Source organism: Undibacterium sp. TJN25, assembly GCF_049339885.1.
In the GTDB taxonomy this organism is placed as follows: domain Bacteria; phylum Pseudomonadota; class Gammaproteobacteria; order Burkholderiales; family Burkholderiaceae_D; genus Undibacterium.
Genome location: NZ_JBMPPM010000003.1, coordinates 1 through 226,975, shown reverse-complemented (window position 1 = coordinate 226,975; position 226,975 = coordinate 1). Strand labels below are relative to the sequence as shown.

General features: G+C 58.3%; 206 protein-coding genes and 2 pseudogenes. 93 read left to right on the top strand and 115 right to left on the bottom strand.

From position 1 onward, the window contains the following. Nucleotides 1-27 precede the first annotated feature (27 nt). Nucleotides 28-732: a substrate-binding periplasmic protein gene (locus ACO0LO_RS08035; protein WP_422963688.1), complete on the top strand. Its 705-nt coding sequence runs from the start codon at nt 28-30 to the stop codon at nt 730-732. A gap of 32 nt (nt 733-764) precedes the next feature. On the opposite strand, the gene ACO0LO_RS08030 is transcribed toward ACO0LO_RS08035, so the two are convergent. Beyond that, nucleotides 765-1,016, bottom strand: coding sequence for a hypothetical protein (locus ACO0LO_RS08030; RefSeq protein ID WP_422963687.1), 252 nt, complete (start codon nt 1,014-1,016; stop codon nt 765-767). Between the two features lie 192 nt (nt 1,017-1,208). Between ACO0LO_RS08030 and ACO0LO_RS08025 the strand changes: the two genes are divergently transcribed. From ACO0LO_RS08025 to ACO0LO_RS08015, 3 genes are all read left to right on the top strand, one after another. Further along, nucleotides 1,209-1,838, top strand: coding sequence for a LysE family translocator (locus tag ACO0LO_RS08025; RefSeq protein ID WP_422963686.1), 630 nt, complete (start codon nt 1,209-1,211; stop codon nt 1,836-1,838). Between the two features lie 81 nt (nt 1,839-1,919). After that, nucleotides 1,920-2,390, top strand: a complete 471-nt coding sequence (locus ACO0LO_RS08020; RefSeq protein WP_422963685.1) for a thioredoxin family protein — start codon at nt 1,920-1,922, stop codon at nt 2,388-2,390. A 51-nt stretch (nt 2,391-2,441) separates the two neighbouring features. Next, on the top strand, nt 2,442-5,177 hold the full coding sequence (locus tag ACO0LO_RS08015) for a PAS domain-containing sensor histidine kinase (protein ID WP_422963684.1): 2,736 nt from the start codon (nt 2,442-2,444) through the stop codon (nt 5,175-5,177). A gap of 12 nt (nt 5,178-5,189) precedes the next feature. On the opposite strand, the gene ACO0LO_RS08010 is transcribed toward ACO0LO_RS08015, so the two are convergent. After that, nucleotides 5,190-6,284: an AraC family transcriptional regulator ligand-binding domain-containing protein gene (locus ACO0LO_RS08010; RefSeq protein ID WP_422963683.1), complete on the bottom strand. Its 1,095-nt coding sequence runs from the start codon at nt 6,282-6,284 to the stop codon at nt 5,190-5,192. A 146-nt stretch (nt 6,285-6,430) separates the two neighbouring features. Between ACO0LO_RS08010 and ACO0LO_RS08005 the strand changes: the two genes are divergently transcribed. Both ACO0LO_RS08005 and ACO0LO_RS08000 read left to right on the top strand, forming a co-directional pair. Then, a complete protein-coding gene (locus ACO0LO_RS08005; RefSeq protein ID WP_422963682.1) occupies nt 6,431-8,029 on the top strand; it encodes a GMC family oxidoreductase in 1,599 nt (532 codons plus the stop codon). Nucleotides 8,030-8,085: 56 nt separating this feature from the next. Further along, the gene (locus ACO0LO_RS08000) at nt 8,086-10,104 is read left to right on the top strand and encodes an alkyl/aryl-sulfatase (protein WP_422963681.1); all 2,019 of its coding nucleotides are present in this window, start codon (nt 8,086-8,088) and stop codon (nt 10,102-10,104) included. A gap of 108 nt (nt 10,105-10,212) precedes the next feature. Here ACO0LO_RS08000 and ACO0LO_RS07995 read toward each other — a convergent pair whose 3' ends face one another. Next, nucleotides 10,213-11,448 (bottom strand): GIN domain-containing protein, encoded by a 1,236-nt coding sequence (locus ACO0LO_RS07995; protein ID WP_422963680.1) that lies wholly within the window; start codon nt 11,446-11,448, stop codon nt 10,213-10,215. A 264-nt stretch (nt 11,449-11,712) separates the two neighbouring features. Here ACO0LO_RS07995 and ACO0LO_RS07990 point away from each other — a divergent pair, with 264 nt between their 5' ends. Together ACO0LO_RS07990 and ACO0LO_RS07985 are read left to right on the top strand one after the other, a co-directional pair. Further along, the gene (locus ACO0LO_RS07990) at nt 11,713-12,534 is read left to right on the top strand and encodes a D-hexose-6-phosphate mutarotase (protein WP_422963679.1); all 822 of its coding nucleotides are present in this window, start codon (nt 11,713-11,715) and stop codon (nt 12,532-12,534) included. 144 nt (nt 12,535-12,678) lie between these two features. After that, nucleotides 12,679-15,534, top strand: a complete 2,856-nt coding sequence (locus ACO0LO_RS07985) for a M16 family metallopeptidase (protein WP_422963678.1) — start codon at nt 12,679-12,681, stop codon at nt 15,532-15,534. A gap of 17 nt (nt 15,535-15,551) precedes the next feature. Here the strand turns inward: ACO0LO_RS07985 and ACO0LO_RS07980 are convergent, their stop codons facing one another. After that, nucleotides 15,552-16,175 (bottom strand): DJ-1/PfpI family protein, encoded by a 624-nt coding sequence (locus ACO0LO_RS07980; protein ID WP_422963677.1) that lies wholly within the window; start codon nt 16,173-16,175, stop codon nt 15,552-15,554. A gap of 96 nt (nt 16,176-16,271) precedes the next feature. Here ACO0LO_RS07980 and ACO0LO_RS07975 point away from each other — a divergent pair, with 96 nt between their 5' ends. Beyond that, nucleotides 16,272-17,606 carry a PLP-dependent aminotransferase family protein gene (locus tag ACO0LO_RS07975; RefSeq protein WP_422963676.1) on the top strand — a complete coding sequence of 445 codons (1,335 nt, stop codon included), beginning with the start codon at nt 16,272-16,274 and terminating at the stop codon, nt 17,604-17,606. A gap of 150 nt (nt 17,607-17,756) precedes the next feature. Continuing rightward, nucleotides 17,757-18,770 carry a transporter gene (locus ACO0LO_RS07970; protein ID WP_422963675.1) on the top strand — a complete coding sequence of 338 codons (1,014 nt, stop codon included), beginning with the start codon at nt 17,757-17,759 and terminating at the stop codon, nt 18,768-18,770. Between the two features lie 11 nt (nt 18,771-18,781). Here ACO0LO_RS07970 and ACO0LO_RS07965 read toward each other — a convergent pair whose 3' ends face one another. From ACO0LO_RS07965 to ACO0LO_RS07955, 3 genes are all read right to left on the bottom strand, one after another. Further along, entirely contained in the window at nt 18,782-19,198 is a 417-nt protein-coding gene (locus ACO0LO_RS07965; protein ID WP_422963674.1) for a flagellar basal body-associated FliL family protein, read from the bottom strand. Between the two features lie 142 nt (nt 19,199-19,340). Continuing rightward, on the bottom strand, nt 19,341-19,976 hold the full coding sequence (locus ACO0LO_RS07960; protein WP_422963673.1) for a glutathione S-transferase: 636 nt from the start codon (nt 19,974-19,976) through the stop codon (nt 19,341-19,343). Continuing rightward, nucleotides 19,973-21,046: a hypothetical protein gene (locus ACO0LO_RS07955; protein ID WP_422963672.1), complete on the bottom strand. Its 1,074-nt coding sequence runs from the start codon at nt 21,044-21,046 to the stop codon at nt 19,973-19,975. Before ACO0LO_RS07955 ends, ACO0LO_RS07960 begins: the two co-directional genes overlap by 4 nt. A 131-nt stretch (nt 21,047-21,177) precedes the next feature. On the opposite strand from ACO0LO_RS07955, the gene ACO0LO_RS07950 reads away from it, so the two are divergent. After that, nucleotides 21,178-22,398, top strand: a complete 1,221-nt coding sequence (locus ACO0LO_RS07950; RefSeq protein ID WP_422963671.1) for a low temperature requirement protein A — start codon at nt 21,178-21,180, stop codon at nt 22,396-22,398. On the opposite strand, the gene ACO0LO_RS07945 is transcribed toward ACO0LO_RS07950, so the two are convergent. After that, nucleotides 22,399-23,241, bottom strand: a complete 843-nt coding sequence (locus ACO0LO_RS07945) for a DUF817 domain-containing protein (protein WP_422963670.1) — start codon at nt 23,239-23,241, stop codon at nt 22,399-22,401. Between the two features lie 210 nt (nt 23,242-23,451). On the opposite strand from ACO0LO_RS07945, the gene ACO0LO_RS07940 reads away from it, so the two are divergent. From ACO0LO_RS07940 to ACO0LO_RS07925, 4 genes are all read left to right on the top strand, one after another. Further along, nucleotides 23,452-24,258 (top strand): DUF72 domain-containing protein, encoded by an 807-nt coding sequence (locus ACO0LO_RS07940; RefSeq protein WP_422963669.1) that lies wholly within the window; start codon nt 23,452-23,454, stop codon nt 24,256-24,258. Further along, entirely contained in the window at nt 24,255-24,728 is a 474-nt protein-coding gene (locus ACO0LO_RS07935; protein WP_422963668.1) for a hypothetical protein, read from the top strand. The genes ACO0LO_RS07940 and ACO0LO_RS07935 overlap by 4 nt, the downstream gene beginning before the upstream one ends. 166 nt (nt 24,729-24,894) lie before the next feature. After that, nucleotides 24,895-25,602: a hypothetical protein gene (locus ACO0LO_RS07930; RefSeq protein ID WP_422963667.1), complete on the top strand. Its 708-nt coding sequence runs from the start codon at nt 24,895-24,897 to the stop codon at nt 25,600-25,602. 283 nt (nt 25,603-25,885) lie between these two features. After that, the gene (locus ACO0LO_RS07925; protein ID WP_422963666.1) at nt 25,886-27,136 is read left to right on the top strand and encodes a hypothetical protein; all 1,251 of its coding nucleotides are present in this window, start codon (nt 25,886-25,888) and stop codon (nt 27,134-27,136) included. Here ACO0LO_RS07925 and ACO0LO_RS07920 read toward each other — a convergent pair. After that, nucleotides 27,123-29,156, bottom strand: coding sequence for a UvrD-helicase domain-containing protein (locus ACO0LO_RS07920; RefSeq protein ID WP_422963665.1), 2,034 nt, complete (start codon nt 29,154-29,156; stop codon nt 27,123-27,125). The two genes, ACO0LO_RS07925 and ACO0LO_RS07920, sit on opposite strands and share 14 nt — an antisense overlap. A gap of 246 nt (nt 29,157-29,402) precedes the next feature. On the opposite strand from ACO0LO_RS07920, the gene ACO0LO_RS07915 reads away from it, so the two are divergent. Further along, nucleotides 29,403-29,888 carry an SRPBCC family protein gene (locus ACO0LO_RS07915; protein ID WP_422963664.1) on the top strand — a complete coding sequence of 162 codons (486 nt, stop codon included), beginning with the start codon at nt 29,403-29,405 and terminating at the stop codon, nt 29,886-29,888. A 12-nt stretch (nt 29,889-29,900) separates the two neighbouring features. On the opposite strand, the gene ACO0LO_RS07910 is transcribed toward ACO0LO_RS07915, so the two are convergent. Together ACO0LO_RS07910 and hemE are read right to left on the bottom strand one after the other, a co-directional pair. Next, nucleotides 29,901-31,928: a primosomal protein N' gene (locus ACO0LO_RS07910; protein ID WP_422963663.1), complete on the bottom strand. Its 2,028-nt coding sequence runs from the start codon at nt 31,926-31,928 to the stop codon at nt 29,901-29,903. Nucleotides 31,929-32,400: 472 nt separating this feature from the next. Continuing rightward, nucleotides 32,401-33,492 (bottom strand): uroporphyrinogen decarboxylase, encoded by a 1,092-nt coding sequence (hemE, locus tag ACO0LO_RS07905; RefSeq protein WP_422963662.1) that lies wholly within the window; start codon nt 33,490-33,492, stop codon nt 32,401-32,403. A 74-nt stretch (nt 33,493-33,566) separates the two neighbouring features. Between hemE and ACO0LO_RS07900 the strand changes: the two genes are divergently transcribed. Then, entirely contained in the window at nt 33,567-33,788 is a 222-nt protein-coding gene (locus ACO0LO_RS07900; protein ID WP_422963661.1) for a hypothetical protein, read from the top strand. Between the two features lie 141 nt (nt 33,789-33,929). Here the strand turns inward: ACO0LO_RS07900 and ACO0LO_RS07895 are convergent, their stop codons facing one another. The 19 genes and pseudogenes from ACO0LO_RS07895 to ACO0LO_RS07805 all read right to left on the bottom strand — a co-directional run bounded on the left by ACO0LO_RS07895 (nt 33,930) and on the right by ACO0LO_RS07805 (nt 50,207). Further along, nucleotides 33,930-34,709: an SGNH/GDSL hydrolase family protein gene (locus tag ACO0LO_RS07895; RefSeq protein ID WP_422963660.1), complete on the bottom strand. Its 780-nt coding sequence runs from the start codon at nt 34,707-34,709 to the stop codon at nt 33,930-33,932. Between the two features lie 9 nt (nt 34,710-34,718). Further along, a pseudogene (locus ACO0LO_RS07890) lies at nt 34,719-35,558 on the bottom strand (PPK2 family polyphosphate kinase). Nucleotides 35,559-35,566: 8 nt separating this feature from the next. Then, on the bottom strand, nt 35,567-36,034 hold the full coding sequence (locus ACO0LO_RS07885) for a CoA-binding protein (RefSeq protein ID WP_422963659.1): 468 nt from the start codon (nt 36,032-36,034) through the stop codon (nt 35,567-35,569). Nucleotides 36,035-36,127: 93 nt separating this feature from the next. Beyond that, nucleotides 36,128-36,550 carry a F0F1 ATP synthase subunit epsilon gene (locus tag ACO0LO_RS07880; protein WP_422963658.1) on the bottom strand — a complete coding sequence of 141 codons (423 nt, stop codon included), beginning with the start codon at nt 36,548-36,550 and terminating at the stop codon, nt 36,128-36,130. A gap of 81 nt (nt 36,551-36,631) precedes the next feature. Continuing rightward, nucleotides 36,632-38,032 (bottom strand): F0F1 ATP synthase subunit beta, encoded by a 1,401-nt coding sequence (gene atpD, locus ACO0LO_RS07875; protein ID WP_422963657.1) that lies wholly within the window; start codon nt 38,030-38,032, stop codon nt 36,632-36,634. Between the two features lie 42 nt (nt 38,033-38,074). Then, on the bottom strand, nt 38,075-38,947 hold the full coding sequence (gene atpG, locus ACO0LO_RS07870) for a F0F1 ATP synthase subunit gamma (protein WP_422963656.1): 873 nt from the start codon (nt 38,945-38,947) through the stop codon (nt 38,075-38,077). 39 nt (nt 38,948-38,986) lie between these two features. Beyond that, nucleotides 38,987-40,528, bottom strand: a complete 1,542-nt coding sequence (gene atpA / locus ACO0LO_RS07865; RefSeq protein ID WP_394780678.1) for a F0F1 ATP synthase subunit alpha — start codon at nt 40,526-40,528, stop codon at nt 38,987-38,989. Nucleotides 40,529-40,714: 186 nt separating this feature from the next. After that, entirely contained in the window at nt 40,715-41,248 is a 534-nt protein-coding gene (locus tag ACO0LO_RS07860) for a F0F1 ATP synthase subunit delta (RefSeq protein ID WP_422963655.1), read from the bottom strand. A gap of 2 nt (nt 41,249-41,250) precedes the next feature. Beyond that, nucleotides 41,251-41,721: a F0F1 ATP synthase subunit B gene (locus ACO0LO_RS07855; RefSeq protein WP_422963654.1), complete on the bottom strand. Its 471-nt coding sequence runs from the start codon at nt 41,719-41,721 to the stop codon at nt 41,251-41,253. A gap of 69 nt (nt 41,722-41,790) precedes the next feature. After that, nucleotides 41,791-42,033, bottom strand: coding sequence for a F0F1 ATP synthase subunit C (atpE, locus tag ACO0LO_RS07850; RefSeq protein ID WP_188568659.1), 243 nt, complete (start codon nt 42,031-42,033; stop codon nt 41,791-41,793). A 95-nt stretch (nt 42,034-42,128) separates the two neighbouring features. Further along, nucleotides 42,129-42,956, bottom strand: a complete 828-nt coding sequence (atpB, locus tag ACO0LO_RS07845; RefSeq protein WP_422963653.1) for a F0F1 ATP synthase subunit A — start codon at nt 42,954-42,956, stop codon at nt 42,129-42,131. Continuing rightward, the gene (locus ACO0LO_RS07840; protein ID WP_422963652.1) at nt 42,953-43,297 is read right to left on the bottom strand and encodes an ATP synthase subunit I; all 345 of its coding nucleotides are present in this window, start codon (nt 43,295-43,297) and stop codon (nt 42,953-42,955) included. Before ACO0LO_RS07840 ends, atpB begins: the two co-directional genes overlap by 4 nt. Before the next feature lie 227 nt (nt 43,298-43,524). Beyond that, on the bottom strand, nt 43,525-44,082 hold the full coding sequence (locus ACO0LO_RS07835; RefSeq protein WP_422963651.1) for an RBBP9/YdeN family alpha/beta hydrolase: 558 nt from the start codon (nt 44,080-44,082) through the stop codon (nt 43,525-43,527). A gap of 7 nt (nt 44,083-44,089) precedes the next feature. Next, the gene (locus tag ACO0LO_RS07830) at nt 44,090-44,983 is read right to left on the bottom strand and encodes a ParB/RepB/Spo0J family partition protein (protein ID WP_422963650.1); all 894 of its coding nucleotides are present in this window, start codon (nt 44,981-44,983) and stop codon (nt 44,090-44,092) included. Between the two features lie 3 nt (nt 44,984-44,986). After that, the gene (locus ACO0LO_RS07825; RefSeq protein ID WP_422963649.1) at nt 44,987-45,766 is read right to left on the bottom strand and encodes a ParA family protein; all 780 of its coding nucleotides are present in this window, start codon (nt 45,764-45,766) and stop codon (nt 44,987-44,989) included. A gap of 36 nt (nt 45,767-45,802) precedes the next feature. Further along, the gene (gene rsmG / locus ACO0LO_RS07820; protein ID WP_422963648.1) at nt 45,803-46,453 is read right to left on the bottom strand and encodes a 16S rRNA (guanine(527)-N(7))-methyltransferase RsmG; all 651 of its coding nucleotides are present in this window, start codon (nt 46,451-46,453) and stop codon (nt 45,803-45,805) included. Further along, entirely contained in the window at nt 46,450-48,396 is a 1,947-nt protein-coding gene (gene mnmG / locus ACO0LO_RS07815; RefSeq protein ID WP_422964110.1) for a tRNA uridine-5-carboxymethylaminomethyl(34) synthesis enzyme MnmG, read from the bottom strand. The genes rsmG and mnmG overlap by 4 nt, the downstream gene beginning before the upstream one ends. Nucleotides 48,397-48,562: 166 nt before the next feature. Beyond that, entirely contained in the window at nt 48,563-49,390 is an 828-nt protein-coding gene (locus ACO0LO_RS07810; RefSeq protein ID WP_422963647.1) for a hypothetical protein, read from the bottom strand. A gap of 58 nt (nt 49,391-49,448) precedes the next feature. Then, nucleotides 49,449-50,207 (bottom strand): sulfite exporter TauE/SafE family protein, encoded by a 759-nt coding sequence (locus ACO0LO_RS07805; protein WP_422963646.1) that lies wholly within the window; start codon nt 50,205-50,207, stop codon nt 49,449-49,451. Nucleotides 50,208-50,346: 139 nt separating this feature from the next. Here ACO0LO_RS07805 and ACO0LO_RS07800 point away from each other — a divergent pair, with 139 nt between their 5' ends. Then, nucleotides 50,347-51,504 (top strand): iron-containing alcohol dehydrogenase, encoded by a 1,158-nt coding sequence (locus tag ACO0LO_RS07800; protein ID WP_422963645.1) that lies wholly within the window; start codon nt 50,347-50,349, stop codon nt 51,502-51,504. A 63-nt stretch (nt 51,505-51,567) separates the two neighbouring features. Here ACO0LO_RS07800 and ACO0LO_RS07795 read toward each other — a convergent pair whose 3' ends face one another. The 8 genes from ACO0LO_RS07795 to ACO0LO_RS07760 all read right to left on the bottom strand — a co-directional run bounded on the left by ACO0LO_RS07795 (nt 51,568) and on the right by ACO0LO_RS07760 (nt 61,831). Then, nucleotides 51,568-52,983 carry a C13 family peptidase gene (locus ACO0LO_RS07795; protein WP_422963644.1) on the bottom strand — a complete coding sequence of 472 codons (1,416 nt, stop codon included), beginning with the start codon at nt 52,981-52,983 and terminating at the stop codon, nt 51,568-51,570. A gap of 148 nt (nt 52,984-53,131) precedes the next feature. Beyond that, a complete protein-coding gene (locus ACO0LO_RS07790) occupies nt 53,132-54,097 on the bottom strand; it encodes a branched-chain amino acid ABC transporter permease (RefSeq protein ID WP_422963643.1) in 966 nt (321 codons plus the stop codon). Nucleotides 54,098-54,114: 17 nt separating this feature from the next. Beyond that, nucleotides 54,115-54,999, bottom strand: a complete 885-nt coding sequence (locus ACO0LO_RS07785) for a branched-chain amino acid ABC transporter permease (RefSeq protein ID WP_422963642.1) — start codon at nt 54,997-54,999, stop codon at nt 54,115-54,117. Nucleotides 55,000-55,122: 123 nt separating this feature from the next. Continuing rightward, nucleotides 55,123-56,334: an ABC transporter substrate-binding protein gene (locus ACO0LO_RS07780; protein WP_422963641.1), complete on the bottom strand. Its 1,212-nt coding sequence runs from the start codon at nt 56,332-56,334 to the stop codon at nt 55,123-55,125. A gap of 103 nt (nt 56,335-56,437) precedes the next feature. Further along, nucleotides 56,438-57,163, bottom strand: coding sequence for an ABC transporter ATP-binding protein (locus ACO0LO_RS07775; RefSeq protein ID WP_422963640.1), 726 nt, complete (start codon nt 57,161-57,163; stop codon nt 56,438-56,440). Continuing rightward, the gene (locus tag ACO0LO_RS07770) at nt 57,160-57,933 is read right to left on the bottom strand and encodes an ABC transporter ATP-binding protein (protein WP_422963639.1); all 774 of its coding nucleotides are present in this window, start codon (nt 57,931-57,933) and stop codon (nt 57,160-57,162) included. The genes ACO0LO_RS07775 and ACO0LO_RS07770 overlap by 4 nt, the downstream gene beginning before the upstream one ends. A gap of 289 nt (nt 57,934-58,222) precedes the next feature. After that, nucleotides 58,223-59,848, bottom strand: a complete 1,626-nt coding sequence (locus ACO0LO_RS07765) for a GMC family oxidoreductase (protein WP_422963638.1) — start codon at nt 59,846-59,848, stop codon at nt 58,223-58,225. 471 nt (nt 59,849-60,319) lie between these two features. Then, complete coding sequence (locus tag ACO0LO_RS07760) at nt 60,320-61,831, bottom strand: CoA-acylating methylmalonate-semialdehyde dehydrogenase (protein WP_422963637.1); 1,512 nt, start codon at nt 61,829-61,831, stop codon at nt 60,320-60,322. A gap of 183 nt (nt 61,832-62,014) precedes the next feature. On the opposite strand from ACO0LO_RS07760, the gene ACO0LO_RS07755 reads away from it, so the two are divergent. After that, complete coding sequence (locus ACO0LO_RS07755; protein ID WP_422964109.1) at nt 62,015-63,001, top strand: glycosyltransferase; 987 nt, start codon at nt 62,015-62,017, stop codon at nt 62,999-63,001. 23 nt (nt 63,002-63,024) lie between these two features. Further along, the gene (locus ACO0LO_RS07750; RefSeq protein WP_422963636.1) at nt 63,025-63,432 is read left to right on the top strand and encodes a GtrA family protein; all 408 of its coding nucleotides are present in this window, start codon (nt 63,025-63,027) and stop codon (nt 63,430-63,432) included. Between the two features lie 10 nt (nt 63,433-63,442). Here ACO0LO_RS07750 and ACO0LO_RS07745 read toward each other — a convergent pair whose 3' ends face one another. Further along, nucleotides 63,443-65,122, bottom strand: coding sequence for a hypothetical protein (locus tag ACO0LO_RS07745; RefSeq protein ID WP_422963635.1), 1,680 nt, complete (start codon nt 65,120-65,122; stop codon nt 63,443-63,445). Between the two features lie 218 nt (nt 65,123-65,340). Between ACO0LO_RS07745 and ACO0LO_RS07740 the strand changes: the two genes are divergently transcribed. The 6 genes from ACO0LO_RS07740 to glpK all read left to right on the top strand — a co-directional run bounded on the left by ACO0LO_RS07740 (nt 65,341) and on the right by glpK (nt 70,050). Beyond that, a complete protein-coding gene (locus tag ACO0LO_RS07740) occupies nt 65,341-66,237 on the top strand; it encodes a LysR family transcriptional regulator (RefSeq protein WP_422963634.1) in 897 nt (298 codons plus the stop codon). Between the two features lie 120 nt (nt 66,238-66,357). Further along, nucleotides 66,358-67,089, top strand: coding sequence for a substrate-binding periplasmic protein (locus ACO0LO_RS07735; RefSeq protein ID WP_422963633.1), 732 nt, complete (start codon nt 66,358-66,360; stop codon nt 67,087-67,089). 95 nt (nt 67,090-67,184) lie between these two features. Next, nucleotides 67,185-67,445, top strand: a complete 261-nt coding sequence (locus ACO0LO_RS07730; RefSeq protein ID WP_422963632.1) for a hypothetical protein — start codon at nt 67,185-67,187, stop codon at nt 67,443-67,445. Between the two features lie 31 nt (nt 67,446-67,476). Then, nucleotides 67,477-67,941 carry an FKBP-type peptidyl-prolyl cis-trans isomerase gene (locus ACO0LO_RS07725; protein WP_422963631.1) on the top strand — a complete coding sequence of 155 codons (465 nt, stop codon included), beginning with the start codon at nt 67,477-67,479 and terminating at the stop codon, nt 67,939-67,941. Between the two features lie 3 nt (nt 67,942-67,944). Next, nucleotides 67,945-68,475 carry a M48 family metallopeptidase gene (locus tag ACO0LO_RS07720; protein WP_422963630.1) on the top strand — a complete coding sequence of 177 codons (531 nt, stop codon included), beginning with the start codon at nt 67,945-67,947 and terminating at the stop codon, nt 68,473-68,475. A gap of 105 nt (nt 68,476-68,580) precedes the next feature. Next, on the top strand, nt 68,581-70,050 hold the full coding sequence (glpK, locus tag ACO0LO_RS07715) for a glycerol kinase GlpK (protein ID WP_422963629.1): 1,470 nt from the start codon (nt 68,581-68,583) through the stop codon (nt 70,048-70,050). 95 nt (nt 70,051-70,145) lie between these two features. Here glpK and ACO0LO_RS07710 read toward each other — a convergent pair whose 3' ends face one another. Beyond that, nucleotides 70,146-70,844 carry a glycine zipper 2TM domain-containing protein gene (locus ACO0LO_RS07710; RefSeq protein ID WP_422963628.1) on the bottom strand — a complete coding sequence of 233 codons (699 nt, stop codon included), beginning with the start codon at nt 70,842-70,844 and terminating at the stop codon, nt 70,146-70,148. A gap of 337 nt (nt 70,845-71,181) precedes the next feature. Here ACO0LO_RS07710 and ACO0LO_RS07705 point away from each other — a divergent pair, with 337 nt between their 5' ends. The 4 genes from ACO0LO_RS07705 (at nt 71,182) to ACO0LO_RS07690 (ending at nt 75,575) form a co-directional block, all read left to right on the top strand. Continuing rightward, nucleotides 71,182-71,712, top strand: a complete 531-nt coding sequence (locus ACO0LO_RS07705; RefSeq protein WP_422963627.1) for an SRPBCC family protein — start codon at nt 71,182-71,184, stop codon at nt 71,710-71,712. A 336-nt stretch (nt 71,713-72,048) separates the two neighbouring features. Continuing rightward, nucleotides 72,049-73,278: a DUF3419 family protein gene (locus ACO0LO_RS07700; protein WP_422963626.1), complete on the top strand. Its 1,230-nt coding sequence runs from the start codon at nt 72,049-72,051 to the stop codon at nt 73,276-73,278. 67 nt (nt 73,279-73,345) lie between these two features. Beyond that, nucleotides 73,346-74,488, top strand: a complete 1,143-nt coding sequence (locus ACO0LO_RS07695) for a hypothetical protein (RefSeq protein ID WP_422963625.1) — start codon at nt 73,346-73,348, stop codon at nt 74,486-74,488. Nucleotides 74,489-74,792: 304 nt separating this feature from the next. Next, nucleotides 74,793-75,575: a 5'-methylthioadenosine/adenosylhomocysteine nucleosidase gene (locus ACO0LO_RS07690; RefSeq protein WP_422963624.1), complete on the top strand. Its 783-nt coding sequence runs from the start codon at nt 74,793-74,795 to the stop codon at nt 75,573-75,575. Nucleotides 75,576-77,130: 1,555 nt separating this feature from the next. Here ACO0LO_RS07690 and putA read toward each other — a convergent pair. Next, nucleotides 77,131-80,805, bottom strand: a complete 3,675-nt coding sequence (putA, locus tag ACO0LO_RS07685; protein WP_422963623.1) for a trifunctional transcriptional regulator/proline dehydrogenase/L-glutamate gamma-semialdehyde dehydrogenase — start codon at nt 80,803-80,805, stop codon at nt 77,131-77,133. A gap of 139 nt (nt 80,806-80,944) precedes the next feature. Between putA and ACO0LO_RS07680 the strand changes: the two genes are divergently transcribed. From ACO0LO_RS07680 to ACO0LO_RS07665, 4 genes are all read left to right on the top strand, one after another. Further along, nucleotides 80,945-81,403 carry an Lrp/AsnC ligand binding domain-containing protein gene (locus ACO0LO_RS07680; RefSeq protein WP_188568690.1) on the top strand — a complete coding sequence of 153 codons (459 nt, stop codon included), beginning with the start codon at nt 80,945-80,947 and terminating at the stop codon, nt 81,401-81,403. A gap of 205 nt (nt 81,404-81,608) precedes the next feature. Beyond that, nucleotides 81,609-83,021, top strand: coding sequence for an alkaline phosphatase (locus ACO0LO_RS07675; RefSeq protein WP_422964108.1), 1,413 nt, complete (start codon nt 81,609-81,611; stop codon nt 83,019-83,021). Between the two features lie 22 nt (nt 83,022-83,043). After that, nucleotides 83,044-84,474: an alkaline phosphatase gene (locus ACO0LO_RS07670; RefSeq protein ID WP_422963622.1), complete on the top strand. Its 1,431-nt coding sequence runs from the start codon at nt 83,044-83,046 to the stop codon at nt 84,472-84,474. Nucleotides 84,475-84,495: 21 nt separating this feature from the next. Continuing rightward, the gene (locus ACO0LO_RS07665; RefSeq protein WP_422963621.1) at nt 84,496-85,185 is read left to right on the top strand and encodes a hypothetical protein; all 690 of its coding nucleotides are present in this window, start codon (nt 84,496-84,498) and stop codon (nt 85,183-85,185) included. A 42-nt stretch (nt 85,186-85,227) separates the two neighbouring features. Here ACO0LO_RS07665 and ACO0LO_RS07660 read toward each other — a convergent pair whose 3' ends face one another. The 3 genes from ACO0LO_RS07660 to ACO0LO_RS07650 are packed head-to-tail and all read right to left on the bottom strand — an operon-like array spanning nt 85,228 to nt 87,692. Continuing rightward, nucleotides 85,228-86,151: a lysozyme inhibitor LprI family protein gene (locus ACO0LO_RS07660; RefSeq protein ID WP_422963620.1), complete on the bottom strand. Its 924-nt coding sequence runs from the start codon at nt 86,149-86,151 to the stop codon at nt 85,228-85,230. Nucleotides 86,152-86,194: 43 nt separating this feature from the next. Beyond that, nucleotides 86,195-86,680 carry a hypothetical protein gene (locus ACO0LO_RS07655; protein WP_422963619.1) on the bottom strand — a complete coding sequence of 162 codons (486 nt, stop codon included), beginning with the start codon at nt 86,678-86,680 and terminating at the stop codon, nt 86,195-86,197. Nucleotides 86,681-86,717: 37 nt separating this feature from the next. Next, nucleotides 86,718-87,692 carry a LysR family transcriptional regulator gene (locus ACO0LO_RS07650; RefSeq protein WP_422963618.1) on the bottom strand — a complete coding sequence of 325 codons (975 nt, stop codon included), beginning with the start codon at nt 87,690-87,692 and terminating at the stop codon, nt 86,718-86,720. A 146-nt stretch (nt 87,693-87,838) separates the two neighbouring features. Here ACO0LO_RS07650 and ACO0LO_RS07645 point away from each other — a divergent pair, with 146 nt between their 5' ends. Both ACO0LO_RS07645 and ACO0LO_RS07640 read left to right on the top strand, forming a co-directional pair. Next, nucleotides 87,839-88,156: a hypothetical protein gene (locus ACO0LO_RS07645; RefSeq protein WP_422963617.1), complete on the top strand. Its 318-nt coding sequence runs from the start codon at nt 87,839-87,841 to the stop codon at nt 88,154-88,156. Nucleotides 88,157-88,208: 52 nt separating this feature from the next. Next, nucleotides 88,209-88,706, top strand: coding sequence for a DUF2798 domain-containing protein (locus tag ACO0LO_RS07640; RefSeq protein ID WP_422963616.1), 498 nt, complete (start codon nt 88,209-88,211; stop codon nt 88,704-88,706). Between the two features lie 357 nt (nt 88,707-89,063). Here ACO0LO_RS07640 and ACO0LO_RS07635 read toward each other — a convergent pair whose 3' ends face one another. Beyond that, nucleotides 89,064-90,920, bottom strand: coding sequence for a phosphoenolpyruvate carboxykinase (GTP) (locus ACO0LO_RS07635; RefSeq protein ID WP_422963615.1), 1,857 nt, complete (start codon nt 90,918-90,920; stop codon nt 89,064-89,066). Between the two features lie 480 nt (nt 90,921-91,400). On the opposite strand from ACO0LO_RS07635, the gene ACO0LO_RS07630 reads away from it, so the two are divergent. Then, nucleotides 91,401-92,381, top strand: a complete 981-nt coding sequence (locus ACO0LO_RS07630; RefSeq protein WP_422963614.1) for a D-2-hydroxyacid dehydrogenase family protein — start codon at nt 91,401-91,403, stop codon at nt 92,379-92,381. 137 nt (nt 92,382-92,518) lie between these two features. Here ACO0LO_RS07630 and ACO0LO_RS07625 read toward each other — a convergent pair whose 3' ends face one another. Beyond that, complete coding sequence (locus ACO0LO_RS07625) at nt 92,519-93,889, bottom strand: M20/M25/M40 family metallo-hydrolase (protein ID WP_422963613.1); 1,371 nt, start codon at nt 93,887-93,889, stop codon at nt 92,519-92,521. A gap of 137 nt (nt 93,890-94,026) precedes the next feature. Continuing rightward, on the bottom strand, nt 94,027-94,809 hold the full coding sequence (locus tag ACO0LO_RS07620; protein WP_422963612.1) for an L-asparaginase: 783 nt from the start codon (nt 94,807-94,809) through the stop codon (nt 94,027-94,029). A 208-nt stretch (nt 94,810-95,017) separates the two neighbouring features. Here ACO0LO_RS07620 and ACO0LO_RS07615 point away from each other — a divergent pair, with 208 nt between their 5' ends. The 4 genes from ACO0LO_RS07615 (at nt 95,018) to ACO0LO_RS07600 (ending at nt 97,467) form a co-directional block, all read left to right on the top strand. After that, nucleotides 95,018-95,503 (top strand): asparaginase domain-containing protein, encoded by a 486-nt coding sequence (locus ACO0LO_RS07615; RefSeq protein WP_422963611.1) that lies wholly within the window; start codon nt 95,018-95,020, stop codon nt 95,501-95,503. A gap of 15 nt (nt 95,504-95,518) precedes the next feature. After that, on the top strand, nt 95,519-96,022 hold the full coding sequence (locus ACO0LO_RS07610) for a hypothetical protein (RefSeq protein ID WP_422963610.1): 504 nt from the start codon (nt 95,519-95,521) through the stop codon (nt 96,020-96,022). 80 nt (nt 96,023-96,102) lie between these two features. After that, nucleotides 96,103-96,516 carry a GNAT family N-acetyltransferase gene (locus ACO0LO_RS07605; protein ID WP_422964107.1) on the top strand — a complete coding sequence of 138 codons (414 nt, stop codon included), beginning with the start codon at nt 96,103-96,105 and terminating at the stop codon, nt 96,514-96,516. Between the two features lie 24 nt (nt 96,517-96,540). Beyond that, the gene (locus tag ACO0LO_RS07600; protein WP_422963609.1) at nt 96,541-97,467 is read left to right on the top strand and encodes a Dyp-type peroxidase; all 927 of its coding nucleotides are present in this window, start codon (nt 96,541-96,543) and stop codon (nt 97,465-97,467) included. 35 nt (nt 97,468-97,502) lie between these two features. Here the strand turns inward: ACO0LO_RS07600 and ACO0LO_RS07595 are convergent, their stop codons facing one another. The 6 genes from ACO0LO_RS07595 to ACO0LO_RS07570 all read right to left on the bottom strand — a co-directional run bounded on the left by ACO0LO_RS07595 (nt 97,503) and on the right by ACO0LO_RS07570 (nt 106,322). Continuing rightward, nucleotides 97,503-100,490 carry a bifunctional diguanylate cyclase/phosphodiesterase gene (locus ACO0LO_RS07595; RefSeq protein WP_422963608.1) on the bottom strand — a complete coding sequence of 996 codons (2,988 nt, stop codon included), beginning with the start codon at nt 100,488-100,490 and terminating at the stop codon, nt 97,503-97,505. Between the two features lie 63 nt (nt 100,491-100,553). Next, nucleotides 100,554-100,874, bottom strand: a complete 321-nt coding sequence (locus ACO0LO_RS07590; protein WP_422963607.1) for a hypothetical protein — start codon at nt 100,872-100,874, stop codon at nt 100,554-100,556. Between the two features lie 210 nt (nt 100,875-101,084). Then, a complete protein-coding gene (locus ACO0LO_RS07585; RefSeq protein WP_422963606.1) occupies nt 101,085-102,164 on the bottom strand; it encodes an ABC transporter ATP-binding protein in 1,080 nt (359 codons plus the stop codon). A gap of 54 nt (nt 102,165-102,218) precedes the next feature. After that, nucleotides 102,219-103,997 carry an ABC transporter permease gene (locus ACO0LO_RS07580; protein ID WP_422963605.1) on the bottom strand — a complete coding sequence of 593 codons (1,779 nt, stop codon included), beginning with the start codon at nt 103,995-103,997 and terminating at the stop codon, nt 102,219-102,221. Nucleotides 103,998-104,120: 123 nt separating this feature from the next. After that, nucleotides 104,121-105,233 carry an ABC transporter substrate-binding protein gene (locus tag ACO0LO_RS07575; RefSeq protein WP_422963604.1) on the bottom strand — a complete coding sequence of 371 codons (1,113 nt, stop codon included), beginning with the start codon at nt 105,231-105,233 and terminating at the stop codon, nt 104,121-104,123. Between the two features lie 69 nt (nt 105,234-105,302). Next, the gene (locus tag ACO0LO_RS07570) at nt 105,303-106,322 is read right to left on the bottom strand and encodes a Bug family tripartite tricarboxylate transporter substrate binding protein (RefSeq protein ID WP_422963603.1); all 1,020 of its coding nucleotides are present in this window, start codon (nt 106,320-106,322) and stop codon (nt 105,303-105,305) included. A 241-nt stretch (nt 106,323-106,563) separates the two neighbouring features. Here ACO0LO_RS07570 and ACO0LO_RS07565 point away from each other — a divergent pair, with 241 nt between their 5' ends. The 5 genes from ACO0LO_RS07565 (at nt 106,564) to ACO0LO_RS07545 (ending at nt 110,324) form a co-directional block, all read left to right on the top strand. Beyond that, nucleotides 106,564-107,247 (top strand): response regulator, encoded by a 684-nt coding sequence (locus ACO0LO_RS07565; protein ID WP_422963602.1) that lies wholly within the window; start codon nt 106,564-106,566, stop codon nt 107,245-107,247. Nucleotides 107,248-107,311: 64 nt separating this feature from the next. After that, nucleotides 107,312-108,745 carry a sensor histidine kinase gene (locus ACO0LO_RS07560; RefSeq protein ID WP_422964106.1) on the top strand — a complete coding sequence of 478 codons (1,434 nt, stop codon included), beginning with the start codon at nt 107,312-107,314 and terminating at the stop codon, nt 108,743-108,745. Nucleotides 108,746-108,813: 68 nt separating this feature from the next. Then, nucleotides 108,814-109,686: a substrate-binding periplasmic protein gene (locus ACO0LO_RS07555; RefSeq protein ID WP_422963601.1), complete on the top strand. Its 873-nt coding sequence runs from the start codon at nt 108,814-108,816 to the stop codon at nt 109,684-109,686. Next, the gene (locus ACO0LO_RS07550; RefSeq protein WP_422963600.1) at nt 109,683-110,030 is read left to right on the top strand and encodes a metal-sensitive transcriptional regulator; all 348 of its coding nucleotides are present in this window, start codon (nt 109,683-109,685) and stop codon (nt 110,028-110,030) included. Before ACO0LO_RS07555 ends, ACO0LO_RS07550 begins: the two co-directional genes overlap by 4 nt. A gap of 75 nt (nt 110,031-110,105) precedes the next feature. Beyond that, the gene (locus ACO0LO_RS07545) at nt 110,106-110,324 is read left to right on the top strand and encodes a DUF3717 domain-containing protein (RefSeq protein WP_422963599.1); all 219 of its coding nucleotides are present in this window, start codon (nt 110,106-110,108) and stop codon (nt 110,322-110,324) included. 18 nt (nt 110,325-110,342) lie between these two features. Here ACO0LO_RS07545 and ACO0LO_RS07540 read toward each other — a convergent pair whose 3' ends face one another. After that, nucleotides 110,343-111,890, bottom strand: a complete 1,548-nt coding sequence (locus ACO0LO_RS07540) for a DUF4080 domain-containing protein (RefSeq protein ID WP_422963598.1) — start codon at nt 111,888-111,890, stop codon at nt 110,343-110,345. A gap of 296 nt (nt 111,891-112,186) precedes the next feature. On the opposite strand from ACO0LO_RS07540, the gene ACO0LO_RS07535 reads away from it, so the two are divergent. From ACO0LO_RS07535 to ACO0LO_RS07525, 3 genes are all read left to right on the top strand, one after another. After that, nucleotides 112,187-112,495 (top strand): hypothetical protein, encoded by a 309-nt coding sequence (locus ACO0LO_RS07535; protein ID WP_422963597.1) that lies wholly within the window; start codon nt 112,187-112,189, stop codon nt 112,493-112,495. A gap of 393 nt (nt 112,496-112,888) precedes the next feature. Then, nucleotides 112,889-113,302: a VOC family protein gene (locus ACO0LO_RS07530; RefSeq protein WP_422963596.1), complete on the top strand. Its 414-nt coding sequence runs from the start codon at nt 112,889-112,891 to the stop codon at nt 113,300-113,302. 224 nt (nt 113,303-113,526) lie between these two features. Continuing rightward, nucleotides 113,527-113,844, top strand: a complete 318-nt coding sequence (locus tag ACO0LO_RS07525) for a hypothetical protein (protein WP_422963595.1) — start codon at nt 113,527-113,529, stop codon at nt 113,842-113,844. A 184-nt stretch (nt 113,845-114,028) separates the two neighbouring features. Here the strand turns inward: ACO0LO_RS07525 and ACO0LO_RS07520 are convergent, their stop codons facing one another. The 4 genes from ACO0LO_RS07520 to ACO0LO_RS07505 all read right to left on the bottom strand — a co-directional run bounded on the left by ACO0LO_RS07520 (nt 114,029) and on the right by ACO0LO_RS07505 (nt 117,929). Then, nucleotides 114,029-114,883 carry a hypothetical protein gene (locus ACO0LO_RS07520; RefSeq protein WP_422963594.1) on the bottom strand — a complete coding sequence of 285 codons (855 nt, stop codon included), beginning with the start codon at nt 114,881-114,883 and terminating at the stop codon, nt 114,029-114,031. 184 nt (nt 114,884-115,067) lie between these two features. Continuing rightward, nucleotides 115,068-116,201: an HDOD domain-containing protein gene (locus tag ACO0LO_RS07515; RefSeq protein ID WP_422963593.1), complete on the bottom strand. Its 1,134-nt coding sequence runs from the start codon at nt 116,199-116,201 to the stop codon at nt 115,068-115,070. Between the two features lie 126 nt (nt 116,202-116,327). After that, the gene (locus ACO0LO_RS07510) at nt 116,328-117,317 is read right to left on the bottom strand and encodes a type II secretion system F family protein (protein WP_422963592.1); all 990 of its coding nucleotides are present in this window, start codon (nt 117,315-117,317) and stop codon (nt 116,328-116,330) included. Between the two features lie 21 nt (nt 117,318-117,338). Next, entirely contained in the window at nt 117,339-117,929 is a 591-nt protein-coding gene (locus ACO0LO_RS07505; RefSeq protein ID WP_422963591.1) for a gamma carbonic anhydrase family protein, read from the bottom strand. A gap of 101 nt (nt 117,930-118,030) precedes the next feature. On the opposite strand from ACO0LO_RS07505, the gene ACO0LO_RS07500 reads away from it, so the two are divergent. Further along, the gene (locus tag ACO0LO_RS07500; protein WP_422963590.1) at nt 118,031-118,162 is read left to right on the top strand and encodes a hypothetical protein; all 132 of its coding nucleotides are present in this window, start codon (nt 118,031-118,033) and stop codon (nt 118,160-118,162) included. 69 nt (nt 118,163-118,231) lie between these two features. Here the strand turns inward: ACO0LO_RS07500 and ACO0LO_RS07495 are convergent. Together ACO0LO_RS07495 and ACO0LO_RS07490 are read right to left on the bottom strand one after the other, a co-directional pair. Next, nucleotides 118,232-118,846 (bottom strand): annotated as a pseudogene (locus ACO0LO_RS07495) (GNAT family N-acetyltransferase). Continuing rightward, nucleotides 118,843-119,571, bottom strand: coding sequence for a GNAT family N-acetyltransferase (locus ACO0LO_RS07490; RefSeq protein WP_422963589.1), 729 nt, complete (start codon nt 119,569-119,571; stop codon nt 118,843-118,845). Before ACO0LO_RS07490 ends, ACO0LO_RS07495 begins: the two are co-directional and overlap by 4 nt. Before the next feature lie 243 nt (nt 119,572-119,814). Here ACO0LO_RS07490 and ACO0LO_RS07485 point away from each other — a divergent pair, with 243 nt between their 5' ends. The 5 genes from ACO0LO_RS07485 (at nt 119,815) to ACO0LO_RS07465 (ending at nt 124,582) form a co-directional block, all read left to right on the top strand. After that, the gene (locus tag ACO0LO_RS07485; RefSeq protein WP_422963588.1) at nt 119,815-120,381 is read left to right on the top strand and encodes a putative metalloprotease CJM1_0395 family protein; all 567 of its coding nucleotides are present in this window, start codon (nt 119,815-119,817) and stop codon (nt 120,379-120,381) included. Between the two features lie 475 nt (nt 120,382-120,856). Continuing rightward, nucleotides 120,857-121,186 (top strand): hypothetical protein, encoded by a 330-nt coding sequence (locus ACO0LO_RS07480; RefSeq protein WP_422963587.1) that lies wholly within the window; start codon nt 120,857-120,859, stop codon nt 121,184-121,186. A 306-nt stretch (nt 121,187-121,492) separates the two neighbouring features. Next, complete coding sequence (locus ACO0LO_RS07475) at nt 121,493-122,014, top strand: hypothetical protein (protein WP_422963586.1); 522 nt, start codon at nt 121,493-121,495, stop codon at nt 122,012-122,014. Further along, nucleotides 122,011-122,235: a SlyX family protein gene (locus tag ACO0LO_RS07470; protein WP_422963585.1), complete on the top strand. Its 225-nt coding sequence runs from the start codon at nt 122,011-122,013 to the stop codon at nt 122,233-122,235. The genes ACO0LO_RS07475 and ACO0LO_RS07470 overlap by 4 nt, the downstream gene beginning before the upstream one ends. A 166-nt stretch (nt 122,236-122,401) precedes the next feature. Then, nucleotides 122,402-124,582: an ATP-binding protein gene (locus tag ACO0LO_RS07465; RefSeq protein ID WP_422963584.1), complete on the top strand. Its 2,181-nt coding sequence runs from the start codon at nt 122,402-122,404 to the stop codon at nt 124,580-124,582. Between the two features lie 32 nt (nt 124,583-124,614). Here the strand turns inward: ACO0LO_RS07465 and ACO0LO_RS07460 are convergent, their stop codons facing one another. Next, the gene (locus ACO0LO_RS07460) at nt 124,615-125,451 is read right to left on the bottom strand and encodes an HDOD domain-containing protein (RefSeq protein WP_422963583.1); all 837 of its coding nucleotides are present in this window, start codon (nt 125,449-125,451) and stop codon (nt 124,615-124,617) included. Nucleotides 125,452-125,582: 131 nt separating this feature from the next. Next, a complete protein-coding gene (locus tag ACO0LO_RS07455; RefSeq protein ID WP_422963582.1) occupies nt 125,583-126,038 on the bottom strand; it encodes a hypothetical protein in 456 nt (151 codons plus the stop codon). Nucleotides 126,039-126,173: 135 nt separating this feature from the next. On the opposite strand from ACO0LO_RS07455, the gene ACO0LO_RS07450 reads away from it, so the two are divergent. Both ACO0LO_RS07450 and ACO0LO_RS07445 read left to right on the top strand, forming a co-directional pair. Further along, the gene (locus ACO0LO_RS07450; protein ID WP_422963581.1) at nt 126,174-126,644 is read left to right on the top strand and encodes an SgcJ/EcaC family oxidoreductase; all 471 of its coding nucleotides are present in this window, start codon (nt 126,174-126,176) and stop codon (nt 126,642-126,644) included. Between the two features lie 36 nt (nt 126,645-126,680). Beyond that, the gene (locus tag ACO0LO_RS07445; protein ID WP_422963580.1) at nt 126,681-127,418 is read left to right on the top strand and encodes a metallophosphoesterase family protein; all 738 of its coding nucleotides are present in this window, start codon (nt 126,681-126,683) and stop codon (nt 127,416-127,418) included. Between the two features lie 9 nt (nt 127,419-127,427). On the opposite strand, the gene ACO0LO_RS07440 is transcribed toward ACO0LO_RS07445, so the two are convergent. The 5 genes from ACO0LO_RS07440 to ACO0LO_RS07420 all read right to left on the bottom strand — a co-directional run bounded on the left by ACO0LO_RS07440 (nt 127,428) and on the right by ACO0LO_RS07420 (nt 132,945). Next, nucleotides 127,428-128,573: a HupE/UreJ family protein gene (locus tag ACO0LO_RS07440; protein WP_422963579.1), complete on the bottom strand. Its 1,146-nt coding sequence runs from the start codon at nt 128,571-128,573 to the stop codon at nt 127,428-127,430. After that, nucleotides 128,570-129,748 carry a hypothetical protein gene (locus ACO0LO_RS07435; protein ID WP_422963578.1) on the bottom strand — a complete coding sequence of 393 codons (1,179 nt, stop codon included), beginning with the start codon at nt 129,746-129,748 and terminating at the stop codon, nt 128,570-128,572. The genes ACO0LO_RS07440 and ACO0LO_RS07435 overlap by 4 nt, the downstream gene beginning before the upstream one ends. Nucleotides 129,749-129,875: 127 nt before the next feature. Next, nucleotides 129,876-130,136, bottom strand: coding sequence for a hypothetical protein (locus ACO0LO_RS07430; protein WP_422963577.1), 261 nt, complete (start codon nt 130,134-130,136; stop codon nt 129,876-129,878). A 10-nt stretch (nt 130,137-130,146) separates the two neighbouring features. Next, nucleotides 130,147-131,646 carry a DUF4331 domain-containing protein gene (locus ACO0LO_RS07425; protein WP_422963576.1) on the bottom strand — a complete coding sequence of 500 codons (1,500 nt, stop codon included), beginning with the start codon at nt 131,644-131,646 and terminating at the stop codon, nt 130,147-130,149. Between the two features lie 186 nt (nt 131,647-131,832). Continuing rightward, a complete protein-coding gene (locus ACO0LO_RS07420) occupies nt 131,833-132,945 on the bottom strand; it encodes a DUF2855 family protein (RefSeq protein WP_422963575.1) in 1,113 nt (370 codons plus the stop codon). Between the two features lie 127 nt (nt 132,946-133,072). Here ACO0LO_RS07420 and ACO0LO_RS07415 point away from each other — a divergent pair, with 127 nt between their 5' ends. After that, complete coding sequence (locus ACO0LO_RS07415) at nt 133,073-133,747, top strand: TetR/AcrR family transcriptional regulator (protein ID WP_422963574.1); 675 nt, start codon at nt 133,073-133,075, stop codon at nt 133,745-133,747. Nucleotides 133,748-133,801: 54 nt separating this feature from the next. Here ACO0LO_RS07415 and ACO0LO_RS07410 read toward each other — a convergent pair whose 3' ends face one another. From ACO0LO_RS07410 to ACO0LO_RS07385, 6 genes are all read right to left on the bottom strand, one after another. Then, complete coding sequence (locus tag ACO0LO_RS07410) at nt 133,802-135,475, bottom strand: methyl-accepting chemotaxis protein (RefSeq protein WP_422963573.1); 1,674 nt, start codon at nt 135,473-135,475, stop codon at nt 133,802-133,804. A gap of 516 nt (nt 135,476-135,991) precedes the next feature. Next, nucleotides 135,992-137,101 carry an ABC transporter ATP-binding protein gene (locus tag ACO0LO_RS07405; RefSeq protein ID WP_422963572.1) on the bottom strand — a complete coding sequence of 370 codons (1,110 nt, stop codon included), beginning with the start codon at nt 137,099-137,101 and terminating at the stop codon, nt 135,992-135,994. 9 nt (nt 137,102-137,110) lie between these two features. Next, entirely contained in the window at nt 137,111-137,974 is an 864-nt protein-coding gene (locus ACO0LO_RS07400; protein ID WP_422963571.1) for a carbohydrate ABC transporter permease, read from the bottom strand. Further along, nucleotides 137,974-138,858, bottom strand: coding sequence for a carbohydrate ABC transporter permease (locus ACO0LO_RS07395; protein ID WP_422963570.1), 885 nt, complete (start codon nt 138,856-138,858; stop codon nt 137,974-137,976). The genes ACO0LO_RS07400 and ACO0LO_RS07395 overlap by 1 nt, the downstream gene beginning before the upstream one ends. 147 nt (nt 138,859-139,005) lie before the next feature. Then, nucleotides 139,006-140,247, bottom strand: coding sequence for an ABC transporter substrate-binding protein (locus ACO0LO_RS07390; protein WP_422963569.1), 1,242 nt, complete (start codon nt 140,245-140,247; stop codon nt 139,006-139,008). Nucleotides 140,248-140,510: 263 nt separating this feature from the next. After that, nucleotides 140,511-141,767, bottom strand: a complete 1,257-nt coding sequence (locus ACO0LO_RS07385; protein WP_422963568.1) for a maltoporin — start codon at nt 141,765-141,767, stop codon at nt 140,511-140,513. 194 nt (nt 141,768-141,961) lie between these two features. Here ACO0LO_RS07385 and ACO0LO_RS07380 point away from each other — a divergent pair, with 194 nt between their 5' ends. After that, entirely contained in the window at nt 141,962-143,026 is a 1,065-nt protein-coding gene (locus ACO0LO_RS07380) for a glucokinase (protein WP_422963567.1), read from the top strand. Between the two features lie 175 nt (nt 143,027-143,201). After that, nucleotides 143,202-145,118 (top strand): glucokinase, encoded by a 1,917-nt coding sequence (locus ACO0LO_RS07375; protein WP_422963566.1) that lies wholly within the window; start codon nt 143,202-143,204, stop codon nt 145,116-145,118. 32 nt (nt 145,119-145,150) lie between these two features. On the opposite strand, the gene ACO0LO_RS07370 is transcribed toward ACO0LO_RS07375, so the two are convergent. Then, entirely contained in the window at nt 145,151-146,071 is a 921-nt protein-coding gene (locus ACO0LO_RS07370; RefSeq protein WP_422963565.1) for a carbohydrate kinase family protein, read from the bottom strand. Continuing rightward, complete coding sequence (locus ACO0LO_RS07365) at nt 146,068-147,309, bottom strand: AGE family epimerase/isomerase (RefSeq protein ID WP_422963564.1); 1,242 nt, start codon at nt 147,307-147,309, stop codon at nt 146,068-146,070. Before ACO0LO_RS07365 ends, ACO0LO_RS07370 begins: the two co-directional genes overlap by 4 nt. A gap of 207 nt (nt 147,310-147,516) precedes the next feature. Here ACO0LO_RS07365 and ACO0LO_RS07360 point away from each other — a divergent pair, with 207 nt between their 5' ends. Beyond that, the gene (locus tag ACO0LO_RS07360) at nt 147,517-148,191 is read left to right on the top strand and encodes an HAD-IA family hydrolase (RefSeq protein WP_422963563.1); all 675 of its coding nucleotides are present in this window, start codon (nt 147,517-147,519) and stop codon (nt 148,189-148,191) included. Nucleotides 148,192-148,235: 44 nt separating this feature from the next. On the opposite strand, the gene ACO0LO_RS07355 is transcribed toward ACO0LO_RS07360, so the two are convergent. Continuing rightward, nucleotides 148,236-149,267, bottom strand: a complete 1,032-nt coding sequence (locus tag ACO0LO_RS07355; RefSeq protein WP_422963562.1) for a GlxA family transcriptional regulator — start codon at nt 149,265-149,267, stop codon at nt 148,236-148,238. Nucleotides 149,268-149,382: 115 nt separating this feature from the next. On the opposite strand from ACO0LO_RS07355, the gene ACO0LO_RS07350 reads away from it, so the two are divergent. Continuing rightward, entirely contained in the window at nt 149,383-149,802 is a 420-nt protein-coding gene (locus ACO0LO_RS07350) for a PaaI family thioesterase (protein WP_422963561.1), read from the top strand. Between the two features lie 8 nt (nt 149,803-149,810). Beyond that, nucleotides 149,811-150,356 carry a PaaI family thioesterase gene (locus tag ACO0LO_RS07345; RefSeq protein ID WP_422963560.1) on the top strand — a complete coding sequence of 182 codons (546 nt, stop codon included), beginning with the start codon at nt 149,811-149,813 and terminating at the stop codon, nt 150,354-150,356. 69 nt (nt 150,357-150,425) lie between these two features. Here the strand turns inward: ACO0LO_RS07345 and ACO0LO_RS07340 are convergent, their stop codons facing one another. The 4 genes from ACO0LO_RS07340 to ACO0LO_RS07325 form a co-directional block, all read right to left on the bottom strand. After that, nucleotides 150,426-151,148 (bottom strand): M48 family metalloprotease, encoded by a 723-nt coding sequence (locus ACO0LO_RS07340; RefSeq protein ID WP_422963559.1) that lies wholly within the window; start codon nt 151,146-151,148, stop codon nt 150,426-150,428. A 179-nt stretch (nt 151,149-151,327) separates the two neighbouring features. After that, nucleotides 151,328-152,992, bottom strand: a complete 1,665-nt coding sequence (locus ACO0LO_RS07335) for a long-chain fatty acid--CoA ligase (RefSeq protein WP_422963558.1) — start codon at nt 152,990-152,992, stop codon at nt 151,328-151,330. A gap of 131 nt (nt 152,993-153,123) precedes the next feature. Further along, nucleotides 153,124-154,332, bottom strand: a complete 1,209-nt coding sequence (locus ACO0LO_RS07330; protein WP_422963557.1) for a lipid A deacylase LpxR family protein — start codon at nt 154,330-154,332, stop codon at nt 153,124-153,126. Next, on the bottom strand, nt 154,333-155,334 hold the full coding sequence (locus ACO0LO_RS07325; RefSeq protein WP_422963556.1) for a LysR family transcriptional regulator: 1,002 nt from the start codon (nt 155,332-155,334) through the stop codon (nt 154,333-154,335). It abuts the gene before it with no gap. 152 nt (nt 155,335-155,486) lie between these two features. Here ACO0LO_RS07325 and ACO0LO_RS07320 point away from each other — a divergent pair, with 152 nt between their 5' ends. Further along, complete coding sequence (locus ACO0LO_RS07320; protein ID WP_422963555.1) at nt 155,487-155,915, top strand: DoxX family protein; 429 nt, start codon at nt 155,487-155,489, stop codon at nt 155,913-155,915. 162 nt (nt 155,916-156,077) lie between these two features. Continuing rightward, a complete protein-coding gene (gene ygiD, locus ACO0LO_RS07315) occupies nt 156,078-156,860 on the top strand; it encodes a 4,5-DOPA dioxygenase extradiol (protein WP_422963554.1) in 783 nt (260 codons plus the stop codon). Between the two features lie 62 nt (nt 156,861-156,922). On the opposite strand, the gene ACO0LO_RS07310 is transcribed toward ygiD, so the two are convergent. Next, the gene (locus tag ACO0LO_RS07310) at nt 156,923-157,780 is read right to left on the bottom strand and encodes a LysR family transcriptional regulator (RefSeq protein WP_422963553.1); all 858 of its coding nucleotides are present in this window, start codon (nt 157,778-157,780) and stop codon (nt 156,923-156,925) included. A 107-nt stretch (nt 157,781-157,887) separates the two neighbouring features. Between ACO0LO_RS07310 and ACO0LO_RS07305 the strand changes: the two genes are divergently transcribed. Together ACO0LO_RS07305 and ACO0LO_RS07300 are read left to right on the top strand one after the other, a co-directional pair. Next, entirely contained in the window at nt 157,888-159,123 is a 1,236-nt protein-coding gene (locus ACO0LO_RS07305; RefSeq protein WP_422963552.1) for an MFS transporter, read from the top strand. Between the two features lie 47 nt (nt 159,124-159,170). Continuing rightward, entirely contained in the window at nt 159,171-159,584 is a 414-nt protein-coding gene (locus tag ACO0LO_RS07300) for an ester cyclase (RefSeq protein ID WP_422963551.1), read from the top strand. 9 nt (nt 159,585-159,593) lie between these two features. Here ACO0LO_RS07300 and ACO0LO_RS07295 read toward each other — a convergent pair whose 3' ends face one another. After that, nucleotides 159,594-160,943, bottom strand: coding sequence for an ATP-binding protein (locus tag ACO0LO_RS07295; protein ID WP_422963550.1), 1,350 nt, complete (start codon nt 160,941-160,943; stop codon nt 159,594-159,596). Nucleotides 160,944-160,946: 3 nt separating this feature from the next. Then, nucleotides 160,947-161,669: a response regulator gene (locus tag ACO0LO_RS07290; protein WP_422963549.1), complete on the bottom strand. Its 723-nt coding sequence runs from the start codon at nt 161,667-161,669 to the stop codon at nt 160,947-160,949. Between the two features lie 355 nt (nt 161,670-162,024). Here ACO0LO_RS07290 and ACO0LO_RS07285 point away from each other — a divergent pair, with 355 nt between their 5' ends. Then, complete coding sequence (locus ACO0LO_RS07285; protein WP_422963548.1) at nt 162,025-162,546, top strand: Spy/CpxP family protein refolding chaperone; 522 nt, start codon at nt 162,025-162,027, stop codon at nt 162,544-162,546. A gap of 368 nt (nt 162,547-162,914) precedes the next feature. After that, entirely contained in the window at nt 162,915-163,142 is a 228-nt protein-coding gene (locus ACO0LO_RS07280) for a hypothetical protein (protein ID WP_422963547.1), read from the top strand. An 81-nt stretch (nt 163,143-163,223) separates the two neighbouring features. On the opposite strand, the gene ACO0LO_RS07275 is transcribed toward ACO0LO_RS07280, so the two are convergent. From ACO0LO_RS07275 to ACO0LO_RS07260, 4 genes are all read right to left on the bottom strand, one after another. Continuing rightward, nucleotides 163,224-164,495 (bottom strand): Hsp70 family protein, encoded by a 1,272-nt coding sequence (locus ACO0LO_RS07275; RefSeq protein WP_422963546.1) that lies wholly within the window; start codon nt 164,493-164,495, stop codon nt 163,224-163,226. Nucleotides 164,496-164,609: 114 nt separating this feature from the next. Continuing rightward, complete coding sequence (locus ACO0LO_RS07270; protein ID WP_422963545.1) at nt 164,610-165,941, bottom strand: hemolysin family protein; 1,332 nt, start codon at nt 165,939-165,941, stop codon at nt 164,610-164,612. A 228-nt stretch (nt 165,942-166,169) separates the two neighbouring features. Beyond that, nucleotides 166,170-167,486: a dicarboxylate/amino acid:cation symporter gene (locus ACO0LO_RS07265; RefSeq protein ID WP_422963544.1), complete on the bottom strand. Its 1,317-nt coding sequence runs from the start codon at nt 167,484-167,486 to the stop codon at nt 166,170-166,172. 254 nt (nt 167,487-167,740) lie between these two features. Next, nucleotides 167,741-169,210: a PLP-dependent aminotransferase family protein gene (locus tag ACO0LO_RS07260; protein WP_422963543.1), complete on the bottom strand. Its 1,470-nt coding sequence runs from the start codon at nt 169,208-169,210 to the stop codon at nt 167,741-167,743. Between the two features lie 171 nt (nt 169,211-169,381). Between ACO0LO_RS07260 and ACO0LO_RS07255 the strand changes: the two genes are divergently transcribed. Continuing rightward, complete coding sequence (locus ACO0LO_RS07255; protein ID WP_422963542.1) at nt 169,382-169,720, top strand: hypothetical protein; 339 nt, start codon at nt 169,382-169,384, stop codon at nt 169,718-169,720. Here ACO0LO_RS07255 and ACO0LO_RS07250 read toward each other — a convergent pair. The 4 genes from ACO0LO_RS07250 to ACO0LO_RS07235 form a co-directional block, all read right to left on the bottom strand. After that, nucleotides 169,713-170,564: a hypothetical protein gene (locus tag ACO0LO_RS07250; RefSeq protein WP_422963541.1), complete on the bottom strand. Its 852-nt coding sequence runs from the start codon at nt 170,562-170,564 to the stop codon at nt 169,713-169,715. The genes ACO0LO_RS07255 and ACO0LO_RS07250 overlap by 8 nt on opposite strands. Before the next feature lie 128 nt (nt 170,565-170,692). Next, entirely contained in the window at nt 170,693-171,277 is a 585-nt protein-coding gene (locus ACO0LO_RS07245) for a chromate transporter (protein WP_422963540.1), read from the bottom strand. Continuing rightward, nucleotides 171,274-171,861, bottom strand: a complete 588-nt coding sequence (locus tag ACO0LO_RS07240) for a chromate transporter (RefSeq protein ID WP_422963539.1) — start codon at nt 171,859-171,861, stop codon at nt 171,274-171,276. Before ACO0LO_RS07240 ends, ACO0LO_RS07245 begins: the two co-directional genes overlap by 4 nt. Nucleotides 171,862-172,021: 160 nt before the next feature. Further along, a complete protein-coding gene (locus tag ACO0LO_RS07235) occupies nt 172,022-172,516 on the bottom strand; it encodes a phage regulatory CII family protein (RefSeq protein WP_422963538.1) in 495 nt (164 codons plus the stop codon). Nucleotides 172,517-172,782: 266 nt separating this feature from the next. Between ACO0LO_RS07235 and ACO0LO_RS07230 the strand changes: the two genes are divergently transcribed. From ACO0LO_RS07230 to ACO0LO_RS07220, 3 genes are all read left to right on the top strand, one after another. Continuing rightward, nucleotides 172,783-173,676, top strand: coding sequence for a hypothetical protein (locus ACO0LO_RS07230; RefSeq protein WP_422963537.1), 894 nt, complete (start codon nt 172,783-172,785; stop codon nt 173,674-173,676). Nucleotide 173,677: 1 nt separating this feature from the next. Further along, entirely contained in the window at nt 173,678-174,463 is a 786-nt protein-coding gene (locus ACO0LO_RS07225) for a hypothetical protein (RefSeq protein WP_422963536.1), read from the top strand. An 88-nt stretch (nt 174,464-174,551) separates the two neighbouring features. Beyond that, complete coding sequence (locus ACO0LO_RS07220; RefSeq protein WP_422963535.1) at nt 174,552-175,322, top strand: hypothetical protein; 771 nt, start codon at nt 174,552-174,554, stop codon at nt 175,320-175,322. Between the two features lie 109 nt (nt 175,323-175,431). Here the strand turns inward: ACO0LO_RS07220 and ACO0LO_RS07215 are convergent, their stop codons facing one another. The 3 genes from ACO0LO_RS07215 to ACO0LO_RS07205 all read right to left on the bottom strand — a co-directional run bounded on the left by ACO0LO_RS07215 (nt 175,432) and on the right by ACO0LO_RS07205 (nt 178,608). Next, nucleotides 175,432-175,839, bottom strand: a complete 408-nt coding sequence (locus tag ACO0LO_RS07215) for an EF-hand domain-containing protein (protein ID WP_422963534.1) — start codon at nt 175,837-175,839, stop codon at nt 175,432-175,434. 9 nt (nt 175,840-175,848) lie between these two features. Beyond that, complete coding sequence (locus tag ACO0LO_RS07210; protein WP_422963533.1) at nt 175,849-177,453, bottom strand: S10 family peptidase; 1,605 nt, start codon at nt 177,451-177,453, stop codon at nt 175,849-175,851. A 231-nt stretch (nt 177,454-177,684) separates the two neighbouring features. Continuing rightward, the gene (locus ACO0LO_RS07205; protein ID WP_422963532.1) at nt 177,685-178,608 is read right to left on the bottom strand and encodes a Tim44 domain-containing protein; all 924 of its coding nucleotides are present in this window, start codon (nt 178,606-178,608) and stop codon (nt 177,685-177,687) included. A 355-nt stretch (nt 178,609-178,963) separates the two neighbouring features. Between ACO0LO_RS07205 and ACO0LO_RS07200 the strand changes: the two genes are divergently transcribed. Further along, a complete protein-coding gene (locus ACO0LO_RS07200; RefSeq protein ID WP_422963531.1) occupies nt 178,964-179,704 on the top strand; it encodes an AAA family ATPase in 741 nt (246 codons plus the stop codon). A gap of 164 nt (nt 179,705-179,868) precedes the next feature. On the opposite strand, the gene ACO0LO_RS07195 is transcribed toward ACO0LO_RS07200, so the two are convergent. The 3 genes from ACO0LO_RS07195 to ACO0LO_RS07185 are packed head-to-tail and all read right to left on the bottom strand — an operon-like array spanning nt 179,869 to nt 182,924. Then, on the bottom strand, nt 179,869-181,038 hold the full coding sequence (locus tag ACO0LO_RS07195; RefSeq protein WP_422963530.1) for a DUF1624 domain-containing protein: 1,170 nt from the start codon (nt 181,036-181,038) through the stop codon (nt 179,869-179,871). A gap of 31 nt (nt 181,039-181,069) precedes the next feature. Further along, nucleotides 181,070-181,993, bottom strand: a complete 924-nt coding sequence (gene nhaR / locus ACO0LO_RS07190) for a transcriptional activator NhaR (protein WP_422963529.1) — start codon at nt 181,991-181,993, stop codon at nt 181,070-181,072. Nucleotides 181,994-182,027: 34 nt separating this feature from the next. Next, the gene (locus tag ACO0LO_RS07185; protein ID WP_422963528.1) at nt 182,028-182,924 is read right to left on the bottom strand and encodes a methylglyoxal synthase; all 897 of its coding nucleotides are present in this window, start codon (nt 182,922-182,924) and stop codon (nt 182,028-182,030) included. 209 nt (nt 182,925-183,133) lie between these two features. Between ACO0LO_RS07185 and ACO0LO_RS07180 the strand changes: the two genes are divergently transcribed. Both ACO0LO_RS07180 and ACO0LO_RS07175 read left to right on the top strand, forming a co-directional pair. Next, entirely contained in the window at nt 183,134-184,048 is a 915-nt protein-coding gene (locus ACO0LO_RS07180; protein ID WP_422963527.1) for a 1-aminocyclopropane-1-carboxylate deaminase/D-cysteine desulfhydrase, read from the top strand. Further along, the gene (locus tag ACO0LO_RS07175) at nt 184,045-185,379 is read left to right on the top strand and encodes a glycosyltransferase family 4 protein (protein ID WP_422963526.1); all 1,335 of its coding nucleotides are present in this window, start codon (nt 184,045-184,047) and stop codon (nt 185,377-185,379) included. Before ACO0LO_RS07180 ends, ACO0LO_RS07175 begins: the two co-directional genes overlap by 4 nt. 49 nt (nt 185,380-185,428) lie before the next feature. Here ACO0LO_RS07175 and ACO0LO_RS07170 read toward each other — a convergent pair whose 3' ends face one another. The 4 genes from ACO0LO_RS07170 to ACO0LO_RS07155 form a co-directional block, all read right to left on the bottom strand. Beyond that, entirely contained in the window at nt 185,429-187,594 is a 2,166-nt protein-coding gene (locus ACO0LO_RS07170) for a S46 family peptidase (protein ID WP_422963525.1), read from the bottom strand. Between the two features lie 237 nt (nt 187,595-187,831). Continuing rightward, nucleotides 187,832-188,665, bottom strand: coding sequence for a substrate-binding periplasmic protein (locus tag ACO0LO_RS07165; protein WP_422963524.1), 834 nt, complete (start codon nt 188,663-188,665; stop codon nt 187,832-187,834). A gap of 82 nt (nt 188,666-188,747) precedes the next feature. Beyond that, nucleotides 188,748-189,113, bottom strand: a complete 366-nt coding sequence (locus tag ACO0LO_RS07160) for a hypothetical protein (protein ID WP_422963523.1) — start codon at nt 189,111-189,113, stop codon at nt 188,748-188,750. Nucleotides 189,114-189,222: 109 nt separating this feature from the next. Then, complete coding sequence (locus tag ACO0LO_RS07155; protein WP_422963522.1) at nt 189,223-190,254, bottom strand: beta/gamma crystallin-related protein; 1,032 nt, start codon at nt 190,252-190,254, stop codon at nt 189,223-189,225. Nucleotides 190,255-190,606: 352 nt separating this feature from the next. On the opposite strand from ACO0LO_RS07155, the gene ACO0LO_RS07150 reads away from it, so the two are divergent. The 4 genes from ACO0LO_RS07150 (at nt 190,607) to ACO0LO_RS07135 (ending at nt 194,670) form a co-directional block, all read left to right on the top strand. Beyond that, nucleotides 190,607-192,061 carry a sensor histidine kinase gene (locus ACO0LO_RS07150; protein WP_422963521.1) on the top strand — a complete coding sequence of 485 codons (1,455 nt, stop codon included), beginning with the start codon at nt 190,607-190,609 and terminating at the stop codon, nt 192,059-192,061. Further along, nucleotides 192,051-192,656, top strand: coding sequence for a hypothetical protein (locus tag ACO0LO_RS07145; protein WP_422963520.1), 606 nt, complete (start codon nt 192,051-192,053; stop codon nt 192,654-192,656). The genes ACO0LO_RS07150 and ACO0LO_RS07145 overlap by 11 nt, the downstream gene beginning before the upstream one ends. A gap of 26 nt (nt 192,657-192,682) precedes the next feature. Then, nucleotides 192,683-194,071 (top strand): sigma 54-interacting transcriptional regulator, encoded by a 1,389-nt coding sequence (locus ACO0LO_RS07140; RefSeq protein WP_422963519.1) that lies wholly within the window; start codon nt 192,683-192,685, stop codon nt 194,069-194,071. Nucleotides 194,072-194,319: 248 nt separating this feature from the next. Next, nucleotides 194,320-194,670: a BON domain-containing protein gene (locus ACO0LO_RS07135; protein WP_422963518.1), complete on the top strand. Its 351-nt coding sequence runs from the start codon at nt 194,320-194,322 to the stop codon at nt 194,668-194,670. A gap of 218 nt (nt 194,671-194,888) precedes the next feature. On the opposite strand, the gene mrdA is transcribed toward ACO0LO_RS07135, so the two are convergent. Together mrdA and ACO0LO_RS07125 are read right to left on the bottom strand one after the other, a co-directional pair. After that, nucleotides 194,889-196,811: a penicillin-binding protein 2 gene (gene mrdA / locus ACO0LO_RS07130; protein WP_422963517.1), complete on the bottom strand. Its 1,923-nt coding sequence runs from the start codon at nt 196,809-196,811 to the stop codon at nt 194,889-194,891. Nucleotides 196,812-197,043: 232 nt separating this feature from the next. After that, nucleotides 197,044-197,685 carry a glutathione S-transferase gene (locus tag ACO0LO_RS07125; protein ID WP_422963516.1) on the bottom strand — a complete coding sequence of 214 codons (642 nt, stop codon included), beginning with the start codon at nt 197,683-197,685 and terminating at the stop codon, nt 197,044-197,046. Nucleotides 197,686-197,791: 106 nt separating this feature from the next. Here ACO0LO_RS07125 and ACO0LO_RS07120 point away from each other — a divergent pair, with 106 nt between their 5' ends. After that, nucleotides 197,792-198,697, top strand: a complete 906-nt coding sequence (locus tag ACO0LO_RS07120) for a LysR substrate-binding domain-containing protein (RefSeq protein ID WP_422963515.1) — start codon at nt 197,792-197,794, stop codon at nt 198,695-198,697. 54 nt (nt 198,698-198,751) lie between these two features. On the opposite strand, the gene ACO0LO_RS07115 is transcribed toward ACO0LO_RS07120, so the two are convergent. Continuing rightward, on the bottom strand, nt 198,752-199,378 hold the full coding sequence (locus ACO0LO_RS07115) for a PulJ/GspJ family protein (protein WP_422963514.1): 627 nt from the start codon (nt 199,376-199,378) through the stop codon (nt 198,752-198,754). A 91-nt stretch (nt 199,379-199,469) separates the two neighbouring features. Continuing rightward, nucleotides 199,470-201,224, bottom strand: coding sequence for a PHB depolymerase family esterase (locus ACO0LO_RS07110; protein ID WP_422963513.1), 1,755 nt, complete (start codon nt 201,222-201,224; stop codon nt 199,470-199,472). Nucleotides 201,225-201,881: 657 nt separating this feature from the next. On the opposite strand from ACO0LO_RS07110, the gene ACO0LO_RS07105 reads away from it, so the two are divergent. Continuing rightward, nucleotides 201,882-203,501 (top strand): inorganic phosphate transporter, encoded by a 1,620-nt coding sequence (locus tag ACO0LO_RS07105; protein WP_422964105.1) that lies wholly within the window; start codon nt 201,882-201,884, stop codon nt 203,499-203,501. A gap of 129 nt (nt 203,502-203,630) precedes the next feature. On the opposite strand, the gene ACO0LO_RS07100 is transcribed toward ACO0LO_RS07105, so the two are convergent. The 6 genes from ACO0LO_RS07100 to ACO0LO_RS07075 form a co-directional block, all read right to left on the bottom strand. After that, complete coding sequence (locus ACO0LO_RS07100) at nt 203,631-204,446, bottom strand: MipA/OmpV family protein (RefSeq protein WP_422963512.1); 816 nt, start codon at nt 204,444-204,446, stop codon at nt 203,631-203,633. Nucleotides 204,447-204,889: 443 nt separating this feature from the next. Next, nucleotides 204,890-205,621: a LytR/AlgR family response regulator transcription factor gene (locus ACO0LO_RS07095; protein WP_422963511.1), complete on the bottom strand. Its 732-nt coding sequence runs from the start codon at nt 205,619-205,621 to the stop codon at nt 204,890-204,892. A 21-nt stretch (nt 205,622-205,642) separates the two neighbouring features. Continuing rightward, nucleotides 205,643-206,707: a sensor histidine kinase gene (locus ACO0LO_RS07090; protein WP_422963510.1), complete on the bottom strand. Its 1,065-nt coding sequence runs from the start codon at nt 206,705-206,707 to the stop codon at nt 205,643-205,645. Nucleotides 206,708-206,738: 31 nt separating this feature from the next. Further along, nucleotides 206,739-207,437: a LiaI-LiaF-like domain-containing protein gene (locus ACO0LO_RS07085; RefSeq protein ID WP_422963509.1), complete on the bottom strand. Its 699-nt coding sequence runs from the start codon at nt 207,435-207,437 to the stop codon at nt 206,739-206,741. Further along, the gene (locus ACO0LO_RS07080; protein WP_422963508.1) at nt 207,434-207,871 is read right to left on the bottom strand and encodes a LiaI-LiaF-like domain-containing protein; all 438 of its coding nucleotides are present in this window, start codon (nt 207,869-207,871) and stop codon (nt 207,434-207,436) included. Before ACO0LO_RS07080 ends, ACO0LO_RS07085 begins: the two co-directional genes overlap by 4 nt. A 247-nt stretch (nt 207,872-208,118) precedes the next feature. After that, a complete protein-coding gene (locus ACO0LO_RS07075) occupies nt 208,119-209,048 on the bottom strand; it encodes a peptidylprolyl isomerase (protein WP_422963507.1) in 930 nt (309 codons plus the stop codon). A gap of 338 nt (nt 209,049-209,386) precedes the next feature. Here ACO0LO_RS07075 and ACO0LO_RS07070 point away from each other — a divergent pair, with 338 nt between their 5' ends. The 5 genes from ACO0LO_RS07070 to ACO0LO_RS07050 all read left to right on the top strand — a co-directional run bounded on the left by ACO0LO_RS07070 (nt 209,387) and on the right by ACO0LO_RS07050 (nt 213,832). Continuing rightward, the gene (locus ACO0LO_RS07070; protein WP_422963506.1) at nt 209,387-210,289 is read left to right on the top strand and encodes a hypothetical protein; all 903 of its coding nucleotides are present in this window, start codon (nt 209,387-209,389) and stop codon (nt 210,287-210,289) included. Nucleotides 210,290-210,404: 115 nt separating this feature from the next. After that, nucleotides 210,405-211,073 (top strand): HAD family hydrolase, encoded by a 669-nt coding sequence (locus ACO0LO_RS07065; RefSeq protein WP_422963505.1) that lies wholly within the window; start codon nt 210,405-210,407, stop codon nt 211,071-211,073. A gap of 50 nt (nt 211,074-211,123) precedes the next feature. Continuing rightward, complete coding sequence (locus tag ACO0LO_RS07060) at nt 211,124-212,503, top strand: hypothetical protein (RefSeq protein WP_422963504.1); 1,380 nt, start codon at nt 211,124-211,126, stop codon at nt 212,501-212,503. Between the two features lie 127 nt (nt 212,504-212,630). Beyond that, nucleotides 212,631-213,626 (top strand): restriction endonuclease, encoded by a 996-nt coding sequence (locus tag ACO0LO_RS07055; RefSeq protein ID WP_422963503.1) that lies wholly within the window; start codon nt 212,631-212,633, stop codon nt 213,624-213,626. 44 nt (nt 213,627-213,670) lie between these two features. Continuing rightward, on the top strand, nt 213,671-213,832 hold the full coding sequence (locus tag ACO0LO_RS07050) for a hypothetical protein (RefSeq protein WP_422963502.1): 162 nt from the start codon (nt 213,671-213,673) through the stop codon (nt 213,830-213,832). 60 nt (nt 213,833-213,892) lie between these two features. Here ACO0LO_RS07050 and ACO0LO_RS07045 read toward each other — a convergent pair whose 3' ends face one another. Next, entirely contained in the window at nt 213,893-216,175 is a 2,283-nt protein-coding gene (locus tag ACO0LO_RS07045; RefSeq protein ID WP_422963501.1) for a TonB C-terminal domain-containing protein, read from the bottom strand. A gap of 195 nt (nt 216,176-216,370) precedes the next feature. Here ACO0LO_RS07045 and ACO0LO_RS07040 point away from each other — a divergent pair, with 195 nt between their 5' ends. Both ACO0LO_RS07040 and ACO0LO_RS07035 read left to right on the top strand, forming a co-directional pair. Further along, nucleotides 216,371-217,159 carry an alpha/beta fold hydrolase gene (locus ACO0LO_RS07040; protein WP_422963500.1) on the top strand — a complete coding sequence of 263 codons (789 nt, stop codon included), beginning with the start codon at nt 216,371-216,373 and terminating at the stop codon, nt 217,157-217,159. A 91-nt stretch (nt 217,160-217,250) separates the two neighbouring features. After that, nucleotides 217,251-217,787 carry a carboxymuconolactone decarboxylase family protein gene (locus tag ACO0LO_RS07035; protein ID WP_422963499.1) on the top strand — a complete coding sequence of 179 codons (537 nt, stop codon included), beginning with the start codon at nt 217,251-217,253 and terminating at the stop codon, nt 217,785-217,787. A gap of 238 nt (nt 217,788-218,025) precedes the next feature. Here ACO0LO_RS07035 and gyrB read toward each other — a convergent pair whose 3' ends face one another. The 3 genes from gyrB to dnaA all read right to left on the bottom strand — a co-directional run bounded on the left by gyrB (nt 218,026) and on the right by dnaA (nt 223,549). After that, nucleotides 218,026-220,521 (bottom strand): DNA topoisomerase (ATP-hydrolyzing) subunit B, encoded by a 2,496-nt coding sequence (gene gyrB, locus ACO0LO_RS07030; RefSeq protein WP_422963498.1) that lies wholly within the window; start codon nt 220,519-220,521, stop codon nt 218,026-218,028. A gap of 210 nt (nt 220,522-220,731) precedes the next feature. Further along, a complete protein-coding gene (dnaN, locus tag ACO0LO_RS07025) occupies nt 220,732-221,838 on the bottom strand; it encodes a DNA polymerase III subunit beta (protein WP_422963497.1) in 1,107 nt (368 codons plus the stop codon). Between the two features lie 298 nt (nt 221,839-222,136). Then, nucleotides 222,137-223,549 carry a chromosomal replication initiator protein DnaA gene (gene dnaA, locus ACO0LO_RS07020; RefSeq protein ID WP_422964104.1) on the bottom strand — a complete coding sequence of 471 codons (1,413 nt, stop codon included), beginning with the start codon at nt 223,547-223,549 and terminating at the stop codon, nt 222,137-222,139. A gap of 607 nt (nt 223,550-224,156) precedes the next feature. On the opposite strand from dnaA, the gene rpmH reads away from it, so the two are divergent. The 4 genes from rpmH to yidC are packed head-to-tail and all read left to right on the top strand — an operon-like array spanning nt 224,157 to nt 226,813. Beyond that, on the top strand, nt 224,157-224,291 hold the full coding sequence (gene rpmH, locus ACO0LO_RS07015) for a 50S ribosomal protein L34 (RefSeq protein WP_061535510.1): 135 nt from the start codon (nt 224,157-224,159) through the stop codon (nt 224,289-224,291). Between the two features lie 49 nt (nt 224,292-224,340). Next, nucleotides 224,341-224,772, top strand: a complete 432-nt coding sequence (rnpA, locus tag ACO0LO_RS07010) for a ribonuclease P protein component (RefSeq protein ID WP_422963496.1) — start codon at nt 224,341-224,343, stop codon at nt 224,770-224,772. Further along, the gene (gene yidD / locus ACO0LO_RS07005) at nt 224,769-225,122 is read left to right on the top strand and encodes a membrane protein insertion efficiency factor YidD (protein ID WP_422963495.1); all 354 of its coding nucleotides are present in this window, start codon (nt 224,769-224,771) and stop codon (nt 225,120-225,122) included. Before rnpA ends, yidD begins: the two co-directional genes overlap by 4 nt. A gap of 8 nt (nt 225,123-225,130) precedes the next feature. Continuing rightward, nucleotides 225,131-226,813 (top strand): membrane protein insertase YidC, encoded by a 1,683-nt coding sequence (gene yidC / locus ACO0LO_RS07000; RefSeq protein ID WP_422963494.1) that lies wholly within the window; start codon nt 225,131-225,133, stop codon nt 226,811-226,813. The last annotated feature ends 162 nt before the right edge of the window (nt 226,814-226,975 follow it).

Sequence of the window (226,975 nt, the reverse complement as noted above, 5' to 3'; positions counted from 1 at the left end):
TGCACCGCGCAGGCTGCAGGCGATAAAGTGATGCGCCTTGCCAGCCTGGAATGGGCCCCCTATGTCGGCCTTCACATGCCGGACGGCGGGCTGACCGCATCCGCCGCGAAAACCGTCGCCGGCGAAGCCGGTTACCAGGCCAGGATAGATTATCTCCCATGGAGCCGCGCCATGCAGGCCGGCAGCGACGACCCGGCTTACGCAGGCTATTTCCCTGCCTTCTATCTGCCCGAACGAGAAAACAGCTGCTATTTTTCCAGCCCCCTGGGCACCAGCACCAACGGCTTCGCCTACCTGAAAAGCAGGCCGCTGAAATGGAAGGTATTAACCGATCTCAAAAACATCCGTATAGGGACGGTACAGGACTACGCGAACGACACCTATTTCGACGCCCTGGTGCGGCAGGGGGATCTGCATACCGATGCCGCCCCGAGCGACATCAGCAATATCCGGAAACTGCTCGCAGGACGCGTGCAAGCCATCGTCATCGACAAGGCCGTGCTGCGCAACCTGCTGATCACCGAAGCTTCGCTGCAGGCAGACAAGGACAAGATCCTGTTCCATGAACACGAGCTGACCAATTTTTCGCTGCACATCTGCTTCCAGCGCAACGCCAAGGGCAAGGCGATGCAGCAGGCATTCAATACGGCGCTGGCAAAAGTGAAGCTGAAACAGATGGAGAATGAGTATTACGAGAGCATGGAAGCCAGCCGGCTCAGGAAATCCAGATAAAAAAAACGTCGGTTTTATCGGGTCGTCGGCACTTATTTGTCTTTTCGCACCAGGCTGACCACCGCCGGACCAGCCCCGGTCTTTTGGTCCAGGCCTGTTTCCAGGCAGCCTTTCTGATACACAAGGGACCCGATCACGATCAGCGGAAATAAATCCTCCTCGCTAAGCTTGTCCGATAATTTGGATATCTCGTTTGCCCACAGCTCCGCCAGCGCAGTGTGCGAGGGCATATCCTCGGAAGGCGGGAACTCGACGATAACCTTCAGAATATCGGTCGTTCTCACTTCACCCTCCCTTTTCAAGCGCTGTTTTATCCAGGCAATTCTCCATCATAGGAAATATTTGCCGCGAATCAAGCATCTTTACAGTCCACAGCAGCCACCTATTGCCAGGCCTGGAACGCTTGTTTTTTATCCATCCGTATGTCCCGATTTCCTGCTAAAGTTATCCACAAACCATTAAATTCAGGAAAAACCATGCCGCTCAGCACGCTGCTGTTGTTCTGTATTTCCTCTATTGCGCTGGCAGTCACTCCGGGGCCGACGATGCTGCTGGCCCTGTCCAATGGCATCAGCTCGGGCACACGAGTGGCGGCGTTCGGCATTGCCGGAGCTACTGCGGCCAGCGCCTGCCTGATTGCAGCAGTGGCCGTAGGGCTGGGTTCGCTGCTGCTGGCGTCTGAAGCACTGTTCAATGTGCTGCGGGTGCTGGGCGTGCTGTACCTGTGCTGGCTGGCCTACAAGCTGTGGCGTAGCGAGCCGGCGGCGATCAATACCGGCGACATGGCCGTTGGCGCCGGCAGCATCGGCCCCGGGAAAGCTTTCCTGCGCTGCGCCACGGTGTCGCTGTCCAACCCCAAGGCCATCCTGTTTTTTTCTGCCTTCCTGCCGCAGTTTGTCGATGCGGGCCGGCCGCTGGCGATGCAGTATCTGATCCTGGGCGCGGTCTTCCTGAGCATAGATGCGATGGTGATGATGGCCTATGCGATGGCGGGCAAGCGTGCCGCCCGCCTGCTATCGGCCGCCGGCCTGAAGCTGATCAATCGCGGCTGCGCGGCAGTGATGGCCTTGCTGGCACTGGCCCTGGCGACGTTCCGGCGAGCGTAAGCAAAAAAAATTCATGCAGGACACCATGCGCCGATGACAGAAATATATTATGCTAATCATTTACCTATTGCCGGAAAGAAAATGATGAAGAAATTAATCTCGCTCGGCCTGGCCCTGTGCTTTGCCTCTTTCACCGCTGCCAGCTTTGCCGCCGGCGCGCTTCCTTATGACGAAAGCGCGGACGCAGGCGCGGACCTGAACAAGGCGCTGGCCACCGCCAGCAGCCAGCACAAGAAGGTGCTGGTGCTGTTCGGCGCCAACTGGTGTACCGACTGCCGCGAGCTGGACAAGTCCATCAAGGGCAAGAGCGCGCCGCTGATCGACAGCAAGTTTGTCGTCGTCAAGATCGACGTCGGCCAGTTCGACAAGAACCTGCCTATCGCCAATGTCTACGGCAACCCTATCAAGAAGGGCATACCTGCCGCAGTCGTACTGACGGCAGATAACACCTTGCTGTACTCGACCAAGGCCGGCGAGCTGTCCAATGCCCGCAAGATGAGCGAACAAGGCGTCTACGATTTCTTCAGCCAGGTTGCAGCAGCACATCCCTAACCGCTGTCCACGCCCCGCGTGCTGAATGCGGGGCAGAATGCTGGTGGCGCAATGCCTAAAAGTCCACCCGGTTTTTCCGGGGCTTCCGCACCGCCGCCAGCGGCAGGCTACGACCTGCGCGCTGCGCTGGAAGCCATCGGCGACAGCATCTGGGATTGGGACTTGCTCAGCAATGAAGTATTCTTCTCCAGCTCCTACAAGCGCATGCTGGGTCATACCGATGAAGACGTCTATCCGCATGTAGACGAGTGGGTAAAACGGCTGCACCCGGAAGACCTGCAGCCGACCATGCAGACGCTGCAGGCCTACCTGGCCGGCGACCTCTCCCACTACATCAGCGAGCATCGCATGCTGTGCAAGGACGGCAGCTGGAAATGGCTCCGCGCACGGGGCACGCTGGTGTCGCGCACCGCGGAGGGCATCCCGGCGCGCATGATGGGGCTGGTCACCGACATTTCGCAACAGCGGCAGCTGACAGAAGAGCTGGGCAAGAGCCACGCGCTGATGTCCGCTTTCTCGCAGCAGCTGCCCGGTTTTTTCTACCAGTTCCGGCTGTTCCCCGACGGCACCAGCTGCTTCCCTTACGCCAGCATGGCGATTTTCGATATTTACGGGCTGACGCCAGAACAGGTCAGTAAAGATGCATCTGCAGTATTCCAGCGCATCCATCCGGAAGACCTCGACAATGTGCGCGCCGGCATCATGGAATCCGCGGATACGCTTACCCCTTGGCATGACGAGTACCGGGTCCGACTCAGCAGCGGTGAGCGCTGGCTGGTAGGCGACGCCAGACCCGAGAAGCTGGCAGACGGCAGCATATTGTGGCACGGCTTCATCAGCGACATCAGCAAGCGCAAGCTGGCGGAACAAAAATTGAGAGCGGCGGAACAGCAGATGCGGCTGGTGCTGAAGGCATCCAACCAGGGCCTGTACGATTTCAATATCCTCACCGGCGAAGCCATCGGCAGCCCCGAATATGCGCACATGCTCGGCTATGCGCCGGAAGATTTCGCCGACTCGAAAAAATTCTGGCGGGACTTCTGGGAAGAGCGCATCCACCCCGACGATGCACCCCGGCTGAAAAAAGCCTACCAGGCGCATTTCAGCAAGGGTCAGGGCAGCGATTTCCATGCCGAATTCCGCCAGAAAACCAAGTCAGGCGACTGGAAATGGATCATGTCGCTGGGCAGCGTCGTGGAATGGACGCCACAAGGCCGAGCGGTGCGCATGCTGGGCACGCATATTGACATTACCGAGCGCAAGAAGGCGGAAGAAGAAGCCAGGGCCAACCAGGAACTGCTGAATGCCAGCAACAGCCGCTACAAGCAGCTGGCGCAGGAACTGGACATCCTTATTTCCAACGCACCGGTCGGCATCATGTTTGCCGTCGAAGGCGTAATCGTGCGGGCCAACAAAACGCTGGCGGAACTGTGCGGCTTTGCCAGCCCGCAGGCGATGATAGGTGTGCAGAGTAATTTCCTGTGCCTCAATGAAGACGACTACCGGGCCTTCAGCGCCATCGTATCGCCGTTGCTGCAGGCAGATGAACCGGTGGACATAGAATGGAAGGTCAGGCGCATCACTGGCGAGATATTTACGGCGAGGCTGGCGGGCCGCGCGCTGCCGACGGAAAACTATGTGCGCGGCGCGGTGTGGATGATGGAGGACATCACGCAACAGCGCAGCATGCTGGATGCGCTGACCCATAGCGAACGCCGGCTGCAAAGGCTGATGAATTCCAGCCTGATCGGCATCGCCCAGGGCGCGGCCAGTGGCCACCTGACCGACGTCAACGAGGTCTTCATCCAGCTGTCCGGCTATACGCGGGACGAACTGGTCGGCCGCAGCGTGTTCTGGGAAATGCTGTTTTCCGAACAGGACAGGCAGGCATGCCAGCAAGCCTATGAACAGCTGAAGGAAAGCGGTACCGTGGCGCCGTTTGAGCTAATGCTGAAGCACAAGAACGGCAACAGCATTCCCATCCTGGTGGGTCTCAACCATGTGGAAAGTTCGCAAAACGAGTGGGTGGTGTTTGCGATGGACATCAGCGAAAGGCACAGGATCAGCCAGCTGAAATCGGAATTCATCTCGGTCGTCAGCCACGAGCTGCGTACACCGCTGACGTCGATACGCGGCTCGCTCAGCCTGGTCGAAGCCGGCGTCGCGGGCGAGCTGCCGCCCAAGGCCAGGCACCTGATCCACATCGCGCACAACAACAGCGTGCGGCTGATCGGCCTGGTCAACGATATCCTGGACATGGACAAGCTGGTCAGCGGCAAGATGGCATTCAAGTCCGAGCAGCTGGACCTGGTGCAGCTGCTGGAAAATGCGATCGATGCCAACATGGCGTATGCGGCATCGCTGAAGGTGGCATTGCAGCTGACGCTAAAGCTGGAATCAAGGCCCGTGCAGCAAGGTGCTCCTGCGCGCTCGGCAATGATCTGCGCCGACAGCGCCAGGTTGATGCAGGTCATGGCCAACCTGTTGTCCAACGCCGCCAAATTCTCGGCCGACGGCGATACGGTGGATGTATTCCTGCGCAGGCACGGCCCCACCTACCGGGTGGAAGTCGCCGACCACGGCCCGGGCATTCCCGCGGCCTACCAGCCACATCTTTTCGAACCTTTTACCCAGGCCGACGGCACCGACACCCGGCAGCAAGGCGGCACCGGCCTGGGCCTCAGCATCACCAAGACACTGGTCGAGAAAATGGGTGGCGCGCTGGGCTTCACTACCTGCGAAGGCAGGGGAACGACGTTCTGGTTTGAGTTAGATGCGGAGGAATAAGGCGAGGCCGCGCTATTGTTGGAGTACGGCCCCGCCGGCCAGCCTGAAATCCGACGGCGTGAGCATTGTCCAGCGCTTGAACGCGCGCCGGAAGCTGCGCGCATCCGAATAGCCAAGACGTTCGGCCACGTCTTCAGTCGTCGCACCGGCCAGCAGCAGGCGCTTGGCGCGCTCCATGCGCACCGTTTCGGTGATATGAAAATACGACGTGCCTTCCCTGGACAACAGCCTGTGCAGCGAGCGTGGGCTGGTGCCCAGCGCTGTCGCCATATGCTGCACGCTATGGAATTCGCATTGCATGGACACCAGCTTGCGTACCAGGCTTTGCTTGCCGACCACGCCCATTTCGGCCAGCTCCTGGTCGCAGGCCTTCTGTGATTCCAGTTGCGCTGGCTGCGTCGCCATACGTTGCGGCAGCAGCGGCGTGTCCAGCATGGGCGAAGCAAATACCAGGCGGCTGGCGTCCGCGCCGCACCGGACCTTGCAGCCGAAAAAATCTTCCAGCACTGAACGGCTGGCCTGGACGTTGCCGCGCAACTCCACCGACGCAAGCTGCGTCGGCACGCAGGGCAGCTGGCGCATGGCGCTGACGGCAGTGGCCAGATGGTCTGCATCCAGGAATTCCTGGATCTCGGCATCATCGAACAAGGCATGCGACACCAGTACTGCATTGTGCCCATCTATTTCCAGCTCCAGCTGCAGCATGGAACCTGCCACCAGCTGATAATGCAGGCCGAACTTGACAGCCTGCCGCAAAGTCGGCTGGGCCAGCATGCCGGCCCCCATCGCCCCCAGGTTGTCCAGCGTCTTGCGGCTGCCGGACAGCACGCCGAGGTCAGCGCCACCCTTGTACCTGGCCTGCAACAGGCTTTCCCGCGCCTGCAGGTAGCTGATGCGCCTGCCGGAACGCGGCAGGCCTGCATCATTCAGGTCAAACACCGGAAACATGTCACGCAACTGCCAGCGCTGCTCCAGGCCGATGGCAAACAGGCCGGAGAACGGATGCGCGGGGAAGACCGCATCCTGCACCGACAAGACAGGTGAGACCGCGGAAACGGCTGCAGTGGTCAAGCTTGCGGGCAAGCTTGCGGTTTTGGCGCCGGGCATGGCAGAGAATGTCCTTACGCTAAAGGTCGCCAGCAACTAAGATAAGGCTGGATCTGGATGGATTGCCATCTAACTTACACTGGTTGGATAGGACAATCAATATTGCACCGCAATAAGACGGTGTTGACAAAATAAAGAGACAAATAATGAGCGAAACCAGTTTTGACTACATTGTCGTAGGGGGCGGCGCCGGCGGATGCGCCGTTGCCAGCCGCCTGAGCGAAGATCCGAATGTCAGCGTCGCCGTGCTGGAAGCCGGCGGCGACGGCAATAGCTGGGTCGTCAATACGCCGGCGGCGGTCATCGCGATGCTGCCGACGAAGCTGAACAACTGGGCCTTTGAAACCGTGCCGCAGCCAGGCCTGAACGGGCGTCGCGGCTACCAGCCGCGCGGCAAGGCACTGGGCGGCTCGTCTGCCATCAATGCCATGTGCTATATCCGCGGCAACCGCTGGGATTACGACCACTGGGCCGCACTCGGCAATGACGGCTGGTCGTACGACGATGTGCTGCCCTTCTTCAAGCGCTCGGAAAACAACGCGGAACTACATGACGAATACCATGGAAATGACGGTCCGCTGCGCGTGGGCGGCCTGCAATCCGACAATCCCTATGCAGCCATCTACCTGGAAGCCGGCCGCCAGGCCGGCTACCCGCTGACGCAGGATTTCAACGGCGCGCAGCAGGAAGGCGTGGGCATCTACCAGGTCACGCAGCATAACGGCGAACGCTGGAGCGCCGCGCGCGGCTACCTGCATCCTTACATGGGCAAGCGCAGCAATCTGCAGGTGATCACTGGCGCGCATGCGACCCGTATCCTGATGGAAGGCAAGCGCGCTACCGGCGTGGAATTCCTGCAAGGCGGGCAAAAACGCAGTCTGACGGCAAAGCGCGAAGTGCTGCTGGCTGGCGGTTCACTGCAAACCCCGCAGCTGATGATGCTGTCCGGCATAGGCCCCGGCGCGCACCTGCAGCAGATGGGCATCCCGCTGGTGCACGAGCTTCCCGGCGTGGGGCAGAACCTGCAGGACCATCCGGACTTCACCTTCAACTATTATGCGGACAGCCTGGACCTGATGGGCTTTTCCATCGGCGGATCGGTCAGGATGACGCGCGAGTTCTGGCGCTACAACAGCAAGCGGCGCGGCCTGCTGAGTTCCAATTTCGCCGAAGGCGGCGCCTTCCTGAAAACCGATCCTTCGCTACCGGCGCCGGACATACAGCTGCACTTCGTTATCGGCATGGTGGACGACCATGCGCGCAAGCTGCACCTGGGACACGGCTATTCCTGCCACGTCTGCGTGCTGCGGCCGAAGAGCATGGGCGAGGTGACGCTGGCGAGCAGCGATCCGCTGGCCGCGCCCCTGATCAACCCGCGCTTCCTGGAACATCCGGATGACATGGATACGCTGGTCAGGGGTTTCAAGATGACGCGCAAGCTGATGGATACGCCGGCACTGTCCAGCGCCCGCACGCGCGACAAGCTGACGGCCAACGTCCATACCGATGACGACATCCGCGCCATCCTGCGCGCCCGCACCGATACCGTCTACCACCCGGTCGGCACCTGCAAGATGGGGACCGACGCCATGGCGGTCGTCGATCCGGCCCTGAAAGTGCACGGGCTGCAGGGCCTGCGGATTGTCGATGCCTCCATCATGCCCACGCTCATCGGCGGCAATACCAACGCGCCGACGATGATGATAGGCGAAAAAGCGGCCGACCTGATCCGGGCCGGCAGCTAGAAATTCCCGAACAATATCCTGAACAACCACTGTCTCTACTACTCACCAGAATGATCATGCTTCCACTTAAACGCTCATCTAAACGCTCGCCTGCGCTGCTCACCCAGGCCATCGCCCTGCTGTTCCTGCAATCCGCTGGCGCCATGGCGCAGCAGGTTCCCCCCAAGCCGGCGGAGCCCGCCACCATCGCCGCGCAGGCCAAGTTGAAGCAGACGCTGCCCTTCGCCAACAAGCAGGATTTCGACGATGCACGCTACGGCTTCATCGACACGCTGCCGGATGCGCTGATTGCCGGGCCGGCTGCATCACCGGTACCGGCATGGAATATGAAGCCCTACGCTTTCCTGCAAAAGGATGCGTCGCCGGACACGGTCAACCCCAGCCTGTGGCGGCAAGCGCAGCTGAACAGCATTCACGGCCTGTTCAAGGTCACGGACCGGGTGTACCAGGTGCGCAATTTCGATATCTCCAACATGACTATCATCGAAGGCGACAAGGGCCTGCTGATCATCGACCCGCTGCTGACCAAGGAAACCGCGGCCGCTGCGCTGGCGCTGTACTACAAGCACAGGCCGAAGAAGCCGGTGCTGAACGTCATCTACAGCCATAGCCATGCCGACCATTTCGGCGGCGTCAAGGCTGTTGTCGATGCGGCGGATGTCGCCGCCGGCAAGGCGCAGGTGATCGCGCCGGACGGCTTCATGGAGCATGCAGTGGCAGAAAACATCATTGCCGGCAATGCGATGAGCCGGCGCGCGCAATACCAGTTCGGCGCGCTGCTGCCGCCGGGTGAAAAAGGCCAGGTCGATACCGGCCTGGGCAAGGCCCTGTCGCGCGGTTCGCTGACCCTGATCGCACCGAATGTGCTGATCAAGCAGGACATGGAAAAACATGTGTTCGACGGCATAGAGATCGTCTTCAACCTGACGCCGGGCACTGAAGCGCCGTCCGAAATGAATATGTATTTCCCTCAGTTCAGGGTGCTGGACATGGCGGAAAACACCTCGCACAACATGCATAACCTGTACACGATACGCGGCGCGGAAGTCAGGGACGGCAATGCATGGGCCCGTTATATCGACGAAGCGCTGGGCGCTTTCGGCAGCGGCAGCGACTACCTGATAGGCCAGCACCACTGGCCCACGCGCGGACAAGACAAGATCGCCGACTTCATGAAGAAGCAGCGTGACATGTACAAGTTCATCCACGACCAGTCGGTGCGCCTGCTGAACCAGGGTTATACACCGAATGAAATCGCCGAGACCCTGCAGATGCCGGAGAGCCTGGCCAATGAGTGGGCTGACCGCGGCTACTACGGCACATTGAGCCATAACAGCAAGGCGGTGTACCAGAAATACCTGGGCTGGTACGATGCCAACCCGGCCAACCTGAACCCGCTGCCGCCGGTGGAGGCCGCCAAGAAATATGTCGAATACATGGGCGGCGCTGACAATGTAATCAAACGCGCGCGCGAAGATTTCAAACAGGGCAACTATCGCTGGGTGGCTACCGCCGTCAACCATGTTGTGTATGCAGACCCATCCAACAAGGAGGCGCGCGAACTGGCGGCCGATGCGCTGGAACAGATGGGCTACCAGGCCGAAGCCGGCACCTGGCGCAACGCCTACCTGTTCGGCGCCTACGAACTGCGCAACGGCATGCCGAAGATCAATGCACCGAGTTCACTGACGGCGGATGCGCTGCAGGCGCTGTCGCTGGACCTGTTCTTTGACTTCCTCGGCGTGCGCTTGAATGCGGGCCGCGCTGAGGGCAAGCACATCGTCATCAACTGGCAGTTCACCGATACCAAACAGGTCTATGTGCTGAACCTGGAAAATTCGGCACTGACCTATACCAGCGGCAAGCCGGCCGCCAAGGCCGACACCAGCCTGGCGCTGGACCGCCCTACGTTGAACGCAATCATGCTGAAGCAGCTTACTTTCCCGCAGGCCGTACAGACCGGCAAGATCAAACTGGGCGGCCCGCCGGACAAGCTGGTGGAACTGTTCAGCATGCTGGACGAATTCAACCCCATGTTTGAAATCATAGAACCGAAGAAGACGGCAGCAAAATAAGCCTGCCATGAAGCACAGGTAAAAAACGGCGGCTTTCCCTTTGCAAGGAAAGCCGCCGTTTTCATGTGCCGGCTATTTCTGCTATACGGCTACACGTTTACTGCACGCTTACTGCACCACACCGTGACGGTCAATTTTCACCAGGCGCGACGCCAGGCTGTCGCCGCCCTTGCCGCCCTGCCCGTCCGAGGTTTTCTTGACATTGACTTGTGCCAGGCCGGGGCCGCGCACGTTGACCTGGGCGCGGTCGGCCAGCAGGTCTTCAGCATTCAGGTCGCCGGAGCCGCTCAGCTTGGCTACCAGCAGCCTGGCGCTGCCTTTCAGGCTGATGGAGCCGGGGCCTTCCATGGTCAGGTTCACCTGGGCCTGTTGCATGTCGTTCGCCTTCACGTCGCCGGAACCCGACGTTTCCAGCTTCAACGCATCGCTGATGGCGCCGAGGCGGATGTCGCCGGAGCCCGTGCCTTTGACCATGCCGTTTGCTACCCCCAGTTTTGCAGTATCCAGGTCGCCGGAACCGCTTACCTCGGCATGCAGTTCCTTCACCGTTCCGGACAGGGTCAGGTTACCGGGACCGCTGACCTGCACATTGGCCGAGTCGGCCTGCAAGCCGGAAATGTCGGCATCGCCCGAGCCGGACATGACCAGATTGAGGCTGGCAAGCTGCCCTGCCATTCCCATGTCGCCGGAGCCGTGCAGCACCACATTGACCTGCGCCGACGCAATCGCATTGGCACTGATGTCGCCGGAGCCTCCCGCATCCACGTCCACCGACTGGCTGACGCTACCCAGGAACAGGTCGCCTGATGAATTCAGCTTGGCATTGAGCCTGGTCGTCTTCAGGCGGCGCAGGTCGATATCGCCGCTGCCGCTATTCTTCAGCACCAGTTCACCGACAGTGCCGGAAATGACCGAATCTCCCGACCCTTCGTTCAACAGTTCCAGCTTGTCTCCCGCATATTTATTGATGGTAAGGTCGCCGCTGCCCGAATTCTTCAGCCGCGCCAGGTGAGCGGCAGACACTTTCACTGTCAGCGGAAAGTCCGACACGCCGACGCCTATCTGTATGCCGCTGTGTTTTTTCCTGGTCACGACCAGGGTATCGCCATTGATCACGGTTACCACCTGGCTGACCAGGTTATCGTCACCGGTCACCTCCACCGATGGCGCGCCCTCGCCTGTCACGACCAGGTCAAACGAACCGGACATTTCTATCGCTTTGAAATCGGCCGCGTCACGCTGCTCCACGACCATCTTGCCGTTGCCTTTGACGTCATCGCCGGCAACATGCACATCACAACCTGCCAGCGCCAGCAAGAGTATGCATCCCACGTGTTTGATCATTTTTTTGCTCTTCTGTAAGAATTTTCTCAGTTTCTGTCAATTTGTGCCGCAATGCGGCAAGTAAAAGCATAAAGCCCTTGTTGGCGGATTGGAATGAAAAAGTGATGAAATGCCAATTTCGCAGGTTAAATTGCGCATACCGCCGACGGGATTTTTGCCGGACTGAACTTTCCGTTACATAAATCCGGCGCCGGTCCGGCAGAGATGTGGTGTTAGCGTCTATACTTTGCAACAGCTTTTGCCCACCACTTACCTCCTTTCTCCATGGAACAACTGATACTGCGCGCCCAAGACGGCGCACTCGCCACCGTCATGCATCACGGCGCCCATGTCTGCTCGTGGATACCGGCAGGCGGAAAAGAACAGCTTTTTGTCAGCAAAACATCCGAATTCCGCGAAGGCGCGGCGATACGCGGCGGCGTGCCGGTGATATTTCCGCAATTCGCCGGGCTGGGTTCGCTGCCCAAGCACGGCTTTGCACGCACCGCTACCTGGCGGCTACTGCAATCCGGCCATACCGGGGACGGCGCAGCGCAGGCCGTGTTCGAGCTGCGCGAGTCTATCGCCACCATTGCGCTGTGGCCGTATGTGTTCCGGGCCGAGCTGACGGTAACGCTGTCCGGCCAGCAGCTGGACATTGCACTCAAGGTGGACAATACCGGTGATACCGCGTTCAGCTTTACATCGGCGCTGCATACGTATTTTGCCGTGGGCGACATTACCGAAGCCTCCATTCATGGCCTGGCTGGCCTGCATTACCGCGACAGCGCCACAGGTGCCGACAATTGCACTGAAACCGGCGAGGTATTGCGCATAGAAGGCGAAGTGGACCGCATCTACGCCGACGCCCCGGCCTTGCAGCTGCGCGAGCCCGGCCGGACGATGCAGATAGCTGCCGCCGGCTTTCGCGATGCGGTGGTATGGAACCCCGGAGCGGCCAAAGGCGCGGCGCTGGCCGACCTGGAGCCGGAAGGTTACCGCCGCATGCTGTGCGTGGAATCGGCCGCGATCATGCATCCGGTACAACTGGCGCCCGGCGGGAGCTGGGCCGCCAGCCAGCAGCTGCGCGCAGAACCGGAAAATTGACAAACCAATTTCTGCACATATTGCCATTATTCATATCAATTCGATGCAGCAGACGATGCCGGGCACTTTTCGCGCCGGCAGCGGTCTATATACACATACAGGCTGTTCAATATGGCCTGCCCATCTTCAACCCAAGGGATAACAATGCAAGGACGTAATCGCGTTTTTCGTGCTGTAGGCAGTACCGGCGCACCTATTGGCAGCAACGTGGAGACCGCTCCGCTAACTCCGCTAGCCCAGCTTACACGGCTTGTTCCACATATTCCCCTCATTCCCTTATTGCGCGCGTCTTTGCTGGGCGTAGCCCTGCTAGCCACCGCCAGTTTTGCCGCCGCGCAGTCCGCGCCGGTGCTGCCCAAGGGCATGAGCCAGATCACGACCATCGAGGGCATTACCGAATACCGGATGCCCAACGGCCTGAAGATACTGCTGATACCGGATGCGTCCAAGCCAACCACCACGGTCAATATCACCTACCTCGTAGGTTCACGCCATGAGAATTACGGTGAAACCGGCATGGCGCATCTGCTGGAACACATGATGTTCAAGGGCGCGCCCAAGCATCCGAAGATCACTGAAGAATTCAACAAGCGCGGCATGCGCATGAACGGCACCACCAGCCTGGACCGCACCAACTACTATGAGAGTTTCCAAGCCGGCGACGACAACCTGAAGTGGGCCATCGGCATGGAAGCCGACCGCATGGTGAACTCCTACATCGCCAAGAAAGACCTGGATTCGGAAATGACCGTCGTGCGCAATGAATATGAGAGTGGAGAAAATTCCCCTTTCAGCGTCTTGCTGAAGCGCATGCAAAGCGTGGCCTTTGACTGGCACAACTATGGCAATTCGACGATAGGCAACCGTAGCGACATCGAAAACGTCAAGATAGAGAACCTGCAAGCCTTTTACCATACCTACTACCAGCCTGATAACGCGGTGCTGCTGATCGCCGGCAAGTTCGATGTCGCGCAAACGCTGAAGTGGGTGTCGGATGCCTTCGGCGTGCTGCCCAAACCCAAGCGCAGCCTGCCGGTGTTCTGGACCGTGGAACCGACTCAGGACGGCGAACGCAGCTTCACCGTGCGCCGCAAGGGCGATATACAGATCATTGCGGTGGCGTACAAGATCCCCGCCGGCCTGCACCCGGACAATGATTCCATTTCCTACGCGGCCGATATCCTGTCCGACGCGCCCAATGGCCGCCTGCACAAGCAGTTCGTGGAAAGCGGCAAGGCCGTCGCCATCGTCAACATTCCGGTGGGTTCGTACGCACCCGGCCTACAGATAATCGGCGCCGTGATCAAGAAAGACCAGCCCATAGAACCGGTGCGCGATGAACTGATCAGCGCGATTGAAAGCTTCAGCAAGACGCCGCCAACCAAGGAAGAAATGGACAGGATCACCCGCAAGAATGCCAATGCGGTGGAAAAAATCCTGAACGACCATGAAACCATCGGCATCGTGATGTCGGAAATCATTGCGCTGGGCGACTGGCGCTACCTGTTCCAGAACCGCGACCAGCAAGCCAGCATCACGGCCGACCAGGTTGCCAAGGCGGCCGGTGCCTATTTCCGGCGCGACAACCGCACGGTGGGCCTGTTCCTGCCGGAAGATGCACCGCAGCGCGCCGAGATCCCGGCAGCGCCGAGCATAGAGGAAGTGATGAAGGGCTATAAGGGCAAGGCGGGCACCGGCGAAGCGGAGAATTTCGATCCATCCCCCGCCAATATCGACAAGCGCACCTTGCACAGCAAGGCAGGCAGCATCAATCTCGCCATCCTGCCCAAGCATACCAGGGGCGAAATGGTGTCCGTGGCCTTCAACCCGCACTGGGGCGATGAAAAAAGCCTGTTTGGCAAGAAATGGGTCAGCGAGCTGACCTCCGGCATGATAGGCAAGGGCACCTCCAAATACAGCCGCGCCGAGCTGTCCGATGAAATGTCCAAGCTGAAAATGAGCGGCGGCATCTACAATTTCACCACGACCAAACCCAACCTGGCGGCAGCGCTGCAATTGCAGGCGCAGGTCTTGAAGGAACCGAGCTTCCCGGAAAGCGAATTCACGCAGCTACGCGACCAGATCATCGTCGGCCTGGAAGCCAGCCGCAATGAGCCCAATTCGGTGGCATCGCGCGCGCTGTCGCTGTATTTCGACCGCTACCCGAAAGGCGATATCCGCGCTGCGGAAAGCATCGATGAATCGATTGCCGGTATCAAGGCGGTAAGCCTGGCCGACGTCAAAGCCTTCTACAAGCAGTTCTACGGCGCTTCCAAGGCAGAGCTGTCCATCGTCGGCGACGTCGATGCGGCAGAGGCCGGCAAGCAGGTTGCCGCGCTGTACGGCAACTGGCAAAGCGCGTCTCCATACACCCGCCTGACCAGCACCTACAACGACATCCCGCCCAAGCGCGAAAACCTGAATACGCCTGAGAAGGAAAACGGCGTTTATATTGCCGCGATGAACCTGCAACTGCGTGACGACGATGCCGACTATCCTGCGCTGTATGTCGCCAATTATATTTTCGGCGGCGGCTCGGGCCTGAATTCCCGGCTGCTGAACCGTATCCGCCAAAAAGAAGGCCTGTCCTACGGCGGCGGCTCCGGCATCAGCGCCGGCTCGTTTGACCGTGTAGGCTCGTTCAGCATCAGCGCTATCGCCGCGCCGCAAAACCTGGCCAAGGTCGATGCCGCCGTCACCGAAGAGCTGGCGCGCTTTTTAAAAGAGGGTGTCACGGAAGAAGAGTTGGCACGCGCCAAATCCGGCCTGCTGCAACAGCGTGTCCAGGGCAGGACCAGCGACAGTGCGCTGGCTTCAGGCTGGAACTTCAACCTGAACCATGACCGCACTTTCGCCTGGAGCCAGGCGCTGGACGACAAGATCAAGGCGCTGACGCTGGAACAGGTCAACGCTGCGGTCCGCAAAACGATAGACCCCTCCAAGCTGACCGTGTTTATCGCCGGCGATCAATCCAAGATGAAGGCGGAAGCCGCTAAATAGCTGGTATAAAGGCCCTGCTACGAGAAGCTGGCCGCCAGCTTCTCGTTCAGGTAAGGCGTGATATTTTGCATCGCGCGCAATACGTAGTCTTCTTTCTCCCCCACCGGGGCCAGGTAGTGAAGCACGCTTTCCGCCGCCCCGGTTCCCTCCAGACGGGCAATAATCCACGCCGCAAGATAAGGCGACGCCAGGCAACCGCCCGCCGTGGCGACGTTCCCCTTGGCGAAGAAAGGCTGGTTCAGCACTTCCACGCCGGCTTCCTGCACCCAGGGCTTGGTGGTCAGGTCGGTACAGGCTGGAACGGCGTCCAGCAGCCCCAGCCTTGCCAGCACCAATGTGCCTGAGCACTGCGCACCCAGCAGCTGCCTGGCCGGATCGAGCCGCAGCTGCACCATCAGTGCCTTGTCGGCAACAATTTCCCGCGTCTGCACGCCGCTACCGACGATGACTGCATCGGCAGAACTTGCCTCTTCCAGTGACGCCTGCGCCTCTATTACCAAACCGTTCATCGACCGTACCCGCGCAGTGGGGCTGGCAATGGAGACGCGCCAGCCCGGCTTCTTGATACGGTTCAGCACGCCGAATGCGATGAGGGAATCTAGTTCGTTGAAGCCTTCGAAGGTGAGGATAGCGATGTGCATGGTGTCGTCTGCCTGAATGGAGGGTGGGGATTGCGTTGAATCATTCTATGGCTGACAATCAATACAATCAAATTATTGTCATGGATACATTCAGGTATGGCACGCTCTCGCTACAAACTGCTGGTGGACGCATTTGCGGCCGATATCCGGGCCGGGCGCCTGTCGCCGGGCACACGCCTGCCGACCCACCGCCAGCTCGCGGCCAAAGAGGGGCTGGCCCTGGTGACGGCAACCCGCGTGTATGCCGAGCTGGAAGCCATGGGCCTGGTCAGCGGCGAAGCAGGTCGCGGCACCTTCGTGCGGGAAACCTCGCTGCATCCCGGCCAGGGCAAAGACCAGCGCGCGACTCCGGCAGGCATGGCGGACCTCAACTTCAATTACCCGTCGCTGCCGGGCCAGGCCGAATTGCTGCGTACAGCTTTACGCCAGCTCGCCTCATCCGGCGACCTGGAAGCCCTGCTGCACTACCAGCCGCACGGCGGGCGCCAGCATGAGCGCGCCACAATGGCGCGGCACCTGCGATGCAGGGGTCTGCATGTCGCCGCGGAACAGGTGCTGATCATGAATGGCGCGCAGCAGGGACTGGCGGCGACCGTCATGGCATTGCTAAAGCCCGGCGACGTGGTGGCGGCTGACGCCCTGACCTATCCCGGGTTCAAGGTGCTGGCCGACGCACACTGCCTTGAACTGGCGCCGATCCCGGCAGCCGGCCGGGAACCTGACCTGGACGCGCTGGAACGGCTGTGCAAAAGCCGGAAGGTGCGTGCCATCTATGCAATGCCGACACTGCATAATCCGCTGGGCTGGGTAGCAAGCGTGCAGTGGCGGCAACAGCTGGTGGCAATCGCCCGCAAGTACGGGCTGCTCATCATCGAGGATGCAGCCTATGCCTTCCTGGCAGAGGATGCGCCAGCCCCGCTGGCGGCACTGGCACCGGAAACGACGGTGTATGTCTCCGGTTTTTCCAAAAGCATTGCCACCGGCCTGCGCGTGGGATTCGTCGCCGCGCCTGCACAGTGGGTGTCCGCCATCGAGCGCATCGTCCGCGCGACCACCTGGAACACGCCCGGCGTAATGACGGCGATTACTTGCGGCTGGCTAGACGACGGCACCGTCGCCCGGCTGGAGATAGAAAAACGCCGCGATGCCGCCATCCGGCAAACCATCGCCGCCGATGCCCTTGCGGGACTTGCCTACATAAGCCATCCCTCGTCTTATTTTGTGTGGCTGCCCCTGGGAGAAGAGGTGCGGGCAGACCAGGTGGCGATGGCGCTGATGCGCGAGAACGTTGCGGTATCCACTGCCGAACCATTCGCCACCTCCGCTCACGTGCCGCATGCGATCCGCCTGGCGCTGGGGTCGGTAAAACCGGATGTTCTGCAACAGGCGCTGGAAAAGGTGAAGCGGGTCGTCGACGCTTATTCGTATTGAGTTCAGTTTATGGAAGCATTTTGACGGATGCAGTTTTCTGCGGCGGAAAGATGCAAGATCATTGTCACAAATCCGCTATGGCTTGCAGGTAAAATATCCGCCAATGTCCGTATCCCCTACCTCTTACTCTCTTACTTTTCCAGGCGCAGCATGCAGATCGATCAATTGTCTTACGGTTCGGACCAGTCCGGACTGATATGCGGCTATGTATTTGAACCCGGCAAAGCCGGCACGGCAATACATGCCGACGATATGCTGCGCCGGCTGCAAACCCGGCAGGACAGCAACGACGGCTCTTTTGTATGGCTGCACTTCAACCTGGCTAATGTCGCGGCAGAAAAATGGATGCATGAACATAGCCGGCTGCCGGAGGCATTTTATGAAATGCTGCACGAAGGTTCGCGTTCCACCCGCATAGAGCATGCGAATGACGGCCTGATTGCCGTGGTCAACGATGTGCTGCACGACTTTTCTTTCGAGGCTTCCGATATCGCCACGCTATGGCTGTGCGTGGAACAGAATGTGATGATCAGCGCGCGCCGCAAGCCGCTGCAATCGGTGGACAGGTTGCGCAATGCGGTGAACCAGGGCGAACTGTTCCACTCTCCGACCGAACTGCTGACCCACCTGTTGCGCGACCAGGCCGATGTGCTGATCAGCATCGTGCGCAATTCCATCAAGCGCGTGGACGATATAGAAGACAACCTGCTGGCCGACAGGCTGAACCCGAAACGGGTCAAGCTGGGCGAACTGCGCCGCGTGCTGGTAAGGCTGCAAAGACTGCTGGCGCCGGAACCGGCGGCACTGTTCCGTCTGCTGCAAAAACCGCCGGCCTGGGTCGCCGAATCCGACGTGCAGGAATTGCGCCAGTCCACCGAGGAATTTGCGATGGTCTTGAGCGATATGGCGTCATTGCAGGAAAGGATCAAGCTGCTGCAGGAGGAAATTGCCGCCAGCGTCAACGACCAGAACAACCATTCTCTGTTTGTGCTGACGGTGGTGACCGTGCTGGCGCTGCCTATCAACATCATCGCCGGCCTGTTCGGCATGAACGTCGGCGGCGTGCCGCTGGCGCAGCATGAATCCGGCTTCTGGATAGTGGTGGCGATCGTGGCGACCTTTACCGTAATCGCCGGCTGGCTGGCGTTTCGCCGGCGGGACTGACGCAGCGCCGTTTATTCAGACTGCATCAGGAAATTGGTCAGGTATACGCCCCTGACCTTGTCCGAGCGCAGGCTGGAGTTGGCGACCTTTGCCATATTGGCCTGCAGCTCCTGCAAGCCTTTTGTCGTGCGTATTTCTTCCGGGTCGGCGCCTACCAGCGTCTTTTGCAGCAGGCTGCCCAAAGGTTCGCGCTGCTGCTTCAGCCAGTCTGCATCTTCCCCGTCCGCCTCCACCGCCACATCGGCGCGCACGCCGTAGCCCGGAATATGCACGGTAGGCAGGCTCAGGTCCAGATAGCTGGGCTGCGGTGCCGATTCGGTGCGCGACGCCTTGTAAAACCAGATGCCGGCGAGAATGCCGGCCACACCGATTGACGCCAGCACGGCGACATAGGTCGTCAGGTTTTCTGCTTCCGCTTTTTTTGCCATGGCAGCATCCATTTTTAGTGGGATTGTGCTCATGTCCTGCGCGCAGCATACGGATGCGGCATGGAATGAGATGTTCAGTGTAGTGGATGCGAGCCGGTTTTTTGCGGATTTCTTGGTAATTTTACAAATCTCTACATGCCGTTCAGGCAGCCGGCCAATGTTTGCGGATGACGGGTGACAGTTGCGTATGCCCGTCCAGCCGCGCCAGCAAGGCGCTGAATGCCGGACGGGATACCGCCAGGTGCGGCCTGCTGCCGGACCAGCGCGATACGATTGCCGCCATCAAGCCCAGCGCCGTTAGTCGATTGCCGTCCAGCAATAGTTGGGGCGCATAGGTATCAGCAAACATATCCCATAGCTCGTGCAAACGCTGCTTGCTGCCCTTGATGATGCGTTGCTGATCGTCATCGTCGGCACCGGCGCACCAGCGCTGCGGAAAATCGACAATGCCGATTGCCGCATAGCAATTGGCGGCAATATACACGAGCCCGCGTATCGCCTGCGCCCGCGCTGCCGCATCTGCCGGCAACAAGTGGGCAGCGGGGATTTCCAGGCCCAGATGGATCAGGATTGCGGCGCTTTCCGTCAGCACTGCGCCATCCGGCAGCACCAGTGTGGGAATCTGCGCCAGCGGGTTGACCCGCTTCAGTTCTTCCAGCCCCGGCCCCTCCTGCCAGGATGCCGCATCCACCACGCGGAACTCCTGTTGCGCAATCTGCAAAGCGGCTTCGACCATGGCTGAACCGGAGCCGCGGGTGCCAAACAGGGTGTACGTCATGCTTGCTCCTCAAATTCAAATTCTGTGTAATGGTAATGCTGCACCCCGTGCCGCTGCAGCAGGTCCTGGAACGCCCGGCTCTTTTTCTCGCTGCTGAATTCGACGCAGGCTTTTTTCAGCGCAGGCAATTGCAACAAGCCTTCATAGTCGCCTGCCTGCCAGTGGCGGCCGGCGATGTGGATGAATTCTTGCAGCGCGGGCGCCTGTTCCAGCGGATGGATATCGCGCAACTTGGGCAGCGCCTCCAGATAGATGCGCCGCAAGCTGCGCAAGCGGGAAACATCTGGCAAGGCTTGCACCTGTGGCAGCGCTTGCAGGAACAGGTTTTGCAGACCGGTCATTGAGCTCATGAAGGACAGGTCTGCCAGGCCGCGTATCTGCCACAGCTCCAGGAACTGGAGGCGGGACATGCTGCCGAGCGCAGACCAGTCGCGGATACGGCACTGCTTGATGTCCAGCAGGCGCAACTGGGCCATGCCGTGCAGGAAATCCAGCTGTGGCAGCGCCACGGAACGCAAGGTCAGGTCGTGCAGTTGCGGCAAGCCGGCGATCTGTTCGATACCGTTCTTCTGGCCCTCCAGATAGAGCGTGTGCAAACCCTGCTGGCGGCAAAGTGGTTCCAGGCTGGGTTGCCTGCCGACTGGCGCCGCCACGGTTTTGCCCAGGTAAAGCGTGTGCAGCTGGCCGGCCGGCAGCAGATCCAGGAAACTGAAATCCGGCAGGTTGCCTATGCCTATCGCCAGCGTATGCAGGTCTCTGAGACTGGCCAGGTGCTGGATCCCGGCCGCCCGTTCCAGGCAGTCGGCGGAGAAATGCCGCACATTGTCCATGTATTTTAAAAACGACAGATCGCATACGGCGGGGCCGCCGTCGTAGACCCGGAATTCCAGTTCGGGGCGCTGCGCAAACAGGCTCTCGTTCAGGCGCCTGCAAGTCAACAGGTCCGGCTGCGTACCGGTTTGCAGGATACGCAGTTCGCGGTCTTCCAGCAGCGACGCAATATCGGCAGCCGACAGCGTGCCGGCATAATTGGCCCTGTCCCTGGAAATTCTGTTCGGCGCAAGTGGCATGGCATAGCCTCGCTAAGCTGAATACGCTGTAGAACGTGAAAAAACCGCACCGTGCGACTTTACACCAAGCGGCCCGGCATGCCTATAATCGGGCAAAGACCTGCACACCAGAAACAGGAGCGAAATCCGGCATGAACCATCCCGACAGCAATAAAAACAGCAGCAACGCCAGCAGCAGCCTGCTGCGGCAACGCGGCATCCATGAGCACGCACGCGTCACCGAAATCGAACTGTTCTTCGACCTGGTATTTGTGTTTGCTGTCACCCAGCTGTCGCATACGCTGCTGAAGCAGCTGACGCCGGTTGGCGCGCTGCATACCGGTCTGCTGTTCCTGGCGGTATGGTGGGTATGGATTTATACGTCGTGGATTACCAACTGGCTGGACCCGGACCGCGCCAGCGTCAGGCTGATGCTGTTCGTGCTGATGCTGGCCGGCCTCGTGCTGTCCGCATCGCTGCCGCAAGCCTTCGGCAGCCAGGGCCTGCTGTTTGCCGGTGTGTATGTTTTCATGCAGGTGGGCCGCACCTTGTTCATGCTGTGGGCAATCCGCCATGCGGCTGCAGACCTGACGCGCAATTTCCTGCGCATCCTGGTGTGGCTGCTGCTATCCGGCGTACTGTGGATCGCCGGCGGCCTGGCAGCCGAAGACAGCCGCTGGATATGGTGGGTGGCGGCAATGGCGATGGACGTCGCCTCCCCCGCGCTGGGATTCTGGACGCCCGGCATGGGGCGCTCCACCACGGCGGACTGGAATGTGGAAGGCGGTCACCTGGCTGAACGCTGCTCGCTGTTCATCATCATCGCGCTGGGAGAATCCATCCTGGTCACCGGCGCCACCTTTGCCGAACTCGACTGGACGCCCTCCTGCATCGCCGCTTTCGCCACCGCCTTTGCCGGCAGCGTTGCGATGTGGTGGATCTACTTCAACATCGGCGCCGAACGCGGCAGCCACCACATCAGCAAATCGAAAGATCCCGGCCGCATCGCCCGCCTGGTGTACACCTACATCCACCTGCTGATCGTCGGCGGCATCATCGTCGGCGCGGTGGGCGATGAACTGGTGCTAGCGCATCCGGACGGCCACCTGGACAGCCACGCCATCGCCACCATCGTCGGCGGCCCGGCCTTATTCCTGTTCGGCAATGTATTCTTCAAATGGCTGACGTCGCCGCTGGACCGCATGCCCTTATCCCATCTCGTGAGCCTGGCCCTGATCGCCGTGCTGCTGGCGCCGCTGATCACTTACCATACGCTGACACCGCTGGAGCTGACTGCGGCGATGACGGCGATATTGATCGTGGTGGCAGCGTGGGAAACGATTTCCTTGCGTGGAGGCGTACAACAAGCCTGATCACTCAGGCACGTGGATCTTTTCCTTGATGTGTTTCAGGTTGGCGACCATCGTGAAACTCATGATCACCAGCAGCGACCAGGAACTCCACTTTCCGATGTGCACGGTAGACCATGCTCCCATCTGGTTAGGATATTTCCAGATGCCGAAGAAAGTGCTGATGTTTTCCGCCAGCCAGATGAAGAACCCGATCAGCACAAACGCCAGCAGCAAGGGCATTTTCCGGTCACGGTCCAGCGGGCGGAATACGACAGTCGTACGCGCGTACAGCCCCAGCACACAGGCAGCCAGGTACCAGCGATAGTCGCCGATATAGTGGTGCGTGAAAAAATTGATATAGATCGCAAAAGCCGCCAGCCCCGCCATCCAGTAAGGCGGATGATGCCGGATGCGCAAGTCCAGCAAACGCCAGGACTGGATGATATAACTGCCTATCGCCGCATACATGAAGCCTGAAAATAGCGGCACGCCGAACAGCTTGGTGTAGCCGAAATCGGTGTAGGCCCAGGATTTGATGCCGGCCGATGTCTTGAATACTTCGAGAATGAAACCGACCGCATGGAACAGGCATACCGTCTTCAGCTCGTCCAGAGTCTCCAGCTTGTAGGCCAGCATTCCAAACTGTATCAGCAGTGCCGCCACCAACAGCACATCGTAGCGCGGCAGCCCGAGCAAGCCGGTGCGAGGCATCAGGAATACCGCGGCAAAGAACAGGCCGACAAACAGGCAGGCCCGCGCCTGTTTGATTCCGAAATACCAGAACTCGGTCAAAAAACGCGATATGCCATTCAGGCTGTCACGCGGGTAAGAGGCCATCAGGTGCCGGTCTATCAGCTCTATCATGCCAGGGCGCGCCGTCCGTAGGTAAATTGATGGAGAAACATATTGCCGTCTTCATGCTTCTTGAGAAACAGCAGTTAACTTACGCCAGATTTCAATGACAGGCAATCAGGCAGACACCAACTCAAGAGGATTGATGCAATTGACTGCGCTTTGCACTATGCTGGCGGTTCGCTAGTTCTGTCATCAGTCAGGAAATCGGGAGGATGCGCCATGGGCAAGAACCGGATACGCGTAGGCATAGGCGGCTGGGATTACGATCCCTGGCGCGAGACGTTTTACCCTGCCGACGTGCCGAAGAAACGTGCACTCGAATATGCCAGCCGGCAAGTCACGGCGATTGAAGTCAACGGCACTTACTACGGCACCTTCAAGCCGGAAACCTATGCCAACTGGCATGCGCAAACGCCGGACGATTTCATGTTTTCCGTCAAGGCGCTGCGCTATACCACCAACCGCAAGGTGCTGACCGAGGCCGGCGAATCTGTGGACAAGTTCATCAACAGCGGCCTGTCCGAGCTGGACGCCAAGCTGGGGCCCATCGTATGGCAGCTGGCGCCCAGCAAACGCTTTGACGCCGACGACCTGGAAGCTTTTTTCAAGCTGCTGCCGGACGAGCTGGGCAAGCTGAAGCTGCGCCATGTGCTTGATCCGCGGCATGAAAGCTTCCTGTGCGAGGAGTATCTGGCGCTGGCCAGGAAGCACAAGATCGCCACCGTATTTACCGATTCAGAAGACTACCCTTCCTTTGCTGATATCACGTCGGATTTTGTTTATGCAAGGTTGATGAGCGCGCAATCGGACATCGACACCGGCTACAGCAAACCCGCTCTGAAAAAATGGGCAGCGCGGGCGGAACTGTGGAGCAGCGGCGGCCAGCCGGACGACCTGCCGTATGCTGGGGAGCAGCAAGGAAAAAGCAAGGAACGCGACGTGTTCATTTATTTCATCAACGGCGCCAAAGAGCGCGCGCCGGCAGCGGCGCAACACCTGATCAAGACGCTGACGGAGAAGAAATGAAGATAAGCGCCCGCGGCATCGGCAAAACACTGGCCGCCTGCCTCACGCTACTGATGGCCTGTAGCACCAGCTTTGCGGGCCCGGCATCAACGACAGACCGCAAGGATATACTGGATGCCGCCCGCCCGGCCATTTCTGCAATGGCTGGACAGGCGGTAAAATTTAAAGTGGATATCCTGAACGTGGACGCCAACTGGGCCGTGCTGGTCGGGGGCTTGCTGCAGGCGGATGGCAAACCCATCGACTGGAAAAAAGCGGCGTCCTGCAATCCCGACCTGGACAAGATGCTGTGGGTCGTCCTGGCCAAGGCAGACGGCAACTGGCGGGTAGCCCAGGCCGAGATCTGCGCCTCCGAGCCGCCGTACTGGTATATCAGCGATTATCTATGGCCTTGCGGTGTATATACGGGGCTAATCGAGGGCGAACGTAACCTGGAGCGTGAGTGCAGGGGTAGCAGAAAAACCAGGTAAATCAAAATTGAACCTCAGATCCAACTATTGAATCTGAGGTAGCGCACAAGAAGACAAGTACATCACATACCCTGATGAAGGTATCTGCAGATGGAATTGGACGAGTTTAAGGCGAGATGCTTATTTCCGCTATGCTCACCCTATCCAAAATTTTCCAGCAATCGCCATGACCAACGAAATTTCGAACGCAGACTTGCTAAAGAAGCTTGAAGAAATTAACTCCCCAGACGAACGATGGACTGTCTTTTCTCGATATGACGAACGTGGCGCTAGGTCTGATAGCTTGGCTGAACATCATGCTGATATTGCGAGATTTCAGTTGTCTGCAGATGTGCCAAAAGAGGTAGTCATTCTATTTGAAACGGCAAAGAACGTTTACCTGTATGCGTGGTATGTATATCGGTTCTATCCGATCGCAGAGCATCAAGCTCTGGCATGTTTAGAAATGGGACTGCGCAAGAAATTTCCCGGAGGGCTGCCAACGGGTTATCCCAATAAGGCTAAACCAAACACACGCCCTACCTTGGCACCTCTGCTACGATATGCAATTGATCAGGGATTAATTAAGAATGAAGGCTTTTCTGGATGGCATAGTCAAGTTCGGCAACGTGCCAGAAATCGGGTGCAATTTGAGCAGATTGAGAGCAACGGGCAGAGTAATTCACTGGTTCAGGAAATCAATCTCAACAACATAGTACCGAACGCTCAAGACTTAGATTACGATTTCGTTTCAATTTTGGAAGAAACTTTACCGGGCATTCGAAACTCGTACGCGCATGGAAGTCCCAGGCTGAGCAACCAAGTCTTGGGAGTTTTCGAACTTGTTAGTGAAGTGTTGGCGCAGCTCTATCCTAGAGCTGCAACCTTTGCGTAGTCAATAAAACAGCCAATTTTTCTTAAGCTATAACTACAACTCAACTACCTGATTTTAATGCCCAAGCCACGGGATATCCAGTGCTAACCGTATATCAAAGGTCGGCCAGCCAAGGAAGCTGTATGTCAGTTGGATAGGCTATCCCGATTTACGACTAACCGGACAATAGGTCGATAAATATAAAATCGACGGATAACTGGCTGGTTGAGCTGCACTTTTAGTTGTCGTGGCGGCGTACATTGAGTTCGGATCCTCCGCCTAAAAATATAAACCGGATGACACAATGTTAAAGTGGAAAAGCTCGGCAAAACCTGAAATAATTTTGGAGCGTATCCAAGCTTGTCGGACATTACAGAGCGACGGAATCCACTATTCCTTCGAGTCGTGGCCATTAGACCAAAATGCACCTATTCTTGAAACTATGCTCGACTTTCCAGAAGAGATTCTTCGAGATGACTGGCCGTCAATTGTTTGGAAGGGAATCTCTGGCGTAGTCGGAGACTTGACTAAAGATAGTTTTATCCAGTCTGCAAAGAAAGCAATTAGTGTCTACGGCGCGAAACCAAATACACGCTACGATCTACTGACGACAATCTCAATAAGAAAAGACACTTTACCCAAAAATTTCTCTTACGATGGATGTTCTGTCAAATTTTATCGCGAAGACTTTCCCAAGAAATATCAATCGCGATCCAATCTATTCAATATTACCCCCGAGTTAGTCGTAGAAGTACCTTACAACTACGCGCGTGTCGTTGTTCAAGTGGTGGATAAAACAGCAGAAAAAGCATTTGAACAAGCATCACGCAAGCTTGATGTGGTTCGATCTATATGGAACCTACTCTATAACCACATTGGCAGCACTCAAATAGGAGGTAAGCTCCGACCAATTAATCGCATACGGCTTGGTAGCACGCATACCGTGCATATGCCTGCCGGCGAACCAGCGTCAGAACAGTACTGGTATGAACCAAATTTCAGCCCAACTGATCCATTTATAGTAGAAAACCAGGATCGATTCCAAAGCGAAGTAAAAAATTGGCTTAAATTCTTAGCGAAGAGTACCTACTCTGATCGAATAACCAGAGCGCTTGTGCTTTCCGTGAGAGCGCTAGATGAGCCGGATCCCAATACTAGTTTCATTCGGTTATGGACGGCGCTCGAACATTTAACATCGTCAGAGCAGGCAGATCACCAAGCAATTATCAGACGGTGTTCTTTCCTTAGTCCCGACCCCGAGCGTGCAGCACTCCTCCTAAATCATCTTCGACATTACCGAAATAGCTCAGTTCATAACGGAAACCAAAGTACCTATGCCAAGCGGGAAACTTATTTGTTACTGAATATTTTTCGCGATTTAGTTCAGTTTCATTTAGGTACTGGGTCGCTATTTGGTAGCTTTGCAGAAACGAATGAAATGTTAGATCTCTCCCCAAACATAGACGTCTTACGCAAAAAATTGATCTTGATTCAACGCGGAATCAAATACAGGACACCTCGTTTATCAGTTACGAATCGTTTTACTGCACCTTAGGCGTCGCCAGCAAAGCCTTCAGATTCGCCAGCCGGTTCTGCGGCGTGATCACTTCTTCCTCTGCGGGGACAGCGGTACCCTCATCCAGTTTCATTTCCCTGATGAAGCGCGATACATCGCAATGCACCGGTGCACCGGCGCGTTTGCGCTTTTTGCACCAGGTGATGTGCAGGCTGCGCTGGGCGCGGGTGATGCCGACGTACATCAGGCGACGTTCTTCTTCTATGCGGGCGACAATGGTTTCGGCCGGTGCATCCGGATCGCCCTTGTGGGGCAGGATGCCCTCTTCCACGCCGACCAGGAATACGTGCGGGAACTCCAGCCCCTTGGACGCGTGCAGGGTGGACATGCGTACCGCGTCCGGCTCTTCGTCCTTGCCTTCCATCATCGACATCAGCGCGACCATCTGCGTCAGGTCCAGCAGGCTGCGGTGGTCGTCCGTGCCTTCCTTGCCGCCGCTGCCCTTCTGTTTGAGCCAGTTGGTGAAGTCGATCACGTTCTGCCATTTTCCTTGCGCTTGGCGGTCGTCGAAGCTGTCGTACAGATAGCCTTCGTAGTTGATCTCTTTCATCATGTCGTCCAGCAGGACGGTGGCCTGGTCTTCGCGGTGGGCGTGCATTTCCAGGTGGTTGATGAAATTGCCGAATTCGCGCAGCGGGCGCAATTGGCGCTCCGGCAGCAGCGCTTCTATGCCGCCCTTGAAGACCGCCTCAAACAGCGAGCATTGCCACTGGCCGGCAAAGGAGCCCAGCACTTCCAGAGTGGATTGCCCTACTCCACGGCGCGGCGTGGTGACGGCGCGGATGAAGGCCGGGTCGTCGTCTTCATTGGCGATCAGGCGTAGATAGGCGATGATGTCCTTGATCTCGGCCTTATCGAAAAAGCTCTGGCCGCCGGAGATCGTGTACGGGATGCGCTCCTTGCGTAGCGCCTGCTCAATGACGCGGGCCTGGTGGTTGCCGCGGTACAAAATCGCATAGTCGGAATATTTGGCGCGGCGCTCGAAGCGGTGCGCGGAGATCATGATGGCGACCTGGTCGGCCTCCTGCTCATCATCCTGCATGCCCAGTACCTTGACCGGGTCGCCCAGGCCGTGCTCGGACCACAGCGCCTTGTCGAACAGCTTGGGGTTGTTGCCGATGACCGAGTTGGCTGCCTGCAGGATGCGGGTGCTGGAGCGGTAGTTCTGTTCCAGCTTGATGATCTGCAGGTCGGGGAAATCGACTTGCAGCGTCTTCAGGTTTTCTATGGTGGCGCCGCGCCATGCGTAGATCGCCTGGTCGTCGTCGCCCACGGCGGTGAACATCGGCTTTTTGCCTACGCCGGTGACCAGCAGCTTGACCAGCTCATACTGGCAGGTATTGGTGTCCTGGTATTCGTCCACCAGCAGATAACGCAGGCGGCGCTGCCATTTGTCGCGCACCTGCTCATTGGTGCGGAACAGCTCCACCGGCAGGCGTATCAGATCATCGAAATCCACCGCCTGATAGGCGCTCAGCGTCGCCACATAGCTGCGGTAGATGCGGGCAGCGCTGGCTTCGTCCTCGTCCTTGGCCTGGTTCAGCGCGGTTTCGGGATCGACCAGGCCGTTCTTCCACAGCGACATCGCGGTCTGGATACGGCGTATCAGCTGCTTGTCTGTCGTGATGGCCAGGTCCTGCACCAGCGAGAAGCAGTCATCGCTGTCCATGATGGAAAACCTGTCCTTCAGGCCCAGTGCATTGGCTTCCTGCCGCAAGATCTTGACGCCCAGCGAGTGGAAGGTGGACACCGTCAGCTGCTTGGCCTTCTTGGGCTCCTGCAGCAGCTTGGCGATACGCTCCTGCATCTCCAGCGCGGCCTTGTTGGTGAAGGTCAGCGCGGCGATGCTGCGCGCGTCGTAGCCATGCTGCTCAATCAGGTTGGCGATTTTTTGCGTAATCACACGGGTTTTTCCCGAACCGGCGCCGGCCAGCACCAGGCAGGGGCCGTCCATGTAGTTCACCGCATCGCGTTGGGGAGTATTTAAACCGTGGGACATGTTTCGGAGACAATCAGAATTCGGAGGGGCGGCAAATGCGCAAGCTCGTTATTGTAAGTGCGAATGGCCTGCAGATGCGAAAAGCATGCGGCGCCCCCAAGGGCTTGCCATGTTTGCTGGCCTATTTGCCATCAGGCCCCCTCCTTTCGCAGGAAAACCCGCAAACCCGGGTCGAAATTGTTTATATTGTAATTTCGCACTAAAGAGGCGCTTGGCATAAAATAGCGGATGGCTTAAGAGGGCATTATGAAATTCGAGCATCTGATAGAAATCAACGACCTGAACAACCCGATGACGCAAGTCATTACCCGTGAGCAATTATGGCGCGGCCTGGTAGTGCGCGCGGAATCGCCGAAGTTTTTTGTTCCCTACCTGGACGACTGCACGATCACCGAGCGCGCCGGGCAGACTATTTCCCGCACGCTGAAGTTTGGCGACCTGATCGTCAACGACAAGGTGCTGTACGAGCCTTTGCACCATGTGCATTACGACGTGGCAGCGCAGAACGATATCCCGCATTCGACCTTGCGCATGACAATAGAAGAACCGCAGCCACAGGCCTTGTTCGTGCGCTTTGCGTATGACGACGGCCATACGGAAGCGGAAGACGCGGCCAACGAGATGTATAACGAATACCGCCGCTCGGCTTACCAGGAATCCGATATCGATACGGTCAAGGTGATCCGCGAGATGGTGGAAGAAGGCCTGCTGCCGCCCAGCCTGAATTCCTAGGCAGGAACCGGGTCAGATATCCACAGGGTCGATCTCCACCGACCATTTGACGCGCGTCTTCATGGCGCGCAGCTGACTTATCCACAATTTTGCAAAAGCTTGCAATGCGGGGCGCGACGGCGACTCCACGAGAAGCTGTGCCCGGTCCATATTCGCGACGCGGGTCATCGTCATCGGTATCGGGTCGTTCATCGTGATGCCGGGATGCTCGATGCAAACGGCGGCTTCCTGCAGAAAATCCAGCGCTATCTGCAATTCCCTGGCTTCCGCGCGCAGCAGCGCCTGGTAGATATACGGCGGCATGCCGGCCTGGCGACGCTCTTCCAGCAGGTCGTCGGCAAAGCGGTCGTAGTTGTGCGCCATCAGCCAGTGGTAGAGCGGATGCTGTGGATAACGGGTCTGCACCAGCACTTCGCTGGGATTGCCGCCCTCTTTGGTGGCCGCGCGGCCGGCACGCCCCGCCACCTGCATCAGTTGCGCGAACAGCCTCTCGCTGGCGCGGTAATCCTGGGAGAACAGGGCCGTGTCCGGATTCAATGCGCCGACCAGCGTCAGGTTTTTAAAGTCATGCCCTTTGGCAACCATTTGCGTGCCGATCAGGATATCCACCTCGCCCCGGTGCACAGTATCGAAGGCGGCTTCGGCGCTGCCTTTGAGCCGCGTTGAATCGGCGTCGATGCGGAATACCCTTGCCTCCGGGAAAATAGCTTGCAGGCCTTCTTCTATCCTTTGCGTGCCGCGCCCCAATGGCTGCAGGTCGATATTGCCGCAAGTGGGGCAGGAACGGGGGATGCGCTGTTCCAGTCCGCAGTGGTGGCAACGCAGGCTGCGGTCGCCTTTATGCAGCACCAGATGCGCGGTGCAGCGCGTGCAGTTGCTGATCCAGCCGCAGGCGTCGCAGGCCAGCACCGGTGCATAACCGCGCCTATTTAAAAATAGAAGTGACTGCTCACCCTTCTCCAAACGCTTACGCATGGCGACTATCAGCGTTGGTGTGATACCGTTCTGGGCTTTTTCGCGTTCGGTGTTGATCAGCGTGACGGCAGGCAGCACCGCGTTTTTGACGGCCCTTTCCGGCAGCGCCAGCTTGTTGTAGCGGCCGGTGCGAGCGTGCAGCCAGCTCTCCAGCGATGGCGTGGCGGAGCCCAGCACGACCGGAATATCCAGTTGCCGCGCGCGCCAGATGGCGAGGTCGCGCGCCGAATAACGCAGGCCTTCCTGTTGCTTGTAGGAAGGATCGTGCTCTTCATCGATGACGATCATCTTCAGGTGAGGCAGCGAAGACAGGATCGCCAGCCGGGTGCCGAGCACGATGCGGGCCTGGCCCAGATGCGCAGCCAGCCAGTGCCGCAGGCGTTCGCCTTCGGCCATGCCGCTGTGCAAGGTGGCGATCTGTATGCCGGAAAAACGGCTGCGCAGGTGGCTTTCCAGTTGCGGCGTCAAATTGATCTCGGGCACCAGGATCAGGATCTGGCCCTCAGCGCTTTGCTGCAGGATACGGGCGCTGGCCTGTAAATAGACTTCCGTCTTGCCGCTGCCGGTAACGCCGTACAGCAGGTGGGCGGCAAACCGGCTGCTGCCGGCAATGGCGTCCACCGCGTGTTGCTGGGCGGGATTGAGGCCGGGTTCGGTATTCGGGCTGGCATCGTTGTCCAGGCCTGCCTTGGCCAGTTTCTTGAGGCTGTTGAGCAGCGACGTGGGTTTGGCGGCACGCAGGTTTTTGGGCAATGCCGGTATCGCGACCTCGCCCAGCGGCCGCTGGTAGTAGTCGGCGGCAAAGCCGCACAGCGCCAGCCAGTGCGCAGACAGCGGCGGCACCTGGCTACGCACGGCCAGCACATCCTTCATTTTGTCCGCCGGCACGTCGGTGGTATGGCCGACTTCTACGATCAGGCCCATCACCTCCTGGCGGCCGAAAGGCACCAGCGCCAACTGGCCTGCTTGCGGCACAGGTTCACCTTCCTGCTGCGCGGCCCAGCGGTAGTCAAAGACGCGGTCTAGCGGTGTGTCAAGCGCAATAGTGAGGATAAAGTGTTCCACGAACTTAATGTAAACCTTGAGGAAATGCGCTAACTTCAGGTTTCATAAGTGTTTTTTTGTAAACCTGCAAGTCCTGTGGATAACTTTGTGGAGAAAGGGCTATTGACATCTGCTTTCGCTAGCGTTTACGCGGGTTCTTTGGGAATTAGTGATTCTCAACAAAAAAACTAATCTGTTTTAAATCAACAGCTTATAAATTTTAGTGAACGCGGGAAAATTATTTTTTTCTTGCTTTGAGGCGCTCCTCATTTTTGTGCATAACTATCAAAAAATGTGCAAGTAAATGAGGTTTTTGTTGCGTCTATTTCATTGGCCTGCAAGGCACTTCTGCCCTGCCAGCCGCATGGATACTGGCTTTTGCATAGCAACATGATGTATTGGCAAGGCAGGCGGGCTAGCGGGGCGATAATCGCATGCATCCGGCTGCCATCAAGGCCGGCCGGTATGCCGCGTTTTGCCCCTTTATCGCCGCTTACGCTTCCGTTTGGCGCATCTTGCGGCTGACTTCATGCACGGTTTCGACAAGCACCGTGACCGATTCGGGCGGCGTGAACTGGGAAATGCCATGGCCCAGGTTAAATACGTGGCCGTGGCCGGCGGAGGGCTTGCCGTAGGAAGACAGCGCCGCAGTGACCTGCTCGCGAATCTGATCCGGTCCGGCAAACAGCACTGCCGGGTCCAGGTTGCCCTGCAGGGCCACCTTGCTGCCGACCCTGGCGCGGGCCTGGCCGAGATTGACGGTCCAGTCCAGCCCTACCGCATCGGCGCCGATGTCCGCGATCTGTTCCAGCCACAGGCCGCCGCCCTTGGTGAATACGATGGCGGGGATATGCTGGCCGTCCTTGTTGCGCTTCAGCTGGCGCATCACATCCTGCATGTATTGCAGCGAGAAACGCTGGTAGGCGCCGTCGGCCAGTGCGCCGCCCCAGCTGTCGAAGATCATCACGGCTTGCGCGCCGGCATCGATCTGCGCATTCAGGTAAGCGGCAACCGACGTGGCATTGGTGCGCAGGATATGGTCCATCAGGTCCGGGCGCTTGTACATCATGCTCTTGACGGTATGGAACTCGCGCGAGCCCTGGCCTTCAACCATATAACAGGCCAGTGTCCACGGGCTGCCGGAAAAACCGATCAGCGGCACGCGGCCGTTCAGCGTGGTGCGAATCTGCGTGACCGCATCGAATACATATTGCAGGTTGGCCATATCGGCAACCTGCAGCGCCATGACGGCTTTTTCATCACGCAGCGGGCGCTCGAACTTGGGGCCCTCGCCCTCTTCAAAATACAGGCCCAGACCCATCGCATCCGGCACCGTCAATATGTCGGAGAACAGGATGGCGGCATCCAGTGCAAAGCGGTCCAGCGGCTGTATCGTCACTTCGGTGGCAAAGTCGGGATTCTTCGCCAGGCTCATGAACGAGCCAGCGCCCTTGCGCACTTCGCGGTACTCCGGCAGATAGCGGCCGGCTTGGCGCATCAGCCACAGCGGCGTGTAGTCGGTCTCCTGGCGCATCAGCGCGCGCAGGAAGGTGTCGTTTTTCAGAGGAGCGAATTGTGATGACATGGTTGCTTTCGATTTAGCGCATCAGGCCGAGCACGCAGAGCCTGTGTTTGCATCGGCCTGCGTCCGGATAGGTGATGGCGACGGCACAAGCCGTTGCCGCTATGGCGGTCGCGCTGGATGGCGAAATTGGAATAAACCGACATTATCGCCTAAGCGCTGCCGGAAGGCACATGCGCTTCAGCAATTTCGATTATTTGCATCCATTTTCGGGCTTCTTGGCCGCATTTATCCACAGGCAGAGCCTCATTTATAAACTGTGGATAACTTTGTGGACAGATTATTTTATAAAACGTTAAATTATGTGAAGCATTGGATTACAGAGGGTTACACGGGCTAAATGCTTGATTTCATTGATAGCAGCTGGCGGGAAGCGGCTGCAATACTGGCCCTCGCTCGTATTTCCTTGTAGCACTACTGTGCATAAGTGACGGAAAGTACTATTTTTTTGGCCCCAGTTGCCCAATGCTTAGGCGCATTGCGGCCTCCATATGCTGCGCCCACCTCTGCACGCCTTTTTCGGACGGATGATAGCCGTCTACCGCCATTAATCCGGCTTCGCCAGTATCAAGCTGCATGGGGATATAGTGCACGTCGGCAAGCTCGCGGGCGAGATTCCCCGTAACCCTGTCCAGCGCCCTGGCCTTTTGGCCAAGCACGAAGCGCAAGGGTTGCGGCAGCGATGGGAACGCATGCATGGGCGGCACGCCGGATAGGATGATATGCGCCGGCGCCAGCTTATCCCGCACTGCGGTGATCAGTTGCGCCAATTCCGCGCGGTAACGGGCGGCAGAATGGAAGGATGTTGTGTCGTTGACGCCGAAAGCGATCAGCGCAACGTCCACCGGGGGAACAGGCAATGGCAGGCGCGGCACCAGCACTTGCAGCGCCTGCGCCAGATCGGCGCCATTGAGTCCTACTGCCTGCCAGTTCACCGGCATTTCCACCTGCTGCGCCAGCATGGCGGCCAGCTGTGCGGTAATCGCCTGTGTATGGAAGGTAACGCCTACCCCGGCTACCGGGGACTCGCCTATGGCGACCAGCCGCAGCACCGGGGTCGCTGGCGATGGTTCAGCGCCTTGTGGCGGCCATGACGCTGTGCCATGGGCGGGGCCGCCGGCTTCCGGCAGGCGCGGCGTGATGCGGCGCACGTGCTTGCCTTGCAGGTAGAGCAACGGGTACAGCGGCACAGCCAGCAGTTCAGGCAGGTAGCGGCGCATGAGGCTGTACTAGCTGATCTTCAGCTTGGCCAGTTCGGGCTTCGGCGGCGGATAGGCCAGGTCCAGGCTGGCCAGCTTTTCAACGACGATGCCGGCTATCGCCAGGTTGCGCTGGGTCTTGGAATCGGCCGGGATGATGTACCAGGGCGCAGAATCGGCGTCGGTGGCGGTAAGCACTTTTTCATACTGCGCCTGGTAGGCGTCTCAATACTCGCGCTCGACCAGGTCTTGCGGATCGAACTTCCAGTGCTTGTCGGGGTCGGCAATGCGTTCTTCCAGTCTCTGCTTTTGCTCGTCCTTGGAGATGTGCAGGAAGAATTTCAGGATGACGGTGCCGGTCTCGGTCAGCATGCGTTCGAAATCGCGGATCTGCGCATAGCGCCGTTCGCATTCCTTGTCGTCTATCCAGTCGTGCACGCGGGTGATCAGTACGTCTTCATAATGACTGCGGTTGAAGATGACGATCTCGCCGTTGCCGGGCACTTCCTTATGCACGCGCCACAGGTAGTCGTATTCCTTTTCCACGTTGCTGGGCGCCTTGAATGCGCTGGTGCGGGCGCCAAGCGGATTGATCTGGCCGAAGACGCCGCGTACGGTGCCGTCCTTGCCCGAGGTATCCATGCCCTGCAATACGATCAGCAGCTTGTATTTTTTTTGCGCGTACAGGATTTCCTGATAGTCGGAAATCTGCTGCGCCAGCTTCATCGTGGCGAGCTTGTCGCGCGTCTTGGCCTCGTCCTTTTCTTCCTTGCTTTGTTTCTTGTCGGCGCTATCCAGCGGCCGCTTGCCGGCGTCGGCATCCTTGATCTTGAGCTTGCCGCTGAGGCGGAACAGTTGGCTGACGGTCATCGGTGGTTTTATCCTTTTGTCGGTATGTTGAGGCTACCGTGTTCTATCTTGATGCACTTGTCCATCACGACCTGCATGCCGGCCGCCTCTGCCTTGCGGGCGGCTTCCGCATGGATGACGCCCAGCTGCATCCAGACGCATTTCAGGCCCAGGCGTATCGCTTCATCGACGATGGCCGGGATTTCTTCGGAGCGGCGGAAGCAGTCAACGATGTCGATCTGCCGGCCTTGCAGCCGCAATGCGCGCACCGCATCGTCCAGGCTCGCGTAGCAATGTTCGCCCAGCAGTGTAGCACCCTCTTCCACAGGATTGACCGGCACGATGCGGTAACCCTGGCGCTGCAGGTAGGCCGCCACATCGTAGCTGGGCCTGGAAGGCCTGGGTGACAGGCCGACTACCGCAATGGTGGAAGCGCTTTGCAACAGGGAAGCAATCTCTTTGCTGGTCATCTTGGATGGGAATTTGGGGGTAGGCATTTGGGCAGGCGAAAAAAAAGGCAGCCTGAGGCTGCCTTCATTTTACTGCGAGCGGTACTGCTTTGCCGGAACGGCAAATCCGCCATATTATTGTTAGTGTTTTTGACGCAATCTCTGGATTGCAGCCAGCTGGGCAATTGCCGCAGCCAGTTCAGCCTGAGCCTGTGCGTAGTCAATCTGGGATTCCTGATTGACCAGGGCTTCTTCTGCCCTTTTCTTCGCTTCATTCGCCTTGGCTTCATCCAGGTCTTTACCGCGGATCGCAGTATCGGCCAGGACAGTAACCGTGTCCGGTTGCACTTCCAGCAAACCGCCGGCAACGAAGACGAACTCTTCTTCGGCCTGGCCGCTTACCTTGATGCGTACCGCACCCGGCTTGATGCGGGTGATCAGTGGCGTATGTTTTGGATAGATACCCAATTCACCAGCCTCACCCGGCAACGCGACGAATTCGGCTTCGCCGGAGAAGATCAGCTCTTCCGCGGAAACCACGTCAACGTGAATAGTGTGTGCCATGTTGGACCCTTTTCATTCTTGCTGGATCAAAAAAGCGGAACAGCACAAGTCCGGTTTAACCGGACTCATGCCGATCGGGGTTTAGCCGATTTTTTTCGCTTTTTCGATGGCTTCTTCGATAGTACCTACCATGTAGAACGCTTGTTCCGGCAGATGATCGAGTTCGCCGGATGCAATCATCTTGAAGCCCTTGATTGTATCTTTCAGCGACACGTATTTACCTGGGGAACCGGTAAACACTTCAGCAACGTGGAAAGGCTGCGACAGGAAACGCTGCATCTTACGTGCGCGCGCCACCAGCAGCTTGTCTTCAGGAGCCAGTTCGTCCATACCCAGAATCGCGATAATGTCGCGCAATTCTTTGTAGCGCTGCAAGATACCTTGCACGGCGCGGGCTGTTTCGTAGTGCTCTTGACCAACCACTTGCGGATCCAGCTGGCGCGAAGTGGAATCCAGTGGATCAACCGCTGGGTAGATACCCAGGGAGGCGATGTCACGGGACAGAACGACAGTGGAGTCCAAGTGGGCGAATGTGGTCGCTGGAGATGGATCAGTCAAATCATCCGCTGGAACATAAACGGCTTGAATCGATGTGATCGAACCGGTTTTGGTCGACGTGATACGCTCTTGCAAACGGCCCATTTCTTCGGCCAGAGTAGGCTGGTAACCCACGGCGGAAGGCATACGGCCCAGCAGCGCGGAAACTTCAGTACCGGCCAATGTGTAGCGGTAGATGTTATCGACGAAGAACAGAACGTCTTTACCTTCGTCACGGAAACCTTCCGCAATCGTCAGGCCTGTCAATGCCACGCGCAGACGGTTGCCTGGCGGTTCATTCATCTGGCCGTACACCATCGCTACCTTGGACTTTTCCGGATCGTCCAGATCAACCACTTTAGCGTCAGCCATCTCGTGGTAGAAGTCGTTACCCTCACGAGTACGCTCACCCACGCCGGCGAACACGGACAAGCCGCTGTGCGCTTTAGCGATGTTGTTGATCAGTTCCATCATGTTGACTGTCTTGCCCACACCGGCGCCGCCGAACAGACCAACTTTACCGCCTTTTGCAAACGGGCAAACCAGATCAATCACCTTGATACCGGTTTCCAGCAATTCTTGCGAAGGGGACAGTTCGTCGTAAGCAGGTGCCTTACGATGGATCGATGCGGTAGTTTCACGGCTGACCGGACCACATTCATCGATAGGGTTGCCCAGTACGTCCATGATGCGACCCAGTGTTGCTTTACCGGTCGGCACCATGATAGGGTGGCCCGTGTTTTGAATCACCATGCCGCGACGCAGACCGTCGGAGGTGCCCAGCGCAATAGTACGGACGATACCGTCGCCCAATTGCTGCTGCACTTCCAATGTCAGCTCGGAGCCTTCCATCTTCAGGGCGTCGTAGATCTTAGGCATCGCGTCGCGTGGAAATTCAACGTCCACAACAGCGCCGATACACTGAACGATTTTGCCATCAGCCATGTTCGTTCCTTCAATAATTTAAATTCAGTTTCAGTTGCGTCACTAGACCGCTGCCGCACCGGCGACGATCTCGGAGAGCTCTTTGGTAATTGCAGCCTGACGGGTCTTGTTATAAACCAGTTTCAGTTCACCAATTACATTACCTGCGTTGTCACTGGCTGATTTCATCGCCACCATACGGGCAGACTGTTCAGATGCCATGTTTTCAGCAACAGCCTGATAAATCAGCGCTTCAACATAACGCACCAGCAATTCGTCAATCACCGTGTTCGCATCCGGCTCGTAGATATAATCCCAGGTATGGGAAGACGTCTTGCCTGCTTCGAGCGTGGCAGCCGACAGGGGCAGAAGCTGCTCCATGACCGGCTCTTGCTTCATGGTGTTGATGAATTTGGTGTACGCCAGGTAGACCGCATCCAGTTGTCCTTCCTGGTAGGCGTCCAGCAACAGCTTGACTGGGCCTATCAGTTTATCCAGGTGGGGCGTATCGCCGAGCTGCACTGCGTGCGCCACGACTTTTGCTCCAACCCGGTTCAGGAAACCAAGACCTTTATTACCAATTGCAACCGCTTCAATTTTCGAACCCTTGCTTTCGAGTTCACGCAGTTTGCTGGTGACCAGACGCAATACGTTGGTATTGAGGCCGCCACACAAACCCTTGTCTGTCGTGACAACGATCACTCCGACTTTCCTGGAGTTTTCTTGCACGATCATGAAAGGATGCGTGTACTCAGGGTTTGCTTGTGACAAGTTCGCAGCGATATTACGGATTCTTTCGCTATAGGGACGGGCGGCGCGCATCCGGTCCTGCGCCTTGCGCATTTTGGATGCGGCGACCATTTCCATCGCCTTGGTGATCTTCTTCGTATTTTCTACGCTTTTGATCTTGCCACGTATCTCTTTGCCTGCTGCCATGAGTATTAACTCCTTTTAAACCCGGTTAATGGGGTGGTGTTAATATGCGCCGGATTTTTTGAAATCAGCAATCGCGGCAGACATGGCGGCTTCGCCGTCTTTGTCGAGTTGCTTGGTTTCTTCAATCTTTTGCAACAATGCAGCGTGGCTGGTCTTCATGTAGTTGTGCACACCGGCTTCAAACGCCAGTACTTTCTTGACAGGCACGTCGTCCAGGAAGCCTTTGTTCACGGAGAACAAGGTCACAGCCATCAGCGAGATGGACAGCGGTGCGTACTGAGCCTGTTTCAACAGTTCAGTAACGCGCGCGCCACGGTCCAGCTGCTTGCGGGTCGCTTCGTCCAGATCGGAAGCGAACTGTGCAAACGCGGCCAGCTCACGGTACTGCGCCAAGTCGGTACGGATACCGCCGGACAGGTTTTTGATGACCTTGGTCTGCGCTGCACCACCCACGCGGGATACCGAAATACCCGCATTGATCGCAGGACGGACACCGGCGTTGAACAAGGATGTTTCCAGGAAGATCTGACCGTCGGTAATCGAAATTACGTTGGTTGGAACGAAAGCGGAAACGTCGCCGGCTTGAGTTTCGATGATAGGCAATGCTGTCAGCGAACCTGTTTTGCCTTTGACTTCACCATTGGTGAATTTCTCGACGTAGTCAGGGTTGACGCGCGCTGCACGTTCCAACAGACGGGAATGCAGGTAGAACACGTCGCCAGGGTAAGCTTCACGGCCTGGTGGACGGCGCAGCAGCAGGGATACCTGACGGTAAGCCACAGCTTGCTTGGACAGATCATCATAAATGATCAGCGCGTCTTGACCGCGGTCGCGGAAGTATTCGCCCATTGCACAGCCGGAATAAGCGGACACGTATTGCATCGCAGCGGATTCAGCAGCTGTCGCAGCAACAACGATCGTGTATTCCATCGCGCCGTGTGCTTCCAGGGAACGCACCACGTTTTTGACGGAAGATGCTTTTTGGCCGATCGCTACATAGATACAGGTAACGTTCTGGCCTTTCTGGTTGATCACGGCATCGATCGCTACGGCTGTTTTACCAGTCTGGCGATCGCCAATGATCAGTTCGCGCTGGCCGCGGCCAACTGGAACCATGGAGTCGATGGACTTCAGGCCGGTTTGCAGAGGTTCGGAAACGGATTGACGTGCAATAACGCCAGGAGCGATCTTTTCGATCGGCGCTGTCAGTTTTGCATTGATAGGGCCTTTGCCGTCGATAGGCTGACCCAGCGCATTGACTACGCGGCCGCGCAGTTCAGGACCGATAGGCACTTCCAGGATGCGGCCTGTGCATTTGACAGTGTCGCCTTCGGAGATGTGCTCGTAGTCGCCCAGAATAACGGCGCCGACGGAATCACGTTCCAGGTTCAGCGCCAGGCCGAATGTATTGCCTGGGAATTCCAGCATCTCGCCTTGCATCGCGTCAGACAGACCGTGGATGCGGCAGATACCGTCGGTAACGGAGATAACCGTACCTTGATTGCGGATCTCAGCGGTATTGCCAAGGCCTTGGATCCGGCTCTTGATCAGTTCGCTGATTTCTGATGGGTTGAGTTGCATACTAACTCCTAATATTATTTCTCTGTTGAGACGTCCAGATGGTCCGGGTGCGGCATCCACCGGTCTGCGCATTCATCATTTCATCGCTCCGCTTGTGCGGAACTGCGCTTGTAACCGGGGCTTGAGCCGCTCGCCGGAACTACCTGTACTTCCCTTGCGCTTGGCTCAGATTCTTTACTTGTGACCTTACGCGGTCAGGGCGACTTGCATCTGTTGCAGCTTGGCACGTACCGAAGTATCGAGCACCTCGTCACCAACCACGATACGCACACCACCGATCAGTGAAGCATCCACTTTCACGCTAGGGTGCAGCTTGCGGCCGAATTTCTTTTCCAGTGTCGCCGTCAGTTCGCTCAACTGTGCTGCCGTCAATTCAAATGCGCTGAAAATTTCTGCATCTGCTGCGCCTTCTTGCGCATTCTTCAGATCGTGAAACTGGACAGCGATTTCGGGCAACAGGGTCAAACGGTCATAGTCGGCGAGTGTGTTGATGAAGTTTTTGGCTTCGTCAGTCACCGGCGATTTCAGCACGGACAAGAAGGTCTCCGCTTTTTGATCAGCAGGGACCTTGGGGTTGTGTGCAAGGGCCACTACATCGGGATGCGCAGCAACTTGCCCCATCTCGGATACCAGGTCCGACCAGGCGGACAGGTTACCGGATTGAGCAACGCGAAACAGCGCTTCTGCGTAAGGACGAGCGATCGTTGCGAGTTCAGCCATGATTACAGCTCAGTCTTCAGTTGGCCCAGCAGGTCGGCGTGAGCCGCTGCATTGACCTCACGTTTCAGAATTTGCTCGGCGCCTTTAACTGCCAGTGTTGCCACCTGGTCGCGCAATTCTTCACGTGCTTTAGTTACTTGATTGTCTGCTTCGGCTTTGGCGGCAGCGATGATGCGTGCGGCTTCGGCAGATGCAGTATTCTTGGCTTCGTCAATGATCAGCTGAGCACGTTTTTCTGCATCGAGAACACGCTTCTGGCCTTCTTCGCCTGCGCTTGCCAATTGGGCTTGCACACGCTTTTCAGCCACTTGTGCTTCAGTGCGGGCACGGTCGGCAGCTGCCAGTCCGTCGGCAATTTTTTGCCTGCGCGCATCGATTGCACCAATCAATGGTGGCCACACGAATTTCATCGTGAAGAGTGCCAGGATGAAGAACACTCCAGCCTGGTACCACATTGTCAGATTAAGATTCACGGTAGTTTCCTTATCAAATTAATCGTTCCGTAAGCAGCTTCCTGCCTACGGTACAAGAAGGAAAGCTAATTAGCCTTTGAATGGATTTGCAGTTGCAAAGAACATCGCAATACCAACACCGATAATGAACGCAGCATCGATCAGACCAGCCAGCAACAGCATTTTGCCTTGCAGCTTTTCCATCAATTCTGGTTGACGTGCAGAAGCTTCCAGGTATTTGCCGCCCATCAAAGCGATACCGATACATGCACCCAAAGCGCCCAAACCAATGATCAAACCACAAGCCAGTGCAACGAAAGCGACGTTAGTCATGACAACTCCTTCAAAGTTTAAAAATAATAATAATAAAAATCAAAAAACAAAATACCCAAAACCAAAACTAAAATTCATCCATCCTGACACCAGGCTTAGTGCCCTTCGTGCGCCTGCCCCATGTACACCAGGGTCAACATCATGAAAATAAATGCTTGCAAGAACACGATCAGAATATGGAAGATGGCCCAGATGGAACCTGCAATCAGGTGGCCTACGCCGCCGAACAGGGTTGCCGTGGAGCCGAGCAATGCGATCAGCAGGAACAGCAATTCGCCGGCAAACATATTGCCGAACAACCGCATGCCCAGGGAAAAAGTTTTTGCAGCATATTCAACCGCGTTCAACGCCAGGTTGGCTGGGAACAGCCATGGGCCGAAAGGTGCTGTAAACAATTCTTTCAGGAAGCCGCCAAAGCCTTTGATTTTCAGGCTGTAATAGATCATCAATACGAATACGCCCACCGAGATGCCCAGTGTGCCGTTCAGATCGGCAGTAGGAACGACACGGTGATGGATTTCAGGACTGACGCCGATCGCAGGGAAAATCCACTGCGAGAACAGGTCCACCGGCAGGAAATCCAGCGAGTTCATCAAGGCTACCCAGACGAATACCGACAGGGCCATGGGCGCGATGAAACTGGTATTGCCGTGCACAATGCTCTTGGCCTGGTTGTCGACCATTTCCACCAGCATTTCAACCGCAGATTGAAAGCGGCCTGGAACGCCGGATGTCGCTTTGCGGGCGGCCATGTACATCAGCAGGCTGCCGACGACGCCGCAGGCAACCGACCAGAACAGCGTATCGATATTCAGGATAGACATATCCCACAAACCTTCTTGCGGAATATGCGACGTAGAAAGATGTCCCAGATGGTGGGAGATATATTCTGACGCGGTAGGTGCGTGCTCGGTTGCGCTCATGATAGATATCTAAATAGTAAAATGAAATAACTTTTCAGCGTCACGACGATCCCAGCGATAAACGCTACCCAATTCAAATCGTGATACAAACTAACAACTGCAATCATTAATGCAATTGTTGAAGCAATTTTGACAAATTCACCGATGAAGAAAGTCACCGGGTTCGCGCCACCCGGTTTGAGCACGCTGACGTAAAGTCGCGCAGCAAACAAAGCATTGGGGATCGCACAACATAAGCCGCCCAACAGCGCGGAGATACCTGAAGGAACGCCGCCTATCAGCAACGCAGCAAGCGCAACCAGCAACACTGCCGCCAACTGCAGCAGAACCATACGCGCCATGCCATTTCCTCGTTCATTTTTCGGGCACCGTCTGCCGACAAATACATAAAAACGTATTGATATACCGGCATGTGCCACCACATCGTTCAGGCCAGCACCATATCTCGCTAACCAAAGCCACGGAATTATACGTGGTAGTGCGTCCTATCGTCAAACCTTTCAAAACTTTATACTGTTTGCCCTAAATTGGTGCGATTATTGCGAATTCCGCAATGGCCATCCGCTGGTCAAATAACGGCGCCCAGCTGTTTCAGCCAGTCCCTGCCTTGCTCCCAGCCGCCTAGGCCGGAATCGCCGTTGATATGGCCCTTCGCACCAATGTTGTGAAATCCGGCTCCCCACCGGCCGGCCCATTCTTGCGCCACAGCCATACCACACCATGGATCATTGCTGGAGGCGATTACCTCGCAGGTAAAGGGAAAGCGCATCACCGGCATCGGCGCAAAGCTCGGGGCGGGGAAATCCATGCGGGCAACATCAGGCGGGGCCACCAGCAGCGCGCCACGCACCTTGTCCGCAGCAGCGACGTCCACACCCGGCATGCCGAGGCTGACCCACCACGCCGTCAGCGCGCAGCCGAGGCTATGCGCTGCCAGTACCACGGGCCCGTCCACGGCACTGACAGCGGCGGCCAGGCTTGCCACCCAGTCATCCCTTTGCGGGCGGTCCCAACTCTGCTGCGGTACGCGGACGGCGCCTGGCAGCGCCTGTTCCCAGATGGTTTGCCAGTGGCCGGCACCGGAGTTGTACAGTCCCGGCAACAGCAGGATGGTCGGACCGCCCATGGGCCTGTTACTGCCCGCGGATTTTGAGGATGATGCCGTCCAGCGAATCGAGGTCGGCAAAATCGATGACCATCTGGCCGCGGCCCTTGCTGCCCATCTTCAGCACGACCTGGGTGGCCAGCAGATCGGACAGTTCTTCTTCCAGGCGTGTGATGTCGCGCGATTTTTCCGCCTTGTCGCGCGGCTTGCTGGGAGAAGCCAGTTCGGCCGTGGTGCGCATCACCAGCTTTTCCGCGTCGCGCACCGACATGCGCTTGGCGACGACCTGGTTGGCCAGCTGTATCTGCGTGGCCGCATCGGTCGCCAGCAGCGCGCGCGCATGGCCCATGTCGATATCGCCGGCCATCAGCATCGTCTGTACCGGCTTGGCCAGGTTCAGCAGGCGCAGCAGGTTGGAGACGGCGCTGCGCGAGCGCCCTACCGCTGTTGCCGCCTGCTCATGGGTAAAACTGAAATCCGAGATCAGCCTGTGTATGCCCTGCGCTTCTTCCAGCGGGTTCAGGTCTTCGCGCTGGATATTCTCGATCAGCGCCATCGCCGCGGCGGCCTGGTCGTCCACGTCCTTGACCAGCACCGGCACTTCTTCCAGGCCAGCCATCTGCGAGGCCCGGTAGCGGCGTTCGCCGGCAATGATTTCGTAGCGGGTTACGCCGTTGACGTTGCCTACAGGCCGCACCAGGATAGGCTGCATCAGCCCCTGCGCCTTGATGGACGCCGCCAGCTCCGCCAACGCGCCTTCGTCCATGCGCGTGCGCGGCTGGTATTTGCCGGCCTGCATCTGGCTGACCGGCAGGCTGGTCGGCGCGCCGGCCACATTCGGTACCGATTCGGTAAAGTCGCTAGCGCCGCCCAGCAGCGCATCCAGCCCGCGACCCAGGCCTGTCATTTTTTTCGTTGCCATTTCTTACTCTACGTCCAGTGATTTAATTCTTTCGACCATTTCGGCGCCGAAGGCGATATACGCCTGCGCTCCCTTGGAGGCAGCATCGAATACGACGCCCGGCATGCCATAGGAAGGCGCTTCGGCCAGCCGCACATTGCGCGGGATCACGGTCTTGAAGACCTTGTCGCCGAAATGCTGTTCCAGCTGGTCCGACACCTGCTGAGACAGCGTCATGCGCGGATCGAACATCACGCGCAGCAGGCCGACGATCTTCAGGTCCGGGTTCAGGTTCATGTGCACCTTCTTGATCGTGTTCGACAAGTCGGACAGGCCTTCCAGCGCATAGTATTCGCATTGCATGGGGATGATCACGCCGTGCGCGGCGCACAGGCCGTTCAGCGTCAGCATCGACAACGCGGGGGGGCAATCGATGAGGATGAAATCGTAGTCTTCCTTGACCTCGGCCAGCGCATTGCGCAGGCGCTTGTCGCGGTTCTCCAGCTCCACCATTTCCACCTCGGCGCCGGCCAGCTCGCGGTTGGCCGGCAGCACGTCATAGCGGCCCGATTCTGAACGCTGGCGCGCGGTCTTGACGTCGGTCATGCCCAGCAGCACCTCGTAGATCGATGCTTTCAGCTTGGCCTTGTTGATGCCCGAACCCATCGTCGCATTGCCCTGGGGATCCAGGTCCACCAGCAATACACGCTGGTCCAGCTGCGCCAGCCCGGCGGCAAGGTTGACCGTCGTGGTCGTCTTGCCCACTCCGCCCTTTTGATTTGCTACGCAAAAAATTTTTGCCATGTGTTTATAAGTTGTTATATGCCAGCGTCGGAAGGATCAGTCTACGGTTTTCTTGATATATACCAGGTGGCGCTCGGCTTTCAGGCCGGGCACGCTGAGCGGCTCTACCTGCTCGACCTCCCAGCCTGCCGGCAGGCGGCCGATTTCTTCGTCCGGCGCCACGCCCTTCATTGCAATGAAGCGGCCGCCGTCGGCCAGCAGATGGCCGGACCAGTTGACAAAATTATTAAGCTCGGAAAACGCGCGCGACGTGATGACGTCGAACTTCTGCGCCACTTCCAGGACTTCAACACGGCCGGTATGCACCGTCACATTGGCCAGGCCCAGTTCAGCCTTCGCTTGCGTCAGGAAAGCGGTTTTCTTGCTGACCGTATCGATCATGGAGATACGGACGCCGGGAAAGGTGATCGCCAGGATCATGCCCGGCAAACCGCCGCCCGCGCCTACGTCCAGCACATTCTTTGCACTGGTAAATACGTGCGCCGCCGATAAGGAATCCAGCAGATGCTGTTTGACCATCTCGCGCGGATCGCGCACAGCCGTCAGGTTATACACAGAGTTCCATTTAGACAACAAAGCCAGATAGGAAATCATCTTGTCTATCTGATTATTGCCGATGGGCAAGCCCATGCTTGCCACCCCGTCCGCCAGCATGGCGGTCAGAGCAGGTCGGTCGATTACTGTCATGAAGCCTCGCCTGTCTCTGCAACCGCAACGTCTGCAGCGGCAAATCCTTTGAAGCCGCGTTTTTTCAGATGCACCAACAGCAGCGAGATGGCAGCCGGCGTCACGCCGGAAATGCGGCCGCACTGGCCCAGCGTTTCAGGCCGGTGCTTGTTCAGCTTCTGCTTCACTTCTATCGACAGGCCATTGACGTCGAGGTAATCGAATTCCGCCGGCATTTTCAGATTTTCATAGTGCGCATGGCGTTCCACTTCCTTGGCCTGGCGGTCTATATAGCCGGAATATTTAACCTGGATTTCGACCTGTTCCTTAACCGCTTCATCCTGAACGCCGGGGCCTGCCAACTCCTGGCCTTCCGTGCCGTGCAAACTCATCAGCGCTTCATAGGTAACGTGCGGCCGACGCAGCAAGTCGGCCAGCGAATATTCGCGTTCCAACGCCTTGCCGATGACGCGCTCTGCCTCTACATCGGCCAGGATGCGCGGATTCACCCAGGTGGAACGCAGCCTTTCCATTTCACGTGAAACAGCCTCGCGCTTGGTTTCAAACAGCGCCCATTGCGCATCGCTGACACAACCAAGCTGACGCCCGATTTCAGTCAGGCGCATATCGGCATTGTCTTCACGCAGGCTGAGGCGGAATTCAGCGCGGCTGGTGAACATGCGGTAAGGTTCCTGCACGCCCTTGGTAATCAGGTCGTCCACCAATACACCGAGGTAGGCTTCATCGCGGCGTGGCACCCAGGCATCACGGCCCTGCGTCAGCAGAGCGGCGTTCAGTCCGGCCAGCATGCCTTGTGCGGCGGCTTCTTCGTAACCGGTGGTGCCGTTGATCTGTCCGGCAAAGAACAGGCCTTTGATCGTACGGGTTTCCAGCGAGGTTTTCAGGCCACGCGGATCGAAATAGTCGTATTCAATCGCATAACCGGGACGCAGGATATAGGCGTTTTCCATGCCGCGCATGGACCGCACCAGATCGAGCTGGACATCGAATGGTAGGCTGGTCGAGATACCGTTCGGATAGAACTCGTTGGTCGTCAGGCCTTCCGGTTCCAGGAAAATCTGATGGGATTCCTTGCTGGAAAAGCGGTGGATCTTGTCTTCTATCGACGGGCAATAGCGTGGCCCTACCCCTTCGATGACGCCCGTATACATGGGGCTGCGATCCAGCCCGGCGCGGATGATATCGTGCGTGCGCTCATTGGTGTGCGTAATCCAGCATGGCAATTGCGCCGGATGCATGGCGACATTGCCCATCACAGAGAACACCGGAATAGGATCGAGGTCGCCCGGTTGTTCCTGCATGACGGAAAAATCAATGCTGCGGCCATCTATCCGTGGCGGCGTGCCGGTTTTCAGCCGTCCTTGTGGCAGCGCCAACTCTTTCAGGCGTGCAGACAATGACACCGCCGGCGGATCCCCTGCCCGGCCTGCTGAGTAATTATTCAGTCCCACATGGATCTTCCCATCCAGGAAAGTACCTGCAGTCAGTACTACGGCACGGCCCTTGAACTGGATACCCACTTGCGTAACGGCACCGATGACACGGTCACCTTCAACCAGCAAATCATCCACTGCCTGCTGGAACAGCCATAGATTGGGCTGGTTTTCCAGCCGGCTGCGTATCGCCTGCTTATATAAAATGCGGTCTGCCTGTGCCCTGGTTGCGCGTACTGCCGGGCCCTTGGAAGAATTCAGGATGCGGAACTGGATGCCGGCTTCGTCGGTGGCGATTGCCATCGCGCCGCCCATGGCATCTACTTCCTTGACCAGATGCCCCTTGCCTATGCCGCCTATGGACGGATTGCAGGACATCTGGCCCAGGGTTTCGATATTGTGGGTCAACAACAAGGTTTTTTGCCCCATGCGGGCAGAGGCCAGTGCAGCCTCCGTCCCGGCATGGCCGCCGCCAACCACAATCACGTCGAATTCTTTAGGATAGAACATAGCAGACTTCATTTATCAATCTTGGGGGAGGCACGATTATAGAGGGTTTTGGACTCGGACAAATAATCAAAGCGGAATATAAGCGCCAGTCTGGCCCAATTTGATGAAATATTGATGACCGCCCGGGTCGATGTTTCACGTGAAACATCGACAAAATCCTGCGCTACTAGTCGGTATTACTTAGCAGCCACTCCATGAACCGCGCCAGCAAAGGAGCACATATCAGGCTGACTCCGGCGAATAGCAAGATATAGGAAGAGTTCAAGCGCAATTTAGCGAACAGTCCCGAGTCTTCTTTTTGCGCCGGCTTTGCCGTCTGCCGCTTTTCCGGGGTCGGGAAAACGGACACCGCTTTCTTTACCTTGGCGGTATCGATGGAGACCGGACTACCGGAATCAGGTCGAGGCGGAGCCAAAGGCTTCGGTTCCAGCACAGGCTCAGTGCGTTCTGGCGTGGCATCTGCATCCGCAACAGGAAGATAAAAATCGACGCCTGCCGGTTCTTGTTTTACTTCTTTGGCTAAAACTTCGTCCGGCATCTTGTCCGCGCGTTTCGGCGGCATAGGCATGGGATGGGCATCCGGACTTGCCGATGTACGAGAGTTCTGTAAACTTATGCGGGCGCTACTATCGTGATCCAGGCTGGCATCGCCATGCTCTTCTTCGGGGTCGAAGGAAATGATCGATACCGGGTCGTCATCTTCCTGGCGCAGGAACCTGTCCATCATGTCCGGGTCGACCACGTCGGGCTTTTGCCCTTCTTCAGGAAACATGACTTCGTATAGCAAACCCTTATCGGTCAGCTTACGGATAGCGCGATCAAAGCGCTCGCGGGCCAGGCTTTTCAACTTACCGCGTAAATCGGAATAGGAGCTGACGCCGTCTGCAATGATGAGAACCAGGCGTTCACTCTGCGTCAGGCCGCGATCCTTATTCTGGATTTCGGCCTTGCCAGATTCGGTGCGTTGAAATACTGCCCAGTCCGGATATCCCACGCTGACCTTTCGTCAGTCTTGTTGATCACCGCTATGTTTCACGTGAAACATAGCTCTTTTATTTCAGGAATGCATCATAGCTGGTCTTGAGTATCAATGCGACAACTACCAGCAAAAACATCTTTCGTACAAAGCCTGAACCGTGTTTTATTGCCAGGCGGCTACCAGTCAATGATCCTAACACCCCGCATACCGCCATGGCGAATCCTACTTGCCAAATGACATGATTGCTGTAACCAAACCACAACAAGGCGGCTGCGTTGGTCGCGACATTAAGCACTTTCGCTACGGCTGAAGCACTCAGGAAATCGTAGCCGAAGAAGCGGACAAACAGGAACATCATGAAACTGCCCGTGCCGGGACCGAAAAAGCCATCATAAAAACCTATGCCGCCGCCGACCAGCATCGCCATCCATGTTTCCTTGTTGCCGTGGAAAAGCGGAGTATGCGTCGTTCCGAAATCTTTTTTCTTGAAGGTATAGACAGCGACTGCCACGAGGATGAATGGCAAGGATTTGCGCAGATAGGTTGGCGGGATATGCGTCACCGCAAAGGCGCCGGCAAACGCCAGCAAGAAGGCCATCAAGGCCGCCGGCAACACCATATCCCAGCGCAAGCGCACTGCCCTGACGTAATTCACCGCAGCAGCGCCGGTACCCCATATGCCCGCCAGCTTATTGGTTCCAAGCAGCGTGGCGGGAGCCACATTAGGCATTGCAGAGAACAGGGCAGGTACCTGTATCAGGCCCCCACCTCCCACGACAGCGTCCACAAACCCGGCGAAAAAAGCCGCCAATCCCAGCACTATAAAATCCATCTGATACTCCAGCCAAACTGATAAGAATTATTTCCCTGCAACATCATACAAGATTGCAGCTAAGCCCACAGGCTTGAAATCTATTCAAGTAAAGTCACTGCTCAGAATTGCTACAATAGATGCAACAAGGAGAGAGACTATGAATAATTTTGAATTCCGCACCGTCCCATATATCGTCAGCCAGATCGGCGCGACCAAGCAGCTGGGCGAACTGATTGCACAGCACTACCCTGCTGTCCGGCGCGTACTGCTGGTGACAGACGCCGGCTTCCTGCGGACGGGACTGGTCAATCCCGTCATTGCCAGCCTGGAAAATAAAAAACTGCATGTGGCCGTATTTTCCGATGTGGTCGCCGATCCGCCGGAAGCGGTCGTGCACCAGGCTGTTGCCGACGCCAAGCAAAAGGAAGTAGAACTCGTGGTTGGGCTGGGCGGCGGCAGCTCGATGGACGTCGCCAAGTTGATCGCCGTACTGGCCGGCAGTGAACAGCCCTTGAGCACAATGTACGGCATAGGCAATGTCAAGGGTGGCCGCCTGCCGTTGATCCAGATTCCGACCACCGCCGGCACCGGCTCCGAAGTGACGCCTATCTCCATCGTCACTACCGGCGCCACCACCAAGATGGGTGTCGTCGCGCCGCAGCTGTATGCCGACATTGCCATCCTCGATGCGGAATTGACAACCGGCCTGCCGCCGAAAGTAACGGCAGCAACGGGCATCGATGCGATGGTGCATGCCATAGAAGCCTTCAGCACCAAGCATAAAAAGAACCCCTTGTCCGATATGCTGGCGAAACAGGCGTTGAGTCTGCTGTGGAATAATATCGACCAGGCTTGCACCAATGGCAACAACCTGGAAGCCAGGCAGGCGATGCTGCTGGGCGCGATGCTGGCCGGCCAGTCCTTCGCCAACGCGCCCTGTGCGGCGGTGCACGCGCTGGCCTACCCCATCGGCGGGATCTTCCACGTACCGCACGGCTTGTCCAATTCGCTGGTGCTGCCGCATGTGCTGCGCTTCAATACGCCGAATGCAGCGGGCATGTATGCCGAGCTGGCCGGCATTATTGCACCGGATGCCCAAGGCAGCGACGAGGCGCGCAGCACGGCGCTGATCGCCGCGATGGAAGCGCTGGCGGCGCGTGTGGGCATAGAGACGCAGTTACGCCAGGTAGGCATTGCCGAAAAAGACCTGGATCAGCTGGCCAGCGACGCCATGCTGCAAACCCGCCTGCTGGGCAATAATCCCAGGGACGTTGCGCTGGAAGATGCGCGTGCCATCTACGCGGCAGCGCTGTAGCATTACTGCATTGAAGTGGACTCGGGACGCCGGCTATCAGCCGGCGTTTTCTTTTCAGGGGATTTACGGTCGCGGGTTTGGCAACTGCTGCAGGCGGCTTTCGATATTCTTGCCGACAAAGATGCCGGGATCGGAATGCTCGAAGCCCTGCGCCCTTTCGCGTGCACTGATGCCCGGCAGCGCCAGGTCGTAGGCGACAATAAAGGAGTCCGTCCTGTTCAGCGCCTCTTCAAAGTAGGCCTTGCCGAAATAGGTAAAATCGGCCTCGTTGCTGCAGCCGAACGAGGTCTTGTCTGCTGCCGCCGCGGTGATCACCAGCGTATCGTCGGTTTTCAATGCATCGATAAAACCGCCCGAATAACAGGCCGATACCACGATGACGCGGTTGCGGATGCCCGACGCATCCAGCATCGCACGCAGCCTTTGCGGGTTCAGCACGTAGAACTGCATGCTGTCGAATTCCAATGTAAACGTGTGGTCGTGGGAACCATGCGAACTCAGGTACAGGAACAGCACGTCCCTGTCCTTGTCCATCAGCTGGCCGATGCGGTTCAGGCTCATCTGCATGCTGCTGACGCTGGCGATCGGCGTTTCCCTGACCGACTTCGGGTTGTTGACCAGTATCAGCGAATGGCCGGTCGTACCAAAGCGGCGGTCGAACATGCTGCGCACGTAATTCACCTCCTTCATGAACACATCCTGCCCGGCATAACCTGCCACTCCCAGGAAATACAACGCCGGCCTGCCGCCTGGGCTCGCCTGTAACGCCGCCAGCCGGCTTTGCAGCAATTGCGGCTGCAGGTAGAAGACATCCTCGGCTTGCAGCTCCTGGCGGGCCTGAGGCGCGTAGTCGTGCGGTGCCGCCCATAAGGTACGGTCGATATAGATCTGCGTGAACGGCGCCGCCAGCAGCAGCGCCAGCACCGCCGTCGCCTGGCCAAGGGCAGGAAAACGCAGGTCCAGCAAGCGCACGGTGGCGAGCGCACAGGCCAGCACCAGCCACAGCAGGCGCACCAGGAAACCATAGTGGTCCAGCAGCTGCTGCAGCCTGGCAGACCCTCGCCGCAGCGTGTAGCCCGGCACATAGTCGAGCATATATTCCATGAACAGCATGCCGTAATCAATGACGAGCATCGTCGCCAGCAGCAGTACGGCCACCGCGGCCAGTGCTTGCGGCCGCCGGAAAAAGGCAGTAATGCCCCAGGCTGCCAACAGCACCAGCGGCACGTTCAGCAGCAAGCCGCCCAGGCCGACCGCCACGAACACGCCGTCGCCGCCGGTCTGCAGGTAATCATTGACGAACTGCAGCAAAGCGCCGCACAGCACCAGCAGCGCAAACTGCGCCGGGCTGGCATATACACTGCCGCCGTCCACACGCAGGAAGCAGGCGGCGCGCAACCCCGCCTTCACATTGACGAAGAAGGCGAAAGGACGGTAACTGAGCGGAGTCGGCAGATGATCGTTGAGCGGGGACGACATTGAAGTATTCCAGATCCTTCGGTAGATGAGAGCGTCAAGACATCAGTCTAACGCGCAAATGCAGTTTCCACACTGCCAACCCGCCTGCAGCAGGCGAAAAAAAACCTGGGTACGCAAGGCGTCCCAGGTTTTACAACACTCTCTCTTTTTAGCTACGCTTGCCCAGCCGCGCACCGATTTCACCGACGATGCCGCGGCGGAAAGCCAGCACGCAGACGATGAATATCAGGCCGGTGACGATCGTGATCGACTCGCCCAGCGAATGGAACCAGTCCACCGTGGTAATGCGCGCCAGCAGGTCGCCCAGATCGCCCAGCTTGTTCTCCAGCAGCAGGATGATAACCGCGCCGACGATAGGGCCGGTAATCGTTCCCAGGCCGCCTACCAGCGTCATCAGCACGACGAGGCCGGACATGGTCCAGTGCACGTCGGTCAGCGTTTCAAAGCCCAGCACCAGCGTTTTGGTGGCGCCTGCCAGGCCCGACAGCGCAGCAGACAGCACGAAGGCCAGCAGCTTGTATCTGTCCACGTCATACCCCAGCGACACTGCGCGCGGTTCGTTTTCTTTCACCGCCTTCAGCACCTGGCCGAAAGGCGAATGCACGGTGCGCACAATCAGTGCAAAACCGGCGACGGCAATGAACAGCACCACGTAATACAGTGTCAGGTCGGAACTCAGGTCCAGCATGCCCAGCAGTTTGCCGCGCGGCACCTGCTGCAGGCCGTCTTCGCCGCCGGTGAACTTGGCTTGCAGGAAGACGAAGTACAGCATCTGCGCCAGCGCCAGTGTGATCATCGTGAAATAGATACCCTGGCGGCGTATCGCCAGCATGCCCATCACCAGCCCGATTACCGCGCCGGCCAGCATGCCCAGCAGGATGCCCAGTTCCGGCGTCAGCCCCTTGTCGCGCATCGCCCATCCGGCAATATAGCCGGCCCCGCCGAAGAACGCCGCATGGCCGAAGGACAGCAGTCCGGTAAAGCCGATCAGCAGGTTGAATGCGCAGGCAAACAGCGCAAAGCACAGCAGCTTCATCAGCAGGATGGGGTACACCAGCTGCGGCGCAACCAGCAGCACCGCCAGCGCAATGACAATTCCGATTTTCTTATTCATAGTGAACGCCATTCAGGTTATTTCTCTTTGCCGAACAAGCCGGCAGGACGGATCATCAGCACGATGGCCATCACAACGAACACGACGGTGGCCGAGCCTTCAGGATAGAACACCCGCGTCAGCCCTTCGATAATGCCCAGGCCGAGACCGGTTAGGATAGATCCGAGAATGGAGCCCATGCCGCCGATGACCACCACGGCAAACACCGTGATAATCAGGTTGGAACCCATCAGCGGCGACACCTGTATTACCGGCGCCGCAAGCACGCCGGCAAAGGCGGCCAGGGCTACGCCGAAGCCGTAGGTCAGCGTGACCATCAGGGGCACGTTGATGCCGAAGGCTTCCACCAGCTTGGGGTTTTCGGTACCGGCGCGCAGGTAGGCGCCCAGCTTGGTTTTTTCAATGACGAACCAGGTCGCAAAACACACGATCAGCGAAGCAAATACGACCCAGGCGCGGTAATTCGGCAGGATCATGAAGCCCAGATCGGTCGCCCCTGCCAGCGCATCAGGCACCGAATACGGCTGGCCTGAGACGCCGTAGAACGAGCGGAACAGCCCTTCCAGCAGCAGCGTGATGCCGAAGGTCAGCAGCAGGCCGTAGACATGGTCCAGCTTGTACAGCCAGCGCAGCATGGTCTTCTCGATGATGATGCCGAATACGCCGACCAGCAGCGGCGCAACCACCAGCATCACCCAGTAATTGACGCCGAAATAATTGAGCCCCATCCATGCGAGGAAGGCGCCCATCATGTACAGCGCACCGTGGGAAAAATTAATGACGTTCAACAAGCCGAAAATGACGGCCAGGCCGAGCGACAGCATCGCATAGAACGAGCCGTTGACCAGTCCCAGCAGCAACTGGCTTAACATCGCCTGCAGCGGTATACCAAATATTTCCATGGCGACTTCATGAAAAAAATCACCCAAAAGGGTGAAAAATCAAGGAACTGGGCGCTGCCTGCGGTTCAGGCCCCAGGCAGCGCGCCAGGTGTTAACACAAAAGTTAAAGCAAGCGGATAAGGCTTATTTCCACAGCGAGCACTTGGTCTCGGCCTTGGTGGTGAAAGCCTGTTCGCCAGGAATGGTCTGCACCACTTTATAGTAATCCCATGGATATTTGGAATCCGCCTGGTTTTTCACCTGCATCAGGTACATGTCATGGATCATGCTGCCGTCGGCACGGATATAGCCGTTCTTGGCGTACATATCGTTGATCTTCGTGGCGCGCAGTTTCGCCATGACTTTGTCGGTATCGTCGGAGCCGGCCGCTTTCACCGCATTCAGATACTGGATCGTGGCGGAGTAGTCGGCAGCCTGCAGGCTGGAAGGCATCTTCTTCATCTTGCCGAAGTAGCGGCGCGACCAGGCGCGGGTTTCTTCATTCTGATCCCAGTACCAGCTGTCAGTCAGGTACATGCCATGCGTCAGGTTCAGCGTCAGCGAGTGCACGTCATTGATGAACATCAGCAAGCCGGCCAGTTTCATCGTCTTGGTGATGCCGAATTCATTGGCAGCCTTGATCGAATTGATGGTGTCGCCGCCGGCATTGGCCAGACCCAGGATCTGCGCCTTGGAAGCCTGTGCCTGCAGCAGGAAGGAAGAAAAGTCGGATGCCGACAATGGATGCTTGACCGAGCCGGCCACCGTGCCGCCGGAGGCCTTGACCACTGCCGAAGTATCGCCTTCCAGCGACGCGCCGAACGCGTAATCCGCTGTCAGGAAATACCAGCTCTTGCCGCCCTGCTTCACTACCGCGGAACCCGTGCCCTTGGCCAGTGCGACCGTGTCGTACGCATAGTGCACGGTGTAAGGCGTGCATTCTTCATTGGTCAGGCGGGCCGAGCCGGCGCCGATGGAGATATAAGGTTTTTTCTTTTCGCCGGCAACTTTCGCCATCGACAGGCCGGTACCGGAGTTGGTGCCGCCGATCAGCATGTCTACGCCGTCGCGGTCAAACCATTCGCGCGCCTTGCTGGCAGCGATATCGGCCTTGTTCTGGTGATCGGCTGTCACTACTTCAATTTTCTTGCCCAGCACGGTGCCGCCGAAATCGGCCACCGCCATCTTGATCGCTTCGACGCCGCCCTGGCCGTCGATATCCGAATACAGGCCCGACAAGTCGGTGATGAAACCGATTTTCACTACATCGCCGGATACCTGGGCGGAAGCCGCTCCCGCAAAACCCGCCAGGGCAGCAGATACAGCAAGAGTCAGGGCCTTGAATTTTGTCTTCATTTGTCTTCTCCGTTAATTATTGAAACAGCTCGTTTTAAAACCAGCTTTCTGATCAGTTATATCCGTTATTAATGTACACCGCTGCTTGCTCTTGCTGCATTTGCTACACACCCAACAACTCATTCAGCACCGACATCTTGCCTTCCAGCTCGGAGGACGCGAATGTCTCGACGATCTGGCCATGCTCCATCACGTAGAAACGGTCCGCCAGCGGCGCGGCAAAGCGGAAGTTCTGCTCCACCATGACGATGGTATAGCCCTTCTGTTTCAGCGTCGTGATCATCCTGGCCAGCGCCTGCACGATAACCGGCGCCAGGCCTTCGGAAATTTCGTCCAGCAGCAGCAGGCGGGCGCCGGTGCGCAGGATGCGCGCTACCGCCAGCATCTGCTGCTCACCACCGGACAATCGCGTGCCCTGGCTATTCTTGCGCTCGGCCAAGTTAGGGAACATCGCATAGATTTCATCGATGGACATGCCCTTTTCGGTGCTGGACACCATGGGCGGCAACAACAGGTTTTCTTCGGTGGACAGCGAGGAGAAGATGCCGCGCTCTTCGGGGCAGTAACCCACGCCCAGATGCGCCACCTTGTACGTAGGTAAATGGATCGCTTCGGTGCCGTTGATCTTGATTGAGCCCTTGCGCGCACCGGTCAGACCCATGATCGCGCGCATCGTTGTCGTGCGGCCTGCGCCGTTGCGGCCCAGCAGCGTCACCACTTCGCCGGGGTTCACGACCAGATTCACGTTATGCAGGATATGCGATTCGCCGTACCACGCTTGCAGATTGCTGATTTCCAGTGCCGCCGGAGCACCATTGCTAGCGCTCATGCGTGGGCTCCTTCCAGCGCGCCGGACGTGGTGCCCATATAGGCCTCCATCACTTTGGGGTTTTGCGATACTTCTTCGTAGCGTCCTTCGGCCAGCATGGCGCCGCGTTGCAATACCGAGATCTTGTCGCAGATGCCGGACACCACGTTCATATTATGTTCAACCATCAGGATGGTGCGGCCTACGGAGACCTTCTTGATCAGCTCGGTGACCCGGTGCACGTCTTCATGCCCCATGCCCTGCGTAGGTTCGTCCAGCAGCATCAGCTCCGGCTCCATCGCCAGCGTGGTGGCGATTTCCAGCGCGCGCTTGCGGCCGTATGGAAGGTCAACGGTGATCGTATCGGCGAATTCTGTCAGGTCTACCTGGGCCAGCAATTCCATTGCCTTGTCATTCAACAGCGACAGGCTGTTCTGGCTTTTCCAGAAATGGAAGGAAGTACCCAGGCTGCGCTGCAAGCCTATGCGCACGTTTTCCATTACGCTCAGATGCGGGAATACGGCTGAAATCTGGAACGAACGGATAATGCCCTGGCGCGCAATCTGCGCCGGCCTGGCCGACGTGATGTCGCGGCCATTGAACATGATTTGCCCGGAAGTAGGGACCAGGAATTTGGTCAGCAGGTTGAAACACGTCGTTTTGCCGGCGCCATTGGGGCCGATCAGCGCATGGATATGCCCGCGCTGCACCTTCAGGTTAACCTGGCTGACAGCGGTAAAGCCCTTGAACTCTTTGGTCAAGTTCGTGGTCTCCAGAATGACGTCCGTCATCTGATCTCCTTATTTTTTGGATCTGGGATTTACCTGATCGCGGCTGAGCCGCCATCACATGCATCCCGACATTGCTTGTTACCGCAATTATTTATTCTCTCATCGCTCTATGGCGGCGATTTTATAGAGGCTACACTTTTAGCTAAGCTTTTTATAGTACACAGCGCGCGGAGTTTTCAACAATACGGTATAACTACTGTAAGTAGTAACCACAGGTATTTGCATTCCTTGCCGGGATGCGGTTTTACCACGGCGGCAAGCGTCAAAAAACGCCCTATTAAAACACAGTTTAGTAGGCTGTTGACAGCATAAATGCAGCAGCCTTTTCGGCGATCATGATCGTAGGCGAATTGGTGTTGCCTGAAGTAATCGTCGGCATCACGGAAGCGTCCACTACACGCAAGCCGCGCACGCCACGCACACGCAACTGGCTATCCACCACCGCACTGTCGTCATCAGCCCGCCCCATCTTGCAGGTGCCGACAGGGTGAAAAATCGTCGTGCCTATGTCGCCTGCCGCCCTGGCCAGCTCTTCTTCGGTACGGAACTGGGCGCCGGGTTTCATTTCTTCCGGCGCATATTTGCGCATCGCCGGTGCGGCGACTATGCTGCGCGTCAATGTCAGCGAATCGGCGGCAATTTTTCGGTCTTCTGGCGTGCTGAGATAGTTGGGCGTAATTTTGGGCGCCGCCAGCGGATCGCTGCCGGCAATGCGCACATGCCCGCGCGACGTCGGCCGCAGGTTGCACACGCTGGCGGTAAATGCAGGAAATACATGCAGCGGGTCGCCGAATTTTTCCAGCGACAGCGGCTGCACATGGTATTGCAGGTTGGGCGTTTTCTGCGCCGCATCGGATTTGGTGAATGCACCGAGCTGCGACGGCGCCATCGACATCGGTCCACTTTGGCGCAGCATGTATTCAAGGCCTATGCGCGCCTTGCCCAGCCAGCTATTGGCCATGATATTGAGCGTGCGGGCGCCGCTGATCTTGAAGGAAGAACGGATCTGCAAATGGTCCTGCAGGTTCTCGCCGACACCCGGCAGATCATGCTTTACCTCAACGCCCACGCTATGCAGATGTGCGCCCGCGCCTATGCCGGACTGTTGCAGGATGGCCGGCGAACCTATCGCACCCGCTGTCAGCACCGTTTCACGCTCGGATTCGGCAAACCAGTGCTTGCCGTTGCCGGTAAATTCCACCCCTGTGCATAACTTGCCCAACTCCGTGGCTTCAATGCGCAAGCGCTGCACATGGCAGCCCGTCATGATAGTCAGGTTGGGCCGCGTTGCCGCCGGCCGCAAAAAAGCCTTGGAGGCATTCCAGCGTATGCCGCGCTTCTGGTTGACGTCGAAGTAGCCGCAGCCCTCATTATTGCCGCGGTTGAAGTCATCGCTTTTGGGTATGCCCACCTGTGCCGCCGCCTCGCGGAACGCATCCAGGATTTCCCACGACAGGCGCTGCTTCTCCACCCGCCATTCGCCGCCGGCGCCATGGAAGGCATCGGCGCCGCCATAATGGTCTTCGCTCTTTTTAAACACCGGCAGCACCTCATCCCAGCGCCAGCTCGCGTCGCCGATCAGGTCTGCCCACAGGTCATAATCCCGCTGCTGGCCGCGCATGTAGATCATGCCGTTGATGGACGAGCTGCCACCCAGCACCTTGCCACGCGGATAAATCAGGCTGCGCCCGTTCAGCCCAGGCTCCGCCTCGGTCTTGAACATCCAGTCGGTGCGCGGGTTATTGATGCAGTACAGGTAGCCGACAGGAATATGGATCCACACATAATCATCCTTGCCGCCCGCCTCCAGCAGCAGCACATTGACATTCCGGTCCGCACTCAGCCGGTTCGCCAGCACGCAACCGGCTGAGCCTGCGCCTATGATGATGTAGTCGAATTTACCGGCGGATTCCATGTGTTTTTCCCTTGTAGTGCGTGCAGGATATCATTGAGCATCGACTTCACCTAAGCGCCCAAACTAGGACAACCTGATGTTGACGTTGGGGTTGCAACTGCTTTTGAAGTTATCCGCTGGGGATGCAGCATTTTGTGCATTACAGAAAATGAATCAGAAATGAACGTTGTCGAGGTGTAGCAGGGGTTTCACGGAGCACTGCTCCGTGCCTGCGAAACGGTATTCGCTTGCAATCGAATATGCGCCCTGCAAGGGAAGCGAATTTCGTTCATTTCCCATTTTTTGTAATACAGCAAAATGTGATGGCGCTAAGCGCCATCACCCTTAGACAAGTGCGGTCGCCTTCTCTTTGTTTATTTTTTTTTGGAGCCGCCCAGGTGGCGAAGCAAGAAAAAGTGAGCAGCTGCCGGACTACCCCGGCCAGCAATCTCAAACAAAAGAGCGGGCCCTGCACAACTCGGACAAAAAGAACTACTTCGCTACAGGCATGGCAAATTCCGCGCCTTTCGCAATACTATCCGGCCACCGCTGCATAATCGATTTATAGCGTGTATAGAACCGCACGCCCTCTTCACCATACGCATGCACGTCGCCAAACAGCGAGCGTTTCCAGCCGCCAAACGAGTGCCAGGCCATAGGCACGGGAATAGGCACGTTGATGCCTACCATGCCCACCTCGATGCGGCGCGAAAACTCGCGCGCGGTATTGCCGTCCGACGTGAACAGCGACACGCCATTGCCGAACTCATGCGCATTGATCAGTTCCACCGCCGATGCAAAGTCAGGCACCCGCACTACGCACAGCACCGGCCCGAAGATCTCTTCGCGATGGATCTTCATGTCCTGCTTCACGTGGTCGAACAAGGTGCCGCCGAGGAAGAAACCGCCTTCGTGGCCAGCCACTTTCAGGCCGCGGCCATCCACCAGCAGCTTGGCGCCTTCTTCTATGCCGTCAGCAATATAGCCTTCGATCTTGGCTTTGTGCACAGCGGTCACGACAGGACCCATCTCCGCATCGGACTCCATGCCGTTCTTGATCTTCAGCGCCTTCACGCGCGGCACCAGTTCTTCCACCAGCTTGTCGGCAATGCCGCCGACCGCCACCGCCACCGAGATCGCCATGCAGCGTTCGCCGGCAGAACCGTAGGCCGCGCCCATCAGCGCGTCGACTGCCTGATCCAGGTTGGCATCCGGCATCACCACCAGATGGTTTTTCGCACCGCCCAGCGCCTGTACGCGCTTGCCGCTGCGTGTGCCTTCGCTGTAGATATATTCCGCAATCGGTGTCGAACCGACAAAGGATATTGCCGCCACGTCAGGATGGTGCAGCAGCGCATCCACTGCGACCTTGTCGCCCTGCACAACGTTGAACACGCCGTCCGGCAAGCCGGCCTGCTTCAGCAGTTCCGCCACCAGCAGCGAAGCGGAAGGATCACGCTCCGAAGGCTTCAGGATAAAGGTGTTGCCGGTCGCAATCGCCAGCGGCGCCATCCACATCGGCACCATGAAAGGGAAATTGAACGGGGTAATGCCGGCAGTCACACCCAGCGGCTGGCGCAGGTTGAAGTTGTCGATGCCGCCGCCGATGTTGTCGGAAAACTGCGTCTTGAGCAATTGCGGCATGCCACAGGCAAACTCCACCACCTCGATACCGCGCGTCACCTCGCCCACCGCGTCCGACAACACCTTGCCGTGTTCGCGCGTGATGATCGCTGCAATTTCCTTATGGTGCTTGTCCAGCAACTCCTTGAACCTGAACATCACCCTGGCACGCTTCAGAGGCGCAGTGTCGGCCCAGCCCGGCGCAGCCGCCTTGGCGGCCGCTACGGCCGCATCCACTTCCGCCACGCTGGCCAGCACCACCTTGCCCGACACTTCGCCGGTTGCCGGATTGAACACGTCTTGCTGGCGACCGCTGGAAGAAGGGCTGAGCTGGCCATTGATGTAATGCTGGATCAACGTTGTGGAAGCAGAGGATGACATAAGGAGACCTTTGGATGTGAATGAATATGCCGAGCGTAAACGACGTTTTCTGCACAATCCAATGAGTAATTATCAATTCAATTATAAGTATTTTTTATAATGAAGACGAAATTAACGCCCTCTCATACATTTTTTCCCGTAAATTAGTCAAATTATTATCTGTCTGGCATCATGTAATATAAAATATCACTTCGACAAATTTTCCTTATCCGGAGAAATCAAATTAATCTAAAAGAAGCGCTGCGGGAAGTAGCAATCATCCTCCCTGCCTATAATGAAGAGTTGACGATTGCCGCAACTATCAACGCATTCTTTGAGCAATTACCGCAGGCTTATATTATTGTCATCAATAATAATTCCTCAGATGCAACCGCGGAAATAGCACGTACAACCCTGAAAAATCTCAATGCCCGCGGCAAAGTAATAGACGAGGTCCGCCAGGGCAAGGGCTATGCGGTCCGGCGCGCCTTCGCCGACGTACACGCTGATGTGTATGTGATGGCGGATGCCGACCTTACTTATCCGGCAGAACGCGTGCACGAACTGATTTCCCCGGTGCTGGAAGGCACCGCCGATATGGTGGTCGGCGACCGCCAATCGCTTGGCCACTATAAGAATGAAAACAAGCGGCCGCTGCATAACTTCGGCAACTGGCTGGTCAGCAAGCTGATCAACAAGCTGTTTTCCGCAAAACTGGTCGATATCATGAGCGGCTACCGCGCATTCAACCGCCAATTCGTCAAAACTTATTCCATCCTCGTGGCGGGTTTCCAGATCGAAACCGATATGTCGCTGCATGCGCTGGATAAGCGCTTCCGCATCCTGGAAATCCCGGTCGAATACAAAGACCGGCCGGCAGGCAGCTTCTCCAAGCTAAATACGTTTGGCGACGGCGCCAAAGTTCTGCTGACAATAGTGAAGATACTTCGCTTTTACCGTCCGTTGCTGTTCTTCGGCTGGGCAGCGCTGCTGTTCGGCATGCTGGGACTGCTGGCCGCAGTCCCCGTATTTTCGGACTGGATTCAATATCGTTTCATCTATCACGTGCCGCTGGCAGTACTGGCCACCGCACTGGAGCTGGTTGCAGTGATGTCGCTGGCGGTAGGCCTGATCCTGGACGCCATCAGCTACCAGGCCAAGATGGATTTCGAGCGCCATCTGCTGCGCTGATGCGCAAGCCCCGGCGAAAACTGATGGTAAAGAAATTAAGCACACAGGTTCTCTCCTTTGCCGTGGTTGGCGGCATCGGTTTTCTGATCGATGCCGGCGTGCTGACCTTGTTATCGGTGCACTTCGGCGTCAACGTATATACCGCAAGGGTCGTGTCATTTGCGCTGGCCAGCCTGGGCACCTGGCTGCTGAACCGCAGGCATACCTTCGGCCAGGCGGGCGTCGACAATGCAAAAGCCGGCAGCGGCGAATACCTGCGCTATATGAGCGTGCAGGCGGCTGGTGCAATGATCAATCTCGGTGTCTTCAGCGCCCTGGTGGTGATCCTGCCGTCACTGGCGCGCTACCCCGTGATTCCGCTGGCGGCAGGGTCCGGGGTCGCCATGTTCTTCAATTTTTTCGGCGCGCGCCACTGGATTTACCGCCAATAGACAATCCGTACTAGCGGCCCGGCAGGGACCAGCTACGGGTTTGCAGGTCCAGCGCGCACAATCCCTGTATCTGGTGCACTTCGCTGTATGCGGCCACCCTCACTGCATAATCCGGCCGGTCGGCCGCGTTGAAATTCCAGTCCGGCGGGTTGAAACTGGAATAACCGTTGACGGTAGGCAGGTGGATATATTCGGCAATCAGCATTGCCTCTACGTTATGCCGGTAATAGTCGCGTTCGCCAGCACTTTCGTGCGGGCCGGGCGGACGCCTATCCTGTACAAAAAATGAACGGCAGTCTGCCGGTGCGGGAGGAACCGATTCCAGCATTCGTACTGCAGCCGCCCTTTCCAAGTTAACGGCTCCCAGCCAGTTCAACTCTTCCGCCACCAGCAACGCGCAGCACGGCAGGATCAGCAGCCATGCCAGCCTGCCCTTGAACGAAGACAGGAAATACAGCGCCACGCACAAGACGGGAAACACCAGGAAAATCATGCTGCGAGAAACTACCCGCACCGCCTTGGCTCCTGGGAAATATTGAAAGATCCAGTACCATCCCGAGTGGTCCCCCACTTTCAGCGCTAACATCCATAAAGCCAGCGCCGCCAGAGCCAGGATCAGTATCAATTGCGCTCGTGCATCGCGAACATTACGCACAGCCAGAAAGCCCCCGCACAGAAATACCAGCAGTAGCACAGGCGGCAAACCCATCTGGTTTTCCGAGAACTGGATGGGAAAGCCAATAGCCTCGTGCAGCGCCGGTAAAAATCTCCCATACAAGTAGTTATGCTCGCCGATATTCAGGATATCGTAAGGCTGCAGCAGGTAAGAGAAGGCAGCCGAATAGCTATGCATGCCGGTTTCGCTCGCCTTCGGCAAATACACCAGCAGGAAAGGCAGCAACGCCAGCGCAAGCAACACCAGCACTACCACTGCCGCCAACACGGTTCTCGCGCGCAGCGCAAGCACTTGCCTCAGCAGATATACCGGGCGAATAAGCACAAAGAACAGCAGGGCAAGCACCGTGAAAAAGCTGAAAAACCACAGCATGTAATAGGACGTCATCGCCCATAGCCCGAAGCAGGCCGCAAATCCAGCACCACAGGCCAGCAGCTTGCGCTCATCGTTCTGTAGCAGCGCCCTCCCGGCAAAATACAGCAGCATCGCGCACAACGGTACGAAAGCCACTGTCAGCAACTGCGCATGCATGCTGTGCACGACAATGTTGTTGCTCACATCAAACACCGCCGCGCCAAGCGCCGCATACCAGAAACCCGTCTGCAGCACCTTCCTGGCAAACAGGAAGAACAGCGCAAAGGCGGCAGCCTTCATGCTGATGTTGACCAGCATGGACGCCAGGAAGGGGTCGGCATGCAGCGCACGGAACAGTGAATAAATCACCCCATACAGCAAGTAGCCGTCGTTATACCCCAGGGTTTTGGGGTAAGGGAAGAAATACGCCGTCACCGCCCAGTGCTCCAGTCCACGTAGCACGTTGTACCAGTGCTCCAGAATGGAGATTTCAATCAGGTTATCGTACCGGTCCCCAAGCACAAAAGAAAATCCGTTAGCGAGGTTCGCCCTGAACAGCCATGCAAGCAGCGCCAGCTGTATCAAGACCAGCAGCGTGACGCGGGTGAAAGTGGAATAGCGCTCAGCAGAAAGGGAAAAAGGCGATTGGAATTTCGTCATCAGTATGTCAAGGGATTGGTGTTCGCTCAAAGCCAGATTTTAGGAGTTTATGTGCAACGTTGTAAATCTAATATTTATGTTTGACAACAAATTGCTTCGTCTTGGACTCAACAACCTGGTTGACGATGAAGGAAGCGTCACCTGAGGCAAGCCCGGTACGGCGGCAGTATGCGAGAATGGCAGCCTTACCACGCCTTATTAGGCCTTATGAAGCCCGCATGGACCTGACCCAATTACGCGCCTTTGTGACCGTCGCCCGTGAAGGCAACCTGACCCGCGCAGCAGAACGCCTGCACGTCACCCAGCCGGCGGTCAGCCTGCAGATCAAGTCGCTGCAGGAAAATCTCGGCTTGCAGCTTTTCAATCGCACCGCCAGCGGCATGAACCTCAGCATTGACGGCGCCAAACTACTGCCGTATGCAGAGAGGATACTGGCCAACGTCGCCGAATTCAGGCAGGCCTCGGATTCGCTGCACAATACGCTGTCCGGCGAACTGGCGATAGGCACGATACTGGACCCGGAATTCACCCGTCTCGGCATCTTCCTGAAACGGCTGGTGGAAACTTATCCACAGTTATCCACAAAGCTGCAACACAATATGTCCGGCTCGGTGCTGCAAAGGGTGCGCGCCGGCGAACTGGACGTCGGTTTCTACCTGGGCCGCCCGCCGGAAGACAGCCGGGCTGCCTGCCATGCGCTGACGCTGACCAGCTTCAGCTATCGCGTGGTGGCCCCCAGCGGCTGGAAAAACCGCGTCAGCGGCAAGGACTGGCCGGCGCTGGCGCAACTGCCGTGGATATGGACGCCGCCGGAATCGGCGCACCACCGCTTGCTGGGCAAGGTATTCGCCGATTACGGGGTCAGCCCCAATAAGGTCGCGCTGGTGGACCAGGAGCCGTCAATGCTGGACCTGGTGAAGTCCGGCGTAGGCCTGAGCCTGCTGCGCGACTCCATCGCCATCCGCGAAGCGCATGCGCACGGGCTGGTGATCGCCGATGCGGTCAGCTTATCCACAGAATTGACCTTTATTTCGCTGGAAAAACGCAAGAACGAACCGATGATCTCCGCCGTCTTCAGCTTGCTGAAACAATGCTGGGGCCTGGAGGAAGCTTAACGCGGCCGCAATTGTGAGCAATTGTTGCATTTCGCGGCAAACCTGCTGCAAACTTGCGGCGCAAGCTCACCAGGCAGGGTATATTTCTGTAATCCAATTTCCTGCCCTGCGGAGTACAAGGTGATACGATGCTGCGCCCCAAGCCTGCTGTTTGCCGCCCTCCTGGCGCCGCTGGTAGCCCACGCCGACGGCCTCAAGCTGATCGTGCAGGAATACGCGCCGTTCACGCATACCGATTACCAAGGCACCGACATCCACGGCTTCGTTGCCGACAAGGTCGCCGAGATCATGAAGCGCGCCGGCGAAACCTATACGATCAACAGCACCTCGCTGGCACGCGCCTATCAGGCCGCGCTGACGGAAGAAAACACCTGCCTGTTCGCCTTCCGCCGCACGCCGGACCGCGAAAAATATTTCAAATGGGTGGGGCCTTTGGCCGCAGATAACTGGGTGCTGTACAGCAGAAAGAGCGACACGCGCAGCCTGAAAAGCCTGGAAGACGCCAAATCCTATACGATAGGCTCGTATAAAAATGCCGCCACCGGACTGTATCTGCAGGAACAAGGCTATAAAATCCAGTTCGCCAGCCAGGATGACGATAATCCGCGGCTGCTGGTTAACGGCAGACTCGACTACTGGATAGTCTCCGAACTGCACGGCATGTTCCTGGCCCAGCAGCAAGGTTACTGGGAAGGCATCAGCAAGGCGGTCAAATACCGCAGCATCGACCTGTACATGCTGTGCAATGCCAGGATGGACAAACAGCGCATCGATAATTTCAATTCGTTCAACGCCGACATCGACCGCGACGGCACGATGGAAAAACTGATGCGCAAGTACGGCGTCAAGTAACGGTCCGCATCAAATCGCATTTCCCGGCACATACCGTGCCGATCCTGCAAAATCCGGCGATAATGGCATCCTGAAACAGGCCCAGGAGCCGCAATATGAGATCGACCAAGGCAAGCTATGCCATAGCAAGACTGAAGGACCGCAGCGACAATGCGCCGTATTCAATGGTCACCACCGCGGACGGGCGTTTCTACCTGGTGCTGGCCAACGGCGATGCCGATCCTGAAAAACTGAACGAACCGATGGAACTGGACGAGTTCGTCCGTTTCGTCAATGCCCAAGGCAAACAGACGCCGAAAAAGATCAGCAAGCTGGATGTTGCCTTTGAAGCAAAGCTGCACAAGAAACCGGAATAAATTTTTTAACCCTACACCAGAAAGCCATCGCATGAAAATTCGCGTATTGCCTGCCCTTATTGCCACTGTTGCCGCCGTTTCCGTTGCCGCGCTGTTTGCCCCGGCCTCCGTGCTGGCCGCCGCCAAGCAGCCTCCCAAAGCCGCTGCCGCGCCGCTTACGCTGCAAACCATCGACACCAAGGTCGGCACCGGCCAGGAAGCCAAGGACGGCACCGTCGTCAGCGTCAACTATACCGGCTGGATCTACAGCCCCAAGGCAGACAAGCAGCACGGCCTGCAATTCGACAGCTCCAACGGCCGCGGCCCGTTCAGCTTTCCGCTGGGCCAGGGCCGTGTTATCAAAGGCTGGGACCAGGGCGTGGCCGGCATGAAGGTAGGCGGCAAGCGCACGCTGATCATCCCCAGCGAACTGGCATATGGCGAGAGCGGCGCGGGCGGCAAGATCGCACCGGGCGCGGACCTGATCTTTGACGTTGAGCTGGTCGGAGTACGCTAAATTTTGCAACAACTGACTTATCTTCAGGCCTACCCCGAGCACATCCAGGGTCAGGTCAGGGAACTGCTCGCCCAGGACAAGCTGGGCGAGCTGCTATTGCGCAAATATACAGGCGCGCATGAAATCCGCACCGACAAGGCGCTGTACGCTTACGTGCAAGACCTGAAAAACCGCTATATGCGCAATGGCGAACAAATCAGCAAGGTCGCCTTCGACAGCAAGATCAAGGTTATCCAGCATGCGCTGGGCCAGCACACGTTTATCTCTAGAGTACAAGGCGGCAAGCTCAAGTCCAAGCATGAAATCCGCGTCGCCAGCCTGTTCAAATACGTGCCGGACGAATTCCTTAAAATGATCGTCGTACATGAACTGGCCCACCTGAAAGAGAAAGAGCACAACAAGGCCTTCTACAAGCTGTGCGCGCATATGGAGCCGAACTACCACCAGTACGAACTGGACCTGCGGCTCTACCTGACACAAGTAGAAATGTCCGGCAAGGACCTGTGGATAACCGCCAGCGCCGGAGCAGCATAGCGCTTCTGCACGGGCAAGAGGGCTGTGTGCCGCAACGCACAACACCACGCGCCACTTATCCACAAGCTATCGTCTACACTGATGTTTTCATTTCATCGACGGCATATGGCATATCTACTGGCACTCGATCAAGGCACCTCCAGCTCGCGCAGCATCCTGTTCAACGACAAGGGCGATATCGTCGCCTCGGCCCAGCAGGAATTTCGGCAAATTTTCCCGCAGCCGGGCTGGGTGGAGCACGACCCTGTGGATATCTGGCAGAGCCAGCTGGCGACCTGCCGCGAGGTACTGGCCAAGGCCAACATCGCCGCCCGGGACATCGCCGCGCTGGGCATCACCAACCAGCGTGAAACCACCGTCGTGTGGGAAAAAGCCACCGGCAAACCCGTGTTCAATGCCATCGTCTGGCAAGACCGGCGCACCGAGGCTTTCTGCGATGCGCTGCGCGCGCAAGGAGTGGCCGAGCTGGTGCAGAAAAAAACCGGCCTGGTGCTGGACCCGTATTTTTCCGCCACCAAATTGAAATGGATACTGGACACTGTCCCCAATGCCCGCGCACAGGCAGAACGCGGCGAACTGGCGTTCGGCACCGTGGACAGCTGGCTATGCTGGCAGCTCAGCGACGGCAAGCTGCATATCACCGACGTCAGTAACGCATCACGCACCATGCTGTGGAATATCCATCAAGGCTGCTGGGACCAGGAACTGCTGGACTGCTTCGATATTCCGCGCGCCATGCTGCCCGAGGTCCATCCGTCCAGCTACCGCTATGGTGAAACTACGCTGTTCGGCAGCGCCATCCAGATTGCCGGCATCGCCGGCGACCAGCAGTCGGCATTGTTCGGCCAGGCCTGCTTCAAGCCCGGCATGGCCAAGAATACCTACGGCACTGGTTGCTTCATGCTGATGCATACCGGCAGCGAATGCGCGGTGTCCACCAACGGCCTGATCAGCACAGCCGCCTGCCAGGTCGGCGACCAGCCGCAATATGCGATGGAAGGAAGTGTATTTATCGGCGGCGCCGTAGTGCAATGGCTGCGCGACGGCCTGAAGGCGATCCAGAACTCCACCGATGTGGAACAGCTGGCGGCAACGGTGCCCGATTCCGGCGGCGTGGTGTTCGTGCCGTCGTTTACCGGACTGGGGGCGCCGTACTGGGTGCCTTCCGCCAAGGGCGCCATCCTGGGCCTGAGCCGCGGCACCACGGTCGCCCATATCGCCAGGGCGGCGTTGGAATCAATCGCCTTCCAGAGCACCGACCTGCTGATGGCAATGACGCGCGATGCCGTATCTCCCATCAGCGAACTCAGGGTCGATGGCGGCGCCGCTGCCAACAACCTGCTGCTGCAGTTCCAGGCGAATCTGCTGGGCATCCCGGTAATACGTCCCAAGGTCACGGAAACCACCGCGCTGGGCGCCGCCTATCTGGCGGGCCTGGGCGTGGGCGTGTTCCAGAGTACGGAGGAGTGCGCGTCCCAGTGGCAGATGGAAAGGACTTTCCTGCCGACGATGAGCAGGGACCAGGCTGGCGAACTGATGCGGCAATGGGACCAGGCCATAGGCCGCGTGCGCTGACCTTGCCTGTGGATAAATGGATATTTCCATAAAAAAAGACGGCGTTTTCGCCGTCTTTCCGTGTGCGGTGCTGGTACTAGCCACGACTGCCCGAATCAGCCCTCCGATACCAGCCTGCCGTTGACTTCCTTCACACGGTCACCGACCCTCCAGTCATTCTGTGGAAAAGTACGGAACTTGCCGTCATCCATGCGGACGCGAACGCGGTATGAAGTCGATGTCTTTGAGCGTTTTTCCACTTCATTGCCGGCATAGCCGCCGCCTACCGCACCAGCGACCGTCGCCAATGTATTACCGGTGCCGCCGCCAACCTGGTGGCCCAGCACGCCACCCAGCACGGCACCGGCAGCAACGCCGAGCCCGCTGGTTTGCGCCTGGTGCTGCACCGCCTGTATCGATTCCACCCGTCCGCAATGCCTGCATACTTCACGCGATTCAGTCACGGCAGGCGCGGTATTACCCGAGTTTTGATAGCCGGCGCCGGTATTTGCCTGCGCTACCTGCGCGCTATAGGGCTGCGCGGGCTGTTGTTGCACAGGGGCCTGGGTATTCATGGCGCGTGTGTCGTTGGCCGCATATTGCTGGGGCGGCTGCGCATTGGCGCTCATCGTATTGTCAGGAGCAGCCTGCTGCGCGAGCTGGGCCTGCATGTTTGCATCCACAGGGGCGGACTTGCTCAGGGAATTGGGCAGCACGCCGGTGATGGCGGCAATACCGATCAGACTGACCAGCGTAACGGATACTGCGGCGGCCGCAACCAGCGGGTGAATACGGCGGGTATGATTATTTTCCATTTGGGAACCTCATTGGTTTTATATTTTTAAGTGCGCAGCAAATCGGCGACATTGCAAACAAACTATTGCTGCGATCCAAGTGTACTCGCCATTGCAGCCGCAAAAAAGGCGATTACTGTGTCAGATGTAATGCTTTGTAAGCCACGTCAACATTGTCCTACAAGCCTGCGGGCAATATGTCCGTCACTGTGGATAAGTTCGACCGGAAGGACGCTTTCGCACTTTGCGATTGTCATTTCCACCGGCAACGTACAGAATGAAATGCCGCTTTCCCATGGCGGCTTGCAACGTATCGCCATCATTCCCCGCTTATGCTTACCCCCAGGAGGTAATAAAAATGAAAATAATGAAATGGCTGGCCGGCATCGTTATCGCACTCGCTGTCGTACTGCTGATTACCGCGCTGGCGCTGCCGGATGAATACACGGTAACGCGCAGCGTCGTCATCAACGCACCGGCCGATAAAATCTACCCGCTGATCGCCGCCCCCGCAGAATGGAAAAAATGGTCGGTCTGGAACCAGCGCGATCCGGCGATGCAAATGAGCTTTTCCGGCCCGCCCAGCGGCACCGGCGCCGCATGGGAATGGCAGAGCAAGACGCAGGGCAACGGCGGCATGAAATTCACGGATGCCACGCCCCCCGGCAAGCTGGCCTATGAACTGCATTTTGAGGGTATGGGCAAGCCATCCAGCGGCGCGTTCACCCTTGAACCACAGGCAGGCGGCACCAGGGTCAGCTGGGCCATGCACGGCAATTCGGACGGCAAGTTGACGATGCGGCTATTTGGCCCGTTCATGGACAAAATCATCGGCGGCGATTTCGACAGCGGCTTGAAGAACCTGAAAAAATTGGTGGAGCAATCCTGACGAACCAGCTGCAGCAAGGTATGCAACCCGTATTCACCGCACCTACAAAGGCCCGCCCGTACATGCACGGCGGGCTTTTTTCATGTCCGAGTCCAGCTTGCACCCAGCTTATCCACATGCTTGCCAACAGGCTTACCAACAACTTATAAACTGCTTTTCCCTATGCTTACCCACCGCTTTGACACATGCTTGTCCACAGCTTTATGCACAAATCCGACAGGAGCCGCTTGCTGTGTACACTTTTCATCAATTCTTCATTGACCTGTCACCGGCGTGTCATCAATTCCCCCTACAGTGGTCGGCGACAACACCAGCAACAGACGACCGGGGGATAAAATGCATACTAAAACTTTGGTAGATAATGCCGTCATCAATTCCAGCACCTCAGGCAGCAAGGCCTGGGCAGACCGCCTGTTCACCCACTGGTTCAGCCGCCTCGTCTATGCGCAAATCTGGGAAGACCCAAGATCCGACCTGGACGCGCTGCAACTGAAACCCGGTGCCAACATCCTGACAATCTCATCCGGCGGCTGCAATGCGCTAGCTTACCTGGCGGCCGATCCTGCAGCAGTGCATGCGGTGGACCTGAATGCCAACCACCTCGCCATGCTGGAAATGAAGCAGCGCGCCATCAAGCATTTGCCGGACTACGATGCAGTGCTGGCCTATCTCGGCAACGCCAACCATGTGGATAACCTGAAGCGCTACCGCCGCCATATCCGTCCCCATTTGTCTGAAGCGGCGTCCGGCTTCTGGGAAAGCCGCGACTGGTCGGGCAAGCAGCGCCACCACTATTTCCGCGACAATGCCTACCAGCACGGCTTGCTGGGCGACTTCATTGGTTTCGCGCACTTTTTTGTGCGTATGATGGGCGGCGACATGGGCAAACTGGCCGGCGCGCGTAACCTGGAAGAACAGAAACAGCTGTTCGAGCGCCATCTGGCGCCGGTCTTTGAAACCCGGCTGTTCCGCTTCATTGCACGCCAGCCGATTGCCTTGTACAGCCTGGGCATACCGCCGTCGCAATTCGATGCATTGAAAGAAGACGCACCCGGCGGCCTGGACGGCATGCACCTGCTGTTTAAGGAAAGAATGCGCCATCTGGCCTGCGACTATGCCTTCGATGAAAACTGCTTTGCGCATCAGGCGTTTGCACGCCGCTACGACACCAGCAAACAAAACGCCTTACCGATGTACCTGCAGCGTCAGCATTTCAACAGCCTGCGCAGTAACATCGACCGTGTGCATGGCCACCACATCAGCCTGACGGAATTTCTGCGCGGACAGCCGAAGGAATCGATGCATGCCTACCTGTTCCTGGATGCGCAGGACTGGATGGACGATGTGCAATTGACGGAGCTGTGGGAAGAAGTGACCCGCACCGCCGCGCCGGATGCAAAAGTGGTATTCCGCACGGGCGGCAGCACTTCGCCGCTGGAAAAGAAATTACCGGCGCACCTGCTGCGCGCATGGTTTACCGATGCCGACCACAACCGCGCACTGTATCAGACAGACCGGTCGGCAATCTACGGCGGCATGCATCTGTACCAAAAACACGCAGCCTGAGCCGCATCTTGAGCAAGTTGCATAGCGCAGCTTGCTCAAGGTAAAGTTTATTTAACCGATTTCCAATTTGAACGCCCAGATCCCCACGCGCAACCTGGCCGATGCATTATGGTTGCTGATTGCCCGCGCCCGCGGTGGAACCCATTGGCTGGCCAACGCTGACTGCGAAGTGCATTCGCTGGAAATAGACCACGGCGCCCAGCCAGTCACCCTGCTATCTCGCACCCAAGGCGTAGGCGCGCAAAGCTATGTCGCCAGCCCCCATTCCACCTGGGTCAGTTATCCACAGCATGAAATACAGCGGCGGCTCCCTGCCGGACTCAGCCTGATCGGCAAGGCAGTTACCGCCTGCATGCTGAGCCCGCTATCACTGCTGGTCAAAGGCGGCATGCTGGACCAGGCTGCCATCTTCGGCAACAAGCTGATCTCCACCAACCTGTATCCGGACTGGAGCGGCCCGGAGCTGCAACAGCTGCACCAGCAGCTGGCGGATACTTATCCACAGCGCCCACTGATGGTCAGAAATATTTGTCCACAGGTCAACCCTGGATTGGCGGCTTCCTTGCAGCAACTGGGCTGGCAGCTGGTTCCGTCGCGTATCGTCTATCTATGCGATCCCACCCAAACCGCGGTATGGAAGCACAACCACGTCAAGCAGGACAAAAAACTGCTCGCCGGCGCCGATATGGAGCTGTTGACGCCGCAGCAAATCCAGCCAGCCGACCTGCCGGCAATGCGGGAGGTATTCCGCAGCCTGTTTATCCACAAGCATTCCAGCCTCAATCCCGATTTCACGCCGGCTTTTTTTGAGATGTGCCATGAAAGCAATTTCCTGGACCTGTACGCCTTGCGTTACCAGGGAAAAATAGCCGGCGCGCTGGGCCTGTATGAACATTACGATAAATATGGCGACCGCAACTGGCTGACCACGCCATTGATAGGCTACGACCAGGGGCTTCCGCAAGAACTGGGAATCTACCGGCGCCTGATGTCGCTGCTGCTGCAACAGGCACGGCAAAGGCAGGCGTCGCTGCACTACAGTTCCGGCTCCGGACAGTTCAAGCGCGCCCGCGGCGGCGTCCCCCACATGGAATTCACCGCCATCTACAGCCGGCATCTGCCAAAAATAGCGCGTACCTGCAATAATGCTTTCGCGCATCTGATGCAAAGCCATGCTCCGGCCATCCTCAAAAAGGCAGACTCTCTGTAACAGAGACACTGCAATGCGACAAGTTCATCGCCATGCGCCTGTGGATAAGGCTAGGGATATCCACAGGACAGCATGTGCAAAATGACGAATATCTTTACAGGCCAAAATCTTATCCAGAATGTGTTCTTTTTTAGTACACCGCTTAAGCAGCTATTTATACTGGCGCTAAGAAGATGATTAAAAACAGGAAATTGCACTTATCCACAGAAAACAGCCCTTGTTAACAACTACTACTATGTATATATAAACTAATCGTATACAACAAAACCCGTATTTCTCGTCAAAAGAAACGGACACAGATACCATGCAAACATCCAATTCCAAAAAAATGATCGCCTTCGTCTTTGCAATGCAGGAAGAACAGCAAGGCCTCGAACGCCAGCTGCAAAACAAGGAAGTCCTCATCCGGGGCAAGCGCCGCTATTTGACCGGCAGCTTGTGGGGGCAAGAATGCGTCTGTGTGCTGTCCGGCATTGGTAAAGTTGCCGCTGCCTCAACAGTGACCAGCCTGATAGAGAATTTCAAGGTCGGCAGCATCGTGCTCATCGGAGTTGCCGGCGCCGCCGATGACGCGTTGAAAATCGGCGACATCGTGATTGCTACCACGCTGGTCCAGCACGACATGGATGCCAGTCCGCTATTTCCGAGGTTTGAAATCCCTTTGACAGGCATCAGCCACTTATCCACAGATGTTGCGCTGAGCCGGCAGCTAGGTGACGCCGCCGATTTTTTTCTGGAAAACGACCATGAAAATCATGTGTCGGATGCAGCGATCGCGCAATTCAACCTGCAAAACGTCAAAATTCACCACGGTCTGATTGCCAGCGGTGACCAATTCATCAACGACCGCCAGGTATTGGCCGGCCTGAAGAGGGATCTGCCCGGTTTGCTGGCAGTGGAAATGGAAGGCGCGGCCATCGCGCAGGTCTGCCATGACTTCGAGATCCCTTTTGCGATCCTGAGAACGATCTCGGATGATGCAGGCGAACATGCCGATTACAACTTCAGCCAGTTCATCATCGAAGTGGCGGCGCAATACAGCCTGGGGATTTTGCACAATTTCTGCCGCCAACAACAAAAAACCTGAAAAGGACGTTATTTTTTTGAGCGGTTGTGGATAAGTCCAAGGATATCCACTGCACAGTTTGTGACCAAGACGCTTATTTTAGAGAAAGCGGAAATCTGTCCAGAAGCTGTCCTGTTTACATACACGCTTTTTTCGCCTGTTTATCTTTTTCCTAAGTGATTGATCTTGTTCAGGTAAACAGACTTATCCACAAAAAATCGCTGCGTTAACAACTACTACTATTTATATATCTAACATAGCTATATTTATTACCTGCTGTGGAAAATCCAAAAAAAAGCACATTCACGCAAACGAAGGACCCAGCAAAAGCGGCAAACAAAGCTGCCTATGTTTTTAAAAAACGGTCTGCATCCAAAACAGGTAAAACGCAAAGTTCTGCACACCCGCCTATTCCTGCGGCACACCGTCAAAAGATGAAAATAAAAATAATTCGCAGCCTAAGTGATTGATTTTTATAAAAATCCAAAATGATATACAACGCTGTCTACAGATTTGTCGACAGACTTATCCACAAGCGCTGCATTGCGTTCCGGTTTTTGTCTGGTATAAAGCTAACTTTCCAGCAGATTCCAGGCAAACACGGACAAGGCATATCGGGTTGGCGGCACCGCAGGGCAACAATTTCAATGAATGCATAAGCGATGAAGACAGCGGGCGACGATAAAAAAGAGGCAGGTATTCCGGCAGCGCTGGGTGGGCGCTACCGTGAATTGAGATATGCCCTAAGCTTGTGATGTCAGTGACAGGCAGATTTATGGCTGTGGATAACAAGGGCGGAGGACGCCTGGCATCAGCAAGTGTTGATCTGGATATTGCTCAGGCGGCCGGCGCTTGAAGCAAAATTTTTGGTCAAAATAAATGGGGACTATGGTCGATAGCTGGATAAAGCTGGTTTCCTGCGAAACCAGGCAACAGTTTTGAAGATAAAAGCGGCAGTCCTGAAACGATTGTTCAGAACTTGTCTAGGTGATGTCTATGCATAGCGCCGTGGCGGACCGGCGGCAAGCGCAAACTTATCCACAAGCGGGTTTATTCAGCAGTTGGATGGTCATAAAAAACACCGCATCAATGCAGCCTGCAGTCAGGTTTCGCAGATGGGAAATGATGTGAACAGGTATAGGTGAGGGTGAGCAAACCACGGTCATGCTGGCAGTACCTGCCAGCACAGTGGAATGTGGAAACCAGAGGGAAAAAACGGGCGGTTGCCGACTTATGCACAGCCCTGAATGAAATTGCAGGAAGATGGTGGGGGAAAAAGCGGCTTCCCGTGGAATGGAAAATAAAAAACGGAATCAGTCTGTGACTACATTCCGTTCTTGATAGCAGGGACAGGCCAGGACAGCAGAATAGTGGGGGAGTTGTCTACAGCTTGATCACCGCTTATGGACAGGCTTATCTACAGGGCTGTCCACACGCTTATCCCCTGGATTTGAGAGTTTATCTACAGCTTGTAAACAGCTTATTCACCGTTTGTACGCCGGTTGCCAACAGCATTTCCGCAGGCTTGTCCACAGGGATATCCACCTGTGGACAAGTGTTGCCGCATCGCTTTTTATCAGCTTTGCAGCGTCATCAAGCTGGCATTGCCGCCTGCAGCAGTGGTATTGACGCATAGCGCGCGCTCTGCCACCAGCCTCCATAAAGGCACCTCGGTATTTTCATGGATTTCCACAATTGACACGATGGCGTTGTCCAGCGCTGCGAATACAGGTTTATAGTGGCTGAGCAAGGAGCCCTCCACCAGCGCAAACTGTGCATGCGACTGTTCAGCTTCCGCCTGCTGTATCTGCGCCCTGACTTCATTCGGCAAGCCGGCCGGCAGCAAGCCCATTGTCTGCGCCGGCAGCACAGGCGTGTTGCCGGTGGCCAGCAATGCAGCCAGCTGGTTCAGCAGGCAGTTCACGGTGGTAGCCGCGCAAAATACCCTGCCGCGCGGTGCGAACGACAGGGTATTGCGCTCACCGGTAGGGCCCGGCAATACCAGCGTCATTTTGTAGGGCGTCTGGTACGCATATTTGTCAGCCAGTTCGGCAATTTTTTCGTGGCCATGGGTTTTTGCCCATACCAGCAGCGCTTCCAGCGCTGACGGAGCCTGGCGTTCGTACACGGTATGGCCGCCCAGACTGCCGGAAGGATTTTTTTGCAGGCGTTTTAGGTAGAGCGGTCCGCCTGCCTTTGGGCCGGTGCCGGATTTGCCTTCACCGCCGAAAGGCTGCACGCCGACAACCGCGCCGACGATATTGCGATTCACATAGATGTTGCCGACATGCGCGCGCGAGGTAATGAAATCGATAGTTTCATCGATGCGCGAGTGGATGCCCAGGGTGAGGCCGAAACCGGTGGTATTGATGCTGGCTATCAGCTTGCCGAGGTCGTCTCGCTTGTAGCGCAATACGTGCAATACCGGGCCGAACACTTCCTTGCTGAGTTCGGACAGCGACGAAATTTCCATCACGGTAGGCGCGACAAACGTGCCCTGCGCGCAAGACGGCGCCAGCGGCAGGCTGTAGCTGGCCCTGGCCTGCTGCTGCATGACATCGATATGGCCCTGCAATTGCCTTTGCGCATCGGCGTCAATGACAGGGCCGATATCCACCGCCAACTGGTCGGGTTTGCCGACACGCAGTTCCTGCATTGCACCTTTCAGCATTTCCAGCGTCTTGTCGGCGATATCCACTTGCAGGCATAACACGCGCAAGGCAGAGCAGCGCTGGCCGGCGCTGTCGAAGGCGGAAGACAATACATCCTGCACCACCTGCTCCGGCAATGCGCTGCTGTCGACGATCATCGCGTTCTGACCACCGGTTTCCGCGATCAGCGGGATATCGATGTTTTCTGCGACCGCGCGCTTGCTCAGCGTGCGGTTGATGATCTGTGCTACTTCGGTGGAGCCGGTAAAGATCACACCCTTGACGCGGTGATCCGCCACCAGTTGCGAGCCGACGGTTTCGCCGGTGCCGGGCAGGAATTGCACGGCGCCGCGCGGCACGCCGGCTTCATGCAGCAACTGTATCGCGCGGTAGGCAATCAGCGGCGTCTGTTCCGCCGGCTTGGCCAGCACCACATTGCCGGCTGCCAGCGCAGCACTGACTTCACCGATAAAAATCGCCAGTGGAAAATTCCAGGGGCTGATGCAGACGACCGGGCCCAGCGCCAGCGTATTCGGCAAGTTTTCTACCTGCGCCGCGTAGTAACGCAGGAAATCGACTGCCTCACGTACTTCCGCCAAGGCATTCGGCAATGACTTGCCTGCCTCGCGGATGGCCAGCGCCATGAAGTCCAGGGTTTGCGCTTCCAGCAGGTCTGCAGCCTTTTTCAGGGCTGCTGCGCGGTCCACCGGCGCCGTGGTCTGCCAGTCGATGGCAAACGCTTCTGCCTGCGCCAGCGCGGTCTGCACATCCTGCGCATCCGCTTCTATCACCTGGCCGACAACTTCTCTGCGGTCGGCCGGATTGACGACGTCTTTCACCAGCGTGGCCGATACTTGCCCGTGCAGCAGGGGCACAGCTACCAGTTGCTGTGAGCTGCCGGCGGCAAAGCTGGCGGCGATGCGCTGCAGCTCGATCTCGTTGCTGAAATCCAGGCCGGCGGAATTCTTGCGCTCTGCGCCGAACAGGTCACGCGGCAACGCGATGCCGCCATGCGGCACCCCTTTCAACTGGGAGGCAACTTCCAGCGGATCGGCGATCAGCGTTTCTATCGATACGCTTTCATCGACGATCTGGTTGACGAAAGAAGAATTGGCGCCGTTTTCGAGCAGGCGCCGCACCAGGTAAGCCAGCAGCGTCTGGTGCGAACCGACCGGTGCGTAAATACGGCAAGGCTTGTTCAGCTTGTCCTTGCCTACAACCTGGTCGTACAGCGTTTCACCCATGCCATGCAGGCACTGGAATTCGTAGTCGGTAATATTGGCTTGCTGCGCCCAGCTGTAGATGGTCGCCAGCGTCAGCGCGTTATGCGTTGCAAACTGCGGATAAATCACATCGGTCGCGGCAAGCAGTTTTTGCGCGCACAGCAGGTAGGACACATCGGTATACACCTTGCGCGTGTAGACCGGGAAGCCGCTCATGCCGTCTACTTGCGCGCGCTTGATTTCGGCATCCCAGTAGGCGCCCTTGACCAGGCGCACCATGAATTTGCGATTGCTACGGCGGGCAAGATCCACCAGGTAATCGATCACATAAGGACAGCGCTTCTGATAACCCTGCACGACAAAACCGATGCCGTCAAAGCCGGCCAGGTCGGCATCGAAAGCCAGCGCTTCCATCAAGTCCAGCGACAGTTCAAGCCGGTCTGCTTCTTCGGCATCGATGTTCAGGCCGATGTCGTATTGTTTGGCCAGCAGCAGCAGTTTCTTCAGCAGCGGCAGCAGTTCGTTCAGCGTGCGCTCGCGTTGCGCACGCGAGTAGCGCGGATGCAGTGCAGATAACTTGACCGAGATGCCGGGGCCGTCCTTGATACCGCGGCCATTGGAAGCCTTGCCTATCGCATGGATCGCGGTTTCATAGGCGTTGTAGTAAAACGCGGCATCATGTGCCGTCAGCGCTGCTTCGCCCAGCATGTCGTACGAATAGCGGTAGCCGCGCTTCTCATTGTCCTGGCTGTTCTTCAGCGCTTCTTCTATCGTCTGGCCGGTGACGAACTGGTTGCCCAGCATGCGCATCGCCAGGTCTACGCCCTTGCGTATCAGTGGTTCGCCGCCCTTGGCGATCAGGCGTGTCAACGCCGAGCCCAGGCCTTGTTCGCTATTGGTGGAGACCAGCTTGCCGGTCACCAGCAGGCCCCAGGTAGCCGCATTCACAAACAGCGACGGCGATTCGCCCAGGTGCCTGCTCCAGTCGCCCTTGCTGATCTTGTCGGCGATCAGCCTGTCCGCGGTCTGGTGGTCGGGTATGCGCAACAGCGCTTCGGCCAGGCACATCAGCGCCACGCCTTCTTCGGAAGACAGCGAAAATTCATGCATCAGCGCATCCACGCCGGAGGCGCGCGTACGCTGCTGGCGCACTGAGCTGACCAGCGTGTGAGCAAGACTGCGGATAGCGTCCTTGGTGGATTCCTGCGGCTTGATCTGCGACAGCAGCCATTGCACGGATTCAGCCTCGTCCCGGCGGTATACCTGGGTAATTGCTGCTCTGAGGATGGAAGGATGCGGGATTAATTCAGCTTGGAAATTGGCAAATGGCGTGGAAGAAGGTGTGGCAGCGGACGCGGCAGACGGCGGTGTGATCATATCTTTTTTTATTTAACTAATATGATTTCATTGTATCGACGAATCCTAGGTATTAATTCTGGAAATATGAACATATATCGAAATTTTCTATTTTGTGAGAAAATTACACCGAATTTTATTAATCATATTACGACTTCTTATGCTCGACAAAATCAGTAAAAGAATTCTGGCCGAATTACAAAATGATGGCCGTATCAGTAATGTAGAGCTGGCAACCCGGGTTAACCTCTCCCCGGCGGCCTGTCTGGAACGTGTGCGCAAGCTGCAGGAATCCGGCTATATCCTCGGCTACACTGCGCAGCTGAACCCACATCTGCTGGATGTGGCGCTACTGGTATTCATTGAAGTGGTGCTGGATCGCACCACGCCGGACGTGTTCGACGCCTTTAAACGCGGCGTGCAGGCGATACCGGAGGTGCTGGAATGCCACATGGTAGCCGGCGGCTTCGATTACCTGGTAAAAGCCCGCGTCAAGGACATGAACGCCTACCGCGACTTCCTCGGCAAATCTCTGCTGCAGTTGAACGGCGTGCGCGAAACGCATACCTATGCGGTGATGGAAGAAGTGAAAAACACGACCAACTTGCCGATCAAGTAACATCTTGCCGCCGGTAATGACTGCAGTATTTGCGCAAATCGCAACAAACTGTGGTTTATCAGGTAACAAATTGTCACTATAGTGTAACGCAGTGTTGTTACATTCTCAGTTCTCAGACTAGAGCTGGATGAATGATATGACACGCAGACACGGATTTGCCGCCGGCCTCGGCACGGCCTTCCTTCTTGCCGCCTGCGGCGGCAGCATGCCGGTGGCTGAGCCGCTCTCCCCGGCAGCGGCCCCGGCGACAAAAACAGCCAGGTCTGCCGCTCCTGCCAAAAACGTCATCTTTTTCCTCGGCGACGGCATGGGCATGACAACGTTGACCGCGGCCCGCACCTATGCAGTGGGTGAAGACGGCGACCTCACCATCGATACCTTGCCGGAAACGGCGTTCATCAAGACCTTTTCCAACGATGCGCAGGTGACCGACAGCGCGCCTTCGATGTCGGCCTATATGACCGGCGTGAAGATGAACAACGAAGTGATCTCCATGTCTTCCGACACGGTGGCGGTCGAGCCGGCGGCGGATGCCAACGGCAACAAACTCGCCAATAACTGCGGCGCCCGCAACGGCAGGCCCGCCGTCACGCTGCTGGAAATGGCCAAAGCCCGCGGCCTGTCCGCAGGTGTCGTGACTACCACGCGCATCACGCATGCCACGCCGGCCGCGACCTATTCACATATCTGCCATCGCGACCTGGAAAATGACATCGCCACGGCCATGGTACCCGGCGGCGTGGGGTATAACGCAGCGCTGGGAAGCACCGGCATCGATGTCGTGCTGGGCGGCGGCACGCAATTCTTCACACCGTTCTCCAAAGGCGGCAAACGCGGCGACAACCGCGACCTGATCGCCGAAATGAAGGCCAGGAACTATGCGTTTGCCGCCAATGCCGCAGAGTTCAAGGCAATCGACGGCAGCAAGACGGAGCGCCTGCTTGGCTTGTTTACCTCCAGCCACATGAGCTATGACCTGGACCGCGATCCGGCCAAAGAACCCAGCCTGGCCGACATGACAGGCAAGGCCATGGACGTGCTCGCAAAAAACGGCAAAGGTTATTTCCTGATGGTGGAAGGCGGCCGCATCGACCATGCCTTGCATGAAACCACCGCGAAAAAGGCTTTACAGGACACCGTCGCGTTCGATAACGCGATCAAGGCAGCAATCGCCAAGGCCAGGGTCAGCGATCCCCTGCTTGCAGACACGCTGATTGTCGTCACCGCCGACCATGACCATACGCTGGTGCTAAACGGCTATGCAAAACGCACCGGCAAGACCACTGCCGGCAATCCGGGCGTGCTGGGTGTCGTGAAGAATTATGTCACTGGCGCGGTGGAAAAAGACCTGGACGGCGCGCCCTATTCCATCATCGGCTTCGGCAATGGAGAAAACCGCACGCAGGGCAGCCGTTCGGTACTCGCGGGCCTGGATGACAACACGACCAGCGCCAATACCTATCATCAGGAAGCCGTGATCCGTGTCGCCGCAGGCAGCGAAACCCACGGCGGCACCGACGTGTTCCTGGGAGCGATAGGCAAGGGCGCCGACACTTTCCTCGGCACCATGGACAACACCAGGGTTTTCAGGCTGGTCAAAAACGCCGCGGGCCTGTAAGCCGCTATCGAGGACAAATACGATGAAACCCATGTTGAAGCCTACGTTGACACCTGCGTTGAAAACCATCACGGCAACGTTGCTTGCCGCCGCTTTTTCAGCACCGGCACTGGCTGCCGGCGAAGCGAAAAACATTATTTTCTTCCTCGGTGACGGTATGGGACCCAGCACCGTCACCGCTTCCCGCATCTACAAGTACGGTGAAGCCGGCAGCCTGACCATGGACACGCTGCCGCGCACTGCCCGCATCAAGACGTTTTCCAATGATGCGCAAACTACCGACAGTGCGCCTTCAATGTCGGCCTATATGACCGGCGTGAAGATGAACAATGAAGTCATCTCCATGTCGGCAGAGACCGTAGCGATATCGCCGGGCAAGGATGCCCACGGCAACCTGGGCGTGAACAACTGCGCCGCCGGCAACGGCATGCCGGCTACCACCATCCTGGAACTGGCCAAGGCCAGCGGCAGGGCAGTCGGCTCCATCACCACCACCGAGCTGACGCACGCAACGCCGGCAGCGACCTATGCGCACATCTGCCACCGCAATGCGCAGTATGCGATTGCCGCCCAGGCGGTACCGGGCGGCGCCGGCTACAATCCGGCGCTGGGGGACGGCGTAGACGTGCTGATGGGCGGCGGCCGCAACCACTTCCTGCCGTATGATGCCGGCTCGCAAAAACTGGGCCGTGTCGACGGCCGCAACCTGCTGGCTGAGCTGGCGGCAAAAGGCTATACCGTTGCCGCCACCAGGGCCGACATGCTGGCTGCGCCGAACGGCAAGAAATTCATCGGGCTGTACAGCAGCAAGAGCCATCTGGAGTATGAACTGGACCGTACCGCCGCGCCGCCGCTGGGCGAAGGCGCCACCCAGCCCAGCCTGGCGGAAATGACGACCAAGGCCATGGATCTGCTGTCGCAAAACAGCAAGGGTTATTTCCTGATGGTGGAAGGCGGCCGCATCGACCATGCACTGCACGGCACCAATGCCAAGCGCGCGCTGGTGGATACCATTGCCTTCGACGACGCAGTCAGGGCTGCGCTGGACAAGGCCCGGCTGACCGACCCCACGCTGGCCAATACGCTGATCGTCGTCACCGCCGACCATGACCACACGCTGGCGTTCAACGGCTATGGCAAACGCGGAAACCCCATCCTGGATATCAACCGCGACTATAAAACCGGCCAGCCCAGCAAGGATGCGGACGGCAATACCTATACTACGCTGGTCTTCGGCAACGGCCCCAACCGCCCCAATCTGCGTACGAGCCTGGACAGCAAGACTGTGCTGGCAGATAACTACCTGCAGGAAACCGGCGTGCGCCTGGCTACGGAAACACATGGCGGCGGCGACGTAAAATTGTTATCCACAGGCGCAGGTTCCAGTGGTTTCAAAGGCACGCTGGACAACACCAAAGTTTTCGGCTTGCTGAAGAATGCCTTCGGCCTGTAGGCCGGCCAGCTTGAGATTGCCATGAGACCAGGCTTCAAATTTATCCTGCTTGCCGGCCTCGCGCTGTGCACCGCATTATCGGCTCAGGCGGCCCAGCCGGCGCCTGACCTGGACCTGGTGATCCGCTATTACAGCCGCGTCATGAGTCCGGAGGGCGTACTGAATGAGAGCCGTTATGAAGAAAAGATGCTGCGCCGCCCTGCGCATGTCTGGGTTGCACGCGTGCTGCCGAAAACCGCACGGCAAGAAAATGGAGATGGGCAAGCGCATGAGCACAGGCATTTCAACCATGTCCTTATACCGCGCCACGTGATACTGGACCACGGCGAGGCAAAGATCGAATTTGTCGATGCGGGTGAACAGCAGGTCGTTACGATACCGCCGGCGGAATTTGAGAACGTCAACTTCGATGGTTCCTGGGTCAACGCTTTTTACCTGCTGGACCCGGAACAGCTGAAGGCCCTGCCCATATCCACAAAATTATCCACAGCCGCAGGTGCGCGCTGGCGCGAGAGGGAAAAGAATGGCGTCTACCAGCGTGTCTTGTGGGACGAAAAAAAGCAGATCCCGCTACGCGTGGAAACCGGCGACAGGGCTGGTACTTTCTATCGCCGCATTGATGTAAAGCCGCTTGCGACAGTGAGCAAGGATCTGCCGTGGTTGAATATCAAGGGGTTTGCGCAAAAAGAGTATTCGGATTTTCTGGATTGACAGGCATGGCTCAGGCTACCCGGTAATACAGCGGCCGGGGCGCTATTTGTTTAATGCGCTGCTGAAGGCGGGATTCAGCATGCCTGAAAATGCGGTCCAGGGAATATCAAACTCGACGAATCCCCGGCCTATCATATAGTCGTAACCCTGGCCCGTAATGTGCAGCGCCTTTTTTGTGATGGCCCAGTTGTCAGGCTCGGTTGCGCTGCCGGTATTTTGTACCCCGTCGGGTTTGGTTTCCATGAGGGTCGCCACATATTGCCGCGCATATTTTTCCACTACCTTCTTGTAAGCCTGGCCGGAAAATATTTCGGCAGGCTTGATGCTGCCGGCTTTCGACAGCCACCAGTTGTAGTGGGTATCCTGGTTGCTAGGGTGTGCTGCGCGATACATATAGTCCGATACCGATTCGTGCACGCTGATCAGTTCCGGCGACGCAAAATTGATTGCGTAGCTGCGGCTGATTGAATCTATATCGCAATCATCGTCGGACTTGCATTTCTTGATAAGCACCTGGGCTTCCGCCGGGGTGGTCTCGCCGGACGCATCCTGCCACGTCTTATCCACCCATTGATTGTAGGCGGCAGTGCCGGGCAATTTACTCAGCAAATACATCGGCCTTTCAGTACCTTGCAGGCGCAGGAAGCTCAGGCCATGCTCGCTGACGACAGCACCGCGCAAAGCTTCCAGCCTGGCCCGCATTGTGGCGTCCAGCTGCCTGGCATCCTTGCGGTCCTTCAGCCAGTTGCGCTGGACTTCTTTTACCCTCCTTCTAAGCGGATCGTCAACGCTTGCCAGCAGCTTGCCATAGGTGTCGGCAATCTCCTGATCCAGTTTATCCAGCGAGGGATTTGCGCAGATGGTTTTTTCTACAGGGGTTGAGGATTTTTTACAGTCGAAGCTGGCAGCACTTGCAGAGAGCGGCAATAGCAAAAGAGCGATTTTGAAGGCGTTCAGTTTATTCACAATTCAGCTTTCAATATGTCGAGTGTCAGGGCGTGCTGAAATATCATTGTGCCGGTGTTCTGGATTTCTGTTTGGAACGATGCAGTTCCTTGTTGGCCCAAGCAAGCCCGGGAACTAGGCTTAATGCAAGCAGGCTCAAGAGAAATATATGGCTATTAACTTCGCGCGCGGGGGCGTTAATTTCAGGAGCGTCCATAAGATATGTCACAAAGATCTGGTCCCCGATTTTCGGAGTATTGCAAGAGTTGTTGTTCGTGTTAATTATGGAATTGCCTTTCACCTGCTCGTCTCTCGCTAGGAACTGGTACTCAATACGCTGAGTCTTTCCGCCTTTGCATTCTTTTGCAGTGACAACACCGGCGGTCGAATACCCTGCTTTTTCAAGTTGATGGTCTTTTTGAATGGACGGTAGTGAATAAAGACAGATACCGCCAACCAGGGCTATGGCAGATAGGTAGCGTGCCTTTCTGGAAAGCGGTATGAACAGATAGATTAACGTAGCAGCAAGGAAGAAGATAACAGCGGCCATTATTTATGAAGTGGACATTGTGAAAAATTCATCTGTTTCAAGTATCCGCCAACTGCTTATCCCGTCCCAGCTCAGGAATAATCGTGTCATTGGTCATGTCGATCAGGTTGTCCCTCAGCCATTTGTGCGCCGGGTTGCGGCCGTCGCGTTCGTGCCAGAGCATGTCGATGTGCACGTCGGGCATGTCGAACGGCAGCTTTTTCCAGACCAGTTCGTCGGTCATGCCGGTGGAAGACATCAGGTGGTGCGGTAGCACGGTCAGCAGGTCGGAATTGGCGACGACCCTGCCGCCGGTAAAGAACTGGTTCACCGTGAGCAGGATGTGCCGTTCGCGGCCCATCTGGGCCAGTACATCGTCCACCAGACCGTGCGCGCGGCCGGAGAAGCTGACCAGCAGGTGGTTGGCTTTGCAGTAGTCGTCCAGTGTCAATTCGCCCTTGGCCAGCGGATGGTCTTGCCGCATGACGCACACGTAGTGGCCTGAATACAGGCGGTCATGGCGGATCGGGCTACCGGCGCCCTGGCCGGCGGCCAGCTGCGCCACCACGCCGGGGAAATAGCCGACGGCGATGTCGATATCACCGCGCAGCAGCATGGGGCGCGGCTCGCGCGTCGTCAGCGGCACCATGCGCGCATTCAGTCCCGGGGCATCCCTCTCAATCGCACGCACCAGGCTGGGCATCCACAGTGCTGCGGTGGCATCGGCCATCGCCATGCGGAAGGTGGCCTGCGCCTTGGAGACGTCAAACGTGGTGGGAGCGATGGCGGCTTCCAGTGTGGACAGCGCCTGGCGCACGGCCGGCCACAGCGCCTCGGCGCGCGGCGTCGGCTTGACGCCGTAGGCGGTGCGGATCAGCAGCTCATCGCTGAGCGACGAGCGCAGGCGTTTCAGCGCATTGGATACGGCGGGCTGCGTCATCGCCAGCTTGTCGGCGGCGCGGGTCAGGTTTTGTTCCACCATCACGGTATCGAACACGCGCAGCAGGTTCAAATCCAGCGTCAGGAAGTTCATTTTGCACAATCCCCAGTGAGTCTAATTTGGTTTTGTTGATATTCAGAAACTATATAACAGGTATGGGAAAACGTAATTGGATTTATATATTGCACTGCAATATAGTTACATCATCGCCGAATTAGATAGAAATGTGGAGAAATATTATGAGCTTCCTGACCTTAGCCTTTCCTTTGCAAAGTGCCATTCCAGCCGCTGAGATGGCTGTCAGCAGTGTCGTGGGCGCTGCCCGTCCTTTGCTGGGCATGGGCATCCTGGCCACCGTATTGGTGGTGTTCAAGCCTTTGATTACCGGCCTGCTGCGCGCAGCGCTGCTGGTGATCAGCCCAAGGCAGACCAAAGATGAAAAAGTAGCAAGCCGCAACATGCGCAACATCCTGGCTATCAACAACGTTGCCCGCGAACTGGATTCTACCTCGCCTAGCATGGCAGCGGAATTGCGCGCACTGGCTTCACGCGGCTAATTGCCGTTTTACTGGTTTTGCTGATTTAACCGCACATAACAAGGGGTTAGTAATGCAACATTCTTCTTTATATGCAGTAGTTTCCGGTACTTACCGCGAGACAGACGCTTCCGCGCAATCGGTGGCCGGCTCCAAGAGTCTGGCGTCGATGCTGCCGGCCATGCTGATGACCGGTGTCATCACGCTGGTGGCTACGGCTGTGATGCGGCTGGTCTGGGCTGGTTTCAGTAACGAATTCTTCGCTGCATGGATGGAAGCATGGCTGACTTGCTGGCCCATTGCTTTTCCTGTTGCTTATATGATTACGCCATTGATACGCAAACTGTCCCGCCTACTGAATGCCTCCGGCAATGTCCGGCAAGAAGCTGTGGATAATACTGTTGGTAACGCTGTGAACAACAGTGTCGATAAGTCTGTGGCTAACTCCTATGCCGCGAGGAACAACGCCGGAGAATCCGAAGGCCTGAGCCTGGCCGACATCACCAGCGCTTCCATCCGTGCCACTGCGAAGAACCGCCTGAGCGTACGCCGCTCTGCCGCCGTACGCTGATTTATTCCCCTTTTGTCTCCTCTTGCTTTCCTCCCAAGGCAGGATTTCAACCCGCAAAACCTTGATTTTGCGGGTTTTTTCTTTTAGCCCGCAATACGCCTGATGCCTTGCCCCAGCGGGCTTACCCCTGGCAGCGGGCCGGCCGCAGGAAATCCGGCTATCACTATCTTGCAACGTTTTTGCCGAGGGCAGCACGTCCTGATGTCTTTTTGACTTTGCCGGGTTTTATCCCTGGGCTGGGGATAAGTGCCTGTCGCTTCCTGTGGATAAAATTCAGCCCCGCTTAAAGCAAAACGCGGCATCAGGCCGCGTTCTTCTACTTCACATTGCCGCCTTTGCAGCGGCGTACATGCCGACTCAGGCTGCCAGGCGTTTTTCCAGCTGTGCCTTGGTGGCTACCAGTTCGGCCGGCAAGTGGTGCTGCAGCTTGTCGAACAGTTCGGTATGCAGTTTCAGCTCCGCTTCCCATGCTGCCTTGTCGATAGAGGTAATGGTGTCGAACTGCTGCTGCGTGAAATCCAGGCCGTCCCATTGCAGATCGCTGAATTCAGGCGTGGTGCCGAAGACGTTTTCCACGCCCTTGCCTGTGCCCTCAATGCGTTCCAGCATCCATTTCAGCACGCGCATGTTGTCGCCGAAGCCCGGCCACACGAACTTGCCGTTCTCATCGGTACGGAACCAGTTAACACAGAAAATGCCCGGCAGCTTGGCGCCGGCGGCGGCAATTTTCTCGCCCAGCGTCAGCCAGTGCTGGAAATAGTCGCTCATGTTGTAGCCGATGAATGGCAGCATGGCGAACGGGTCGCGCCGCACTATGCCTTGCTGGCCGACTGCGGCTGCGGTGGTTTCCGATCCCATGGTCGCTGCCATGTAAACGCCTTCCACCCAGTTGCGCGCTTCGGTTACCAGCGGCACGGTGGTGGAGCGGCGGCCGCCGAAAATGAAGGCGGAAATAGGCACGCCGGCAGGATCGTCCCAAGCGGAATCGATGACCGGATTTTGCGTGGCGGCCACGGTGAAGCGCGCATTCGGATGTGCTGCCTTGCGGCCGGTTTCCTTGGCGATTTCCGGCGTCCAGTCCTTGCCTTGCCAGTCGATCAGGTGCGCCGGCGCTTCCTTGGTCAGGCCTTCCCACCAGATGTCGCCGTCGTCGGTCAGCGCGACGTTGGTGAAGATGGTGTTTTCGCCTAGCGAAGCCATGCAGTTGGAGTTGGTGGCGGTGTTGGTGCCCGGCGCCACACCGAAATAGCCGGCTTCCGGGTTGATCGCATACAGCTTGCCGTCGGCGCTCGGTTTGATCCACGCGATATCGTCGCCGATGGTAGTCACTTTCCAGCCGTCAAATGTCTTGGGCGGGATCAGCATGGCAAAATTGGTCTTGCCGCAGGCGGAAGGGAATGCCGCCGCTACATAGTGCTTTTTGCCTTCCGGCGATTCCACGCCCAGGATCAGCATGTGTTCAGCCAGCCAGCCCTGTTCGCGGCCCATGTTGGACGCGATGCGCAGCGCAAAGCATTTCTTGCCCAACAGGGCATTCCCGCCGTAGCCGGAACCGAAAGACCAGATCTCGCGGGTCTCGGGGTAGTGCACGATGTATTTGGTCGCGTTGCAAGGCCATGCAACATCCTTCTCGCCCGCTTGCAAAGGCGCGCCTACGGTGTGTACGCAGGGAACGAATTCGCCGTCGGTGCCCAGCACGTCGTACACAGCTTTGCCCATGCGCGTCATGATGCGCATGTTGACTGCCACGTAAGGAGAATCGGACAGTTCCACGCCGATATGTGCAATCGGCGAGCCCAGCGGGCCCATCGAGAAGGGCACCACGTACATGACGCGGCCTTTCATACTGCCGTCGAACAGGCCGTTCAGCGTGCCGCGCATTTCTGCGGGATCGGTCCAGTTATTGGTGGGGCCGGCGTCTTCCTTGTTCTGCGAGCAGATGAAGGTACGGTCTTCCACCCTGGCCACGTCGGAAGGATCGGAGCAGGCCAGGTAGCTGTTCACGCGCTTGGCGGGATTCAGCTTTTTCATCGTGCCGGCAGCCACCATCAGCGCGCACAGGCGGTCGTATTCTTCCTGGGAGCCGTCGCACCAGTAGATGCTGTCCGGCTTGGTTAGCGACGCAATGTCAGCGACCCAGTTGATCAGTTTTTGTTGTTTGACGTAAGCGGGCACATTCAATGCAGCCACGCCGCCCATGATGGGTTGATTCACGATATTACCTCCAATGCCAAAAGAAAATCTCTGGAGCCGGCAATCCGCGGCATGGACCTTGTCACCTGCGTTGACCCGGTATCCGTCGGCGCATGGCGGATAAGGGCAACGGTGCTCGATGCTAAGGCTTGCTCGCAATGATTCCCGACTGCGCCCGGTAGCGGCACGGCAGGATCGTCGTTAGGGGGCTCTGGGGCGGTACGAGCGCAGGTGCTGGCTCAAGTACGCGCCGGTGGTCACGATGACGGCGGTTCTGTCGGATAATAGGAAGGCAATGGTATTGCATTCCAGACTTGCACCCCGCGTGATGGATTTTGTTAGCGGAGCGTAAGCATCAAAAAGCTACGTAACGAAGCATTGTACACTTGAGCGGAAGCCGGCGCTAATTTTGCGTCAGTATTATTGTAATTAAGGTATTGTTTTTGAAAGTCCAGCCCGGCAGGGCGCAGCTGCCATCCCCGATTCAATAAAGGAAAACTAATGAAAATTGCCATCTTGGACGATTACCAGGACGCGGTCCGCCAACTGAAATGTTTCGAGCTGCTGCAGGGGCACGACGTTAAAGTGTTCAACAGTTCCGCCGTCGGCATAGGCCAGCTGGCGATCCGGCTGGCGCCGTATGAGGCGCTGGTGCTGATCCGCGAACGCACGGCTTTCCCGAAAGCGCTGTTGCAAAAATTGCCGAATCTGAAGCTTTTGTCGCAAACCGGCAAGGTTGCCGGCCATATCGACGTCGCTGCCGCGACGGAACGCGGCGTCACCATCGTCGAAGGCATCGGCGACCCCACCGCTCCGGCTGAACTGACCTGGGCGCTTGTCATGGCCGCGGCCCGCAAGATCCCACAATACAATAGCCTGCTGCAGGACGGCGTGTGGCAGACCTCTTCGCTGCGCGCCGAGCACAATACCTTGGGCTGGGTGCTAAAACGCAAGACGCTGGGCATCTGGGGTTACGGCAAAATAGGCAAGATGATCGCCGCCTACGGCAAGGTCTTCGGCATGAATGTTGTCATCTGGGGCCGCGAACCCAGCCGTGCGCAGGCGATTGCCGACGGTTATCATGCCGCTGCATCAAAAGAGGCTTTTTTTGCTGAAAGCGATGTCATTTCCGTACATCTGCGCTTAAATGATGCAACACGCGGCATTGTTACCGCGGCTGATCTGGCATCGATGAAATCCACCGCGTTGTTCGTCAATACCAGCCGGGCAGAACTGGTGGAGTCCGGCGCACTCGAAGCCGCTTTGCCGAAAGGGCATCCGGGGTTTGCGGCAGTGGACGTATTCGAGACCGAACCTCTGCCTGTGGATAACCCCCTGCTGCGCATGGAAAACGTGCTGGCGACGCCGCATCTGGGTTATGTGGAGCAGGACAGCTACGAGCTATATTTCCGGGCGGCGTTCCAGAACGTGGTGGATTTTGCGGCGGGTACGCCGAAGAATGTGTTGAATCCACTGGGGTGAAGTTTCTAGCCCAACGAATCAGATTTGGTTCCCTCTCCCGGGGGCGGGAGAGGGTTGGGGTGAGGGGCATCAAACTACGATAAAGACCTTGTTAATGCCGCACTAAACCCTCGACGAAGCAAAATGATCGCCAGCGATCACCTCAAAGGCGTCGGATAAGACGCAACGCTGACATTGCCGTCCTTATCCACAGCCTGCACACCAAAAAATATATTGTCCTTGGACAGCTTCGACGTGTATTCGGTCACGTTGCCGATATACACGGCGTGCTGCCAGTCCGCCGCGGTCGTGTCGCGCCATACGATGCGGTAGCCTGCGAGGTCGGGTTCATGGTTAGCCTCCCATACCAGGCGGGTATCGTTTTCCAGCTTGTCGGTGCGTACCTGCACTTTGGATGGCGCTGCCGGCGCCAGTGCCAGCGAGGCAAGTGCCGCTGCATTGATGCGGGCCACTTGCGCGGTGTAGTTGAAATCGACGTATTCGGGCAGGTCGCCTATCTTCACACCGTTTTCAGTGCGCACATCCTGGTGCTGGTGATTGAAGTCTTCGGCCGGTTCGGTGAAGCGCAAGGCGGCGTAGCCCTGTTCCAGGAAAGGCATGTGATCCCCGCCGCGCAGGTAGCGGTCGGCGCGGTTGATGATGGTGACCTTGAAGCCTGGCACGTAGCGTTCACCCTGTTCCTTCACATGGCGCGCCAGCTGGCGTGAGATCGAATCGTTTTCGCCGCCGGTGGTGACCAGTGTGCGGATGTTGTCCGGCATTTCCTTGCGTGCTGGCACGCCTTCGGCGAACAGGCGCACCTGCTTGTTATCCACATGGCCGGTGTCGGAATGCGAGCTGCCGATGATGTCGTTGGTGAACATGCCGGCGATGTTCAGGTTCTTTTCCCTGGCCTGCTGCGCAAAATGGCCGGAGCCGTACAGGCCCTGTTCTTCGGCGGCAACCGCCATGAACACGATATTGGCGTCGAACTTATATTTGGCCATTACGCAGGCCATTTCCATGACGGCGGCGGTACCGGATGCGTCATCGTTGGCGCCGGGGGCGAATGACGTCGCATTCATGATGTCGGTGACGCGCGAATCGTAGTGGCCGCTGACGACGTAATAGCGGTCGCTGGCGGTATCGCCTTTCAATGTTGCCACCACGTTGACGATTTCCGTCGGTGTGCTGATGCGCTTATCCACAGGATGGATATGGCTGTCGTACTGCACGTCCAGCTTGCCGGCGCCGCAGCGTTCCAGCTCGCCCTTGATCCAGCGTCGCGCCGCGCCTATGCCGGTGGTGTCGGACGTGGTATCCGACATCGTATGGCGGGTCTGGAAGCTGACCAGCTTGTTGATCGTGGCTTCTATCCGCTTGGCGGAAATCTCGGCGACGATTTTTTCAATCTCGGGTTTGCGGGCAGCGATCTTCTTTTCCTCTGGCGTGTCGGCGGCATGGCCGGCGGTGGATAACAAAGTAAGCAGGGCGGTGGCGCAAACGGCGGACTGGCGTGGAAATTTCAAGATGACTTCTCCCGGGGTGGTGCGGCACCCTGCTCAGGACGGCAGGCATGGCGCGCGGATTGAATTGCTCCGCAGCATTCTAGAACTATTTTGATAAAAAATCTTTCATCGGCAAATTGGCGATGAAAAATAAGCACTCAGGGGATAGGCAGGTTGAAGGCGGTAGGAATAATGTCGTGCCTGACCACGGGCAGCACGTCACGGCGGCTATCGAAGCTGCCCACGCCCCACAGCCTTTCCCAGCCCGGCGGCCAGCTGAGCGGCAGGCCGCTGTACTCGGCCTGCTTTTGCCGCACGGCGATCACCGGCAGGTGTTGCGGTAGTGATTGCAGCGGATGCTTCTGCTGGTCGCTGCCCAGGCTGTATGCATAGTGCGGCAGCAGTGCTTCGCAGACGGCGTCGAACCACACGGTGTGGTCTTCGTCGCGCCCCAGTGCCTGTGCCAGGCCTTGTGGATCGAATTTGGCCAGCGCATGTATCAACTCTTCTGTCGTTGCACCGGGGGCATCGCCCCAGCCCATCACCGGGTTGAAGTTGTAGTCGGCGCCGGAACCATACCAGCCTTCGCGCCACGGGCGCTGCATCCAGTCGCGCGGACCGGTGAATAGCTGCCAGCGCCAATGCAGGCCGGAAGGTTTGGGCCAGCTGTAAAGATACAGTTTCTGGTAACCGGCCTTGTGCAGTTCTCTGACCATGGCCATCAGGCGTGCATGTGGCATGCGTTCCGGCGGTTCGCGCCGGAACAGGATAGCCTCGCCATCGGCATGCTGGATTTCGTCGGTGGACAGATTCAGGTCCAGCGTGCGCGATTCATTGCCGAAGCGTGCCGCCACCCAGCCTGTCAGCAGGTTGACAGCCGTCAGCACGCCATAACCGCGATGGCGGTGGAAGATGACGGTGCCTGGAGCAATCGGTTTCATGGGTCGTGGAGTCGGAGGTGCGAGGACGGAAGAAAATTTCCGCTGTAGTGTAATGCAAATTTGCGCGGTAAACCAAGCGCGGAAAGTAACAGGCTGTAAGAGCTTGCCAAAGTAGTAAGGGCTACGCGACTTGCCTGGCTGCTTGCAACTTTGCGCAGCGCCCCGCGCGCGTTACAATGTCCGCTACCTCAACTGCATAGCATCCATCATGACCCTGCGCTTCATTGCCACCGGCGGCACTTTCGACAAACACTATGACGAACTGAACGGCAAGCTGGGTTTTGCCGACAGCCACCTGCCGGCGGTGCTGGCGCGCGCCCGCATCACCGTGCCGGTGGAGCTGGAAGTGCCGGAGCTGATGGACTCGCTGGACATGACGGACGTGCACCGCCAGAACATTTTGCAATCCTGCAGGCAGGCGCCGGAAAAGGCCATCGTCATTATCCACGGTACCGACACCATGCGAGAAACCGGGCAAGTGCTGGGCGCCGCCGCGCTGGACAAGGTCATTGTGCTGACCGGCGCGATGATCCCGTATGAGATCGCCAATTCGGATGCGCTGTTCAACCTCGGTTTTGCCGCCGCCGCTGCGCAGCTGCTCGCGCCCGGCGTCTATGTCGCGATGAACGGCCAGGTATTTGCATGGGATAACGTGCAAAAGAACCGTTCCGCAGGCGTGTTTGTCACCAATTAAGCGATCGGCGCATTCATGAAACTGCTGAAACTTTTCATCTCCTGTGTGTTTTTCCTGTTTGCGGGCCTCAGCCATGCGGCGGAAACCCGCTTCGACGACATGTATTTCTATCAGGGCGAAGAGGTGCTGAAGGAAAAAGAGGTGAACTTCCAGGATTTCGCCCGTTTCACCCGCAACGTGCAATCGGCGGTGTGGAAGGCCTTGAAAAAGGTCAAGATGCCGCAGAGTTCCGGCTATATTGTCGTGGCCGTGCGCGCGGACCAGAAAATCGCTGCCTGGCTGGACATGGAGCCGGCGCTGCATGAGTATTACGACGCCGCCGTCACCGATGCCGTCAGCAAGCTGCGCCCGTTCGGTGTATCCGACGGCATCGTCGTATTCGCCATGAAGATGGCAGTGGATACGCCCAAGTTCACCGCCAAGGCCAAGCCCGATGTCAAAGACTGGAAAGACGCGCAGAAAGCCGCGGCGGATCCCGGCGATATAGAAGCCATCGTGCAGGCGGCATGGCCGGAATAGCATTGCAGACAGGTATTCCAGGTTTTCGTCCTGCGTGCGGCGAGGATTTTGAAAATCTGCTGGCGCTGCGCATCGCCGCGATGCAGCCCAGTCTGGAGCGTATAGGCAGGTTTGATCCTCAGCGCGCGCGTGAACGCCTGCGCGCAAGCTATGATGCTGCAGCGACCCGCGTCATTGTCGCCGATGGCGTTGACATCGGCTTTGTCGCGGTAAAGCTTTTGCCACCGGAATCCGGCGCCGGCCTGCTGCTCGACCACCTTTATCTGCATCCGGACTGGCAAGGCCGCGGCCTCGGTGCATGGGCGTTGCGCCAGATCATTGCCGAAGCGGACACCGCCGGCCTGCCCCTGCATGTCGGCGCGTTGCGTGGCAGCGATGCCAACCGCTTTTATCAGAAACACGGATTTGTATACAGCGCCGAAAGCGAGTGGGATATCTACTATGTCCGCCCGGTATCCGTGCCCGATGCCGCCGTGCCGGCTTCCACCGATTGATTCATCCCTGAATACAGAATAACCATGTCAAACTTATCCACAGCCTTATCCACGCCTGATACCGGCCTGCCTATCCAGCCGGGCATCCTGCAGTCCGTGCCGCCGCATGGCCGCTACCTGAGCTTCACGCTGAAATCGTCCGATGCGCTGCATGCAGCACTGGCTGCGCTGCGGGAACTGGCGGACGGCGAACGCCTCGTGGTCGGCTTCGGGCATACGCTGGTTGCCGCGATGGGCGCCGAGGTGCCCGGCTTGCGCGATTTCACCGGCATAGACGGCAGCCGCGTGCGCCTGCCCGCCACGCCGGCCGCACTATGGTGCTGGCTGCGTGAAAACGAAAGGACCGACCTGGTGCACCAGACGCGCCGGTTGCTGCGCGCGTTGCTGCCGGCTTTCGAGCTGCAGCATACGGTGGAGGCTTTTCGCTCCGGCGCCGGCCATGACCTGACCGGTTATGAAGACGGCACAGAAAATCCCAAAGGCGAAGATGCAGTGGCAGCGGCTTTCGCCCAAGGCCAGGGTGCGGGCCTGGATGGCTCCAGTTTTGCCGCTGTCCAGCAGTGGCAGCACCAGTTTGAAAAATTCGAGGCAATGGAAGAGCTGGCGCAAGACCACATGATGGGTCGCCGCCGCAGCGACAATGAAGAACTGGAAGACGCACCGGTGTCGGCGCATGTCAAACGCACCGCGCAGGAAAGTTTCGATCCCGAAGCCTTCGTGCTGCGCCGCTCCATGCCCTGGGCCGACATGCTGCACGCCGGCCTGAACTTCGTCGCCTTCGGTAAATCCTTATACGCGTTCGAGGCTCAGCTGCGTCGCATGAGCGGCGCCGAAGACAAGCATACCGATGCGCTGTTCACGATTTCCAAGCCGGTAACCGGCAGCTATTTCTGGTGTCCGCCCATGCTGGACGGCAAGCTGGATCTGCGCCTGTTGAAGCTGGCCGCCTGATTTCCGCTGAATCAATAGTCAAATAGTCAGAATAATCAGGCGGCGCTTTGCGCCTGCCTGGACTGCTTCAGCAACTCCTGGAAACCTTCCAGCGGTAGCGGTTTGCTGAACAGGTAGCCCTGGAAGGCGTGGCAATCATGCTCGATTAGGAAGCTGCGCTGCGCCAGGGTTTCCACCCCTTCCGCAATCACGTTCAGGCCCAGGTTGACGCCCAGCGAAATGATCGCGCGCACGATGGTGGCATCGTTTTCATCATCGCTGATGTCGCGCACGAAAGAGCGGTCTATTTTCAGCTGGTTCAGCGGCAGGCGCTGCAGGTAGGCCAGCGACGAATAACCGGTGCCGAAATCGTCCATCGAAAAAGCGATGCCCAGTTCGCGCAGTTCATGCATCTTGGCCGTGGTACTGTCCACGTTATCCAGGATCGTGCTTTCGGTCAGCTCTATTTTCAGCCGGGTTGGATTAATCGCGGTGCGCAACAGCATGCTGCGCAGCTTTTCCACAAAATCGACCTGCTGGAACTGCTTGGCGCTGACGTTGACGGCCAGCGTCAGGTGTCGCGTGTCTTCCTTCGCTTCCCATTTTTTCAGTTGCGCACAGGCGGTTTCCAGCACCCAGTTGCCGATCGGCACGATCAGCCCGGTTTCTTCGGCCAGCGGGATGAATTCCGCCGGTGAGATAAAGCCGCGGTCCGGATGTATCCAGCGCAGCAGCGCTTCCGCGCCGATCAGCTGGCCGTCGGCATTGACCTGCACCTGGTAGTACAGCTTGAACTGATTTTGCGCCAGTGCGACCCGCAGATTGGATTCCAGCATCATGCGCACTACCAGCACTGCCTGCATCGCCGGATCGAAAAAGCGCACCGCATCGCGGCCGGAAGTCTTGGCCTCGTACATCGCAGTGTCGGCGCGCTTGAACAGATCCTTGACGGTAATGTCGCCACCGTGGAACAGGCACACCCCTATGCTGCTGGAGCCATGGTGTTCAAAGTCCATGATGTGGTAAGGCTCCGACAGCAGCATGCGTATCTTGTTGGCGATCCTGTCGGCCTGCTGCACCGCCTCGTCGCGTACGATGCTCAGCTCTTCCAGCACGACGACGAATTCGTCGCCGCCCAGGCGGGCCACGGTGTCGCTGTCGCGCACACAGGTCTGCAGCCGGCTTGCGGTTTCCACCAGCAGCAGGTCGCCGGCATCATGACCGCGGGTGTCGTTGAGCGTCTTGAAATTATCCAGGTCGATGAACAGGATCGCGCTATGGTTATCGCTGCGCTTGCTCAATGAAATGAGGTGCTGCAGCCTGTCCATCAACAGGCGCCTGTTGGGCAACTGTGTCAGCGAATCGTAGAAAGCCAGGTTGCGGATTTCTTCTTCATAGCTCTTGTGCCGGCTGATGTCGGTAAAAGAAGCGATGTAGTTGCTGACCTCGCCTTCGGCATTGGTGATGGCCGTCAGCGTGATCATCTGCGGGTAGATGTCGCCGTTTTTGCGCTTGCTCCACATTTCTCCCTGCCAGAACTTGTTTTCCTTTAGCAGCTCGGCGATATTGTCGAAGTAGGCGCGGTCCTGCTGCTTGGATTTATAGATAGGCGGTTTGCGGCCCAGCAGGTCGGCATTTTCATAGCCGGTGATGCGGTTAAAGGCCTGGTTCATCCGCAGGATGGTCCAATTGGCGTCGGTGACGAAAATACCTTCCTGCGATTCAAAGGTAAAGGCTGCGATCTGCAGGTCATGCTCGGCCTGCTTGCGCTCGGTAATGTCGGTGATGAAGCAATGCCACAGCATGCCGCCGTCCGGCTCCGGCTCCGGCAGCGCGTCGATATACAGCCAGCGCACCTGGCCGTTGAGCCTGCGCAGCCGGAACTCGGTCTGCCACGATGTCAGCGTCCTGCCCGCATGGCGTATCAGCGGTTTTGCCTTTTCTACGTCGGCACGGTCTATGCGTTCAAACAGCGCCGATGCATCGTGGCGCACTTCGTCCGGACGAATTTCGAACATCTGGCGGATGGCGTCGCTGGCATAAGGCACGCCGGTGCTGTTGTCCGGGCTGACACGGTATTGCATGATCAGCCCCGGCAGCCGCGAAGCGACCTTGCTGACCCGCTCAAAAGCCTCGCGCAGTTCATCGGCGGCTCTCTTGCTTTCGGTCTGCAGCGCGGTGATGATCAGCGTGACGATGACCAGCGTCGTCATATAGCCCCACAGGATCAACAGGTTGCCCTGGGCATCGTCGCTATTGAAAGGCCCCCTTCCTGTGGCGGTGGCCCAGGCGGCAATGGCGGACGACGCCAGCACTGCCAGCGATGCAGCGCTGATGCCGAAGCGCATTGCCGGCCAGATCATGACGGTGACGGCAATAAAGGTCAGGCGGATATGCGCATGCGGCGACAGAAAGATGAACCAGTTGCTGCCGACGAAGATCAGCGCAAAAATCAGCACTTCCTTGTGTCTCTGCGTGAATTCCGCAACAGTCCGGTAAGACAGCGACAGCAGTACCGGCGCTGCCAGCAGCACGCCTACCGCGTCGCCGGCCCACCAGCTCAGCCACACCTTGACGATGTTGTCGGTAAGCCCGTAGCGCCACAAGGTCAGTGCGCCGCCGCTGGCGGAGATCATCATGCCAACAGTAGCCGCCGCGCTGAACCAGATCACGTCCTTGCGGCGCGAAAAAAAGCGGTCAAAGCGTTCGCGCCGTAAAATCCAGCACGTCAGATTCGGACCCAGCGTATTGCCTATCGCCAGCCAGGCTGCCACGGCCAGGCTGTAGCCGGCAGAAAATTCCAGCAGGAAAGCGGCGATATAGACGGCCGGCACCGCGCGCTTGCCCCAGCGCATCAGGGCCGCCACCGCAACGCCGGTAGGCAGCCAGATCAGGCTGACATTGGGGCTCAGATAAGGGATGGACAAACCCAGGCGGCCGGCGGCGATATACGCAAATACAACGGCGAGGAAACGCAGCATTTCCATCCGCAGGCGGATCTGTTTGCTGCCGGTAGCGGTTTTCAATTGCATGGAACTGGACATGGCAGGCTAACCCCGCACGGGGCGTTCAAGGTGAATCAGGGTAAATCATCATCGTCATGCAGTTCAGGAAGGAAGAGCATCGAACTCGGCAAACATCTGCTGAGATTCGGCCAGCCGACTCAATGGCGTGTAGTCGCAGACGCCGGCAAACTCCGCCCACAAAGCCTGTACCGCAGGATTTTCATGGGCTTGCCGGATGGCCTCGGCAGAACGCCATTCAAACACTTCGACAATACTGCCGTCTGCGGCGCGCATGACATAGCCCGGCTTATCGGTAATCAATTTTTCTTCGGCAAGTATGGTGAGGTGTTTGCCGACGGCAGTTAGCAAAGCCTGGTCCTTGCCAGGCTTGGGCGTATAAGCCACGATCACAAAACGACCCATTTTCTCCCCCAGTCTTCGTCCTGCGCTGCCATCGCGCTTTATTGGAACGCGGCGTAGCCGCAGCTTATTATGCGGCAAGGATAGGGAATTTGCTGTCTTTTCTTGGCGGGGTGTGCAGACAAACGTCTGCACACACGGTACAGACGTCGCTATTGATGTGAGGAAACTAAGAGCGGAGGATAGGAGTCAGCGGCCGGTCATCATCGCGGATCAATATGCCCACAGCTTGTCCGCATCCAGCTGTAGCCAGTATTCACCCTGTTCCAGTTTGTGCGGCGAATAGGCGCGCAGTGTGCTGTCGCTGCCGGCGAGGCCGAACAGGCATTCCCAGCGGTCGCCCAGATACATGCAGGTGCTCAGCGGCAGCCTGATCGCGTTGCCGGCGGCCGTGGAGGACAGGCGCACCTGTTCCAGCCGGATGATGGCTGTCACGCTGCTACCTGTCTTGCCTGCATCAGCACCGCGCACGGTGGCATCCAGGGTGGCGCCGCCTATCTGCAGCTTGACGCGGCTGCCGTCCGAGTGCACCACGGTGCCGCGCAACTTGTTATTGCTGCCCATGAATTCCGCGGTGAACAGCGTATTCGGGGTTTCATACATGCTCTGCGGCGTACCCTGCTGTTCGATGACGCCGTTGTTCAGCAGCAGGATGCGGTCGGAAATCGCCATCGCCTCGCCCTGGTCGTGCGTCACCATCAGCGCCGACAGGTTCAGCCGCACGATCAGCTCACGCAGGAAGGCGCGCGCCTCTTCGCGCAACTTGGCGTCCAGGTTGGACAGCGGTTCATCCAGCAGTATCACCGGCGGGTTATACACGAGTGCGCGCGCAATCGCCACGCGCTGCTGCTGGCCGCCCGATAGCTGGTGCGGGAAGCGTTCGCCCAGATGGCCCAGGCCGAGCTGTGCGAGTACAGCCTTGACCTTGTCGGCGATATCGCTGGAATTCATCTTGCGCAGCTTCAGGCCGTAGCCGACGTTATCGGCCACCGTTTTGTGCGGCCACAGTGCATAGGACTGGAACACCAGGCCCAGGTTGCGCTGCCCGGCAGGCACTTCCAGTTTCTTCGCGCCGTCAAAGAACAGCTTGTCGCCGATATGGATGCTGCCGGTCTTTGGGCTTTCCAGCCCTGCCACAGCGCGCAGCAGCGTGGTCTTGCCGCTGCCGGAAGGGCCCAGCAGCGCCACCACTTCGCCGCGCTGCAGGTCCATCGATACCCCCTTCAGGATGGGGTTGGCGGTAGCGCCGGAGCCGTATTCCAGGGTCAGGTCTTTTACGCTTAATTCAGACATGGTGTTCTCTCGTATTCTGCTAAATGCGTTGAATGCATGGATAAGGTGCGGGTGTTAATGGCTGAGCTTGACGCCGAAGCGCAGCGCCAGCCCCAGGCCGATGGCGACCAGTGCGATATTGATGAAGGACAGCGCCGCGACCAGATCGACCGAGCCGCCGGCCCACAGCGATACGATCAGTGCGCCTATGACCTCGGTGCCCGGCGACAGCAGGTAGACGCCGGTGGAATATTCGCGCTCGAAGATCAGGAACACCATCAGCCACGCGCCCAGCAGGCCGAACTTGACCAGCGGCAGCGTCACATCGCGCGTTACCTGGCCGCGGCTCGCGCCGACTGCGCGCGCGGCCTCTTCCAGTTCCGGCCCGACTTGCAGCAATGCGGTGGAAATCAGACGCAGGCCGTATGCCATCCATACGACTGAATAGGCGATCCATACTGAAAAAATCGTGGAGCGCAGCGCGCGCAGTTGCGGGATCAGGTTTTCCGTCAGCCATAGCGCGACAGGATTGTCAAAGCCCTGCAGTGCGCCGTCCAGCCAGCTTGGCACGAACAGGAACACCCACAGGAAGGACAAGCCCGCCAGCAGGCCGGGAATCGCACGCGGCACCAGTACGCTGTAGTCCAGCAGCCGTGTGATGCCATCCGGCTTGCGGTGCATCGCCAGCGCCACGCCAGCGTAGCAAATCACGGCCAGCCCGCCGCCGATGACGCCGATCAGCACCGTGTTCAGGATGCCGCGCATCAGCGAAGGCTGTTCCAGGATGTCGCGGAAATGCTGCAGCGTCAGTACATCGGCCAATTTCACACCCTCGCCCCAGTAGGAGACGAAGGCACGCAGCACGATGCCGGACAGCGGAATCACAATGGTGAAGACCAGCCAGGCCGCCAGCAGCGCAAACGCCACCCATTTCCATTTGCCGAGCGGCAGCGGTTTCTGGCGCGAACCCTTGCCTTTGATGGACACGTATTTGTTGGCCGATTTCAGCAGCCAGCGCTGTATCATCACCAGCGGCATCGTCACTGCCACCAGGCATACCGCTGCAGCGGCCATCAGGTGGTAGGAAGGCGTGCCCAGCTTGTTGGTCAGCTTGTACAGATAGGTTGCCAGTACCAGATGGCCTTCCGGATCGCCCAGCACCAGCACCAGGCCGAACACTTCAAAGCCGAGGAAGAACACCAGCACGCCGGAAAAGGCCAGCGCGGGCATGATCATCGGCAGCGATACGTGCAGCGCCACTTGGAACGGCGACGCGCCGGCCACCCGCGCAGCCTCTTCCACATCCGAGCCCAGGCTTTTCAGCGCAGCGGAGGAATACAGGTACACATGCGGCACATGCGTCAGCCCGGCGATCACGACGATGCTGATGAAGGAATAAATATTCCATGGCTCCACGCCCAGCAGCTGCTTCACCCACAGCGTATAAAACCCGACTGGCCCCATTGACACCACATAGCCGAAGGCGACCACCATCGGTGATACGAAGATGGGCACCAGCAGCATTGGTTCTATCCAGCTGCGGCCCGGCAGGTCGGTACGTACCATCAGGAAGGCCAGCAGGCCGCCCAGCGGCACGGCGATGATGGCGAGGCCGGATGCCAGGATCAGGCCGTTCCAGAAGGCGTCACGGAAGTCCGGATCGTCAAAGATGAAGCGGTAGGAGTCCAGCCCCAGCGTCTTGACCGGCGCAAAAAAGGGCGCGGACAGGAAACTCTGGAAAAAGATCAGCGACAGCGGCGTGAAGATCGCCAGCAAGGCCAGCGTGACGACAATGCCGCGCGGCCAGTTGATCCGCGACCACTTGCCGCGGGAAGGAAGGCTGAGGGTTTGCATGAGGATGCCTTGTGAATTCGATGACGGCTGCCAGCTAAACAGGGCAGCAGGAAGCGCTGCGCAGGACCCCTCATGCAGACCCGCTGTATCGCTGGTCCACAGGAAGGAATCAGATGAAGAAAATTATTTCTTGCCTGCGGTCTCTTTCCATTGCTTCAGAAAAGCGAGGCGTTTTCCCTGGTCCAGGTATTGCAGCAGCATGGGGTTGACCGGCAGCGGCTTCAGGCCCGTGCCTATCTGTCTGGCCAAGTCGGACGACGTGGTTTCTCCCTTTACGTCAGCGCGGATCGCATACAGCTTGGCTTCATTGGCGATCATCGTCTGGCCGCGTTTGGACAGCGTATAGTCCAGCCACAGCTTGGCCGCGTTCGGATGCTTGGCCGCTTTGCTGATGAACATGACACGCGACAGCACCAGCGTGTAGTCTTTCGGCAGCACGACACCGATCGAAGGGTCCTTGGCCGCGCGCACCAGCGCATAGGAACCGAGGATGTTGTAGCCCAGCAGGTTTTCACCGGAGGAGATGCGCTCCAGCATGGTGCCGGTGGACGACTGTACCCGCAGGCTGACGGCGCCGAAGGCCTTGGCCAGATCCCAGAATTCCTTGTTCTCGCGACTGTCCTGCGTGATGAACATGAAGCCGACGCCGGATTTTTCGATATCGTAGGACGTCACCTTGTTCTTGAACTTGTCCAGCTTGGTGGTGATCAGTTTGGCGAACTCGGCGTGTGTCTTCGGTACTTCAGCCTCGGTCACCAGGCGTTTGTTGTAGACGAATACTGCAGGTTCGAAGGTTGTGCCGTAGGCTGAGTGGTTCCAGATGGCCCATTGCGGTATGCCGGAGGACTCGGGAGACTGGTATTGCAGGCCGTAGCCGTCGGACACCAGCTTGGTCTGCAAGTCCATCGCAGAAGACCACATCAGGTCGGCGCTGTTGCCGCCGGCCGCTGTTTCTGAAATGTAGCGGTTATACACTTCCGTGGAATTCATGTCGTTGTATTCAACCTGCACGTCCGGATACATGGACTTGAAATCCTTGATCATCGGCTCCACCGCCTTGGTGTCGGTTGCGCTGTAGATGACGAGCTTACCCTCTTTTTTCGCCGAGTCGACGATCTTGCCGTAGTCGGCCGGATAGCCGGCCGGCGCCTGCGCGTGGGCCGCCAATGGGGCGGCCAGTGCCGCGCCCAGAGCAATGCCGGCCACTGCGGTGGTGATGAGAGTTCGTCTAAACATGTAAAGTCTCCTGTTTTTGTATTGATTGACTGGTATTTTGTATTTTGTATGTCGTTTAAGCGGAGCGGATCAGCGCAGCAGGCCAAATTCCTTCGCCTGTACCCTGTACTGCTCGACCGTCTTGTTGATATAGGCGGTCAGGTCCTTGCCCGTCATTGCAAACGGATACAGGCCGTGCGCTGCGCGCAGTTGGGCGAACTGCTGGTCTGCCATTGCCTGGTCGAACCTGCCCACCCACTTCTGGTAATCGGCATCGCTGACCTGCGGTCCCATGTAGACGCCGCGGATGATGGGCCAGGTGACGTCGAAGCCTTGTTCGCGCGCGGTCGGCACATTAGCCAGCAGGCCCGGCAGGCGCGCGTCGGACAGCACTGCCAGCACCCGGATCTTGCCGTCGCGTATGTGCAGGCTGGCTTCGGACGCATCGCCCGAAATCGCCTGCACATAGCCCGCCAGTAGTGCTGTAAAGGATTCGCCGCCGCCTTCCAGGGCGACGATGCGCATCACCTTGGGGTCGAGGCTGGCACGCCTGGCGATCAGCGACATCTTCAGCCAATCCTGGCTGCCCACAGTGCCGCCGGCGCCGATGGCGACATCCGACGGCTTGTCCCTGATGGCCTGCATCAGTTCGCGCAGGTTCTTGTACGGCGAATCGCTGCGCACCGCGATCATGCCGTAGTCGGTGCCTATGCCGGCTACCCAGCGCACGTCGCCGGCGCCGGATTTGCCGAACTTGCCTTCAGCCAGGTTCAGCAGCGAACCGCCGGAGTAGACGACCAGCGTATCCTGCTCCGCCTTGCGTTGCGTAATGACCGAATTCCATGCGACGGCGCCTATGCCGCCCGGCAGGTAGCTGATCCGCATGTCCTTGCCCATGGCCTTTTGTATCAGCTTGCAGGTCTGGTCCATGCCGCCGCCGGGCTTGGCTGGTGCCAGGCACAGCGCGCCTGCCGGCTTTGCCGCCGTGGCGGGTGTATCGGCCGCCCGGATGCTGCCGCCAGACACAAATAGTGCCGCGCAGGCCAGCACCACTGCCGCGATGGGCTTGCCTGGCTTGCTATGGGACGCTGGCTGGGAGCGGGTTGACATGGAATGCAGGGAATTTTTCAAGGTGACAGGCATGCTAGTCCTCACATACTTTCAGTTAGCTTTCAGGGGCGGGCTTTAGCCCAAGACTTCATTGTGCAACGCAATATACAGGGGCTTTGCAACAAAGCCGCGCCGAATAGCGCTTTTGCAAAAGGCAGGAATATGGGTATGATAAAAAAAGCAGAATAGAGCAAAAATGCACGAGGAGACCGTGCTTAGACAATTTTAAAAACGGTGCAAGATGCGCATATTGCTGGTTGAAGACCATATAGAACTATCCCGCTGGCTGACCAAAGCCCTGCTGGATGCCCACCTGACCGTAGAGTGTGCGATGAACGGCGCCGATGCCGACGCCTTGCTGCATACGCAGGAATACGGCCTGGTCATCCTGGACCTCACCCTGCCGAAAATGGACGGCCTGGATGTGTTGAAGCGCATGCGCGCACGCGGCGCCAAGACGCCGGTACTGATACTGACGGCTCGCGGCGGCCTGAATGAAAGGGTACAGGGGCTGAACCTGGGCGCGGACGACTACCTGGCCAAACCGTTTGAACTGGCCGAGCTGGAAGCACGGGTCAAGGCGCTGCTGCGCCGCTCGCAGGGCAACGAGGCCGTGACGCTGAGCTGCGGCCCGCTGTCCTTCGATACGGTATCGCGTCTATTTTCTTACGGCGATGCGCCGCTGTCGCTGACGCCGCGCGAATATGCGGTGCTGGAAGCGCTGATCATACGGCGCGGCCAGGCAGTACCGAAAGAAAAGCTGTTCGACGAAGTGTTTGCGCTGGATGACGATGCCAACCTGGATGCCATAGAGATTTATATCCACCGGCTGCGCAAGAAGCTGGACAGCGTCAGCGCCGGCAGCGTCGCCATCACGACGCTGCGCGGTATAGGCTACCTGCTCGAAGCGCGCAGTGCTGCATGAGGCCGAATATTGAAGCCCGATGTATGGAACCGAACGTGAAGCCGCAGGCCGCTTCCGCAAGTCGATGAAAGTACGGCGCTCTCCCGATACCGTCGGTAGCCTGCGCGGCCAATTCCTGCGCTGGCTGCTGATTCCGCTGCTGCTGCTGGTCGCGCTGAATGCCTTTTCCGTGTATCGCAATGCGCTGGACGCTGCCGACCTGGCCTATGACCGCTCGCTGCTGGCGTCTGCTCGCGCGTTGTCGGAAAGAGTCAGCATTGTCGATGGCAAGCTGGTCGCCAATGTGCCCTATGTCGCGCTGGACAGTTTCGAGACAGACACCCTGGGCCGCCTGTACTACAAGGTCACCGGCGTCAACGGCGAATTCATTTCCGGCTACGAAGATTTGCCTACGCTGCCCAAGGATGTGCCGCGTTCTGAAATCTATCCGGCGCTGGTGCATTTTTTTCATGCCGAGTACCAGGGCCAGGCGGTACGCATCGCCGCCTTGCACCAGCCGGTATACGATGACAGGATGCGCGGCATCGCGCTGATTGAGGTCGGCGAGACCATGGATGCCAGGCGCGGCCTGTCGCGCACCATCCTGGTGGATACGCTGCTGCGCCAGGCGGCACTGATCCTGGCAGTGGCGCTGATGGTGTGGGTGGCCGTGCGTTTCGTACTGCACCCGCTGATGCAGCTGAAGGCTAATGTGGAAACCCGCGAACCCACCGACTTGTCCGATTTCGACCCGGCGCTGGTGCACAAGGAAATCCGGCCGCTGATCATTGCGATGAACGGCTATATGGCGCGTCTGCAAACGCTGATCAGCGGCCAGAAGCGTTTCATCGCCGATGCGTCGCACCAGCTGCGCACGCCGCTGACGGTGCTGAAGACGCAGGCCGAACTGGCATTGAGGGAGAACGATACCGAGGCGATGCGGATGATCGTGCAAAGCATCGCCGCTACCACCGATTCCGCGGTGCATCTGGCGAACCGCCTTTTGACGCTGGCCCGCACCGGCCACGGCGCGGCGGAAGGCGTCATGGCGCCGCTGTCGCTGCGCGATATGGCGCGCCAGGTCTGCACCGAGCTGGCCTTGCCCGCCGTTCGCAAGCAGCTGGACCTGTCGCTGGAAGCGGAGCAGGACGTGACGGTAACGGGGCATGAATTGCTGCTGCGTGAAATGCTCAGCAATTTGCTGGATAATGCGATTCGTTATACGCCGCAACAAGGGCAGATCGTGGTCAGGGTGTATGTGAAAGCCGGTGCCAACGGCGTCGGCGAGGCTGTGCTGGAAGTGGAAGACAGCGGTCCCGGCATTGCGGCGGCGGAGCAGGAGCGTGTGTTTGCGCCTTTTTACCGTGCCGGTGCAGCGGTGGAAACCAACCCCGGAGGGGCAGGCCTTGGCCTGAGCATCGTCAGCGATATTGTGTTGTTACATAATGGTCACATCAAGCTCAGCAATGTTGTTGCCGAGCAATGTTTAAGGGTGGTAATCTCTTTCCCACTTGATTAATCCATAGGACTCATCTCACTGCCGTACTCCCGCTGTGCATGAGATGAGTTTTAGTGTTCCGGACGCAGATGCAGGAACGACACGCGCAATTCCTTGTAGCAGGCGGCAAGCCTGCTTTTTTCAGCCGGCAATGGCAACATTGGCTGGCGCGCAGTGCATGGGTGCCGATACTGTGTGCCGTATTGACGACTATCAGTGTGCTGCCCCGGGACGCGCATGCAGAAAAACCCGACATTGTGCTGCTGGTGGCGTCCGGCAACGACGCCAGGGCCAGCGCAGGCAGCGGTGCGCCGCAATCGGCCTTCCGCAATACCATCCAGTTTGTCGAGCGCGGCCTGGATGTTGGTTTCGAGGTCAGGCGCTATCCTTGGAACCGCCTGATCCAGAACCTGAACAACGGCGAAGGCCTGGCGTTTGGCCTGTCCAAGAACAGTTCGCGCATGCAGACGCTGCACTTTTCCGAGCCAGTGTATGCGAATTACGTCTGGCTGATTACCAGGAGCGACGCAAGCTTCCCGTTTTCCGGCATGCAGGACCTGAAAGGAAAATCGCTGGGCATGAACCGCGGCTCCAGCTTCGGCGATGAGTTCGACCGGCAAAAAAATCTGTTGTTCACGGTGGAGGAAGACGCCTACGGCCTGCAAAGCCGGCTCAATAAGCTGCTCAACCACAGGATGGACGCGATCATCTACCAGAACCGCAATGCCGACCCGGAACAGGTGGAAGCCATGCTGAACCAGCGCGTGACGGAGCGCATGCCGGAGATCAAATTGCCGCCTGGCGTCCGTTTCATCGTGCTGCGCAAGCCGCTGATGACGGACAATATCCATTTTGCGATACGCGCGCAGGACGACCATGGCATCATCAAAAAAATCAACGCAGTGATCATCAAGGGCAAAAAAAACGGCGAACTGGCGAAAGCCCTGAGCCAGGAGCCATGATGGCTGGGCGGGATAAAAAAAGCAGTATTCAGGCAGATGCCGCGTTCAATATTGTGCAGGGCACGGCGCTGAGCGAACAGCAGAAGAAAGACCTGCTGCACCGGCTTGCGCGGGTGGAAGGCCAGTTGCGCGGTGTGCAGAAGTTGATTGCCAAAGCTGCCGAACCGGCCGACTGCGAAGCCATCGCCCAGCAGATGGCTGCCGCCCGCAAGGCGCTGGACCGCTCCTTCATCACATTGCTGACCAGCGCTATCCTTACGCACACGGAAGGCGGCGCCGAAAACGGCGAAGCGCAGGCCGAGCGGATACAGCGGCTGGCCGCGCTGCTGGACAAGTTCGGCTGATTTTGCAATAGATCAAGCCCGGCCAGCGTGCGCCCGGCCACAAAGGTAATTGCAGAATGGATGTAGAATGATGCAATGAATATCACACTACCGGAACTGGAAGCGGCCATCAATTACTGGCGCCAGCAACGTCCCGCAACCGGCGACGAATGCGCGCTGTCGCCCGAGGTCAACATTCTCGCGGGCGTGTATGCGCTGATGATATTCCACCGCCAGAAAGAGATACCGGCACAGCAATTGCAGCCGGGAGCACAGAGCCTGTTGCGCGCCTGGCAGGAGCAAAAAACAGCCTGATAGCGGGGCGAAACTGCGTCAAGCCGCCATGTGCCTCGCCTGGCGCGATGGCGCGGACGTGGCCGGTGTGGATGGGGGCAAGGAGTTTTGCTGCTTGCCTTTCGTGGCTGACTTGTCGGGCCCGTGCTGGTGGATGGACTGGCCGGCATAGTCGCTCTTGATCAGCGCCGTTACTGCTTCCCTGTTCATCTTCCTGATATCGGCCAGCCATTCCGCCACCAGCGCCGCCAGCCTTTCCAGTGCAATACGGTGCGTGGCATCGGTCCTGGCGTACAGCCAGTCGGACAGGTCCATGAAGTGCTCGAATGGCGTATCGGCCAGTATCAGCGGCAGCGTGTGTGCGAAACGTCCCGAATTGGCGACCAGGTCCCAGTAGCGAGCAAAGCGTACCAGCCGCTGCATCGTCGCAAAATCGATCGTATTATTGGCCAATATCGTGTACGGCGGGTGCGGATCGAACACCAAACCGTGCTCCTGCGTGTGGCGGATGATGGGCGTGCCGCGCAGGCGCTTCAGGATGCCGAACTGGATTTCATGCGGTTTCAGCGCGTACAGCCGATTGAAGCCTAGTGCGAAGCTTTCCACTGTCTCTCCAGGCAGGCCGGCAATCAAGTCCACGTGCAGATGCGCCTCAGAGTGTTCGCACAGCCAGCGTATGTTTTCTGCGGCCTTGTCGTTGTTCTGCTTGCGGCTGATCCTTGCCTGCACTTCGGGGTTGAAGCTTTGTATGCCTAGCTCAAACTGCAGCGTGCCGGGCGGAAACTTCATGATGCCCTCCTTCAGCGCATCCGGCAGGTGGTCCGGCACCACTTCAAAGTGGGCATATACCGGGTCTTGCGGATCGGCTTCCAGCTTGTCCAGGAAGAACTGCATGATCTTCAGGCTGGTCTTGATGTTGAGGTTAAAGGTACGGTCGACGAATTTGAACAACCGCGCGCCGCGCGCATGCAGACCCTCCATTTCGGCCAGGAACAGGTCGATGTCGAAAGGCCACGCGGTCTTGTCCAGCGCCGACAGGCAGAATTCGCATTTGAACGGGCATCCGCGCGATGCTTCTACGTATAGTGTACGGTTTTTGATGTCGTCGTCGGTGTAGAGGTCGTAGGGCAGCTTGATCTGCGCCATCGGCGGCTGCACGCCGGCATGGATTTTCATCAGCGGCTGCGGGCCGTGCAGGATTTGCCGGCAGACGTCTGGAAATGTGACGTCGCCCCAGCCGGTGATCACGTAGTCGGCCAGTTTGACGATTTGCTGCTCGGCGGTCTCGTACGACACTTCCGGCCCTCCCAGCACTACCACGACATCCGGTGCAACCCGCTTCAGCACCGCGACCAGCTTGGTGGTTTCCTCCACGTTCCAGATATAGACGCCGAAGCCCACGATCAGCTTCTCGCCGGCAACCCGGTAGGACAGCAACTTTTCGACCATGTCGGTGGTCTTGGCGCCGATGACGAATTCCTGCAGCCGGGTTTCTTCCTGCAGCTTCCCCATGTTCGCAAGCAGATAGCGCAAACCCAGCGAAGCATGGGAATAGCGGGCGTTCAGGGTGGACAGCAGGATGGTCATGGTGCGGGGCAGACGGGGTAAAGCCGTATTGTACGCCCTGCGGCAGGCCAGCCGGCCGGAATCCCGGCCGTTAACGGGTTTTCAAACGGTTTTCAGGGTGATTAGGCGCCCCCACAGAAAATAGCGCTGCTTTGCTCCATATCGTTCCGGATCGCCATTTTGCGCGTTTAATCCCGCGTTTTTGCAGTTCGTCGCAAGCCGCTCGCAAGCAGCGCAGGCTTTGACTACAGTACCAACATCGGCAAACAGATAAAGCCGCCGAAAACCCGACAAACCAGAAGACAGAGGCAAACAAAATGAAAACAGCAAACACCTTCACATCCGGCATCATCCTGGCAAGCGCACTGGTGACAGCACTCTTTGCCAGCGGTTGCGCCTATCAGGCTACAGCGCAGCAGCAAGCCAGCACCAGCGTGCAAACAGTGACCGTCACAGCCAAACGCATGACAACAGACGAGAAAATTGCTTACGACACTGCCAACACCACAGCGCAAACAGTCGTCATGGTTGCCAAACGCCTGACAGCGGAACAAAAACTGGCGATGGCGCAAGAAGACATGCGCCTGCAAGCCAGCGCAGCGCGCCATGCCCAGCCAGCAGCCTGAGCGGCGCCTTGATTCGCCATACCAGCCGGAAATGCCTTATCCACCGCAATTTGCCGTAATCCGTCGTAATCTGTAACTCCAGCTTCATCTGCTTGTGCCGTATGCACAATGCGTCAACCGGCAAGCACCTGAGTTGTGCTTGTCACCGTGGCGAGCCGTAAGCGCCTCCGCCATGCCAGGCCGTCAGGTTCATCGTTTTATCCGCTGGCCCCTTGCAAGCATTCCATGTGGTAATTTTTCATGTAAATCAGGCATCATGCCGTCTACTCGCTGTGTTCGGTGAGCAATTCAATACTTAATTGATACTTTTTTGGCATTTCCATGCATGCGCCTGCCACAGTCTGTTGCCGATGCCTATAATGGAAACCACGCTCACTGACCAGAGAGGCTGCGATGGCTACTTCCGCTCCCAGTATTACGCCCGGCCTGCTCTACCATGACGCAGGCACGGCCATAGAATGGCTGTGCCGGGTGCTGGGTTTTGAACAGAAGCTGGTGGTGCCGGGAGAAAATGGCCTCATAGCGCACGCGCACCTGACTTTCGGCAACGGAGGCATCATGCTGTCATCCGCCGAAGCCTATCCTTTTCCGCAGATGTGCCGCTCGCCACGCCAAGCCGGCGGCGTGGGCACCAGCGAAATCATCGTCTATGTCGAGCAAGTTGACGCCCATTATGCGAATGCGGTGCAGAACGGCGCGGAAGTGCTGATTGCGCTGGAAGACAAGCCCTATGGCGGCCGCGGCTATTGTTGCCGCGATCCTGAAGGCTATGTATGGGCTTTCGGCTCCTACGACGCCTGGGCTTAGCGCCGCCTTGGCGCCGCATATGAGGCGGTCAGGCCCTGCTTTGCTATTCCTTTTGTTCCTGCTCCTGTTCCGGGCCGCGTTTTTTGTCGTTTGATCCCGCGTTTTTGCAGTTCGTCGCAAGCCGCTCGCATGCAGAGGAGCGATTGTCTACAGTGCATACATCGGCAAGCGAATACAAAAAGCCGCAAACAACCCCAGACAACCAGCGACAAAGAGGAAATAAAATGAAAACAGCAAACACCTTCAAAACCGGCGTCATCGCAGCAACAGCCCTGGTGGCAGCAATCGTCGTAGCAGTATCGGCCAGCGGTTGCGCCTACCAGGCAACAACAAGCCAGCAGGCAAACGCTGGTGTGCAGACAGTGACAGTCACTGCCAAGCGCATGAGTACTGAAGAAAAAATCGCCTACGACACTGCCAACACCACTGCGCAAACAGTCGTCATGGTGGCAAAACGCCTGACAGCTGAACAAAAATTGGCAATGGCCCAGCAAGACATAGTGCAAGCAAGCGCTGCGCACCGCAGCCAGCCTTCTGCCTGATTGACTGCATAAGGCGGAAAGCGCAGCGCGCCACGCAAAGCAATTGAGTAGTTCAGTAGTTCAGCAGCACCGTATTACAGAGATGTAAAACAATACAGCCTTCACCGGCGAGCACGCCAGACAGTGCCCGCCGAAGCAGCAAGCCGGTCAGGAAAATACCGCCTCCACCGCACGCAAATTACGCTTAGAAGCGTGCTTTCAGATAGGCGGATGGCCCGGTCAGGCGCACATCCAGGTCGGCACTATCGCTATCGCGATTCAGGTGGATTTTGGAAATGCCGTAGTCCACGCCTACACCGATATTCTTCGCAAAATACCATTCCAGCCCTAGTGCACCGCTATAGATGTGGCCGTTGACGTTGCCGCCATTCTTCTTGATGCCGGATGCATCCGCATACAGCCTCAAATCGGGCGAAAAGGCGTGCCGCCATCCCAGTTCCAGCAAGGGGGCGAAGGCATTTTCGCTGACTGAACTATTGCCGGTGGCGGTGACCCCCGCTACCGTGCCGCTCACCGAGCCGCCCAGCCGCGCATGGTAATAGGCGGCACCCACGCCAAGGCCGAATACGTCATTGCCCTTGCCGAACCACCATTTGTAAGCCAGTTGCCCCACGTCCAGCCGCATGTCCGCGTTGATCTGTGCATTGCCGCTGACCGGTTGTCCATTGATGACCGTTGCACCCGACAGGCCCGTCGAATGCGATTTGTCGTAGTTGAAGTAGTCAAGTGACAGGCCCTGGGTGTCGCCAAGCAGCAAATCTGCCTTGATATGCGGAATCGTGACATGTTCGGCATCATAGGCCGGCGTGCTGACGCGGCCGTTGGCGGTATCGGCGTTCAGCTGCAAGCGGGGCTCGGCATAAAAGCCGCCTGCGGAGATACTGAAGCGGTCCAGCGCGGGAGACGGGTCGGCCCAGGCTGCGCCTGCGGTAGAACCCAGTGCGGCGAGCACAGCCGCTGCGTGCAAGGTAACACGGACGGCGCGAGGTGAAAGGATGCGGCGGACAAAGGTAAAGGAGGCAGGTGATGGGTGTTGCATACGGATTCTCCAGGAAGAGGCGACACCTGGCGCAAATTGCCAGGATAGGGAGAAAGCATAGCAAGACGTTAACTCAGGAAATATGGGGTGCATTCCCAAAGTGGCGTGGGGTTTTTCCTACGATGGGAGCACATGGAATAGCGGCGGCCTTTCCATGTGGTTTTATGAACTGGACGTGAAAAAATTATTCCGTCAGCAATTTTTGTTCGGAGCCGCCCTGTTCATACAGGTTGACGTCGTTCAGCGTATCAAAACAGGCGGCTGCCTGCGGGCTCATGCCTACCCTGAGGTGTTCGTCGCCGGATTTCAGCTGGCCATGGTTGACCAGCACGCGCATCTTGCTCAACAGGTCTGCGGTGTGCAGCAGATGTCCTAGCGGCGCCCAGGTGGGCGCTTTGCTGCCGCCGGCCTGCTGCTGCAGAGCCTGCACGACTTCGGCAGGGAAACCCCAGCGTTGCGCGACGCGGTAGGATAGCGTTGCCGCAGCGGACGTAAACGCCATCGAAAAGCCGCGTGAATATTTAAAGCGCGGTTCTTCGCAGACCTGGTCCAGCAGCCGGAAAGCGATGATGAGGCCGACGTTTTTCATCAGTCCGGTCAGGAACGCCTGGAAAGGATCCTGGCCCACGGCCAGCTGATGGCAGGCAATCGCGCATTTTTCCGACTGGTTCCAGATATGCGGCGCGGCACGGCGCGTGTACTGGCCGGAACTGAGATTGATGATGGGGCGAAAAGCCACCTTGGCGATCAGCAGGCGCAGGCCATCCTCGCCCAGTATCATGATGGCCTTGTCCAGGCTGTTGATGCGGTCGGCGGGGTTATACAGCGAGCTGTTGACGGCATTGATCAGTTCGCCCACCAGTACGACATCCTTGACTATGTGCTGCGCCAGCTCACTCGCCGATACGCTCTTGTTGCGCAGGCTGTTCAGCAACTGCGGTATCACGGTCGGCACGCGCGGCACGACAACCGCATCGTTCAGGTCCGACGCCAGCAAGGCAAACAGCGCCTGCAGGATCTTTTGTTCCGTCTCCATGCTGCTGCCCTCGCCCGGATAGCCCATCACCCAGTCGAAGAAGATGGCGTCCACCGCAATGCGGGGTTTCCATGCGACAAATACTTCCTGTTCTTTTGCAGGTGCTTCGGGCTTGAGCGGCTCAGGGATAGTGGCAGGCGCTACCGCAGTAACAACGGCTGTTGCATCGGGCGACGGAATCTCAGCAGGCTTTTGCGGTGTAGTGGGCGCTGCGACTTGTTGCGGCTCTGTATCCGCCTGGGTAAACCAGCGTTTCAGCAAATTATTCAGCGCTTTGCGCACGGTATTCCCCAAAAGAGATGTGCCGGCTGCCGCTATGGCGGAGCCAGCATCGTTAGTTTTTTTGTTGGATCCAGTCTGACAGAATTCGGTTTAAATAGCCATGCGGCATACAGCAACGCGGCGACATTACAACGCAGGAGGCCGGAATACCGTACTGCCCAGGATGCCGTAGGCCATCCATACGGCGACGGCGCTGTAGGCCAGGCGTGGCAGCCAGTCCGCCAGTTGCTGCTGGAAGTGGTCCAGCGCTTCGCTTTCGCCGCGGCTATGGCGCATCAGCATGTCCGGCAACGTGCCGCTGCTCTCGCCGGTGCGGATAAAGCCGATGACGTGCGTGTCGCCAAGGTAGTGCAGACGGGATGCTGCCTGCTCCAGCGTGTCGCCTTGCTGCATGCGCGGTAGAATTTCTTCATAGTCGGCACGTATGACATGGTTGCCGACAGCGCCGCTTGCTTTGGGCAAGGCGTCAAACATGGGCAGGCCGGCTTCCAGCAGCATGCCCAGGTTTTCAAAAAAATCGCGGGCGTTGCGCCGCACATGCATGTTGCCGAATACAGGCAGGCGGGTCAGCAGCCTGTCCATGGCCAGCCCTGGCGCAGTGGGGCCACTACGCTGCCGCCAGTCGCGGTACTGGCCATACAAAAAATACAGCAGACCCAGCACCAGCAACGGTTGCAGGCAGCTTTTCAGGTAGCCGGCGCCACTCAGCGAGCCGGTGATCAGCCTCGGCAGCGGTTGTACGAACAGCGCCAGTGCCATGATGAAAGCGGGCAGCATCATGCGCGACTTCACCGCTTTTTCCAGTTTCAGCTTATACGCATAGGCATCCGCCAGCCGCCGGTACACAGGCGCCGGGCTGCCTGCGGCCAGCGCGGCGCGCAGCAGACTGACTTCCATCGGTGTGAACAGGCCCGTCCTGTCCCCCGCACTGGCCGGATCGATGCCGCGCACGATCAGCTTGCGTGCCGCGTCCAGCCTCGGCTGCGCCGCCGGCGGCAGCTTCAGCAGGCCATACGCCTTGTCAGCCGGAAGCCCGGCTTTTTCCATCGCCGCCAGATGCGTGAACAACTCTGTCCTTGCCGTCAGGGCCAGCGGACGCTGGCGAAGGTTTTGCATACGCGCTTCTCTATTTCTATATCAGTTGATAATGCTTTGCTGGTCCAGTTCTGCTTGCAGCCTGGCCATTTCCTGCATGATGATCTGTGGGAATTCCGGGGTTTCCCACGCGCGGTAATGCTGCTGCGCAAAGGCCAGCGCATTCTGGTAATACAGATAGGCGTTCAGCCGGTTGCGCACATAGTTGTTCTGCGTGCGCACGACCTTGCCCGGCGTGCCCATGACGATGGAGTTGGCCGGTATCACCGTGCCCTCTTTCAGGAAGCTGTGGCCGGCGATGATGCAGTTGTCGCCGATGACACAGCCGTCCATGATCGTCGAGTTGATGCCGATCAGGCAGTTATCCCCTATCGTGCAGCCGTGTATCGTGCAGTGGTGCGTGATGGAGCAGTGGCTGCCGATCAGCGTCGGCGTCTGGTCGCCGATATGCAGCATGACGAAATCCTGGATATTGGTATAGGCACCGACCACAATCTCCTTGTGCTCTGCCCGTGCCACCACGTTGATCCAGATCGATGCATTTTCGTGCACCGTCACCTTGCCGTACAGATGGGCGGTTTCGTGCACATAGGCTGCGTTGTGCAGCGTGACGTCCGGTCCTATGACTGCCATGCCTGTCTCCTTATTGTTTTGGTCTGCCAAGGATACTACAGGCGGCCTATCGGCTGGATACGTCGCTATGCGCGCCTGCCCTTCTCGCACACGTGCACGAAGTGATGGACGGCAACCGCGCCAGCCAGGCGCTGCTGGAAATGACGCTGCTGTTGCAGGAAGAGATTCCGCCCGTGGCGGCTATGGCGACGTTTCCACGTTCAGCAAGATATTCAAACGGCGCAATCAGCTGACGCCTGGTGATTACCGCAGCAGGTTCGGGCTGCACCAGTGAAATGGAGCGCGATAAAAGCTGGTAGTTTTTAGTTTTCCTGCGCGCCGCGTGCGAGTTTTTCCAGCAACAACGCTTTTATCTGCTGCCATTCGATATCGATGATGCTGAAGCGCGCCGAGTTGCGCTTGCGGCCGTCCGGCATGATCCTCTCATTGCGGACAATGCCTTCCAGCGTAGCGCCTATGCGCAGGATGGCCGCCTTCGATTTTTCATTCAGTTCGTCGGTTGTGAACTGTACGCGCACTGCCTGCATTGCCTCAAACGCATGACACAGCAGCAGGTATTTCGCTTCGGTATTGATGCCGGATCTCTGCATCTATGCACTGAGCCAGGTATGGCCGATTTCCATCTTGCGGTTGGCTGCATCGATCTTCCAGAAGCGTGTGCTGCCTGCGATTTCGCCCTTACGGCGGTCAACAATCACAAAGGGCATTACCGTGCCGGCTTGCCGCCCGGCTAGCGCCGTTGCAATGTATTGATGCACGGTGTCCGGGCCGGGGATAACGGTCAGCTTCATTTCCCACAGCCGGCCGTCGGATGCGGCGGTTACCAAGGCCTGCGCGTGATGCTGCTGCAGGGGCTGGAGTTCCACCAGCTCGCCCGACAGCACAAGCTGGTCCGGGTGAGAGGCTTCCTGCGTCATGCCCGCCCTGCGCCGACAGCCTGTTTCAGTTCGCCCAGGCTGCGTTTTTGCTGGCCTCCTGCATCAAAATTATCCGGGTTCAGCCATTGTTCATACGCCTGCTTCAGCTGCGCCCATTCGCTGTCCAGCATCGAGAACCATGCGGTATCGCGGTTGCGCTGCTTGAGCACCACTGCCTGCCGGAATATGCCTTCAAACTGGAAGCCGTAACGCAAAGCCGCGGCACGCGACGGTGCGTTCAGGCTGTCGCACTTCCATTCATAACGGCGGTAGCCCAGTTCATCGAAAACCCTGCGCATCATCAGGAACATTGCTTCGGTGGATGCACGCGTGCGTTGCAGGCGCGGAGAAAAATTGATATTGCCGACCTCGATGACGCCAGAATTGCGGTCTATGCGCATGAAAGCAGCGACGCCCAGCGCCTGGCCGCTGGCCTGGTCGATGATCGCATGCAGCATCGGGTCCGCCAGGCCGCTGACGCCCAGCAGCCATTGCCGGTAGGCGTTGAAATCGGCCGGCGGCTCCGCCATCAGGTAAGTCCAGTGGCTGCCGTCGGTATCATCGCTATTGGCGCGGAACAGCTGTTCCGCATGGCGTTCCACATCCAGCACTTCGATGCGGCAATAACGGCCGGCCATTACGGTCGCCGGCGGCAACTCGCGCGGGCTCCAGCTGGCAAGAGGAAGGCCTATAGGCTGGCCAAGCGGATTGAGTATGTGTGTCATGCCTGATTTCATTGTTGTGATGATTAGCCAGCATAGGGGCAAACTTGGCTTGGCAAAAGGGCCAATAAATAGAAAATTGAAAAAGCCAATGCGGGAGCTTGCACTTGCGGATGCTTATTTTTAACTGCAAATACCTGCTGTAATGCACATTAGCAACAATGTTAGGGGAAATTGCTCTTTCAATAGCAAACCTCAGCGCCTATTATAAAAACTCTGTCTGATTTTAATTTCGCATCGATGAGTGTGACGCTTGCCCTTCCTGCCGCTGCTTCCGGCACTGCTGCTGCTGCGGTAGCCGGCAAGGCTGTTGCCGACGCTCCCAAGGCCGCTACGGGTTCTGCGGAGGACACCGGTGCGGCCAAGAGCGGCACCACCGTCAAGCTTAGCGACGAGGCGCTGGCCCAGTTGCGCAAACTGCAGGCGCGCGACCGCGATGTGCGGAATCATGAGCAGGCCCATCTGGCGGCGGCCGGCGGGCTGGCCACCGGAGGGCCGACGTTTTCGTATGAAAAAGGGCCGGACGGCGTCAGCTATGCGATAGGCGGCGAGGTGCATATCGATGTGTCGCCTGGCCGCACGCCGGAAGATACCATCGCCAAGGCCAGGATCATAGAAGCCGCGGCGCTGGCGCCGGCCGACCCTTCCGGGCCGGACCTGGCGGTGGCGGCAGAAGCCAGGCAGATGGCGCAGCAAGCTTCAGCGGAGTTGCAGCAACAGCAGGCCCAGCAGCAGCAAGCCAAACTGGCCGGCGCGTATTCCGCCGGCACCGGTACTTCGCACAGCGGCAGCCGCGTAGACAACTACGCCTGAAGTATTGTGCCTCAGAGCAGTTTATTACAGGGGGCAGGCAGACAGGCGCGGCATTCTTTTTTTCCCGGCTGAAATAATTTGGATTGTATTTTTTCAGCGCGTTCAACTTCATGAAAACTTCCGCAGCTTTTGCCGCGTTGGTGCCCTCTTCCAGAGCATATTCTTTTTCCACGCAGATACCAGTCTTGTACAGATGCCTGCTGCTGCCATGGCTGTCCGCCGTCCGCCCGTGTCCGTCCGCGCTGTCCGCCATACCACCGGGGTTTGCAGGCGCTGCTGGTATGCATGCTCCGCTACGGTCTGGCGCGCGCTTTTTCATCTTCATCCCCGCATTTTTACGTTTCATCGCATGCCGCTGGCGAGTGCGGGCTGCTTTGCCTAAAGTGGCAACATCGAAGTACCAGCCTTGCAGCACAGACTTCGTAGCGTTCATCAGCAGTATCCCTTACAGCAGCATCCACAAAAGGAAACGGAAATGAAAACCTCCAGCAAATTCCAGTTCGGCCCCGTCCTCGCAGGCATCGTCGCCGGCGCAGTATTGGTCACCGCCAGCGCCTTCCATGGCAGCGCCGGCATACAGACGGCTGCCGCAGAACAGATCCCTACTGTCACCATCGTAGGAAAACGCATGACGGCAGAAGAAAAACTGGCCTATGACATGCAGCAGCCCGATTATGTGCACACCGTCGTGCTGACCGCCAAGCGCCTGACAGCCGAAGAAAAACAGGCCATGGCCGATGAAGACCAGCGCATGCAGCAACTGCTTGCCAAACGTGCCGCACGCAGCGCGCAAAAAGCCGGTTAAGCAGGCCTGGTTCTTCGCAGAAACAAGTAATACAGCATCAGTAATACAAAACAATACAAAAACAACGCGACATACTTCTGCATCATTGCCGGGCGCCAGGCGCCGCATAAGCCGGTTCACGAGACTGACTGAGGATGCAGAAGCAAATGAGGCAAAGGCATAGGCCGATGCCGCACAGGCGAATTTTTCAAGCCGTGTACCCCTAAGCCTTCGGCTGCAATCAATTCCGGATTCTCCTAAAACGCGCAAGCCATCTGATAAGATGGCTGCCTGTCCTCCCTCTTCTCTTTTCACGCAGGAGTTTCCATGGCCCTTCCCACCTTCGTGCCATTACTGCTGGTGCCTTTCATCGGCTGGCGGCTGTATTCGCGCTACCGCAAGCTGGTCGGCAGGCAGACGCCCCGTACCGGCAGGCTATGGATGTCGATGCTGCTGTTTCCGCTGGTGTTCATCCTGATCGGCGTTGGCGCTCTCAGGGATGCGCCGTCGTTTGAATGCCTGCTGCTCGGCGGCGTGCTGGGAGCCGCGCTGGCCTTCTGGGGCCTTAAACTGACCCGTTATGAATCCGGCGCCGACGGCCTGTTCTATACGCCTAACTTCCACATCGGCGTCAGTCTGATGCTGCTGTTCGTCGGCCGCATGGGCTACCGTTTCATGCAGTTGTATACGTCCGGAGGGCTGGATTCGCGCGCCGACGATTTCGGTATCAATCCCGTCACTACCCTGATCATGGGTATCGTTTTTTGCTACTATCCCGTGTATTCTTCGGGCATACTGCGCTGGAGCAAATCGCAGGCCCCATCGCAAAAAACGGAGAACCAAGCTTGAACCACGAGGAAGAAGACCGTATGGTCAATATGGAGATCAAGATATCCCAGCAGGAAGACCTGCTGGATAGCCTGAACCAGACCGTATACCGGCAGCAAAAGAAATTGGATGAACTCGAAGCGCTGTGCACGGCGCTGGCAGGACGCATCAAGGACATGGCCGCGCTGGCAGCCGGCTCCGCTGGGCAAAGGCCGCCGGACGAACGTCCGCCGCATTACTGACCGGCCGGCTACGGATGTGGCAATATTGTTGCCGCACGTCAGTCTTGGCTTTCCTGCCTTCCCGATCTGTAGCATAGTAGAACCACGTGAAGCAAAACGAATGCTGACGCGCATGCGCGCCGCTTGATAAGCGGCGACAGCCATACCTCAGGGAGGAAACAGATCGATGTTGTTAAATCGGCAGAAGCCCTTGCCCAGCTTGAGTTGGCAGCTGACCTTGCAGATTGTCGGCCTGGTGCTGCTGCTGGCGGCAATTGTCGCTCCCTTATTCTACTTTTTGCATGAGCGGCCGCTCGTCAATGCGCTGGCGGAAACCACACAGGGCGAGGCTATCCAGAAGGTGCAGAACAAACTGGAATCCCAGTTCAACCCGGTGGAGCGCATCCTGCGGCAAAGCCTGGCCTGGGGCCAGGGCGGCCTTTACAATGAAAGAGATGTCGAAGGCTTCAACCGTCTGATGGCGCCGCTCGTGCGCAACACCGCTTTCATTTCTTCCATTGTCACCGCCAACCAGCTGGGCGAAGAAATCCTGCTGATCAGGACGCCCAACGGCTGGAAAAACCGGCTGACCCGCGTCGCCGAATGGGGCAACCGCCAGCAATGGCAGGAATGGAAAGACGATCTACCGCCCGCTACCGAGTGGAAGGTGCGCGACTACGATCCGCGCAAGCGGCCCTGGTATCAGGGCGCGATGGAAGGCAAATCCGCGGACGATATCCACTGGTCGGAGCCGTATACGCTGGTGTCCACCGGCGAGCTGGCAATATCCGCGTCCGCCCATTGGCGCAATCCCAATCCCAATTCCGATGTAGCCCACGTCATCGATTTCGACATGACGCTGGCCGATATCTCGCGCCTGACGCGCAGCCTGCAAGTGGGCAAAACAGGCTATGTCGCGCTACTGACGGAAAGCGGAAAACTGATAGGCCTGCCGCATTTGCCGGCGTTTGCGAGCGAAGAAGCATTGCGCGACTATGTGCTGAAGAAGCCGCAGGAGATCGGGCTGGGCAAGGTGCAGGCGGCGCTGGACGTGTGGAAGAACCAGGGCCAAGGGCATGCGGCAATCCGTTTCAACGATGAGGAAGGCCAAGCCTGGATAGGTTCGGTGCGGCCGCTGAACATAGGCCGGCAGGCGCTGACGATCGTCGCGATTGCGCCTGCATCGGATTTTTCGTCAATCTCGCAGCAACTGATCTGGTCGGCGCTGCTGGCGCTGGCTGCAGTGGTCATCGTCAGCGCCATCGTCGCGCGGCACATTGTCAATTGCGTGCGCCAGCCTTTGCAGAGGCTGGCCGAGGAAAGCACGCGCATAGGCAGCATGCAGCTGGACGAACCGGTCAGCGTGGATGCGCGCTTCCGCGAGATCGTGCACCTGACCGAAGCGCAGGAGCGCATGCGCCTGCTGCTGTTGCAAGCCAGGAATGCCATGGAAGAGGCGAACCAGGACCTGGAAGACAGAATCATCGAGCGCACGCAGGAGCTGGAACAGGCCAATGACGAGATGAGCGCGCTACTGCAGCGGCTGCGCGCAACGCAGGCGCAACTGGTGCAAAGTGAAAAATTGTCTGCGCTGGGCGCGCTGGTCGCCGGCGTGTCGCATGAGCTGAATACGCCCATCGGCAATTGCGTGCTGATTGCCAGCACCGTGGAAACCCAGCAGATCGAATTTGAGGAACAAATAAAAGCAGGATTGCGGCGCAGCGTGCTCAGCCATTTCCTCGATACGCTGCGCGACGGCACGCAGATCCTGCAGCGCAACCTGAAGCGCGCTGCGGAATTGGTGCACAGCTTCAAGCAGATTGCGGTGGACCAGAGCAGCGACCAGCGCCGCACGTTTGATCTGCGGGAAACCGTGCATGAGAGCCAGGTGGCGCTCAGCCCCATGCTGAACAAAGCCGGCTGCCGCTTCATCAACGCGCTGCCGCAAGGCCTGCTGATGGACAGTTATCCAGGGCCGTTGGTGCAGGTCATCACCAACCTGACGACGAATGCGATCACGCACGGCTTTGAGCACAGCGTCGGCGGTGAAATCCAGGTCAGCCTGGCGGACGGGCCGACTGAGGAAGGCAGCGTCAGGCTGCTGTTCCGCGACAACGGCCAGGGTATTGCCGAGGCCAACCTGCCGCGCATCTTCGACCCCTTCTTTACGACAAGGCTGGGCCATGGCGGCAGCGGACTGGGCCTGAACATTGTGTATAACCTGGTCACGCGGGTACTGGGCGGCAGCATCAAAGTCAGCAGCGAAGGCGGACGCGGCACCTGTTTCGAGCTGGTGCTGCCGTGCAAGGCGCCGGACAGGGCGCCGGCGGACGAAGAGTTTGAGGCGGATCTGGAATTGAAAGGCTAGATGGCCGGGTCTGGCCGTCCGGCTTTTCTAGTCTAGCCTAACAAGGCCTGCGTCAGCGAGCGTACTTCCTCCGCCGACTCCTGCAGGATGCTGGCCAGCGTGCCGTCGCCGATGGCAAAGTCGATTTCAGACGCTTCCTGCTGTATCGTGGTTGGCGAGCGCAGATCCAGCGGCGACGCTACCTTGGCCAGGTCATTGGCCAGGATCAGCGTATCGCCCAGGGTTTCCGGCGGCATCACGCGCAGGCCATACCACAGCGACTCAACGGCGGCCGACACCGGCTTGGGGATCAGCAGCTTGGTCAGTACGGCGCGTCCTATCGTGGATTCAAAGGCGGCGGCCGCTTCTTCCAGCTCGCCATCCAGCAGGCCCGGGAAATGGTCGGCGCGCGACAGCAGGTAAAACCCGCTGACTTCATGTACGACACCCGCAAACATCGCCGTATCCGGGTCCACATGGCTGACCCGGCGTGCAATCACATGCGCCAGCGCCGCCACGTGCGCGGTATGCTCCCACAGTTTCTGTGCTTTTGCGCTCAGTGCAGGATCAATGATCATGCCGCTTATCTGGCGCACCACGACCGAGGCAACAATGGAGTGCAAGGTGCGGAAACCCAGCAGCGGAATCGCGGTGCGTACATTGGCAACCGCGCCGCCGAAACTGTTGTAGGCAACAGAATTGGCAACGGCGACGACGCGTGCCGCCAGCAAAGGCTCGGTGAGGATCAGCCTGCTGGCTGTTTCCAGGCTGCAATCGGGATCGTCGATCGCCTTTTTTATCTTGAGGGACGCCGCGACGTTGGTCGGGAAAATCAACTCTCCCCGGCTGGCCTGTTCCGCTATGCTTTTAAAGGCTTCGACTCTGTTCATGCAAAAAATTATACCCTTGCACGCCCGAAGTAGCTAAAGGTACAACTCGGCAGAACCGATATTATTGCCGCCAGCCCGGCAAAAACAACACCGGGCTTATAAGCAGACGGGCCTTTGCGGTTCTTTGCCGTTCAGGACTGGCCGGGAACCAGCTGCGAAGTCTGCTCGGCCTTGCTTTTCGCTAACTCTTTTGCAGGATCGCAGCCGCTGACAGCTTCCTTGTCCTCAACAGACAGGTCCCAGCCAGCCGCCATTTTGGAGCTGCGTTTGGCGCCGAGGAAATAACGCGTGCAGGGTTCCACTGCGAAAGTGAAGGTTTGCGGATCGACATTGCGGGCGCCCCGGCCCGGCGCCGCGGACACGACCAGGGTATGCAGGCCAGGGCCTACCGGTCTGGGGTTTTGCAGTGAATAGTCACCGTCGATGGAGATGACCCTGACGCTATAGGTATTGTTTTCCATCCGTGAAACAGGCTGCAGCCTGCCGTCCAGGTACGATAGCGGCGCCGTGCCGCAGGCAGCCACAGCCAGGATTGCCGGAACCGCAATGGCCAGTTTCAGTCCGGTCTTGTTTAGCAGCGCACGCATGGTTTCTCCAGTAGTGAATGATCAATATATATTGATTATAGGACGCCGCCACCGGATTTCGGTGACGGTATGTAACGCCGGGCTTACAATTGTAAGCATGGACAGTAGTACTGATATCAGTGCGGGAGACAGCAGATGAAAGACAGCGAGCAGCAGATGCATGCACAGGTGTACGCGCTTTATCGGCGCATGCTGGAAGGATGGAACACGCGCGATGCCGCGCTGATGGCGGCGCAATTTGCGCCCGACGGCATCAGCATAGGATTTGACGGCAGCCAGATGAGCGGCCAGGACGAGATCAGCAGTACCTTGCAACAGATCTTTGCCCAGCATGCGACACCGCCTTTTGTGCATAAACTCAAGAGCGTGCGCCTGCTGACGCCCGAGGTGGCATTGCTATGCGCCATCGCCGGCATGGCGCCGCCGGGCAAATCCGAGCTGGAGCCCTCGCTGAACGCGGTGCAAACCATCGTCGCGCAATTGTGCGATGGCCAGTGGCGCATCAGCCAGCTGCAGAACACGCCGGCGGCCCTGCATGGACGGCCTGAACTGGTGCAGCAGATGACGGCCGAACTGAAGGATGCCATGCACCTTAACGTGCATTGAGCAAACCATACTACGCCGGATATAAAGGAAACTATCATGACGCGTATCGCCCTGCTGTCCGACATCCACGGCAACCTGCCCGCCTTGCAGGCGGTGCTGCAGGATATTTCTCGCCGTCAGGTAGATCGCATTGTCAACCTGGGCGACAGCCTGTCCGGCCCGCTGTTCCCGCGCGAAACGGCGGAATTCCTGATGCAGCAGGACTGGCTGCAGCTGGCGGGTAACCACGAAAGGCAGATACTGGAATTCAAGCCCGGGCGCGGCGGCGAATCCGACCGCTACGCCTTGTCCACGCTGACGCCGGATATCATGGACTGGCTGCGCGGCCTGCCCGGCACGCTGTGGCTGGATGACGAGGTGTTCCTGTGCCACGGCACGCCGACAACCGACCTAGTGTATTTTCTGGAAACCCTGGAGCCGCAAGGCGTGCGGCTGGCGTCACTGGCCGAGGTGGATGAGCGGCTCGGCGATATCCGCGCCAGGGTCGTTGCCTGCGGCCATACGCATGTGCCGCACGTTATGCGTTCCAGCAGCGGCACATTGATCGTGAACCCCGGCAGCGTGGGTTTGCAGGCGTACAGCGACGAGCATCCTTACCCGCACGTGATGGAAAACGGCACCACCGATGCCCGCTACGCAATCATAGAGAATATCGACGGCAACTGGACAGCGGCGCTGCACAGCGTTGCCTATGATTACCGGGCCGCCGCAGACGCCGCGCTGCTCAGGAACAGGCCGGACTGGCAGCGCTGGCTGCTCACCGGCTATGCTTGAAGCCCACTATTACGCCGAGATCAGTCTCAGGTTGAACGCCCTCTCCACCAGCCATACTGCAGCGATCATGACGATCAGCATCGAGCCAGCGCTGAAGACCAGCCTGCGGTAAGCCCAGGTTCCGCGCAGCAGGAAGGACAGTGGCAGGAAAACAGCGACTATCGTCAGCTGGCCAATTTCCACTCCAAGGTTGAAACCCAGCAGCGCCAGCATCAGCGCCGATTGCGGCAGGCCCAGGTCGGTCAGCACGCTGGCAAAACCGAAGCCGTGGATCAGGCCGAATGCAAACGCCACCACCCAGCGCTTGCCCTGGAACAGTGGATACAGGTTATTCAGCGCCGCCAGGATGACCGAACCGGCAATCGCCGATTCCACCCAGCGCGAAGGCAGGGAAATGTATTGCAGCGCCGCCAGCGTCAGCGTGATCGAATGCGCGAGCGTAAAGGCGGTGACGATCTTCAGCACGTCCAGTGCGGAAGCCTTGAAGCTGGTGCCTGCCTCCCACTTCTTGTTGCGCGACACCAGCACCGCCGGCAGCAGCAGCGATAGCAGGAACAGGATATGGTCGAATCCTATCCAGATGTGCCAGACACCGTGTTTCACATAGTCGAGGAATTGCTGCAGCCGGTCGGCGTCCGCCAGCTTGAACTGCTGCGTGCCGGTATCCGGACTGAAGATCGCAGTCGATACCACGCCTTGCCGGTTCACCAGCTTCAGCAGGCCCTTGTGTTGCGGATCGACGTCGAACAGCAGGCTGTACTGTACCGTCAGCATGTCCACGTTGGGACAGTCTGCTTCAAACATCAGCACCGTATAGGCGCCGTCGGTATGGTCGTCCAGTAGCTGTTTGCCGGGTTTGATATCGCATTTTCTGCCGCTGCTTGCCAGCGACAGCCTGGATAAAGCGTAGGCGGCAATGTCTGCATGGCGGGCGCGTACTTCGTCCCAGCTCAGTTCGCCATTGCCATCGCTGTCCAGCCCTATCGCAAAATCCAGGTCGCGCAAGGCAATATCCCATTGGCCGTGCACGATGTTCTTGCCGCTATTGTCTATGGTCAGGCTCAGGTAGCTGTCGCTGGGTTTATGCGCATGGGCAATGCCTGAACACAAACCCAGGCAGAGCAGCAGGCTCGTTAGAAATGGCTTCAGCATCATGCGTTTCCGTTCGCGGTAAGCCTGGCGATCAGCGGCGCCAATGCCGCATCCTGCAGTCCGTTCTGCCTGATCCAGGCGAGGACAGGCGCAGCGGCCTGCCTGTTGTTGGCGGCAACAGCAGCCTCCAGGTAGATGCGCACATCGGCGGCTTCTTTCTGCACTTCCCAGTTCAGCTGGGCCAGTTTCAGCGCTGCCGTCGCGTTGCCCTTCAGCTGCAATTCATAACGAGCCTGCTCGCGCTGGTGTACGGTATCGCCGCGCATCATTGCCGCGTCAAAGCGCTGGCCCAGCGCCAGGCTCTGCTCTTTCGCCTCTGCGGCGCCGACGGCACGCAGGGCCAGCGCATAGCGCAGCAATAGCGCATCAACCCTGGTCTTGTCCTTGAGCAGTGTGACGACTTCGGCGGCGCGTTTGCGATCCAGCAGGAAATCGGCATACGAGCCCAGCAGATAGCTGTCCGGCGATTCCAGTGCCATCGCCTGGCGGTACCACTGGTCCGCAGCAGCGTTATCGCCGCGCCGTGCGGACATTTCCGCCAACAAGGTCATGACCCAGATGCGGATGCCGGTATCGGCGGCCGGGTCGCGTTGGTAGGCATCCGTCAGCAGTGCATAACTGTGTGCGGCGTCGCCGCTGAGGTTGGCGACATTGCTGAGGCAGGTAACCGTTACCAGTTCGGGCGCCAGCGAATACAGGTGCATGCAGCTATTCTTTGCCTGCGCATACTGGCCCTGTACCTGCAGCACGGTGGCACGCGTCAGCCAGGCCTGTGCATTGTCCCTGTCCTGCTTCAGCACCGCGTTCAAGTCCGCCAGCGCCGCCGGGAACTGGTGCGTGCTTTGCAGCAGCGTGGCGCGCAATACCCTTACCTTGACCGGCGGTTCGGCCTGCGCCCACCATTGCGCCAGCACGGCCTGTGCATAACCCAAATAGCGCGGATCGCCGTCATTGCGTGCTTCGTTGATATATTTTTGCGCCAGCTCGGAAGCGGTATCGACATCATCCGGCCGCGCGGCCAGCAGCTTGCGCAGCCGCTGGAATTCCCGTTGTGCGGGATCATTGCGGCTAGGCAGATGTTCAACGATCTGCCTGCCGTCCCTGGGTTCATACGGCGCGGCGCCGGCGCAAGCTGCCAGGAACATGAATGCCGCTATCGTCAGTGTGATACAACGCATGCTGCCACCTTTTAAAAACTTTGCCATCAATGCCTCGTACTGTGCATGGCCGCTGCAGCCGGCACCTTTCATTGCCGGGCAATGAAGGCATCGGCTGCAGCGGTTACTGTGGCTACAGCGGCTGTGGTCAGATAGGCGTGACCGGCTCGGTATTTTCAGGCGCGGTGGCCTGTATCGTGTCGGTCGACTGCGGCTCCGTCGTTTCAGGGCTGTCGCCGATCAGCTTGGCGACAATACTGAAAAAGGCATCCACCATGCTGACCGGCGGCGTGACCGGCGGTGTCACAGGGGGAGGGCTGCTGGAACTGCCGCCGCAAGCGCTGAGCAGCAGCACCAGCGATAGCGATAAAGACACCGCTGCTGAAGTGCGTAGTTGAAGTTTCATCATCGTCTCCCTATCAGTGTTTCAGCGAACCGGCCAAAGGTGTTTTCAGGTAAGGGAATGCCGTGTCGAAGAAACTCGCATCCAGATAAGCACCGTCGGTAAAATCTATGCTGCCGGAAGGCGCATCGGCCGGTACGCAGCCTATGCTGAGCACACACAGACGGCCCATGACCACGCGCAGCGCAATATCCACCACGTCGTCGCCCGGACGGCGCCCGTTAGGGAAGCCTGCATTGTCGCCGCCGATGACGCCCAGGCGGTTCTGCGTTGCCGACACCGGAGTGGTGGTATTCAGGCGCAGCATTTCGGAAGGCACGACATTGGCAGGCTGGTTGACGCCCTTGACACCGGTCAGGAAAGCCGCGACCAGGTCATTGCGCGGGAAATTTGTCGGCGCCTTGACGCCGGCGCTGCCGAACAATACCTGTACCAGTGCAGGCAACGTAGGGTTGGTCACATAGGTGAGGAACTGTGTATCGCCGGATGGTTTGCTATGGTTGAACTGGTCCTTGTCTTTCAGGCCGATCACGACTTCATTCACCAGCGGCATGCCCAGACGTGATACCTGCGTCCATGCGCCGCCTTCCTTGGAGGCCGTGCCGGTATTCGGCGTCGGGTTGATCAGGCGCCCTTGCCTGACACTGGCCGTGGTCCATCCGCCGATGACGGTTTCCGTGCCATTGGTCAGGCAGGCAGTCGGCACTTCCATTTCGATGGCGGTGACGTTCTTGTTGGCAAGATCGTCGTGCCCGGCTTTTTCCGCATTTGGGTCAAAGACTGTGGCCGGGGCCTGGATATTGATCAAGTCAAAGGTTTCACCAAGGTTGACGACAAACGGGTCCTTGCGCTGGCCGACAAACACTTTGCCCGGCGTGGCGCAGCCTGGAATATTGACTGCGTACACATGCTTGGCTGCGTAGCCCGCATAGTCAGGGATGGATTTGTTGCCGATATTATCGATAGGCTTGTCGAAGCTGGTGCCGCCGCCGCTGGCATTGGTGACCTGGCTGCGAGTACCGGTACGGCGGTCGCCCTTGACCATGGTGATGCTATAGGTTTCGCGCACATTGATGCCGGCAGGATTCACGCCGTCGATTGCGCCGCCATTGATGACGAGCGGAATGGAGACTTGCTTGCCACCGACCGTCAGCTGCGTATCTTTATTCTGGTTGGTAAAGCGGAACTGGAAAGTCAGGTCTTCCTTGCCGTCGCCATTGTTGTCGATATGGATTTCATACAGCGCATCCGGGTCCATCTCATAATAATTGGGGCCGTCGCCAGGGTTTTGCAGTGGTACGTAATCGGCAATGATCGTGGTGTACGCGCCGCGGCCGTTTTCGTAACTACGGAACATGTAGAAATCCGTACCGTCAACTTTAGGCTGGCGCGTCAGGAACGGTGCTTCGCGGTGGCTGGATGCCTGTGCTGGCAGTGCCGCCAGCCCATACACCGCGCCGGCAGCGGTGGCGGCAAGCAATATTTTTCTGGATGCTGCAATTACGGTAGGTCTCATGGTCAACTCCTCGGGGTAGGAAAGGCGGGATACAGATTCTTATGATTTGGTCTGCATACGATCTACGTGAGAAAGAAGACAACGGATTCAACTTTGTAAAAGTTTGTTGAAATTCCTAAGATTGTGGTTCCGGAAAGAAAGATGGAGCCTTGCGGCTCCACATAAGCTGGTTGATGTTTGCAATGCTCAGGCCAGCCTGATGACCCGCCCCTGTTGTGCGTCGATCTTGCCGTCATGCAGTTTGCCGATCAGGGTTTGCGCTGCGGCAAAACCTTCTTCCTCAACGATCTTCATCCACTGGTGACCAGGGTCGCTGATATGCCGGATGAAACTGGCCTGCGCGGCATTGAAGCGCTCATTGACGACTTGCGGACCCCAGTCTGCATTGCGCTTGCGGATCTGCACCGGTGCAAAATACAGCGCAGGTTTCGGGCCGGGCAAGCCTGCGTCAACGGTCACGCCGGTATTTTGCGCGGAACCGGCAAAGCAGTCGTAGTCCAGCGCATCGCCGTAATGATGATGGGTACGCGCGCGCAACTCCACGTCGCCAGAAAAATCCACATACGTGGTCGGCAGGTCCGCCGGCTGGGTTTCCAGTTCTTCATAGCTGACGGTCTTGTGATAGCAGCCCAGCCCCTCGACAAAAGCGCGGTTGCGTTCCGAGGTCAGCGCGACCAGCTCTACCTGGGGAAATTCTTTCAGGCAAAACGCAGTGCCGTACGCGGTTTTGCTGGAAGCGCTGGAAACGACCAGCCTTTGCGCGCCGAAGAAAGCATTGTCCTGCAGGAAGTCCGCCAGCATGAAGGACGTGATGAATAGCGGCCGCACCAGCATCTGGTAGTTTTCCAGCGGCTGCGAATACGCGGTATCCGCGCTGCAGCGGGTATATTGGTTATAGGCAGAGACCAGCGTACGCCTGTGCTCGGAGCCGTCATAGAAGCCGCGTTCGGTCACACGTTCCGCCTCCATGCGGATATGGCTGGCGATGGGGAAGTAGCCATAGAAACGTTCCCCGGTTTCCACGCCCTGCACGGTCGATGCCACGACATCGGCAAAGCCCCATACCGGCATGTGGCCCCAGCCTTCAACACCGGTAGGGAAAAACTGCCAGTACTGCATGGAATCGCCGAAAGCGGCATAGGTAATATTATTGGTCGTGATCGCGCAGCGCTGTATCTTCAGCAGTACTTCGCCATCTGCCAGCGCCGCGTTTTGCTCAGTATGGATGATACGGCTCTTGCCGAGTGCGCTCTTGTCGGTCAGCAGCTGGGTCAGCATATAGGTGCTATTGGTACTCATGAGGTCTCCTGTGATAAAACGTGTGCTTATGGATAATGCAAATTGAGGTACATCACTGTAAGCTGGCGGCGAGGCGTCGTGGTTCGGAAACTGCAGGCGGATGAATGAACAAAAAGGCGGAGGAGATTTGGCAAAAAATACCGGCAGCAGCCCTGCAGCGGCGGCGAACAAGCCGCTGAAACGGCCTTCGCAGGCCCGGGCGCGTTTCACGATACAGGCAATCTACGACGCCTTTGTTCGGATTTGGCACGCGCAGGGATGGGCCGGTGTGACGACGCGCGCGCTGGCGCTGGAAACCGGCATCGCAGTCGGCACGCTGTACGACTATTTTCCAAACAAGCAGGCGGTGCTGTCAGGCTATGTCAGGCATTGCATGGAGCAATTGCTGGAGGTGCTGCAAACGCAGGTGATAGCGCCCACGGACCTGGATTGGCAACACAGGGTGCAGCGCCTGGTGGCGCTGACTTGCGGTGCCCGGCAGGCCGGCGCCGCTTATTTCGACCACGACATGCTGATGCTGGAAGGCCAGATTGCAGAAACCAAGCACCACCGGCGCGTCTATCAGGAATTGCTGGAAAAATGGCAGGCGGCGCTGGCTGCCTGCGACGATCTGCCGCGCCGGCCCACCGCAGAAACCGTACAGGCGCTGCTGCTGGCAGCATGGGGCGGCCGGCGTTACTTGCTGCTGGTGCAACCGGAAGGAATGGCGCTGGAGAACTGGTCCGCCGAGATGGCGCGCTTGTTTTGCCAGGCGCTGGTGTCAGAAGGAGACAGGCAGGACAATGAGGATAATGGACATTAGCGCGGCGATGGCTTTATACGGATTAGCAGGCATCGCCGCAGCTTTATGGTGTGCTCAGCCTTTTTCCAGCTTCAGTGTGCGCATCAGCTTGCCGGCGTTGGCCATGAGGGACGCTGCGGGTTTCGCCATGACAGCCGGGGCCGGCGTATCGTAGGCTTGCAGTGCCGGTGCAGGTACGTAGGAATGGTCCAGCTTGAAGGCAGACACGGTTTGCGCCAGGTTGGCCGCCTGTTCTTCCATGCTCTCCGCTGCTGCCGCGGCCTGTTCCACCAAGGCCGCATTCTGCTGAGTCATCTCGTCCATCTGCGTAATGGCCTGGTTGACCTCTTCTATGCCCGAGCTCTGCTCCTGGCCGGCTGCGGTGATTTCCGCCATGATTTCCGCAACCCGTTTCACCGAGCTGACGATGTCGTCCATGGTCTTGCCCGCTGCATCGACCAGCTTGCCGCCGGAGTTGACGGTTTCCACCGAATCGCCGATCAGCGTCTTGATCTCTTTTGCCGCGCTGGCCGAGCGCTGCGCCAGATTGCGCACCTCGCTGGCAACCACGGCAAAGCCGCGGCCCTGCTCGCCGGCACGTGCGGCTTCCACTGCGGCGTTCAGCGCCAGGATATTGGTCTGGAAGGCGATGCCGTCGATAACGCCGATGATGTCCACGATCTTGCGCGAGCTTTCTCGGATGGACGTCATGGTTTGCACGACCTGGCCTACTTCCTTGCCGCCTTTGACAGCGTGGTTGCTGGCTGCCACCACCAGGTGGTTGGCCTGGCGCGCATTTTCGGCATTGTGCCGCACGGTAGCGGTGATTTCTTCCATCGAGCTGGCCGTTTCTTCCAGTGCGCCGGCCTGTGTTTCCGTGCGCGACGACAGGTCCGCATTACCGACCGAGATTTCACCGGATGCAGTGGCAATGGCATCGGTGCCTATTCGTACTTCGCTGACAATGCGGTGCAGGCTGTCGTTCATGTCCTTCAGCGCGTTCAGCAATTCACTGATTTCATCCTGGCCGGTGATCTCTTCGCGGAAGGTCAGCTCGCCGGAAGCAACGCGCTTGGCAATCGTCAGCGCATCGCGCAGCGGCGTGGTGATGCTGCGCGTCAGGAACAGCGAAAACGCCGCGCCTATCACCAGCGCTACCGCGCCGATGGCAAACAGCGAGAAAGTCAGTTTCTTGCCGGTGGCTTCGGTGCGCCCCGCCAGGTCTTGCGACGCATCGCTTTGCAGGGCGACCAGCTTGTTCAGTTCGACCAGGGTTTTCTGGTACAGCGGTTCTATCTGCGTTGAGATGACCTTGACCGCTTCGTCATTATTGAAGGCAGTAATCAGGCGCAGGGTTTCCTTGAAGGGCGCATCGATCTGGGCTTCCAGGTTGCTGATGTCGGTAACGACTTTTTTTTCCGCATCGGTCAGGCCGCTGGCCAGAAGCTTGTCGCGCGCAGTCTGGAAGATCTGGCGCTGCGTCTTGGCGATGGCCTGTTGCTTGTTCATTTCGCTGATTTCATTTTGCAGGCCGATATTGCGAATGGCAATACCGCCTTCCAGCAGGCTGCTTTTCATCGCTGCCGCTTGCGCACTCTTGGTGTTGACCGTTTCCAGCCCGGCGATCATCTGCCTGCGGTTATTGGTGCTGAACACACTGTCGGCCGCCAATACGATGATCAGCATTGCCAGTATTACGCCAAAGCCGATTGCCAGCCTGACCCCAATACGCAGATTGCGCAAATCCATAGCATTCTCCCAGTTGATGCGATATTAAATAGCTATGTGATTACCGTGCGGTAATTTTCTAACACATACAGTGCATACAAGCAACTACCGTACCAGACAATTTGCAATACAAAATATCGAATGCCCGTCAAATTGCGAAGAAACAACGGTGGATTATTGTTTCCCGGTTAATTCTTTGCTTACTACACTGTATGCGGTTTCACGCTCTTGGTGCGTTCATGGTAGATCAAAATTGCCGGCACGCATAATTTTCCTGCCGCCCTTGTTCATTGCGTAGCACAACAATAAGTCCTGGAGACGGAGGAGGAAGTTGCGAATGGAAGGGCCGTCAAATTCAGCAGTAGCGGGTTTGATTGTTCGGACGGAGGTGTGGGCAGCGTATCAGGCAGCGATGGCGGATCAAGTTGAAGAGGGAATGGGTGGCTGCAGCGGCGACGGCTGGGAGGGATAGGATAAAGCGGCCAAGCAGTGCGCAACAACCGGCAGGCGCCGGCTGTTGCGTATAGTAATGATGACTTAAATGATGCGCTCGCCGCTGGCAGGATCGAACAGCGCTGCCTTGGACAGGTTGAAGGACAGCATCATCGTATGGCCCGGCAGCACTGCTTCACGCGGATGCGCGCGACAGGTGACGGCGGCGCCGTTCAGCCGCGTGGTCAGCAGCGTGTCGGGGCCGGTAGGTTCCACCAGGTTGATCAGGCAAGGAAGTTCCTGGCCGGTATCGCCGTGGGCGCTGCCAACGTCGGTGATCTGTTCCGGGCGTACACCCAGCGTCAAGTCTTTGCCGGCGTGCGCTCGCAATTTTTCTGCGTCGAACGGCAGCTTCAGGCGCATCGTCTTGCCTTCATTTTCAATCGGGATGTAGACGTCCTGGCCTTCTATCTGCAGCTTGCAATTGATGAAGTTCATTGACGGCGAGCCGATGAATCCGGCGACAAACAGGTTGGCCGGATTGTCGTAGATTTCCTGTGGCGTGCCCAGTTGCTGCACGACACCGTCTTTCATCACGGCGATTAGGTCGCCCATTGTCATCGCTTCGATCTGGTCATGCGTAACATAGACGATGGTGGATTTCAGGCGATGGTGCAGCAGCTTGATTTCCGCCCGCATTTCCACGCGCAGCTTGGCATCCAGGTTGGACAGCGGTTCATCGAACAGGAACAGCGAAGGCTTGCGGGAGATGGCGCGGCCCATTGCCACACGCTGGCGCTGGCCACCGGACAGCTGCGCCGGACGGCGATCCAGCAGATGCGTAATCTGCAGGGTTTCGGCCACGCGGGCGACGATTTCTTCCTGCTCCTTCTTCGGCACTTTCTTCACGCCGAGACCGAAGGCGATATTCTCCCGTACTGTCATCGACGGATACAGCGCATAGGACTGGAATACCATCGCAATGTCGCGGTCTTTCGGTGGCAGGTCATTGACGACCTTGTCGTCGATCAGGATCTCGCCCGAGGTCACGTCTTCCAGGCCGGCAATCATGTTCAGCAGCGTGGATTTACCGGAGCCGGAGCCGCCGACCAGGATCAGGAACTGGCCGTCCTTGATTTCAATGTCGATGCCCTTCAGGACTTCGACGCCATTCGGGTACACCTTGCGGATATTGCGGATCGTTAAATTTGACATTCTTATTCCTTAACCTTTGACTGCGCCTGCGGTCAAGCCACGCACGAAATAACGGCCGGCGACCATGTAAACCACGAGAGTCGGTATCGCCGCAATAATGGCGGCAGCCATATCGACGTTGTATTCCTTCACGCCGGTCGTTGTATTGACCAGGTTGTTCAAGCCCACTGTGACCGGCTGCGAATCGCCGCTGGCAAATACGATGCCGAACAGGAAGTCGTTCCAGATCTGCGTGAACTGCCAGATGATGCAGACCACGAAGATAGGACCGGAAATTGGCAGCACGATCTTGCGGAAGATCAGGAAGAACCCGGCACCGTCTATACGGGCGGCCTTGATCAGTTCTTCCGGCACGCCTATATAGTAGTTGCGGAAAAACAGCGTCGTGAACGCAGTGCCGTAGACCACATGCACGAATACCAGGCCGAAGGTGGTGTTGGCCAGGCCGAAATCGCCCAGCAGGCGCGCCATCGGCAGGATCACCACCTGGAATGGAATGAAGCAGCCTACCAGCAAGGCGGTGAACAGGATTTCCGACCCGCGGAAACGCCAGTGCGCAAACACGTAGCCATTGAAGGCCCCGAGGAATGTGGAGATCAGCACTGCCGGGATCACCATCTTCAGCGAATTGACGAAGAAGGGCTGCAAGCCGTTGCAGGTAACGCCGGTGCAGGCGGTGGACCAGGCCTTGGACCAGGACGCGGTGTTCAGCGAGGCCGGCAGCGACAGCAGGTTGCCGGAGCGGATTTCGTCCAGCGTCTTGAACGATGTCGATACCATCACATACAGCGGCGCAATGTAATACAGCGCAAACAGCACCAGCAGCAGGTACAGGACGATGCGTCCGGGAGTCAGTTTTTTAGAATTTTGCATTATCTCATCGCCTTTGCGCTGCGCGCTTCGAGATACATCAGAGGCACCAGCACCGCGACGATGGTTGCCAGCATCATCATTGCCGACGCCGCGCCCAGGCCGAGCTGGCCGCGCGTGAACGAAAACTGGTACATGAAGATGGCCGGCACTGAAGAGGAATTGCCGGGACCGCCGGCAGTCAGCGCGATGATCAGGTCGAAGCTCTTGATGGCAATGTGCGACAGGATCAGCAGCACGCTGAAGAATACGGGGCGCATGGCCGGAATGATGATGCGGCGGTAGATGGTCGGCAGCGAAGCGCCATCGACCTGGGCCGCCTTGATGATTTCATCGTCTATGCCGCGCAGGCCAGCCAGGAACAGCGCCATCACGAAGCCGGAAGACTGCCAGACCGCTGCAATTACGACGGTGTAGATAGCCATGTCGGAATTGACGAGCCAGTCGAAGGTGAACGAAGCCCAGCCCCAATCGTGCATCAGCTTTTCCAGCCCCAGGCTGGGATTGAGCATCCATTTCCACGCGGTGCCGGTAACGATAAAGGACAACGCCATCGGGTACAGGTAGATAGCGCGCAGGCCGCCTTCGGCACGGATTTTCTGGTCGAGCAGGATCGCCATGAACAGACCTACCGCGACGCTTGTCAGGATGAACAGCGAGCCGAAAATACCCAGGTTCGTCAGCGATGTCCACCAGCGCTCATTGTCGAACAGGGAGTAATACTGCGTCAGCCCGGCGAAATCGAAATTCGGCATCAACCGCGATTCGGTCAGCGAGATGTAGCCGGTCAAAAAGATGAAACCATAGACGAATAACAGGCTGGCGGCGAGCGTCGGGCTCAATACCAGCTGCGGTATCCATCGATCAAATAACTTGCGTAGTGACATAGGGACGGCTGTAGGAGAATGAAAAGCGGGAGGTACCGGGAATGTTTCTTTTGAACACTGCCAACTAAGCGCTGCTAAACAAATGCACCGGACCGCCGGGCGGCAGGCCGATGCATTGCTTTCACCTCAGATAATACCTCGGAATGATTACTTCGTTTTTGCCGCTTTTGCCAGCGCTGCAACTGCGTCTTTGGAGCTCATGTTGGAGTTCATGAACTTCGCGATGACGTCGGTGACTGCGCCCTGTGTTGCTGTAGGCAATGCCATGCCGTGTGCAAAGGAAGGAAGCAGGCCGCCATTTTTGTTGGTGGAGTCCATGTCGTCCATCGATTTGATTGCGCATTCGTCAAACTTGGCGCGGGATACGCCGGAGCGCACAGGAATCGAACCTTTGTTCAGGTTGAAAATGGATTGGAACTTAGGATCCATGATCGCATTGGCCAGGGCAATCTGGCCTTTCTTGGCATCGGCATCCTTCTGTGTAAACATCGCGAACGAATCGACGTTGAAGGTGTAAGCCTTGTCTGTGCCTGGTGCTGCTACGCACAGGTAGTCTTTGCCAGGAACTTTGCCGGCAGCGGAAAACTCGCCCTTGGCCCAGTCACCCATGAACTGGAAGCCTGCCTTGCCGTTGATGACCATCGCTGTCGCCAGATTCCAGTCGCGGCCCGCTGCATCCTTGTCGATGTAGGTCTTGACCTTGCCCAGCGTGTCGAACACTTTTACCATGGTCGGGCTGGTCAGTTCTTTCTGGTCCAGTTTCAGGATCGCTTTTTTGTAGAACTCGGTGCCGCCTACGCCCAGGGCAACCGTTTCAAATACGGTTGCGTCCTGCCATGGCTGGCCGCCGTGGGCGATGGCAATGCCACCCGATTTCTTGATTTTTTCAGCAGCGTCGAAGAACGCATCCCATGTAGTAGGCGTGCCGACCACACCGGCTTTTTTCAGTACTTCCGGGTTGACCCACATCCAGTTGACGCGGTGCACGTTGACCGGCGCTGCAACATAGTGGCCTTTGTATTTCATGATGTCGGCAACGACTTTAGGCAGGACTGCATCCCATTTGCCTGGAATGGCCGCGTCGTCGATATTTGCCAGCACGCCTTCCTGGCCCCATTCCTGGATCGATGGTCCCTTGATCTGCGCTGCAGTCGGAGGGTTGCCGGAAATGACGCGTGCTTTCAGTGCTGTCGCGGCATTTTCGCCGGCGCCGCCTGCTACTGCGAAATCTTTCCAGCCGAAGCCGGCTTCCTTGACCATGATCTGCAGCTGGCCTACGGATTTTGCTTCACCGCCGGACGTCCAGTAATGCAGAACTTCCACATCGGTAGCGAAAGCGCTGCCAGCGCAAGCGAGAGCGGTCATCATGACGAGTTCTTTCAGTTTCATCTCCAAATTCCTTATTATGGGTCCAGCATAGTTTGAAAGGTTCCGTCGCGGCACAGCTGTTAAGCCGGAACACTTGGGTGCGCCTGTGCCGACGCTATATCAAATCCGGCCGCACTTCCGGCCGCCATCATCAGAACGCATCCCACTTCTCTTCATGAGATAAATCCGGATGAACGGATTACGCCGGGATTGTGATGCATGGTCCTGTACATCGCAAGCCGGACGTCAAACGCGCCTTCCGTTTGGAAGGCGCGTTTTTATTGTTAGAACCAGGTTTCCAGCTGTACGCCGTAAGAAGCGCCGCTGGTGTTGTTGCCATAGACCGGGCCGGAATTGTTGTTGGCGTTGACGGCTGCTGTTGCTGCGTCATTCCATTTGCCATACGTTACGTAGGCGCGCAATTCAGGACGGGACCACAGGCCAGGACCGGCAGAGATCGTTGGAGCAAATGTGATCTTGGTCAGGCGCTGTGCAGGGCCGCCGGTTGGAGATGTGACGCGGTCTGTACCGAGTTCCATCTGCAACTTGAAGTTCTTGGTCAACGCATAGACAGGACGTGCACCGATGGAAGTCCAGGTAGTGGAGCCGCCTGCATCGGATTTGTCACGCTGTACCAGAGCGACAAATTCCATGCCGAAGTTTTCCGAAGGCTGTACCCATACGTCATCGAATACACGCAGACGGGTTACGTCGGAACCCAGCAGTGTGCTGCCGGATGCGCCGATACGGTCATTGCCTACGCCGATACCTGTACCTGGGCCTACGCCGTACTGGATACCGAAGGTGTTGGCGCCGCCGAATACCTTGTCTTGCTTATGGAAAACAGAAATCTGCCAGCCGTTGTGCTTGGTGCCCTTGATCGTGTCGTCGCCCTGTGCCGTGATGATGGTAGCGGCGAAGTCCATGGTGCCGCCTGCATTGACCGGAACGTCCTGGTAGATGAAGTTCTGACGGGTTGCGGCGGTTGTGCTGACGACTTTGGTGACTGGATCAGTCGACGTTGCATCATTGTCTTTAAAGAACGCGTAGCCGATTTTACCTGGGCCGACTTTGTACTGGTCGATACCGCCGCCGGTACCGTTAAAGTTGATGTATTGCAAATCCAGCATGTGGATATCAGGACGGAAGTAGTAACGCTTACCGATCCAGGCAGTACCGCCGTTCAGGAAATCCAGGCCGCGTGCTTCTACATAGGCTTTTGCCAGTTCCAGCTTGGCGCCTGCGAAATCGGAATTCGGATTGTAGGCATCTGCCCATACTGTTGCCAGGTAGCTAACGCCGTCTACCTTGGCGATTTCTTTGGTGTAGCCGCCTTCGAAATACGAGTCGCACTCATTGCCGAGACGATATTTCATGGTGTTGCCGCCCAGGCCGAAGCAGCTTTGTGGGCCGTGAGTGGAGCTGGTGCCTGCGCCTGCACGGAGGTAACCGTGGAAGCCTTCTTCATCGGCGTAAGCCGATCCACATGCTAATGCCAGGGTGATTGCTGCAGGTAAAGCTTTCAATATGATGCGATTCATGGGTGTGTCTCCTCGGTCGTTTTGTCTTATCAAGTAAAAGGCCGATGTTGAGCTTTTACCGTCCAGAAATCATTCTGGCAACTGAATGGTAACTATACTACGTAAAAATTTCAACACATTATGTTGTAATCCTACGAATTTTCGCATTATCATGAGCCCATTGGCCGAATTCGGCGTTTCTTTGATGATCATCAATGCCTACTGATAACAATAAAGCTTCCAGCTCACAGCCTTACGCATCGTCTTCGATCATTACTTCTTCTCCTGGCATTCCACGCCTATTGGCAGACATAGGCGGCACCAACGCGCGCTTCGCGCTGGAGACTGCGCCCGGCAAGATAGAGGCTGTTGCGGTGTTGCCGTGTGAAGACTACGCAACACTCGACGATGCAATGGAGGCTTATCTTGCGGATCCGGCCATTGCTGAGCTGGCCGTTGGCGGTGTCCGCTATTGCGCAGTGGCGATTGCGAATCCCGTCAATGGCGACCAGGTTCGGATGACCAATCATCATTGGCAATTCTCGATAGAAACGGTGCGCCGCAAGCTGGGGTTTGACCAGTTCCTGGTGGTCAATGATTTCACGGCGCTGGCCATGTCGCTGCCTTATCTGGCTGTGGATCAAAAACGACAGATTGGCGGCGGCGACGCCAAAACGGACAACGTGATCGGCTTGATCGGCGCCGGAACCGGCCTCGGCGTTTCGGGGTTGATTCCGAGCAATGGCCGCTGGACTGCGCTGAAAAGCGAAGGCGGCCATGTGACTTTTTCTCCGGCGGATGAATGCGAAGTAGGTATTTTGCGTTTCGCATGGCGCGAGTTCAGCCATGTATCTGCCGAGCGTGTGCTATCCGGTGACGGCCTGGAGCTGATTTACCGCGCACTGGCAGATATGCAGGGCCTGTCGGTGGAGCCGCTGCCGGCGCCGGAAATTTCCCGCCGCGCACTGGCTGGCGAATCTCCCTTGTGCGCAGAAGCGGTGGACCGTTTTTGCGGCATGCTGGGCACGATCGCCGGCAATGTTGCCGTCACGCTCGGCGCGCTCGGCGGCATCTACATCGGCGGCGGCATCGTACCGCGGCTGGGCGACCGTTTCCTGGCATCGCCCTTCCGCCAGCGCTTTGAGCAAAAGGGCCGTTTCGACAGCTATCTTGCTCAGATCCCGACCTTCGTCATCACTGCGGAATACCCGGCGTTCCTGGGAGTTTCGGCGATATTGACGGAAAATATCAGCGATGCCGCCGCCAATCCACGAGCTTGATTTTTTTTGCACGCCGCTTTGCATGATCCCGGTGAAAATTCCTGCGACGCAAGTCGCCAGGAATGCTGCCGGGGAACACAAATCCGAATTAGAATTCAGGGGTTTTTGCCGATAAAAATTAGGAAATACCGACCGTACAATACGGAAGCGTGAATCCAATATAGAGGGGCACTCCATGAAAAAAGACCGGAAAACGGAAGCAGACCGGTTCAGCGACGGACCGCGCCTGCTGGCCGATATCGGCAGCGTCAATGCGCGCTTCTCGCTGGAAACCAGGCCCGGCCACTTTGAGGCCGTTGCCTCGCTGCCCTGCGCCAACTACGAATCCCTGCAGGAAACCATACAGGCCTACATGGGCAGTCCGGAAGCCCGCGCCGCCGGCGCGGTGCGCGTCTACCATGCAGCCATCGCGATCGGTAATCCCATCGATGATGACATCATCAAGATGATGAACCATCACTGGTCATTTTCCATCGAAGCGATGCGCATTGCACTGAGCCTGGACACGCTGCTGGTCGTCAATGACTTTACCGCGCTGGCGATGGCCTTGCCTCATCTGCTGCCTGAAGAAAGGCAGCAAATCGGCGAGGGCACTGCACGCGCAGAAGGCGTGATCGGGCTGATGGGGCCGGGTAGCGGCCTGGGCGTGTCCGGCATGATACCGGCCGGCGACCGCTGGATTGCGCTCGGCAGCGAAGGCGGCCACGTCAGCTTCAGTCCCTGCGACCGGCGCGAAATGGATGTGCTGGCCTTTGCATGGCGCGAAATGTCGCACGTATCGGCAGAGAGGATGGCCTCTGGCCGCGGGCTGGAACTGATCTACCGCGCGCTGTCCGAAAGGGCGGGCAAGACCAATGTAACGCCGCTGGCCGCTGCCGAAGTGACCAGCCGTGCGCTGAACGGCAGCTGCGACATCTGCGTGGAAGCGGTGGACTGTTTTTGCGCGATCCTCGGCTCCATCGCCGGCAACCTGGCGATGACGCTGGGCGCGCTGGGCGGTATCTATATCGGCGGCGGCATCGTGCCGCGCCTCGGGCCGCTGCTGGCAAAATCGCAGTTCCGCTCGCGCTTTGAAGAGAAAGGCCGCCTGAGCAGCTACCTGGCGCACATCCCTACCTACGTGATCACGGCCGAATTGCCGACCTTCCTCGGCATTTCGGCGATCCTGGCGCAAAAGCTGAAGCTGGCCAATGCCAGCGCGCCGGTGCTGGAAAAAATACGCCAGGCGCGCGAGCGCATGAGCCAATCCGAATGCAAGGTGGCCGACTGGGTGCTGCGTGAGCCGAATGCGATGCTGACCTTGCCGATTGCCGAAATTGCGCAGCGCATCGGCGTCAGCCAGCCCACGGTAATGCGCTTCTGCCGCTCCATCGGCGTGCAGGGCCTGGCCGATTTCAAGCTGAAGCTGGCCTCCGGCATGACATCCGGCCAGTCCGGCGGCGCCATCACCGTTGCGCACGCGCATGTGGAAATTTCCGACTCAGACACCGAGCTGGCGCACAAGGTGCTGGGCAATAATGCCTCGGCGGCGCTGGCGCTGCGCGAGACGCTGGACATCAAGGCGCTGACGGCTGCCATAGAATTACTGCGCAATGCCAGCCGCGTGGAGTTGCTCAGCGTCGGCAGTGCGCGCGTAGTGGCGGAGGACATGCAGCAGAAGCTGCTGCACCTGGGCATCATCAGCACGTACTTCCCGGACCCGCAGGCGCAGGAAATCAGCGCCGCGATGCTGACCCCGAATGACGTGGTGCTGGTGGTATCGCGCTCGGGCGCTCGGCCCGAGCTGTTGAAGTCGGTCAAGGTGGCGCGTGCCTGCGGCGCCAAGATCCTGGCCATTACCAACAGCAGTTCGCCGCTGGCCAAGCTGGCCGATATCCTGCTGACGCTGAACCATCCGGAAGGCAACCTGAACTTCGTACCGATGATCGTGCGACTGCTGCAACTGATGCTGTTGGATATCCTGTCGGTAGGCCTGGCGCGGCGTGATACCGCCTCGCAGGCGCAACGCTCGGTCGCGGGCGATGAAGACAGCGGCCAGCACGGCAGCCCGCGCGTGGTCGCCAAATTCAAGTTCAGCGGGCATCTGGAGTAGCTTGAAACTCCAATGCCCGTCCTAGCGGATGTCTAGCCCTGCAGCCTGACAGCGCGGTACAGCTCTTCCGCCAGTGCCAGTGCGGGTGGCGTGGCGCCGGCTGAAGTGCAGGCTGCCGCACCGGCGGCGACGGCAAAACGCAGATGTTCGCCGCCGTTGCGCTCTGCATGCGACATCAGGCTATACAACAGCCCGCCTATGCTGGCGTCGCCGGCGCCTACGGTATCCACGACGCTAATCGCAGGCGGGGCCGCCTGCCAGACTTCATCGCCACGGTACAAGGCCGCACCCTGCGCCCCGCGTGTAAACAGGAACATGGCCTGCGGATTCCAGCTGCGCAGCGTCGCGAATGCGGCGGCGATGTCATCGCTGCGGAACAAGCCCTGCAGGTCTTCATCCGATACCTTGATCACGTCGGCCAGCTCGGCCATGCGGCGCAAGGTGGGGTCGTAATGTTCGTCCATCAAGGCGCGAAAATTCGGATCGTAGCTGATTGACACGCCTGCCTGCTTGAGTTCCCCGGCCAGCGCCAGTAACTTGCCCGCCAGCGGCTGGCGCGCCAGGCTGATGCCACCGAAATGCACCCATTGCGCTTGTTGCTGCCATTGCGGCGGCAACAGCGCCGGGTTGAAATGCAGGTCGGCGCTGTCATCGCCGACAAAAAAATACTGCGGCGGGTTCAGCTGATACACCATGGCCAGCAACGGCGATTTGGCAAAGCGCTGCAGGAAGCGCACATCCAGCGCCGCCTCTGCATTGGCCTGGGCCAGCGCATCGCCGAATACATCCCGGCTCACCGCGCCGGCGAAGGCGCTGTCTATGCCCAAGCTGGCGACTACGCGCGCCACGTTCCAGGTGGAACCGCCGACCTGCGAGGTCCAGCTGTCGGCCCCGGTGCGCAGCATGTCGGTCAGGGCTTCGCCGGCGGCGACAAAGCGCGGCAGTGCGCTCATACGCTACTCCCCGTGCTGCCAGCACGGCCATGCTCAGGCAGCACGTTCAATACTTCATAGCAGGCGCCCATCGTGTGGTAGTCGACCTTGCCGGCCGGACTCTTTTCCGCGCTGTATTTTTTATTGTCGGCGTTCAATATGCGGTACCAGGCGCCGTGCTGGTGGTCAACCATGTGCTGCCAGCTATAGCCCCAGATCTGGTCGTAGTGCGTCCAGTATTTGCCGTCGCCGGTGCGCGCCGCTAGCACGGCGGCTGCCGCAAGGCTTTCTGCCTGTACCCAGAAATATTTGTCGCTGTCGCAGATTTCATTCTGTGGCCCGAAGCCGTAAAAGATACCTCCATGCTCGCTATCCCAGGCCTTATCGAGTGCAATGTCGAACAGTTCTGCGGCCCGCGGGGCTAGCCAGGCGGATGGCCCTGCCATGCCGGCCGCATGGCGTTCCATGATCAGCAGCAGCTTGGCCCATTCCGTCAAATGGCCGGGCTGGTAACCCCATGGGCGGAAGATATTGGTCTTGTCGTCCAGGTTATATTCCCAGTCCACCGACCAGTCGGCATGGTAATGCTCCCAGATCATGCCGCCGGCCAATGCGGCCTGGCGCACCGTGATGTTGTGCGCCAGCGTTTCGGCGCGATGCAGGTAGCGCGTTTCGCCGCTGGCCTCAAACGCCGCCAGCAATGCCTCGCATGCATGCATATTGGCGTTCTGGCCGCGGTAGGGGTCGAGTACCGACCAGTCGACGCTGGCTTCGTCGGCATACAAGCCGTAGTCCGCTTGCCAGAAACGCTGCTCCATCAGCGCAAAGGTTTCCTCCATATAGCCGCGCGCTTCTGTTATGCCGGCCAGCAGCGCATGCGAATAAGCGAGTAATACAAAGGCCAGACCGTAGCAGTGGTTATTGCCGTCAGTGACGGTCTTTTTTCCATCCTGCCAGGACAATTGCCATGCATAACCTCCGGTATTGCTGTCGCGGTGCACATTGCGCAGAAAATCCAGGCCGTGCCGCAGGGCGTTCAAATAGTCGGCGTTGCCGAATTGGCGGTAGGCCATCGCATAATTGAAGACGAAACGCGTGCTGCTGACCAGATGGCGTGTTGTCGCATCGTAGATGCTGCCGTCATCCATGAAGAAATGATAAAAGCCGCCGCTGGCGTCTATGCAGCGTGGATGGTAGAAACGCATTGTGTGGTCTATGTGCGCCAGCAGCATGTCGCGCGAACGGAAATCAGGAGTCATGGTGTCTCGGAATTGGTCGAAAAAATATCGCAACTGGAAGGTGAAATCTAGAAGCGAAATGTAGCATGCGCGCGCGCATTGCGCAGCATGGTTTGCGCGCTTTTAAGCGCATGCGGATCGAGCCCGAGAAGCCGCGCAGCTTCTCGATGCGGCGCATTGCTATACTGTATGCATTCGCCAGAATATCCCTTACGGAAGGAAACCCAATTGTCAGATAGTCCCACGCTGCCCACAGGCCGCTACCGCGCTTTCCTGTTCGATATGGACGGCACCATTATCAGCTCCATTGCCGCGGCCGAACGTGTGTGGGGCGCATGGGCGCAACGTCACGGCCTTGATGTGGAAAATTTTTTGCCGACGATACACGGCGCCCGCTCGGTTGACACGGTGGCGCGGCTGGCGCTGCCCGGCGTGGATGCCGAAGCGGAGGCACGTGCCATCACACAGGCGGAAATCGACGATGTCGAAGGCATCCTGCAGATATCGGGTGCTGCGCAGTTCCTGAATTCGCTGCCTGCGGACAAATGGGCGATCGTGACTTCCGCGCCCAAAGCCCTGGCGGCGAGGCGCTTGCAGGCCGCAGGCGTTCCCGTGCCGGCCGTGCTGGTAACAGCCGAAGACGTGGCTGCCGGCAAGCCTGATCCCGGCGGCTATCTGCTGGCGGCGCGCAAGCTGGGTGTGGCTGCCGCCGATTGCCTGGTGTTTGAAGATGCGCCGGTCGGCATCGCTGCCGGTGTCGCCGCCGGCGCCACGCTGGCCGTCGTTACTGCTACCCACCGCCATCCGATGGATACGCCGCATGCGTCGATCGCCGGCTACGACGGCATCCTCGCCATACAGGATGCGGATGGCTGCCTGCGGCTTGAAAAAAGATCTGCCTGATTTTGTCCTTGGGGGACTGATTAAGTGGCTGATTAAGTGCGGAACTATTTTTGCAGCAGCGGCTGGGCGCGGCGCTGCTTGAACTGCAGCCGGTAATCCGCCGGCGACAAGCCGGTTTCCCGTTTGAACAGGCGGCGGAAAGAACCGGGATCGGCATAGCCTATGCGTTCGGCCACCGTTTCCAGCGTTAGCGTCGAGGTTTCCAGCAGGCGCTTGGCCAGGTCGATTTTCAGCAATTGCGAATATTCGGTCGGCGTGCTGCCGAGCGCCTGGTGGAAATGCCGTATCACCGTGCGTTCGCTGACCGCCAGGTGCGCGGCCAAATCCTGCAGGCTAAACGGCAGGTCCTGGCGCTTGCTCATCCATTTTTGTGCACGCAGCACCAGCGCATTGCTGTGCGGCTGGCTATCCTGCTGCGTCATGCTGATGCTGATATAGGGCATTTGCGACGTGCGGTTGGCATCGATGAGCATGCTTTTGGCGCAGATGGCGGCAATGTCCTGCCCGGCGTAACGCTGCACCAGGTGCAGCGCCAGGTTCAGGTAGCTGGTGCCGGCGCCGGTGCAGATCAGCCTTTCATGTTCCGTCATCACATCCGCCAGACGCAGTTCTACTTGCGGGTAACGTGCGCGGAATGCGCGTTCCAGCCACCATGTAGTCGTTGCGTGACCGCCGTCCAGCAGCTGTGTTTCGGCCAGCAAAAAGCTGGCGCTGCAATTGGCTGCCAGCACGCTGCCCTGGCTATACCTTTGCTGCAGCAAGGCCAGCATGGGCTGCAGCAGCGCCAGGTTGGCGAGCAGGCCGGACACGCCCTTGTCGATATAGATGCCCGGCAGCAGCACGACATCGACGCCGGTGGCAGCGGCATCGATGGCGCCGTCTGCTTCCAGCCGTATGCCGGATGGCGTCCTGACCCCTACACCGTCCAGCGAGCGCAGGCTCCATTTGAACAGCGGCCCGGCCTGCCCGCCGTTCTTGGATGCCCAGATTGCATTGGCGGCAGCAAAAATATCCAGCGGGGCGGTCACGGCAGAGGCCATGCAGTTCGGATAGATCCACAATTCGATATTGCACATCGCTGAATGCCCCTGTTGTCAGTTTCGGCTTGAATTGAGTCAATACTGACACTATCCGGCTTTGCCCGCAATATCTACAATGGATTATCAATTCTATTTGCATCGGGCAAGCATCATGGTGAAAGACAAATTTTCGGCGGAAGCCTATAACCAGGCCGGCAAGGATTTCCTGCCCGGCCACCTGGGTATTGTCATTAAGGCCATGGCGCAGGGCGAAGTGCGGGCGGAACTGCCGGTAGTGCCGCACCTGATGGCGCCCAATGGCTTCCTGCACGCCGGCAGCGTGGTGACATTGGCGGATACCTGCTGCGGCTACGGCTGCGTGGCCCACCTGCCGGACGGCGCCAGCGGTTTCACGACGATAGAACTAAAATCCAATCACCTGGGTACCGCGCGTGAAGGCGTGATCCAGTGCGTGGCAACGGCAGTGCATCTGGGCCGGACGACCCAGGTCTGGGACGCGACGGTCAGCCAAAACGGCAAAACCATCGCGCTGTTCCGTTGCACACAGATGGTCTTGTTTCCTAAAAAATAGAGGCAGTCATGGCAGAAGCAGAAACCACTCAAACTCATAGCGTGCTGGAACAGTGGCTGGCGCGCGAAGCCGAAGTACGGGCCGCGATTCGCGGCTACGGCGTATCGAGCATGGAGCAGATGAAATCGCGCAGCGGGTTTGAATTCCTGGATGCCATCATCAAGGGCGAGCTATTGGCCGCTCCGATAGCCGAGACGCTGGGCTTTCTCGCGATAGAGGGCGAACCCGGTCGCATTGTATTCCAGGGTACGCCCGGCCGTGAGCACTACAACCCGCTGGGCAGTGTGCACGGCGGCTATTTCTGTACCTTGCTGGACTCGGCGGTGGGCTGCGCGGTGCAATCGGTATTACCGAAAGGCGTGGGCTACACGACGCTGGAAATCAAGGTCAACATGATACGCGCAATGACGGACAAGACCGGCCCGGTCCGGGCTGAAGGCAAGGTGATACAGGTAGGCAGCCGCGTGGGTACGGCGGAAGGGCGCATTGTCGATGCGAACGGCAAGCTGTATGCGCATGCAACGACGACCTGCCTGATTTTTCCTTTGCCATAACAGAGGCCAAGGGATTCAGGAGCCAAGCGGCGCGGCGGGCTTCAGCGATTACCGAGGCTGCTGCAGCCGTTACTGACGTACCAGCCCTGCTTTTTCCAGCCGTTCCGCCAGTTCTTTTGCTGCCAACCAGCGTCGCGCCGGCGCAGGGTGGCTGCGGCTGTCGAAATTTGGCTTGGCGCTGTTGCGCGATAGTTTCCTGAAATACCCGGCCAGCCTCATGGGTGGCCAGCCGGTGCGCCAGGCGAGTTTCAATCCTTCGCTGTCGGCTTCCAGTTCCTGCGCGCTGTTGAAGTCGTCCAGCTTGCGCATCAGCGCTTCATCATTGTCCACCGCATATTCCAGCTCGGCAAAGGGCTTTTGCCGCCATGCGGGTTCGATACGCATCGCTTCTTCGTATTCCTTCAGGTTGTGCTGCTGTATCGCATGCTGCATTTCGTGCGCCAGCAGCATTGCCAGTTCGGCGTCGTCCAGGCGCTGGCTACTTACGAATTGCTGGCCAACCAGCAGCTTGCCGCCCGCCATGCAAAAGGCGTTTTCGTCAACGTCGGCGCTGGTATGGATTTCCCAGGCCCAGCCCGCGGTGTGCGGGTAATCGGTGGCGGCGCGGGCGATCAGCGGTTTTGCTATGCGGTCCACCCGCACCAGAAAAGCGGCGTCGCTGTCCAGCGCGTAACGGTTTGCGATTTCGGATACGCGTTCGCGGTACAGGCGCGCAGCCCCGGCGGCGACTTCTTCCTGCGTCAGCGCGCAGGCGGAAGCGCACAGCAACGGCATCAGCAAAAGAATCAGCATGCGTGGCATGGCTTAGGACGGGGATGTGATGGTGGAATGGTAGCAGCAAACGGTGGAAATGCTCGTATGCCCGCGGGCGGGGAGTGGAAATTCGCTGGTGCTGCTGAAGCGGCGCTTCTGTCTCTATCCAGTCAGGCGGAGAGATAGCCTGACCGGACAGAGGGAGAAAGACGAGCTCTTTATTGGCTGTTTGCTGCTTCCTTTTCCTGCAGCGCGCGCCACATTACCTTGCCGGTGCCGGATTTTGGCAGCGTGTCGACGAATTCGACGATGCGCGGCGTTTTGTAGGCAGCCATCTTCTCATGCGACCAGGCGATGATTTCTTCCGCGGTGATGTCGCTGCCCGGTTTCCGGACGACGATGGCCTTGACCGTTTCGCCGCGGTAGGCGTCGCGCGAGGCGATGATGCAGCATTCCTGGATGGCTGGATGCTGGTACATCATCGATTCCACTTCAGCCGGCCACACCTTGTAGCCGCTGGCATTGATCATGCGCTTGAGCCTGTCGGTAAAGAAAAAGAAGCCTTCTTCATCCACATAGCCGAGGTCGCCGCTACGGAAAAAGCGTTTGCCGTCCAAATCGGCAAAGGATTCCGCGGTCTTTTGTGGGTCATTCCAGTAGCCTTTGAATACCTGCGGGCCGTTGATCCAGATCTCGCCGGTCTCGCCCTGTTTCACCTCTTGCAGCGTGACGGGATCGACGACGCGTGAATCGGTGCTGAAGTAAGGAATGCCCAGGCATTGCTGCTTCATCCTTTGCGGCGGGTTCAGGTGCGAAGGCGCCATGGTCTCGGACAGGCCGTAGCCTTCCATATACGTCTGGCCCGTCAGCGCCAGCAGCTTTTGTGCAATCGCAGCCGGCATTGCGGCGCCGCCGCCGGATACCCGGCTCAGCTTGGAAATATCGTATTCGGCCAGGCGCGGATTGGACAGGAAATCGATCATCATCGCCGGCACCAGCGTCCAGCTGGTCACCTGGTAGCGGGTAATCAGCTGGCCTGCCACATCTTTGTCCCAGCGCGGCAGGATCACCAGCGCGCCGCCGCAGTAGACGGCGCCGTTCATCACCGACTGCATGCCGGTGACGTGGAAGAAAGGCAATACGGCCAGTGCGACCATGTCCGGGTTGATGGAGCCGGACCACACCGGGCTGCCGACGACGTTGAACATCACCGATGCATGCGTATGGATGCAGCCCTTGGGTTTGCCGGTTGTGCCGGAGGTATAAGGCATGCAGGCCAGGTCTTCCGGGCCTGCCAGATGTGGGCCGGGAGCCTGCTGCGCAGCGATTGCGTCTTTCCAGGAGATAACGCCGGCCTGTACCGGCACCTGGCGCGGCGCGCTGACAAAGTCGGGCACGGCCAGGTCGGTCGATGCCGGCAGGAAATCGGAGTAAGTGGCCACCACGGCATGCTGGAGGATGGTGCTGCCCACCAATGGCAGCATGCGCGGGAAGATATCCTGCGAGGCAATGGCGACCTTGGCGCCGCTATCGGCAATGTAGTGTGCCAGTTCGTCGGTCATCAGCATGGGATTGACCGGCACCACCATCGCATCGGCGCGCATGATCGCATAGTAGGCGATGACGAACTGGGGGCAGTTCTGCATGTCCAGCAGCACGCGGTCGCCGCGCTGCACGCCGCATACCTGCTGCAGGTAGCCGGCCAGCGCCAGCACTTCGGCGTTAAATTCGGCGTAAGTCAGCGTCCTGTCGTAGAAAATGATGGCTGGCTTGTGCGGATAGCGTTTTGCGGAAATTTCCAGGTTGGTATAGACGCTGGTTTCAGGGGCCGTCAGGAAGTGCGGCAGGCCGGTGGGCCAGTGCGGGTAGTGCAGGGTATTCATGTCTCGTGTCTCTTTTATAGTGGGTTTTGAATCCTTGTTTCGCACTAGAGTGCCACATCTAAAAGATTTTTGCACGGTCGTTCACAAATTTGCAACGCAAAAACGACCCCGCCTGTCACACTTGAATACTCCTACATTTCCAGGCTCAGCGTCACCGAGCCGTATTTGTGCGAATTGACCTGCGTCGTAAATTCTTTACTGTTGATGTAGTGCGCATACGCGACCTTGCCGCCGCGCCATTGCCATGCAAAGCCCAGCGCCGCATCGCCTGTCAGGTACTTTTTGTGCACCGAGGGGCTGGACGAAAAAGTATTGCCGTCCAGGAATATATTCCTTGCCACCAGACGTCCGTCGAGTGCCAGGAAAGCGTGCACGCCGCTGGTGGCATAGCGGCTGCCCTCACCCTCTATGGGGGAGTTGCTGTCGCCGCCAGGTCGTATCGGCGCCGAGCCGAAATCGTCAGGCAGGCCGGTGCCCAGACGGAACTCCATGCCTGCATTGGCATAAGTCTGCACATTGCCGAGGCTGGCGCCGTAATGCGAGATGGCGTCGAAGTGCAGCACGCCGCCGCTGCCGGCCTTGGACACTTTGTATTTGCGTTCGGCGACCAGTTGCAGGCCGAGTTCATTGTGCAACTGGTTGTCCCAGCCGTAGAACAGGCCGATGCCGCGCAGGTTGTGGATAAAATCCTGCGTCTGCTTGCCCAGCGCCGCCGGCCCCACCACGCCGATATTGACTTCCACGGTGTCCATGCGGTCCAGCTCGACATCGAGTTTTTCTGTCAGCCGGTTCGGCAGCGCTCCCTGCGGCGGTACGCTTTTGCGGGCGTTATAGCCCAGGCCGAGATACAGCCAGCCTGCATACGGGCGGTCATTGGGAATGACATCGCGGCGCAGCCTGTCTTGCGGCGTATACATCGACTGTCCCAGCGTGACGACCATGTTGCGCGACGTGAAGTCGCCGGGATGCACCGCAGTAAACAGCGAGTTGAGCCCCTTGATCCATTCCGGCAGGCAGGCCGCCTCGGTATAGCTGCGCAGGTTGGACGACACCCAGGACAGCTTGACGCCGTTGGTGTAGTCGCGGTCGGTACCGGTGAACAGGTCGTTTTCAAAATACAGGTTGCTGACCGACGGATAGGAAATGAACTCATTCACGCCCTTGCGGATGCCGCTGCATTGCGATTCGATATCCGCCATTGCGGGCTGGACGGCGGCGGAAGGCTGGGACGCGGGGACTGGCGGATTTTCCTGCAGGGTCTGGGCTGTTACGGTGGGCGCAAGCAGGGTAAATAAAAACAGCGCAGGCGCGGCAATCAATAAAGGTTTAGTCGTTCGCATTCATTTCCTGGCTGGACGCGGATTGGTTGCAGGGGTAGCTTCCCTGGGTTTTCTGGACGGCTTGCCGCAGGTGGAGTCCGCGGTCTTGTCGAAATCGTCCCAGCAGGGCTCGTCGCCGAATTGCTCGATCAGGTAGTCGACAAAAGTCCGCACCTTGGCCGACAGATGCTGCCGGCTCGCATAGACCGCCTGTATCATGCTGGCCGGCGGCACATAGTCGGCCAGCAGGTGCACCAGTTTCTTGTCGCGAATATCGTTGCCGACGATGAAGCTGGGCTGCAGCACCAGCCCCATGCCGCCGACTGCCGCTTCGCGCAGGATGTCGCCGTTGTTGGCATTGATGTGGCTGCCGTTCAGCTTGACGGTATAGGTCTTGCCTGCCTTGACGAAGGTCCAGGCATCCGGACTGCTGGCATAGCTGTAGCGCAGGCATACATGCTGCTGCCGTTCTATGTCCTGCGGCGTCTGCGGTGTGCCGTATTTTTTCAGGTAGGCGGGAGACGCGCACAGGATCAGCCGGGCAGGCGCAATCTTGCGCGCGACCAGGCTGGAATCCTGGATGCGGCCTATGCGTATGCCCAGGTCATAGCCTTCATCGACGAGGTTGACGACACGGTCGGACAGGGAAATGTCGAGCTTCACGTCGGGATAGCGCTGCATGTATTCGGGCAAGATGCGGCCGAGATGGTTGACCGCAAAGGACATCGGCACCGTCATGCGCAACGTGCCGGTAGGGTTGGCGGCGCTCATGCCGGCTTCCAGCACCGCATTGTCGATATCCAGCAAAACCTGGTGGCAGCGCTCCAGGTAATTACTGCCGGCCTCGGTCAGGCTCAGGCGGCGGGTGCTGCGGTTGAACAGGCGTGCGCCTATATAAGTTTCGAGGTCGGCGATATAGCGGGTGACGGAGGGATTGGACGTATCCAGCGCCCTCGCCGCGCCGGAAAAGCTACCTGCTTCGGCCACTTTGACGAACATGCGCATCGCTTGAAACAAGTCCATTTGCACCCCTTTTTATTATTCAGGAAACCGGAATAATTATTTTCTCACATCCCCATTTTTCTATCAAACTGAAGAATATATGCTGTGTCCATGGTGCAGGCGATACCCGTCGCGCCCAGCCTCATTCCATCAACCGACACAGGAGACTTATCATGAACGACAAAAGCAGCCAGTTCGCCGCCACGCTATTGCGTGCAGGTTTCGGCATTATCCTGATTGCGCACGCCTTGCTGAAGGTGCTGGTGTTTACCATGCCCGGCACGGTGGGTTTTTTCGTCAGCCAGGGTTTTCCCGGCTGGATGGCTTACCCGGTGGTGGCAATAGAATTTCTCGGCGGCGTGGCGCTGGTGCTGGGTTTCCAGACCCGTGCGGCTGCGCTGGCGACGCTGCCTGTCTTGCTGGGCGCGCTGACGGTGCACGCCGGCAACGGCTGGGTGTTCAATGCGCCTAACGGCGGCTGGGAATATCCGGCATTGCTGGCAGTACTGGCTGTCGTTGTCGCCCTGCAGGCCGGGCTGGGTGTGGGAATAGCTTCCATCTCCAGCCGTCGTGATGCGGTTTTGCCCAGGCACGCTGCCTGAACCGGAATACGCGCTTGCGGAACTACATTCAGGCCCCAAGTACCTTAAATATGGGTTTATATAGGTTTAACGACTTAGGCTCAACAAATTAACACCCGGCCGAAGGAAGGCAAAAACAGCCTTCCTTCGGTTTGTGGCTCTGTTACCGAAAGGCAGGAAACAATGTCCGATTCAGCACGCATGCCGGCAATCTTCTTTGGGCACGGCAGTCCGATGAATGCACTGGAAGACAATCGCTATACACAGGCCTGGGAAGCTTTTGGCAAGCAGTTCCCCCGTCCCAAGGCCATCCTTGCAGTGTCCGCTCACTGGACCACGCGCGGCACCGCGGTTACCGCTGCCACCGCACCGGTGACCATCCACGATTTCGGTGGATTTCCACAGGCGCTGTTCGATGTGCGCTATCCGGCGCCGGGTGATCCTGCCTTGGCTGCGCGGGTGGCAGAATTGCTGGCGCCGCTGCCGGTCGGCATGGACCAGCAATGGGGGCTGGACCACGGCACCTGGTCGGTGCTGGTGAAGACTTATCCACAGGCCGATATCCCCGTCGTGCAACTCAGCATCGATATTGAAAAACCGCCTGCCTACCACTTTGCACTGGGCCAGAAGTTGCAGGCTTTGCGCGACGAGGGTGTGATGATCATCGGCACCGGCAACGTTGTGCATAACCTGCGCCGGCTGGACCGGGATGCTTCCGGCCAGGGCTGGGGCTGGGCGGCGCGTTTCAACAATGCGATACGAAAGTACTTGCAGGAGGGCGACTTGCAGGGTGTCGTCAACTACCAGTCGCTGGGGCAGGATGCCTTGCTGTCCGTACCTACGCCTGAGCACTTCCTGCCTTTACTGTACATCCTCGGCAGCAAGGCGGAGGGGGACGTGCTGGACATCCCCTTGGACGGGATGGAGATGGGCGCTATCAGTATGTTGTCGGTGGTGGTTTCTTAACAGGGCTGGGCGGCCATATCAGGCAACTTTTTGCTGCAAGCTCAGCCCTTCTCAGAGGCGCATTAGCCGGCAAGCTGTTCAAAGCACCCAGCCAGGAATGCCGTCACTGCCTGTATGCGCGGCGCGTGACGTAAATCATTGTGGACGGCGATCCAGACTTCCCGCTCCAGCGCCGCACCGGTATGCGCCAAGCGCGCCAGGCGTTCGTCCTGTCCGCCCATAAAGTCGGGTAGGACGGCGATGCCTACTCCGGCCACTGTCGCTGCTGCCTGTATGGCGAGATCGTTGCTGCGCAGGACAATGGGGGCGGAGCCTGCGTGAGCCAGCAGCCAGCTTTGCTGCGGCGTATCGTCCATGCTGATGTCGTAAGCGATATAAGTGGGGGCATCGGCGCCATGGGCTGCCAGATAGGCGTGTGAGGCGTAGAAGGAAAAAGTCACCGTCGCAAGCTTGCGCACCACTAGTTCGGCGTCGACCGGCCGGCTCAGGCGTATCGCAATATCCGCTTCTCGCCGCACCAGCGACACATTACGCGTTTCGCCGCCCAGTTCGATATGCAGGTCGGGATATCGGCTGCGCAATTCTCCCAGGCGCGGCGCGATGAGCGCTGCCGCCATTGTCGGTGGTGCACTGACCGTAACCTCGCCCGCTACGCTGGACTGGCCGGCCGATGCCGTCCGCTCAACCGCGAACGACTCCAGTTCCATACGCTTGCCAAGCTCGGCAATGCGCTCCCCATCCGGCGTCAGGAAATAGGCGCGCGGCCTCCTTTCCACCAGCTTGAGACCTAATGCACTTTCCAATGCGGCAACGCGGCGGGCCACGGTCGCGTGGTCCACCTTGAGCTGGCGCGCCGCGGCAGAGAGCGATTTCCCTTGGGCAAATACGGTGAAATGGCGCAAGTCTTCCCAGTCAAACATGGGCATTTCCTCACAAGCTAGGTGAAATATTGGGGAATTCCGCTCCTTCGGCGTCCTCTGTAGGATAGCAAATATCTGCACGAAGGCCTACGGCCAGGAGAAAGAATATGACTACGCATCAAACAGTGGCGGTCCCCCGGGGGACCGCCGTTCATCGTCCGCCGCCCTTGACAGGGAGCTGGAAAATTGCCGCCGCCGCATGGATGGTGACAGCGGTTTTCATCTTGTCCAATTCCGCCATGCCGCTATATGTGCACTGGCAGCGGCAATTTGCTTTTTCGTCCGCCACGCTGACGGTGATTTTCGCTTCTTATATCGCAGGCCTGCTCGGCGCGCTGCTGGTCGCCGGTCAGTTGTCCGACCGGCTGGGACGCAAGGCGGTGCTGGTTCCCGGTTTCCTGATCGCCATGGCGGCCTGCGGCCTGTTTGCCGTGGCGGACTCGGTTGCGGCCTTGATCGCGGCGCGTTTGCTGACCGGGGTCGCTGTCGGCATCATCGTGTCTTCCGGCATGGCGGCAGTGGTGGACGTGGGTGGCCCGGACCGCAAGCGCCAGGCATCGCTGGCCGCCTCGGTCGCCATGGTGCTGGGCGCCGGGCTGGGGCCTTTGCTGGCCGGCACGCTGGCGCAAGTGATGGATAGTCCTGTTGCGGTGATCTTCGGCATCGAGTTCCTGCTGCTGGCGACGGCGCTGGCCGTCATCGTTGTCATGCCCCTGCCTGGCGCTCCGCGCGGCAACGGTGCCGTTCCCGCCGGGCGCTTGCGCCTGCCATCCGTGCCCGCGAGCAATCGGATGGATCTGGCACTGGGCATCGCCGTGTTTGCGCCGGGAATTTCGGCTACGTCGTTTGTGTTGTCGCTGGGGGCAGCATTGTTGTCCAGGCTGTTGCACGTCAGCAGCCCGATGGTAGCCGGTGGTATGGCCTGCCTCATGTTCATGAGCGCGACCGGCGTGCAGTTCGCCGTCAAGAAACTACCGATGCGCAACATATTGCTGCTTGGCGCTGCGGCGACGGCCCTGTCCATGGTGGCCATGATACTGGCTGTGCATGCCGCCGCGCCTTCCATGCTGCTGGCCGCCGCCGTTCTGGCAGGCATGGGCCAGGGGCTGGGCCAGCTGGGCGGATTGACCTTGATCGGCATGAAAGTGCCGGACCAGCAGCGTGCCCAGGCGAATTCACTACTGAATATCGGCGCCTATATTCCGGCAGGGTTGCTGCCGGTTGCCACCGGTTTCTTGATTGACCATGCCGGCCTGGCGGTGGGCGCCACCGCATTCGCTGCAGTGCTGATTGCAGCTGCCGTAGCGGCAGCAGGCTTTGTCGCGGCACGCCTGCCACGCTGATGGCCTCTGGAGTCATTGAGAAAATCCACCCCTTTTTTGAGGTCAACATGAACAAGCAGGATTCTGTAAAAATTGTCGAAGCTTTTTGGGCCGCGGTCTGGCAAGGCAAAGACTTTGACGCGATTGACCGCTTCTGCGCCGAGGATGTCATAGTCACGTCCGGTGGCGTAGACGTCGTCTCAAGAGCCAGTTTTAAAGTGTGGGCGAAGCAGTTCAACCACCTTATCAGTGGTCTCGAATTCGATGTCGTCGAGACTTTTCAAAACGAAGACGGCAGTCGGGTAGCTTCGCGCTGGCGCGTCAGCGGCAGGAATAACGGAATGTTCGGCCTGCCGGCGGACCAGCGTGAAGTCAGCTTTACCGGAACGGCAATCTGGCAAATCCGCGAAGATGGCAAGTTGCTGCACAACTGGGTTGAGCGCGCCAGCTGGGAAGCGTATACCACGCTCAGAGCGGGCTGAATTGCTGTATCAGGCAGCCTTTTCCTGCAGGGTAAGCCTGACTTCCAGGCCGCCTTCGGGGATGTTGACCAATTGCAGCGAGCCGCCGTGTTGCTGGGCGATATTCTGGGCGATGGTGAGTCCCAGGCCGGTGCCGCCGGTATCGCGCGAGCGTGAAGTTTCCACGCGGTAGAAGGGCTCGAATACCTTGTTCAACTGGTCCGGCGGGATACCGTGGCCACCGTCGCGGACGCGGATCTGTATCAGTTTCTTACCGGCGTCGGTGACGGCTTCGGTACTGACCTTGGCGTACTGGCCATATTTAACGGCATTGTCGATCAGGTTGATCAGGCAGCGGCGCAATGCTACCGGCCTGGCCATGACCGTGATGCCGGGTTTGCCGGCGAAACTGACTTCCTGGCCGGCATCCACTGCATCGGCGCAGACGCTGTCGATCAGTGAGTCCAGGTCCAGCGGTTTCAGCGGTTCATTGCTGTCCATGCTGCGGGCCAGGTCCAGGCCTTCCTTGACCATCGCCTGCATTGCCGACAGGTCGTCGATCAGCTTGTCGCGCAATTCGTTGTCGTTGACCTTTTCCAGGCGCAGGCGCAGGCGCGTCAGTGGGGTTTGCAAGTCATGCGTGATGGCCGCCAGCATGTGCGTGCGCTGCTGTATGTGGTGGCGGATGCGCGACTGCATGGAGTTGAATGCATGGGTGGCCTGCACGATCTCGCTCGCGCCTTTTTCTTCCAGCGCCGGATGGTTGATATCATTCCCCAGGTCCTTGGCCGCCTGCGCCAGCTGTTTCAGCGGATGCATCGTCATGCGCGAGATCAGGAAGGCCAGTACGGCAATGCTGAGCAGGAACAGCGCCAGCGACACGACAAAGTCCGTGCTCAGCGGCGGCACCGGGCTGCGCGGTGGAATCACCGTCAGGCGCACCGTCGTGCCGTCATGCAGCGTGATGCCTATTGCTTCGCAGGGGCCGCTGACACCGCGTGCTTCCGGCGACAAAGGCGCCGGGCAGTTGCTAGGATTCATGGGCATGAACTGCACATGGAAGTTTTTGCTCAGGCGCTCCAGCAGTGCGCCGGCAAACGGCGTATGCGGCTCGGCGTCGGGGATGGTGGCCGGTAGTTTTGCAATCTGCAGGCCCAGCCGGGGGGCCGTGCTCAGGAAGGATTCGCGGTTGTCCGAGGGCAGCGCATCCAACGCCAGTATCAGTTGCTCAGCCCGTTCCACCGAATGGGACTCCCGGTACTGGGCGATGGTTTTTTGCCGCTCGCCGAAGGCCAGCCACCAGGTCAGCGCGGTAGAGCTCATGACGCCGAGCAGCAGGATGGCGAATACCCGCCCTGACATGGAGCTGAGAATTTTCATGAATTAATTCTCGGGCGTGACGGCGACGGACAGTACATAGCCGCCATTCCTGACCGTTTTAATGATTTGCGGCGAGCGCGCATCTTCACGCAGCTTTTGCCGCAGGCGGCTGATCTGGATGTCGATGGAACGGTCGAACGGATCGGCATCGCGGCCATGCGTCATGTTCAGCAACTGGTCGCGGTTCAATATCCGGTTCGGGTGGTCCAGGAAGATGCCCAGCATGCGGAATTCGGCGCCGGACAGGGCGATCACCATGCCTTCGGGGCTGATCAGGTGGCGCGCGGTCAGGTCCAGCGTCCATTCGGCGAATTTCAGTTTCTGCACCTGCTCGCCATTGACGCCCAGGCTGGAAGTCTGTGTGCGCCGCAATACGCTGCGCACGCGGGCCAGCAGTTCGCGCGGCTCAAAAGGTTTCGGCAGATAGTCGTCGGCGCCCATCTCCAGGCCCAGGATACGGTCCAGCGGTTCGCCGCGGGCAGTCAGCATGATGACCGGCACCGAAGACTTGGCGCGCAGGTTGCGGCACAGCGTCAGGCCGTCGTCTCCCGGCAGGTTCAGGTCCAGTACCACCAGGTCCACATGGTGTTCGTCCAGCATTGCCCACATGGCAATGCCGTCCGCCGCGGTTACGGTATCGTAGCCATTGCCGTTCAGGTAGTCTGCCAGCAGACTGCGGATATCGCGGTCGTCGTCGACTATTAATAACTTGGTAGGTGTATCCATGCTTGCCATCATCACTTATGTTTGCTTGTGTAAAACGCATCTCACTGCCATTGATGAAATGAGTTTTAGCTATTATGGAGGCATACGCCCCATATAAAAAGGGATTTTGTATCCACTTGTTATGATAATGCCGGGCTGAAACAGTGCGAAACAAACGATCCTGCCCCCCTCCCCGATTGTTACTTTGCGATACAAAGCCCATGGGCAGAGACACTTGCCAGTTACATAATCAGGTCAACATGCTTCCCATGTGCAAGGCACATAAAGCCTGCAACCAGCTTGCCGCAGCAGCCCGGTCTTCACCGGCATCCGCGGCGCTCTACAAGCAGCTTTAATTCACTCACCAAGGAAGATCATGAAATCGCTGAAAAACAAATTCTTTATAGGATTGACCGCATTGACGATGACCGCCGGCGCCTACGCACAAAGCGCTTCCGCACCGGCCGCCCCCACTGCTGCCCCTGTAGCCAAGCATGCCGGCATGGACCGCGCCAAATGGGCAGAAAAAATGAAGGCTCGCATGGCCAAGCACCAGGCTGAGCTGCATGCCAAGCTGAAGCTGACCGCCGCCCAGGAACCGGCCTGGAAAACCTTCATCGACGCCACCGCGCCAGGCCCCATGCCGATGCATAAGCCGGAAGACCGCAAGGCTTTCGACAAGCTGAATACGCCGGACCGCATGGAAAAGGGCCTGCAAATGATGAAAGAGCACCAGGCGAAGATGGAAGCGCATCTGGCTGCGCTGAAAACTTTCTACGCTGTGCTGACGCCTGAGCAGCAGAAAACTTTTGATGCTGCGCATCGGCATATGCATGGACATCGGGGTAGCTGGGGGCATCATGGCGGTGGGGCTAAGCCTGCTGACAAGAAGCAGTAATTTGATGCTGTCTTATGTTTGATTGCGGGTAGTTGATTTTTGGGATCGCTGGCCGGGGGTAGCCCGGCATGCTACTTACTTTTTTTGCTTCGCCAAAAAAAGTAAGCAAAAAAAGGCGACCGCAAGCCTCGCCCCTTCGGGGTGCCCGATTGTGCAGTACAAAAAATGGGAAACAGACGAAACTCGCCTGCGGCTCAAACAACGTCTGTTTCTGATCCATTTTCTGTACCGCACAATCGGCGAGGCTCCGAGCGGTTAAACGTCAAGAGCAACGACAGAGTCAAGAACAGCAGCAATCAGATTCTCCAGAATTTGAAGAAGCGAATCTGTTAAAGCTAAATCGGTTGGGGTGGTTGTTGGGGGTGTTTTTGATGCTGCAGTTGCGGCTGTTTTTGAAGTTAAATCCGCTCGGGACGCTGCATTTTGCTGCGTTACAGAAAATGGATCAGAAACAGGTGTGTCTGAGCGCAGCGAGTTTCGCCTGTTTCCCATTTTTTGTAATGCAGCAAAATGTGATGACGCACAGCGTCATCACCCGAGGGGCAAGTCTGCGGTCGCCTTTTGTTTGCTTACTTTATTTTGGCGAAGCAAAATAAAGTAAGTGGCCGCCGGGCCACCCCCGGCTTGTACCCACGTTAGTGGAATTCAAATAAGCGAGCCGCAATTTCAACGAAGCGCTAAGCAAACTTACGCGCAGCATCCAATCCCAATCCCGCCCCAATACTCCCAAACAAATCCCCTTCCACCTTCTTTGCCGACGGTACAAGCGCTCCGATGCGGTCGCGCAGGCCGCGTACGCCGCTGGAGCCGCCGGTGAAGAAGACGGTGTCGACTTCGGCTGCCTTGACGCCGGCATCGCTCAGTACCTTGCTGACTGCCTGCTCGACGCTGGAGATCAGGTGCGAGATGGAGGCCTGGAAGCCGGCTTGGTCCAGGCTCAAGCTGCAGTCGGTGCCGCGTTTGTTGCGCAGGCGCTCCAGCGGCAGGTCGATGCTGTCCTGGCCGGACAGCAGGATCTTGCCTTCTTCGGATTTCAGCGCGAGCCAGTGGCCATCGCGCTGTTCTATCAGGTACAGCAGGCGGTCGAAACGGGCGCGTACATTGGCGTCGCTGATGTCGCGGTACACGTCTTGCAGCTCGCGCCAGATTTTTTGCGTGTAGTTCAGGTTGATCGTGTGCCAGGTGGCCAGGTTGAAGTAGTAGCCGGACGGCACATCGGTATTGCTGCCGAGCCGGCCGCCCAGGCCCAGCAGCGGCATTACATGGCCCAGGCTCAGGTATTTGTCAAAGTCGGTGCCGCCTATGTGCACGCCGCCGTTGCCCAGGATGTCGTCGCGCCGCTCCGCTTTCTTTGCGCGTTCGGGCGACAGGCGCACCAGCGAAAAGTCCGATGTACCGCCGCCGATGTCGGCAATCAGCACCAGTTCTTCCCTGTCTATCCGGGATTCATAATCGAAAGCGGCGGCAATCGGCTCGTACTGGAAGGCGATGTCGCGGAAACCGGCGGCGCGGGCGATTTCTTCCAGCGTGGATTCTGCCTTTTTATCGGCGGCGGCGTCGTCATCAATGAAGTACACCGGGCGGCCCAGCACGGCTTGCGTAAAGACCTGGCCGGCGGATTGTTCTGCGCGTTTTTTCAGCTCGCCGATGAAATAGGCGAGCAGCTGGCGGAAGGGCAAGGCCCTGCCCTGCACCTCGGTCTGGCCGTCGATCAGGCTGGTGCCCAGCAGGCTTTTCATTGAGCGCATCAGGCGCCCTTCGTAGCCGGCCAGGTAAGTCGTCAGCGCGGCGCGGCCATAGCTGACCTGGTCGTCTTCGGCATTGAAGAACACCACCGAAGGCAGCGTGACCTTATCCTCTTCCAGCGCCAGCAGCGCAGGCGTGCCGGGCTGGTGCCAGCCTACGGTTGAATTGGAGGTGCCGAAGTCCACTCCACATGCAATTGCCATGACGCTTCCTGATTAAAAATTGGGCACGGATTATAGAACGAATAGCGGCGTCTCGTCATTTTTATTGTGGGATGCTGTTAATTTACTATGTAGCTTAATATACCTGTTGCGCCCTTATTGATGCGTTGGGTTCATGGTGCTGCCGGTAATTCCCGGCTTGTCCGCGCGCACTACCAGCAACTGGTCTATGCGGTAATGGTCAATATCCACTACTTCGAACTGGTAGCCGCCGTAAAACACGCAATCGGTGCGTTTAGGGATCTTTTTCAGCATTGTCATCATGAAGCCGGCAATGGTTTCATAACTTTCCTGCTCCGGCAATGCATCCAGGCCCAGCGCGCGGCAGACATCATCCACCGACGTGGCGCCGTCGATCAGCCAGGAATCGGCATCGCGGCGCACGATCTGGTCTTCACCGAAAGGATGGACCAGGTTGCCCATCAGCGTGCTGAGCACGTCGTTGAGCGTGATGACGCCGACCACGTGCGCGTATTCATTGAGGATCACGGCGAAATCCTCGCGCGTGCCCTTGAAATGCTCCAGCATTTCCGACAGGGTCAGCGAATCGGGCACGGCCAGCGCGGTGCGCATCGACAGCTCCTGCACCTTGGTGAAGGCCTGGTTGGTCAGCACCCGCTTCAGGATGTCCTTGGACTCCACATAACCGACCACGTTGTCGATATGGCCGTCGCAGACCAGGAATTTGGTATGCGGATGTTCAGCAATTTTCTGGCGTATCACGATGTCGGTATCCTGCAGCGTGAAATAGACGACATCGCCACGCTGTGTCATCGCCGATGGTACGGTGCGGCTTTCCAGTTCGAACACATTGCCGATCAGGTGGTGTTCGCTTTCCAGCAGTACGCCGGCTTCGGCGCCGGCATCGACGATCGCATAGATGTCGTCCGACGTGATTTTTTCATCGCGCTGCGTGGAGATATTGAACAGCTTGAAGATCAGGTTGGCCAGTCCGTTGAAAATCCAGATCAGCGGCTTGAGCAGCGCTACGCAGGCATTCATCGGGCCCACAACCGCCATTGCGATGGATTCCGGCGCCGTCATGGCCAGCCGCTTGGGCATCAGGTCGGCAAACAGGACAAAGAGCGAGGTTACCAGCACGAAGGCGACCAGGAAACTGGCGCTGTCCACCCACGGACTGTCGCCCAGCATCGCATGGAAAGCGACCGAAAAATACGGCGACAAGGCCTGTTCGCCAAGGATACCGCCCAGTATGGAGACTGCATTCAATGCGATCTGCACGGCGGTAAAAAAGTGGCCGGGCTGCTGTTGCAGCTCCAGCACGCGCGCTGCGCGGATGTTTCCCTCCGCGAATAGTACCTGCAGCTTGATCTTGCGCGCGGCCGCCAGCGAGATTTCCGACATCGAAAAAAAGGCGCTGATGGCAATCAGCAGGGCAATGATTAAAAAATGGTCGAACAGGGGCATAGGCAATTCCTTTCATCATTCCTGCAAGGCACAAGGCATTACAGCGTCAGGAGTGCGGGCGCTGAGCCGCGCAGGAATACGCCGTGCGGCCCAGGGTTTCTTATAGATATTCTTGCAATCATATACTATGGCAAGCTGGCTGCGCCGGGTATTTCCCAACTGCACTATCGCGCCGGCCATAAAAAAAGCGGACCGCAGTCCGCTTTTTGCTTTTCCGGCAGCCCGGTTTTACCTGGCCATGTGCGCGTTGGACTGGTCCAGCACGAGTTCGGGATTATTCGCTTCGTCAGGCAGTTCATTGTTGAGCACTTTGTTGAGCCTGACCATATCCACGTCATTGCCCCATTTGCCGACGACGACGGTGGCAACGCCATTGCCGATCAGGTTGGTCAGCGCGCGCGCTTCGGACATGAAACGGTCGATGCCGAGGATCAGCGCCAGGCCTTCAACCGGGATGGTGCCGGTGGAGGACAGCGTGGCCGCCAGTACGATGAAGCCGCTGCCGGTGATGCCTGCCGCGCCTTTGGAGGCGACCAGCAGGAAGATCAGCAGCGAGATCTGGTGGCCTATCGTCAGGGTCGTGTTGGTGGCCTGGGCGATGAAGATCGCAGCCATCGTCAGGTAGATCGCGGTGCCATCCAGGTTGAACGAATAGCCCGTAGGGATGACCAGGCCGACCACGGATTTCTTGACGCCCAGGTTTTCCATCTTGGCGATCATGCGTGGCAGCGCGGATTCGGAGGATGATGTGCCCAGCACGATCAGCAGTTCTTCCTTGATGTAGGAAACGAATTTCCAGATATTGAAACCGTGGAAATAGGCAACCAGGCCCAGCACGCCGAAGATGAAGATCAGGCAAGTGATATAGAAGGTACCCATCAGGTAGCCCAGCGACAGCAGCGAGGAGACGCCGTATTTGCCGATGGTGAAAGCCATCGCGCCGAATGCGCCTATCGGTGCCGCCTTCATGATGTAGCCGACGATGCCGAACATCACGTGCGACACTTTTTCAATAAAATCAAACACCAGCGTGCCGCGGCCGCCAAAACGGTGCAAGGCAAAACCGAAGAACACGGCAACGACCAGGATCTGCAGGATGTCGCCCTTGGCGAAGGCATCGAAGATCGTGTTCGGGATCATCGCCATCAGGTATTCGACGATGCCGCCCAGCTTGCCGGGGCCAGCATAAGCCAGCGCTTCCTTGGCGTTGATCTTGGTCAGGTCGACGTTCATGCCGGCGCCTGGCTGCAAGACGTTGACAACGACGAGGCCGATGATCAGCGCCAGCGTGCTGACGATTTCAAAGTACAGCAGCGCCATGCCGCCGGTCTTGCCGACCTTCTTCATGTCTTCCATGCCGGCGATGCCGACCACGACGGTACAGAAGATGATAGGCGCGATCATCATTTTGATCAGCTTGATGAAACCGTCACCGAGCGGCTTCATGGCGGCGCCGGTCTGCGGATAGAAATGGCCCAGCAGAACGCCGATGACGATGGCTACGATAACCTGAAAGTATAGGGATTTATAAAGCGGTTGCTTCATGTATTGTCTCCGATTAATAATTATGCGCTGAGACTGCGCATCCAAAAGGAGATGCCAGGTGAATCAGCGATTGAGCGATGATGGCATGCCGGAAATCGGTTTTCCCGGTTGCGCATGGCCGTCATCATCAGCGATGTAGATGATACGGGCAATTGTGGGTTTCCACATGATGAGCAGTTTTCATGTATCTTACTGTATCGCCAACTTTTTTCGCAGCGGCGCTGTGCTGCTGTGCAGCCGTGCCAAGGTGTAGTTCAGGCGGCGATGGGCGGTCGTCCGGAAGCCTGTTTTTCCAGCAGCAGCGCGATGGTTTGCCCCAGCTGGCGCAGTGCAAGGTCTAGTGCCGGGGAATACGGCTGGCCGCAGTTGATGCGTAAAAAGTGGTCGAAGCGGCACGAATTGGAAAACATCAGCCCCGGCGACAGCAAGATATCCTGGCGCAGTGCCGCATCGAATACTGCCTGCGATGACAATTGTTGAGGCAGTTCCACCCATAGCGAGACGCCGCCGTCCGGTATCGTCAGCCGCGTGCCCGCCGGAAAATAGGCGGCAATCGCTTCCGCGGTGCGTTCCCTTTGTGATTTCAGCGCACTGCGCAGCCGCCGCAGGTGCCGGTCATAGCTGGCGGACGCCATGAATTCTGCGACGATGATCTGCGACCACTCTTCGTTATAGCGGGTTTGCGCATACTTCAGCATATTGATGCGCGCATGCCAGCGGCCGCCTACCATCCATCCCAGCCGCAATCCCGGCGCCAGGATCTTGTGCAGCGATGCACAATAGATGACGTTACCGGTCTTGTCCCAGGATTTGGCTGCCAGCAGCAGGGTCTCGCTATTGGCCAGCGCGCTGTAGGAGTCGTCTTCTATCAGCGGTATGTGCTGCGCTTCGCATAGCTGCACCAGTCTTTCCTTGTGCGCGTCCGGCATGATGCTGCCCAGCGGGTTCTGCAGATGCGGCACCACCACGACGGCCTTGATATTGTTATACATCTGCATTGCCAGTTCCAGCGCTTCCAGCGAGATGCCGGTTTGCGGGCTGGTCGGAATTTCCAGCGCCTTCATGCCCAGGCTTTCCAGCACCTGCAGCAGACCGAAAAAGCTGGGCGACTCCACGGCGATCACGTCGCCTGCCTGCGCCACGGCCCGCAGCGCCAGGTTCAGCGCTTCTATGCAGCCATGCGTAACGACAATGTCGTCCGGCGCAATGGTCAGGCCGTAAGCCATTGCCCGTTTGGCCAGTGTGGCCTTGAACGCCGGGTTGCCGCGCGGCGGGCAGGCCTTGGTCAGGATATCGGGCCGCTGCCGCAGCGCGCGCAGCGCCAGGTTTTTCAGTTCCTGTTCGGGGTACAGTTCCGGCGCGCCGGTGGCGCGTGCCAGGTTGATTTTTACCGGCCTTTGCCCTTGCGAGATGATACCGGACACCCTTTCATGGATGCCGACGAATTGCGCCGGATCTATCGCTTGCCCGGCCTTGGGTTCGGCCAGCGGCACCAGCGCGACGCGCTTGGGCTGCCGCACGAAATAGCCGGAGCGCGGCCTGGCTTCCAGCCAGCCTTCCGCTTCCATATACCGGCACAGCGCCAAGGTGGTGGACAGGCTGACGCCGTGCAGTTGCATCAGCTTGCGCACCGAAGGCATGCGGTCGCCGCTGGCCAGCGTGCCGGCCTTGATTGCCGCCACATAGTGGGCCGCCAGTTTGCGATACAGGGTTTGAGTGTCCATGGCGCATCATTCCATTGCCGGGTGAGCCTGCATAGATACAGCCAGGCCGAATTCAGACAATAACAGATGTAAAAAACGTCTGCTGATGCGATACAGATAGGTTTTTGCTGTGCCTGTAATCGTCAATGCGGCGGCGCTATGCTGACAAGACTGCCCATCACGGAGATTGCCATGCATAGTACGACCATATTGACTGCCGGCCAGACCTTCCATTTCCACTCGCAGCTAGGCGATACGCTCTATCTGAATGCGGGTTCGGCACTGATCTGCCCGGCGCCGGCGTGGCTGGAGACGCCGTATTTCGAAGAGGAACGCATGCTGCGGGAGGGGGAGCCCTATGTAACCGGCAATAGCGGATGGATGACGATAACGACTGTGGAAGGATGCGAATTCATCCGGATTGCGCCTGCCAGCCGGATGAAAAGATGGATGGACGCTTTACAGCAAAGCAGCCTGTTGGGCAAATTTCCCGGCATATTGCAGCTAAAACGCTGGCTTCGGCCTATTTGAAGTCGAATTCCCGCATGATGAATTCTTCCAGGTTTGCCTGGTCTTCAGGGCGGGCCGACATGGTTACCGTGCGGCCGAGGCGGCGCGATTCCCAGCTGAAATCGCCGGTGTAGTAAGTGCGTATCAGCTGTATCATGCGGCGCACGATGGCCAGGTTGACGTCGCCGCCCAGGCCGGCATCCACCTGGATGACCTGGCGCCAGCGGTTGTTGGCGTTTGGTTTCCAGCCGTTGAACGCGAAAGTCGCTTCACGCGTACCCTTGTGTAATATCTCGAATACGCCGCCGGCGCCTTCGGTATTGGCCCGCTGCATGCTGTGCTTGACGTTGGCTTCCGCCACTTCCTGCGGCGACATGCCGCGCCCGGCCTGGGCCGCTGTATCGTTTTCCTGTTTTGCCCGGTCTTCCACTGCCTGGCGGCGCTGGCGCGCAGCGGCCAGCATGCTCGACATATCCGGTTCACTGGTGGTGACGGACGGCGGCGGCGGGATAGGCGAAGGCTTGGGAGCCTCCTGCGCCAGCACAGGCGTAGGCGGGGATTTTCTTGGCGGCGTAATCGCCTTCGGCGTTTTTGGGGCCGGTTTGGACTGGCTTTTCTTGGGTTGCGCTTCCTGCGCAATTTTTGCCACGGTCTTCTGATCGAGGATCAGCACCATCGCAGGATGTTCTTCGCCGCCGATTTTGACTTTAGGGGTATGGTGCGTCAGGATCAGGTATAGCAAAAATCCATGCGCCAGCAGAGCAAGTATGATTCCGAGCAGGTTACGAGGGCGGAAACGGATGTGCAAATGCGTTTCGCCTTGCTCTGCCCATTCGCCTTCAGGTTGCTCGAAATAAAACTTCATGTATTAATTGCAAGGAGAAAACCCCGTTTAGGACGGCATTTCGCACATCGCGGCGCGTTAAAAGGGGCAAGCTTAACCCAAACAGTAGTAAACACATGTAACAAATTCTTACTTATCATCAGAATTACTTATATCAGGCCGAACCAGCCCAGCAGCGCGCCGGCGGCGAGCAGCCACAGCAGGTGCAGCCGGGTACGCCAGATCAGCAGCGCAGTCACACCGGTCGCCAGCCACAGCCGCCAGTCTTGAGACGGAGTACCGTGGCCGGACCCCAAAATCCAGCCGGTGGCAATCAGCAGTCCGATGACGATAGGGGCCATGCCCAGCTTGAAGCTGCGTACCGCCCGCATCTCGCGGTTGCGGTGCCCCCAGCGGGCGGCTGTGTACGTCAGCGTCGTGCTGGGCAGCAGGATACCGGTCATGGTAATTACCATCCCCAGCAGGCCGGTCCAGCCGTTGCCGGCATTCAGGCCGATATTCCATCCCATCAGCGCGATAAACAGTACATTGGGGCCGGGTGCGGCCTGGGCAATGGCGATGGAGGCATTGAACTGGGCGTCGGTCAGCCAGTGCTGCTCGATCACGAGGTAGCGGTGCATTTCCGGCGTAGTGGAAATGGCGCCGCCTATCGACATCAGCGACAGCATCATATAGTGCAGAAACAGCGTGATCCAGTCGCCCAGCGCCAGGGTCAGTTGTAGCGCGCCGCTCATTTGCCTAATTTCCTATAAGCAAGTATGCAAGCCGTGCCGCCCACACCCAGTAATACGTAGATCAGCGGCCAGCGCATGACCGCGATGCAAAAAAAGCACAGCACAGCCAGTACCGCGCAGGTGCGAATGCCGAGGGGATTGTTTTTCAGTGCGCCGGAAAGACGTAGGCCGGCGGAGATGATGAGTCCCGCCGTCACGGCGCTCATGCCGCGCAGCGCGCCGGCAACGCCCGGGTGGCCGGCAAACTGCGCGTAGACCATCGCCATCAACAGTACGATGACCAGCGGCACCGCCAGCATGCCGGCCATTGCCGCCAGTGCGCCCGGCAGCCCGAAATAACGGCTGCCTATCATCAGCGAAATGTTAACTACGTTCGGACCCGGCATGATTTGCGCCACCGCCCAGTCTTCGATGAATTCTTCCCTGGTCAGCCAGCGCTTTTTTTCTACCAGTTCATGCTGCACGATGGCGAGGACGCCGCCGAAGCCTTGCAGTGCGAGCAGCGTGAAAGAGATAAACAGGTCGGTCAGGGATTTCGGTTGCGGTCGGGCGGGATCGGGAGGCGAGGGGGGCAGGCTGTTCATCAGTGAAATAAAGGCGGCAGATAGAGTATCGGGCGGCGGCGAAGACGACAGGAATGCTGAACACCTTGCTCAAGAGCGCATGCTTGCGGCTGCCCGCCTATTGTAAACCAAGCGGCAGCGAGTGGATACCGCGCCCTCTCCCGCTGTACGTGCCGCGCCGTCAGCGGTTTTCCTGGCGTGAGCTGTGGGCCCTGATCCGTGCGCGCCATTCGCCCAGCACCGTCAGCGCGCCCTGGAACTCGCGTTCTATCAGGTCCGCTTCCGCATTCGTGATAACGCCGTCCATCAGCGCCGAAGATACCGCTTCCGCCACGTCGCCCACCTGGCTCATCACGCGGCATACGGTCTGCGACAGATCATCGCTGCTGAGCTGGTCCGGCTCCGGTACGACAAAAGCCGCCATGCCGTGGCGGCCCAGCAGTGCATGCAGCGGCAGCAGCGCATCCTTGACGCCCGCTTTATGGCAAAACTCCACGATCAGCGAAGTTTCCTCAAACGATGGATAGTGCGACTCTATGCCCGGCGCCAGTTTGTTGCGCAGCACGTTGGCCGATATTTCCATCTTTAGCGCCAGCGCTTCCAGCCCTCCCGGATAAGCACGCGCTACTTTATACAGTGCGTCGTGCTGGTTCATGTCCGAGTATTTGCGTGTCATGGTGAATTTCCCTTTTTATTACCGATGCGCTTTGTTTTTCTGTCCACTAAGATTCCCTCCACTGCAGCAAGCAAAGAGTTCAAAGATTGAGTTCAGAGATTGTACCGAAGTAAAAGCAAAAAAAGGGAAGAGCAATAGCGCACAATGGTACAGAGGATAAGGTAAGGTATTGTTACTATCGTTGATCGATTAATTAGTAAAATGATAGCATTCGTGCGGAATATAAAACACAGGATCTTCCCTGTAACCAGCATGTCGGGAAAAACATGATGCAGATAAAAGCAGCAGCGATGATAAGAATGATGGTGCTGACGATGGCCGTCGCGGTGTCCGTCGCCGGCATCGGCGAAGCGCAGGCCAGTTCCAGCAGCAGCCGCTCCAGCAGCACCAGCAGCAGCCGTTCCAGCAGTTCGTCGTTCAAGAGCGGATTTTCTTCGCAGAAATCGTCGAGTTCATCCGGTTCGTCCGTTTCGTCCAGCAAATCATCGTCCTATGGTTTCGGCAACAGCGCCAAATCGTCGGATGGCGCCGATTCGGGCTCCAGTTCCAGCAAGAAAACCGGCTTCGGCTCGTTCAGCAAGAGTTCCGACGCAGGCTCTGCGCCTTCGTCCGACTCCGCAACGCCCAGGTCCAAATCCGCGCTCAGCAAGGATTTGGACCAGAACGCCGCGAATGCCAATGCGCTGAAAACCCTGGACGCCAGAAATGCAGCGAAGGAAAGCCGTGACAATCCGCGTTATGCGCAGCAATCGGCAGCGGGCGGCCCGTTGTATCCTCCGGGCGGCGTGCAGCAGGCGCCGGCAGGCGGACAGCCCATCATCATCCAGAACAATGGCGGCGGCTCATCCAACGGCTGGATGTGGTTCCTGCTGGGCCAGAGCATGCACAGCCACGACAGGGAGAGGGTCATCATCGACCGCGGCAATTCCTCGTCCGGCAATGACGACATATCAATGAGGCCGGCCGGTACTGCCGGCAGCCAGGGCACAGGGGTAACAGAGGCGACCGGCAATGCGCCGGAACATCCGGGATTCTTCATGCATCTGGTGCGCATCCTGTTCTGGCTGGCGGTGCTGGGTGCCGTGGGCGGCGGTATCTACTACCTGGCAAAACGCAAAGGCATCAGCAAGTCGGCGAACTACACTTTGGGGAAATTCTGAAATGGCATGGAGAGATGCATATAAATATGTGCGCGGCATCGCAGCGCGCCACGGCATGGACAGCAGCGAGCACCGCGAAGATCAGAGCCTGCCGCTGGGCGGCCGTATAGGCGGCATGCTGAAGATGCAGATGACCCCGTTCATCCATGCCAGCACCAACGGTTCGCTGATGCAGATACCGGATGACAGGGATACGCTGATCCGGGCGGTCAGCCGAGTCAACCTTGACATGTCGGGCAGCCTGTTCCGCTATTACCTGGCGACCGGCGACGATGACGGCCAGGAAAAATATCTGCAACTCTACCAGGACGACAAGGGCCAGGTGGCGGAGCTGATGTATTGTACGCGGCTGACCCGGCTGATTCCCGAAACCGAGGAAGACCAGGAAGCCTATATGGGCGAAGCCGGTTATGGCCTGGGCGACAAATCCTACACGCTGTGGCGCGAGCAGCTGGCAGGCCTGGGGTTGGACGATGCGGATCTGAAGAGCGTATTCGGCGATGGCGACAGCATCACTTACCAGCGCGATGCCGGCGATCCGCAGGCTGAATTTGTCCGTCCGTTTTCCGGCACCGAAACCCGGATAGACGATGCCGGCGGCGAGCACGGGCTGAAGCAGCAGGTGGTCTTCATGCCTTATGCGAGGAAACTGGAGGGCGGCACGGAATTCCTGCTGATTACGACCGAAATCGTATTAAGTCAGGACGGGGATAGCAACAAACGCGGCATCCATGTCGACTTCATGATAGGGATACCGCTGGAGCAGGACAGGGTAGTGATCCAATAACAGTAAGCTGATAAAAAAAAAGAGCTGTACGGCAGTATCAGACGGTAGCGATACCGGTAGCAATATTTCTTTATTGAGAGGAAGCAAAATGAGTAACTTGAATGGTTGGGGCCTGACAGCACGTTTGATTTCCAAGCACTTCGGCGTGCTGGGCGACAAGGTATCGGAAGCGATCGCCAATTTCGACCCTGAAACGGCAACCGAAGCCGACCGTGACCGCCTGGCCGATACACTGAGGCAGACGGCGCAAAAACTGGCCGCTGCGCGTTCTTCCTTTGACAAGGAACATGCGGATGTCGCCAAGCTGCGCGATCTGATCGCCACGGATGAAAAAGCGTCGGAAACGTTGGCGGATCGCCTGGCTGCAGGAAAAATATCGGAATCGACGGTCAGCCTGTTCTGCGATGAACTGGAAGCCAACAAGGCAAAACTGCCGCTGGAAATTCAGGAAGAGGCGGATGCGCAGGAATATATGAACGAACTGCAAAAGATCGTTGATGCGTTGTCCAACCAGCTGGCCGATTTTGACGCTGCCGCTAAAAAAGCGATGCAGGCGCTGGCATCAGCCAATGCACAGAAAGACCTGCAGGCCCTGCGCAACGAACGTCAAGAGCAGCTGTCCAGCCTGTCCGGCCTCAAAGGCAACAGCACTGCGCTGAACGCACTGACTCGCCGCGCCCAGGCAGTCAGCAATGAAGCCGCTGGCATGAAGATCGTTGCCGACATCGCGCAAAAACCGCTGGACCAGGCCGCCGAGATTGACGCCATCCGTAAATCGGTTGCCCAGCCTGATACCGCCGGTGAAACCACGCTGGAACGCCTGAAGCGTCTGTCCGGCAAATCGGCGGCAGCAGCCTGAGTGTAAGTACGAGTGTAAATGTTTAAGTTCCGGTCTGCGCGGGCCGGATATCCATAAGCGGCAGGACGGGGAACCCCGCCCTGCCGCTTATTTTTTTTGGGGCTTGCTGTCACGGCAGGTGGGCGCCTGCCTTTTGCTTTTGCTTTTGCTGTTCCTGCTCCATATATTGCCTTACCTGTTCAAAGCTGACCCTGCCGCTGCTGCGTGCATCGATGTGCGAAAAATTCTTTGCGACATAGCCCAGGCCTGCCGCCCGCGCCTGTTCTGCCGTCAGCGTACCTGAGCGGCGTGCGTCGGCAGCATCGAACTGTTTCTTTAGTTTTTGCATCGCCTGCTCTTGCAATGCGGCGCCGGAGGCCGGGGCCTGCGTCGGCGCTATGCGTTTTTCGGGCGGCACATAGGGATCCGCATGCGGCGGCTGCAGAATTTGCGGCGGCGGGGAGGAGGCAGTTTTTTCCTGCGCCCAGCTGCCGGCGCAGATCAGGCTGCATATCAGGAAGGTATAAAGTTTCATCATCTGTCCTTGCTAGTTCAGGCCGGCGGCAGGGTTGGCCGCCACCGCGCGCGCATAAAAAGCCGCGAGCTCCGCCTTGGCCAGTTTGCGCGAATCGTCGGTCAGGTAATTCATGTGGCCGCCCGGATGCACGGTGACCTGGATGTTGGCGTTGTTGCCCAGCCTGGCGAGATCCATTTCGGTCTGGTAGAACGGCGTCGCCAGATCGTGGTAGCCGCTAATCGCCAGCACTTTCATCGACGGGTTTTGCAGCATTGCAGCGGCCAGGTCGGGCACGGTGTCCGGCAGTTTCTGGTTGTCGTGGCTGAAATCCCAGGTAGTGATGGCGTTCGAGCTGATGGTATACGCGGAGTTGGCGCTGTATTTCAGTTGCCTTGTCATGTAGTCGGCCAGGTTATTGGTGAACGCAGGTGTGATCAGCGTGGAGGAGGGATCGCCTTCACTGGACAGCGGGCTGTCTTTCGATGCAAAAACCCGTGCGTCATACCGGCCTATCAGCTGGCCAAACACCAGGCCCACCTGGAAAGTGCCCGGATCGGTATCCAGGTTGCTGCGCCACACATAGTCAGCCATGCCGGTGAAATTGACCAGTTGCGTCACCAGTTCGGCACCCGGCGGGGTCTTGTTCGCGATATAGGCGGCCACTGCAGGCCGGTAGATGGCTGCACTGAATGCACGCATTTGCTGGGCATAAGCAGGCAGGTCCGCGGGAACCGGGTTGGTCAGCAGGTAATTGGCGCCTATGGCGGCATAAGAAGGGATATACCCTTCGCAGCTGACGGTGCCGATAATGAACATGCTGCAATTGCTGTTGTAGTTCAATATGGGCGATTGCAACACTACACCGGCGACCTTGATGCCGGCGCTTTCCAGCAAGTTGGCCAGTACCGCAGTGCGCGGGCCGCCGTAGGATTCACCGAACAGGAATTTTGGCGAACTGTCCCTCTGGTTGACTTTGACATAGCGCGCGACAAAGTCGCGGAAAGCGGCGGCATCCTGGTCCACGCCCCAGAAGGTCTGGTTGGTGTTCGGTGCAATTGCCTGCGAATAGCCGCTGCCTATAGCGTCCACAAATACCAGGTCGCTGGTATCCAGCAGGCTTTCCGCATTGTCGACCAGCGGCGCTGGGTCGGGCAGTACGTTGGCCGGCATATTGGTGACGATGCGTTTGGGGCCGTAAGAGCCCAGATGCAGCCACACTGTGGATGAACCCGGGCCGCCGTTATAGAAAAACGTGACCGGGCGCGCTGCCTTGTCCTGCGTGCTGCCGTCGGCAGTGTAGGCAACATAGAAAAAACTGGCCTTGGGCTGGCCACTGACCGCGTCGCTGGCGGTCAGGTGGCCGGTGGTGGCGGTGTAGCTGATCTGCTTGCCGTTGACCGTCAGTTGCGCATGGGTGACTGCCGCCTGTTCACCGGCCGCCGCCAGGGATGCGTTGCCGGCGCTGGAATAATGGACGGGGTCGGCAAATGCCACGTCGCTGCTCCCGCCATTGTCCGGCGCCGTCGGCGGCGTTACCGGCACAGATGGCGCAGATCCACCGCCGCCGCAGGCGGCCAGCGCCAATAACAATGCGCCCAGCAGGCCGGTAAGAATATTCTGTGTTGCCTTGTGCATGTAATACTGCTCCAGGTGTCTATGGCGCCATTATCCGTCTATTGGCAGACATTGCAAGCAGGCGTGCCGCGTGGGCAAGCTTGCTCATGGTAGCGGGCCACGGCTTTGGTATGAGCGGCAATCTTCGCTGATGAACGGCAAATAAAACTCCCTCCGGCACCATGGGCGGCGGAGGGGTTTGCACGCGGCGGAAGGCCGCCGGCGTTTCAATCACATGCTGAAGCGCGGTTATTAAAGCGGCTGTATTCCTGCCAGTACCCAGCCGCCCTGGCCGTTGACCGGTTTGGTCATGTTCCACACTTCGGCAAAAGCTTCAGCCGGAGCCTGTTCGCTTTCCTTGATCATGCCGCTGAACTTGACGCTGGCCAGATAGTCCTTCGCTGTGGTTTCCACGCCCAGCAATTCTGCATCCAGGCTGACCACATCGGTATGGTTGGCGCTGGCGCCGCGTTCCTGCAATTGCAGACGCAGTTCGCCAAACATTTCCGGTGTCGTGAACTCGCGGATATCGTTGACATCAGCCCTGTCCCAGGCCGCCTGCAGGCGGATATAGTAGGTCTTGGAGTTGCGCAGGAAAGCATTGACGTCAAAGTCCGCGGGCACTTCCCAGTTTCCGGCGTTGGCGCTATTGCCTGCATCAAATGAAGCGGATGCAGTAGATGCAGCAGTGCCGGACTGGAATGCCGCCGGCTGGTCCACACGGGAACCGATTTCCGGTACCCCGTTAGCCTGCCCGCCTCCATAGGCATTTGCAAAAGCCGGCTTTTGCGCACCTGCGCTGCGGTTCTTGATCATGCGGTAGATGAACATGCCTGCTGCTGCCAGCAAGCCTATCATCAGGATGGAACTCAGCATGCTGGCCATTGCGCCGCCCATGCCCATGCTGGAGAATAGCGCGCCCAGACCAAGGCCGAGCAGTGCGCCGCCCAGGATACCTTTCCATGGGCTGGCCGGTTTAGGCGGCGTCGCGCCAGGAGTTGCTGCCGGCGCAGGCTTGGCCGCAGCAGGTGCCGCCGCCGGAGGCGCCTGACGGGAAACGTTCTGCGATTGCCGGCCGATGGCGCCGCCGCCACCTACGCGCTTGGCCTCCGCATCTGCCACGCCCAGCGACACTGCGCCTAGCGCGATCATCATGGTGAGCAAGAATTTTTTCATGTTAGCTCCTATAGTGTATTTCCTGCGCAAAGCGCCGGATTCATCGGTTAGCCGACGATACATGCATGGTAGGGCACAGTGAACGATGGAAAAAGCGAAGATAATAGAAGGATTACTTCGTTAAAGCAGAAGTAACTAGGCTTATATGATTCGTTTTGAAGTTAAAATGACAATTATCCCGTTCATCATGGCATCAAGGGAGCCAGGTGTTCTTGCTCGACACGGTCATTACAGCGGCAATCATTGCATGCGGTCTGTGCTGACCTCAATGTCCGGTAAATTTGACAATGCCACCCCAGCAACGCGCTGAGGCGTAGAATCCAGTACGCAAGCCATCTACTGTAGTAAGCGCCCGATGCCGATCAATAAAAAACCTTACCTTCAAAACCTGTCGATCAAGCCGTCCCCTGACATTGAATGGGAGTCTTATCCATTCAACATACCGGCAGTCAGGGAGCTGGACAAACTGAAATTTCACGCCGATGTGACCTTCTTCGTCGGCGAGAACGGTGCCGGCAAATCAACCATGATGGAGGCTATTGCACTGGCGCTTGGATTCGGCCATGAAGGCGGGACCAGGAATGTTCGCTTCCAGACATCCACTTCCGAATCCAGCTTGCACAGACACTTAAAGCTGGTGAGGAGTTTTGCAACACCAAGGGATGCTTACTTTCTTCGTGCAGAAACATTTTTCAATGTGTCGACGTATATGGACCAAGGTGGGGCAGGTGTCGGTTATGGCGACAAGCTGCTGCACGCGCATTCGCATGGCGAGGCTTTCATGGCGGTTCTTCTCAATAAACTACGAGGCCAGGGCTTGTATCTGCTCGACGAGCCAGAGGCTGCACTATCTCCCACCAGGCAACTGGCCGCACTGCGCGCCATCAACCAATTGGTCGGCGACGACTCGCAATTCATCATCGCGACGCATTCCCCCATCCTTTTGTCGTATCCGAACGCGACGATATTTCAGTTTGACGACACCGGAGTGCGCCAGGTTGAGTTTGAGGAGACCGAACACTTCGCGATCACCAAAGATTTTCTCAATCATTACCCAAGAAGGCTTGAGCAGCTGATGCAGGACACTGAAGAGTAGTTGTAGCTTCCTGGTGGCCGGCTGTCGAGCCGGCGCCAAGTGCTGTTGATGACGAAGCCTCGACCGCTACCGTCAGCCAGGGACCACAGCCGCGCTGTTTGCCGCCGAGCCCTGTATGGCCAAGATGGGCGGCACCTTTACCGCCCACAATGTGCCAGGCGGAGTCAGCTTTGTGCTGAGCCTGCAGCGAGGGGCCGGCTAGGTGCGGCGGCAGTGTTTGTCCTGGCATCACGCCAGCGCGTCCATGCGGTAGTCAGCCCGAACATGATGACGATGATGGTGGCCCAGGCCGCGTAGCAGACCAGCAGCGTGGGTTCATACCCCTCCGGCAGTTTCTGGCCGCGGCCGACGAAGGAGGGATGGTAGTTGTAGCGCAGGCCCATGTACACCCAGGCCAGCGCGTGTATCAGCGCGATGTGCACGCAATAGAAAAACAGCGGCGCGCGCCCGAACAGCGACAGCACCGGCACCCGCTGCTTTACGTATTTGTCCAGCAGCACCAGTATGCCCAGGCTGATGCCCAGCGTGGAACACAGGTACAGCAGCGAAGGCGGATATTTATGTACACGCATGAAGGACAGGAAGCTGAACACGCTGCCCTTTGCCTGTTCTGACCACGGGTCGGGATCGCCGTAGATGTTGCCGAAGCGCAGTCCCACGAAGACCAGCAGCAGCGCTGCGGCGCTCAACGCCAGGAAGCGGCGGCGTTTTTCCGCTTCCCATAAAAATACCGGCCCCATCGCATAACCGGCTGCCATCAATCCCACCCAGGGCATTAGCGGATAGGCAAATGCAACGCCGAAGTGCTCGCCCAGCGGCAGGAAGCCGCCCTGGTGCCAGGCCTTGAACAGTACGCCGGAGGTAGGGCCGTGCAGCGCGTCCAGCAGGTTGTGCGGCAATATCAGCAGTGCCGCGATGATGGCGACCAGCGGGCGCGGCAGCCAAATCAGCGCCGACAGGAAAATCATGCCCATGCCCAGCGCCCAGATCACCTGCAGGATGATGACGTTGTAGCCGAATTGCCAGCTAAAGCTGATCCACGTGCATTCCAGCACTACCAGCATTGCGCCGCGCCCCAGCAGGTAGCGGGAATTATTCGACAGCCCGGCCTTTTGCTGGCGCAGGAAGGCCGATACGCCGGCCAGCAGCACAAAGGTAGGCGCACACAGGTTGGTGATCCAGCGCGTCCAGTACCAGCCCGGGCTGGTCTGCATCAGATCCATGGGATCAAAAGGCGTCGCCGCGAAAAAATCGCGGGTATGGTCCAGGGCCATCAATACGATGACAATGCCGCGCAGCAAATCTATGGCCGGCAGGCGGGCGGGTTTTAACACGATATCTCTCCCCAAGCTGTTTTTTTAAGATTTAGTGATTCTTTTCCGCCAGGCTGAATACGCCGCCATGCGTCGCCGTCAGTATGGCTTCCACCGCCGCATGCTTGATCTTGCGTTCGGTGGAAACTGCATAAAACTGTTCCTGCACCTGCGTCAGTTCGCCCACCAGCTCGGCGCCGAACTGCTCCTGCACATCCGTTGCAAGGATGGACGCTGCCGGAAACAGCCCGAGGCCGCTGCGGCCGAAGGTGCTCAGCAGCGCACTGTCCTCAAATTCCCCAACCACGTCCGGCCTCACATTATGCAATTCAAACCACTGGTCTATGCGTCCGCGTATCGCGTTGTTGCGCGTCGGCAGCAGCACCGGCGCACCGTGCAGGCTGGACGGGAAGTTATCGCGGTATTTCTGTGCCAGCGCCGGTATGCCGAACAGCATCACCTGGCATTCACCCAGCGGATGGCTGAATACGCGCAGGCTGGTGCCTGCGCTGACCGGCCGGTCCGTCAGCACCACGTCCAGCTTATGCAGGGCAAGGTCGGCCAGCAGCGATTCAAACTTGCCTTCATAGCATTCCAGCCTGACTTTTTGCGGCAAGTGCAGCGCGGTTTCCAGCAAGCGGTAAGCGATCAGTTTGGGCAGCGAGTCGGAAATGCCCACCGTCAGCCGCATGCTGCTGCCGAGGTCGGTTTCGGCCAGCGCGTCCTGCATCTGCTCTTCCAGCAGGAAGATTTGGTCGGCATAGCTCAGCGCCACCCTGCCGGCTTCGGTCATCACCAGCCGACGCCCCTGCGTAGTCAGCAGCGACTTGCCGATCGCCTGTTCCAGCAGTGACAGCTGCATGCTGATGGTCTGCACGGCCACGCCCAGACGTTCGGCGGCGCGGGTCACGCCGCCCTCTTTGGCGACTACCCAGAAATAGTACAGGTGCCGCAGGTTCAGGCCGGTGTGTTTCATGGCACTTTCTTCATCGCCGCTGCATTCATCGGCATCAGACTGCCGCTGAGCGGCGGGCCAGCAAATCCAGCCAGCGGTCGGCGCCGTCCGCATCGCTGATCACGAGTGCAAAGTCGGTCACTGTGCGGGCTGCGCGTTCCAGCAGTTGGATATCGGCCTCATGCTGGCGTGCCACGTGCGGGTCTTCCAGGAACAGGATACGGCGTACCTTGCGTTCCAGCACCAGCTCTGCAATCTGCGCGTCGCCGCCCAGCGGGCCCGACAAAAAGGGTTGGACCCAGTTGCGGCCGGCGTCTTCGCCCTTGATTTTTTGCGCAAGCTGGTTCAGGAGGCCACCGGTGGTGCCGGTAGCATAGCGTTGCGTGTAGCCATCCAGCAGCGCAAAATGCCGTTCCGCCAGGCCCAGCATGCGTTCTTTCATCGCATCATGCGCGATCAGCGCAATGCCTTCGCCGGCAAAGCCGAATGCCGCATCCAGGCTGGCATCGGATGCCGCGCCAGCGGCCAGCGCTTCCAGCTCCAGCCATTCGCGCGCGCTGGCCAATGTGGACAGGAAGGGTTTGCCGTGGATCACGCATTGCCGTTTCAGCGCGAGCGCTTCCGGGAAGATGGAAGAAGGGTCCACCGGGTCGATCAGGTAGATCACCGCATCCACGGCGCGCTCCGGCTCGCTGTCCACGACGCGCGACACCAGTTTCATCAGCCCGCCCTCGCGCCCGTAGGGGAAGCGCTGCATCGCAGGGTAGCCGTTGACCAAGTCGTGCGAGATCAGCGCATCCAGCGTCCTGCCGACCACGATCAGTTCCGGCTGCAGCACGCTGATAGCTTCTTTTGCACCGCGGAACAGCTGCACCAGCGCCGAATTGGGCGCATCCTGATGGGAACGGTTGGCGATCAAGCCTATGCGCAGGCGGCGTGGGGGCGTTGTCATCGGATCAGGCACCGGTTTGGAAAAGATAAGTATAGTTTACTGCAAGAGGGCAACAAGAATGGTATTTTATCCATGGTCCGGCGTTTCCTGACGTTTCCTCAATGCGCTGCACGGCAAGGGACAGCTTGCCCGTGAAATTCAGGCATAATCCTGCCTATTCCAGTCCCTGAACCGGTACCGGCGCTGCTGCCGGCCGCACAGCAATGCCCTTGCCGATTTCCCCTTCTCCCTGCCAACTGATACAGGATGCTTCCATACTGGGCCGGCAGGTCTGGGTCAAGCGTGACGATTTGCTGCATGCCGAGGTCTCGGGCAATAAATTCCGCAAGCTCAAATATCCACTGATGCAGCTGCAAGGCCGCAAGGCCAGCCTGGTGACGATGGGCGGCCCATGGTCCAACCATCTTCATGCCGTCGCGCATGCGGCGGCGCTGCTCGGCCACTCGTCAACAGGCCTGGTACGCGGCCCGCATGCAACGGACAGCGCCACGCTGGACGATTGCCGGCGGCTGGGCATGCGCATCCTGTTCGTGCCGCGCGAAGAATACCGCGCACTGCGCGTGGATGCCGGGCGCTGGCGCGCCTGTATCGGCATCGGCGCGGACCAGGACGCCGATGATTTTCTCTGGCTGCCGGAAGGCGGAAGTTCCGCGTCCGCGCTGCATGGTGTCGCCGAATTGGTCGATGAACTGCCATTTGTCCCGGATACGATGCTGGTCGCCTGCGGCACGGGCGCGACGCTGGCCGGCTTGCTGGCAGGCCTGAAAGGGCAAGGCCGAGTGCTGGGCATTGCAGTGCTGAAGAACGCCGACTACCTGCGCGCCGAAATTGCATCGCTGCTGCAACAGGCGGGTTATCCGGCTTACGATAACTATGAACTGCTGACCGGCCATCACCACGGCGGTTATGCCAGGACCACGCCGGAGCTGCTGGAGTTTTGCACCGGCTTCACGGCGGAAACCGGCATTCCCGTCGAACCTGTGTACACCGGGAAAATGTTCTATGCGCTGAAGCTGCTGGTCGCCGCCGGTAAATTCCGCGACGATGAGCGTGTGCTCGCCCTGCATACCGGCGGTTTGCAGGGAGCGCGAGGGTTTTCGCCTCCCGCAGAAAGTCCGCAATGAACCAAGCATTCGCCAACGCCAGCGCCACCGGCAAAATCGCCAAAGTACTGATCATCGGCTACGTATGGCCGGAACCGCGTTCATCCGCTGCCGGCAGCCGCATGATGGAATTTATTCAGTTATTTGTGGCGCAGCAATGGCAGGTCACTTTCGCCAGCGCTGCTGCGCTGTCGGAACACCGTGCCGATTTGCCGTCACTGGGCGTGGCCGAAATCAGCATTGCCGTCAATTGCGACAGCTTCAACGATGTTGTCGCCGCGCTGCAACCGGATCTGGTGCTGTTCGACCGGTTCTTTACCGAAGAACAGTTCGGCTGGCGGGTGGAACAGGCCTGCCCGCAGGCCTTGCGCGTGCTGGACACGGTGGATCTGCACAGCCTGCGCAATACCCGGCAACGGCTGCTGAAGCAGGCTCAGCAGGCATTCGCCAACGAAACGCAGAAGCAAAGCGTGGGGCGGGTGCTGGCTGCGCCTGAGCAGCTGTATGCGGCAATGGCAGATGACGACATGGCGCAGCGCGAAATCGCGGCCATCTACCGTTGCGACATCAGCCTGCTGATTTCGGATACGGAACGGAATTTTTTGCAGCAGCAGTTTGCGGTGCCGGCAACGCTGCTGCATCACTGTGCGCTGATGTCATCCGCCTCCGTGCAATCCGGCACCGATCTGCCGTTTGAGCAACGCCGCCACTTCATCAGCATCGGTAACTTCCGCCATGCGCCGAACTGGGATGCGGTGCTGTGGCTCAAGCATGCACTATGGCCGGCGATACGCCGACAGTTGCCGCAGGCCGAGCTGCATGTGTACGGCTCCTATCCGCCGCCGAAGGCCATGGCCCTGCACAATCCCGCGCAGGGTTTCCACATGCTGGGCTGGGCGGAAGATGCGCATACGGTGATGGTGCATGGCCGCGTATGCCTGGCGCCGCTGCGCTTCGGCGCGGGCATCAAGGGCAAGCTGGCCGACGCCATGCTGTGCGGTACGCCCAGCGTCACCACCGCCATCGGCGCCGAAGGCATGCGTGGTAACTTGCCCTGGGCGGGTGCGGTAGCAGACGAGAGCGAAACATTCGCTGCCGCTGCAGTGGCCCTGTATCAGGACCAGGCGTTATGGCAGCAGGCGCGGCAGCATGGCAGCGATATCCTGCGCCTGCGGTTCTCAAAAGAAGAGATGGCAAAAGACCTGCTCGCCTGCCTGCAAGATGCGAGGAGCAACCAGGCAGCGTACCGGCAGCGCAACTTTACCGGCGCGATGCTGCGCCACCATCTGCACAAGAGCACGCAATACATGTCGCAGTGGATCGCCGCCAAGAACAAAGCGGCGGGCCAATAAAAAACGGCCCGGGCATAAAGCGGGGGCCGTGCATTGCCGGGTAAGGGAATCAGGACTTGGTCTTGGCCGGATATTTGATCGTCATTTCCTGCAGCACGTTGTCGGCGTGGTCCACTTCCTGCATGACCCACAGCATATAGCGTATATCTACATGGATCGCGCGCGTGATCGCCGGGTCGAAATACCAGTCCTTGGTCACCGACTCATAGGTGGAGTCGAAATTCAGGCCCACCAGTTCGCCGCGTTTGTTCATCACTGCCGAGCCGGAATTGCCGCCGGTGGTATCGGTGCTGGTCAGGAAATTCACCGGCACGGTGCCCAGCGCTGCATCGCGATATACGCCATAGCGTTTGGCCGTCACTGCGTCCACCAGCCCTTTCGGCGATTCAAACGGCTCCTTGCCGGTGGTTTTCTCCAGCACGCCTTCGACTGTCGTGAACGGCCCCTTGCTGATGCCGTCGCGTGGTGAATACGGCGCTACCGTGCCGTAAGTGACGCGCAAGGTAGAGTTGGCATCCGGGTACACCGGCTTGCCCTGCGATTTTTTCCATGCGATTACTGCCTGCATATACTGCGGCACGACGCGCTCCAGGTTGCCGTCCACGTCCTTGCGGCGGTTTTCCAGCGACAGCGCCACCTCGTTGAGTTTTACCGCGAGCTGCAGCATGGGGTCATCGGATCTGGCGATACTTTTTGCGTCCTTGTTCAGCCAGCCCAGCCGCGTGGCGGTATCGGCCAGCCCGGTTTGCGCATACAGGCTTGCCAGTGCTTCCGGCGCCGGTAATAAGGCATCCAGTCCTTGCGGGTGTTCTTCCGCAGCGCGCTTGCGGTAGCGCTGCAAGGCGGCTGTCCAGCGCGCCCGGTCCACATCGGCGACGAGAGATTGTTCCAGCCGCGCCAGGCGCGCCTTGATGAAAGGCAGGTCGCGTTCCTGGTAGCCGGCTTCGCGCCGGGCATCCGGTTTCTGTCTTTCCAGCGCCAGCCGGTAGATCGTGCGCGCACTGCGCAGCAGTTCGCTCGCAGTGGCGATGGCATAGGCCGATTGTTCCTCGCTGAGCGCCATGTCGGCGCCAATCGCTGCGTTCAGTTCTGCCAGCATTGCATTGTTTTTCGTGGCATCGGCCTGCTGTGTCAGCCACTGCCGGAATTCCGCATCCTGTGCATCCTTGATCGCGGCAATGTCCTTGCGTGCAAAACCATCCAGCAGGCCCTGGGTTTTCTTCAGGCTATTGTTGATGCTCTTCACCACGTTGGCATAGCGCACATCCCATTCCGCATTGCCCTGTGTGGACTGCGCGATCACGGCCAGGTCGGCGGTGGCTTCCGCCACATATTTGGGATAGCTGGAATCGCGTGCAAAACGGATTTCCACCGGCAATTTATAACGGCTGGTGCGGCCCGGATAACCGGCCAGCAGCACAGGGTCGCCCACGGTCATGCCGGCCGCTGACACCGTCAGGAAATCTTTGGAGTGGTAAGGCACATTGTCCCGCGAAGGGTCGGCAGGTTTGCCATCCTTGCCCACATAGGCGCGCAGGAAAGAGAAATCGCCGGTATGGCGCGGCCATTCGAAATTATCGACGTCGCCGCCGAAATTGCCTATGCTCTCCGCCGGCGCGTACACCAGCCGCACGTCGCGTATCATCAGCTGCCGTATGCGATAGTATTCCAGCCCGCGGTGGAAGGCTGGCACCGAGCAGCGGTAGTTCTTGTCCTGCTCGCACTCCTGCACCAGCTGCTTGATGCGGTCCTCCACCTGTTCGCTGCGCTGCCGCCCGGACAGGTTGGCGCCCAGGCCCTTCAGTACGCGCGCTGTGACGTTTTCCACCTTGTCCGTTACGTAGATCAGCTGGTTCGATCCGGCGGGCAACTCTTCCGCCCGTGTTTTTGCCAGGAAACCGTTGGCAATATAGTTATGCGCCGCCGTCGAATTGCGCTGTATCGCGCCGTAGCCGCAATGATGGTTGGTCACCACCAGCCCGCTATCGGATACAAACGATGCCGAGCAGCCGCCCAGCGACACGATGGTGTTCATCGGGTGTTTGGTGATGTCGGCCAGTTTTTCGGCCGGGATCGTGATGCCTATGCGTTGCAGTTCGGATTTCAATTGCGGCAACTGGTATGGCTGCCATTGTCCTTCGTCGGCAAGTGCCGGGAGGCTTGTTCCCAGCAGGGCGAGCGGAAGGAGGATCGTTTTTAACGATGTGGTGGGCAAAGTGGTCTCTTTATGGGTGTGGGGTGGGGAACGGGCTAGTATATAAGGGGGGAGATTCTGCCGTCAAATGGACGATATGGCATTGTTTTGCTGCTGGGGCGCGGCGTAGCATGCCAAAAAGGCGACCGCAGACTCGCCCTACGGGTTGGGCAATATGCGCCATCACATCAGGTTACTGGATTTTGTATCCACGGAAATAAAGCAAGATTTCAGCGGAGCAGACTATAGCAGCTGTGGCTAGCGTGGTTTGATGCTGCCCGCCAGTGTGCTGGCCGGATAGTAGCGTTGGAAGGCGTTCCAGACCATGCCTGTTTTGGCGGAGCGTTCCAATAGTTCGCGCAAGGCTGCGCGGTCGGCGTCGCCCAGTGCTTTGGAGATGTAGGCGCCGCTGTCGCTCCATGGGAGTTCGTCTATGGGCTCGAAGCGTAGTTTTTCCAGCAGGCCGGGTGTGTGTGGTTCGTCCTGTATGGCGCCGGCCATGATAGAGGGCGCCATGATGGTGACGTCCGCGATGCCGGACTGCAGCAGCCGGGCGACGGAAACGGCGTCGGTATCCAGGTACACCCTGCCCTGGCGGGTCAGTTCCTTCACCAGTTTCTGGTAGGTGTCGCCGAAGTCGAAGCCGCGCACCAGCGCGACTTTCAGTTCGTGCCTGTCCAGCAGGTCTTGCGCGTTGCGGATGGGCGGGCGGCTGGAGGTGACGGTGATGATGGTGGCGCGGCCGAAAATCAGCGGTACAAATGTGCCTTGTGCATCCCTGCGCGCGGATTTGGATGCGGGAATCAGCAGGTCGGCCTTGCCGGACTCAAACAGCGCATCCAGCCTTGCCCGCGGCACAACCGAAAATTCAAAGCTGCATCCGTCCTTGCTGCTGGCGGCGCGCAGTACATCCGGATACACGCCGCTAATGCTATCGCCACTGATGACGACGCTCTGGCCTATGGGAGAAATCGGGACGTTGATCGTGCGGGAGCAAGCTGCCTCAGCATACAGCGGCGCAAGCGCCAGCAGGCCCGGCGCAGCTGCGCGGCAGGCATAGTAGGCAAGATGCGCGAGAAATGCTTTTTTCACTTTTGGCGGTGGACATGAAAAGTGGGGAGTGCGGTCAGTATGCCACAGCATAAAGGCTTGATACCACTTCCGCTAACAGGTCTTAATATCGGTGTTCGTCCACCAAATGCTTGTTAAAGCTATATTTTGTTCCACCTTGCAGTACGTCGGTCAGCCGCTTGGGGTTGGCTGCCGAGATGAAAACATCTGCCACGCCATCCTTCACACGGAATTTGGTTGCCGGGCTCAGGATATTGTTGGCCTTGATCATCAGGTGGCGGATGATCTTGGATTTTTCGCTGCAGATCAGGAAATGGTTTTCCTTGCGGAAGTTGGCCAGGGGAATATTCAGCCACCAGCCTTCATCGCTGGCATAACGCACAACCTGGGAAAACTGGGTGTTGCCGTCATTTAGCACATTGGCTTGCAGGGATTCATTGGCGATCTGTATCGCTTCGGACTTGTTCATGATGGCCTTTTAATCGATTCGGGCCGGGAACCGGTGCAAAGCAGCACCCATTCCTGGCAGGCCCTATTGTAAACCCCTATACCCGGCCCGGCAAAAGCCCTGAACGGGCTTAGCGTACCCTGCGCATCGAAGACAGCTGGTTCGCCAGTCCGCCCAGATTGCCATAGCGCCCCGGGCCGAATACGGTGCAGCGGCCACGGAAATCGCCGTCGGTGCAGAATTCCCACTGGCCTTCATGGATGACAAAAGACTGTATCCGGTCGTTAAAGCCGCCGCTGCGGAAGCTGGAGAGGTCTTGCCCCACTTCAAAACGGTCGCCGCCGAAGTTGCCACCGCTGAACAATTCTACATTGGCGCGCGGCGGATAATTATTGGCCGGTGGCGGAGGCAGTTCCTGGTGCGGACGGTCCCAGCCGCCGGGTGCAGGGCGGCCTTCGTAATTGTCTTCATAGCGGCCGCCCGGCACCACGCGCGCAGAGGAGATCGCCCTGGACATGCCGTTCAGGTCCGGATAACGGCCCGGGCTATAGACACGGCATTCGCCGCCGTAGTTGGCGTCGCGGCACAGGGACCAGTTGCCTTCCAGAACCACGATACTCATCGTGCTGTCATTAAAACCCTGTTCCCTCAGGTTGTTTGCGTCTTCGGTGATGCTGATCGACTGGCCGCCGAAATTCGGGCCGGAATACATATTGAGAACAGGCCGCCTGCCTGGCCGGCCAGGCGCCGGTACAGGACCGTTGGTATTGCCGTAGTAGCCGTCATTGTCGCCGCCGGGGCGGCCGCCGTAATTTCCCGCATTGCGCCCCAATTCGCGCACTGACGAGATGCGGTTGTTCAGGCGCGGATCCAGTTCCGGATATTCGCCGCGTTCCAGCTGGGTACAGGTGCCGCGGAATCCTTCATCACTGCATACTTCCCAGCGGCCCGAGCGCACGACCAGGCTCGACGCCCGGTCATTGAAGGCGGCGTCGCGCAAACTGGGGGCGCTGTCGCGCAGTTCCAGCTGCCGCCCGCCGAAGCCGCTACGTTCATACAATGTGATGTCGCCTGCATGGGCAATGCCGCACAAGGCAGCGAGTGCCAGCAAGCCGGCAAGCGCGCCTGATTTGACATGGGGAGTGTGCGTCCGGTGTTTCATGGCTTTTCCTTATAGTTATGCCGCCAGCGAGGATGGCTGGCGGTGCATGCATCGTGCGTTCGAATGATTCATCAACGCTTGCTCCAGCAAGTCGTTGACCGTTTTTTTATTACAAGACGTAACATGCCTTTTGCTCTGTGCGCAAACACACGGAGCAAAGGCTTCCCGTCTGATACAGTTTCTGGCAAGTAAATTGGGTTCGCTTATGCTGCGAAGCAGGCCGAGCTTAACAAATTTACTTACACAATAATTAAAAAACCACTTATTGCCGCCCGGTTGAGCGTGTACGCTGGCCTCCCGCCGCGCAACGTTTGCTCCGTCCATTGAACGCGGCCGCATTATACCGGACCCCATGCTCGCCAATCTCTCTTTCCGCCAACTGCTGTTAGCCGGTTTCCTGTTCATCGCAGTGCTGCTGAGCGGCACCTCGGTGCATGCGCTGCTGACGATGGAAAGACTGACCCAGCAGAGCCGTATCGTGGCGCACCAGGCGGTAAAACTGACAGAGGAATCGCAGCGGCTGGCAGAAAGAACAGTGGCAATGGAGCGCAGCGCGCGCCAGTACCTGGTGCTGGATGACCCCGCCTTCCGCGATATTTTCTACGGCGCCTGGCGCGAGGCGCAGGCATCGCTGCAATCGCTGGCGCAGGCCATTCCCGACCTGCCGCCGCAGCAGGTTAAGGACTGGAATGGCGAGGGCGAGCTAGCCTGGAAGGTATTGCAGGAAGGTCGCCAACCGAACAAGAACAAGATGTTTAAAAGCCAGCAGGCGCTTTACCAGGCCTTTGTCCGCCTGCCCGAAATCAATGACCAGCTGGCGCTGGCCGGCAAGCGCGAGATAGAGCGCCGCAACGACCAGGCGCTGGCTGAACTGGAACGCCAGCGGCGGCTGCTGATGGGCCTGGTGTCGGGCGCAACGGCCAGCGCCATCCTGCTCGCGTTGTCGTTCGGCATGTGGCTGTCGCGTCCCTTGGCGCAGGTGGAAGTGGCGATTGAGCGCCTTGGCGAAAACAAGTTTGATCAGAACATCGCCATCAGCGGGCCGCGCGACCTGCGCCGGCTGGGGCGGCAACTGGACTGGCTGCGCCGGCGGCTCGCGGACCTGGAGGCCGACAAGGCGCGTTTCCTGCGCCATATTTCGCATGAACTGAAAACGCCGCTGGCGGCGTTGCGCGAAGGCGTGGCGCTGCTGGAAGACGGCGTGGCAGGGGCCTTGTCGGACAACCAGCGCGAAATAGCCCGCATCCTGCGGCAGAATACCGCGTCGCTGCAAACTCAGATAGAAGACCTGCTGCGCTACAATGCTGCGGCTTTCGATGCCCAGCACATGCAGCGCACGCCGGTGGACCTGGCGCGGATGCTGGACACTGTCATTGACAGCCAGCGCCTGCAATGGCAGTCGCGTGGTTTGCAGGTAAAAACGCAGCTGGCGCCCGGTACGCCGGACAGCATCGCCGCCGATGCTGAAAAGCTGGGCGTGGCGCTGGCCAACCTGCTGTCCAATGCTGTGCGCTTCAGTCCCGAAGGCGGCACGATCCGCTTCGTCGTGGCGAATACCGCGACGGATACCGGCGGCCAGCTTTGCATAGATTGCATGGATGAAGGGCCGGGCGTTGCTGCGGCAGATGCCGAACGTATTTTCGAACCCTTTTACCAGGGCGCGCGCCAGCCCTCCGGCGCCCGCAGCGGCAACGGTATAGGCTTGTCCATCGTCCGCGAATACGTCGCCGCGCATGGCGGCAAAGTACAGCTGTTGCCTGCCGCAACGGGCGCCCATTTTAGGATAGAACTACCGTATGAACGCTAAATTACCCACCCTCCGGTATGTCCTTTGCAGTGTCGTGTTTTTTGCGCTGGCGGGCTGCAAGACACTGCCGCCCGCCGCTGAAGCGGCGCCTCCGGTCATTTTGGTTCAGCCCGCGCCTGTTCCGGCCAGCAGCTCCAGTGAAACCGAAGACCTGCTGGCCTACTTCCAGAGAGTGCGCCTGCTGCCCTCCGCTGAATTGCCGCGCCTGATGGCAGACCTGAACGTGTTGGCGAAGACCCCGCACCGTGAAGTGCAGAGGGCAATCCTGTTCGGCTTCATGCGCGGCAGCGGCGACCTGGCGCGGGCGATGGCGGCGCTGGACGGGGTTGTCAAATCCAGCGATGCGGAGGCCGAGCATCTCAAGCCGCTGGCCTACTTCCTGTCTGCCAATTACAGCGAATGGCGTCGGCTGGACGAGGCTGCCGACAAGCAGAGCCAGCAATTGAAAGACGCGCAGCGGCGCGCCGACCAGTTGAGCCAGAAGCTGGAAGACCTGAAGGCGATAGAGCGGCAATTGCCGACGCGCCCGCGCATGCCGGCCACGCCGGGCACGGGCAGTGTGCCCCCGGCGCCTCCGGCCGACGGCAAACAATAACGCAGGCATACCGCCAGGGGACCACCATGAAAACCCGCAATGAACAAGCCCACTTGCTGCTGGTCGATGACGACCCCGACCTGCTGACGCTGATTTCGATGCGCCTGTCCGCCGCCGGTTACCGCGTGACCGCGGTTGGCAGTGCGGAAGCGGCGCTGGCCAGGCTGGCGATAGAAATGCCGGCGCTGGTGATTACCGATGTGCGGCTGCCGGGCCGCGACGGCCTCGCATTGTTCGATGACATCCGCAGCCAGCATGCCGCACTGCCTGTCATACTGCTGACGGCGCACGGCACGATACCGGATGCGGTGGCGGCCACGGCGCACGGCGCCTATGCCTACCTGACCAAACCCTTTGACGGCAATGTGCTGCTGGAGAAGGTCGCCCATGCGCTGAGCCTGACCAGCCCTACATCCGGCCCGGCCGGCAAGGACGAGACCTGGCGGGCAGAACTGATCAGCCGCAGCCAGCGCATGGCCGAACTGCTGGCCGAGGCCAGGCTGGTGGCTGGCACCGACGCCAGCGTGCTGATCCAGGGAGAGAGCGGCACCGGCAAGGAATTGCTGGCGCGCGCGATCCACCGCGCCAGCCAGCGCGCCAAGGCGCCATTCATTGCCGTCAATTGCGGTGCGATACCGGAGCAGTTGCTGGAATCCGAACTGTTCGGCCATGTCAAAGGCTCGTTCACCGGCGCGGTCGCGCACCGCAACGGCCTGTTCCAGGCAGCGCACGGCGGCACCTTGTTCCTGGACGAAATCGGCGACATGCCTTTGCCGCTGCAGGTAAAGCTGCTGCGGGTATTACAGGAGCGCACGGTGCGGCAGGTGGGGTCCGACCAGGTCATCAACGTGGATGTACGGGTGCTGTCGGCCACCCATCGCGACCTGGATGTGGCGATGAAAGAAGGCCTGTTCCGCGAAGACCTGTATTACCGCCTCAACGTCGTCACGCTGGCGCTGCCGTCGCTGGCGGAACGGCGCGAAGACATTGCATTGCTGGCGAACCATTTTCGCCAGGCACTGGCCGAGAAATACGACAAGCCCATCAACGGTTTTGCGCCCGATGCGCTGGCGGCGCTGATGGCTGCGCCTTGGCCCGGCAACGTGCGCCAGTTGCATAACGTCGTCGAGCAGGTCTGTGCGTTGGCCACCACGCCGCTGGTGCCGCTGTCGCTGGTGCAGCGGGCATTGCGGGTGCCTTCGCTGGAGGTACTCAGCTATACCGAAGCCCGCCAGCGCTTCGAGCGCGATTACCTGATACAGCTGCTGAAACTGACCGACGGCAACGTTTCCGACGCCGCCAGGCTGGCCGACCGCAACCGTACCGAGTTCTACCGGCTACTGCAAAAACATGCGCTGACACCGAGCCTGTTCAGGGCCGACGGAGAGGGTGTCGTCGATGAGCGACAGGAATAAATTTATTAAAATCAATGACTTATGATTTTGCCTTTTTTATATGTCGCCAAAACCCGACAGAAAATCATTTAAAACCATGGTTTTGCAGGCGGTTTTTGCAAGCAACCATGGCTAAGTAATTGAATTGATTAACACTTTTCAGTGCTGGCACGGCGTGTGCTGTATGGCTAGGGAGTGGCACTGCAATGAACACGTAAATGAATAATTTCCGCAGTGTTGCCTTCAACCCAGAACTGAAAGGATTTACCATGCAAAACCGTAAACTGATCGCTCCATTTTTCGCCGCTGCGCTGTTGTCCCTTACTGCAGCATCATCTTTCGCCGCCGACGCTGCAACAGCGCAAGCGGATAAACCGACCGTGACGCAGAAAGCTGCCGTTGCCGTGGATGATTCCGTGATCACTGCCAAAGTGAAGAGCGCGCTGGTTTCGGACAAAGAAGTGTCCGCATTGAAAATCAACGTCACCACCAAGCAGGGCGTCGTCATCCTGACAGGCGCAGTGCCTAACACTGAAGCCGGCGACCGCGTCATCAAGATGGTTGCCGCTATCGAAGGCGTGAAAGATATCCAGAACCAGCTGCAAGTGAAAGCCAGCTAATTTGCATGCGCTGTAAAGGTTTGCCGCCTTAGAGCTAGTCATTCCTTCATGGATGGCCGTGCTCGGACCGGGATTGTCGCAAGACAGTCCCGGTTTTTTTATGCGGGCAAGAAATGGCCTGGATGGAGCATGGCGTAATGTTGGATGCCCGGAGTTATGGAGGCTTACGCTAAAACCTTGCTGTGGATTGCTCCCGGGGCGGTTTTTAGCTTGCGGATTTATTCTTCTTCGCCATCGCCGTCTTCCACTTTCGGTGCTGCCGGCGGGGGCGCGGTTTTATCCAAAGGCGTCGGCCGTTTGCCCAGCAGGTAATAATCGAGCGCCTTCCTTACAATGGGCGCTGCCGCTTCCGCGCCCTTGCCGGCGTTTTCGACGATGACGGCAATCGCGATGCGCGGATGGTCTGCCGGTGCAAATGCGGTGTACCACGCATGGTCGTGCAGCCGTTCCGCCAGCCGGCCGGCATTGTACTTTTCATTCTTTTTCAGCGTAAACACCTGCGCGGTGCCAGTCTTGCCGCCGGAGACATATTCGGCGTTGGCAAACACCCCCCTGGACGTGCCCTCGCGTGCCACTCCCACCATTGCCTGTTTGATGGTTTCGATGTTTTCCGGTTTCAGCGGGATGCGCCCGCTTTCCTTGTTCACCGTCGGCGTCCTGGCATGGGTCTGCGGGTCTTCCAGCATTTTCACCAGGTGCGGCTTCATCACTACACCGTTATTGACCAGCGTCGCGACCGCATGCGCCATCTGCAAGGGCGTGAACGTGTTATAGCCCTGGCCGTTACCCAGCGAGATGGTGTCGCCGGCGTTCCACTTTTGCTGCGCGACATTTTTGGACGAACGGCGCTTCCAGTCGGTGGAAGGCAGCAGCCCCGACCTTTCATTCTCCAGGTCGATGCCGGTCTTCTGGCCGAAGCCGAAAGGCTGCATGAAGTCATGGATTGCATCCACGCCCAGGTCGTTCGCCAGGATGAAGTAATACGTATTGCAAGACACTACGATGGATTTATACAGGTCTACCGTACCATGGCCACCCACCTTGTCATCGTTAAAGCGGTGATTGCCCAGGTTGAAGAAACCGGCGTCATAGATGGACATCGCCGGGGTACGCTTTCCCAGTTCCAGACCGGCCAGCGCCATGAAGGGTTTGTAGGTGGAGCCGGGCGGGTAGGCGCCCGTCAGAGGGCGGTTCAGCAAGGGCCGGTCCTGCGAGGTGTTCAGTTCATTCCAGCTCTGCTGTTCTATGCCTTCGACAAACAGGTTGGGGTCATAGGTCGGCTTGGATACAAAGGCCAGCACGTCGCCGGTTTCCGGTTCTATCGCCACCAGTGCGCCGCGCCGGTCGCCGAAGGCTTCTTCAACGATTTTTTGCAGTTCTATGTCCACCGACAAGACCAGGTTGGTGCCGGAAGTGGGTGCGTTACGCGACAGCAGGCGCATTGCGCGGCCGGACGCCGTGGTTTCCACCTTCTCAAAGCCAGTGGTCCCGTGCAGCAGTTTCTCGTAGCTTTTTTCCAGCCCTTCCTTGCCGATATAGCTAGTTCCCTTGTAGTTGGCGCCGTCATCGGAGTCGGCGATATTCTCGGCATCCTTCTGGCTGATGCGGCCTATGTAGCCCAGTACGTGCGACGCGGTCTCGCCCAGCGGATAGCGACGGAACACGCGCGCCTGTATCTCCACGCCGGGAAAACGGAAGCGCTGTGCGGTAAAGCGGGCGATTTCCTCGTCGGTGAGCCGGGTGCGGATAGGCACGCTTTCAAAATTCTTGGACTCTTCCAATAGCTTGACGAACTGCTTGCGGTTCTTCGGCTGGATATCCACCAGCATGCCCAGTTTGTCCAGCAGCGTATCCATGTCTTCGGCAATCTTGGACGGCGTGATCTCCAGCGTATAGGCCGAGTAATTCTGCGCCAGCACCGCGCCGTTCCTGTCCATGATCAGGCCGCGGTTGGGCACCACCGGCACGGTCAGGATGCGGTTTTCATCGGACTGCGCCGCATACTGGTCGTGCTTGATGATCTGCAGCCAGGCAAAGCGCGTGATCAGCGCGAGAAAGCAAAAAAAGATGAGAATGCCGGCAAACAGCAGGCGCATCCTGAATAAACGGAGCTCGCGCTCGGTGTTGCGGAGTTCGGTCATTTGGGAAGAGGTTGACGGCGGATGTGCGGCATCGTGCGCAGGCAGCAGGAGGTATAAAGAATGGATGGGGCAGTGCGATTTTCGGGCTGCCGCAAGTATAGCGACAGCCGCATGGTTTGTGCGGGTGTTTGCCTGCCCTGGAACAGATTTATTTGATGGCGCAAGCGTGGGATTTACGGCCGCAGCGTGCGCCGGAGGTAACGGATATGCAGCGCCATCGGCGCGCCGGTGTTTATGCCGCCGGCACCGGCAATGCAGGCATGGGCTTGAACCCCGGCAGTGCTTCCACCCGCGCCAGCCATGCACGCACTTGCGGATAGGCATCCAGGGGAATGCGCCCTTCCGGCGCATGGGCGATATACGGGTAGCAGGCCAGATCGGCCAGCGTTGCATGGCCGGCCGCAAGGTACTCCTTGCCTTGCGGGTAGCCATCCATGAAGCGCAGCAGGTCATGGGCGATACCGGCGGCAGATACCGGATCGCCCGGCATGCCCCATTGCAGCGCCATGCGTGCCGTGCAAGGTCCATACTTGATTTCGCCGGCTGCGATGGAAAACCAGCGCTGTATCTGTGCAGCAGTCACCGGATCGTCCGGCAGCCAGCAGCTATCCGGCGCATAGCGCTTGACCAGGTAGACCATGATTGCATTGCTGTCGCACAGCACCAGCTCGCCATCTTGCAGTACCGGGATCTGGCCCAGCGGATTCAGCGTGCGGAATTCTGCGCCTTTACGCTGCGGCGCTGCGGCCTCGACAAAACGGTAGGGAATGTCCAGCATGCGCAGCAGCAGTTCCACGCGGTGGCTGTGGCCGGAATAGAGGGTGCCGTGCAGCGTGATGGCGGGCTCGGGGGCGGCGGTGTAAGTGTTGCTCATGGAAGGCTCCTTGCGATGGATACGCGCAGCGTAACTGTTCCTGAATGCGGCGTAAATAATGCTATAGTGGAAATCAGCTTTCCACGAACAGGAAGAATGAGCCGATATGGACCGCCTGGATGAACTGACTGTATTCCTTGCCATACTCGACACCGCCAGCCTTAGCGGCGCAGGCCGCAAGCTGCGCCGCTCGCCGCCGGCAATCACGCGCTCACTGGCCGCACTGGAAGAACGGGTCGGCACGCGGCTGATGGAGCGCACCACGCGCCGGCTGGCGCCGACCGAGGCCGGCATGCGCCTGGCCGAACTGGCGCGGCGAGTGCTGGCAGATTATGAAGAGGCGGTGCGCGAAGACGTAGATGCGCCGTTGCGCGGCACGCTGAAGCTGACCGCGCCGCAGGTATTCGGCCGCCGCCATGTGACGCCGGTTGTCATCAGTTTCATGGATCTATATCCGGCGGTGCAAGTGGAGCTGCTGCTGAGCGACCGCAACCAGGATTTGATAGAAGAAGGCCTGGATATGGCCGTGCGCATAGGCCATCTGGCAGACGCAGGCTTTGTGGCGCGCAAGGTCGGCGAAGTGCGCCGGCTGCTGGTGGCCAGCCCGGCTTACCTGAACCGGCGCGGCACCCCCAAAACGCCGGAAGACTTGGCCGAGCATGATCTTATCCACACCACCGGCCTGCGCTCGGCGCTGGAGTGGCGCTTCCGTCATGCCGGGAGCGACCATAGCGTGAAGATTGCGCCGCGGCTGCTGGTCAACGATGTGGATGCGATGCTGCATGCGGTACGTGCCGGCCGCGGCCTGGGCCGGCCCTTGTCCTACCAGGCGGCGGACGACCTTGCCAGCGGCAGCCTGGTGCGGCTGATGCCGGAGTGGGAATCTGAATCGGTACCGGTCAACCTCGTGGTATCCAGCGCCCGCTACATGGCCCCCAAGCTGCGCGCTTTCCTTGAGCATGCGGCAACGGAACTGGGCAAGCTGGACGTGCTGCAGCGGCTGAAAAAATAGCTTCTTCGCTGGGTTTCGTTGGGTTTCGTTGTCTCGCATCCCGGCTGCATAACCTTATTGCGCGCCCAGCAGGAACACCTTGGTCATGCCCCTGGCGGCGCCCTGTACCTGCAGCAGCACTTCCAGCCCCGTCGGCGTGGCGCCTCCGGACGGAGCCACGTCTATGCCGGGCTGGCGCCAGCCCGTGCCGTCACTGAGCCAGACGCGTACTCCCATGCCGGCCACGCCGGTCTGCAGCACCACATCGCGGCTGTTTGCCACGTCGGCGGCTTCAGCCTGCCACAGTGCATCCAGCGTCGCCAGATCACGCGTCGCTGCCGATTCGCGGCGCGACAATACGCCGTCGCGCAAATGGTATGCCACTACCTGCACGCGGGAAGGCTGGTTGTCGGCAAACACATTGCGCACCAGCACCAGGCGGTTTTGCGCCACCACCAGTGGCGCGCGGTTGGGCAAGGTGGAGTAGCTAATCAGGTGTTCGCAGTCGCTCTCCATCTGTGCAAATGCCAGCTGGACGCCATGCGCCTTTTCCAGTTCGCCGGTGAGGCTGTTGCGTGCGCGGATGATAACGTCCAGCCCGCGCCAGCCCAGCATAGCGATGATCGCCATCACCGAAACCGCCACCAGCAGTTCCACCAGCGTAAATCCATATTTACGCTTTATCGGTATCGTTGTCTTCATCTGTGGATGAGCATTCCAGAATAAGAAAGCGGGAACATCCCCGCAGCCGTCAAGCTGCGGGGATGTTTGCTACAGCCTGCCTGACCCAGGCTTAGGGGCAGCTACCGATGATGTAGTACCCGGCCGAAGTCTGCGCCAGCGTGGCGGTGTAGAACAGGTTATCCAGCCCCATGTTCTGGTTGGAACCGTTGGCCAGTGCATAGCCGCCGCTGTCATGCGCCCGCCCGGCCTGTACATGGGCATAGTTGCTGGCATTGGTCGTGGTGCAGGTAAACGCTGCCTTCGTGGTGGCCGATACCGTACCCGACAATGCGCTCTCTACTGAGCCCGAGCCTACCGAGCTGGCCTGGAAGCTATAAGTGGTGCTGGCCGCCAGCCCGGTGCTGGTGTACGACGTGGCGGTTAGAGGTGTGGCCGTTACTTTGACGCCGTTGCGGTAGATGTTGTAGCCGGTAGCGCCGCTGACGGCATTCCATGTCAATGGCACGGTGCTGGCAGTGGTAGTGCCTGCTGCGAGGCCGGTGGGCGGCAATATGGCCGGCGGTGGGCCCACCAAGAATTGCGGGATGCTGCACGCAGCAGACGTGAGGCCGGTGCCGCTGTCGCTGGCCGTTACCGTTCCGGTGTAGGTGCCATTGCTCAGCGCGTAGCCTTTGCTGAAGCTGGCGCCGCTGCCTGCGGGCGTATCGTTGACGGCGGTAGGCCCGCTCAGCTGCACGCGGTAGCTGCTGATGCTGCCGGCGGAATCGGTCGCCGCGCCGCTGACGGTGGCGGTGGAGCCGGACACCGTTGTATTGCATGAAGTCATCACCGGTGCAGCTACCGTGGAAACGCGCAGGTTATTGGTGAACCAGAAGTTCATCAGGAAGGAGGGGTAGTTAACCTTGGTGGAGTCCACATAGTTGCTGTTCTGGCCGCCGCTGCCGGCCGGCCACGCATGCGCCATGCCGGTGACGGTGATTTCTGTCGTACGTAATTTGCCGTTGCTGTCGGTATAGGGGATGTTGCTGCCGCCGGTAGCCACGGTCACTGCGCTGCCCTGTGTAAACGTGCCGCCATAGACACCGCGCATTGCCGCCGCATCCATCGGGCCGTAGGCTTGCGCCACTGTATAGTCGCTGGTGCCCCACACTACGCTGGCAATCTGCGTCGCAAATTTGGCAGTATTGGCGCCGGCCAGGCTGCGGCAGTTATTGGTGGCGGTAGCGGCTGTGTAGCCGGACGGCACATAGCCTATCTGCAAGGTCGTGGTGCCCGGAGGCGGGCCGGCATTGATGCCGACGCCGGCAAAGATGTCCGGCGCCATGCAGCCCAGCGCCATGGTTTCGCCGCCGCCGGAAGACAGGCCGGTCACATACACCTGGTTAGGGTCGATCGCATATTGCGGATTTGTCACGAAACGGCTGATCAGGTCCAGCAGGATGGCGTCATGGCCGGAAGTGCGGTTATGGTTCGTGCTGGCATAGTCCCAGCAATGGTTGCTATACACATTGCCGGTAGCGTTCGGTGCCAGGATCACGGCGCCGTATTGATCGCCCACCGCCTTCCAGTTAAAGCCGTTGTTGGCCGTTTTGTCGATCACGTCTCCGGCGGCGGTCTGCGTGCAGCCGTGCAGCACCAGCACCAGCGCGCGTTTGCCGGCCAGCGTGGGCTGGGTGGCGGGCCAGTAGAAATAGCCGGTCAGGTTGCCGCCGTTGACGGTGTCCGCGGCCCAGGTCTGGTTGCTGCTCCAGGCGCCGGGGCCGGCGGCAACCTGTGCTTGCGCGGCGAATGCGGGCAGCAGGAAGGCGATGGCGGCGAGGAATTTCCCCAAGCGCCCGGCGACAGTGTTGCAATGTAATGCCATGATGGTGTCTCCATTGTGGATAGATAGGAATGCAGAGGATGCGACGTTTTTCGTTCTTGTTTTGATAGTATGAAATGCGCAGCCTGAGCCGCACAGACGCGAGCCATCCTCCCGTTGAAACGGGTAATACGGCAACGTACTGTGATGAATCGCAGCGCACGGATGGAACGCAGGCGTTCCGCGCTGGAGCTATTCGATGAGGCGGTGTGAGTTGAAGTTTTGCAAGGCGGTCTCCTTTGATTTTATAAATACATCACTGTTCCTTCGACTGATGCTCGGTCAACCTCAGAGCCCGGCAATCAATTCCTGGAGAGCAAATCCATATTAAAATAGAATTTCAAAAAAACAAGGTCGCCAGTAGTTTTACGGTATAAATGGTTTGTCCGATTTCGCTTCAATTCCCAGGGAAATGTACCCCGGATGTAGCGCAGCGAAATCCGGGAGCAACCCACAGGTGCCGGCAACCGGCATATTTTTCCAGCCCCGCATTCTCTCAATTTCCCCTAAGCAACGGTCGCACGAAATCCCGCACCACGCCCATAAGAGTCACATACGCGTCACATTTGAAATGTAGATTTGACCACAAGTTCCAGGCTCACATCCCATCCCCCTTTTCTTTTGTGAAGGCATCTTGTCATGAGTACCAGCGCCGAAACCATGGACGCCCTTGCGTCCCCGCCTCTTTCCTCTCCACCCAACCCGTCCCGTCCACACATCGACCAGAAAAACGGACCGGTCACTGCCATCATTTTCATCGCACTGCTGGCGATAGGCCTGCTGTTCAGCGCCTACAGTCTGACAGCGGATGTGACCGATGCCGGCGGCGGCACCGGCAGCTGGCTGCCCTACTTCCTGCTGGGCGTGGCGCTGCTGATTGCGCTGGGGTTCGAGTTCGTCAACGGTTTCCACGATACCGCGAATGCGGTTGCCACCGTCATCTACACGCACTCGCTGCCGCCCAACGTGGCGGTAATGTGGTCCGGTTTCTTTAACTTTGTCGGCGTGCTGGTGTCCAGCGGCGCGGTGGCGTTTGGCATTATCTCGCTGCTGCCGGTGGAGCTGATCCTGCAAGTCGGCTCCGGCTCCGGCTTTGCGATGGTGTTTGCGCTGCTGATCGCCGCCATCATGTGGAACCTGGGCACCTGGTGGCTGGGTTTGCCGGCTTCTTCTTCGCACACAATGGTTGGCTCCATCCTCGGTGTGGGCGTGGCCAATGCGCTGATGCACGGCCGTGACGGCACCAGCGGCGTGGACTGGGAACAAGCTGCCAAGATCGGTTATTCGCTGCTGCTGTCGCCGCTGGTCGGCTTTGTGTGCGCCGCCCTGCTGCTGCTGGCGCTGCGCGCGTTTGTCAAAAACAAGGAACTGTATGAAGCGCCAACCGGCAATGCGCCGCCGCCATGGTGGATACGCGGCCTGTTGATCCTGACCTGCACCGGCGTATCCTTTGCGCACGGCTCCAATGACGGCCAAAAAGGCATGGGCCTGATCATGCTGATTCTGGTTGGTACGGTGCCAATGGCCTACGCGCTGAACCGCGCCATGCCGGTTGGCCAGGTAGCACAGTTCGCCGCGGTAGCGCAGGTAACACAGCAGTCGCTGCAAAAATACGGCCCGCCGAATACGCTGGCCGCTGCCGACACACGCAAAACCGTGTCCGACTACATCCGCACCCGTGAGCTGAAGCCGGAAGTGGTGCCTGCGCTGGCGACGCTGGCCGGCTCCATCGGCGACCAGGTCAAGGAACACGGCTCGCTGGCCAAAGTGCCGACCGCTTCCGTTGCCAACGTGCGTAACGACATGTACCTGGCGGCAGAAGCCATCCGCCTGCTGGACAAGAATGCCGCCACCGGTTTTGATGCGGACACCAAGTCCAACCTGAAGGCTTTCAAGAAACAGATAGACGATGCGACCAAGTTCATTCCGCTGTGGGTGAAGGTTGCCGTCGCCATCGCGCTGGGCCTGGGCACCATGGTCGGCTGGAAGCGCATTGTCGTCACCGTTGGTGAAAAAATCGGCAAGACCCACCTGACCTACGCACAAGGCGCTTCGGCAGAGTTGGTCGCCATGGTGACCATCGGCGCGGCAGATACCTTCGGCCTGCCGGTATCGACTACCCATGTGCTGTCGTCCGGCATTGCCGGCACGATGGCGGCCAACCGTTCCGGTCTGCAGTTGTCCACTATCCGCAACCTGGCCGTGGCCTGGGTGCTGACCTTGCCGGTGGCGATCATCTTGTCTGCTTCTTTGTACTGGCTGTTTTCGCACCTGTTCTGATGTAGGCGTGCGAGAAAAAACCAAAGCCCAGATGGTTTGAAGAAACTGAGCTGGGCTTTTTTGTTGGCGGAAGTTGGAAGTTCGGAAAAAACAGGGCGGATACCGGACCCGCCCCGCAAAGGGGAAATGTCAGAAGCGGTAACCGATAGACCCGCCCACCGATGCGCTGGTGCGGCGTCCCACCAGCGGGCTATCGCCGGCTTCACTACCCAGACGCGTCACATCCGCACCCACCGTCGTAATCCAGTTCTGCGTCAGTGCATGGCGCCACATCACGCCGACGCTGCCTGCCGCAATACCGGCCTCCGGCGTATAGACGGCATTGCTGCTGGTGACAGACTGCGCCGGCGTCACGCCATAATAGGTCCCCATCAGCGTCTTGTTGCCATAGCCGATGCCGGCGGATACCTGCACCAGATCCTGCTTGGTCGAATAGACATCGTAGCGGCCTGTCACATCAAGTTCGGTGCCGCGACGCTCCCCCAGTGTCTGGCGTAACGCAGTGTTCACGTGGAAAGGGCCGTTGTCATAATTACCGAACAGGTTGATTTGCGCGCGGGTATCAATATCACCCATGCCGCGCAGCCGGTTCGGGCTATGGTCGTTGTCGCCCGCCGATTCCCTGCGCGACCCGCTCGGGCCTATGCTGGCCGCAAACGAAAAGCCGTTGTAGTTATCCACCAGCCGGTAGCCCAGGCCGTCTCTCGTGCTGAGGAAGACGCCGTTGGAAAAATTCGCTTCGCCGAACAGCCCGGCGCGCCATTTGGATTTATCGCCGAAGAATGCGTCGCCATAAGAAATTCCTGCACCGATAGTCTGCTCCGCCTGCGCATTGGAACGCGCGCTTGCCACAGGCGACGCCAGCAGGGAATTATCCGCGGCGAGAACAGGCAAGGCCGGCAATGCGGCAGCGAGGGTCAACAGGGCGAGTAGCTTGCGCTTCATAATCTATTCCTTTTTTCAAACGATGGAGTGAACCGTAGCGCCGAGTAGTAAGGCAGGCCGCCGGTTCGGAAAGAAGATTAGCAAAGGAGAAGGCGAGGTACCAGCCGGATGTGCGAAGCGCACGGAGATGGCATAGTTAGTACTGTAAGGCGATACTTTTTAGGGAAATTGAACTTTTTGGAGTTAGAATGGGCGGCATATCTTGAACGAACACAGCCGCCAAACCCCCTCTCCCGCGCGGGTGAGGGGACGGAAACCGGCGTGCCCCAAGAACCGTAGCCTGGGTGGAGCGCAGCGCAACCCGGGGGCAAACAGTCGGCTTCTGCGCGAATGATGGAAATGCTATGGTGGTAAAAAGCCCGACATTGGCGGGTTTCCCGGGTTGCGCTGCGCTCCACCCAGGCTACAAAGGCAGGCGTCCGCAGGCGCCTAACGCAGCCGCCTCACATAATCGCCTTAATCCTGTCATACCCCGCCCGGCTGATCGGAATCTGCTTGCCGTCCCGCATCAGCGCCACATGGCTATCCTTGGTCTGGCGTTCTATGCTTTGCAGCTTTTCTATATTGATGATGTAAGAGCGGTGCACACGCACGAATTTCTTCGGGTCCAGCTGGGTTTCCAGGTCCGACAGCCGCTGCGTCTTCAGGTAGCATTTGCCTTCGGTCTGGATGCTGACATAGTCATCCTGTGCTTCCGCATAATCCATCTTCTCCACGGGAATCACATGCACCTGGTTACGGTCGCGGATCAGGATGCGTTCCAGTTTGTCTGCCGGCTGCGCCAGCAGATTTTCCAGCGCGGGTAAGCTCTGGCCCAGTGCCTTGCGGGCTTGCGACAGTGCTTCGTCAAAGCGGGTTTGCGAGAACGGTTTCAGCAAGTAATCCACTGCATGCAGGTCGAAAGCCTTCAGCGCATACTGGTCGTAAGCCGTGGTAAAGATCACGCCGCTGCTGCGGCCGGTGAGTTCCAGCACTTCCAGCCCCGTCAGCTTGGGCATCTGTATGTCCAGAAAAACCAGGTCCGGGTTCAGGCCGCTGATGTCCTTCACTGCCTGCAGGCCGTTGTCGCATTCGCCGATGATCTCTATATCCGTATGGCTGCCCAGGTATTCCCGCACCAGGCGGCGCGCCAGTTCTTCGTCGTCGACGATTAATGCCTTGATGGTTTCGCTCATGTTTTCAGGTTGCCTCAGTTTTTACGCTGCCACATACGTTAGCGGCAGCGCCATTTCCACCGTAAACTGCCCATCCGCCAATGCCCAGCTGGCACGGGCACGGCCGCCGTAGATGCTGGCAAAGCGCTGCTGCAGGTTCCTCAGCCCAGTGCCGTTGCCTGCTGCTGTGCTGGGTTCGATGTCCACCGGGTTGCTGACCGCGAGGTGCAGCCATCCATCCCGCGCAAACGCCCGTATGCTGACCGTGCCGCCGTCCACCAGATCGCGTATGCCGTGCTTGATGGCGTTTTCCACCAGCGGCTGCAAGATCATCGGCGGGATCAGCGCGGCTTGCGCATCGTCGGCGATATCGATATCAGACCCCAGCTTTTTGCCGAAGCGTATCTTCTCTATCGCCAGGAAGCTGCGGCACAGCGCAACCTCATCGGCCAGCGGGATAACTTGTTTTTCCGACAGGGCCAGCGTTTGCCGGAAAAACTGCGCCAGCTCTATCGTCATGCTGCGCGCCGCCGGGCCGTCCATCGTCGTCAGCGCGCTAATGGAATTCAAGCTGTTGAACAGGAAATGCGGGTTGATCTGCGTGCGCAGCACCTGCAGCTCTGCATCGCGGGCCAGCACGCGGGATTCTGCCGCGCGGCGCTCAGCCAGGCGCACATTGTCAAACGCGATCAGCACGTCATGGCCGAGGATGGACAACAGGTAAAAGCCGCAGCCTGCTGCAAACAGCATCACCGCCACATGCTGGGCTACCGGCACCGGCGCATAATCAGTGCTGAGACCCTGCGCCAGCTGGTTCCAGCCCTGGCAGATCGCCAGCCATGCAAAGCCGGCGAGCAAAGAAGAACCGCCGAACGCCGCCAGTGCAAACAGAAAGCGCCGGTTTGCCATCGGCAGCGAGCGGCATACGTAATACGCGGAAGACGCCACAAAGCTGTACAGGAAGGCGACCGGCAGCGCAAACAACAGCGCGCTGCCCCACTGCGCCAGATCCGCCGTCACCAGCAGCAGCGCGATGAACAGGCCTGTCAGCATCCACGCAGCCAGGTACCATAGCAGCTTGCGTGGATTGGTCAGTATGGGATGCATTTATATCCTGGATGGACGTGGAAAGGGAGAGTCAATTCTTCACTTCCACGCCGCCCATGATCGCCTCGCCCACAATCACCAGCCGTTTCCCGGCCACCAGCGGCGGCACCGTCTTGTCATCCATGCCGCCCAGGATGGGCGTGCCGTTCATCACCACCGACCAGTCGTTGGGCACCTTGATGACAATGCCACCCCACATTGCAAACACGCTGAGGGTCGCTTCGCTGACGATGGATGCCTGGCGCAAATCCAGCTCCACGCCACCCATCACTGCCAGAATGTCGCCGCCCTTGAAGGTCTGCGAATCGCTTTTCAGGTTATGCCCGCTCATCACGGCCACCACGTCCACGCTGGAGTTATCGCCGTCCACCAGCTCCACGCCGTCGCGCCGGCTGCGCCATTGCTTGCCGTACAGCCCGCGGGACAAGACCATGGCGCCCGCAAAGATCACAAACGCAGGCCACCAGTCGCGCCAACGGAAATACATGATGCCCAGTCGCTGCAAGATCATGCCGCAGCCCACCAGCACCAGCACGCCACCCAGCACATAGGCGCTGGTATGCCGCGCCTGATACAGCTTCATTACGCCGAAGCCGACAAACACCAGCGGCCAGAAAGGCAGGATGTCGCTGGTATCGAAGATATGCAGGTTGTTCAGCAGGGCCAGCGCGCCGACGATGATGATGAAGGCGCCGAAGAACACCCGGCTCTGGTTGCGGTCGCGGCTCATTTGGAGGACTCCTCTTTGGCAGTATGGGTGTCATCAGACAGGTAGGGCGTGCCGCGCAGCAAAACGCTGATGCCCCAGGCGATAAGGATCATCGGCCATGTATTGCTAAAAGTCCACCCCCACAGGTGCTCCAGGCAGGCATACAGCCAGAACGCCAGCGCAATATGGAAAACGCCCTTCAGTACATGCGCGGGCCTCTTCGCAAACACGATATCGGCTACCCCGTACACTGCCAACGCCGCCGGCCACAGATGCCACAGTGCCCGCACATCCATGTCGATCAGGTCCAGCCTGTCGCACAGAAAGATAAATCCGATGGCAATCAGTGTCACACCCCATACCAGGTGCTTGCGCGTATCGAAGTCGTTGCCAAGGCGGTTGCGGCGCGCTTCACTGCGGCTTTCTTTATCAGCTTGTTGTAACTTGTCAGACATTTTCTTTTCCTTTCTGGATGAAAACCGGGCTCAGGGCCATTTGCATTTGGTGAGATCTTGGCAGAGGCCCAATGCGGTTTTGTTGTCAGCAGGGTCAAGATAATGGATGGGCGCGGGCTTGTCGTGGGGTATTCGGTGAATGGCAGTGGGAGGTCGGTGAGTGACGAATTTCCGTAGCGTAAAGCCAGGCGGAAAGAAAAAAGGCTCCCCTAGGGAGCCTTTTCGGTACTCAGCACTCTGAAGATTCTTATTTCTTCACAGGCTCAGCAGACATGGCAGGACCGCTAGCCGCAGAAGCAGAAGCAGGTGCAGCACCAGCGGCAGCAGCCGGTGCAGTAATTTCAATCTTCGCTTTTGCTTTCAGGTCATCCAGCAGCTTTTTCAGGTTTTGCTGTTGCAGCTGCTGAGCGATCTTCGGTTTGACTTCTTCCAGGCTAGGCACTGGTTCTGGGCGGGAATCTTCCAGCATGATCACGTGGAAGCCGAATTGTGATTTGATCGGCTCTTCAGTGAATTTGCCTTTTTCCAGTTTTGCTACCGCAGCGCTGAATTCCGGCACCATGCCGCGTGGATCAAACCAGCCCAGGTCGCCGCCTTTGTCTTTGGAGCCCGGGTCCATGGATTTGGCTTTGGCCAGCGCTTCAAACTGTTTTGGATCTTTCTTCAGCTTGGCGATGATGTCCTTGGCTTCGTCTTCTGTCTTCACCAGGATGTGGCGCGCTTCGTATTGCTTGCCGGATTGCGCAGCGACCTTGTCGTATTCGGCTTTGATGGCTTCATCCGTTGGCTTGGTGTTCTTGATGTAGTCCTGCACAAAGGCATTGGCCAGGATGGATTGCTTGGTCATCTCGATCTGCTCTTGCACTTCCGGTGTCTTGTCCAGGCCTTTGGTGGTGGCTTCTTGCGCAACCAGCAGCTGCATTGCCAGGTTATCGATCACCAATTTACGGGTTTCTGCATTGTCCGGCATGCCTTGCTGCACGGCTTGCTGTTGCATGATCTGGTCCAGGCGTTTTTCACTGATAGGCATGCCGTTAACGGTAGCGGCAACCGGGCCTTTGTCGGCGCCGGCAGCTGTGGCGGCGGATTTGTCGCCTTCTTTTGGAGTACAGGCGCTCAGGGCCAGCAATGCGACGGCGGCGCTTACAGCGATGGCTACACGGGATTTGATCAACACGGATATTCCTTTATTGGGTAAATAGGTAATGCACGCTTGGTCAGCCCAGGCCTGCATTACAGGATAGCGCGGGGCGCCGCAACATGCGGTTTTATGAAACGACGGAGCATTCTACTTGGGAATTGTGAGGGTTTGCTAGCAAATTACTTTTGCTTGCAATGCTTTTTGGCAATCATTTAATAAAACGCTGCCTTGGCCGCTGGGATGACATATGTTGGGGATAAAATTATCTTTATGATATTGTTGTCATCATTGCCAATTCTCTCCCCTTTATGACTATTCCTGCAAAAATCATCGGTTTGTCTCTTTACCCGGCACAACGCCGTAACTTGACTCTCATGACCGTATTCATGCTGGTTGCCGTCCTGGCCCTTAGTGCCTGCAACAGCAAAAAACAAGAACCCCACACAGACAGCTTGAAGCGCAGCGCGCTGATGGAACTGGTTTTCCCCGCAGACCCGCAACAGCCGACCGCCAAGACGCGGCAAGTGCTGATGCCCGGCGACCAGCTCAAGGCTGAGCCCACCATGCAAACCGCCACGGTGGAACCGCTGTATGTTGTGCAGCTGGACGATGCGCATGCGGTGATGCTGACGCAGACGCTGCCGGCGGATGAGGCAGGCAATGCAATGACTTGCCATGCCTGCAGCAACTATATAGGCGCCTATTCGTTCACGCACGATGAGCGGGGCTGGCGGCTCAGCAAGCGGCAGGATGTGGTGGCGTCCATCGGCGTGGAAGGCAGCCTGGGCAAAACCAGCATCCTGAAGACCGAACGGGATGGCAAGCCGGCGTTTGTCTTTGCCGCTGAATGGGGCAGCTGCTGGCAGGGTTATTGCGGCAGTTGGCTGTCCTTGATAGACCTGACGGCAGACGGTGCGCAACAGGCCGCGGCTGATATTCCTTCCGGCGCGGAGAGCTCGGGCGCTACCGGTGACTGCGAAGAGGCGCCTGCTACTGAACCTGCGAAGGCATCGGCCGCGCCGCAAGATGCCTCAAAGCCTGCGGAGGACGATACAGACCAAGGGAAGCGTATGTCGGCGGGCCCCTGCTTTGACGTGTCATCCAAATGGGTGCTGAATGGCACGCAGCTCAGTTTTGATTTCAAGGGCGTTACGCGTAATACGGAAGAAGCGGGCAAGAGCAAATCGCTGGTCAAAATAAATGAACGTACCGTGTATGAAATGAAGGACGGCAAGTTTGCGCTGAAGTCGGGCAAGAACCCGGTGCCGGGCTTTTAATTGCGGTCAGCGCGCAAGTGCGGCCTGCAATATAGGTATGATATGCATGTGTTTTTGATAGGAAGGTTTTAGATGCATGCGATGTTGTTGAGCCCTTTGCCGGTGCCGGGAGGCAATGGTGAAACCTGATACGCTCCGGGCCGTTTTTTTTGACGTGGACGGCGTGCTGCTGGATTCGCTGCCGCAACATCTGGCGTTTTGCGCGGAGAAGGCCCGCCAGTACGGTTTGTTTGAGTTGCAAATGCCGACAGTGGCGGTGTTCAAGCGCATGGTCAAGCATGGCATCAGCGTCAGCCCGATGCTGAATTTTTTTCTGGCCGTTGGCTTTCCGCCGCTGCTGGCAGAGCGCGGCGTGGAAGAGTACGAGCGCGAGTTTTCACGCGGACATCGCCCCGAGCCGTTTCCCGGCATCGAACAGATGCTAGTGCGCCTGCATGGCGCCGGTATTGCGCTGGGGCTGGTGACGTCGAACACGCGTGCCAACGTGGAGCCCGCGCTGTCGGCCGTGATGCCGTATTTTGATCCGGCCTGCCTGTTTTATTTCGACCGGCAGGTGCAGTCGCAAGACAAGGCGTGGTGCCTGGCCGAAGGCAGCCGTGTGTTGCAGCTGGAGGCATCGCAATCCGTCTATGTGGGCGACCAGCCTGCGGATGCCGTTGCTGCGCAAGCGGCAGGCTGGCATTTTCTGGGCGTTTCTTACGGCTGGGGGTTTGAGGTGGGCGAGCAGTCGCTACCCATGGCTGCCAGCGTGCCGGCGATTGCGGAACAACTGCTGGCCGACTGACTGCATTTCTTGGAGTGGGGCAGTAAAACTATTGGACAGAGGAGCTGAGCATGGCTGTATGGAGGAACAGGAAACGAGCACCTGACCCCAGCGAGCTACAAAAGCTGCGTTTCGATTATGCGTGGAAGTGGTTCAACTTCCACGCAGAACAGCGCACCAAGATGTTCAACTTCATGTTGATCGGCCTGGGCATCTTTGCTTCCGCCGTGGTCAGCGCCATCGACAAGAAATTGCCTGCGGCGGCGATGCTGCTCAGTGTCGCCGGGGCGGTCGTCGCACTCTCCTTTTTATTGATAGACCGCAGGAACCGCAAGCTCTATGTCGTGGCAATGGATATCCTGTATGACGCGGAAAAAAACCTGGTATTCGCGGATAAGGACGATTTTTCCGATCATAAGGGCGAGACGCGGCATTTCGGCATCGTCAGCCGTATAGCGCTGGAAGACAAAGACGACGACAAGGGCAAGCTCAGCAACCTGTTGCGCGGAGTGGAAGAAGGACGGCACCGTTACCTGATGCCCTTCCTTACTGTGTTTTTTGCGCTGCTGTTCTGCGGCGCCGCCTTTTACTCCTATTTGCAATGGAAAGAGCCGTCCACGGATATCACTCCGCCTTCTCTGCAGATTGTGTGCTGCCAGCTTGCAGGAACAGGGAGTGCCGGCGGTGAAGAAACTGGTGTCCCGCCGCCGAATCCGATAAAACCCGGCCAGGTCACTACTCCGCCCGATTCTGTCACGATAGACGGCAACGGCACCATCAGCGGCTGGCACTGGCTGGCGCTGGTCTTTGGCCTGGTGCTGGTGACAGGTGGTGTCGCGATATTTTTCAAGGGGCATAAATTGCTGGGCAGCATGGGCGTTGCCGCCGGCGTGGCTACCAGCATTTTGCCCAACCTGTCGATTCCCTTGACGGCGCAATTCCATTTCGATCCCAAGATCGAAGCCAAGCTGGCAGACAAGATAGAACCGCATATCGAGGCGCACCTGAAGGCCTTGTTCCAGTTCCAGCCCGCCGTCGTGGCATCTGCCCGGTTTGACGGCTTTAGCCAGGGCCAGGCGAAGCTGGATTGCGACAGCGAAGACAACAAGAAAATCATCGACGGCATCAGGGAAGGCATCACCAAGGCCAGTGACAAAAAGCTGCAAGCCATCGTATTGCTCGTCGGTGGAACAGACCGCAAGGCCTTGTCTCCGGCATCGCGCCAGCGTTTTGAGTCGAATGCCGGCCTGGCGCGCGCCAGGGTCAGCGAAGTGGAACGCTGCCTCAAGCCGGAAACCGCGCAGCGCCCGGTCCAGGTCATACGCCTGATTACCGGCCCCTCGTATACGCCGGAAGCGCATGAAGCGCCTGATATAGAGCGCCAGAAGATGGCGTCTGACCGGGAGGTACGGGCGTTTGTTGTGGGGGTACCGGTGGCGGATAAGCCTTGATACATAAAAGAGAAATGTTCCCTGTAAAGTACGATTGATTTGACTGATGAAGTCCCGATTTCCCAGGCCTTCAAGGTGATTCTGAAACGTGCTATCTTTGCAAAACTTGTAACTTTATAAAATTATTATGGCAAAAATGTGGATGATACGCGGCGAGGCTGGTCGGCTGTATGACGAGTTCCGCGATAGAGGCGTAGCCGCGATTAGTTGGTCGAAATTGGCACCGGATGCTAAGCCAGGAATGAGCAAGAAACAGCTGACTCAGCTCTATCTTGAACGTGAGCCTCATGTGAAGCTTGGTACGGCGATCTCTGGTGCGGCGCAAGTATGGCGGTTCATTAATGAGATTGAGGTGGGCGACTGGATAGTCACCTACTCGCCCGCTAACAGAACTTATCTTGTAGGGAAAGTTACAGGGCCGTATCAGCATAAATCAGAGTGGGTTACAGATGACATGCCGATGATTCGGCCGGTTCAATGGCAGCAAAACGAAGTGCAACGCGACACGTTAAGTCAGAGCAGCAAGAACACTTTAGGCGCCACATTAACGGTATTTCTGGTTCCTGATTTAACGATGGAGGAGCTATTGTTGGGTGCAGAAGGACGCACTCCTTCTATACCCACCAATGCCGATGAAGTTGAACCGGAACTTAACCCATTGGCTGGACTTGAATCGCTCGCGATTGAGCGAATAAAAGACTTGGTAAGTGAACTGGATTGGAGCGAGATGCAAGATCTCGTTGCCGGCCTGCTTCGTGCGATGGGTTACAAGACGCAAGTCTCTCCTGCCGGTCCGGATAGAGGCAAAGATATTATTGCATCGCCAGATGGCTTCGGTTTTGAGAATCCCCGCATTATTGTTGAAGTAAAACATCGCAACGGGCAGATGGGGACGCAACAGATTCGAAGCTTTTTAGGTGGACGGCACAAAGATGATCGTGGACTTTATGTAAGCACCGGTGGATTTTCCAAGGAAGCCTATTATGAAGCTGAGCGCGCTAGCGTACCGCTGACCTTATGGACGCTCGATAATCTCGTCCGCGCGCTGATTGAACATTACGAGCAGACAGACTCCGAAACCAAGCGCTTAGTGCCGCTTAAAAAAACCTATGTGCCGGCTTGAGTTTTTTCGAATGCTAGAACTCTGGCTAAAGGCGTGATCAAAGGATGGAAACTAATAAATTTACAACGGACCTCAAGAGTGTTGAAGAACAAGCAAAAGCGCTCGTATTGATGAAAATTCTGGTTCTCGGCAGTCGCGAAATTGAGCAGGGTAAATTTCGCGATGTAGATGAGGTATTTGCTGGACTGGAGAAGACTGGTCGCTGAGGGGGACGGACCTACTACCCGTTTTTTTAAGAGGGCTATCGCTGCCCTCTATCCTCGCAGTCACTGCAGTCGAATGGCTGTGTCGAATACCCACGTACGGCGAATTTCGATCACGTCATACTGGCGTGCCAGGCCGGGAGGAAATTTGCCATAGGGCGCCTGGCTGGCCACCACTTCCAGTATCGCCTTGTCGATAGCGGGCACACCGCTGGAGACCACGAAAGTCACCTTCTCCACCGAGCCGTCAGCGCGGATTGCGATTGTTACCATCGGTGGCGTGTGCGGCTGTTTTACCACGTCGCGGACCATGTCCAGTGTCATGTTCTTTTCGATTTTTCGGCTGACGTTTTCTGCGTACAGAACAAAATCGGCATTCGGGTCTGCGCGTCCGTAGAGCCATCCTCGACGCAGGCCGCTTATGCCGGGCAGTAGCGAGCGTGAGGGGTTGGCCGCCGCATCGCGCTGGGCTGCTTCTTCTTTCATTTGTTTGCCGATCGCGCGCAGCCGTTCTTCGTGCTTTGCTTCCTGCTCGGCGCGCTCGCGCTGCTCCTGATCTTTTTTAGCTTGCTCTTGCCGGCCTGCCTCTTGTTTGGCCGCTTCCTGACGTGCTGTCTCTGCTTTTGCGGCATCTTGCCGTGCGGTGTCCTGCTGTTGCTGTGCCTGCCGCGCCGCTTCAAGCTGCGTTTGCCTTGCTTGCTCCTGTTTTGCCGCTTCCTTGCGCTCGGCATCCCGTTTCGCCGCCTCGGCGGATTCTTGTGCCTGCCGGGCGGCGTCTTGTCTAGCCTTTTCTTCCTGTCTTGCTTGCTCCTGCCGTTGCGCTTCTTGCCTCTGTGCTTCGCGGCGTTGGTTCTCTTGCCTGCTTAGCTCCTGGTGTTCTGCTTCTTTTTTTGCAGCTTCGTTTTTGGCCGTTTGCTCGGCACGGGCGGCTTCTTGTCTCAGTTGCTCTTGCCGTGCCGCTTCAAGCTGTGCTTGCCTTGCCTGTTCCTGCTTCGCCTGCTCCTGTTTGATGGCTTCCTTGCGTTCTGTTTCTCTTCTTGCCGCCTCGGCGCGCTCCTGTTGTTGCCGGGCGGCGTCCTGCCTTGCCTTTTCTTCCTGTTTTGCCAGCTCTTGCCGCTGTGCCTCACGGCGCAGGTTTTCTTGTCTGTTGAGTTCCTGGCGTTCGGCTTCCTTGCGTGCCGCTTCATTTTTAGCCGCTTGCTCGACGCGGGCGCTTTCTTGCCGTAATTGTTCTTGCCGTGCTATCTCAAGCTGCGCTTGCCTTCCCTGCTCCTGTTTTGCGGCCTCTTTACGCTCAGCCTCGCGCCGCAAAGCTTCCCGTCGTACAGATTCGGCTTTGGCTGTCTGCTCAGCACGAGCGGTTTCCTGTCTCAGCTGCTCCTGCTTTGCCTGCTCTTGTTTTGTGGCTTCCCTGCGCTCCGCATCACGCTGCAAAGCATCAGATTGCTGCTGCTCCTGCTGCTGCCGGGCGGCTTCCTGCGCTGATTTTTCTGCCTGTTTTATCTGCTCTTGCCTTAGCGTCTCGCGTCGCAGGTTTTCTTGCCTGTTTTGCTCCTGACGCTCTGCTTCTTGTCGTGCTGCTTCATCGTTCTTGGCCGCTAGCTCAGCGCGTGCCACTTCCTGCCGCTGCTGCTGCTGCACGTGCCAGTCTGACTCGCGCTGCGCGACTGCCAGCAGTTCCGTTTGCCGCAGTTTTTCTGATGCCTGCTTGTCATCTTCGGGTTGGGCCTGCGACTTTTCTTCCTGTTTATCCTGCTCGGCGTTCTTCTGTAGGACCGTGCTTGAGTTCTCGGGGACAGGCGCTTCGCTTTTCTGGCTGGCAGTGTTCTGCGCGATGGAGTCTACGGTGGTGTCTTTCCGCGGCACTTCAGATGAGCCTGAAATGTCCGTATCAACCTGCTTCACGGGTGTTTTGACTGGCTTGAGGGTGTGTGCTGGAGTGAGAGCCTTTGCCGGGATAGGCGTCGGCTGCGGCAAAGGGGGCGGAGTTGCATCGGAGTCCGCTTCGTTGTGCTCAACGAGAAAAGGAAGAACAGCGATTGATGTCACGACGGGCGCCATTGCCGGTTTGTCTGCTGTAGCTAAGGCCGTGTCCGTCATTTCTGGCCACGGTGCTTCTGCCGGTAAGGACGCCGGTGCATTCGCTGCAGGCTGCGGCAGTTCAAGGATGACTTGCAGATCGCTGGCCCCCAGGCGTCTTTCTTCCCACGGAAAGTGGAGCTCGGGAAGCCCGAAGGTCTGGCCGCCGAGGGCGATGCTCAGCAGCAGCACGTGGAACACCAGCGAGAGCACCATCGCGGTGCTCAAGCGTTTGTAATCGTGTTGAAGAAAGCCCGCAATGTTCAAATGGAAGGCCCTTTGTGCAGGCTTAAAAACGCCTGCGAAAGCACGTCGGCATGCGTGGCCTTCATCCCATAGTCGGGATACCTCCCGGACGATCGATCATGAACTTCGGGGTCTTTGGAATGGCTCGTCATGTCGCAGAGTCTTATGCTTCGTCCTGTGGTTCCGATCTTATTAATCCTCTCTAAGGAGTGTAACATGAAAGCATTGAACGTTTTGATTTTGGCCTCCGCCACCATGATGGGTGCAAATGCAATGGCTGCAGAAAAGCCGGCAATTGCCCTGGTACACGGCGCCTTTGAAGATGCACATATCTGGGACGGCGTCAGCGCCAAGTTGCAAGCGGACGGTTACCGCGTCATTAATGTGAATCTGCCGGGTCGCCCAAGCGCGCCGATGGCCCCTAACCTGGTCAGCAATGACGTCTATCGCGATGTCGTACTCAAGGCAATTGGCAGCGAATCGAAACCAGTCGTACTGGTTGGACACAGCTTTGGCGGCATCGCAGTGACGAACGTGGCCGAAGCCGCACCGGAAAAAATCAAGACGGCTGTTTATCTCGCCGCCTACCTGCCACAGGACGGTGAATCGATGCTGTCTCTGGCCAAGCAGGATCGCGACAGCAAGGCGGGTCCGGCACTCAAGATTGATGAAGCCAAGGGAATGATTTCGGTCAACTACGCCGCCCGTGCCGACCTGTTCGCCAATGGTGCGCCGGAAGGTCTGCGCAAGGTATTGCCTGATCTGATCATCGACGAACCCCTGGGCCCGATTGTGACGCCTGTCAAGCTCACTGCGGCGCGCTTTGGCCAGGTAGACAAGGTCTACATTCATACCGCGCAGGATCAGGTCGTCAGCCCTTACCTGCAACAAAAAATGGTCGCTGCCACGCCAGTCCGCCTCGAGTTCACGCTCAATACTGGCCACACCCCGTTCCTGACCGATGTTCCCGGTTTGGTATCGGCCATCGAGAAATCTGCAAATTAAAAATTCACCCCTTACTTATCCGTCATATTTATTCGTACTACCGGCGTGCACAAGCCGCCGGCTTCACTACACACTTTATAAAGGAATGATCATGAGCCGCTTATTCAACCAACCTGTCGCCGAATCCACCGGACACGCAGCGCAGCTTTACACCGCCATCAAGGCAACCGTCGGTCTTGTACCCAACGCCTACGTCAACATCGGCAGCAATAGCCCCGTCGCATTGGAAACACTGCTCAACATTGACGGCGCGCTGAAAAAGGGGACCCTGGGAGCCAAAGAAGGCGAAGTCGTGAAACTCGTTGTCAGCCAGGCTGCGGAATGCGACTACTGCCTGGCCGCCCATACGTTGATCGGCAAAAAAAACGGACTGAGCAAGGAAGACGTGCTGGCGATCCGCCGCGGCACACCATCGAGCGACGCCCGCATGGATACGCTGGCCAGCTTCACCCGGGAACTGATTTCGACAAAAGGAACTGTGCAGGCTTCCGCGGTTGCAAACATCAAGGCGGCCGGTTTCACCGACACGCAGATCGTTGAGATAGCCCTGGCGATCACCAGCATCACATTCACCAATCTGTTCAACCGGATTAATGATACCGTGGTTGATTTCCCACCTGCTGACTAATGAATGTTTGATGCTGCGCGGAGATGGAAAGGACGATTCAAGCCTAACGCGATATGTTGATTTTTCGCTAGTCTTGAATCAAATGAGCCGGCAATTCCAATTCACTGAAATTGACATATGCTGCGCTATTTGTTTATGACGAAAAGGGGCCAAATGGCCCCTTTTCCTTGTCATTCATTGTGATGGTGTGTTTGTATGGGACTGACGGGTTTTTTGCTTATCGTGAGTCCCGACAAAATTACACATCAATATTCCCCGCCCTCAACGCATTGCTCTCAATGAAAGCACGGCGCGGCTCCACATCATCACCCATCAGCGTGGTAAAGATCTGGTCGGCGGCAATCGCGTCTTCTATCTGTACCTTCAGCAGGCGGCGCACGGTTGGGTCCATCGTGGTTTCCCACAGCTGGCTTGGGTTCATCTCGCCCAGACCTTTGTAGCGTTGCTTGGAGACGCCGCGTTCTGCTTCGTCGCGCAGCCACAGCATGGCCTGGTGGAAGTCTGCTACAGCGGATTCCTTGGCTTTTTCGCCTTCGCCGCGACGGATGAAGGCGCCTTCGGTGATCAGGCCGGTGAAGGTCTGCGCGGCGGTTTCCAGCACTTGGTAATCGGCGCTGTCGACGAAGTCGGCATCGATGCTGCTGACCTTGATGTTGCCATGGTACATGCGCTCTATGCGCAGCGTGAATTTCTCTGACAGGTCATCGGTAGTGACTGTGGCTTTGACGGCCGGGTCATTGATGGCGGCAGTCAGCTTCTGCGCGGAAACTTCGGCGTTTTCTGCCGTGTCCAGCTTCAGCGTGACGCCGGTCATGATGGCGGTCAGCGCGGCGCGGTCTATCATGCGGGTCAGTCGCAGCATGATGGCGTTGGCCAGGTTGTACTGGACGACGAACTTGCCGAGCGAATCGCCGGTGATGGGGTCTTTGCCCGTGCCGGGAATCAGCGCAGCGCCGGTCAGCGCCACGGTCATCATGTAGCTGGCTTCTTCTACATCGTCTTTCAGGTAGCGCTCATCGCGGCCGGCCTTTACCTTGTACAGCGGCGGCTGGGCGATGTAGATGTGGCCGCGTTCCACCAGTTGCGGCATCTGGCGGTAGAACAGTGTCAACAGCAGCGTACGAATGTGGGCGCCGTCGACGTCGGCATCGGTCATGATGATGATGCGGTGGTAGCGCAGCTTGTCGATATTGAACTCATCCGGGCCTATGCTGGTGCCCAGTGTGGCGATCAGCGTGGTGATCTGTTCGGAAGACAGCATTTTTTCAAAACGTGCTTTTTCCACGTTCAGCACTTTACCGCGCAGTGGCAGAATCGCCTGGAATTTGCGGTCGCGGCCTTGTTTGGCCGAGCCGCCCGCGGAGTCACCTTCGACGATGTACAGTTCGCACAGCGCCGGATCTTTTTCCTGGCAGTCGGCCAGTTTGGCAGACAGGCCCAGGCCGTCCATCACGCCTTTACGGCGCGTCAGTTCTCGCGCTTTGCGGGCCGCTTCACGGGCGCGCGAGGCTTCCACAATCTTGCCGCAGATGATCTTGGCATCGTTCGGTTTTTCCATCAGGTAGTCGGTCAGCGTCTTGGCGACGATCTCTTCCACCGGGCCGCGCACTTCGCTGGAAACCAGCTTGTCCTTGGTCTGCGAGCTGAACTTCGGCTCCGGCACTTTGACTGACAGTACGCAGGTCAGGCCTTCGCGCATGTCGTCGCCGGTGACTTCTACCTTGGCCTTCTTGGCGTAGTCGTGTTCTTCAATGTATTTGTTGATGACGCGGGTCATCGCGGCGCGCAGGCCGGTCAGGTGGGTGCCGCCGTCGCGCTGCGGGATGTTATTGGTGAAGCACAATACCTGTTCATTGTAGGCATCGTTCCACTGCATCGACACGTCCACGGTGATGTTGGTGCCCTGGTCGGACATGCGTTCGCCGGTGGCCTGGAAAATGGTCGGGTGCAGCACGCTCTTGCTTTTGTTGATGTACTCGACAAAGCCGCGGGTGCCGCCTTCAAACGCAAACAATTCTTCCTTGCCGGTGCGTTGGTCGGTCAGCTTGATGCGCACGCCGTTATTCAGGAAAGACAGTTCGCGGATACGCTTGGCCAGTATTTCGTAATGGAACTCTACATGCGTGAAGATTTCTTCGTCGGCCCAGAAATGCACTTCGGTGCCGCGCTTGTCGGTATCACCGATGACCTTGATCGGCGAGGTGATAATGCCGTCCACGGTTTCCAGTTCGCGGTTTTGCGGCACGCCGCGCACGAAATCCATCGTGTGCACTTTGCCGTCGCGGCGGATGGTCAGCTTCAGCAGCTTGGACAGGCCGTTCACGCAGGACACGCCCACGCCGTGCAGGCCGCCGGAGACTTTGTACGAGTTCTGGTCGAACTTGCCGCCGGCGTGCAGCTCGGTCATGACGATTTCTGCGGCGCTGCGTTTAGGATCGTGCTTGTCGTCCCACTTGATGCCGGTCGGGATGCCGCGGCCGTTATCGGTGATGGAGATGGAGTTGTCGCTATGGATGGTGACGTGGATCTCGGTGCAATGCCCCGCCAGCGATTCATCGATGGAGTTGTCCAGCACTTCGAATACGAGATGGTGCAAGCCGGTGCCGTCCGAGGTGTCGCCAATATACATGCCGGGGCGTTTACGCACGGCTTCCAGGCCTTCCAGAATCTGGATGGAGGATGCGCCGTACTGATTTGGCTGTGATGGAGTGTTGTCTTGGGAATTCTCGGACATGGCTACCTTCTAAAGAGTTACATCTGTTCTGTTGAACCGGGGAGCGAAGCTCCCCTTTGTTGCGATTTACTTTACTGCTGCCTGGCTTGTATCTTTTTCGCCCGGATGAAGCGGGGCGAAATCCGGTTTTGCGTATTTCCCGGCGCTTGCTGGCGCCGTTCCCGGATTGCGCGGTGCTCCATCCAGGCTACAAGGGCCTGGGCCGGGCGCTTATATGCGCATCGGCATGACGACGTATTTGAAGTCGGTCTTCTCAGGGATCGTGATCAGCGCGGAAGAATTGGAGTCGCCCAGCGCGACGTTGATCTGGTCGCATTTGAGGTTGTTCAATACATCCAGCAGGTAGGTCACGTTGAAGCCGATATCGACGCTGTCTCCGCCGTAGTCGATTTCAATTTCTTCTACCGCTTCTTCCTGGTCGGCATTGGTGGAGCTGATCTTCATGCTGCCGGGGCCGATCACGCAACGCACGCCCTTGAACTTGTCGCTGGTCATGATGGCGGCGCGCTGCAGGGAGCGCAGCAGCTGTTCGCGGCCGATGGTGAAGTTGTTTTTGTAGCCCTTGGGGATCACGCGGTTGAAATCCGGGAACTTGCCTTCCACCAGCTTGGAGATCAGTTCGATATCCGCAAAGGTCAGCTTGACCTGGTTGTTGGCGATGTCCAGCTGCACCAGGTCTTCCTTGTCTTCCAGCAGGCGTTGCAGTTCCAGGATGGTTTTGCGCGGGATAATGACTTCCTGGCGCGGGAATTCCTGTTCTACCTCTACCTGGCAAAACGCCAGGCGGTGGCCGTCGGTCGCCACGGCGATGACGTTCTTGCCGTCCACGACCAGCAGCAGGCCGTTCAGGTAATAACGGATATCCTGTTGCGCCATCGAGAAGTGCACCATGTTGAACAGGTGCTTCAGCGTTTTTTGCGGCAGGCTGACACTGGCATTGAAATGCTCGGCCTGGGCCACGGTAGGGAATTCTTCCGCCGCCAGGGTTTGCAGTGCAAAGCGCGATTTGCCGGATTGCACCGTCATGCGCTTGTTGGACAGGGTCAGCGACACGTCCTGGTCGTCCGGCAGTGCGCGCAGGATGTCCAGCAGCTTGCGGGCCGCGACTGTCGTGGCGGTGACTTCGCCGCCCGAACCGATCTCTGCATGCGTGGTGATCTGTACTTCGATGTCGGTGGACAGGAACGAGATTTTTTCACCATCTTTGCGGATGAGGATATTGGCCAGAATCGGCAAAGTGTGCCGACGCTCGACAATACCGCTCACAATTTGCAGAGGCCGGAGCAGGGTATCCCGGTGGGTTTTAACCAATTGCATGTGTATATCCCTCGCGTAATGTTTAATTGATGGATTCTATGTTTTTGTAAAACTAAAATCTGGTAACGCCAACTCTTTAAAACTTGTTCAACTGCCTGTGCAATGCTGTTTGTAGCCTGGATGGAGCGCAGCGCAATCCGGGGAAACTTCGCGGACATTGACATGCACGCCAGTTTTCCCGGTGAGCTGGGCCGGGTTTGCTCCCCGGATTACGCGATGCTTCATCCAGGCTACCTGTACTGATTTTTTGTTTCTACTGCGAAATCCAGGTGCTGCCAATCGATTGCTGCCCGAGCGCTTAGCCTTTTAACGTCTGCTCCAGCACGTGCAGCTCATGGTTGCATTCCGGGTTCTTGCTGCGGTCTGCCGCTATCTTGCGCACCGCATGCAACACGGTAGTATGGTCGCGGCCGCCGAAGAGTTCGCCGATTTCGGGCAGGCTCTTCTGTGTCAGCTCCTTGGCCAGGTACATCGCAATCTGGCGCGGGCGGGCGATATTGGCCGGACGTTTCTTCGAATACATGTCGGCGACCTTGATGTTGAAAAAGTCAGCCACGGTCTTCTGGATATTTTCCACGGAGATCTGGCGGTTCTGTACCGAGAGCAGGTCTTTCAGCGCTTCCTTGGTAACGTCGATCGTGATCTCTTTGCCGTGGAAACGGGAATAGGCCAGGATCTTGCGCAAGGCGCCTTCCAGCTCGCGCACGTTGGAGCGCAGGTGCTTGGCGACAAAGAAGGCCACGTCGTCGGAGAAATGCACGCCTTCCGAAGTCGCTTTTTTCAGCAGAATGGCGACCCGCATTTCCAGTTCCGGCGGCTCGATTGCGACCGTCAGGCCGGAATCGAAACGCGAGATCAGGCGGTCATCCATGCCGCTGATTTCTTTCGGATAGGTATCGCTGGTGATGATGATCTGTTTCTTGGCCGCGATCAGCGCCTCGAACGCATAGAAAAACTCTTCCTGCGTACGGCTCTTGCCGCCGAAGAACTGGATATCATCGATCAGCAGCAAATCCAGCGAATGGTAGTAGCGCTTGAATTCGTCGAAACCCTTGCGCTGGTAAGCGGTCACTACGTCGCGCACATACTGTTCGGCGTGGATGTAACGTATCTTGGCGCCAGGATTGTCGACCAGAATCTGGTTGCCTATCGCGTGAATCAAATGCGTCTTGCCCAGGCCTACGCCGCCATACAGGAACAGCGGGTTGTACGAGCCGCCGGGGTTGTTGGCCACCTGAATGGCCGCTGCGCGCGCCAGCTGGTTGGCCTTACCGGTGACGAGGCTGTCAAAGGTCAGCGCAGAATTGATGCGGCTTTGCTCGCGGCGCGGCGATACCTCTGGTTGCGCGGCGGACAGTTCCAGCAACTCGCCGGTGGCGTCGTTGTCGGTGCCGTCGCGCTGCTCCCTGGCTTCGCGGTTGGCAGACTGCATGGAGTTGGCGGCAGCCGAAGGCGCCGGTTTTTTATTGGTGCGCGGGTCGAGGATGAATTGCACGTCCACGGCCTCATCCCAGAACTGTACGGCGAGCTCGGTGATGCGGCTGGCGAACTGGGTCTTGACCCAGTCCAGCTTGAAACGGTTAGGCGCGCCAATGCGCAGCTTGCCGTCTTCAAAATCGATCGGCGCCAGCGGTTTGATCCACGCACTATACTGTTGCGGCGTTAGCTCCTGCTCCAATTGGGAGGAGCAGGCCTGCCAGAAATTTTCCATGAACACTCTATCTATGAATACTTGCTCGCGGCCGGCAGTGTCGTCCATCCGTTGCGTGGCGCTACATGCGCCTTTCGCCAGGATATACAGCACCGTTGCGGGCTTTTTGTTGTTTACAACCGACACTGGCAAATCCAGTTGCGCCGTTGCAAAATAGGCAAAATAACCCAGCCACATTAATCCTCTATTCTACCCTTGCTCGGACGAGTTATCCACAGGCGAGTGAGGAAATTTCTTTGCTGCGGAGCAGTGCTGGCTTTGCCGGGCGGATACCCCGGTAAACCTGGTTTGAGTGCACCGGACGGGTGCGGAGCGCCATTATAATTTACGCTAAGTGATTGACAGGTAAGCAGAAAATAGTGATAATCCAAGGTTCCCTACCCTCTTTTATTGAGTGGTGCGCCGATTCGCTGCTTATTTATGTTTTGCTGATGTTTTTTTGTTCACGCAAAATAATGAAAAATAATAAATAAACCAGCAGGTTTTGACCGGCGCAGCACACCATGAGCAGCGGTTTTGGGGCAGTAGTGGTTAGCTAGTGGAAACAGTTTTACTCGACCGCTACCCGTAATTCCGATTTTTTATTTGCTCAAATAGCGAGACCAACATGAAACGTACTTACCAACCTTCCGTCGTTCGCCGCAAGCGCACCCACGGTTTCCGCGCACGCATGGCAACCCGCGGTGGCCGCGCTGTATTGAACGCACGTCGCGCCAAAGGCCGTAAACGCCTGGCAGCCTGATACACGCAGGCCATGGTCAGCGGCATTTGCAGCAGCCCAGGCTAATTGCATGATCGACACTATGAGTGGCGATTTTGCTCGCGTACGGCGCATCGTTAAAACGGATGAATTTTCATCCGTTTTTCGTTTGCGCCCCGTGCAAAAGACCCCCCATTTTGTGCTGTATGCGCGGCCCAATACGCTGACGCATGCGCGCCTCGGCGTGGTGGCGGCAAAGCGGTTCGCGCCGCGCGCCGTTACGCGCAACACCATCAAACGTGTGACGCGTGAAATTTTCAGACGTTCTGCCCTCATCAACGTGGATTGCATTGTGCGCTTGTCAAAGCCGGTCAATAGCAAGGCAGGTCCCGCCACTACCGCGCAGCTGAAGCGCGAGTTGCGGGGCGAAATCGTGCGCCTGTTTGCTTCGCAAGCGGGCGGCATTGCCGCGCCTGCCGCTGTTATGGCCTCCACTATCGCGTCCGCCGGCGGCCAGCCATGAAATCGCCGCTGCAGTCTGTGCTGATGGGTTTGCTGCGCGGATACCAGCTGGCGATCAGCCCCATGCTGGGCCAGAATTGCCGTTTCTACCCGACCTGCTCCAACTATGCGATAGAAGCGATCAGGGAGCACGGGGCCTGCAAGGGCGGCTTGCTGGCAGGCAAACGTTTGTGTAAATGCCATCCCTGGCACCCCGGCGGCATCGATATGGTGCCGCCCAAGGCTGAAAAACAGCAAGTAGTCCCCATATCCGACGATGCTTCTATACAATCCGGCGGTGCGTCTGCAGAAACTGGCAGGCAGCGCCCCGGCTTTGCAGAGGCTACCGGTCACTCTTCACCATTCTCCTGACTATACAAATGGATATCAAACGTACCGTCCTGTGGGTTGTTCTTACGGTGTCAATGTTGCTCCTCTGGGACAACTGGCAGCGTTTTAACGGCAAGCCATCGATGTTCACCCCGACGCACGCGACCCAGGCCAAGGACGCGGCGGCTGCGGCTCCAGCCAGCGGCGCGGCGGCTTCCAGCGGCACTACTGTGGCTGCCGCACCCGGCACTGCCGCCGGCGATACGCCTGCCGTCAAGAGCGAGCGCATCACCATTACGACCGATGTGCTGAAGGCCGATATCGATACTATCGGTGGCGAACTGAAGCGCCTGGAACTGTTACAGCATAAAGATGCGCACGACAAGGCCCATAACATCGTGCTGTTCGACGACAGCGCCAAGCGTGTGTATCTGGCACAGACCGGTTTGCTGGGCGGCGCCTTCCCCAACCACAAGTCAGGCTTTATCGCCAAGCCGGGCCCGCGCACGCTGGACGGCAGCAATGAAGTGCAGCTGGTGCTGGAATCGGAACAAAACGGCGTCAAGCTGACCAAGACCTACACCTTCAAGAAGGGTGACTACGTCATCGACGTGAAGCACACCGTCACCAACAACAGCGGCGCACCGATCACGCCTTCCCTGTACCTGCAACTGCTGCACGACGGCACCAAGCCTGAAGGCGGCTCGATGTTCAGCGGCCCAAGCGAATTCTATGCGCCTGCCGTCTATACCGATGCCGACAAATTCCAGAAGCTGGATTTTGAGAAGATCCACAAGGCAGAAATCGAAAAAATCGGCAAGAGCAATGACAACCACGCAACCAAGGCCGATAACGGCTGGGTCGCGGTGATCCAGCATTTCTTCGTCTCCGCGTTCATCCCGCCGCAAAAAGTGCAGCGTGAAATCTATACCCGCACGATTAGCGACAATCTGTATGCAGTTGGCAGTATCTTGCCTTTGGGTACGATTGCACCGGGCGCAACGGTAACGATGGATGCGACGCTGTATTCCGGCCCGCAAAACACGTCTTCGCTGGAAAAAATCGCTCCCGGCCTGGAACTGGTCAAGGATTACGGTTTCCTGGCGATCATCGCCAAACCTTTGTTCTGGCTGATGGAGCATATCCATGCATTGCTGGGCAACTGGGGCTGGACGATCGTGCTGTTCACCATCGTCATCAAGCTGGCGCTGTTCCCGCTGTCCGCCGCAGGCTACCGCAGCATGGCAAAAATGAAAGTGGTCACGCCGAAGATGACGGCGATCCGCGAGCGCTTCAAGGGCGATCCGCAGAAGATGAACCAGGCAATGATGGAGCTGTACAAGACCGAGAAGATCAACCCGCTGGGCGGTTGCTTCCCTATCCTGATCCAGATGCCGGTGTTCCTGGCGCTGTACTGGGTGCTGCAGGCGTCGGTCGAAATGCGCGGCGCGCCGTGGATGGGCTGGATTCATGACCTGACTGCGCCGGATCCGCTGTACATCCTGCCGGTGGTTTACGCGATTTCGATGTTCATCCAGACCAAGCTGAACCCGGCCCCGGCCGATCCGGTACAGGCGAAGATGATGATGTTCATGCCGCTGGCATTCTCGGTAATGTTCTTCTTCTTCCCGTCCGGCCTGGTGCTGTATTGGGTAGTGAACAACGTGTTGTCGATTGCACAGCAGTGGATCATCAACAACAAATTGATCCCGCAGGCGCCCAAGGCTGCCTAGCCTCCGGCACCGCCGAACAAAAAAGCCCGTGCTCGTGAACTGAACCCCAAAAGTTGGACACCGACTTTTGGGTTTTTTTCATGACGAAACACAATGAGCAGTTCAAACTGGCAGTAGTTCAACCGTACCTAAACGGCTTGGCTGGCTATAACACCATAGCCA

What these genes read in the sequence shown, in the direction of transcription:
- ACO0LO_RS07880 (WP_422963658.1), bottom strand. Translation starts at nt 36,550, where the DNA reads ATGGCACACACTATTCACGTTGACGTGGTTTCCGCGGAAGAGCTGATC.
- ACO0LO_RS07450 (WP_422963581.1), top strand. Translation starts at nt 126,174, where the DNA reads ATGAAAGACAGCGAGCAGCAGATGCATGCACAGGTGTACGCGCTTTAT.
- ACO0LO_RS07345 (WP_422963560.1), top strand. Translation starts at nt 149,811, where the DNA reads ATGGCAGAAGCAGAAACCACTCAAACTCATAGCGTGCTGGAACAGTGG.
- ACO0LO_RS07385 (WP_422963568.1), bottom strand. Translation starts at nt 141,767, where the DNA reads ATGAATCGCATCATATTGAAAGCTTTACCTGCAGCAATCACCCTGGCA.
- ACO0LO_RS07445 (WP_422963580.1), top strand. Translation starts at nt 126,681, where the DNA reads ATGACGCGTATCGCCCTGCTGTCCGACATCCACGGCAACCTGCCCGCC.
- ACO0LO_RS07605 (WP_422964107.1), top strand. Translation starts at nt 96,103, where the DNA reads ATGCAGCCCAGTCTGGAGCGTATAGGCAGGTTTGATCCTCAGCGCGCG.
- ACO0LO_RS07375 (WP_422963566.1), top strand. Translation starts at nt 143,202, where the DNA reads ATGAAAAAAGACCGGAAAACGGAAGCAGACCGGTTCAGCGACGGACCG.
- ACO0LO_RS07650 (WP_422963618.1), bottom strand. Translation starts at nt 87,692, where the DNA reads ATGAACTTCCTGACGCTGGATTTGAACCTGCTGCGCGTGTTCGATACC.
- ACO0LO_RS07090 (WP_422963510.1), bottom strand. Translation starts at nt 206,707, where the DNA reads ATGCATCCCATACTGACCAATCCACGCAAGCTGCTATGGTACCTGGCT.
- yidD (WP_422963495.1), top strand. Translation starts at nt 224,769, where the DNA reads ATGAAATCGCCGCTGCAGTCTGTGCTGATGGGTTTGCTGCGCGGATAC.
- atpD (WP_422963657.1), bottom strand. Translation starts at nt 38,032, where the DNA reads ATGGCTGATGGCAAAATCGTTCAGTGTATCGGCGCTGTTGTGGACGTT.
- ACO0LO_RS07950 (WP_422963671.1), top strand. Translation starts at nt 21,178, where the DNA reads ATGAACCATCCCGACAGCAATAAAAACAGCAGCAACGCCAGCAGCAGC.
- ACO0LO_RS07520 (WP_422963594.1), bottom strand. Translation starts at nt 114,883, where the DNA reads ATGCAACACCCATCACCTGCCTCCTTTACCTTTGTCCGCCGCATCCTT.
- ACO0LO_RS07420 (WP_422963575.1), bottom strand. Translation starts at nt 132,945, where the DNA reads ATGAGTACCAATAGCACCTATATGCTGACCCAGCTGCTGACCGACAAG.
- glpK (WP_422963629.1), top strand. Translation starts at nt 68,581, where the DNA reads ATGGCATATCTACTGGCACTCGATCAAGGCACCTCCAGCTCGCGCAGC.
- ACO0LO_RS07370 (WP_422963565.1), bottom strand. Translation starts at nt 146,071, where the DNA reads ATGAGCGCACTGCCGCGCTTTGTCGCCGCCGGCGAAGCCCTGACCGAC.
- ACO0LO_RS07160 (WP_422963523.1), bottom strand. Translation starts at nt 189,113, where the DNA reads ATGAACAAGTCCGAAGCGATACAGATCGCCAATGAATCCCTGCAAGCC.
- ACO0LO_RS07945 (WP_422963670.1), bottom strand. Translation starts at nt 23,241, where the DNA reads ATGATAGAGCTGATAGACCGGCACCTGATGGCCTCTTACCCGCGTGAC.
- ACO0LO_RS07340 (WP_422963559.1), bottom strand. Translation starts at nt 151,148, where the DNA reads ATGCTGATTCTTTTGCTGATGCCGTTGCTGTGCGCTTCCGCCTGCGCG.
- ACO0LO_RS07645 (WP_422963617.1), top strand. Translation starts at nt 87,839, where the DNA reads ATGAGCTTCCTGACCTTAGCCTTTCCTTTGCAAAGTGCCATTCCAGCC.
- ACO0LO_RS07790 (WP_422963643.1), bottom strand. Translation starts at nt 54,097, where the DNA reads ATGAATAAGAAAATCGGAATTGTCATTGCGCTGGCGGTGCTGCTGGTT.
- ACO0LO_RS07175 (WP_422963526.1), top strand. Translation starts at nt 184,045, where the DNA reads ATGAACCAAGCATTCGCCAACGCCAGCGCCACCGGCAAAATCGCCAAA.
- ACO0LO_RS07490 (WP_422963589.1), bottom strand. Translation starts at nt 119,571, where the DNA reads ATGACACACATACTCAATCCGCTTGGCCAGCCTATAGGCCTTCCTCTT.
- ACO0LO_RS07290 (WP_422963549.1), bottom strand. Translation starts at nt 161,669, where the DNA reads ATGGATACACCTACCAAGTTATTAATAGTCGACGACGACCGCGATATC.
- ACO0LO_RS07940 (WP_422963669.1), top strand. Translation starts at nt 23,452, where the DNA reads ATGGGCAAGAACCGGATACGCGTAGGCATAGGCGGCTGGGATTACGAT.
- ACO0LO_RS07730 (WP_422963632.1), top strand. Translation starts at nt 67,185, where the DNA reads ATGAGATCGACCAAGGCAAGCTATGCCATAGCAAGACTGAAGGACCGC.
- ACO0LO_RS07770 (WP_422963639.1), bottom strand. Translation starts at nt 57,933, where the DNA reads ATGACGGACGTCATTCTGGAGACCACGAACTTGACCAAAGAGTTCAAG.
- ACO0LO_RS07830 (WP_422963650.1), bottom strand. Translation starts at nt 44,983, where the DNA reads ATGGCAACGAAAAAAATGACAGGCCTGGGTCGCGGGCTGGATGCGCTG.
- ACO0LO_RS07135 (WP_422963518.1), top strand. Translation starts at nt 194,320, where the DNA reads ATGCAAAACCGTAAACTGATCGCTCCATTTTTCGCCGCTGCGCTGTTG.
- ACO0LO_RS07640 (WP_422963616.1), top strand. Translation starts at nt 88,209, where the DNA reads ATGCAACATTCTTCTTTATATGCAGTAGTTTCCGGTACTTACCGCGAG.
- ACO0LO_RS07740 (WP_422963634.1), top strand. Translation starts at nt 65,341, where the DNA reads ATGGACCTGACCCAATTACGCGCCTTTGTGACCGTCGCCCGTGAAGGC.
- dnaN (WP_422963497.1), bottom strand. Translation starts at nt 221,838, where the DNA reads ATGCAATTGGTTAAAACCCACCGGGATACCCTGCTCCGGCCTCTGCAA.
- ACO0LO_RS07990 (WP_422963679.1), top strand. Translation starts at nt 11,713, where the DNA reads ATGGAACAACTGATACTGCGCGCCCAAGACGGCGCACTCGCCACCGTC.
- ACO0LO_RS07545 (WP_422963599.1), top strand. Translation starts at nt 110,106, where the DNA reads ATGAATATCACACTACCGGAACTGGAAGCGGCCATCAATTACTGGCGC.
- ACO0LO_RS07210 (WP_422963533.1), bottom strand. Translation starts at nt 177,453, where the DNA reads ATGCACAAGGCAACACAGAATATTCTTACCGGCCTGCTGGGCGCATTG.
- ACO0LO_RS07155 (WP_422963522.1), bottom strand. Translation starts at nt 190,254, where the DNA reads ATGAAACACCGGACGCACACTCCCCATGTCAAATCAGGCGCGCTTGCC.
- ACO0LO_RS07580 (WP_422963605.1), bottom strand. Translation starts at nt 103,997, where the DNA reads ATGCAAACCCTCAGCCTTCCTTCCCGCGGCAAGTGGTCGCGGATCAAC.
- ACO0LO_RS07285 (WP_422963548.1), top strand. Translation starts at nt 162,025, where the DNA reads ATGAAATCGCTGAAAAACAAATTCTTTATAGGATTGACCGCATTGACG.
- ACO0LO_RS07275 (WP_422963546.1), bottom strand. Translation starts at nt 164,495, where the DNA reads ATGGCAATTGCATGTGGAGTGGACTTCGGCACCTCCAATTCAACCGTA.
- rnpA (WP_422963496.1), top strand. Translation starts at nt 224,341, where the DNA reads ATGATCGACACTATGAGTGGCGATTTTGCTCGCGTACGGCGCATCGTT.
- ACO0LO_RS07975 (WP_422963676.1), top strand. Translation starts at nt 16,272, where the DNA reads ATGGCACGCTCTCGCTACAAACTGCTGGTGGACGCATTTGCGGCCGAT.
- ACO0LO_RS08000 (WP_422963681.1), top strand. Translation starts at nt 8,086, where the DNA reads ATGCTTCCACTTAAACGCTCATCTAAACGCTCGCCTGCGCTGCTCACC.
- ACO0LO_RS07425 (WP_422963576.1), bottom strand. Translation starts at nt 131,646, where the DNA reads ATGAGACCTACCGTAATTGCAGCATCCAGAAAAATATTGCTTGCCGCC.
- ACO0LO_RS07795 (WP_422963644.1), bottom strand. Translation starts at nt 52,983, where the DNA reads ATGTCGTCCCCGCTCAACGATCATCTGCCGACTCCGCTCAGTTACCGT.
- ACO0LO_RS07550 (WP_422963600.1), top strand. Translation starts at nt 109,683, where the DNA reads ATGATGGCTGGGCGGGATAAAAAAAGCAGTATTCAGGCAGATGCCGCG.
- gyrB (WP_422963498.1), bottom strand. Translation starts at nt 220,521, where the DNA reads ATGTCCGAGAATTCCCAAGACAACACTCCATCACAGCCAAATCAGTAC.
- ACO0LO_RS08005 (WP_422963682.1), top strand. Translation starts at nt 6,431, where the DNA reads ATGAGCGAAACCAGTTTTGACTACATTGTCGTAGGGGGCGGCGCCGGC.
- ACO0LO_RS07835 (WP_422963651.1), bottom strand. Translation starts at nt 44,082, where the DNA reads ATGGGCGGTCCGACCATCCTGCTGTTGCCGGGACTGTACAACTCCGGT.
- ACO0LO_RS07295 (WP_422963550.1), bottom strand. Translation starts at nt 160,943, where the DNA reads ATGAAAATTCTCAGCTCCATGTCAGGGCGGGTATTCGCCATCCTGCTG.
- ACO0LO_RS07120 (WP_422963515.1), top strand. Translation starts at nt 197,792, where the DNA reads ATGGACCGCCTGGATGAACTGACTGTATTCCTTGCCATACTCGACACC.
- ACO0LO_RS07055 (WP_422963503.1), top strand. Translation starts at nt 212,631, where the DNA reads ATGGCAAAAATGTGGATGATACGCGGCGAGGCTGGTCGGCTGTATGAC.
- mrdA (WP_422963517.1), bottom strand. Translation starts at nt 196,811, where the DNA reads ATGACCGAACTCCGCAACACCGAGCGCGAGCTCCGTTTATTCAGGATG.
- ACO0LO_RS07540 (WP_422963598.1), bottom strand. Translation starts at nt 111,890, where the DNA reads ATGACCATCCTGCTGTCCACCCTGAACGCCCGCTATTCCCATGCTTCG.
- ACO0LO_RS07250 (WP_422963541.1), bottom strand. Translation starts at nt 170,564, where the DNA reads ATGAAGTTTTATTTCGAGCAACCTGAAGGCGAATGGGCAGAGCAAGGC.
- ACO0LO_RS07310 (WP_422963553.1), bottom strand. Translation starts at nt 157,780, where the DNA reads ATGTTTGACTGGGAAGACTTGCGCCATTTCACCGTATTTGCCCAAGGG.
- ACO0LO_RS07535 (WP_422963597.1), top strand. Translation starts at nt 112,187, where the DNA reads ATGAAAACAGCAAACACCTTCACATCCGGCATCATCCTGGCAAGCGCA.
- ACO0LO_RS07935 (WP_422963668.1), top strand. Translation starts at nt 24,255, where the DNA reads ATGAAGATAAGCGCCCGCGGCATCGGCAAAACACTGGCCGCCTGCCTC.
- putA (WP_422963623.1), bottom strand. Translation starts at nt 80,805, where the DNA reads ATGATCACACCGCCGTCTGCCGCGTCCGCTGCCACACCTTCTTCCACG.
- ACO0LO_RS07885 (WP_422963659.1), bottom strand. Translation starts at nt 36,034, where the DNA reads ATGCCTACCCCCAAATTCCCATCCAAGATGACCAGCAAAGAGATTGCT.
- ygiD (WP_422963554.1), top strand. Translation starts at nt 156,078, where the DNA reads ATGTCCGATTCAGCACGCATGCCGGCAATCTTCTTTGGGCACGGCAGT.
- ACO0LO_RS07805 (WP_422963646.1), bottom strand. Translation starts at nt 50,207, where the DNA reads ATGGATTTTATAGTGCTGGGATTGGCGGCTTTTTTCGCCGGGTTTGTG.
- ACO0LO_RS07565 (WP_422963602.1), top strand. Translation starts at nt 106,564, where the DNA reads ATGCGCATATTGCTGGTTGAAGACCATATAGAACTATCCCGCTGGCTG.
- ACO0LO_RS07760 (WP_422963637.1), bottom strand. Translation starts at nt 61,831, where the DNA reads ATGTCATCCTCTGCTTCCACAACGTTGATCCAGCATTACATCAATGGC.
- rsmG (WP_422963648.1), bottom strand. Translation starts at nt 46,453, where the DNA reads ATGACAGTAATCGACCGACCTGCTCTGACCGCCATGCTGGCGGACGGG.
- ACO0LO_RS07510 (WP_422963592.1), bottom strand. Translation starts at nt 117,317, where the DNA reads ATGCAAAACCTTCGCCAGCGTCCGCTGGCCCTGACGGCAAGGACAGAG.
- ACO0LO_RS07785 (WP_422963642.1), bottom strand. Translation starts at nt 54,999, where the DNA reads ATGGAAATATTTGGTATACCGCTGCAGGCGATGTTAAGCCAGTTGCTG.
- ACO0LO_RS07915 (WP_422963664.1), top strand. Translation starts at nt 29,403, where the DNA reads ATGAAATTCGAGCATCTGATAGAAATCAACGACCTGAACAACCCGATG.
- ACO0LO_RS07330 (WP_422963557.1), bottom strand. Translation starts at nt 154,332, where the DNA reads ATGCGAACGACTAAACCTTTATTGATTGCCGCGCCTGCGCTGTTTTTA.
- ACO0LO_RS07575 (WP_422963604.1), bottom strand. Translation starts at nt 105,233, where the DNA reads ATGTTTAGACGAACTCTCATCACCACCGCAGTGGCCGGCATTGCTCTG.
- ACO0LO_RS07365 (WP_422963564.1), bottom strand. Translation starts at nt 147,309, where the DNA reads ATGACTCCTGATTTCCGTTCGCGCGACATGCTGCTGGCGCACATAGAC.
- ACO0LO_RS07590 (WP_422963607.1), bottom strand. Translation starts at nt 100,874, where the DNA reads ATGGGTCGTTTTGTGATCGTGGCTTATACGCCCAAGCCTGGCAAGGAC.
- ACO0LO_RS07920 (WP_422963665.1), bottom strand. Translation starts at nt 29,156, where the DNA reads ATGTCCCACGGTTTAAATACTCCCCAACGCGATGCGGTGAACTACATG.
- ACO0LO_RS07465 (WP_422963584.1), top strand. Translation starts at nt 122,402, where the DNA reads ATGTTGTTAAATCGGCAGAAGCCCTTGCCCAGCTTGAGTTGGCAGCTG.
- ACO0LO_RS07205 (WP_422963532.1), bottom strand. Translation starts at nt 178,608, where the DNA reads ATGAAAAAATTCTTGCTCACCATGATGATCGCGCTAGGCGCAGTGTCG.
- ACO0LO_RS07600 (WP_422963609.1), top strand. Translation starts at nt 96,541, where the DNA reads ATGTCAAACTTATCCACAGCCTTATCCACGCCTGATACCGGCCTGCCT.
- ACO0LO_RS07215 (WP_422963534.1), bottom strand. Translation starts at nt 175,839, where the DNA reads ATGATGAAACTTTATACCTTCCTGATATGCAGCCTGATCTGCGCCGGC.
- ACO0LO_RS07680 (WP_188568690.1), top strand. Translation starts at nt 80,945, where the DNA reads ATGCTCGACAAAATCAGTAAAAGAATTCTGGCCGAATTACAAAATGAT.
- ACO0LO_RS07570 (WP_422963603.1), bottom strand. Translation starts at nt 106,322, where the DNA reads ATGTCAACCCGCTCCCAGCCAGCGTCCCATAGCAAGCCAGGCAAGCCC.
- ACO0LO_RS07355 (WP_422963562.1), bottom strand. Translation starts at nt 149,267, where the DNA reads ATGTGCAATATCGAATTGTGGATCTATCCGAACTGCATGGCCTCTGCC.
- ACO0LO_RS07220 (WP_422963535.1), top strand. Translation starts at nt 174,552, where the DNA reads ATGAGTAACTTGAATGGTTGGGGCCTGACAGCACGTTTGATTTCCAAG.
- ACO0LO_RS07900 (WP_422963661.1), top strand. Translation starts at nt 33,567, where the DNA reads ATGGCGACGGCACAAGCCGTTGCCGCTATGGCGGTCGCGCTGGATGGC.
- ACO0LO_RS07930 (WP_422963667.1), top strand. Translation starts at nt 24,895, where the DNA reads ATGACCAACGAAATTTCGAACGCAGACTTGCTAAAGAAGCTTGAAGAA.
- ACO0LO_RS08025 (WP_422963686.1), top strand. Translation starts at nt 1,209, where the DNA reads ATGCCGCTCAGCACGCTGCTGTTGTTCTGTATTTCCTCTATTGCGCTG.
- ACO0LO_RS07725 (WP_422963631.1), top strand. Translation starts at nt 67,477, where the DNA reads ATGAAAATTCGCGTATTGCCTGCCCTTATTGCCACTGTTGCCGCCGTT.
- ACO0LO_RS07325 (WP_422963556.1), bottom strand. Translation starts at nt 155,334, where the DNA reads ATGGACTTGTTTCAAGCGATGCGCATGTTCGTCAAAGTGGCCGAAGCA.
- ACO0LO_RS07750 (WP_422963636.1), top strand. Translation starts at nt 63,025, where the DNA reads ATGGTAAAGAAATTAAGCACACAGGTTCTCTCCTTTGCCGTGGTTGGC.
- ACO0LO_RS07430 (WP_422963577.1), bottom strand. Translation starts at nt 130,136, where the DNA reads ATGATGAAACTTCAACTACGCACTTCAGCAGCGGTGTCTTTATCGCTA.
- atpE (WP_188568659.1), bottom strand. Translation starts at nt 42,033, where the DNA reads ATGACTAACGTCGCTTTCGTTGCACTGGCTTGTGGTTTGATCATTGGT.
- ACO0LO_RS07095 (WP_422963511.1), bottom strand. Translation starts at nt 205,621, where the DNA reads ATGAGCGAAACCATCAAGGCATTAATCGTCGACGACGAAGAACTGGCG.
- ACO0LO_RS07070 (WP_422963506.1), top strand. Translation starts at nt 209,387, where the DNA reads ATGACCGTATTCATGCTGGTTGCCGTCCTGGCCCTTAGTGCCTGCAAC.
- ACO0LO_RS07505 (WP_422963591.1), bottom strand. Translation starts at nt 117,929, where the DNA reads ATGGCAGTCATAGGACCGGACGTCACGCTGCACAACGCAGCCTATGTG.
- ACO0LO_RS07335 (WP_422963558.1), bottom strand. Translation starts at nt 152,992, where the DNA reads ATGAATACCCTGCACTACCCGCACTGGCCCACCGGCCTGCCGCACTTC.
- ACO0LO_RS08010 (WP_422963683.1), bottom strand. Translation starts at nt 6,284, where the DNA reads ATGCCCGGCGCCAAAACCGCAAGCTTGCCCGCAAGCTTGACCACTGCA.
- atpG (WP_422963656.1), bottom strand. Translation starts at nt 38,947, where the DNA reads ATGGCAGCAGGCAAAGAGATACGTGGCAAGATCAAAAGCGTAGAAAAT.
- ACO0LO_RS07995 (WP_422963680.1), bottom strand. Translation starts at nt 11,448, where the DNA reads ATGATCAAACACGTGGGATGCATACTCTTGCTGGCGCTGGCAGGTTGT.
- ACO0LO_RS07800 (WP_422963645.1), top strand. Translation starts at nt 50,347, where the DNA reads ATGAATAATTTTGAATTCCGCACCGTCCCATATATCGTCAGCCAGATC.
- ACO0LO_RS07925 (WP_422963666.1), top strand. Translation starts at nt 25,886, where the DNA reads ATGTTAAAGTGGAAAAGCTCGGCAAAACCTGAAATAATTTTGGAGCGT.
- ACO0LO_RS07115 (WP_422963514.1), bottom strand. Translation starts at nt 199,378, where the DNA reads ATGAAGACAACGATACCGATAAAGCGTAAATATGGATTTACGCTGGTG.
- ACO0LO_RS08020 (WP_422963685.1), top strand. Translation starts at nt 1,920, where the DNA reads ATGATGAAGAAATTAATCTCGCTCGGCCTGGCCCTGTGCTTTGCCTCT.
- ACO0LO_RS07525 (WP_422963595.1), top strand. Translation starts at nt 113,527, where the DNA reads ATGAAAACAGCAAACACCTTCAAAACCGGCGTCATCGCAGCAACAGCC.
- ACO0LO_RS07700 (WP_422963626.1), top strand. Translation starts at nt 72,049, where the DNA reads ATGCATACTAAAACTTTGGTAGATAATGCCGTCATCAATTCCAGCACC.
- ACO0LO_RS07270 (WP_422963545.1), bottom strand. Translation starts at nt 165,941, where the DNA reads ATGCCCCTGTTCGACCATTTTTTAATCATTGCCCTGCTGATTGCCATC.
- ACO0LO_RS07265 (WP_422963544.1), bottom strand. Translation starts at nt 167,486, where the DNA reads ATGAAGCAACCGCTTTATAAATCCCTATACTTTCAGGTTATCGTAGCC.
- ACO0LO_RS07040 (WP_422963500.1), top strand. Translation starts at nt 216,371, where the DNA reads ATGAAAGCATTGAACGTTTTGATTTTGGCCTCCGCCACCATGATGGGT.
- ACO0LO_RS07440 (WP_422963579.1), bottom strand. Translation starts at nt 128,573, where the DNA reads ATGATGCTGAAGCCATTTCTAACGAGCCTGCTGCTCTGCCTGGGTTTG.
- ACO0LO_RS07705 (WP_422963627.1), top strand. Translation starts at nt 71,182, where the DNA reads ATGAAAATAATGAAATGGCTGGCCGGCATCGTTATCGCACTCGCTGTC.
- ACO0LO_RS07100 (WP_422963512.1), bottom strand. Translation starts at nt 204,446, where the DNA reads ATGAAGCGCAAGCTACTCGCCCTGTTGACCCTCGCTGCCGCATTGCCG.
- ACO0LO_RS07035 (WP_422963499.1), top strand. Translation starts at nt 217,251, where the DNA reads ATGAGCCGCTTATTCAACCAACCTGTCGCCGAATCCACCGGACACGCA.
- ACO0LO_RS07105 (WP_422964105.1), top strand. Translation starts at nt 201,882, where the DNA reads ATGGACGCCCTTGCGTCCCCGCCTCTTTCCTCTCCACCCAACCCGTCC.
- ACO0LO_RS07240 (WP_422963539.1), bottom strand. Translation starts at nt 171,861, where the DNA reads ATGAACAGCCTGCCCCCCTCGCCTCCCGATCCCGCCCGACCGCAACCG.
- ACO0LO_RS07985 (WP_422963678.1), top strand. Translation starts at nt 12,679, where the DNA reads ATGCAAGGACGTAATCGCGTTTTTCGTGCTGTAGGCAGTACCGGCGCA.
- ACO0LO_RS07555 (WP_422963601.1), top strand. Translation starts at nt 108,814, where the DNA reads ATGCAGGAACGACACGCGCAATTCCTTGTAGCAGGCGGCAAGCCTGCT.
- ACO0LO_RS07475 (WP_422963586.1), top strand. Translation starts at nt 121,493, where the DNA reads ATGGCCCTTCCCACCTTCGTGCCATTACTGCTGGTGCCTTTCATCGGC.
- ACO0LO_RS07380 (WP_422963567.1), top strand. Translation starts at nt 141,962, where the DNA reads ATGCCTACTGATAACAATAAAGCTTCCAGCTCACAGCCTTACGCATCG.
- ACO0LO_RS07765 (WP_422963638.1), bottom strand. Translation starts at nt 59,848, where the DNA reads ATGGAATCCGCCGGTAAATTCGACTACATCATCATAGGCGCAGGCTCA.
- ACO0LO_RS07980 (WP_422963677.1), bottom strand. Translation starts at nt 16,175, where the DNA reads ATGCACATCGCTATCCTCACCTTCGAAGGCTTCAACGAACTAGATTCC.
- atpB (WP_422963653.1), bottom strand. Translation starts at nt 42,956, where the DNA reads ATGAGCGCAACCGAGCACGCACCTACCGCGTCAGAATATATCTCCCAC.
- ACO0LO_RS07200 (WP_422963531.1), top strand. Translation starts at nt 178,964, where the DNA reads ATGCCGATCAATAAAAAACCTTACCTTCAAAACCTGTCGATCAAGCCG.
- ACO0LO_RS07150 (WP_422963521.1), top strand. Translation starts at nt 190,607, where the DNA reads ATGCTCGCCAATCTCTCTTTCCGCCAACTGCTGTTAGCCGGTTTCCTG.
- ACO0LO_RS07395 (WP_422963570.1), bottom strand. Translation starts at nt 138,858, where the DNA reads ATGTCACTACGCAAGTTATTTGATCGATGGATACCGCAGCTGGTATTG.
- ACO0LO_RS07235 (WP_422963538.1), bottom strand. Translation starts at nt 172,516, where the DNA reads ATGACACGCAAATACTCGGACATGAACCAGCACGACGCACTGTATAAA.
- ACO0LO_RS07185 (WP_422963528.1), bottom strand. Translation starts at nt 182,924, where the DNA reads ATGACAACGCCCCCACGCCGCCTGCGCATAGGCTTGATCGCCAACCGT.
- ACO0LO_RS07085 (WP_422963509.1), bottom strand. Translation starts at nt 207,437, where the DNA reads ATGAGCCGCGACCGCAACCAGAGCCGGGTGTTCTTCGGCGCCTTCATC.
- ACO0LO_RS07350 (WP_422963561.1), top strand. Translation starts at nt 149,383, where the DNA reads ATGGTGAAAGACAAATTTTCGGCGGAAGCCTATAACCAGGCCGGCAAG.
- ACO0LO_RS07050 (WP_422963502.1), top strand. Translation starts at nt 213,671, where the DNA reads ATGGAAACTAATAAATTTACAACGGACCTCAAGAGTGTTGAAGAACAA.
- ACO0LO_RS07775 (WP_422963640.1), bottom strand. Translation starts at nt 57,163, where the DNA reads ATGAGCGCTAGCAATGGTGCTCCGGCGGCACTGGAAATCAGCAATCTG.
- nhaR (WP_422963529.1), bottom strand. Translation starts at nt 181,993, where the DNA reads ATGAAACACACCGGCCTGAACCTGCGGCACCTGTACTATTTCTGGGTA.
- ACO0LO_RS07860 (WP_422963655.1), bottom strand. Translation starts at nt 41,248, where the DNA reads ATGGCTGAACTCGCAACGATCGCTCGTCCTTACGCAGAAGCGCTGTTT.
- ACO0LO_RS07585 (WP_422963606.1), bottom strand. Translation starts at nt 102,164, where the DNA reads ATGTCTGAATTAAGCGTAAAAGACCTGACCCTGGAATACGGCTCCGGC.
- ACO0LO_RS07065 (WP_422963505.1), top strand. Translation starts at nt 210,405, where the DNA reads ATGGTGAAACCTGATACGCTCCGGGCCGTTTTTTTTGACGTGGACGGC.
- ACO0LO_RS07230 (WP_422963537.1), top strand. Translation starts at nt 172,783, where the DNA reads ATGATGCAGATAAAAGCAGCAGCGATGATAAGAATGATGGTGCTGACG.
- ACO0LO_RS07610 (WP_422963610.1), top strand. Translation starts at nt 95,519, where the DNA reads ATGAAACTGCTGAAACTTTTCATCTCCTGTGTGTTTTTCCTGTTTGCG.
- ACO0LO_RS07060 (WP_422963504.1), top strand. Translation starts at nt 211,124, where the DNA reads ATGGCTGTATGGAGGAACAGGAAACGAGCACCTGACCCCAGCGAGCTA.
- ACO0LO_RS07615 (WP_422963611.1), top strand. Translation starts at nt 95,018, where the DNA reads ATGACCCTGCGCTTCATTGCCACCGGCGGCACTTTCGACAAACACTAT.
- ACO0LO_RS07405 (WP_422963572.1), bottom strand. Translation starts at nt 137,101, where the DNA reads ATGTCAAATTTAACGATCCGCAATATCCGCAAGGTGTACCCGAATGGC.
- ACO0LO_RS07400 (WP_422963571.1), bottom strand. Translation starts at nt 137,974, where the DNA reads ATGCAAAATTCTAAAAAACTGACTCCCGGACGCATCGTCCTGTACCTG.
- ACO0LO_RS07455 (WP_422963582.1), bottom strand. Translation starts at nt 126,038, where the DNA reads ATGCGTGCGCTGCTAAACAAGACCGGACTGAAACTGGCCATTGCGGTT.
- ACO0LO_RS07595 (WP_422963608.1), bottom strand. Translation starts at nt 100,490, where the DNA reads ATGTCCAGTTCCATGCAATTGAAAACCGCTACCGGCAGCAAACAGATC.
- yidC (WP_422963494.1), top strand. Translation starts at nt 225,131, where the DNA reads ATGGATATCAAACGTACCGTCCTGTGGGTTGTTCTTACGGTGTCAATG.
- ACO0LO_RS07435 (WP_422963578.1), bottom strand. Translation starts at nt 129,748, where the DNA reads ATGCGTTGTATCACACTGACGATAGCGGCATTCATGTTCCTGGCAGCT.
- ACO0LO_RS07480 (WP_422963587.1), top strand. Translation starts at nt 120,857, where the DNA reads ATGAAAACCTCCAGCAAATTCCAGTTCGGCCCCGTCCTCGCAGGCATC.
- ACO0LO_RS07655 (WP_422963619.1), bottom strand. Translation starts at nt 86,680, where the DNA reads ATGGCCGCTGTTATCTTCTTCCTTGCTGCTACGTTAATCTATCTGTTC.
- ACO0LO_RS07300 (WP_422963551.1), top strand. Translation starts at nt 159,171, where the DNA reads ATGAACAAGCAGGATTCTGTAAAAATTGTCGAAGCTTTTTGGGCCGCG.
- ACO0LO_RS07840 (WP_422963652.1), bottom strand. Translation starts at nt 43,297, where the DNA reads ATGGCGCGTATGGTTCTGCTGCAGTTGGCGGCAGTGTTGCTGGTTGCG.
- ACO0LO_RS07080 (WP_422963508.1), bottom strand. Translation starts at nt 207,871, where the DNA reads ATGTCTGACAAGTTACAACAAGCTGATAAAGAAAGCCGCAGTGAAGCG.
- ACO0LO_RS07530 (WP_422963596.1), top strand. Translation starts at nt 112,889, where the DNA reads ATGGCTACTTCCGCTCCCAGTATTACGCCCGGCCTGCTCTACCATGAC.
- atpA (WP_394780678.1), bottom strand. Translation starts at nt 40,528, where the DNA reads ATGCAACTCAACCCATCAGAAATCAGCGAACTGATCAAGAGCCGGATC.
- ACO0LO_RS07745 (WP_422963635.1), bottom strand. Translation starts at nt 65,122, where the DNA reads ATGACGAAATTCCAATCGCCTTTTTCCCTTTCTGCTGAGCGCTATTCC.
- ACO0LO_RS07110 (WP_422963513.1), bottom strand. Translation starts at nt 201,224, where the DNA reads ATGGCATTACATTGCAACACTGTCGCCGGGCGCTTGGGGAAATTCCTC.
- dnaA (WP_422964104.1), bottom strand. Translation starts at nt 223,549, where the DNA reads ATGGAAAATTTCTGGCAGGCCTGCTCCTCCCAATTGGAGCAGGAGCTA.
- ACO0LO_RS07245 (WP_422963540.1), bottom strand. Translation starts at nt 171,277, where the DNA reads ATGAGCGGCGCGCTACAACTGACCCTGGCGCTGGGCGACTGGATCACG.
- ACO0LO_RS08015 (WP_422963684.1), top strand. Translation starts at nt 2,442, where the DNA reads ATGCCTAAAAGTCCACCCGGTTTTTCCGGGGCTTCCGCACCGCCGCCA.
- ACO0LO_RS07320 (WP_422963555.1), top strand. Translation starts at nt 155,487, where the DNA reads ATGAACGACAAAAGCAGCCAGTTCGCCGCCACGCTATTGCGTGCAGGT.
- ACO0LO_RS07125 (WP_422963516.1), bottom strand. Translation starts at nt 197,685, where the DNA reads ATGAGCAACACTTACACCGCCGCCCCCGAGCCCGCCATCACGCTGCAC.
- ACO0LO_RS07960 (WP_422963673.1), bottom strand. Translation starts at nt 19,976, where the DNA reads ATGACGTACACCCTGTTTGGCACCCGCGGCTCCGGTTCAGCCATGGTC.
- ACO0LO_RS07970 (WP_422963675.1), top strand. Translation starts at nt 17,757, where the DNA reads ATGCAGATCGATCAATTGTCTTACGGTTCGGACCAGTCCGGACTGATA.
- ACO0LO_RS07965 (WP_422963674.1), bottom strand. Translation starts at nt 19,198, where the DNA reads ATGGCAAAAAAAGCGGAAGCAGAAAACCTGACGACCTATGTCGCCGTG.
- ACO0LO_RS07390 (WP_422963569.1), bottom strand. Translation starts at nt 140,247, where the DNA reads ATGAAACTGAAAGAACTCGTCATGATGACCGCTCTCGCTTGCGCTGGC.
- ACO0LO_RS07675 (WP_422964108.1), top strand. Translation starts at nt 81,609, where the DNA reads ATGCCGGTGGCTGAGCCGCTCTCCCCGGCAGCGGCCCCGGCGACAAAA.
- ACO0LO_RS07305 (WP_422963552.1), top strand. Translation starts at nt 157,888, where the DNA reads ATGACTACGCATCAAACAGTGGCGGTCCCCCGGGGGACCGCCGTTCAT.
- ACO0LO_RS07225 (WP_422963536.1), top strand. Translation starts at nt 173,678, where the DNA reads ATGGCATGGAGAGATGCATATAAATATGTGCGCGGCATCGCAGCGCGC.
- ACO0LO_RS07255 (WP_422963542.1), top strand. Translation starts at nt 169,382, where the DNA reads ATGCATAGTACGACCATATTGACTGCCGGCCAGACCTTCCATTTCCAC.
- ACO0LO_RS07630 (WP_422963614.1), top strand. Translation starts at nt 91,401, where the DNA reads ATGAAAATTGCCATCTTGGACGATTACCAGGACGCGGTCCGCCAACTG.
- ACO0LO_RS07665 (WP_422963621.1), top strand. Translation starts at nt 84,496, where the DNA reads ATGAGACCAGGCTTCAAATTTATCCTGCTTGCCGGCCTCGCGCTGTGC.
- ACO0LO_RS07895 (WP_422963660.1), bottom strand. Translation starts at nt 34,709, where the DNA reads ATGCGCCGCTACCTGCCTGAACTGCTGGCTGTGCCGCTGTACCCGTTG.
- mnmG (WP_422964110.1), bottom strand. Translation starts at nt 48,396, where the DNA reads ATGTTCTATCCTAAAGAATTCGACGTGATTGTGGTTGGCGGCGGCCAT.
- rpmH (WP_061535510.1), top strand. Translation starts at nt 224,157, where the DNA reads ATGAAACGTACTTACCAACCTTCCGTCGTTCGCCGCAAGCGCACCCAC.
- ACO0LO_RS07145 (WP_422963520.1), top strand. Translation starts at nt 192,051, where the DNA reads ATGAACGCTAAATTACCCACCCTCCGGTATGTCCTTTGCAGTGTCGTG.
- ACO0LO_RS07690 (WP_422963624.1), top strand. Translation starts at nt 74,793, where the DNA reads ATGCAAACATCCAATTCCAAAAAAATGATCGCCTTCGTCTTTGCAATG.
- ACO0LO_RS07260 (WP_422963543.1), bottom strand. Translation starts at nt 169,210, where the DNA reads ATGGACACTCAAACCCTGTATCGCAAACTGGCGGCCCACTATGTGGCG.
- ACO0LO_RS07140 (WP_422963519.1), top strand. Translation starts at nt 192,683, where the DNA reads ATGAAAACCCGCAATGAACAAGCCCACTTGCTGCTGGTCGATGACGAC.
- ACO0LO_RS07670 (WP_422963622.1), top strand. Translation starts at nt 83,044, where the DNA reads ATGAAACCCATGTTGAAGCCTACGTTGACACCTGCGTTGAAAACCATC.
- ACO0LO_RS07460 (WP_422963583.1), bottom strand. Translation starts at nt 125,451, where the DNA reads ATGAACAGAGTCGAAGCCTTTAAAAGCATAGCGGAACAGGCCAGCCGG.
- hemE (WP_422963662.1), bottom strand. Translation starts at nt 33,492, where the DNA reads ATGTCATCACAATTCGCTCCTCTGAAAAACGACACCTTCCTGCGCGCG.
- ACO0LO_RS07710 (WP_422963628.1), bottom strand. Translation starts at nt 70,844, where the DNA reads ATGGAAAATAATCATACCCGCCGTATTCACCCGCTGGTTGCGGCCGCC.
- ACO0LO_RS07955 (WP_422963672.1), bottom strand. Translation starts at nt 21,046, where the DNA reads ATGCCACTTGCGCCGAACAGAATTTCCAGGGACAGGGCCAATTATGCC.
- ACO0LO_RS07560 (WP_422964106.1), top strand. Translation starts at nt 107,312, where the DNA reads ATGAAAGTACGGCGCTCTCCCGATACCGTCGGTAGCCTGCGCGGCCAA.
- ACO0LO_RS07825 (WP_422963649.1), bottom strand. Translation starts at nt 45,766, where the DNA reads ATGGCAAAAATTTTTTGCGTAGCAAATCAAAAGGGCGGAGTGGGCAAG.
- ACO0LO_RS07620 (WP_422963612.1), bottom strand. Translation starts at nt 94,809, where the DNA reads ATGAAACCGATTGCTCCAGGCACCGTCATCTTCCACCGCCATCGCGGT.
- ACO0LO_RS07410 (WP_422963573.1), bottom strand. Translation starts at nt 135,475, where the DNA reads ATGGATTTGCGCAATCTGCGTATTGGGGTCAGGCTGGCAATCGGCTTT.
- ACO0LO_RS07780 (WP_422963641.1), bottom strand. Translation starts at nt 56,334, where the DNA reads ATGAAGACAAAATTCAAGGCCCTGACTCTTGCTGTATCTGCTGCCCTG.